General features: G+C 49.7%; 206 protein-coding genes, 1 tRNA gene and 1 pseudogene (1 of these 208 cut by a window edge). 130 read left to right on the forward strand and 78 right to left on the reverse strand.

The window, feature by feature from the left end; genetic code table 11:
- The first annotated feature begins 1 nt into the window (after position 1).
- The 4 genes from AYJ59_RS04670 (at position 2) to AYJ59_RS04685 (ending at position 4,384) form a co-directional block, all read left to right on the forward strand.
- Entirely contained in the window at positions 2–796 is a 795-nt protein-coding gene (locus AYJ59_RS04670) for an ATP-binding protein (RefSeq protein ID WP_127119382.1), read from the forward strand.
- 145 nt (positions 797–941) lie between these two features.
- The gene (ggt, locus tag AYJ59_RS04675; protein WP_237260373.1) at positions 942–2,711 is read left to right on the forward strand and encodes a gamma-glutamyltransferase; all 1,770 of its coding nucleotides are present in this window, start codon (positions 942–944) and stop codon (positions 2,709–2,711) included.
- Complete coding sequence (locus tag AYJ59_RS04680; RefSeq protein WP_206197900.1) at positions 2,704–2,988, forward strand: GIY-YIG nuclease family protein; 285 nt, start codon at positions 2,704–2,706, stop codon at positions 2,986–2,988. Before ggt ends, AYJ59_RS04680 begins: the two co-directional genes overlap by 8 nt.
- Positions 2,989–3,154: 166 nt before the next feature.
- Positions 3,155–4,384, forward strand: a complete 1,230-nt coding sequence (locus AYJ59_RS04685; protein ID WP_029938633.1) for a hypothetical protein — start codon at positions 3,155–3,157, stop codon at positions 4,382–4,384.
- A gap of 292 nt (positions 4,385–4,676) precedes the next feature.
- Here AYJ59_RS04685 and AYJ59_RS13010 read toward each other — a convergent pair whose 3' ends face one another.
- Complete coding sequence (locus tag AYJ59_RS13010) at positions 4,677–5,099, reverse strand: RrF2 family transcriptional regulator (protein ID WP_029938632.1); 423 nt, start codon at positions 5,097–5,099, stop codon at positions 4,677–4,679.
- A gap of 155 nt (positions 5,100–5,254) precedes the next feature.
- On the opposite strand from AYJ59_RS13010, the gene hmpA reads away from it, so the two are divergent.
- Positions 5,255–6,439: an NO-inducible flavohemoprotein gene (gene hmpA, locus AYJ59_RS04695; protein WP_127119383.1), complete on the forward strand. Its 1,185-nt coding sequence runs from the start codon at positions 5,255–5,257 to the stop codon at positions 6,437–6,439.
- 98 nt (positions 6,440–6,537) lie between these two features.
- Here the strand turns inward: hmpA and AYJ59_RS04700 are convergent, their stop codons facing one another.
- Together AYJ59_RS04700 and AYJ59_RS04705 are read right to left on the reverse strand one after the other, a co-directional pair.
- The gene (locus tag AYJ59_RS04700; RefSeq protein WP_127119384.1) at positions 6,538–7,479 is read right to left on the reverse strand and encodes an HPP family protein; all 942 of its coding nucleotides are present in this window, start codon (positions 7,477–7,479) and stop codon (positions 6,538–6,540) included.
- A gap of 29 nt (positions 7,480–7,508) precedes the next feature.
- The gene (locus AYJ59_RS04705; protein WP_127119385.1) at positions 7,509–8,033 is read right to left on the reverse strand and encodes a hypothetical protein; all 525 of its coding nucleotides are present in this window, start codon (positions 8,031–8,033) and stop codon (positions 7,509–7,511) included.
- An 87-nt stretch (positions 8,034–8,120) separates the two neighbouring features.
- On the opposite strand from AYJ59_RS04705, the gene AYJ59_RS04710 reads away from it, so the two are divergent.
- A complete protein-coding gene (locus tag AYJ59_RS04710; RefSeq protein ID WP_029938628.1) occupies positions 8,121–8,573 on the forward strand; it encodes an RrF2 family transcriptional regulator in 453 nt (150 codons plus the stop codon).
- Between the two features lie 136 nt (positions 8,574–8,709).
- On the opposite strand, the gene AYJ59_RS04715 is transcribed toward AYJ59_RS04710, so the two are convergent.
- The 5 genes from AYJ59_RS04715 to AYJ59_RS04735 form a co-directional block, all read right to left on the reverse strand.
- Entirely contained in the window at positions 8,710–9,591 is an 882-nt protein-coding gene (locus AYJ59_RS04715; protein ID WP_127119386.1) for a 3'-5' exonuclease, read from the reverse strand.
- Positions 9,592–9,688: 97 nt separating this feature from the next.
- Positions 9,689–10,111: an HIRAN domain-containing protein gene (locus tag AYJ59_RS04720; protein ID WP_127119387.1), complete on the reverse strand. Its 423-nt coding sequence runs from the start codon at positions 10,109–10,111 to the stop codon at positions 9,689–9,691.
- Between the two features lie 28 nt (positions 10,112–10,139).
- Complete coding sequence (locus AYJ59_RS04725) at positions 10,140–10,679, reverse strand: hypothetical protein (protein WP_127119388.1); 540 nt, start codon at positions 10,677–10,679, stop codon at positions 10,140–10,142.
- Positions 10,676–11,626 (reverse strand): 2-oxoacid:ferredoxin oxidoreductase subunit beta, encoded by a 951-nt coding sequence (locus AYJ59_RS04730; protein ID WP_127119389.1) that lies wholly within the window; start codon positions 11,624–11,626, stop codon positions 10,676–10,678. The genes AYJ59_RS04725 and AYJ59_RS04730 overlap by 4 nt, the downstream gene beginning before the upstream one ends.
- The gene (locus AYJ59_RS04735) at positions 11,623–13,395 is read right to left on the reverse strand and encodes a 2-oxoacid:acceptor oxidoreductase subunit alpha (RefSeq protein ID WP_127119390.1); all 1,773 of its coding nucleotides are present in this window, start codon (positions 13,393–13,395) and stop codon (positions 11,623–11,625) included. The genes AYJ59_RS04730 and AYJ59_RS04735 overlap by 4 nt, the downstream gene beginning before the upstream one ends.
- A 320-nt stretch (positions 13,396–13,715) precedes the next feature.
- Here AYJ59_RS04735 and AYJ59_RS12935 point away from each other — a divergent pair, with 320 nt between their 5' ends.
- Positions 13,716–13,874 carry a hypothetical protein gene (locus AYJ59_RS12935; protein WP_164730734.1) on the forward strand — a complete coding sequence of 53 codons (159 nt, stop codon included), beginning with the start codon at positions 13,716–13,718 and terminating at the stop codon, positions 13,872–13,874.
- 33 nt (positions 13,875–13,907) lie between these two features.
- On the opposite strand, the gene AYJ59_RS04740 is transcribed toward AYJ59_RS12935, so the two are convergent.
- The gene (locus AYJ59_RS04740) at positions 13,908–14,885 is read right to left on the reverse strand and encodes an RluA family pseudouridine synthase (RefSeq protein WP_127119391.1); all 978 of its coding nucleotides are present in this window, start codon (positions 14,883–14,885) and stop codon (positions 13,908–13,910) included.
- A gap of 114 nt (positions 14,886–14,999) precedes the next feature.
- Between AYJ59_RS04740 and AYJ59_RS04745 the strand changes: the two genes are divergently transcribed.
- Positions 15,000–15,716 carry a M48 family metallopeptidase gene (locus AYJ59_RS04745; protein ID WP_127119392.1) on the forward strand — a complete coding sequence of 239 codons (717 nt, stop codon included), beginning with the start codon at positions 15,000–15,002 and terminating at the stop codon, positions 15,714–15,716.
- A 74-nt stretch (positions 15,717–15,790) separates the two neighbouring features.
- Complete coding sequence (locus AYJ59_RS04750) at positions 15,791–16,303, forward strand: RDD family protein (protein ID WP_127119393.1); 513 nt, start codon at positions 15,791–15,793, stop codon at positions 16,301–16,303.
- 71 nt (positions 16,304–16,374) lie between these two features.
- On the opposite strand, the gene AYJ59_RS04755 is transcribed toward AYJ59_RS04750, so the two are convergent.
- From AYJ59_RS04755 to AYJ59_RS04780, 6 genes are all read right to left on the reverse strand, one after another.
- Complete coding sequence (locus tag AYJ59_RS04755; protein WP_164730735.1) at positions 16,375–17,598, reverse strand: multidrug effflux MFS transporter; 1,224 nt, start codon at positions 17,596–17,598, stop codon at positions 16,375–16,377.
- 267 nt (positions 17,599–17,865) lie between these two features.
- Positions 17,866–18,585 carry a c-type cytochrome gene (locus tag AYJ59_RS04760; protein WP_206197901.1) on the reverse strand — a complete coding sequence of 240 codons (720 nt, stop codon included), beginning with the start codon at positions 18,583–18,585 and terminating at the stop codon, positions 17,866–17,868.
- A gap of 15 nt (positions 18,586–18,600) precedes the next feature.
- Complete coding sequence (locus tag AYJ59_RS04765) at positions 18,601–19,932, reverse strand: NAD(P)/FAD-dependent oxidoreductase (protein ID WP_127119395.1); 1,332 nt, start codon at positions 19,930–19,932, stop codon at positions 18,601–18,603.
- Positions 19,929–20,321, reverse strand: coding sequence for a c-type cytochrome (locus AYJ59_RS04770; RefSeq protein ID WP_127119396.1), 393 nt, complete (start codon positions 20,319–20,321; stop codon positions 19,929–19,931). Before AYJ59_RS04770 ends, AYJ59_RS04765 begins: the two co-directional genes overlap by 4 nt.
- 10 nt (positions 20,322–20,331) lie before the next feature.
- Positions 20,332–21,579: a hypothetical protein gene (locus tag AYJ59_RS04775; RefSeq protein WP_127119397.1), complete on the reverse strand. Its 1,248-nt coding sequence runs from the start codon at positions 21,577–21,579 to the stop codon at positions 20,332–20,334.
- Positions 21,579–23,036, reverse strand: coding sequence for a cytochrome c (locus tag AYJ59_RS04780; RefSeq protein WP_127119398.1), 1,458 nt, complete (start codon positions 23,034–23,036; stop codon positions 21,579–21,581). The genes AYJ59_RS04775 and AYJ59_RS04780 overlap by 1 nt, the downstream gene beginning before the upstream one ends.
- A 430-nt stretch (positions 23,037–23,466) precedes the next feature.
- Between AYJ59_RS04780 and AYJ59_RS04785 the strand changes: the two genes are divergently transcribed.
- From AYJ59_RS04785 to AYJ59_RS04900, 24 genes are all read left to right on the forward strand, one after another.
- Positions 23,467–24,060 carry a TetR/AcrR family transcriptional regulator gene (locus tag AYJ59_RS04785; RefSeq protein ID WP_127119399.1) on the forward strand — a complete coding sequence of 198 codons (594 nt, stop codon included), beginning with the start codon at positions 23,467–23,469 and terminating at the stop codon, positions 24,058–24,060.
- 92 nt (positions 24,061–24,152) lie between these two features.
- Positions 24,153–24,551, forward strand: a complete 399-nt coding sequence (locus AYJ59_RS04790) for a hypothetical protein (RefSeq protein WP_127119400.1) — start codon at positions 24,153–24,155, stop codon at positions 24,549–24,551.
- A 54-nt stretch (positions 24,552–24,605) separates the two neighbouring features.
- Positions 24,606–25,703 (forward strand): MBL fold metallo-hydrolase, encoded by a 1,098-nt coding sequence (locus tag AYJ59_RS04795; protein WP_127119401.1) that lies wholly within the window; start codon positions 24,606–24,608, stop codon positions 25,701–25,703.
- Between the two features lie 477 nt (positions 25,704–26,180).
- Positions 26,181–27,596, forward strand: coding sequence for a form I ribulose bisphosphate carboxylase large subunit (locus AYJ59_RS04800; protein ID WP_029938610.1), 1,416 nt, complete (start codon positions 26,181–26,183; stop codon positions 27,594–27,596).
- Positions 27,597–27,641: 45 nt separating this feature from the next.
- Positions 27,642–27,983, forward strand: a complete 342-nt coding sequence (locus AYJ59_RS04805; RefSeq protein ID WP_029938609.1) for a ribulose bisphosphate carboxylase small subunit — start codon at positions 27,642–27,644, stop codon at positions 27,981–27,983.
- Positions 27,984–28,042: 59 nt separating this feature from the next.
- A complete protein-coding gene (gene csoS2, locus AYJ59_RS04810; RefSeq protein ID WP_029938608.1) occupies positions 28,043–30,034 on the forward strand; it encodes a carboxysome assembly protein CsoS2 in 1,992 nt (663 codons plus the stop codon).
- Positions 30,035–30,129: 95 nt separating this feature from the next.
- Positions 30,130–31,635 (forward strand): carboxysome shell carbonic anhydrase, encoded by a 1,506-nt coding sequence (locus AYJ59_RS04815; protein WP_237260374.1) that lies wholly within the window; start codon positions 30,130–30,132, stop codon positions 31,633–31,635.
- Between the two features lie 27 nt (positions 31,636–31,662).
- On the forward strand, positions 31,663–31,935 hold the full coding sequence (locus AYJ59_RS04820) for a carboxysome peptide A (protein ID WP_029938606.1): 273 nt from the start codon (positions 31,663–31,665) through the stop codon (positions 31,933–31,935).
- Positions 31,916–32,170, forward strand: coding sequence for a carboxysome peptide B (locus tag AYJ59_RS04825; protein WP_029938605.1), 255 nt, complete (start codon positions 31,916–31,918; stop codon positions 32,168–32,170). The genes AYJ59_RS04820 and AYJ59_RS04825 overlap by 20 nt, the downstream gene beginning before the upstream one ends.
- A 32-nt stretch (positions 32,171–32,202) precedes the next feature.
- A complete protein-coding gene (locus tag AYJ59_RS04830) occupies positions 32,203–32,493 on the forward strand; it encodes a BMC domain-containing protein (RefSeq protein WP_029938604.1) in 291 nt (96 codons plus the stop codon).
- 28 nt (positions 32,494–32,521) lie between these two features.
- Positions 32,522–32,815 carry a BMC domain-containing protein gene (locus AYJ59_RS04835; RefSeq protein ID WP_029910948.1) on the forward strand — a complete coding sequence of 98 codons (294 nt, stop codon included), beginning with the start codon at positions 32,522–32,524 and terminating at the stop codon, positions 32,813–32,815.
- 103 nt (positions 32,816–32,918) lie between these two features.
- A complete protein-coding gene (locus tag AYJ59_RS04840) occupies positions 32,919–33,224 on the forward strand; it encodes a BMC domain-containing protein (RefSeq protein WP_029938603.1) in 306 nt (101 codons plus the stop codon).
- Positions 33,225–33,276: 52 nt separating this feature from the next.
- A complete protein-coding gene (locus tag AYJ59_RS04845; RefSeq protein WP_127119402.1) occupies positions 33,277–33,825 on the forward strand; it encodes a ferritin-like domain-containing protein in 549 nt (182 codons plus the stop codon).
- Positions 33,822–34,082 (forward strand): 4a-hydroxytetrahydrobiopterin dehydratase, encoded by a 261-nt coding sequence (locus AYJ59_RS04850; RefSeq protein WP_029938601.1) that lies wholly within the window; start codon positions 33,822–33,824, stop codon positions 34,080–34,082. The genes AYJ59_RS04845 and AYJ59_RS04850 overlap by 4 nt, the downstream gene beginning before the upstream one ends.
- A gap of 12 nt (positions 34,083–34,094) precedes the next feature.
- Positions 34,095–34,394 carry a hypothetical protein gene (locus AYJ59_RS04855; protein WP_127119403.1) on the forward strand — a complete coding sequence of 100 codons (300 nt, stop codon included), beginning with the start codon at positions 34,095–34,097 and terminating at the stop codon, positions 34,392–34,394.
- Between the two features lie 322 nt (positions 34,395–34,716).
- On the forward strand, positions 34,717–35,085 hold the full coding sequence (locus AYJ59_RS04860; RefSeq protein WP_127119404.1) for a hypothetical protein: 369 nt from the start codon (positions 34,717–34,719) through the stop codon (positions 35,083–35,085).
- Positions 35,086–35,094: 9 nt separating this feature from the next.
- The gene (rdgB, locus tag AYJ59_RS04865) at positions 35,095–35,709 is read left to right on the forward strand and encodes an RdgB/HAM1 family non-canonical purine NTP pyrophosphatase (protein ID WP_127119405.1); all 615 of its coding nucleotides are present in this window, start codon (positions 35,095–35,097) and stop codon (positions 35,707–35,709) included.
- Entirely contained in the window at positions 35,702–36,328 is a 627-nt protein-coding gene (locus AYJ59_RS04870) for a BMC domain-containing protein (RefSeq protein WP_029938597.1), read from the forward strand. Before rdgB ends, AYJ59_RS04870 begins: the two co-directional genes overlap by 8 nt.
- A gap of 97 nt (positions 36,329–36,425) precedes the next feature.
- Positions 36,426–37,430, forward strand: a complete 1,005-nt coding sequence (locus AYJ59_RS04875; RefSeq protein WP_051673397.1) for a LysR family transcriptional regulator — start codon at positions 36,426–36,428, stop codon at positions 37,428–37,430.
- Between the two features lie 84 nt (positions 37,431–37,514).
- Positions 37,515–38,759, forward strand: coding sequence for a chromate efflux transporter (chrA, locus tag AYJ59_RS04880; protein ID WP_127119406.1), 1,245 nt, complete (start codon positions 37,515–37,517; stop codon positions 38,757–38,759).
- Positions 38,760–38,859: 100 nt separating this feature from the next.
- Entirely contained in the window at positions 38,860–41,643 is a 2,784-nt protein-coding gene (locus tag AYJ59_RS04885; protein WP_127119407.1) for a PD-(D/E)XK nuclease family protein, read from the forward strand.
- On the forward strand, positions 41,640–45,218 hold the full coding sequence (locus AYJ59_RS04890; RefSeq protein WP_127119408.1) for a UvrD-helicase domain-containing protein: 3,579 nt from the start codon (positions 41,640–41,642) through the stop codon (positions 45,216–45,218). Before AYJ59_RS04885 ends, AYJ59_RS04890 begins: the two co-directional genes overlap by 4 nt.
- A 7-nt stretch (positions 45,219–45,225) precedes the next feature.
- On the forward strand, positions 45,226–45,717 hold the full coding sequence (locus AYJ59_RS04895) for a class I SAM-dependent methyltransferase (protein ID WP_127119409.1): 492 nt from the start codon (positions 45,226–45,228) through the stop codon (positions 45,715–45,717).
- A gap of 240 nt (positions 45,718–45,957) precedes the next feature.
- Entirely contained in the window at positions 45,958–46,185 is a 228-nt protein-coding gene (locus tag AYJ59_RS04900; RefSeq protein WP_192893977.1) for a hypothetical protein, read from the forward strand.
- A 27-nt stretch (positions 46,186–46,212) separates the two neighbouring features.
- On the opposite strand, the gene AYJ59_RS04905 is transcribed toward AYJ59_RS04900, so the two are convergent.
- Both AYJ59_RS04905 and AYJ59_RS04910 read right to left on the reverse strand, forming a co-directional pair.
- Positions 46,213–46,572 (reverse strand): YraN family protein, encoded by a 360-nt coding sequence (locus tag AYJ59_RS04905; RefSeq protein ID WP_127119410.1) that lies wholly within the window; start codon positions 46,570–46,572, stop codon positions 46,213–46,215.
- Complete coding sequence (locus AYJ59_RS04910) at positions 46,572–48,131, reverse strand: penicillin-binding protein activator (RefSeq protein ID WP_127119411.1); 1,560 nt, start codon at positions 48,129–48,131, stop codon at positions 46,572–46,574. Before AYJ59_RS04910 ends, AYJ59_RS04905 begins: the two co-directional genes overlap by 1 nt.
- 183 nt (positions 48,132–48,314) lie before the next feature.
- Between AYJ59_RS04910 and rsmI the strand changes: the two genes are divergently transcribed.
- The 24 genes and pseudogenes from rsmI to AYJ59_RS05030 all read left to right on the forward strand — a co-directional run bounded on the left by rsmI (position 48,315) and on the right by AYJ59_RS05030 (position 74,823).
- Complete coding sequence (gene rsmI / locus AYJ59_RS04915) at positions 48,315–49,181, forward strand: 16S rRNA (cytidine(1402)-2'-O)-methyltransferase (RefSeq protein WP_237260375.1); 867 nt, start codon at positions 48,315–48,317, stop codon at positions 49,179–49,181.
- A 234-nt stretch (positions 49,182–49,415) separates the two neighbouring features.
- Positions 49,416–51,269 carry a glutamine--fructose-6-phosphate transaminase (isomerizing) gene (gene glmS / locus AYJ59_RS04920; RefSeq protein WP_127119413.1) on the forward strand — a complete coding sequence of 618 codons (1,854 nt, stop codon included), beginning with the start codon at positions 49,416–49,418 and terminating at the stop codon, positions 51,267–51,269.
- 17 nt (positions 51,270–51,286) lie between these two features.
- Positions 51,287–52,159, forward strand: a complete 873-nt coding sequence (rfbA, locus tag AYJ59_RS04925; protein ID WP_127119414.1) for a glucose-1-phosphate thymidylyltransferase RfbA — start codon at positions 51,287–51,289, stop codon at positions 52,157–52,159.
- A gap of 11 nt (positions 52,160–52,170) precedes the next feature.
- The gene (rfbC, locus tag AYJ59_RS04930) at positions 52,171–52,746 is read left to right on the forward strand and encodes a dTDP-4-dehydrorhamnose 3,5-epimerase (protein WP_127119415.1); all 576 of its coding nucleotides are present in this window, start codon (positions 52,171–52,173) and stop codon (positions 52,744–52,746) included.
- Entirely contained in the window at positions 52,739–53,614 is an 876-nt protein-coding gene (gene rfbD, locus AYJ59_RS04935) for a dTDP-4-dehydrorhamnose reductase (protein ID WP_127119416.1), read from the forward strand. The genes rfbC and rfbD overlap by 8 nt, the downstream gene beginning before the upstream one ends.
- A 1-nt stretch (position 53,615) precedes the next feature.
- Positions 53,616–54,719 carry a dTDP-glucose 4,6-dehydratase gene (gene rfbB, locus AYJ59_RS04940; protein WP_443080231.1) on the forward strand — a complete coding sequence of 368 codons (1,104 nt, stop codon included), beginning with the start codon at positions 53,616–53,618 and terminating at the stop codon, positions 54,717–54,719.
- A complete protein-coding gene (locus AYJ59_RS04945; RefSeq protein WP_127119417.1) occupies positions 54,712–55,698 on the forward strand; it encodes a 2Fe-2S iron-sulfur cluster-binding protein in 987 nt (328 codons plus the stop codon). Before rfbB ends, AYJ59_RS04945 begins: the two co-directional genes overlap by 8 nt.
- A 27-nt stretch (positions 55,699–55,725) precedes the next feature.
- The gene (rfbF, locus tag AYJ59_RS04950; RefSeq protein WP_127119418.1) at positions 55,726–56,499 is read left to right on the forward strand and encodes a glucose-1-phosphate cytidylyltransferase; all 774 of its coding nucleotides are present in this window, start codon (positions 55,726–55,728) and stop codon (positions 56,497–56,499) included.
- Between the two features lie 3 nt (positions 56,500–56,502).
- Positions 56,503–57,573 (forward strand): CDP-glucose 4,6-dehydratase, encoded by a 1,071-nt coding sequence (rfbG, locus tag AYJ59_RS04955; RefSeq protein ID WP_127119419.1) that lies wholly within the window; start codon positions 56,503–56,505, stop codon positions 57,571–57,573.
- Positions 57,560–58,876 carry a lipopolysaccharide biosynthesis protein RfbH gene (gene rfbH, locus AYJ59_RS04960; protein WP_127119420.1) on the forward strand — a complete coding sequence of 439 codons (1,317 nt, stop codon included), beginning with the start codon at positions 57,560–57,562 and terminating at the stop codon, positions 58,874–58,876. The genes rfbG and rfbH overlap by 14 nt, the downstream gene beginning before the upstream one ends.
- Positions 58,877–58,878: 2 nt before the next feature.
- A complete protein-coding gene (locus tag AYJ59_RS04965) occupies positions 58,879–59,682 on the forward strand; it encodes a transketolase (protein WP_127119421.1) in 804 nt (267 codons plus the stop codon).
- Between the two features lie 3 nt (positions 59,683–59,685).
- Complete coding sequence (locus tag AYJ59_RS12940; protein ID WP_164730736.1) at positions 59,686–60,624, forward strand: transketolase family protein; 939 nt, start codon at positions 59,686–59,688, stop codon at positions 60,622–60,624.
- Positions 60,625–62,406, forward strand: coding sequence for an aminotransferase class I/II-fold pyridoxal phosphate-dependent enzyme (locus AYJ59_RS04975; RefSeq protein WP_206197902.1), 1,782 nt, complete (start codon positions 60,625–60,627; stop codon positions 62,404–62,406).
- A 52-nt stretch (positions 62,407–62,458) separates the two neighbouring features.
- Complete coding sequence (locus AYJ59_RS04980; protein ID WP_206197903.1) at positions 62,459–63,781, forward strand: hypothetical protein; 1,323 nt, start codon at positions 62,459–62,461, stop codon at positions 63,779–63,781.
- Entirely contained in the window at positions 63,768–64,724 is a 957-nt protein-coding gene (locus AYJ59_RS04985) for a glycosyltransferase family 2 protein (RefSeq protein ID WP_127119423.1), read from the forward strand. Before AYJ59_RS04980 ends, AYJ59_RS04985 begins: the two co-directional genes overlap by 14 nt.
- Positions 64,714–65,760: a glycosyltransferase family 2 protein gene (locus AYJ59_RS04990; RefSeq protein ID WP_127119424.1), complete on the forward strand. Its 1,047-nt coding sequence runs from the start codon at positions 64,714–64,716 to the stop codon at positions 65,758–65,760. The genes AYJ59_RS04985 and AYJ59_RS04990 overlap by 11 nt, the downstream gene beginning before the upstream one ends.
- A 78-nt stretch (positions 65,761–65,838) precedes the next feature.
- A pseudogene (locus AYJ59_RS04995) lies at positions 65,839–66,006 on the forward strand (transposase); the annotation flags it as partial.
- A 588-nt stretch (positions 66,007–66,594) separates the two neighbouring features.
- On the forward strand, positions 66,595–67,980 hold the full coding sequence (locus AYJ59_RS05000) for an O-antigen ligase family protein (protein ID WP_127119426.1): 1,386 nt from the start codon (positions 66,595–66,597) through the stop codon (positions 67,978–67,980).
- The gene (locus AYJ59_RS05005; protein ID WP_206197904.1) at positions 67,964–69,013 is read left to right on the forward strand and encodes a glycosyltransferase family 4 protein; all 1,050 of its coding nucleotides are present in this window, start codon (positions 67,964–67,966) and stop codon (positions 69,011–69,013) included. Before AYJ59_RS05000 ends, AYJ59_RS05005 begins: the two co-directional genes overlap by 17 nt.
- Entirely contained in the window at positions 69,010–70,146 is a 1,137-nt protein-coding gene (locus AYJ59_RS05010) for a glycosyltransferase family 4 protein (protein ID WP_127119427.1), read from the forward strand. The genes AYJ59_RS05005 and AYJ59_RS05010 overlap by 4 nt, the downstream gene beginning before the upstream one ends.
- Complete coding sequence (gene gmd, locus AYJ59_RS05015; RefSeq protein ID WP_127119428.1) at positions 70,143–71,177, forward strand: GDP-mannose 4,6-dehydratase; 1,035 nt, start codon at positions 70,143–70,145, stop codon at positions 71,175–71,177. The genes AYJ59_RS05010 and gmd overlap by 4 nt, the downstream gene beginning before the upstream one ends.
- The gene (locus tag AYJ59_RS05020) at positions 71,155–72,021 is read left to right on the forward strand and encodes a GDP-mannose 4,6-dehydratase (protein WP_127119429.1); all 867 of its coding nucleotides are present in this window, start codon (positions 71,155–71,157) and stop codon (positions 72,019–72,021) included. The genes gmd and AYJ59_RS05020 overlap by 23 nt, the downstream gene beginning before the upstream one ends.
- On the forward strand, positions 72,021–73,406 hold the full coding sequence (locus AYJ59_RS05025) for a mannose-1-phosphate guanylyltransferase/mannose-6-phosphate isomerase (RefSeq protein ID WP_127119430.1): 1,386 nt from the start codon (positions 72,021–72,023) through the stop codon (positions 73,404–73,406). The genes AYJ59_RS05020 and AYJ59_RS05025 overlap by 1 nt, the downstream gene beginning before the upstream one ends.
- A gap of 70 nt (positions 73,407–73,476) precedes the next feature.
- On the forward strand, positions 73,477–74,823 hold the full coding sequence (locus AYJ59_RS05030; protein ID WP_127119431.1) for a phosphomannomutase: 1,347 nt from the start codon (positions 73,477–73,479) through the stop codon (positions 74,821–74,823).
- Between the two features lie 19 nt (positions 74,824–74,842).
- Here the strand turns inward: AYJ59_RS05030 and AYJ59_RS05035 are convergent, their stop codons facing one another.
- The gene (locus AYJ59_RS05035) at positions 74,843–76,240 is read right to left on the reverse strand and encodes an undecaprenyl-phosphate glucose phosphotransferase (protein ID WP_127119432.1); all 1,398 of its coding nucleotides are present in this window, start codon (positions 76,238–76,240) and stop codon (positions 74,843–74,845) included.
- Positions 76,241–76,532: 292 nt separating this feature from the next.
- Here AYJ59_RS05035 and AYJ59_RS05040 point away from each other — a divergent pair, with 292 nt between their 5' ends.
- The 3 genes from AYJ59_RS05040 to AYJ59_RS05050 all read left to right on the forward strand — a co-directional run bounded on the left by AYJ59_RS05040 (position 76,533) and on the right by AYJ59_RS05050 (position 78,458).
- Complete coding sequence (locus tag AYJ59_RS05040; RefSeq protein WP_127119433.1) at positions 76,533–77,177, forward strand: Wzz/FepE/Etk N-terminal domain-containing protein; 645 nt, start codon at positions 76,533–76,535, stop codon at positions 77,175–77,177.
- A 144-nt stretch (positions 77,178–77,321) separates the two neighbouring features.
- Complete coding sequence (locus AYJ59_RS05045) at positions 77,322–77,585, forward strand: ComEA family DNA-binding protein (RefSeq protein WP_127119434.1); 264 nt, start codon at positions 77,322–77,324, stop codon at positions 77,583–77,585.
- A 12-nt stretch (positions 77,586–77,597) separates the two neighbouring features.
- The gene (locus AYJ59_RS05050; RefSeq protein WP_127119435.1) at positions 77,598–78,458 is read left to right on the forward strand and encodes a DNA ligase; all 861 of its coding nucleotides are present in this window, start codon (positions 77,598–77,600) and stop codon (positions 78,456–78,458) included.
- Positions 78,459–78,484: 26 nt separating this feature from the next.
- Here the strand turns inward: AYJ59_RS05050 and AYJ59_RS05055 are convergent, their stop codons facing one another.
- Positions 78,485–79,132 carry a protein-L-isoaspartate O-methyltransferase family protein gene (locus AYJ59_RS05055; RefSeq protein WP_127119436.1) on the reverse strand — a complete coding sequence of 216 codons (648 nt, stop codon included), beginning with the start codon at positions 79,130–79,132 and terminating at the stop codon, positions 78,485–78,487.
- Positions 79,133–79,463: 331 nt separating this feature from the next.
- Here AYJ59_RS05055 and AYJ59_RS05060 point away from each other — a divergent pair, with 331 nt between their 5' ends.
- From AYJ59_RS05060 to AYJ59_RS05100, 9 genes are all read left to right on the forward strand, one after another.
- On the forward strand, positions 79,464–80,144 hold the full coding sequence (locus tag AYJ59_RS05060) for a rhodanese-like domain-containing protein (protein WP_237260376.1): 681 nt from the start codon (positions 79,464–79,466) through the stop codon (positions 80,142–80,144).
- A 421-nt stretch (positions 80,145–80,565) separates the two neighbouring features.
- Positions 80,566–82,494, forward strand: a complete 1,929-nt coding sequence (gene thrS, locus AYJ59_RS05065; RefSeq protein WP_127119437.1) for a threonine--tRNA ligase — start codon at positions 80,566–80,568, stop codon at positions 82,492–82,494.
- A 35-nt stretch (positions 82,495–82,529) separates the two neighbouring features.
- Positions 82,530–83,081: a translation initiation factor IF-3 gene (gene infC / locus AYJ59_RS05070; RefSeq protein WP_081836819.1), complete on the forward strand. Its 552-nt coding sequence runs from the start codon at positions 82,530–82,532 to the stop codon at positions 83,079–83,081.
- A 244-nt stretch (positions 83,082–83,325) separates the two neighbouring features.
- On the forward strand, positions 83,326–83,523 hold the full coding sequence (rpmI, locus tag AYJ59_RS05075) for a 50S ribosomal protein L35 (RefSeq protein WP_011371086.1): 198 nt from the start codon (positions 83,326–83,328) through the stop codon (positions 83,521–83,523).
- Between the two features lie 12 nt (positions 83,524–83,535).
- On the forward strand, positions 83,536–83,892 hold the full coding sequence (gene rplT, locus AYJ59_RS05080) for a 50S ribosomal protein L20 (protein ID WP_029938538.1): 357 nt from the start codon (positions 83,536–83,538) through the stop codon (positions 83,890–83,892).
- Between the two features lie 227 nt (positions 83,893–84,119).
- Positions 84,120–85,118: a phenylalanine--tRNA ligase subunit alpha gene (pheS, locus tag AYJ59_RS05085; RefSeq protein WP_127119438.1), complete on the forward strand. Its 999-nt coding sequence runs from the start codon at positions 84,120–84,122 to the stop codon at positions 85,116–85,118.
- A 29-nt stretch (positions 85,119–85,147) separates the two neighbouring features.
- A complete protein-coding gene (gene pheT / locus AYJ59_RS05090; RefSeq protein WP_127119439.1) occupies positions 85,148–87,532 on the forward strand; it encodes a phenylalanine--tRNA ligase subunit beta in 2,385 nt (794 codons plus the stop codon).
- 78 nt (positions 87,533–87,610) lie between these two features.
- A complete protein-coding gene (locus AYJ59_RS05095) occupies positions 87,611–87,904 on the forward strand; it encodes an integration host factor subunit alpha (protein ID WP_127119440.1) in 294 nt (97 codons plus the stop codon).
- On the forward strand, positions 87,891–88,277 hold the full coding sequence (locus AYJ59_RS05100) for a MerR family transcriptional regulator (protein WP_127119441.1): 387 nt from the start codon (positions 87,891–87,893) through the stop codon (positions 88,275–88,277). The genes AYJ59_RS05095 and AYJ59_RS05100 overlap by 14 nt, the downstream gene beginning before the upstream one ends.
- 24 nt (positions 88,278–88,301) lie before the next feature.
- Here the strand turns inward: AYJ59_RS05100 and AYJ59_RS05105 are convergent, their stop codons facing one another.
- The 7 genes from AYJ59_RS05105 to AYJ59_RS05135 form a co-directional block, all read right to left on the reverse strand.
- Entirely contained in the window at positions 88,302–88,580 is a 279-nt protein-coding gene (locus AYJ59_RS05105; protein WP_127119442.1) for a hypothetical protein, read from the reverse strand.
- A gap of 24 nt (positions 88,581–88,604) precedes the next feature.
- Positions 88,605–89,222, reverse strand: coding sequence for a hypothetical protein (locus AYJ59_RS05110; protein WP_127119443.1), 618 nt, complete (start codon positions 89,220–89,222; stop codon positions 88,605–88,607).
- A 32-nt stretch (positions 89,223–89,254) separates the two neighbouring features.
- Entirely contained in the window at positions 89,255–90,109 is an 855-nt protein-coding gene (locus AYJ59_RS05115; protein ID WP_127119444.1) for a symmetrical bis(5'-nucleosyl)-tetraphosphatase, read from the reverse strand.
- Positions 90,109–90,918 (reverse strand): 16S rRNA (adenine(1518)-N(6)/adenine(1519)-N(6))-dimethyltransferase RsmA, encoded by an 810-nt coding sequence (gene rsmA, locus AYJ59_RS05120; protein ID WP_127119445.1) that lies wholly within the window; start codon positions 90,916–90,918, stop codon positions 90,109–90,111. Before rsmA ends, AYJ59_RS05115 begins: the two co-directional genes overlap by 1 nt.
- Entirely contained in the window at positions 90,918–91,916 is a 999-nt protein-coding gene (pdxA, locus tag AYJ59_RS05125; protein ID WP_127119446.1) for a 4-hydroxythreonine-4-phosphate dehydrogenase PdxA, read from the reverse strand. The genes rsmA and pdxA overlap by 1 nt, the downstream gene beginning before the upstream one ends.
- A complete protein-coding gene (locus tag AYJ59_RS05130; RefSeq protein ID WP_237260377.1) occupies positions 91,917–93,224 on the reverse strand; it encodes a peptidylprolyl isomerase in 1,308 nt (435 codons plus the stop codon). It lies immediately after the preceding gene.
- Positions 93,225–93,311: 87 nt separating this feature from the next.
- Positions 93,312–95,678 (reverse strand): LPS-assembly protein LptD, encoded by a 2,367-nt coding sequence (locus AYJ59_RS05135; RefSeq protein WP_127119448.1) that lies wholly within the window; start codon positions 95,676–95,678, stop codon positions 93,312–93,314.
- A 203-nt stretch (positions 95,679–95,881) separates the two neighbouring features.
- On the opposite strand from AYJ59_RS05135, the gene AYJ59_RS05140 reads away from it, so the two are divergent.
- The 4 genes from AYJ59_RS05140 to yaaA all read left to right on the forward strand — a co-directional run bounded on the left by AYJ59_RS05140 (position 95,882) and on the right by yaaA (position 98,884).
- Complete coding sequence (locus tag AYJ59_RS05140) at positions 95,882–96,913, forward strand: aminoglycoside phosphotransferase family protein (protein WP_127119449.1); 1,032 nt, start codon at positions 95,882–95,884, stop codon at positions 96,911–96,913.
- Entirely contained in the window at positions 96,913–97,602 is a 690-nt protein-coding gene (murU, locus tag AYJ59_RS05145) for an N-acetylmuramate alpha-1-phosphate uridylyltransferase MurU (protein ID WP_127119450.1), read from the forward strand. Before AYJ59_RS05140 ends, murU begins: the two co-directional genes overlap by 1 nt.
- 127 nt (positions 97,603–97,729) lie before the next feature.
- Entirely contained in the window at positions 97,730–97,996 is a 267-nt protein-coding gene (locus AYJ59_RS05150; protein ID WP_029938524.1) for a hypothetical protein, read from the forward strand.
- Positions 97,997–98,110: 114 nt separating this feature from the next.
- Entirely contained in the window at positions 98,111–98,884 is a 774-nt protein-coding gene (gene yaaA / locus AYJ59_RS05155; RefSeq protein WP_127119451.1) for a peroxide stress protein YaaA, read from the forward strand.
- 113 nt (positions 98,885–98,997) lie between these two features.
- Here the strand turns inward: yaaA and hslO are convergent, their stop codons facing one another.
- From hslO to AYJ59_RS05210, 11 genes are all read right to left on the reverse strand, one after another.
- Entirely contained in the window at positions 98,998–99,861 is an 864-nt protein-coding gene (gene hslO / locus AYJ59_RS05160; protein WP_068649885.1) for an Hsp33 family molecular chaperone HslO, read from the reverse strand.
- 24 nt (positions 99,862–99,885) lie between these two features.
- Positions 99,886–100,884 (reverse strand): lipoyl synthase, encoded by a 999-nt coding sequence (gene lipA / locus AYJ59_RS05165; RefSeq protein ID WP_127119452.1) that lies wholly within the window; start codon positions 100,882–100,884, stop codon positions 99,886–99,888.
- Positions 100,885–100,971: 87 nt separating this feature from the next.
- Positions 100,972–101,613, reverse strand: a complete 642-nt coding sequence (gene lipB / locus AYJ59_RS05170; protein WP_127119453.1) for a lipoyl(octanoyl) transferase LipB — start codon at positions 101,611–101,613, stop codon at positions 100,972–100,974.
- Positions 101,614–101,619: 6 nt separating this feature from the next.
- Entirely contained in the window at positions 101,620–101,904 is a 285-nt protein-coding gene (locus tag AYJ59_RS05175; RefSeq protein WP_029938519.1) for a YbeD family protein, read from the reverse strand.
- A gap of 31 nt (positions 101,905–101,935) precedes the next feature.
- Positions 101,936–102,817, reverse strand: a complete 882-nt coding sequence (locus AYJ59_RS05180; protein ID WP_127119454.1) for a D-amino acid aminotransferase — start codon at positions 102,815–102,817, stop codon at positions 101,936–101,938.
- Between the two features lie 13 nt (positions 102,818–102,830).
- A complete protein-coding gene (locus tag AYJ59_RS05185; protein WP_127119455.1) occupies positions 102,831–104,024 on the reverse strand; it encodes a D-alanyl-D-alanine carboxypeptidase family protein in 1,194 nt (397 codons plus the stop codon).
- A 141-nt stretch (positions 104,025–104,165) separates the two neighbouring features.
- Positions 104,166–105,296, reverse strand: coding sequence for a rod shape-determining protein RodA (gene rodA / locus AYJ59_RS05190; RefSeq protein WP_127119456.1), 1,131 nt, complete (start codon positions 105,294–105,296; stop codon positions 104,166–104,168).
- Entirely contained in the window at positions 105,286–107,106 is a 1,821-nt protein-coding gene (gene mrdA / locus AYJ59_RS05195; protein WP_127119457.1) for a penicillin-binding protein 2, read from the reverse strand. Before mrdA ends, rodA begins: the two co-directional genes overlap by 11 nt.
- 5 nt (positions 107,107–107,111) lie before the next feature.
- The gene (gene mreD, locus AYJ59_RS05200; RefSeq protein ID WP_127119458.1) at positions 107,112–107,615 is read right to left on the reverse strand and encodes a rod shape-determining protein MreD; all 504 of its coding nucleotides are present in this window, start codon (positions 107,613–107,615) and stop codon (positions 107,112–107,114) included.
- Positions 107,605–108,474 carry a rod shape-determining protein MreC gene (mreC, locus tag AYJ59_RS05205; RefSeq protein WP_127119459.1) on the reverse strand — a complete coding sequence of 290 codons (870 nt, stop codon included), beginning with the start codon at positions 108,472–108,474 and terminating at the stop codon, positions 107,605–107,607. Before mreC ends, mreD begins: the two co-directional genes overlap by 11 nt.
- 36 nt (positions 108,475–108,510) lie before the next feature.
- On the reverse strand, positions 108,511–109,557 hold the full coding sequence (locus AYJ59_RS05210) for a rod shape-determining protein (RefSeq protein WP_029938512.1): 1,047 nt from the start codon (positions 109,555–109,557) through the stop codon (positions 108,511–108,513).
- 374 nt (positions 109,558–109,931) lie between these two features.
- On the opposite strand from AYJ59_RS05210, the gene gatC reads away from it, so the two are divergent.
- The 5 genes from gatC (at position 109,932) to AYJ59_RS05235 (ending at position 124,262) form a co-directional block, all read left to right on the forward strand.
- The gene (gatC, locus tag AYJ59_RS05215) at positions 109,932–110,219 is read left to right on the forward strand and encodes an Asp-tRNA(Asn)/Glu-tRNA(Gln) amidotransferase subunit GatC (protein ID WP_029938511.1); all 288 of its coding nucleotides are present in this window, start codon (positions 109,932–109,934) and stop codon (positions 110,217–110,219) included.
- 16 nt (positions 110,220–110,235) lie between these two features.
- Entirely contained in the window at positions 110,236–111,690 is a 1,455-nt protein-coding gene (gene gatA / locus AYJ59_RS05220) for an Asp-tRNA(Asn)/Glu-tRNA(Gln) amidotransferase subunit GatA (RefSeq protein ID WP_127119460.1), read from the forward strand.
- Between the two features lie 14 nt (positions 111,691–111,704).
- Entirely contained in the window at positions 111,705–113,135 is a 1,431-nt protein-coding gene (gene gatB, locus AYJ59_RS05225) for an Asp-tRNA(Asn)/Glu-tRNA(Gln) amidotransferase subunit GatB (RefSeq protein WP_127119461.1), read from the forward strand.
- Between the two features lie 201 nt (positions 113,136–113,336).
- A complete protein-coding gene (gene htpX / locus AYJ59_RS05230; RefSeq protein ID WP_029938508.1) occupies positions 113,337–114,233 on the forward strand; it encodes a protease HtpX in 897 nt (298 codons plus the stop codon).
- Positions 114,234–114,410: 177 nt separating this feature from the next.
- Positions 114,411–124,262 (forward strand): Calx-beta domain-containing protein, encoded by a 9,852-nt coding sequence (locus AYJ59_RS05235; protein ID WP_127119462.1) that lies wholly within the window; start codon positions 114,411–114,413, stop codon positions 124,260–124,262.
- Positions 124,263–124,379: 117 nt separating this feature from the next.
- Here the strand turns inward: AYJ59_RS05235 and AYJ59_RS05240 are convergent, their stop codons facing one another.
- The 4 genes from AYJ59_RS05240 to exbB all read right to left on the reverse strand — a co-directional run bounded on the left by AYJ59_RS05240 (position 124,380) and on the right by exbB (position 126,393).
- On the reverse strand, positions 124,380–124,811 hold the full coding sequence (locus AYJ59_RS05240) for a SufE family protein (RefSeq protein WP_029938506.1): 432 nt from the start codon (positions 124,809–124,811) through the stop codon (positions 124,380–124,382).
- Between the two features lie 81 nt (positions 124,812–124,892).
- Complete coding sequence (locus tag AYJ59_RS12945) at positions 124,893–125,558, reverse strand: energy transducer TonB (protein ID WP_164730737.1); 666 nt, start codon at positions 125,556–125,558, stop codon at positions 124,893–124,895.
- The gene (locus AYJ59_RS05255) at positions 125,551–125,937 is read right to left on the reverse strand and encodes an ExbD/TolR family protein (RefSeq protein ID WP_029938504.1); all 387 of its coding nucleotides are present in this window, start codon (positions 125,935–125,937) and stop codon (positions 125,551–125,553) included. Before AYJ59_RS05255 ends, AYJ59_RS12945 begins: the two co-directional genes overlap by 8 nt.
- Before the next feature lie 18 nt (positions 125,938–125,955).
- Positions 125,956–126,393: a TonB-system energizer ExbB gene (gene exbB, locus AYJ59_RS05260; protein WP_029938503.1), complete on the reverse strand. Its 438-nt coding sequence runs from the start codon at positions 126,391–126,393 to the stop codon at positions 125,956–125,958.
- A 233-nt stretch (positions 126,394–126,626) separates the two neighbouring features.
- On the opposite strand from exbB, the gene AYJ59_RS05265 reads away from it, so the two are divergent.
- Complete coding sequence (locus AYJ59_RS05265) at positions 126,627–127,631, forward strand: MBL fold metallo-hydrolase (RefSeq protein ID WP_127119465.1); 1,005 nt, start codon at positions 126,627–126,629, stop codon at positions 127,629–127,631.
- A 93-nt stretch (positions 127,632–127,724) separates the two neighbouring features.
- Here AYJ59_RS05265 and serB read toward each other — a convergent pair whose 3' ends face one another.
- Together serB and AYJ59_RS05275 are read right to left on the reverse strand one after the other, a co-directional pair.
- A complete protein-coding gene (serB, locus tag AYJ59_RS05270; protein ID WP_127119466.1) occupies positions 127,725–128,549 on the reverse strand; it encodes a phosphoserine phosphatase SerB in 825 nt (274 codons plus the stop codon).
- Complete coding sequence (locus tag AYJ59_RS05275) at positions 128,546–128,959, reverse strand: RDD family protein (RefSeq protein ID WP_029938500.1); 414 nt, start codon at positions 128,957–128,959, stop codon at positions 128,546–128,548. Before AYJ59_RS05275 ends, serB begins: the two co-directional genes overlap by 4 nt.
- A gap of 121 nt (positions 128,960–129,080) precedes the next feature.
- On the opposite strand from AYJ59_RS05275, the gene AYJ59_RS05280 reads away from it, so the two are divergent.
- Positions 129,081–129,746, forward strand: a complete 666-nt coding sequence (locus AYJ59_RS05280; RefSeq protein ID WP_127119467.1) for an energy-coupling factor ABC transporter permease — start codon at positions 129,081–129,083, stop codon at positions 129,744–129,746.
- An 86-nt stretch (positions 129,747–129,832) separates the two neighbouring features.
- Here the strand turns inward: AYJ59_RS05280 and AYJ59_RS05285 are convergent, their stop codons facing one another.
- Complete coding sequence (locus tag AYJ59_RS05285) at positions 129,833–130,168, reverse strand: hypothetical protein (protein ID WP_127119468.1); 336 nt, start codon at positions 130,166–130,168, stop codon at positions 129,833–129,835.
- A 342-nt stretch (positions 130,169–130,510) separates the two neighbouring features.
- Between AYJ59_RS05285 and guaB the strand changes: the two genes are divergently transcribed.
- The 8 genes from guaB to htpG all read left to right on the forward strand — a co-directional run bounded on the left by guaB (position 130,511) and on the right by htpG (position 140,912).
- Entirely contained in the window at positions 130,511–131,971 is a 1,461-nt protein-coding gene (guaB, locus tag AYJ59_RS05290; protein WP_127119469.1) for an IMP dehydrogenase, read from the forward strand.
- 76 nt (positions 131,972–132,047) lie between these two features.
- The gene (gene guaA, locus AYJ59_RS05295; RefSeq protein WP_127119470.1) at positions 132,048–133,628 is read left to right on the forward strand and encodes a glutamine-hydrolyzing GMP synthase; all 1,581 of its coding nucleotides are present in this window, start codon (positions 132,048–132,050) and stop codon (positions 133,626–133,628) included.
- Between the two features lie 18 nt (positions 133,629–133,646).
- On the forward strand, positions 133,647–134,162 hold the full coding sequence (tadA, locus tag AYJ59_RS05300) for a tRNA adenosine(34) deaminase TadA (RefSeq protein ID WP_127119471.1): 516 nt from the start codon (positions 133,647–133,649) through the stop codon (positions 134,160–134,162).
- A gap of 92 nt (positions 134,163–134,254) precedes the next feature.
- Positions 134,255–134,830: a chemoreceptor glutamine deamidase CheD gene (gene cheD, locus AYJ59_RS05305; RefSeq protein ID WP_029938494.1), complete on the forward strand. Its 576-nt coding sequence runs from the start codon at positions 134,255–134,257 to the stop codon at positions 134,828–134,830.
- 10 nt (positions 134,831–134,840) lie between these two features.
- Positions 134,841–136,937, forward strand: a complete 2,097-nt coding sequence (locus AYJ59_RS05310; RefSeq protein ID WP_127119472.1) for a chemotaxis protein CheA — start codon at positions 134,841–134,843, stop codon at positions 136,935–136,937.
- Positions 136,938–137,004: 67 nt separating this feature from the next.
- Positions 137,005–137,571, forward strand: coding sequence for a hypothetical protein (locus tag AYJ59_RS05315; protein WP_127119473.1), 567 nt, complete (start codon positions 137,005–137,007; stop codon positions 137,569–137,571).
- Positions 137,572–137,780: 209 nt separating this feature from the next.
- Positions 137,781–138,674 carry a hypothetical protein gene (locus tag AYJ59_RS05320; RefSeq protein WP_127119474.1) on the forward strand — a complete coding sequence of 298 codons (894 nt, stop codon included), beginning with the start codon at positions 137,781–137,783 and terminating at the stop codon, positions 138,672–138,674.
- A 345-nt stretch (positions 138,675–139,019) separates the two neighbouring features.
- A complete protein-coding gene (htpG, locus tag AYJ59_RS05325; protein ID WP_127119475.1) occupies positions 139,020–140,912 on the forward strand; it encodes a molecular chaperone HtpG in 1,893 nt (630 codons plus the stop codon).
- A gap of 98 nt (positions 140,913–141,010) precedes the next feature.
- Here htpG and AYJ59_RS05330 read toward each other — a convergent pair whose 3' ends face one another.
- Entirely contained in the window at positions 141,011–142,012 is a 1,002-nt protein-coding gene (locus tag AYJ59_RS05330) for a 2-hydroxyacid dehydrogenase (RefSeq protein WP_127119476.1), read from the reverse strand.
- 208 nt (positions 142,013–142,220) lie between these two features.
- Between AYJ59_RS05330 and AYJ59_RS05335 the strand changes: the two genes are divergently transcribed.
- Positions 142,221–143,807 carry an ABC-F family ATPase gene (locus tag AYJ59_RS05335; RefSeq protein ID WP_127119477.1) on the forward strand — a complete coding sequence of 529 codons (1,587 nt, stop codon included), beginning with the start codon at positions 142,221–142,223 and terminating at the stop codon, positions 143,805–143,807.
- A gap of 95 nt (positions 143,808–143,902) precedes the next feature.
- On the opposite strand, the gene AYJ59_RS05340 is transcribed toward AYJ59_RS05335, so the two are convergent.
- The 5 genes from AYJ59_RS05340 to AYJ59_RS05360 all read right to left on the reverse strand — a co-directional run bounded on the left by AYJ59_RS05340 (position 143,903) and on the right by AYJ59_RS05360 (position 148,340).
- Positions 143,903–144,469, reverse strand: coding sequence for a DUF4136 domain-containing protein (locus AYJ59_RS05340; protein WP_029938487.1), 567 nt, complete (start codon positions 144,467–144,469; stop codon positions 143,903–143,905).
- A 111-nt stretch (positions 144,470–144,580) separates the two neighbouring features.
- Positions 144,581–145,486 carry a DMT family transporter gene (locus tag AYJ59_RS05345; RefSeq protein WP_029938486.1) on the reverse strand — a complete coding sequence of 302 codons (906 nt, stop codon included), beginning with the start codon at positions 145,484–145,486 and terminating at the stop codon, positions 144,581–144,583.
- 37 nt (positions 145,487–145,523) lie between these two features.
- Positions 145,524–146,675: a glycosyltransferase gene (locus AYJ59_RS05350; protein ID WP_127119478.1), complete on the reverse strand. Its 1,152-nt coding sequence runs from the start codon at positions 146,673–146,675 to the stop codon at positions 145,524–145,526.
- A gap of 173 nt (positions 146,676–146,848) precedes the next feature.
- Complete coding sequence (locus AYJ59_RS05355; protein WP_225972298.1) at positions 146,849–147,175, reverse strand: hypothetical protein; 327 nt, start codon at positions 147,173–147,175, stop codon at positions 146,849–146,851.
- A gap of 46 nt (positions 147,176–147,221) precedes the next feature.
- Complete coding sequence (locus AYJ59_RS05360) at positions 147,222–148,340, reverse strand: glycosyltransferase family 4 protein (RefSeq protein ID WP_206197906.1); 1,119 nt, start codon at positions 148,338–148,340, stop codon at positions 147,222–147,224.
- A gap of 190 nt (positions 148,341–148,530) precedes the next feature.
- Between AYJ59_RS05360 and AYJ59_RS05365 the strand changes: the two genes are divergently transcribed.
- Together AYJ59_RS05365 and AYJ59_RS05370 are read left to right on the forward strand one after the other, a co-directional pair.
- Positions 148,531–149,373, forward strand: coding sequence for a UDP-2,3-diacylglucosamine diphosphatase (locus AYJ59_RS05365; protein ID WP_127119479.1), 843 nt, complete (start codon positions 148,531–148,533; stop codon positions 149,371–149,373).
- A 25-nt stretch (positions 149,374–149,398) separates the two neighbouring features.
- On the forward strand, positions 149,399–149,779 hold the full coding sequence (locus tag AYJ59_RS05370) for a diacylglycerol kinase (protein WP_029938481.1): 381 nt from the start codon (positions 149,399–149,401) through the stop codon (positions 149,777–149,779).
- Positions 149,780–149,848: 69 nt separating this feature from the next.
- Here AYJ59_RS05370 and gshB read toward each other — a convergent pair whose 3' ends face one another.
- The 4 genes from gshB to mutS form a co-directional block, all read right to left on the reverse strand.
- Positions 149,849–150,895: a glutathione synthase gene (gene gshB / locus AYJ59_RS05375; protein ID WP_127119480.1), complete on the reverse strand. Its 1,047-nt coding sequence runs from the start codon at positions 150,893–150,895 to the stop codon at positions 149,849–149,851.
- A 201-nt stretch (positions 150,896–151,096) separates the two neighbouring features.
- Complete coding sequence (locus tag AYJ59_RS05380) at positions 151,097–151,951, reverse strand: DUF5718 family protein (protein ID WP_127119481.1); 855 nt, start codon at positions 151,949–151,951, stop codon at positions 151,097–151,099.
- Between the two features lie 14 nt (positions 151,952–151,965).
- A complete protein-coding gene (locus AYJ59_RS05385) occupies positions 151,966–152,829 on the reverse strand; it encodes a tetratricopeptide repeat protein (RefSeq protein WP_206197907.1) in 864 nt (287 codons plus the stop codon).
- 6 nt (positions 152,830–152,835) lie between these two features.
- A complete protein-coding gene (gene mutS, locus AYJ59_RS05390) occupies positions 152,836–155,457 on the reverse strand; it encodes a DNA mismatch repair protein MutS (protein ID WP_127119483.1) in 2,622 nt (873 codons plus the stop codon).
- A 185-nt stretch (positions 155,458–155,642) separates the two neighbouring features.
- On the opposite strand from mutS, the gene AYJ59_RS05395 reads away from it, so the two are divergent.
- The 7 genes from AYJ59_RS05395 to AYJ59_RS05425 all read left to right on the forward strand — a co-directional run bounded on the left by AYJ59_RS05395 (position 155,643) and on the right by AYJ59_RS05425 (position 162,947).
- A complete protein-coding gene (locus tag AYJ59_RS05395; protein ID WP_127119484.1) occupies positions 155,643–156,143 on the forward strand; it encodes a CinA family protein in 501 nt (166 codons plus the stop codon).
- Positions 156,144–156,399: 256 nt separating this feature from the next.
- On the forward strand, positions 156,400–157,437 hold the full coding sequence (gene recA / locus AYJ59_RS05400) for a recombinase RecA (protein WP_029938475.1): 1,038 nt from the start codon (positions 156,400–156,402) through the stop codon (positions 157,435–157,437).
- Positions 157,438–157,462: 25 nt separating this feature from the next.
- Positions 157,463–157,948, forward strand: coding sequence for a regulatory protein RecX (locus AYJ59_RS05405; RefSeq protein WP_237260379.1), 486 nt, complete (start codon positions 157,463–157,465; stop codon positions 157,946–157,948).
- A 200-nt stretch (positions 157,949–158,148) separates the two neighbouring features.
- Entirely contained in the window at positions 158,149–160,743 is a 2,595-nt protein-coding gene (gene alaS / locus AYJ59_RS05410; protein WP_127119485.1) for an alanine--tRNA ligase, read from the forward strand.
- 373 nt (positions 160,744–161,116) lie between these two features.
- Positions 161,117–162,343, forward strand: a complete 1,227-nt coding sequence (locus AYJ59_RS05415) for an aspartate kinase (RefSeq protein ID WP_029938472.1) — start codon at positions 161,117–161,119, stop codon at positions 162,341–162,343.
- 169 nt (positions 162,344–162,512) lie between these two features.
- Positions 162,513–162,734: a carbon storage regulator CsrA gene (gene csrA, locus AYJ59_RS05420; protein WP_029938471.1), complete on the forward strand. Its 222-nt coding sequence runs from the start codon at positions 162,513–162,515 to the stop codon at positions 162,732–162,734.
- Between the two features lie 120 nt (positions 162,735–162,854).
- Positions 162,855–162,947 (forward strand) — tRNA-Ser (locus tag AYJ59_RS05425).
- A 76-nt stretch (positions 162,948–163,023) separates the two neighbouring features.
- Here AYJ59_RS05425 and AYJ59_RS05430 read toward each other — a convergent pair.
- The 5 genes from AYJ59_RS05430 to AYJ59_RS05450 form a co-directional block, all read right to left on the reverse strand.
- Positions 163,024–164,598 carry a GGDEF domain-containing protein gene (locus tag AYJ59_RS05430; RefSeq protein ID WP_127119486.1) on the reverse strand — a complete coding sequence of 525 codons (1,575 nt, stop codon included), beginning with the start codon at positions 164,596–164,598 and terminating at the stop codon, positions 163,024–163,026.
- Between the two features lie 176 nt (positions 164,599–164,774).
- Positions 164,775–165,515 (reverse strand): DUF481 domain-containing protein, encoded by a 741-nt coding sequence (locus AYJ59_RS05435; RefSeq protein ID WP_237260380.1) that lies wholly within the window; start codon positions 165,513–165,515, stop codon positions 164,775–164,777.
- Between the two features lie 47 nt (positions 165,516–165,562).
- Complete coding sequence (locus tag AYJ59_RS05440) at positions 165,563–166,396, reverse strand: mechanosensitive ion channel family protein (RefSeq protein ID WP_127119487.1); 834 nt, start codon at positions 166,394–166,396, stop codon at positions 165,563–165,565.
- A 120-nt stretch (positions 166,397–166,516) separates the two neighbouring features.
- The gene (locus AYJ59_RS05445; protein WP_127119488.1) at positions 166,517–167,791 is read right to left on the reverse strand and encodes a 6-phosphofructokinase; all 1,275 of its coding nucleotides are present in this window, start codon (positions 167,789–167,791) and stop codon (positions 166,517–166,519) included.
- Positions 167,792–167,848: 57 nt separating this feature from the next.
- Positions 167,849–168,997: a ribonuclease D gene (locus AYJ59_RS05450; RefSeq protein ID WP_127119489.1), complete on the reverse strand. Its 1,149-nt coding sequence runs from the start codon at positions 168,995–168,997 to the stop codon at positions 167,849–167,851.
- A gap of 170 nt (positions 168,998–169,167) precedes the next feature.
- On the opposite strand from AYJ59_RS05450, the gene mpl reads away from it, so the two are divergent.
- A complete protein-coding gene (gene mpl / locus AYJ59_RS05455) occupies positions 169,168–170,544 on the forward strand; it encodes a UDP-N-acetylmuramate:L-alanyl-gamma-D-glutamyl-meso-diaminopimelate ligase (RefSeq protein WP_127119490.1) in 1,377 nt (458 codons plus the stop codon).
- A gap of 57 nt (positions 170,545–170,601) precedes the next feature.
- Positions 170,602–171,621 (forward strand): GGDEF domain-containing protein, encoded by a 1,020-nt coding sequence (locus AYJ59_RS05460; RefSeq protein WP_029938464.1) that lies wholly within the window; start codon positions 170,602–170,604, stop codon positions 171,619–171,621.
- Between the two features lie 121 nt (positions 171,622–171,742).
- Here AYJ59_RS05460 and AYJ59_RS05465 read toward each other — a convergent pair whose 3' ends face one another.
- The 8 genes from AYJ59_RS05465 to AYJ59_RS05500 all read right to left on the reverse strand — a co-directional run bounded on the left by AYJ59_RS05465 (position 171,743) and on the right by AYJ59_RS05500 (position 178,928).
- Entirely contained in the window at positions 171,743–172,288 is a 546-nt protein-coding gene (locus AYJ59_RS05465) for an elongation factor P hydroxylase (RefSeq protein WP_127119491.1), read from the reverse strand.
- 74 nt (positions 172,289–172,362) lie between these two features.
- Positions 172,363–173,643 carry a glutamate-1-semialdehyde 2,1-aminomutase gene (gene hemL / locus AYJ59_RS05470; protein ID WP_127119492.1) on the reverse strand — a complete coding sequence of 427 codons (1,281 nt, stop codon included), beginning with the start codon at positions 173,641–173,643 and terminating at the stop codon, positions 172,363–172,365.
- Between the two features lie 51 nt (positions 173,644–173,694).
- Positions 173,695–174,198: a peroxiredoxin family protein gene (locus AYJ59_RS05475; RefSeq protein ID WP_029938461.1), complete on the reverse strand. Its 504-nt coding sequence runs from the start codon at positions 174,196–174,198 to the stop codon at positions 173,695–173,697.
- 40 nt (positions 174,199–174,238) lie between these two features.
- Positions 174,239–174,904 (reverse strand): ribose-5-phosphate isomerase RpiA, encoded by a 666-nt coding sequence (gene rpiA / locus AYJ59_RS05480; protein ID WP_029938460.1) that lies wholly within the window; start codon positions 174,902–174,904, stop codon positions 174,239–174,241.
- Positions 174,905–175,055: 151 nt separating this feature from the next.
- Entirely contained in the window at positions 175,056–175,547 is a 492-nt protein-coding gene (locus AYJ59_RS05485; protein WP_127119493.1) for a hypothetical protein, read from the reverse strand.
- A 149-nt stretch (positions 175,548–175,696) separates the two neighbouring features.
- Positions 175,697–176,164 carry a copper chaperone PCu(A)C gene (locus AYJ59_RS05490; RefSeq protein ID WP_127119494.1) on the reverse strand — a complete coding sequence of 156 codons (468 nt, stop codon included), beginning with the start codon at positions 176,162–176,164 and terminating at the stop codon, positions 175,697–175,699.
- Between the two features lie 8 nt (positions 176,165–176,172).
- Positions 176,173–176,790, reverse strand: coding sequence for an SCO family protein (locus tag AYJ59_RS05495; RefSeq protein ID WP_127119495.1), 618 nt, complete (start codon positions 176,788–176,790; stop codon positions 176,173–176,175).
- A 62-nt stretch (positions 176,791–176,852) separates the two neighbouring features.
- Positions 176,853–178,928 carry a TonB-dependent receptor domain-containing protein gene (locus AYJ59_RS05500; protein WP_127119496.1) on the reverse strand — a complete coding sequence of 692 codons (2,076 nt, stop codon included), beginning with the start codon at positions 178,926–178,928 and terminating at the stop codon, positions 176,853–176,855.
- A gap of 355 nt (positions 178,929–179,283) precedes the next feature.
- Here AYJ59_RS05500 and ilvA point away from each other — a divergent pair, with 355 nt between their 5' ends.
- Positions 179,284–180,807 carry a threonine ammonia-lyase, biosynthetic gene (gene ilvA, locus AYJ59_RS05505; protein WP_127119497.1) on the forward strand — a complete coding sequence of 508 codons (1,524 nt, stop codon included), beginning with the start codon at positions 179,284–179,286 and terminating at the stop codon, positions 180,805–180,807.
- 82 nt (positions 180,808–180,889) lie between these two features.
- Here the strand turns inward: ilvA and AYJ59_RS05510 are convergent, their stop codons facing one another.
- Positions 180,890–181,471: a 5-formyltetrahydrofolate cyclo-ligase gene (locus tag AYJ59_RS05510; RefSeq protein WP_127119498.1), complete on the reverse strand. Its 582-nt coding sequence runs from the start codon at positions 181,469–181,471 to the stop codon at positions 180,890–180,892.
- A 347-nt stretch (positions 181,472–181,818) separates the two neighbouring features.
- Positions 181,819–182,097, reverse strand: coding sequence for a cell division protein ZapA (locus AYJ59_RS05515; protein WP_029938453.1), 279 nt, complete (start codon positions 182,095–182,097; stop codon positions 181,819–181,821).
- Positions 182,098–182,463: 366 nt separating this feature from the next.
- On the opposite strand from AYJ59_RS05515, the gene AYJ59_RS05520 reads away from it, so the two are divergent.
- The 6 genes from AYJ59_RS05520 (at position 182,464) to AYJ59_RS05545 (ending at position 188,908) form a co-directional block, all read left to right on the forward strand.
- Positions 182,464–183,033, forward strand: coding sequence for a UPF0149 family protein (locus AYJ59_RS05520; protein ID WP_029938452.1), 570 nt, complete (start codon positions 182,464–182,466; stop codon positions 183,031–183,033).
- Complete coding sequence (gene pepP / locus AYJ59_RS05525) at positions 183,033–184,349, forward strand: Xaa-Pro aminopeptidase (protein WP_127119499.1); 1,317 nt, start codon at positions 183,033–183,035, stop codon at positions 184,347–184,349. Before AYJ59_RS05520 ends, pepP begins: the two co-directional genes overlap by 1 nt.
- A gap of 41 nt (positions 184,350–184,390) precedes the next feature.
- Positions 184,391–185,581 (forward strand): FAD-dependent monooxygenase, encoded by a 1,191-nt coding sequence (locus AYJ59_RS05530; RefSeq protein WP_127119500.1) that lies wholly within the window; start codon positions 184,391–184,393, stop codon positions 185,579–185,581.
- On the forward strand, positions 185,578–186,816 hold the full coding sequence (locus AYJ59_RS05535) for a UbiH/UbiF/VisC/COQ6 family ubiquinone biosynthesis hydroxylase (protein ID WP_127119501.1): 1,239 nt from the start codon (positions 185,578–185,580) through the stop codon (positions 186,814–186,816). Before AYJ59_RS05530 ends, AYJ59_RS05535 begins: the two co-directional genes overlap by 4 nt.
- 15 nt (positions 186,817–186,831) lie before the next feature.
- On the forward strand, positions 186,832–187,800 hold the full coding sequence (locus AYJ59_RS05540) for a potassium channel family protein (protein WP_127119502.1): 969 nt from the start codon (positions 186,832–186,834) through the stop codon (positions 187,798–187,800).
- Between the two features lie 142 nt (positions 187,801–187,942).
- Entirely contained in the window at positions 187,943–188,908 is a 966-nt protein-coding gene (locus AYJ59_RS05545) for a LysR family transcriptional regulator (RefSeq protein ID WP_127119503.1), read from the forward strand.
- 130 nt (positions 188,909–189,038) lie between these two features.
- On the opposite strand, the gene AYJ59_RS05550 is transcribed toward AYJ59_RS05545, so the two are convergent.
- Together AYJ59_RS05550 and AYJ59_RS05555 are read right to left on the reverse strand one after the other, a co-directional pair.
- Positions 189,039–190,451 carry a PhoH family protein gene (locus AYJ59_RS05550; protein ID WP_029938446.1) on the reverse strand — a complete coding sequence of 471 codons (1,413 nt, stop codon included), beginning with the start codon at positions 190,449–190,451 and terminating at the stop codon, positions 189,039–189,041.
- 40 nt (positions 190,452–190,491) lie between these two features.
- Positions 190,492–190,968 (reverse strand): peroxiredoxin, encoded by a 477-nt coding sequence (locus AYJ59_RS05555; RefSeq protein WP_029938445.1) that lies wholly within the window; start codon positions 190,966–190,968, stop codon positions 190,492–190,494.
- Between the two features lie 194 nt (positions 190,969–191,162).
- Between AYJ59_RS05555 and dapA the strand changes: the two genes are divergently transcribed.
- From dapA to AYJ59_RS05575, 4 genes are all read left to right on the forward strand, one after another.
- Positions 191,163–192,023 carry a 4-hydroxy-tetrahydrodipicolinate synthase gene (gene dapA, locus AYJ59_RS05560; protein WP_192893972.1) on the forward strand — a complete coding sequence of 287 codons (861 nt, stop codon included), beginning with the start codon at positions 191,163–191,165 and terminating at the stop codon, positions 192,021–192,023.
- Positions 192,024–192,027: 4 nt separating this feature from the next.
- Positions 192,028–193,218, forward strand: coding sequence for a hypothetical protein (locus AYJ59_RS05565; RefSeq protein ID WP_127119505.1), 1,191 nt, complete (start codon positions 192,028–192,030; stop codon positions 193,216–193,218).
- Between the two features lie 77 nt (positions 193,219–193,295).
- Entirely contained in the window at positions 193,296–197,171 is a 3,876-nt protein-coding gene (purL, locus tag AYJ59_RS05570; RefSeq protein WP_127119506.1) for a phosphoribosylformylglycinamidine synthase, read from the forward strand.
- A gap of 229 nt (positions 197,172–197,400) precedes the next feature.
- The gene (locus AYJ59_RS05575; protein WP_029938441.1) at positions 197,401–199,308 is read left to right on the forward strand and encodes a 5'-nucleotidase C-terminal domain-containing protein; all 1,908 of its coding nucleotides are present in this window, start codon (positions 197,401–197,403) and stop codon (positions 199,306–199,308) included.
- Between the two features lie 150 nt (positions 199,309–199,458).
- Here the strand turns inward: AYJ59_RS05575 and lon are convergent, their stop codons facing one another.
- Complete coding sequence (gene lon / locus AYJ59_RS05580) at positions 199,459–202,101, reverse strand: endopeptidase La (RefSeq protein WP_237260381.1); 2,643 nt, start codon at positions 202,099–202,101, stop codon at positions 199,459–199,461.
- A 232-nt stretch (positions 202,102–202,333) separates the two neighbouring features.
- Between lon and mog the strand changes: the two genes are divergently transcribed.
- The 7 genes from mog to AYJ59_RS05615 all read left to right on the forward strand — a co-directional run bounded on the left by mog (position 202,334) and on the right by AYJ59_RS05615 (position 213,310).
- Positions 202,334–202,882, forward strand: coding sequence for a molybdopterin adenylyltransferase (mog, locus tag AYJ59_RS05585; RefSeq protein WP_127120388.1), 549 nt, complete (start codon positions 202,334–202,336; stop codon positions 202,880–202,882).
- A 42-nt stretch (positions 202,883–202,924) separates the two neighbouring features.
- Positions 202,925–203,860, forward strand: a complete 936-nt coding sequence (gene prmB, locus AYJ59_RS05590; RefSeq protein ID WP_127119507.1) for a 50S ribosomal protein L3 N(5)-glutamine methyltransferase — start codon at positions 202,925–202,927, stop codon at positions 203,858–203,860.
- Positions 203,861–203,981: 121 nt separating this feature from the next.
- The gene (locus AYJ59_RS05595) at positions 203,982–204,971 is read left to right on the forward strand and encodes a carbonic anhydrase (protein ID WP_127119508.1); all 990 of its coding nucleotides are present in this window, start codon (positions 203,982–203,984) and stop codon (positions 204,969–204,971) included.
- Between the two features lie 220 nt (positions 204,972–205,191).
- The gene (locus AYJ59_RS05600) at positions 205,192–206,289 is read left to right on the forward strand and encodes a linear amide C-N hydrolase (RefSeq protein WP_206197908.1); all 1,098 of its coding nucleotides are present in this window, start codon (positions 205,192–205,194) and stop codon (positions 206,287–206,289) included.
- A gap of 153 nt (positions 206,290–206,442) precedes the next feature.
- The gene (locus AYJ59_RS05605; RefSeq protein ID WP_164730738.1) at positions 206,443–209,892 is read left to right on the forward strand and encodes a DUF748 domain-containing protein; all 3,450 of its coding nucleotides are present in this window, start codon (positions 206,443–206,445) and stop codon (positions 209,890–209,892) included.
- Between the two features lie 61 nt (positions 209,893–209,953).
- Complete coding sequence (ovoA, locus tag AYJ59_RS05610; protein ID WP_127119510.1) at positions 209,954–212,083, forward strand: 5-histidylcysteine sulfoxide synthase; 2,130 nt, start codon at positions 209,954–209,956, stop codon at positions 212,081–212,083.
- A 33-nt stretch (positions 212,084–212,116) separates the two neighbouring features.
- Positions 212,117–213,310 (forward strand): PatB family C-S lyase, encoded by a 1,194-nt coding sequence (locus tag AYJ59_RS05615; RefSeq protein ID WP_127119511.1) that lies wholly within the window; start codon positions 212,117–212,119, stop codon positions 213,308–213,310.
- Between the two features lie 92 nt (positions 213,311–213,402).
- Here the strand turns inward: AYJ59_RS05615 and AYJ59_RS05620 are convergent, their stop codons facing one another.
- Positions 213,403–214,578, reverse strand: coding sequence for a linear amide C-N hydrolase (locus AYJ59_RS05620; RefSeq protein ID WP_127119512.1), 1,176 nt, complete (start codon positions 214,576–214,578; stop codon positions 213,403–213,405).
- Between the two features lie 225 nt (positions 214,579–214,803).
- On the opposite strand from AYJ59_RS05620, the gene AYJ59_RS05625 reads away from it, so the two are divergent.
- Together AYJ59_RS05625 and AYJ59_RS05630 are read left to right on the forward strand one after the other, a co-directional pair.
- Positions 214,804–215,316 carry a hypothetical protein gene (locus AYJ59_RS05625; protein WP_127119513.1) on the forward strand — a complete coding sequence of 171 codons (513 nt, stop codon included), beginning with the start codon at positions 214,804–214,806 and terminating at the stop codon, positions 215,314–215,316.
- 135 nt (positions 215,317–215,451) lie between these two features.
- Complete coding sequence (locus AYJ59_RS05630; RefSeq protein ID WP_127119514.1) at positions 215,452–216,495, forward strand: NADP(H)-dependent aldo-keto reductase; 1,044 nt, start codon at positions 215,452–215,454, stop codon at positions 216,493–216,495.
- Positions 216,496–216,528: 33 nt separating this feature from the next.
- Here AYJ59_RS05630 and AYJ59_RS05635 read toward each other — a convergent pair whose 3' ends face one another.
- A complete protein-coding gene (locus AYJ59_RS05635) occupies positions 216,529–217,065 on the reverse strand; it encodes a hypothetical protein (RefSeq protein ID WP_127119515.1) in 537 nt (178 codons plus the stop codon).
- Between the two features lie 337 nt (positions 217,066–217,402).
- Here AYJ59_RS05635 and AYJ59_RS05640 point away from each other — a divergent pair, with 337 nt between their 5' ends.
- Positions 217,403–217,789, forward strand: a complete 387-nt coding sequence (locus AYJ59_RS05640) for a hypothetical protein (RefSeq protein WP_127119516.1) — start codon at positions 217,403–217,405, stop codon at positions 217,787–217,789.
- Positions 217,790–217,802: 13 nt separating this feature from the next.
- On the opposite strand, the gene AYJ59_RS05645 is transcribed toward AYJ59_RS05640, so the two are convergent.
- Complete coding sequence (locus AYJ59_RS05645) at positions 217,803–218,240, reverse strand: acyl-CoA thioesterase (RefSeq protein WP_127119517.1); 438 nt, start codon at positions 218,238–218,240, stop codon at positions 217,803–217,805.
- Positions 218,241–218,332: 92 nt separating this feature from the next.
- Between AYJ59_RS05645 and aroC the strand changes: the two genes are divergently transcribed.
- From aroC to ppnP, 8 genes are all read left to right on the forward strand, one after another.
- Entirely contained in the window at positions 218,333–219,433 is a 1,101-nt protein-coding gene (gene aroC / locus AYJ59_RS05650; protein WP_127119518.1) for a chorismate synthase, read from the forward strand.
- A gap of 133 nt (positions 219,434–219,566) precedes the next feature.
- On the forward strand, positions 219,567–220,718 hold the full coding sequence (locus AYJ59_RS05655) for an MFS transporter (RefSeq protein WP_127119519.1): 1,152 nt from the start codon (positions 219,567–219,569) through the stop codon (positions 220,716–220,718).
- 27 nt (positions 220,719–220,745) lie between these two features.
- Positions 220,746–221,141 (forward strand): hypothetical protein, encoded by a 396-nt coding sequence (locus AYJ59_RS05660; RefSeq protein ID WP_127119520.1) that lies wholly within the window; start codon positions 220,746–220,748, stop codon positions 221,139–221,141.
- A gap of 295 nt (positions 221,142–221,436) precedes the next feature.
- Entirely contained in the window at positions 221,437–222,714 is a 1,278-nt protein-coding gene (locus AYJ59_RS05665; RefSeq protein ID WP_127119521.1) for an O-acetylhomoserine aminocarboxypropyltransferase/cysteine synthase family protein, read from the forward strand.
- 27 nt (positions 222,715–222,741) lie between these two features.
- On the forward strand, positions 222,742–222,918 hold the full coding sequence (locus AYJ59_RS12950) for a hypothetical protein (protein ID WP_164730739.1): 177 nt from the start codon (positions 222,742–222,744) through the stop codon (positions 222,916–222,918).
- Positions 222,919–222,927: 9 nt separating this feature from the next.
- On the forward strand, positions 222,928–223,323 hold the full coding sequence (gloA, locus tag AYJ59_RS05670) for a lactoylglutathione lyase (RefSeq protein WP_029938422.1): 396 nt from the start codon (positions 222,928–222,930) through the stop codon (positions 223,321–223,323).
- Between the two features lie 48 nt (positions 223,324–223,371).
- Positions 223,372–223,824, forward strand: a complete 453-nt coding sequence (locus AYJ59_RS05675; protein ID WP_127119522.1) for a DUF2721 domain-containing protein — start codon at positions 223,372–223,374, stop codon at positions 223,822–223,824.
- 66 nt (positions 223,825–223,890) lie between these two features.
- A complete protein-coding gene (gene ppnP, locus AYJ59_RS05680) occupies positions 223,891–224,205 on the forward strand; it encodes a pyrimidine/purine nucleoside phosphorylase (protein WP_029938420.1) in 315 nt (104 codons plus the stop codon).
- An 87-nt stretch (positions 224,206–224,292) separates the two neighbouring features.
- Here ppnP and AYJ59_RS12955 read toward each other — a convergent pair whose 3' ends face one another.
- The gene (locus AYJ59_RS12955) at positions 224,293–224,466 is read right to left on the reverse strand and encodes a hypothetical protein (RefSeq protein WP_164730740.1); all 174 of its coding nucleotides are present in this window, start codon (positions 224,464–224,466) and stop codon (positions 224,293–224,295) included.
- A 146-nt stretch (positions 224,467–224,612) separates the two neighbouring features.
- Here AYJ59_RS12955 and AYJ59_RS05685 point away from each other — a divergent pair, with 146 nt between their 5' ends.
- Entirely contained in the window at positions 224,613–226,193 is a 1,581-nt protein-coding gene (locus tag AYJ59_RS05685) for a SulP family inorganic anion transporter (RefSeq protein WP_127119523.1), read from the forward strand.
- Between the two features lie 393 nt (positions 226,194–226,586).
- Here AYJ59_RS05685 and AYJ59_RS05690 read toward each other — a convergent pair whose 3' ends face one another.
- Both AYJ59_RS05690 and AYJ59_RS05695 read right to left on the reverse strand, forming a co-directional pair.
- Positions 226,587–229,739 (reverse strand): efflux RND transporter permease subunit, encoded by a 3,153-nt coding sequence (locus tag AYJ59_RS05690; protein WP_127119524.1) that lies wholly within the window; start codon positions 229,737–229,739, stop codon positions 226,587–226,589.
- Between the two features lie 2 nt (positions 229,740–229,741).
- A protein-coding gene (locus tag AYJ59_RS05695; protein WP_127119525.1) for an efflux RND transporter periplasmic adaptor subunit crosses the window boundary here: on the reverse strand, positions 229,742–230,686 show its 3' portion. It continues 279 nt past the right edge of the window; the window shows 945 of its 1,224 coding nt (coding positions 280–1,224); its start codon lies off the right edge, out of view; it ends in the stop codon at positions 229,742–229,744.

Here is a 230,686-nt window from a genome sequence, read left to right on the forward strand (position 1 = left end):
CATGGCAAAAGACATCAATTGGAAAAAGACCTACGCCGCCGTTTGGCGCGGTAAAAAAGGGCGTTTACGCGCCGTCTCCGATTTGGACAGCATCGCAATGGACGATTTGCTGGGCATCGACACCCAAAAAGCCGAATTCCGTCAAAATCTCGAACAGTTTCTGGATGGCCGACCGCGTAACCATGTCTTGCTATGGGGCGCGCGTGGCACAGGCAAATCGTCTCTGGTCAAAGCCGCACTCAACACCTATGGCGAGCAAAAGCTGCGTGTCGTGGAAGTAGAAAAACAAGATATAGAAGACCTGCCGGAAATCAGCGATTTGCTGCGCGAATTACCGTGGCGCTTCATTTTGTATTGCGATGACCTGACCTTCGAAGCCGGTGACCCGCGTTATCGTTATTTAAAAGTGTTGATGGAAGGTTCCATCGAGCGTCCGCCGGAAAACATTCTGATGATGGCCACGTCGAATCGTCGTCACCTGGTCAGTGAAAAAATGCAGGATAATCTGGCGGTGACGCAAGGGCAGAACGGCGAAATTCATTACGGAGACGCGGTGGAAGAAAGCACTTCGCTGGCGGATCGTTTCGGCTTGCGTTTGTCTTTTTACGCGCCGCCGCAGGATCAATACCTGCAAATGGTGGACCGATTGTTTACCGACTATGCGGGCGACCGTGAAATGCTGCATCGTGAAGCCATTAATTTCGCCACCGCTCGCGGCGGGCGCAGTGGCCGGGTGGCGAAACAGTTCTACAATTATTTCGCCACGCAAATATCCGGTTCGGACAACGAGGGTTAAACACAAAAGGTTTATCCCGATTTTGACCAGGCCTGGCGGTTTTTCGAATTGGCTGGCTAATCGGCGAAACCGATAAAACCGTAACAAAAACAAGGTTTGTTACAATAGGCGGATTGTTTAAATAATAAAAAACAGGATGTTGTTCATGCGTCGAATGTTACAAATCGTTTCGTTTTTGGTGGTGTCCGTTTCGGTTTGGGCCAATGTTCAGGCCGCACAAACCACGCCGACCAAACAAGCCGCCGTCGCCATGCCGGACGAATACAGCGCCAAAGTCGCTCAGCAGATTTTACAACGCGGCGGCAATGCGGTGGACGCTTCCATTGCCGCGGCGCTGACCTTGGCGGTGACCTATCCCGAAGCCGGAAATCTGGGCGGCGGCGGTTTTATGACCTTGTATTTCCCCAAGCCCAAGCCATCGACCCGTGCAGAACAAAAAACTCAGCAAGCGTATTTTCTCGATTACCGCGAAAAAGCCCCACAAGCCGCACATCGTGATTTGTATCTGGATGCCAAAAAACGCGTGATTCCGTATCAATCGCTGGTCGGCTACCAAGCCTCCGGTGTACCGGGCACAGTGTTGGGTTTGTGGGAAGCGCATCAAAAATTCGGTTCCATGCCGTGGTGGATGCTGGTGCAACCGGCGGTTGATTACGCCGAAAACGGTTTTGTGGTGTCTAAGCATCTGGCCAAAGTCGCCCAATGGTATCAAAACTGGATTGCCGATAAATCCAAACAACCGCTTAATTTCAAAACCTATTTCGGTCATCTCAAAGCCGGGCAAACCTTCAAGCAACCGGAGTTGGCGGAAACCCTGAAACGCATCGCCAAATTCGGGCCTTACGATTTTTATTTCGGGGAAACCGCCGATTTACTGGTCAAGGAAATGCAGTCCAATGGCGGTTTGATTACCCGTCAGGATTTGGCCGATTACCGCGTAAAATGGCGTCAGCCGATTGTGGCTGAATGGAAAGGGCGCGACGTCATTTCCGCCGCGCCGCCCAGCTCCGGCGGCATTGCCATCGTGCAATTGCTGAAAATGAAAGCCCTGCTGGACGATGAATTCCAAGACGCGCTGGTATCGATGGACAAAGCCGGTATCCCGCCGGACGCCACGCGCGCCCACTTCTACGCGGAAATGGAAAAACGCGTCTATGCCGACCGCGCCAAATACCTCGGCGACCCGGATTTCGTCGAGGTGCCGATTCAGCAATTGATTTCGGATGTGTATCTGCAACGCCGCGCCGGCGAAGTGAAAATGGACGAGATTTCCGAGTCGGAACAAATTCAACCTGGCCTGGGCGAATCGCCGGATACCACACACTTCTCGGTGGTGGACGGTGACGGGAACGCCGTGTCGAATACCTACACCTTGAATATGCCGTTCGGCAGCGGCGTGGTGGTGTCCGGTGCCGGTTTCCTGATGAACGACGAAATGGACGACTTCAGCACCAAACCCGGCGTGGCGAATGTGTTCGGTGTCGTCGGCGGCAAAGCCAATGAAATCGCGCCGGAAAAACGGATGTTATCCTCCATGTCGCCAACCATTCTGGTCAAGGACAATCAAGCCGAAGTCGTGGTCGGCACGCCGGGCGGCTCCTCCATTATCACCTCCGTGTTCCAAACCATCGTCAATGTGGTGGATCGCAAAATGCCCGCCCAGCAAGCGGTGGACGCCACGCGCGTGCATCATCAATTACTGCCGAAGGATTTGATTCAATACCACCCCGAACTCGACACCGACACTCGTCAGGCGTTGGAATTGATGGGGTATCGTTTAAAACGCGGTAATTATTTGGGCGATGTGCAACTGATTGTGCAGGACGATAACGGTCTGCAAGCCGCCGCCGATGTGCGCGGCCGCGGCGTCGCCAAGGTGTTTGATATTCCGCCCAGCGTTTCCAAAGATGACTGACGAAGCGCAAATAACCGAAATTCCTCAAAATGACTGGCAAGTGTATTTGTTACGCTGCGCCGACAACACCCTCTATTGCGGCATCACCAACGACCTGCCGCGCCGCCTGCGCCAACACAATGGCGAAATTAACGGTGGCGCCAAATACACCCAAGGCCGCCGCCCCTGCCAATTGGTCTATTCCGAAAACCATCCCGACAAAAGTCAAGCCCTCAAGCGCGAGCTGCAAATCAAAAAATGGCCGAGAAGCCAGAAAGAAGGGCTTTGTATTAGCTAGATTGGATTAGCAAAAAACCACCAGGCCTGGTGGTTTTTGATATAGGATAATACGTATGAATGGTGAGTTAGTATTTATAATTGATTTGCTCTAATAATTGTTTTGGCAAAATAAATAATCAAGTTATTTTGGAGCCTAGATATTAGATTAGAAGGAATATTTGCAATTGGCTGTAAAGTGGAAAAATAGCTTTAAACCTGAACTTGTAATTGAAAAGCTGTCTAAAATTAGAGCGCTAGGAGGGGGGAAGGTTTCTTTTATTGGGTTGGAATATGAAGAGTATATATCGGTACTTCAATCAATGATTGACATAGATGAAGATATTCCGATTGAAATGTCTCATGAGCTTATTGTAAAAGGCTTTTATGAAGCAGCAAAGAAACCGGAACTGACAAAGCAGGGTGTTATTTCATCAGTCAAAAAAGTCGTTCGTGAGCATTTAGGTAAACCAGACAAGAACTATTACCTGGTTACAACATTGAATGTCCATATTAATAATGATTTGCCAAGGTATATTATTAATGGTTGTTCTATCCGATTTTATAAAACGTTGCCCAAAAAATATAGGAATGCTAGACAAGAGTTCTTAGATATGGCTTCTCCTTGGTTAGTTGATAAGGACGATGATTTGTCACATTTCATTGTTGCTCAAGTGGCGGAAAAAAGTATTCATGGAGCTGCTGAGAAAGTGATGGATGCCATTGATTTACTGAGAGGTATTTGGAATTTACACTTAAATAAAGCAATGGTATTAAACTTTGGTGGTCGGAGAAAACCGGTTAATAAAGTTATGCTAGGGGCAATTCATACGCTTCATGATAAAAATGGAAAAAAAGTGAATGACACGTACTGGTATCAACCTGAGTATTCCAAAGAACCGACCAAAATCGATTTTTCTAAGAACTCATATAAAACACTTGAATTTACAAAAAACGTACGCAAGATATTGAGGAAGAATTGTTATAGAAAAGAAGTTGAAGGAGCAATTGTACGGTATGTGAGGGCACTGGATTCACGGGACTACAATTCCGTTTTCATTAGTTTATGGGGCATACTTGAATATCTCACATCTACTTCAAAAGATGGTTATGACAAAACCATTAGGAGAGCTTCTTTTCACTATCCAGATCGTGAATACGAGAGGCAAGTTCTAGAGCATCTAAGACAGTATAGAAACAAGTCTGTACATTTGGGTGCAGGTGAAAGCCAAATTGATGTTCATGTATATCAGTTGAAAAGCTATGTTGAACAGTTACTAAGATTCCATATTTTGAATCATTTTAGATTTGATAGTATAGAAGAATCAGCAAAATTAATGGATTTACAGCATGATATTGGTGAACTTAAGAAACAGATTGCCATTTATCAAGCTGGAGTTAAGTTTATAAGTGGATAATGTAAAGGCAGTTATGCTCTTTCAAAAAACGCCCAGGCCTGGGCGTTTTTTGTATTCATCTTTACTGCGCGCGCACTGAAAAGGTATCGGTGGCTTTGATTTTAATGACGTCCGGATTGGGGGTGTTGTTTTCGATTAGCTAGGCGATTTCGTCTTGTTGCTGGCTGGCGTCGAAGATTTTTTGCCAGCTGGCGTCGAAGATTTTTTGCCAGACGTGTTCCGACACTTGCCAGCGGTAGCCGCGTTGGCGTAACGCATCTTTTAAATCAAACGGTGCGCTGGTGGCTTCGGTTTACGATATAAGTATGTCTTTTCGTACTGATCCGGAAACGAGGTCTTCCAACGTAAACCCTTCAATGTATTCCAGGTATTTTGTTTGAGCGTCGTTCAGAATATGTTTTAGAGCACAGCTTTTATTGATTCGGCAGAGAGGAACTTCGCAATTAAAAGGCTGTAACGTCGTTTCCATTAATTCTACAATCTTGCGTAGGTTTATTTTATTGGGCTCTTGGCCTAATTTAATGCCGCCGTTTGGGCCTCGAACGGTGTCAATATAGCCGTGGTTTGCTAATTTTTGCACGACTTTCATCACATGACTTTTGGAAATGTCAAACACGTCGCAAACGGCTTGAATGGTGGATAGCTGCGTTTCATCTTGCGAGGCAAGATAAATTAAAACTCGGAATGCATAATCCGTTTGTTTGGTTAAGTGCATGGCGTCCCTGAACTTGTTTGGGTGTTTTTACTTTCTTTGAAATTGACATTATATATTAGATGCATGTAATATGCATCTTAATAAAGATTCAAAATAGATGAATCTTTATGGGCTTTTTAAGTCTTTATGAGTTTTTAATTTAAAGGAGTGTGACTATGCTGACCGAAGAAACCATCAAGAGTGTTAAAGAAACAGCGCCTTTATTGGCTGAACATGGAGTGAATATTACCGAGCTTTTTTATACCAAACTGTTTTCAAATCACCCGGAATTAAAGCATATCTTTAATATGAGTAATCAAGCGCAAGGGGATCAAGCAAAGGCCTTAGCGGAGTCTGTTTTTTTATATGCGGCGCATATTGATAACCTGGATGAGCTTAGACCGATGGTGAAGCGAATTGCGCATAAGCACGCCAGTTTGAATGTGCTTCCAGAGCATTATCCAATTGTTGGGAAGTATCTTTTGGAGGCGATTCAGGATTATTTCGATTTGCCTGAGGATGCCATTTTATTGAAGCATTGGGGATTGGCTTATGAGGCCCTGGCCAGTATTTTTATTAATGTCGAAGAAGCGATTTATCAAGATAATGCAATCAAAGAGGGCGGCTGGCGTGGCTTTAAGCGTTTTTTGATTGACCAGGTTGTTGACGATGCCGAGGGTGTAAAGTCATTTCATTTGGTTCCGGATGATAGTCAGTTGGTGACATTTGAACCAGGGCAGTATGTGGGCGTAAAAGTTAAACCCGCCAATGATGATTACGATGAAATCAGACAGTATTCGTTATCGAACTCTCCAGGGGAGGGGCATTATCGCATTACGGTGAAGGCTGAACAAAACTTGGAAGAAGCCCCGGGTAAGGTGTCAAACTATCTTCATTCGGCCAAGGCCGGTGATGAGGTTTGGTTGCAGCCTCCAACGGGTGACTTTGTATTAAAAAGAAATGGTCGAAGCAAGGTGTTTATTGCTGGTGGGGTCGGCATGACGCCTGTTATGAGTATGTTGTTGGAAACGTTAAAAAACTCAAGCGGGCAAGGCGTTACGTTTATACAGTGCTGTCGTAATGAGGCGCATCATATTATGAAAAATGAACTCTATGCGCTGCAAGACGAGCATGGCTTTCAGTATTATGTCGCTTATAGTATGGGGGCAGGTGGCGACTATGAAGGGGCATTAAATCGAGATGTTCTTAACGCCTGGTTGCCGGAAGGGGAAGCGGATATCTATTTTTGTGGGCCCAAGGGCTTTATGGCGGACGTCAACCGTTTATGCCAGGAATTGGGTTACGAGGAAGAGCATTTGCATTATGAGGTGTTTGGACCGACGACAAAGCTGGAGGCTTGAGTTGTAAATTATGGAAGGCACCTGAAAACCAAAGGTGCCTTTTTAAAAGCGAATTCGGTCAAATTTTCAATAAAGGAGAATAAAAGCTTATCCTCGCGTCAGTCTTTAGAACAAATGGATAGTTTGCGCCGCCATAATCCATTTTCATTGACGATTTCGTATTTTGACCATTTTAGAAATTCTTTTTCGGTCAGAGAGTGATTGGGTGTAGTGTCTTGACCAACGATTTGTTTAAAAAATATCAAACCTTTCGCCGGATCTTCATCCGTGATTTGTCTGATGGACCATTCTTTGCCAGGTTTCCCATTGCTGTAATAATGCCCTATTTTCAGGTCTTGGAGCCGAAGCGGGTGCATTTGATGGCTGTTGTTGACCAGTTTCAGTATTCTTCTTAAGTCGTATTCATTAATGTCCACAAAGGAATCAATTTCTTTTAAGGCATCAATAAAGTCGTCGTGATCAAAATCATCTTTCATTTTGGCTTTAGGTGCTGGCTGGCTTTGGCTTAAAAAAGCGGGATAACGCCGCCATTTAAAAAACCAGTTGAACCAGACGGCGACTAAAAAGATAACGAGTGTATTCAACAAAACGGGGATTAACATAAACTCATAACCCGTTGAATAAGCACTTTGGCTGGCGAGAACGGCACTTAAAGCCGTGGCCCCTCCAGGCGGATGAATGCATTTGAGATAATACATGGCCAAGACGGAAAAGCCGACGGCCAGGCTTATTGAAATGGCTTGATCCGGAACGAGCAACCCGAATGTCACCCCGATAAAGGCTGAAATTAAATGGCCGCCGAATAAAGGCCAGGGTTGAGATAGCTGACCATGCGGAACGGCAAATAATAAAACGGCCGAGGCACCCAATGAGGGCACGATTAACCACATATGATCTTTGCCAAGCAGTTGTTCACTGATGGTGATGATCATCAAAATGGCGATGAAACTGCCGACGGCTGAAATCAGTTTTTCGTGGTGGCTTGACGCGGTTTGCTCGATACCGAAAAGCGTGGGAAATGTTCGGATTAGTTTTTTCATAGTATGATTTGGTGTGTTTTCGTGTTGTGTTATGAGTTGGTTTGGGTGTTTAAACGGACTCGAATTTTTTCAAGCGCACGCGTGACTTCGCCTTTGTTGGTATGCCAAACCGCACCACTACTCAATACAAATGTCACGACCAAGCTGATTAACATCAGGTTCCCGGATAAATATAAAAAAACCATCATGCCGATTTTTCCCATATTAGGATCGTTGGCCAACGAGTTGGTGACGGTATAGCCAGCCAAAAAAATGCTGCCGCAAACCAAGTAAGCGATGAATACGATTCGGTTATGTTTGACGGCTAATCCCCAGTTAGACACCACATACCAGTGGGCTTTGTGATTGGAAAACAATTTTTTCCAATGGTGGTATTGGAATAGCATAATGCTGATTGATAGAAAGGGAATGAGCCAAAACCAGTGAATCAGGTGGAGCTCAAACAGAATAACGACCCCGAATAAATGAACCAAAATAATATTCAGGTTGAAAATATTATGCGCCGTCCGTGCTTGCTTTTTTTGGTTATAATCCAATGTAACCAGTTCAGACATCCTATGTCTCCTTTTAAGGTGTATTTGAAATACATCTTAAGTCAAGAGTAGGGGTTATGTCTATAAGATATATAATAGATACATTTTATGCAGCTCACAAAACATACTGATTACGCTTTACGAGTATTGATTTTTCTAGCGCTCCAGGAAGATCAAACCGAAAAAATACAGATCAAAAGTATTGCCGACAAGTTTGATATTCCTAAAAATCATTTGGTAAAGGTGGTGCATCGCCTTGGTCAGGAGCAATATATCAGCACGGTGAAAGGCAAAGGAGGGGGGATTTTCTTATGCCGAGCGCCTTCTTCGATTATGGTGGGAACGGTTGTTCGGTGCTTTGAAGCCACGCTAAAACCCATTAATTGTGATGCGCCTGCCTGTTGTATTAAAGAAGTGTGCTTATTGAAAAACGCCGTCAATGAAGCGATGGAAGCATTTTTGAATGTGTTGGATGGCTATTCGCTAGCCGATATAACGCGTAATAAACAACATTTAGCCAATATCCTGCACACGGGTGGCACTGAGAATTTTTTTGAATGACGGCTATTGATAATGCCCGACAATTCAGCCATGTTTTCTCAAAGCCGATGAGATGCGCACGTTTGACACTCTCTTTTCGAAACGCCCAGGCCTGGGCGTTTTTTGCGCCCAGGCCTGGGCGTTTTTTGTATTTAGCTTATTGCGCGCGCACTGAAAAGGTATCGGTGGCTTTGATTTTAATGACGTCCGGATTGGGGGTGTTGTTTTCAATCAGCCAAGCAATTTCGTCTTGCTGTTGGCTGGCGTCGAAGATTTTTTGCCAGACGCGTTCCGAGACTTGCCAGCGGTAGCCGCGTTGACGTAACGCATCTTTCAAATCAAACGGCGCGCCGGTGGCTTTGATGAGCACTTTTTGCTGACGCACGGAGGCCAGCAGGAAGTGGAAGGCGGGCAGTTGCGATTCGGAAATCGGGAAACTCAGCAAATGGGTAAGAGCTTGCACGTCGTCCAAGGCGCGGTGCGCGCCGTAGAAAAACTGCCCGACTTTCCAGCATAAAAATTCCTGACTGCGCGAGCTGACTTTGGCGAGGTGAAACCAGTCCACCTGGCTGGCGGAGCAGCCCCACACCTTTTCGACAAACAAATCGTTATAACGTTCCACCACCGGGCGGTCGAAAGAAGCGTTATGCGCCACGCAGAGTTGCACGCCCGCCAGATCGGCTTCGACTTCTTCCCACGGAATGCGGTGGCCTTGCACGTCTTCCAGGGTCAGGCCGGTCACTTGGGTGACTTCGGGCGTGATTTCGCCTTCCGGCTCGTTGAGGAAGTTTTTGGCGAGTAATACGCGATAGAAATGGCCTTGCGAATCGAATTCCACCACCTGATAACCCAGTTCGATGATTTCGCACACCGAGGTGTCCAACCCGGTGGTTTCGGTGTCGATGATACAGACTTTATGATAATCGTCGCCTTGCGGTGCCTGGTATTGGGAAACGGCTTGAAAACGGCGCAGGACTTGATAGTCGCCGGAGGCATCGAGTTGTTGGGCGAGGGTTTCCAGATTGGTGTCGGTTGTCATAGGCTTGTGTGATTCGCTGTGTTAAAGATGTGAACGCCCATTGTGACAAAACTCGGCAGGGCGGGCAACTGTTTCGCGAAGCGGGTGGCGGTGTGAGTTATCGAATCCAATATTGCACGGCTTGCCACCAGCGAACGTCAAACCGCAGGCGGACGTAAATATACAGCCGGTGATATTGCCGATAAGCGGATTCGATTTCCGCGGTGTTGAGTTGGGCGTGTTGCAACAGCCAGGCGATGCGGCGCGAATGGCTGCGCGGAATGTAACCGAGCAAGCAGGGCGAATAAGGGGAAGCGTGAGGTGGCGAGTTTGGTGAATCGTTCAGCCAGATTTGCACGGCATGGCGGTCGAATTCGTTGTCGGGTTCCGGTTTGAGGGTGACGGCGGCGCCCGGCGTCAGCAAGCCATGATTTTCCACGGCGTCGGTTTCATAGAAATACACGCCTTTGACCGGCAGCACCCAGCTTAAAGACGGGTGCAGGATTCTTTGGGTGAGTTTCTGAAACCAGGTGGACAGCATGGGTTATCCTTTCGAGTCTTTCTAACCTTCATCCTTGGATATTCGGCGGGTCCAAATCCTCGGGATGCGGTTCGATGGTGAGGCTTTGCTGTTTGCACATTTCCCGGCAGATTTGGCAGTGCTTTTGCAGGGATTGCAGCAGTTCACGGATTTCGTCCTGTTGCAGTTCTTCCAAAAGCTGGTTGTAAAAACAGGTGTGTACCTGAATCATTTCGCCCATGAGTTTCCAGGCCTCGGCTTCGGTCATCAGGTAATGGGCTTGAAACAGACGCATGGCGGGGTGTTCGTATTCCTGATGCGGAATTTCCCAAGGCGGAATGCTCGGCAGTTGCACCTTGGGCAGTTTGTCCAGCAGGAAGGATTGTTCGGATTCGAAATGCGGCAGCATGGAATCGAAAATTCGCGCGGCGCTCGGGTTGTGATGCGCCTGCAAGGTGTGGCCGAAGGTTTGGCAATGGTACATGGATTCTTCAATCATCTCATTGACGGCGGCCAGCACCCAGGCCAGGTTTTTGTGGCTGGTTTTCAGGTGTGGACGTGGCTGGGTTTTGGTGTGCAGTGCGTTCATACCAAATGGCCCTCTTCAATACGGTTCAGGATGGTTTGCGCCTGGTCGTCGGCCAATGCTTCGGAGGTGGCTTGTTCGGTTTGCCCAGTTTTGACCGTGCTGTCACCGTCCGGGTAAATCGGCAAATCGGCTTGATAGAAAATGCCGGTATCGAAGCCGTCGCTGCCGTGAATGGCTTTGGCGGCTTCGATGACGTCGGACGTGGGTTCGACATTCAACGGGCGCATGGTTTTCTGCCATTCCTTTTCTTCGGGGCGGAAGGTCACGCAGGGGCTTTTCACTTCAATCAACGAAAAGCCTTTGTGCTGAATGCCTTCGACAATCAGTTTGCTCAAGCCGTTCGGGTCGCCTGAAAAACCGCGGGCGATAAAGCTGGCGCCGGAGGCCAGTGCAATGCCCAATGGGTTGAAGGAGCGGATGCCGGTGCCGTGCGGGGCGAGTTTGCTGTGCCAGTCCGGCGCGGTGGTGGGCGACGGTTGGCCTTTGGTCATGCCGTAAACTTCGTTGTCCATGACGATGTAGGTCATGTCCATATTGCGGCGGCAGGCGTGAATGAAGTGGTTGCCGCCGATGGAGTAGCCGTCACCGTCGCCGCCGGCGACCAACACGGTCAAATCCGGACGATTCAGCTTCAAGCCGCTGGCCACCGCCAGAGCACGTCCGTGGACGCCGTGGAATCCGTACACATCCAAGTAGGCGGGCAAACGAGAGGAACACCCGATGCCGGACACCAGCCCGATTTTCTCTTTCGGCAAATTCAACCAGGCCAGGGCTTTGGTCAAGGCGCGCAGGATGAAAAAGTGACCGCAGCCCGGACACCAAACCGGGTGAATGTCGGACATATAATCATTGGGTTTGGCCGGTCTGGCAGGCTTAGCGGGATTATCCGATTCGGCGGCATTTTGTGTGGCTCTGACTTCCACGTGGTTCAAGGCGTCGGTGCTCATTGGCTATTCTCCAGACAGGCGGTCAGGTGGTGTTCGACACGGGCGGGATTGAACAGAATCGGCCCGGCTTCGGCGATGGAAACGGCTTTGACCGGAATCGCACTTTGCGACAGCAGATAATGATACAACTGGCCGCTGGCGTTTTGTTCGATGACGATGACCTGTTTGCCTTTGAGGTGTTTTTGCAAGGCGTCGGTTTGCAGCGGCATCAACAGGCGCAACGCCAGCAAGCCGATGTTGGCGCCGTCGGCATTCAGGTTGTCGACTGCCACGCGCACCGCTTCATAACTGGAACCCCAGGTGATGACGACGGTTTTGGTTTTCGGCGGCAGGTCGAGGCTGGCCCATCGGTCGCCGTAATCGAACTCGGCGATTTTGCGGGCGCGTTTCGCCAGTTGTTCCGAATGGTCGGAAGCCATCGACGACGGCACGCCGACTTCGGTGTGCTCCAAACCATCGGCGGTGTATTGGGTGTCCGGCATGCCCGGCCAGGCAATTGGTGAAATGGCATCTTCGGTCAGTTGGTATCGACGGTAAGCGCCTTCCTGCGGTGTGGCGGTTTTGCGTTGTAACCCGAAATCTTGCGGCGGCACCGGGTCGATAATGGCACGGCATTGTCCCAAATGCTGATCGGTGACTTCCACCACCAGCGTTTGCAGGGCTTCGGCCAGACCGAGCGACCATTGCGAAATCGGCACCATTTCCTGCACGTTCAACGGCGCGACCACCACGTGCGGCGCTTCGCCGTGGAAGGCGTACAGCACTTGGTTCAAATCGGTTTGTTCGGATTTGGTGGGAATGCCGGTGGACGGCCCGCCGCGCATCACCGTGACCACCAACGCGGGCGTTTCGCTGGCAATGGCCAGGCCCATGGCTTCGGTCATCAAGGCAAAGCCGGGGCCGGAGGTGGCGGTCATGCTCGGCAAACCGCCGAAAGAACCGCCGATGACCATGTTCATGGCGGCGAGTTCGTCTTCGGCAATCAACACATTGCCGCCCAGTTGTTCGATGCGGGGCGCGAGGTATTCGACAATATCGGTGGCGGGGGTGATCGGATAAGCCGCGGCCAGTTTCAAGCCGCCGCGCAGGGCGCCCAGTCCGCAGGCTTCGTTGCCGCTGATGTTCCAGCGCGGCGTGTCGGTGGGCGTCCAATCCGGCAGACGACAATAGGGTGTTTCCGCCACCAGCGTGGTACCGATTTTGACGGCTTCCAGCGATTGCTGGACAACCTCGTCGCCTTTTTTGCCGAGGGTTTTGCGCAGGGCGGCTTCCACGGTGTCCAACGACAGGCCGATTTGCTGGGCGAGAATGCCGAGCGCGAACATGTTGATGCGGCTACCTTTGAGGTTACGCACCGCTTCTTGCAAGGCGACGCCAATCAAGGTGGCACCGGTGTTTTCCACCAGGCCTGGCGGTTTTTCGCGGCTGTTGTCGTAAATCACCAGACTGTCCGAGGTCAGCGGGATTTCATCGTGGAAACGTTCGAACTTTAACCAATCCAATGCCAGATGCAGGTGAGAATATTCGGCAAGGGTTTCGATGGGACGGTCGGAAAAATGCAACATCACGGCCGATTCCCCGCCGCGAATCTGTGGACCGAAGGAGCGGTTCATCACGCCGTAAAAGCCCGCCTTGGCCACCGCGTCCAGCAGAATCAACCCGACGGTGACGGCGCCGGTGCCGCCGGAGCCGGAAATGGACACCGCCAAGGTGTTGCGCGGTTCGATTGAGGCTTGGGGCGGTGACGAAGACGAGGCGTTGTCCGACATGAAAGCTCCTTTGCATGTGTGGTTTTATCGGGTATATTTGACCCGAATGAATGTTTCTATTTTAACCCGAAAAATTCATAAATTAGACACCATCTAGCTTGCTACTGGATTCCACAAGAAATATTTTCTCAGTCGGTCGTAATCGTGGATACGACATTTCTTCGAAAATTTCCTTGTGAAACCAAGTTTCTGCGCGATATTGGCGCAAATTTATGAAATTTTTGGGTTGGAACAATCGAAATTAGGATACACGCCGAAAGCGTCGGGAATCTGCAAATATTATGACGTTTTCGCGACGGCGAGCCGGAAAGGAGAAGGCGATGAAATTAGCTTGGTTGAGTTTAGTGTTGGGGGCGATGTTTGTGTTGAACGGTTGTTCGACGGCGGAAGAACGCGCCTATCAGAAAGAGTATCAAAAGGAAGCGGCCAAGGAGTCGCATGAAGAACTGAGTCGCGAGGCGGAAAAGGTTAAAGAATAATGATTTGCTCAGGTCGGCGTTTAATCGGACGTTTTAAGTCATCAGCGTATTGAGTGCATCCGGCAAGCGGTAATCCCGTTCCATCTCACCGCTTTCGGAAAGCAGCGTTAAGCGCACGGCGGTGAGTTGCAAGTCCGGCGCGTTTTCGTCGGCTTCGCCATGCAGACGGTCGCCGATAATCGGAAAACCGGCTTGTGCCAGATGAATGCGAATCTGGTGTTTGCGGCCGGTGTCGATGCTCACTTCCACCCGACTTTGATGCCGTTCGGCATTATAGGCCAGCCGCGTGGCATGACTGCGCGCAGCTTTACCGTCAATCGGCGCATCCAATGTTAAGGTGTCTGGCGGAAATTCCCCTTTTACCCAGGCCTGGTAGATTTTACGAATGTGCGGTTGTCGCGGCTCATTCGGCTCGTCATCGGCATTTGTGCGTTCAAAGCGTTGAGCGAGTTGTTGGGCGGTTTTCTTATTGTGCGCCAACAGCATGAGGCCGTCGGTGGCTTTGTCGAGACGGTGAATCGGCCAACAGGGGCGTTGGTGCGGCGGTTGCTCGAAACGGTATTCGCTTTCCACCCAGCGGTACAAAGTGGTGTGGTCGCCCCATTTCGAACCTTGCGACAGCACGCCTTTGGGTTTGTACCAAACGCTGTATGCTTGTTCGTCCGCGATCAATACTGGCGAGGGAATCTCGCTGTTCAATACCGCCGGATTGTAGTAAAACGACACCTCACTGCCGGCCGGCAGAACTTTTTTGGCACGGCGGATTCGGCCAGGTCGGGTTAATTTTGGGTTTTCGCTGTTGGCATCCGCGTTGGTTCCAGCCGCCTTATAAAGCTCGGCCACCCAGACCGCGCCTTGTTGGCAAAAACGTTTTAAGGCTTGATTGGAAAAGGTCACGCCGTCCGGTAAATGCGTTTGCAAGGCGTCCAGAAGCGATTGTTCCTGCGCCAGCGTAAAGTGGCATTCAAACGGTGTTTCGGTGGTCTTTTCGATGTCAGGTGTCGTGGTCATGGGAATATTTTACGGGATTCTCATGACTTGCGGTGGCTTCATCGGTAAATTGTCGAGCATCGACGGTTTTTGCAGTACAATTTGTCGCATTGCAATCAAAGATGGTTCAGCCGAGTGCAAACATTACAACTGGATACTGAAACAATCGAGGTGGTCAAAACCACCCGCCGCGGTTCGATTGCCCTGAAAGTCGAACCCGACCGCATCGCCCTGATGGTGCCGAAACAATTTTCCGATGCGACAATCGAATCCCTGATTGAAAACGAGCGGGATTGGTTGTTGCAGCAAATCCGCCAACATCAGGCGGAAATGCCGAAACGCCTGCTGTTGAAAAACGGCCACGAGCTGTTGCTATTCGGCGAAAAAATCCTGTTCAAAGAAGATCATCATACCCCGGTGAAAACCCTGTCGGTGGCGCTGGACGGCGCGCATTTGATGGCGTATATGAAAACCGCCCGCGCTTTGAAAGACCCGCAAGCCACGCAGCGTAAAAAAGTGGTGCAGTTTTTCAGCGAGCAACTGCAAACTTATCTGGAACCGCGCTTGCAGATGTTTGCCGAGCAAATCGGGGTGCAGCCCACCGAAGTGACCATCCGCAATTACAAATCCCGTTGGGGCAGTTGCTACACCGACGGGCGAGTGCAGTTCAACTGGCGGCTGGCAATGGCGCCGAAAGCGGTGGTGGATTATGTGATTCAACATGAGTTGTGTCATTTGATTCATCCGAATCATTCTGCCGATTACTGGGCGCTGGTGGCGCGCCATTGCCCGGATTTCGAGACCCACAAACAGTGGCTGAAAGATAACGGCGCGGCGCTGATTGCCTTTTAGAAGACGGAAGCTTTAAACCCAAATTTCAAACCTAAATTCAAACACAGATTTCAAACCCTAGGAAAGGACGCAGTATGGATAAGAAGCAGGAAGACATTCAACCCATTGTGGAAAATGAAACCACGCCCGTGACCGAACCGGAAGCGGCTGCGGAAGCGCCAGTCCGGTACGCCGGTTTCTGGAAACGTTTGGCGGCGTATATCATCGACTTTGTGGTGATTTCGTTTGTGTTTGTTATCATCGGTTTTGCCTTGGCCTTGATGGGCTTGGTGGACTTGAATCAGGAAGTGCCGATGGAGAAATACGACAACACGGTGGATTTGGGGTCGATTCTGATTACCTGGGGGTATTTTGCGTTGATGGAGTCGTCATCGAAGCAAGGCACGTTGGGTAAAATGGCGTTGGGCATTAAGGTCACCGATTACGACGGTCAGCGTATTTCGTTTCTACGCGCCACCGGGCGCTTTTTCGGAAAATACCTGTCGGCGATTTTGTTGATGATCGGTTTCCTGATGATTGCCTTCACCGCCCGAAAACAAGGCTTGCACGATATTTTGGCGCGCACTTTGGTCGTCAATCAGCGTTAAGTCTTATTATTCACAATCTTTATTTTCACCAGGCCTGGGCGGTTTTTGTTTCTGACAATGTACGACGCCGCTCAGGCCGTGGTTTGAATCTGACGGCGCACACTCAGCCAGAGCAACAGCGCCAGCATCACCAGTATCGCTTGCGATATCGCCATCCATTGAAGACTGTGCTGCACATACGGCACCACCAGCGCGGCGACTAATCCCGCCATCCCCATTTGAAAGAGACTTTGCACCGAACTGGCCAAACCGCGTTGGCTTGGCAAGCAATCCAAAGCCACCAAACTGAGGCCGGGGTTCGCCATGGCAAACGCAAACGAATAGAGTACCAGCGGCGCAATGACCAGCCAGGCCTGTACCGGCAAGAAGCTTTCAAAGATGAGATTGATGATGACCGCCAAACTCGCCAGCGTGAAAGCGACATTGATTAAGGTGGTGGCTTTGAACCGGTGGGTGAGACGGTGAATCAGAATGGAACCGACCAGCACGCCGGACACCACCGGCACAAACAGTATCCAGAAATCCTGTTCACCGAGTTTCAGGTGGTCGAACACCACGCTGGCGGCACCGGCCACATAGATAAAGAACCCGCCGATAATAAACCCTTGTGCCGCCACCAGCCGCAAAAACTGCGGATGCACCAGACTTTGCCAGTAGCCTTTGAGGATGCGAAGCGGGTGAATGGATTGCACGTGTTCGGGGGATTGGGACTCTTTCACCCGCAGGGAAAACAGCATAATGATGATGACGCTGTAAATCGCCAGAAAATAAAACACCGAGCGCCAGCCCAGATGCATTTCCAACCAACCGCCGATAATCGGGGCCAATGCCGGGGCCGCGGTGAACAGCATCATCATCAACGCCATGGCCTTTTGCGCTTCGTCGCCCTGAAAGAAATCGCGCAACATGGCGCGGCTCGCGACCAGGCTGCCCGCCAACATGGTGCCCTGCAGGGCGCGACCCAACAACAGCGTTTCAATGTTCTGCGCCAGCGCGCTGAGAATGGACGCGGCCAAATACCCAACCAAGCTGATGAGAATAATCGGTTTGCGTCCCCAACGGTCGGCCATCGGCCCCCAGAACAGCGTCGCCAAGGCGAAACTGATGAGGTAAATGGCCAGCGTTTGCGAGAGTAAATCCCGATTCGCGGACAGCTCGGCTTCAATGGCCGGGAAAGAGGGCAGATAAGTGTCGATGGTGAAGGGCGCAAGCATGCCGATCATGGCGACGACCACGATTAAGAACATCGGTGACAGATTGGAGGCCGAAGGGTTGGACGATGAAAGGGATGGCATGGATCGGTTCGCGTTTAATTTGAAAGCATTTATTGTAACGCGTTCAGACGCAGGACGAAACTTGAAGAGGGGGTGTCGGGCCATTAATGTGCGTGGCCCAGAAATAAAAAAACCTCCCATTTTCATCCTGAAAAGGGAGGTCGGCTGAGGAGAGTGGGTTGGGCTTAAACCGCGACGACGGTGATGGTACTCAGCCACCACATCAGAGCGACTGAACCAAAGGTCAGGATCAAGCCCCAGATAATTGCTTTAATGCCATTCATAATATTACTCCTTAACAGCCGGCATGGCTGCGTAGTAATCCGCCAGACCTTGAATTTCTTCGTCGGTCAGGTCGTGAGTGAATTGTGACATCCCTTGGTTGACGTCGTTATGGCGTTGGCCGTCCTGATAGGCTTTCATGGTGCGGACAAAGTACTCCGGTACCTGACCGGCCAAGGACGGTACGACACCGTGGCCTTCACCGTGCACACCGTGGCAGGACGCACAAGGCGTAATCATACGATTGACGTCGCCTTTACGTACCAAACGGTCAATTTTAGGGTCAATATCGGTGCTGTCTGTCCAGTTGGTTAGCGGTTGCTCGGCATAGAAAGCCGCCAAATCGGCTATTTCCTGATCGTTCATGCTTTGCGCCAGTTTGACCATAATATTGGCTTGTTTGTAGTTTTCCCAACGACGCCCATCGCGATAATCCAACATCATCTTGATGGTGTATTCTTTCGGCATCCCGTTGATGGACGCGTAGTTACGGGAAGGGGACTTGCCCGTTTCGCCGTGACAGGCGGCACACATCCATTGGTCGCTCAATTCTTTGCCGTTGGCGGCATCGCCGGCCGGCATTTTGTTGAGCGTGTTCTGCAACGCGAAGTTGGTCCAAGGGTTGGCCTCTGGCTTTTCACCGTGACCACCGGCTAACGCCGCACCGCTGAGTCCGATAAAGGCGGCCGTGCAGGCGGAAATTAAAGTTCGTTTTAACATTGTCATTACCTCACACCTTTATCAAGAGAATACGTCTTTCACAAATTCACGTTGCCAGTTCTTTTGATAAACGGCTTCGAGAATCGGCTGAGCCGGTTTGTCGGTAATCGGCGAAACACCGGCCGATTTGCCTTTTGGCTGAATCAAACCGTCACGCACCTCGTAGATGGCGGCAATCGATACCCCGTAGTTCTGGCCAGCCAAGCTGTAACAGACGTTGGAGTAAATGGCTTTTTGCAGTTGATTCCCTTTCAACGTATCGGCCACCGCTTGCGCACAGACTTTGGCCTGCGAGTTGGCGGAGTAACCGGATTTCGGCATCGCATCGGCAATGCTACTGTCGCCCAGAACGTAAACTTCTTTGTGAATCGTGGATTCGAACGAGTTACGGTCAATCGGGCACCAGCCGGAACGATCCGTCAAACCGAGTTTTTGCGCCAGTTTACCGGCACGTTGGTTCGGGATAATGTTGATGACATCCGCTTTGTACTCGCCGAATTCGGTGAGGACTGTTTTGTTTTTGGCGTCCAGCCCAACGACTTTACCGCCATCGGAACCCGATACCCATTCCAGAAGGGCGTTATCGGTTTTATAACCGTAGAGGCGTTCCCAAGCTTTCTTGAACGGTACGTCTTTGGTGAAGCGTTCTTTCGGGTCCAACACGATCAGCTTGGCCGTCGGGTTGAAGTTCTTGAAGTGCTCCGCAAAGAAGGACGCGCGTTCATAAGGCCCAGGCGGGCAACGGAACGGGTTTTGCGGTGGTGCGATAATAGCGACGCCGCCTTTACGCATGCCGAACAATTGATCGCGCAGCTTCAAGGTTTGCGGGCCGGCTTTGTAGGCGTGCGGGAAATCGCCCGCGGCCAGCTCGGCGTTATAGCCTTCGTAATCTTCAAACTTGAAGTCGATACCTGGTGAGACCACCAGTTTGTCGTATTGGAAGCTGTGGCCTTTTTCGGTGCGCACGGTTTTCTTGTCGAAGTCGGCACCGACGACTTTGTCGATGACCACATTCACGTTGTATTTCGACTTGATGGTGTTCAGGTTGAACGTCAAATCATCCAAAGTGTGCATACCGACGATGACGTCGTTGCTTCGCAAGCAGGTGATGTATTCCGGATACTGTTCAATGATGGTGATTTTGACGTCTGGATCGGCAAATCGCAGGTACTTTGAAAAAGTGGACCCACCGACACCGCCGCCCAGCACCACAACGTGCGGTGCAGATTTGGCGAAGGCTTTATTGCTCGCGCCGAAAATGCCGGTCCCGGCCACAGCCGCGGCACCGAACACTTTGATCAGATCGCGACGTGTGATTTTACGATCGAAAGTCATGTTTTCTAATTGGCTCATTCTTGACCTCCTGTCGAACCGGCTTTCTGTGCCGCCAACGACTCTTTTAAACTGGTTTCTTCCCAAGGCTTCATCGGTTGTTTGACGAACCATTCCGCCATGGCTTTGATTTCCTCATCGGTGAAGCCGCGCGCGACTCGGTCCATAATGACCGCCGGGCGAGTGCCTTCACGATAAGCAATCATCGCTTCGGTGAATTGTTCGACCGACATGCCCGCCAACGGTGGCATGGCTTCTTGCAGCTCTTGCCCGTTGGTGCCGTGACAAGGCGCACATTGCCAAGCCATGGCCTGGCCGGAGGCCGTTGGTGTTTTAACATCCGCTTGCGCAGCGTGCGTTCCGGCCAGGGTGAGGGCACAGAATGAGACGGTTAATAATTGTTTTTTCATTGTCTTCTCCTTACAGTGACCAGATATAGAAGCCAACCGCAAAGAACTGGACCATCCACAGGGTCATGATCCAAATTGCGATGGTGCCCATCTTATTGACGGTTTCGCCCGGCGTGTAAACGCCGACGGTTTGCCCGGCTTTCCAAGCGATGGTCAGGAAGTAAGCCAAGACGCTACCGCCGACAATCGCAAAGGTCAGGAAGAACAAGCCGGTGGAATACCAGTCTGTAATCACTTTGTAGTCGAAGAAACTGTAGTTGAAGAACCCGTTCAGAATGTCGTAACGCAACACTTCACGTGAGATGGCGACAACCAAACCGACCACTAGGCCCATTGGCAAGGCCATGTAGCTGCAGATGCGAGCTTCGCCTCTGAGACGAATCAAGCCCCAAACACCGTAGAACAGAACCGCGGCGCCACCGAGGATACCCCAGAAGGACGTGGCGAAATTGCCGGCGGTTTCCGGTAAGGTCATCATCCAGCCGATGTACAGCACGGTTGAAATCACCGAACCGGCCAGCATCCATTTTTTGCCGACGCTCGCCGCCCAGTTCAAGTAGTCGTGATCGGCATCTTCACGCACCGACTTAAAGCGACGGTAGGTGACCAACATCGCACCGGCAACCGGAATCGCCAAGCTGATGAAGAACGCAAAGCGCCAAGGGCTAAAGGCATGCAGTTGGGAACCGGAATAGTCCAGGGTACCGTTCTGCATATACCATTCTTGCCACAGTTCAGGGTGCAACATTTGTTTGGTCAAACTGTGCATGATGAAACCGACGACCAACATCAACGCCAAGCTGACAACCATCGACCAGCGTGATTTCGGCTGAAGAGTTTTGTCTTTTTCTTTGTTGTTGCGGAAGTAATAGAAGTACATCGCCCAATACGCCAGAATCAGAAGGACGATAAAGGAAATCACCCAATCGGCGGACAGCACGTTGGACGTGTACCAGTGCGGATCATAGGTGACCTGCACGAACAGCAACGGGGCGACCCCGATTACAATGGCGACCGAAACGGACACCTTGGCGATTTCCAGCATGGCCGCTCCCAGGCGACGCCAGTAAGCGTTCTGGCTGAAAGCGCCGATGAGCGTAATCAAAGAGGTGCCCAACATCAACTGCACAAAGAAAATGTGCATGGCGAAGGTCAATACCCCTAACGCAATGAAAACAATCGGATAGGTTGGAATCCCTGCGGGGTTACGCAGGGCATACATCATCTCAGTAACCTGAGCAACTTGAGCAGCATCCATTATTTGCCCTCCTGTTCAACGGTCAGACGTGCAACTTTGTCGTCGGCGTGTTTAATGGCCAACGCACGGTCACGGTCTGAAATTTCTTTGTCAATCGCCGCAGTGACGGCGGCTTGTCCGCCTTCCTTGTTCATGACCAAGAAGGCCGACAAGGCTTTGACTTCCGATTCCAGCATCGGCATTTTCGGCATGTAAGCGATGTTGCCGGTGGTGAGGACACCCCGTACATACTCTTCCATACGTGCTTGCGTGATGCCGTCCGGGAAGTAACGGTGCAACGGACGAATGCCGCTTTCACTTGGCGAGTGACAGTTTGAACAATAGGTCATGGCGATGAATTCACCGGCTTGGATCATATTGCCGTTATTGACTTCTTTCAGGTGTTCAGGCGTAAAAGGGTGCGCCTTGAGGATACCGACTTTTTCGATGGTCGGCAGTTGCGATTTGATGTCCATACCCGGGACGTCGCGTCCAACGACCTGGTTGGAGTAAACGTATTGACCGGCGACCCATGGTTTACGCATGGATTCACGTGCGGTTTCCTCCGGCCACAGACCGGCCACCAGAATGATGACCGCCATGGCACCGGCAAAGCCTTGAACCAATACTTGAGGACGTAGCATGGTGATGATGAAATAGGCCAGGGTACCTGCCAAGACCGCCATGATGCTGGCCTGGAAGTAATCCGGCAAACGGTTTTCCATGACCAGAATCGCCTGGCCTGGAACGGAAGTCATATACCATTGGAACATGGCCGCACCGATCAAGGTGGAGATAATCCCCAGCCAACCCAATTTACGCGCCATTTCCTTTTTGAAGGCCGGGTCTTTGATGCCGGAGATGATGATTCCGCCGACCACCGCGGTCATGGTGAACATGAACGCCATACGCATGCCCAGTTGGGCAAAGGTGTTGGTGCCGTAGAAACCGTTCAGGTAACCGCCTTCTTCAAACCACATCTCTTTCCCCGGAACCATCATGAATGACAGAATCCCGACGATGATGACCATGGTGGCCAGAGAGGCAATCCCGAAAATCAGCGAAATCTTCATGTGGGTTTTCTTATCCACTTTGCCGACCAGATACACAATCATATATACGCCCACCACTTCGATGACGAAGAAGACCCATTCGGTGGCCCATTTCCATACGAAGGAGTGAATCAGCGCGCCGATCCCGTTCGGGCTGGCGACGGTGGTCGAATACCAGATGCCCGGACCGGTTATGGAACCGGCCACATAGGTGAAGACCAATAGGAAAAGGCCGTATTTCTTGATGAAATCCAGCAAGTCTTCACGGTCTTCTTTGTAGGCTTTGTGAGACAGGTAGGCAAAGAGAAGTGCGGCCCCCACGGAAGTGTGGGAGGCCAACACATGAAAGGTTGCGATAAGCGCAACCACCCAGCCCGAACCGACGATTGGTTCGTACCAGGTTGGATATAAGCTGATTAAATCCATCTTGCTATTCCTCGATATTAATATCTTTTATCTTATATAAGCCTAAGTTATGGCTTTGCGGCAATCTTAAATATTCAACGTGGTTTATGGAATTAGAAAATATTTATATTTATGGGTGTATAAATTTTAATGATAAGTGAAATGCGCTAAGAATCAATCGGTTATGGAAAGACTAGCGTCACACTTGAATCAAAGCCTCCATGGTTTTTTCACATTTCAATGAAAAGGTCAAAATTCATTATAGGTAAATGTACATACAATAAAACCCTTTTCTTGCATTAAGTCTATTTTTAAACCTCTTGTTTTGTAAGGTTTTTGCTGTTTTTGAAACCAAAATTCAGGCTTCTTTATTACCCCAATCAGTTTTTTTGATTGGTATTAGAATGAATATTCTAGAATAATCATTCTAAATTAATTTACGGGGGAATGTATGGCGAATTTTTTCGATGCTTCCGATATCAGTGCATCCAAGAAACGCATTTTGCAAAGTGCATTGACGTTGTTCGTGGAAAAGGGGTTTTTCAATACCTCGATTCCGGACCTGGTGGAGCATTCCGGTGTCAGCACCGGGTCGATTTACCATGCCTTTAAAGATAAAGAGGCGTTGGCCACGGAGTTGATGCACCATTTGCTGGCGACCATTGAAGCGGAGCAGGCCGATATTTTGGCGCGGCACCAAACGGTTAAAGCGCGTTATTTCGCCTTGGTGGAGTGGATGTTGCGTTTTGCGGAAGCCTATCCGGATGTGGAGCAGTTTATTTTGTATGCGCGCCACAAGGAATTCATGCCGTCGGTGAAACCCATCTGCTCGGCGAAACCTTTTATGACATTACGGGACGTCATTCTGGAAGGACAGGAAACCGGTGTATTGCGACAAATGGATGTGATGGTGGCATCGTCCATTGCGTATGGTAGCGTCCTACGATTGATTCAACTGTACCTGGATGGTGTTTTGACCACGCCGTTGATGACGCATTTCGACGAGCTGACCGAGGCGGCTTGGCGGGCTTTGGCGGCGGAATGATGGCGTCAGTTCGATGAACATATTTTTACAATGAGAGCTTTGCTCGCGCCCCACTCGTGCAAAGCTCTCACAATAAACCTCAAGGAGCGAAAATGACTTTAAAGATGGATTTGATTTGGTGGTATTGGGCCATTACGGATGCGCTGTTGATTGCCGGTGTGGCGGGTGTGCCTTATGGCATTGAGGCGGCGATTGTCTTCAACGTGATACAGGTGGTGCATTTCTATGCCCGTACTCCGGATGTAAAAGCCTTCCCCGTGCAAGTGCGTTTGGCCTATCTGGTACTGTTGCTGGTCGCGTTGTATCCGCCGTTGTTCTTCCTGTATTACCTCATTATTTTGGGCACCTCCGCGATGGTGTTTTTCGACTATTGCTTCCTGGCGCGTTTTATGTCGCTGATGCCATGGAATCATTCCGAACGCTTCAGTTGGGGGTTGATTCGTTCCACCTTTTTTTCCAAACCGGTGGACGGTTCGGTGCAGAAAGCCTGAGTGAAACGGATTTTTAAGAGTGAATTGATTGAACGTATTTGAAAGGAAAATATTATGCGACACCTGTTATCAACGTTGATTTTGTCGTCCGGTTTTATGTCCTGTGCGGCGCTTGCGGCGGGCGATAAGACGGGAGACCCTTATGTGATGGGGTTTGAAACCTATGCCAAGGAAATGGGCGGAGACGCCACTTATAGCGGCTATGCACAAGAAGTGGTCAAAACTGAACGCAAGGCCGGTTACATCGGTCCGACGGTGCATTTGCCGAAGCCGGTGAAAGTCATGGACGGAGTGTATACCGTGGTCGGCAGTCTGATTTGGCATAATCCATCTAATTACGGGTTGAACAACAATCTGACCTTTATGATTTTTAAAGACGGCGTCTTTGTGTTCAATGCCGGACCGAACCCTGCGGTGGCCGCGGCCTTCCATAAAATGATCCGCTCCTATACCGACAAGCCGGTGAAATGGGTGGCCGTGGAAAACAGCCAGGGACATGCTTACCTCGGAGCGAGTTATTGGGTGGATGTGGGCGTGAAGAACCTGTATTCGCACAAACGCGCCAATGACGATTTCCATAAAGGATTTGCCCATATCAAAGAACATTGGTCCACTCGTGTGGGAAGGGAAATCACCCATTCGGCACGTGATGTGTCGGACCAATTCACCACCTTTGAAGATAAGCTGACCGTGGATGTCGGCGGCGGAGAAACCGTTGAAGTGCTGAACTTCGGGCCGGGGCACACGCCGGGGTCGACATTGGTGTATGTGCCGAGTCGAAAACTGTTGCTTACCGGGGATTTGGCTTATAACAGCCGGATGCTGGCATTGTTCTCCTACACCAACACCTTGCATTGGGTGGAGTCCTTCGACCGGATGATGGCCGCGATGCCCAACGATGTCAAAGTGATTCCGGGGCACGGTGCGCCGACCGATATGGCGACCATCAAACGCGATACGTATGATTATTTGACCTATATGCAAACCGAAGTGCAGAAAATCATCGACCGGGATGGTGTGGAAGAGGACGCTTTGGAAATCGACCAGTCGATGTACCAAGACCGCCCGGTCTTCGAGCAGACCCATCGAAACAACGCCAGTCATATTTACCGAGAGATGACCGGCGGTGATTTAGGTGAAAACTTCGAGTAACGTCAAGAGGTTGGTTCATCCGTACCGACAGTCGGATTTAGGGTGAACCGTGACTAACCTTTCAAGGCTCCATCTTCATGATGGGGCCTTTTTTATTTACAGCCTCCGTATAGGACTGTATACCAGCCATCTTGGAATGGTGCTTTACCGCATTTTGTTCCAAGCTTTCCTATCGGGATGAACCGCTTTTCGATAGGGTCATTTTTGACCAGGCCTGGTCGTTTTTTGGATGGGGATTCACCCTCATCGGGATGGATTTTATGTGGCCGTCAAACCTTTCAATTAAAAAAATAGCCCTTTCCTTTTGAATTTTAAGAAAAATCAATGATTTTTAAGTATTTGAAAAATAAGGAAATATTTTCAAAGCATTGATTATCATCAATTCTAATCATCATGCCTTTCAATTAGTCACCTATAGGTTGGCGCACTAATATTGCACTTGAATTTATTTCAACTCCAAAAACAAGGAGAGCATTTATGGCGAGTAAAACGTTTGACGCTGGTGTACAGGATTACCAGCTGACTTATTGGACACCAGATTATACGCCTCTGGATACAGATCTATTGGCTTGTTTCAAAGTTGTCCCTCAAGAAGGTGTACCGCGTGAAGAGGCAGCAGCAGCTGTAGCGGCAGAATCATCAACGGGTACTTGGACGACAGTTTGGACGGATTTGTTGACAGACATGGAGTTCTACAAAGGTCGTGCGTACAGAATCGAAGATGTACCTGGTGACAAGAACGCATTCTATGCATTCATCGCTTACCCGTTGGATCTTTTCGAAGAAGGGTCTGTTGTAAACGTATTGACTTCATTGGTAGGTAACGTATTCGGGTTTAAAGCCGTACGTTCACTTCGTTTGGAAGATCTACGTTTCCCAATGGCATTCATCAAAACGTGTGGTGGACCACCATCCGGGATTCAAGTTGAGCGTGACAAGTTGAACAAATACGGTCGTCCTATGTTGGGTTGTACCATCAAGCCAAAACTAGGCCTTTCCGCTAAGAACTACGGACGTGCCGTGTATGAATGTTTGCGCGGTGGTCTGGATTTGACCAAGGATGACGAAAACATCAACTCACAACCATTCCAACGTTGGAGAGATCGTTTTGAATTCGTCGCCGAAGCGGTTGATAAAGCGACTGCGGAAACCGGTGAGCGTAAAGGTCACTACTTGAACGTTACCGCCGGTACCGTTGAAGAAATGATGAAGCGTGCCGAGTTCGCTAAAGAACTGGGTCAGCCAATCATCATGCATGACTTCTTGACCGCAGGTTTCACGGCCAATACGACGTTGGCGAACTGGTGTCGTGAGAATGGCATGTTGTTGCACATTCACCGTGCGATGCACGCCGTAATCGACCGTAACCCGAACCATGGTATCCACTTCCGCGTATTGGCTAAGTGTCTACGTTTGTCAGGTGGTGACCACCTACATACCGGTACGGTTGTTGGTAAGTTGGAAGGTGACCGTGCTTCAACGCTTGGTTTCGTTGATCAGCTTCGTGAAGCCTTTGTTCCGGAAGATCGTTCACGTGGTGTGTTCTTTGATCAGGATTGGGGTTCCATGCCAGGTGTTATGGCCGTGGCGTCCGGTGGTATCCACGTATGGCATATGCCGGCATTGGTGAATATCTTCGGTGACGATTCCGTTCTTCAGTTCGGTGGTGGTACGCAAGGTCACCCAGGCGGTAACGCAGCCGGTGCGGCAGCTAACCGTGTGGCGTTGGAAGCTTGTGTTAAAGCACGTAACGAAGGGCGTGACCTGGAAAGAGAGGGTGGAGACATCTTGAGAGACGCGGCTCGTACGAGTAAAGAATTGGCAGTCGCTCTGGAGACTTGGAAAGAAATCAAGTTCGAGTTCGATACCGTTGACAAATTGGATGTGGGCTAAGCCGCATCTTATTTGAATGAATCCTAACAATACAAGGAGATAAAAATGTCAATGCAAACAGATGATTACCGTACTCAGTACACGTTGGAAACCTTCTCGTTTTTACCGGAGTTCAATGCGGATGAAGTTTACGATCAGATTGTTTACATCATCAACCAGGGTTGGACGCCAGCTCTAGAGCATGAAGATCCGGCCAATGCCTCAGCGCATTACTGGGGAATGTGGAAGTTGCCATTGTTTGGTACACGTGATCCAAATGAAGTGTTGGTTGAGTTGGACGCTTGTCGCGCCGCTTACCCAAACCACTTGATTCGTTTGATCGGATATGACAACTACACCCAGTGCCAAGGGCACAACTTTGTAGTTTACCGTCCTCGCGGAATGTAATTCGCACGGAACGAATAACGAGATTAAACGAGTCATCAAGACGAAAAGGAGGCTTTAGCATGAGTAACAATGCTCAAAGCGGTCGAGCCGCAGCGATTGCACGCCGAAAAGCACAGGTAAAAGGGAAGGGAGGACAGTCGTCGGCTTCGACAGCGACTCGTCAGCGTCCATCCACACCCGAGCCGGTTGCGACAACGGCGGCGCCTGCACCTACTCCGGTTGCTTCTAAGCCGTCTCGCTCTCGTCGTCAAGTCTCTGCTGCAGCGCCAACTCCGGCGTCCGCGGCAGGTCGTGAAGCGGCGAAGCAGAAAAGACAGCAACAGAAGCACGGGAAAAGTGCGGCAGATGCGGCTAAGTCAACGTCTCGCCCTGGTCAGAAGGCGAAAGCCAAGCAAAAACCGGAAGAGCCGATTGTGGAACCTCGTCAGTCTAAGACACCGAAGCCTGCAGCTCGCTCAGAACGCCGTAAAGCGGTAAAACCTGAAGTGGCCGTGCAACCGAGCGGACGCCTTCAATCGAAGGCATACCGTCAGGCACAAGCTAAAGGCAAAGCTGGACAGGAGGCCTTTAAATCCAAAGGAACAAGTCAATCTGGTGCGAAAGCCAAGTTGGCGAACCCGGATGCATCGACACGCGAAATTGCAAAACAAGTTCGTGCAGAAAAATGCGCTAAAGGCAAAACCTGTTCAACTGGTGGTTCACGCCCCATGCGCCAACCGAGAAATAGCGAGTCTTTGCCACAAAAAGTAGGCGAGTCACAAACCTTAAGCGGTCAAGCTGTTTCCGGTACGCAAGTCGGTCAAGGTGAAAAGAAAATGACCGGTGCTGAAACCGGTGCATGTCAATTGGTGAGTGGCACGGAGTATTTGGGTTCGGAAGAGTTCCATACAAACTGTGGTTCTCAACCGGAGGCGAAGCCTGCAAAAGTCACGCAGACACAAACCACTCGTGGTCAAAGTGTCAGCGGAACGGAAGTCGGACGTGCCGAGAAGATGACGGGTAACGAAACAGGGACTTGTTCATCCATTACAGGGACCGAGTACTTACCGGCAGACCAAAGCCAAATGTACTGTGGTGCAACCCCTGCAAAAGCTAAGGCAACCGGATTTTCGGTGATGTCTCAGCCGGCGCAGAAAAGTGGTGAAAAAATCACCGGTGGCGACAATCGTCGGTCTCAATCGACAACGATCAAGCCAAAAACACCAGCGAAAGCACCTCAAAAGGTAATGCCTTCGCAAACTGCAAAAGGCAATACCACGACAGGAACGCAGGTTGGTCGTTTGCAAGCGGTGACTGGCGGTGAAGCAGGAACTTGTAAGTCTGTTACAGGAACCGGTTATCAAAGTGCCGAAGAAGCTGAGACTTTATGTCAAATGCCGGCAACGGATACCGCAACTAAGGTAACGGCTTCTGGAACCAGCCGAGGTCAAAAGGTCACAGGGGAACGCAGCGGTGCTTACTACGGTATGACCGGCGCGGAAACGGGTGATTGTCAAGCGGTAACCGGCACACCTTATACGGGCGCTGAGCAAACACAATTGTGTTCGGTTGATCAGCAAACTGAAATAAAGGTTCGGCAGCGTCAAGGCGCTAACCCATCCATTTCAGGTGTTCAACCGGGGCCTCAGGGACTAACAGGTGCACAAAAAGGTGCTTGTGAATTGGTTTCCGGGACGCATTATCAAGGCATGGATCAAACGGCCATGGTATGTGACTCTAACAATGCCGCCGCACCGGGCGAGTCGGATTTTCCGATGATGCTGGGGCAAGCACAAGCCGCTCCGGTGGCCATGGCTGAGCCAGCGCCGGAACAAGGGTCGAGAATTACCGGTGACGGATGGGACAGAGGTTCCAAAGTAACCGGTACGGATGGACCTTGGGCGGCACAGCGTAATGCGTCGGTTCGTGGTACAGCTAAACAGTCTCCTATGGCGGCTGCGCAGTTTACGCCAGGGGCCAATGCCGAAGTGCCTATGAGTCCGATTACGGGTTCATCCGGTAATACCGACACGGGCGCGAAAGTGACTTTGTCGGGCGGTGCTAGAGCTTAATGATTGTGTAACGAAAGTGTGAGTGTTAGATGAATTCTACAAAAAAGAACTATCGTCAAAAGTCATTGTTCTGGAAGCCGATTCCATCGAATCCTTTGTGGCAGCAAAAGAAGCCGACTGCTCATGGTTCCACGGTTGCAACAGAAGCGATTGATGAAATCGGAAGACAGGACAGAGTTGATACAACTCAGGCAATGACCGGCACTCATGTTTTGGTTAACGAGGCTCAAAATGAATTGTTGCGTCGTTATGAAATGGATATCAAGGCACGTTTTGATGATATCGAAGCTGTTTTGAAAGACATCTTGACGCAGCAGGGCAAACCGGGTTTTGTGGCTTGGGCGAACCAAGCGTTGTTTGCAAAGTTGGGTGTAAAGCTGACAGAAGACGATTGGCAGTCTGAATTGAATTTTCAACCTCAGAAAGCGTTTCAGAAACTGTACGCCAAAACCCTCTTTGCACAATTTATTCGAATGTCGGAAGACTTCTATATCAATGACCCATTAATGGGCCAGCGAAAACAAGAAGCCGAACGCATTTTTAAAGAAGCAGGGTTTCACGCCGTAGGCATTGCGCCTTGTGCGGATGGACGTCTTGCTCATGTAGTCAGTTATGTACTCAGACTGCCTTATGACGCTGTGAGAAGAAAGGCCCATGCGGGGTCATTATTCGATATCAGTGAAAGTGTCAGAAACTGGGTGTTTATTGAGCACACGCGGTTCAGAGAAGGTAAGCCAAATGCGGCTGAAGAACCGACGCGTTATTTAAAGATTGCGGTATATCACTTTTCGAAAGCCGACCCGACCCATCAAGGTTGTGCCGCACACGGGAGTGATGACCAAAAAGCAGCGGAGGCTGCATTAACAAAGCTCAAGGATTTTAGGCAGGCAATTGAAAACCGTTTCGGGTGTGGTGCCAGTGTTCAAACCTTGTTGATCGGAATGAATACCGACGACGACAGTTTGAAAATCCATATCCCTAACGAGCAAGGCAAGGTGTGTTTGCAGCGTTTTGTGGAAACCGACCAGCTATATCAGCAAACCGCTGACCTGTCGGCAGACCAGGCGAAGCAAGCGATTGAGCACGCAATCGACGATTGCAATTTGAATCGAAGCTCTACCGCACCTCAGCCAGGGGTGAATACCCTGATTGCCTGGTTGATTGCGAACAATTTCTCGCAACTGGCCTATGTCAACCGATATGAAAACGGTTGCTATAGCGATATCGGTCATGCGGAAAGGTTTATCGGCGTCGGTAACGGCTTCGAAGAAGTGCAACTTCGCAATCTGAGTTATTACAGCTTCCTCGATACGGTGGAAGAAGGTGTGAACGATGTGGATGTCGGTATCAAGATTTTTAAAGGTCTGAACGTCAAAAAAGGGCGACCGATTCCGATCATCATCCGTTGCGATTACGACGGACGCGTTCCTGGCTCTAAAGATAGAGCGCAAGCCAAAGCGGTGAGAATCGAAAAGGCATTGCACAACCGTTATCAGGAATTGTCGGCATCCGGTTTGTTGCAAACCATGCCGACCTTAAGAGATTTTACCGGCTGTCAGCCAGCGGAAAGACTACCCAGCCTGGCAGATTTTTCAGCTTGAGAAGCACTGCTTAGAAAGGAGTAGAAGGTGAAAATTTATAAAGTCGATAAGACACTCGTTTCGACCAATCGCATCGCCATGATGGAGCACAAGCCTCTGCTGGTGGTTCGAGAAAAAGATGGCGGTACCCCTCAAGTAGCGGTTGATCCGGTGGGGTGCAAGCCGGGAGATTGGGTTATTTGTTGTGGTAGCTCGGCGGCCCGAGATGCGACAGGTGTAAAAGGATATCCAAGTGATTTAACCATCGTTGGAATTATCGATAAATGGGAAGTGCCAGAGGATGCAGATACTACAAGTTAAAAAAGAGCTGGTTCTGACCAGTCGCTTGGAAGGGTTAGGTCATCTTCCGATCAAAGCGCTGGTTAGCCAGACAGGCGAAGTACTTGTGGCGATGGATCCCGTTGGAACAAAGTTGGGTGACTGGGTGTTTACCATCGCCAATTCTGCGGCGAGAGACGCGGCAGGAGACAAACGATTATTAACGGATTTAACGGTTGGCGGCATCATCGATGATTGGCAACCAGAACAGAAGTAAGTTTTAAAGTGAGCAACTCAAAGGAGAAAGTTATGAGTGATTACGGTATTGCGTTAGGCATGATTGAAACCCGTGGTTTGGTGCCAGCGATTGAAGCAGCGGATGCGATGACGAAAGCGGCGGAAGTACGCCTGGTCAGTCGTGAGTTTGTTGGCGGCGGTTATGTAACGGTAATGGTCCGTGGTGAAACCGGTGCGGTTAACGCTGCGGTTCGTGCCGGAGCAGACGCTTGTGAACGTGTTGGTGACGGTCTGGTAGCCGCGCACATCATTGCTCGCCCACACAAAGAAGTGGAACCTGTTTTAACAATTGATCAAAAGTAATTTAGTTCTTTATTAAAGGAGAAAGGCTATGAGTACGGAATATGGAATTGCACTGGGCATGATTGAAACCCGTGGTTTGGTGCCAGCGATCGAAGCAGCGGATGCGATGACGAAAGCGGCGGAAGTACGCCTGGTCAGTCGTGAGTTTGTTGGCGGCGGTTATGTAACGGTAATGGTCCGTGGTGAAACCGGTGCGGTTAACGCTGCGGTTCGTGCCGGAGCAGACGCTTGTGAACGTGTTGGTGACGGTCTGGTAGCCGCGCACATCATTGCTCGTCCACACAAAGAAGTGGAACCCGTTTTAACAATTGAAAGTAAGTAATTTGTCTTTCGCTAAAAGTCTCTAAACAGAAAGTACCCCGAAACTCTTAATGTTTAGGGGCTTGATGCGGGAACAATTCTTTTTACCTCTAAGGAGAAAGGCTATGAGTACGGAATATGGAATTGCACTGGGCATGATTGAAACCCGTGGTTTGGTGCCAGCGATTGAAGCAGCGGATGCGATGACGAAAGCGGCGGAAGTGCGTTTGGTCAGTCGTGAGTTTGTTGGCGGCGGTTATGTCACGGTAATGGTCCGTGGTGAAACCGGTGCGGTTAACGCGGCGGTTCGTGCCGGAGCAGACGCTTGTGAACGTGTTGGTGACGGTCTGGTAGCCGCGCACATCATTGCTCGTCCACACAAAGAAGTGGAACCTGTTTTGACAATTGGTAACGGTGCAACCCGTAGCTGATTGAATGTCGAGGGTTAGTTTTTAACCCTCATTTGGAAGTTAGGAGGGAAAAATGCGTTATTCACAAAGAATGCCCGGTTCCGTAATGCCAGGAGCAGGCGCATACCCACAAATCCCCCAGGCACAGATGGCTGTTGCAAACAGTCAAATCCTGGGGTATTTGGGGCGAGCGTTGAGCCTGGAATTTTCGGCCGGTCAGCATTACCTCGCACAGGCTTCGCTGGCGAAATTTCGCCAAGAAATTTCATATGCCGAAGGGTTTGTGACCCTGGCAAATGAAGAGTTCCAACATGCGAACTTGATTACGGATCGTATGGTTGCACAAGGAGCCCTTCCTGCGGGGAGTGTCTTACGTCCGGCTGGACCGGCAACCAATATGGTTGAAGCTCTGAGAAGTTGTGAAGAAAGGGAAATGGCTCTTATTCAGCTTTATTCGGAAGCTTCACAATATTGCGCCAATTTTGGTGCTCAAGAAGATTTGATGCTGTTTAACCGGCTTTTGGAAGAAGAGCAATCTCAGCTTGTGAGAGTGCAGTCCTGGTTGGAAGAATATTATGGATCTTTGATGATGCAGCAACAGCCAAATAGGAGTTTTGTATGAACGAACAACGATGGAAGCTCAAAAAGAAACCCGCCAGTTTAGAGGCCCGTTTCGAATTCGAGGATTTCGAAACCCTACGGACCTTTCTCGACGATATGGCGGAAAAAGCCGAGCATCTGAATCACCACCCGAACATCAGTTTTGGTCGTGAGCATGTGTCGGTCATCATCTATTCCCAAGCGCAAGAGTTGCAGGATGTCGATTTTGCGCTGGCGGATGGCATTGATGAAGGTTTCAGTCGCGTTAATCTGCATTAAAAGGAGAGTCTTATGACGACCCCATCAGACAAAACCAAGCCGTCGACGGCGGCTCAACCGACGTCAACGGACACGGCGGAAAAACCGGTTTCAAAACCGACGCCTAAAGCGGCCCCAAAATCTGCGACGGCATCTCAAAAATCGACGCCGGCAACCACGAGTAAGAAAACTGCTTCTAAGCCGGCCGCTAAGTCGACGCCTGCACGGAAGAAGGAACCACCTGCAAAATCCAGTGGTTCCGGCAATGCCGGGCAGGAGCACATTGCGGAAGCCGTCAAACGTTTTCCGAGTCGACGCGTGTGGCCGGACTAGTGTCAGGTATCACGTTTTAAGTATTTCGTTAAGTTAGTTAGTCTTAGTCGTTTGGGCAGATTTTTCTGCCCGTTTTTTTATGTGCGATCGGAAAACTTAAGCCGGGGGTGCATATGTCGGCCAGGCATTCATTGATTCGAGTCTATGGCTGCAAGTTGAAAAATCAATTTTTCATGTCGAGTGGATTTCACTAGCATGGAGTTCAGGAAAAAAGCGTCCGTCATCGTAATGGAATACATGATGTCGCGATGAAGAGGATTCACGATGTGGCCTTTGGTCGGTGGATCGGATTGAGTACGAACAAAAGAGATGGCGAACAGATATGAAATGGCATGAAGCAAATGCAGAGTCCTGGAGTTGTCCGAGCCATGGCAATCCTTCTCAGGAATTCGACGGAGGATTGAATATGGTGGAAACCTGTTGCGAAAAACTGGTGCACATCGTGGCGAACGGCGAATTGGAAAACGATTTGCGCGCCTTGTTTGAACAGGTATCTGTGAGCCGAGTGACGGCGTTTGATGTCAAACCCGCACAAAATGAAACCACCGGGCAAATATTGTTTTTGGTGGTGGTGGCCGAAGAACGGCTGAACCGACTGTATAACGAATTGAATGTGTATTTGGACGGCAGTCATCAATTGACGGTGTTCACAGCGAATGTGGACGTGTTGACGCCGAGTTATTTTGCCTAGGGCGAATTTATGGAACGTTTGGTTTTAGCCACGGGCAACCCATATAAAGTCGCGGAAATGGCACCGGTATTGAGGCAATACGGTGTGGAGCCGCTGGCACAAAGTACTTTTTTTGACGGAGAGGTCGAGGAAGACGGTTTGAGCTTTGTGGAGAATGCCTTGAAAAAAGCCCGTTTTGCCAGTGCAAAAAGCGGATTACCGGCTCTGGCGGACGACTCGGGTTTGGAGGTGGCGTCCTTGGGAGGGCTCCCCGGTATTATTTCCGCGCGTTATGCCTCGCAAGGGAGCCATAAACCGACGGAAGCAGAGAATGTCCGTCAGTTATTGGACGATTTGGATGGAAGGGACTTCAGCGAACGCAAGGCCCGTTATTCCTGTGCCGTAGTGTATGTATCGCATGAGTGCGATCCCATGCCGGTGATTGGCATCGGTCATTGGTACGGCGAGATATTGAAATCGCCACGAACGGGGCAGGGTATCGGCTATGACGATGTCATGTGGATTCCGGCGTTGGTGAAAACGGTGTCGGAACTGCCGCTGGACGAAAAGATACGTTTGAGTCATCGCACGCAAGCGATTCATTCGGTGATGACGCAATTGGAGACGAACGCTTTTTATGATTAAGCTCAGAACTTATGTTTTTTTGGACGCCTTGCAGCCGCAGTTGGCTTCGTATATGGCCACGGCTTCCATGGGCTTTCTGCCGGTTGAGGGCGATGCGTGCCTGTGGGTGGAAGTGGCACCGGGGATGGCGGTGCACCGCTTGTCCGACATTGCCTTGAAAGCCTCCAATGTACGTTTGGCGCAGCAGGTGGTGGAACGGGCTTACGGTTCGATGGTGATTCACCATCGCACGCAAAGCGATGTGCTGGAATCCGGCGAGCGGATTCTGCAGCATTTACAAACACATGAATTTGATCGCCAGCAATGTCTGGTGATGTGGAATGAAACCATACGCTGCATTACCGCCGACCATGCGACCTTGATTAACCGGGATAACCGTCGCGGGTCGATGGCGTTGGCCGGACAAAGTATGTTCATTATGGAAACCGAACCGGCCGGGTACATCGTTTATGCGGCCAACGAAGCGGAAAAGGCGTCCAATGTGACCTTGGTCGAGGCGCGTGCGGTCGGGGCTTACGGGCGTCTGATCATGTGTGGTAAGGAAGCGGATATCAATGAAGCCGCCCGTGCCGCAACGCAGGCTTTGGAAGGTTTACAGTGCCGGCCGGATAACCGGTAATAATCGTAACGTTATGTTATTCATAACAATAAATTAGTTTTTTGAATCCGTTTTTAGGATAGGGTTTAAATCGTTTGGGGTGATATTGGGGGTGGGAATGAGTGAACATTTAAATAAGGCCACGTCAAATTTTTTGATTCGGCATGCTTCCCTTCGGCAAATTCAAGTGTTTGAGTGTGTGGCGAGAAATCTCAGTTTTACGCGTGCCGCCGAAGAGTTGTATTTGACGCAACCGACGGTTTCCTCGCAGGTTAAAAGTCTGGCGGAAGCCATCGATATGCCGCTTTACGAGCAGGTGGGGCGGCAGATTTTCCTGACCGAAATCGGTGAAGAGGTGGCGTGTAGCTGTCGTGGTATCATCGATCAGTTATCCAATCTGGAAATCATGCTGGACGATTTCCGTGGGTTGAAACGGGGGCGTCTGCGCGTTGCGGTTATTACCACCGCCAAATATTTCGCGCCGGTCGCGTTGGGTAAGTTTTGCAAAAAATATCCCGACATCGAACTGAGCCTCAAGGTCGGCAACCGTAATACCATTCTGAAACGTATTGATCGTAATCTGGACGATTTATACATACTCGGTCAGGTACCGAGCATGGACATGGATCTGGAGGCGATTCCGTTCGCGCCGAACCCGTTGGTCATTATCGCGCACGCCAACCATGAACTGGTCGGCACCAAGGTCAGTTTGAAGCGTTTGGCAAAGGAACCTTTCATCATGCGTGAAAAAGGGTCCGGCATTCGCTCGGCGGTGGAAGACCTGTTCGCGCAACACGGTTTGACGGTGAAAGAGCGCATGATGCTGGAAACCAACGAAGCCATCAAGCATTGTGTCATGGGAGAACTGGGCGTGGCTTGTGTGTCCGAGCATGCATTGGATCTGCTTAGCCCGGGCGCGAGAATCGCCAAGCTGGATGTGGAAGGTTTTCCGATTCATAAGGAATGGAATATCGTTTATCCGAAAACCAAGTCACTGTCGTTATTGGCGGAAGAATTCCTGAAGTTCTTGCAAGCTCATGGCGACCAATACCTGGAATTGGATATGGATGAAAAACCGGCATTGGATAAACCTGCGGAGCCTTTGAAGTCCGCATCCTCATAAAACTGTCATCCAAACTGTCTCAGCGGCCGGTAAACTGAATCGCTTAAATGAATCGTTTATGTTGTCGTTGAGGATTTGTCCGGCATGTCATTGCCTGTCTTTTTGGCCCGTTGGGCCGTTACAGTTTCCATCTTTACACAGTTTCTAAAGCTCGGCTTGACCAGTTTTGGTGGCCCGGCGGCTCATATCGGTTTTTTTCATCAAGCGTTTGTGGTTCGACAGCGTTGGTTTGATGACGGCACTTTTGCGCGTTGGATTGCCTTGTGTCATCTTTTGCCCGGGCCTTCCAGTTCGCAATTGGGGTTTTTAATCGGTTATCAACGCGGTGGTTGGCCCGGTGCCGTCGCCGCGTTTGTCGGTTTTACCTTGCCTTCGGCCATGATGATGTTGGGTTTGGCGTACGGCTGGTTCTGGCTGGACGACACCTGGCAGCCGGTTTGGCATGCTTTGGTGCTGGTGGCCGCCGCCATTGTCATTCAGGTCACTTGGCAGATGAGTCGACAATTCTGCCAGGCCTGGTCACTTCGGCTCCTGGCGTTGCTGACAGCGCTTGGACTGATTCTTTGGCCGTCGGTGTGGGCACCGGTGGTGTTATTGTTAGGATTGGGCATTATCGGCACGCTTTTCAAACACCGTTTCGGTTCTCTAGCGGCGGTGTCGCCTTCTCATAACTCAATGGGTTCGGGCGAACGGACACCCGCGTTTGAAGCGCGCAGTCCGTCCATCAAGACCGGCTGGGGCCTGATCGTTTTAGCGATTGGCTTATTGGGAATTTTGCCATTATTGGCATGGACGGACGAGTGTATCTGGTCAATCGGAGATGGCTTTTATCGTGCCGGTGCGCTGGTGTTCGGCGGCGGACATGTGGTCTTGCCCATGTTGGAATTGGAGTGGGTGCAAACCGGACGCGTGACCGAATCGCAATTTTTGGCCGGTTACAGTTTGGCGCAAGCCTTGCCGGGCCCCCTGTTTACCTTTGCGACCTATTTGGGCGGTGTCATGGCCGGTTGGCTCGGCGCGGTCGTGGCGACGCTGGCGATTTTCCTGCCCGGTTTATTATTGATTATCGGCATTTTGCCGTTTTACCAAGCGTTCACCTCCTCGGAACGGGTGCAAGCCGCTTTGGTGGGGGTGCAAGCCGGGGTGGTCGGTTTTCTGCTGTTTGCGTTGATTGTGCCGATTCTACCGCATGCGTTAGTGGACTGGGCCAGCGGTGTGTTGGTGGCGCTGAATCTGGTATTGCTGTTCAAATGGCAATGGCCGGCCGTCTGGTTGATGCCGCTCAATATCGCGCTTTATTGGAGTTGGGTGTCGTTTGTTTCGGGCTAAAATCGACAGGAACCTGTCGCCAAAAGGCAGCCGCCCATCGTAATTTTTGGTATCCTTTGGGTTTGATTCCAATTGACTGAAAAGCGATATTGATCTCTTCATGATGCCAACCATTCACATTACCGCCAACAGCCGTTTGACCGGCTTTTTGAAGCAAGCCTTGCTGGCCGACCAGTGGGCGACGCAATCCGTGGCGAAAACCCCGGCGGTGATGACCTGGAACCAATGGTGGCAGGAATGGGAGCAAGAGGCTTTGTTGAGCGGTCGCTTGGCGTTGGACGCTTGGCCGTCCAAACGCTTGTCGGCGTTTGAAGCCCAATTGATTTGGGAGTCCCTGCTGGACGACAAGATTCAAGCCGAGCCGCAATTGGCGTTGCTGAACGAGACCGCCACCGCCAAACAACTCTACCAGGCCTGGTGCTTTTGGTCGGAATACTTCGATGACCAGGATGAACAAACAATTTTCCAAACCGATGAAGTGCGTTTGTTTTTGGCTCTGAAAGACGATTACCAAAAGCGGCTGAAAGAACAGAACTGGCAAGACGATGTCTTGACCATGCAATGGCGATTGCGTTGGTTGCCGGAACGTCCGGTCACATCCACGCGATTCATGTTGCATGGCTTTGACGAAATCACGCCGTTTATGCAGCAATGGATGAACTTACTGCGAGAAGCTGGCAATGAGGTCATGGTCGCGGAAGCAGATGAGGCTCCGGCCCGGCAGCAGAGGCGTTACGCCGCCATGAACCCCCAGGACGAAATGCAACAAGCGGCGCTTTGGTGCGCGGAAACCCTGCAACGCCTCGGTGAAACCAAAGCGGCCAAAGATATTCGCATCGGCGTGGTGGCACCGAACCTCAACGACATTCAACAAGGGTTCAGTGCGTTATTGGATGAGGTGTTGTTTCAACGCTTCGGCCAAGCATTGCCGTTAAAAACCGGGCGCCGTGTGTTGTATAACGTCTCGCTCGGCGAATCCTTGGCGAACACACCGATTGTGCAAAATGCCTTGCAAACGCTGAACCTGGCGCTTTTGCCGGATAAACGCTTAAACTACGCCGACTGGTCGGCCTGGCTGGTGTCGCCCTTTACCCTGGGGGCCTTACCTCAGCGACAGAAAGCCGATGCCCAATTGCGGCGACTGCAATGGGCCAGTTTCAAATGGCCGAATTTGGTGACCTGGCTGGAACAGCAGGAAAACCACTGGCCGACCCTTTTGCCCAAGCCGTTGATGACGGTGCTGCAAAAAATATCTGCCAAGTCTTCTGACCGAAAATACACCGGGCGCCTGTCATTGCACGCTTTTCTGGAGCGGGTCGAACGGGTGTTGCAGCAATTCCAATGGGGCGGTTCACGCCCGGAGCGCGCCTTAACCAGTATTGAAACCCAGCAGAAAGAAGCCTTTTTGGAATGTCTCGGCCGCTTTTCGCAACTGCATTTGGGCGACGAAGCGCAAAACGCCCAGGCCTGGCTGAATTTGCTGAAACGCTTTGTCGCCGAAACCGTGCATCAACCCCAGACCAAAGATGTTGTCCCCATTCAGGTGGTGGGGATGCTCGAAGCCGGCGGACAAACCTTTGATGCCTTGTGGGTTTTGGGCTTGACCGACGAAGCCTGGCCGCGACCGCCCAGCCCGAATCCTTTCCTGCCGATGCCGTTGCAACGCGAACGGGCCGTGCCGCGCGCCGATGCCCAGCGCGAGTTGCAGTATGCCCAGAAAATCACCCGCCGTTTGGCGGCGTCGGCCGAGCAGGTCGTCTGGTCTTATGCCACGCAATTGGAAGATCGCGTCGCTTTGCCATCGCCGTTGTTGAATTTGCCGGCGTTGGCGATGGCGGAACCCTATCCGGCGCGCGACTATCGCAGTCTTGCCGAGCAACAATATCAGCAAGCCGCTCCGATTGAATGGGAAGAAGACGCGCAAGCGCCGCCGATTCCATTGGGCGAACGAGCGCCGGGCGGTTCCGGGATTTTGACGGCGCAGAACAAATGTCCGCTGATGGCGTTTATCGATTTCCGGCTGGGTGCGCGTCAGCAATTGGAAGACGTGGCCGAGGGCATGCGCGCCAACCATCTCGGGACCTTGGTGCATGAAGTACTGGAAGCTTTCTGGCGTGATGTGCAAACCCAAAACACCTTGCTGGCCTTGGACGACGACAGCCTTGTCGCCAAGTTGCACACGTTGTTGGATGAGGCGATGCAGCCGCTGATGCAGCAGTTCGACGACCATTATCTGGTCTTGGAAAAGGAACGCATTACCGAGCTTCTGATGAATTGGCTGGCCTTGGAAAAACAGCGGCCTGGGTTTAAGGTGGTGGCGTTTGAAGAAGTCCATACGCCGACGATTGCCGGCATTGAATTCAAAATCAAAATCGACCGGGTGGATGCGGTGTTGGCCGAGGAAGGCGAAAACAGCGGCGAAGCCGTGTCGGTCATTCTCGATTACAAAACCGGCAAAGCCTCCGTGAAAGACCTATTGAAAGAGCCGATTGAAGCGCCACAGCTGGCGGTGTATCTGCACGCTTACCGGGATGCGGTGGCCGGTTTGGGCTACGGCATCCTCCACAGTGACGACGGGGTTCGGTTCAATACTTTGGTGGCCGACGACGGCGTCATGTTGAAAGACCGCTCGCAGTTGGTCTTTGCCAAAGAATCGGGAAAAGAGGGCGGCGATTATGAAGGTGTCACCTGGACCGATTTCCTGAACGGCTTACGGGATGAAGTCGAAGCCTTGGCCGAATCGATTCAGCGGGGCCGTGCGGAAATGACCTTCCGCGATGAAAAGGATTTGGCGTATGCCGCCGGCGCTTTGGCGTTGCGATTGCCGGAAGTGAAAAGTCAGTTGGCGCAAGCCGGTTGGCAAGGCTCGGAGGAGGACGCATGAATACATCGTCGAGCGCATCGCTGAACACTCCGTTACACACCCCAATCAACCCTTTGGCACAGGTGCAATTGGACACGGTCCTGCCGGATGGCGAAGCCCGTTATCAAGCGATTCACCCGCAAGGTTCCTTTATTGTGCAGGCACCGGCCGGTTCCGGGAAAACCGCTTTGCTGACCCAGCGCTTTTTGGCGTTGCTCTCACAGGTGGAGACGCCGGAACAGATTGTCGCCATGACCTTTACCAAAAAAGCCGCCGCCGAAATGCGCGAGCGGATTTTCGAGGCTCTGGCCGACGGCCAGAAACCCCTGCCGGAAAATGCCTCGCTTTACGATCACAATACCTGGCAATTGGCGCAAGCCGCTTTGCAGAATGCCGCACAGCGCGGTTGGCAATTGTTGGATAATCCGAATCGCTTGCGAATTCGCACCATCGACTCCATGAACGGTTATCTGGTGCAGAAAATGCCGCTTTTGTCGCGACTCGGCACTCAACCGCAGATGGCGTCGTCGCCGGAAACACTGTATTTGCATGCCGCGCGACAGGCGTTGAAAGACACTCAGACCAGCGAAGCGGTGGCGAGCTTGTTGCGGTTGGTGAACGGCTCTTTTCGCACCGCGGAAAATCTGTTGGTGGGCATGTTGGCCAAACGCGATCAATGGATGGGCGCCCTGTTGCAATACGGTTCCGAGGATGAAGCCGCGGAGCGGGCCGAATTGGAAAGCGCCCTGGCCTTGTTGGTGGCGCAGGAGCAACAACAAGCGGTGCAGCGACTGTCGCCAGGCCTGGGCAAATTGCAGGCATTATGCGATTACGCCGAATTTGCCGCGGGCAATGACCAGCCGCAATTGCAACGTTTGTCGGGGGTCGTTTTGTCGCCGGAAACGGATTTATCGGTTTGGCGCACACTGGGCGATTGGATTCTCACAAAAAGCGACCCGGCTTGCCGAAAAACGGTTAATAAAGCGCAGGGCTTTCCGGCCGGAAAAGGCGAAAATAAAGCCAATAAGGACGGCTTTTTGGAAGCCTTGTCGGATTTTGCTCTGGCCGATTTGCGCGGCGATATGGCGCAAGCGTTGCATGAGTTGCGGCAACTGCCGGACGGGCACTATAACGATGATCAATGGCAAAGCCTGCGGCATTTGATTGCGTTGCTGCGTCGTGCAGTGGCGCACTTGAAGCTGGCGTTCCAGCAACAGGGCGAAGCGGATTTCATTGAAGTAGCGCAGGCGGCGTCGCAAGCGCTCGGTACCGAATTGGAACCGACCGATTTGGCCGAACGGCTGGATTATACCTTGAAGCATTTGCTCATCGACGAATTCCAAGACACCAGTGTGGCGCAGTATGAATTGGTTAAAAAACTGGTGGCCGGTTGGACTGCCGAAGACGATCACAGCCTGTTTATCGTAGGTGACCCGATGCAGTCGATTTACCGTTTCCGTGAGGCGGAAGTGGGCAATTTCCTCCAGGCCTGGCAAGGGCGTTTGGGGCAGGTGGCGTTGACGCCGTTGAGTCTGACGGTGAACTTCCGTTCCACTCAGGGCGTGGTGGATTGGGTCAATCAAACCTTTGCCGAGGTATTTCCGAAACACAGCGTCATCGAGCAGGGTGCCGTGTGTTATTCCCCGGCGACTGCCTTTTCCGACAACGCCGAACCGGCGGTGCGTGCGGAATGGGCCTTGGAGCGTTCGGCCGGAGAGGAAGCCGACGCGGCGGTCGACATCATCCAAACCACCTTGCCGGACTTGAAGCCGGGTGCGGCCATTGGCGTGCTGGGGCGGAGTCGTTCGCATCTGATGCCGATTGCGGTGCGTTTAAAACAAGCGGGCATTCGTTTCCGGGCGCTGGAATTGGAAGGCCTGAAAGAGCGTCAGGAAATTCAGGATTGCGAAGCGTTGTCACGTGCATTGCTGCATTTGGGCGACCGTCCGGCTTGGATTGCATTGCTGCGTTCGCCGCTGGTCGGTTTGTCACTGGCCGATTTGTATGCGCTGTTGGGCGAAAACGACGATTATTATCAGACCCCGGTTTGGCAAAGCCTGCAAGCGGCAGTCAGTGATCAAAACAACCTAGCTTGGTCGAAATTATCGGAACCCGGTCAAACCCGTTTGGCGCAGGCCTGGCCGGTTTTGGATAAAGCCTTGAAGTCGATGGGATCCTTCCGATTGGAGCAGGTGGTGCGTCAGGCTTGGTTGGAATTGGACGGTGCGCAGACGGTGGAATCGGAACTGGCGTTGCAGAATATTGAGGCATTTTGGATGATGCTCAATGCCTTGCAAGCGCAAAATGACACTCAGGCGTTGACCGCCGCCGGATTGGCGGACACGTTGGAAAAACTGTTTGCCCTGCCGGATGCCTCCCCGGAAAGCGGCCGGGTGGAATTGATGACCATGCATAAATCCAAAGGGCTGGAGTTCGATACCGTGATTCTGCCAGGCCTGGGGCGTAAGCCGCGTTCGGATGACAACACTTTGTTGTCCTGGTTGTCGTTTAAAGGCACCGACGGTGATGACAACCGCTTGGTGATTGCGCCCTTTGAACAAAAAGGCAAGGCCGCGCAAGCCAGCAACTCACCCGGCCTGGTGAATTTGATTAAACGCACCGACAGCGTGAAACAGGATTACGAATTGGGGCGTTTGTTCTATGTCGCGGCCACGCGGGCCAAGCGCCGTTTGCATTTGCTGGGGTCGGTGACGGTGTCGGCCAAACAATTGGATGGTGACCAGCCGTTGGCACCGCCAGCCAAAAGCTTATTGAACTGTTTGTGGCCGCAGGTGCAGGCCGAATTTGAGACGTTGTTGACGAACTCTGCACCCTCGGAGGAAGTTGTTGAAGAGTGTGCGATTATTCCGAAGGTCAGCCGATTGCCGTTGATGCGAACGGGGTTTGCCTCATCCGCGGTGGCGATGCCGGATTGGTTGAAGCGCGGTGCGACGGAACCGTTGCTGCAGGACGATGAAGCGGGCGAGCATGAACAGGCTTCAGTCTTGGCGACTGCTGACTCTAACGCCGTCGCGGAACGCATGAACTGGCAAACCGCTTTGTTGGCGAAAAGCGTCGGGAATTTTGTGCATAAAATGCTGGAAATTTGGGTGGCCCAGGGCGTCCCGACAGAGTTGGAATTGATAAGTTATGACGCCTTGTATCGGCATCAGCTATCGCAAGATGGGCTGAATGGCGAGTTGCTGGAAACGGCGATGGTACGGGTCATGCGCTCATTGCAAAACGCCGTCCGTAATGAGTCGCTGATTTGGGCTTTGAATCCGTCGCATGCCGAATCGGCGGTGGAGTTGGCGTTGAGTTCGATCAGCGAGGCCGGGCAGGCCAATCATATTGTCGACCGCACCTTTGTCGATGACCAAGGCGTTCGCTGGATTGTGGATTATAAAACCAGCTGGTTAGATGCCGCGGCAAATGAAGCGGATCGAAACATATTTATTGAAGAACAGGTGGCCGTTTACCGACCGCAATTGGCACGGTACGGCGATTTGTTTAAGGCCATGGAAGAGCGGCCGCAGAAGTGGATTTTGTATTTCACCGCGCTGGATGCCTGGGTGGAAGTCAAACCGGAAGAGTGAAAAAGAGATGAGTGTGTCCATTGAAAAAACGCAACAACAAATTTTAAAACATCATGGTGGTAATGGTTCTCAAGCCCGGCAGGCCATTGCCAACAGTTATGACCGACGTCATGATGGCGACTTCTGGCAATTTTGGGGCGAGACGGTGGCCGCGAACCATCAATCTGGCGATGGCATTGTCGATATGGGCGCCGGCATCGGGCAGTTCGTGCGGGATTGTGCGTTGCGTTATCCCGATTCGGCGGTCATTGGATTGGAAGCGGCGCCTTATATGCTGGAGCATACCGTCGAGCTGCCGAACAATGCCCGCATTGTCCAAGACGATTTGAATCTTCCGCAGGCGGACATTGCGCCGGGTTCCGTGTCGATGGTGATGGCGAATATGGTGGTGCATGAATTGACCCAGCCGATCAAGATGTTCAAAGCGGCTTACGATTGGTTGAAACCGGGCGGTCGTTTGTGTGTGGTGGATGTGGTGCGGCAGCCGCCAGTGCAGTGATCAAAACGGTATGGCACTTTAGCGAGTCAGGAAAATGTTTTCTGCTAGGCACGCGCCGCAGTGAATGGCATGCCCTTTATAAGGGGCGTAACAACGCAGAGAGCGTTTTCCTGGCTCGCCCGAAGGGAAGCGCCCAAATCCCACAATTCTGCGTTACGGTTTTTGCCAAGGACTAGCCATTACCTGCAAACCTTGCCTTGACTTGTGAAATTTGGGCCGCTTCTAAAGCAGCATACCGTTTTGTTCACTGCACTCGAAGACTATTTGGAGCACCGTTATACCGAAACCCAAGTTTGGGGTGATGACACCACGGTGGCGGACTTGGAAGATGCGTTCGAGCATTTTCAGGAGCACAATCGTTATCACCCGGATGACATAGTGTATATGTTGGAACTCGGTGGTTTCAAGCTGGTGGACCGTTTGAGCTATCGCAATGACCGTTTTGTGCGTTTGGTGGTGGAGAAGTAATCTAACGTGCTCTACAAAAAGCCGGCGCTAAAAAGCGTTTTGCAGCCATTCCGGCGCGTCTGACGTGTTGTCGTGAAAGGCGAGGACGTCAAAGCGCATGGCGTGGTTTTGGTAATCGCTGTGTTGAAGCAGGAAGGCTTCGGCGCAGCGCCGGATGCGCTGTTGTTTTCGGGTGTCGACAAACTCGGTGGCGTGGCCATAATTGCCGTTCTGGCGCGCTTTGACCTCAATGAAAATCAAGGTGTTGTCGGTATCCAGTCCAATGAGGTCGATTTCACCGCCTTTGCAGCGATGGTTTTCGGCGAGGATTTGAATGCCGTGTTGGTTCAGCCAATGTTTGGCGCTTTGTTCCGCTTGACGTCCTTTGTTTTGGCTGAACCAGCCCATCAGTTCTGTGCCGTTTCCAATGTGTCGGAGCCGGTTTCTTCCAGCGGTGTTTCCGGAGTATTGGACGGTCGGATATCGGGCGCTTTTTCAGCCAGGCCGGCCGAACTGTATTTTCCCCAGACATAGTCGTGGTCGATTTCGTTTTCCTGAATGGAGAGTCTTCCCGTCATGCCGTTGTTTAAACAGACGCCGGGCGCGAGGTTGTCTTGATTCATGACAATGGTCAGGCTGTCCCAACCGAAGGCTTCAAACGGTGTGTTGAGCGGCGTCGGTTTAAGCGCGGCGGGCATGGTTGGGAAAATCAAATCACTGAGGTCGCGATTGGCCGGGGTTTTATCCAGCTGAGCCGGGGTGATTTTCGAGGTGCCATAAATTGGCAGGTCCAATTCGAAAAATTTGAACTGAGGTTTGAAAACGCCCAGGCGGCGCGTGTTGCCGACCAATACGATGGCATCCAAGTCTTGGCGGGTACGCGGCGTGAATTCGATTTTTTCCCGGAACAGCCAGTAGAGGTTGTTTTTGCGAGCCTGACTGTTGGTTTCGTTGATGACGCTGCCGAGGGCTTTACGCAGATTCGGGTTTTTGGTCGGGTAACTTTTGAGCACCGCGACATTGCCGTCGGTTTGCTTCCAGTGCCCGGCAATTTGCGATGCCAGGGCAGCGTCGGAATTGGCCGTGCTGGTGAGGATGCCGATGCGTTTCATATTGTTATATTGCAGTTTCTGGTTGATTTGATACGCTTCGGATTCCGATTTGAAATTGAATTGTCTGACGTGGCTTTGGTCGACGTGATTCAAGGCGATCAGGTTGTTTGGTTTCAGAGCGGCTAAGATTTCCACGGCTTCCTTGGTGAGCGGGCCGATGACCCATTCGGCACCTTGGTGAACGGCGTTTAAATAGATTTGTTGGAGATTGTTTAAATCCGAACTGTCGTAAAAACGAATGATGGTGTCGCGCTGGTGCGCGAAGTGGTTTTTCAGGATGCCGTCACGAATCTGTTCGCTGATATTGGCGTACTGCCCGCTGAACGGCAGAAGCACGGCAACATGTTTAACGGGAACCGGGTGTTCCAGACGCGTTTGCAATTGGGCCAGCAAATGCTCGTTGTAAAGCGCGCCGGTATTGAATTCGGCCAGGTCGCGCAAGGATTGTTTTTGCCAAATCGGGCGTTGTTGCGTGGCTTCGACCAGCGCCAGCCAATCGAGTATTTCAATGTTTTGGTCGGTTTCCGCCTGAGCTTGTAACTGGGCCAGGGTTTTCGGCGGCAGTTGTTTCAAGGTGGACCAGATTTGGTATTCAATCGCGAGTTGATCCGATGGGCCGACTTTTTGCCATAGCGACTGGCTCAATTGAATATAATCCGGCCAGGCCTGGCGCTTTTTGGCATCGCGAATCGCGTCTTCCAGTTCAAGCAGGATGGCTTGCTTTTCGGCGGCGCTGCTTTTCGGGTCGGTCATGACCTTTTCGACGGTTTCGATTTTTTTGGACGGCGTGCTACAGCTCGACAGCCATAAAACTGGGAAGAAAAGGACGGAGATGAAAGCGATTTGTTTAAGCATTTTGGTTAGAATGGCCCAAGTTAAATGTCTGTATGAAATGGTCGCGATGAAATATTGCAACCATTATAACGGATTACGTTGAGATTGATAATGTCATGACCGTCACGAAAGGATTGAATGATGAAGTCTTATGTGTTCGGCAGACGTCACGGCGAAACAGGTAAATAATGAATGACTGAAAAAATGACAGAATCCCAGGATGCGATGTCGGGGTGCCTTTACATTGTTGCGACGCCGATCGGGAATTTGAAGGATATTACGTTGCGCGCGTTGGAGGTGTTGGAAGCCGTCGATTGGGTGGCGGCGGAGGATACGCGCCATTCCAAAAAGCTGTTGCAGCATTATGGCGTGAATAAGCCTTTGATCAGTTTGCATGACCATAACGAACTGGAACGGCGGGACGAATTGCTGGCGCGCTTGGAAAAAGGCGAAACAGGCGCGTTGATTTCCGATGCCGGGACACCGTTGATCAGTGACCCGGGGTATCATTTGGTGAGCTTATTGCGTGACGCGCAGGTGCGAGTGGAGCCAGTACCGGGAGCGTCCGCGATGATTGCGGCCTTGAGTGCGGCGGGGATGCCGACTAACCGATTTACGTTTGAAGGGTTTTTGCCGGCGAAAAAACAGAAGCGTTTACACGCGTTAGAAGCGTTGTTGGCCGAACCGAGGACCATGGTGTTTTATGAATCGCCGCACCGGTTGTTGGAAAGCCTGGCGGCTTTCAAGGAGGTGTTTGGTTCGGATCGGGAAATGGTCGTCGCCAAAGAGCTGACGAAACAGTTCGAAACATTTGTTTCCGGTGGTGTCGAAACGGTTTTATCCTTTTTTGAACAACATCCCGATAAAGTTCGTGGTGAATTTGTGTTGATTTTGTCGGGCTGTGCCGTGGTGGAGGTTGATGCCACGGCGCTGAGTGCGGAAGCGGAAAATTTGATTCAAATATTGCTGGGACAATCGTTGCCGGTGAAACAGATTTCGGAAATCGTGTCGGATGCTTACGGTTTGAAAAAGAAAGTGGTGTATCAGTCGGTTTTAGAGTTAAAAAACTAGTATTTTTCTTTATGTTTTCTTCAAAAGAGGGTGAATAAGAATTTTTCGTATTTTTGTTTACTATTTACAGCTGTGTAACATATTACCTTTTAGGATAAAAAATGTTTATTGAAGCTGTTAAAAACCGCATAAATCGCCCATAAAAGTGCTCGGATAAGGTATTATGTTCCACTAAATAAAAACGTGAATGTAACACCCTGTTAGAGCAAATAAAAAAGAAAAAGTAGCGAATTTATGTGCGGAATTGTGGGCGGTATAGCCGAACGGAATCTGGTTCCGATTTTATTGGAAGGTCTAAAAAGGCTGGAGTATCGTGGTTATGATTCTTCCGGTGTCGCAGTTTTGGATTCTGAAAACACTATTCAACGCGTTCGTGCACTGGGTAAAATTAAAAGCCTAGAAGCGAAAATCGCAGAAGCCGAACATCCTCTTTCCGGTCAAATTGGTATCGCGCATACTCGTTGGGCCACGCATGGTGTTCCTGCCGAAAATAACGCGCATCCTCACATCTGTAATAATCAAGTCGCTGTTGTTCATAACGGCATTATCGAAAATTATCAATCGCTTAAGAAGCATCAGCTGACTGAAGGGTATCGCTTTACCTCCGATACCGATACGGAAGTCGTCGCGCACTGTGTGCACGAGCAATTGAAATCATCGCAAACATTGCTTGAAGCCGTGCAAAAAGCCATTACCCACTTTGAAGGCGCTTATGCCTTAGGGGTAGTGTCGGTTGAATATCCGAATACTTTAATCGCAGCTCGCAAAGGAAGTCCTTTAGTGATTGGCGTTGGTATCGGAGAACATTTTATTGCCTCGGATGTGTCTGCTTTATTACCGGTGACGCAGAGCTTTATCTTTCTGGAAGAAGGGGATGTCGCTGAAATTACCCGTGAAAGTGTCAATGTTTATGATGTGAATGGTCATCAGGTCGCTCGAGAAATCAAGCAGTCTTCTTTGACTATGCATTCCGTGGATTTGGGAGAGCATCGTCACTACATGCACAAAGAAATTTTTGAGCAGCCCCAAGCGGTAATCGACACATTAGAAGGGCGGATTACGCAAAACCATATGCTGGTTTCGGCTTTTGGGCACGATGCGGAAGCCATTTTTCAAACGGTTCGGCAGGTGCAAATTATTGCCTGTGGTACAAGCTATCATGCCGGTTTGGTCGCGAAATATTGGTTTGAAGACATTATCGGTTTGCCGTGTCAGGTGGAAGTCGCCAGTGAATATCGTTACCGCAATCCGGTGCTACTCGATCATACGCTTTTTGTGACCATTAGTCAGTCCGGTGAAACCGCTGATACCCTTGCTGCCCTTCAACAAATCAAAGCCCTGAAAGGGGATAAGACGATTGCCACCTTGTCGATCTGTAATGTGCCAGAATCCAGCCTGACGCGTGAATCTGATTTAACCTTCTTAACCCATGCCGGGCCGGAAATTGGTGTTGCCTCTACTAAGGCTTTTACAACTCAATTAGTCGCCTTGTCTTTGCTGGTGACGGCGCTTGGTAAAGCGTTGCATTTGATGTCTGAAACCCAGGAACGCAAAATCATTCACGGGTTGCAGAAACTGCCAGGCCTGCTGCAAAAAGCATTGACTCATGAAAACGATATTAAGGCCATTGCGCAAGGTTTTGCGGATAAAGAAAGTGCTTTGTTCCTAGGGCGAGGGACTATGTATCCCATCGCCATGGAGGGAGCTCTAAAATTAAAAGAAATCAGTTACATTCATGCAGAGGCTTATCCGGCCGGAGAGTTAAAGCATGGCCCCTTAGCGTTGATTGACGAACACATTCCGGTGATTGCGATTGCGCCTCACGATGACTTGTTGGAAAAGTTGAAATCCAACCTTCAGGAAGTCAAAGCGCGTGGCGGACAAATGATTGTGTTCGAAGATGAGCAAGCAGATGTCGATTCTCAAGGGAATATGAAAGTGGTGAAGGCTACGACGAATGTTGGGCGCATTACCGCGCCAATCACGTTTAATGTGCCATTGCAGTTGTTGAGCTATCACGTGGCGTTGATTAAAGGCACGGATGTGGATCAGCCTAGAAATTTGGCAAAGTCAGTAACAGTAGAATAAAAGTCGTTTAAGGAAATATGAAAGGTATTATTTTAGCAGGTGGTTCGGGTACAAGGCTGTACCCTATTACAAAAGGTGTTTCAAAACAGTTAGTTCCGATTTATGACAAACCGATGGTGTATTATCCTCTGTCCGTTTTGATGCTGGCCGGTATTCAAGAGGTATTGATTATTACAACGCCGGAAGACCAAGAAAATTTTCAAAAGTTACTAGGCGATGGAACGGAGTTGGGGATGCGTTTTGAGTACGTTGTACAGCCGACACCGGACGGATTAGCCCAAGCGTTTATTTTGGGTGAGGATTTTATTGGTGGTGATGATGCCTGTTTGGTGTTGGGCGATAATATCTATTATGGTCACGACCTGACAACAACACTTGGCAATGCAGTACAAAACGCTAAGCAAGATTCTAAAGCAACGGTTTTTGGTTATCACGTCCATGACCCAGAGCGTTACGGTGTGGCGGAGTTTGACGATTCTGGTAACGTCATTTCTTTGGAAGAAAAACCGGAAGTACCAAAATCTAATTATGCCGTCACGGGGCTTTATTTTTACCCAAATGACGTGGTTCAAAAGGCAAAACAAGTGAAACCTTCTCATCGTGGTGAGTTAGAAATTACCACGGTGAATCAAATGTACTTGGAAGAACGCCGTTTAAAGTTAGAAACCATGGGAAGGGGGTATGCTTGGTTGGATACAGGAACGCATGAAAGTTTGTTGGAGGCTTCGCAATTTATCGAAACCATCGAAAAACGCCAGGGGCTAAAAGTGGCCTGTATTGAAGAAATTGCTTATGAAATGGGCTATATTTCAAAACAGCAGTTAATTGATCTGGCCCAGCCGTTAAAGAAAAACCAATATGGGCAGTACCTCCTAAAAAGAGCGGAATAAGGGCGGGTTTAATGCAATTTATTAAGCAACCGATTCCCGAAGTCGTTTTAATTAAACCTCAAGTTCACGGCGATCACCGAGGCTATTTTTCAGAAACATTTCGTCAAGACAAGTTTGAGGAAGCCGTTGGTTATCGAGTTCATTTTTGCCAAGATAACGAATCCAAATCAACAAAAGGCGTTTTGAGAGGGCTGCACTTTCAGTTGCCGCCTTATGCACAAAGCAAGCTAGTGCGTGTGATCGAGGGTGAAGTGCTCGATGTCGCGGTTGATATTAGGAAGGGGAGCCCGACTTTTGGGCAAGTAGTGACGGCTGTTTTGAGTGATGAAAACAAGCACCAATTGTTTATTCCACGAGGGTTTGCACATGGCTTTGTTGTGCTGAGTGAAACGGCGATTTTTGCCTATAAGGTGGATAACTACTATTCTCCTGAATGCGATCGGGGCCTAGCCTACAATGATCCAGCGTTGAATATTGACTGGATGTTACTTGCCGAAGAACTGAAGCTGTCTGATAAGGATCAAAAACAGCCAGGCCTGGTGGATTTAGCAAGTTGTTTTGAATATGGAATCAATTACTATGATTAAGGTGCTGGTAACCGGTTCAAATGGGCAGCTAGGGCAAAGTCTGCAGGTTCTACAAAACCAATTTTCGGATTTATCATTTGTCTTTCTCGATCGGAGTCAGTTGGACTTGTCGCAACTGAACTCAATTCAAACTGTTTTGTCGGGCTATGAGTTTGATGTTTTATTGAACTGTGCGGCCTATACCGCCGTCGATCAAGCCGAGTCTGAAAAAGATCTCGCCAATAGGATTAATCATCAAGCGCTCAAAGAACTGGCTATGGCGACAAAGCGACAAGGCGCAAAAATCATTCATGTTTCCACCGATTATGTTTTCAATGGTCGAGCTTATAGACCTTATCAAGAAACAGACAAAACGGATCCTCAAAATATTTACGGTTTTACGAAGCTGAAGGGTGAACAGGTTTTATTGAAACAAATGCCTGAAAATGCAATTGTGGTCCGTACAAGTTGGGTGTATTCGGAATTCGGAAATAACTTTGTCAAGACCATGCTGCGTTTGGGAAAAGAGCGTGAGCACCTCAATGTTATCTTTGATCAGATTGGCAGCCCGACTTATGCAAGGGATCTTGCAAATGCTATTTTACAGATCGCGACACATCCAATTCTCCAAAAGACTAAAGTGGAGTCGCAGATATTTCATTATTCAAATGAAGGCGTTTGTAGTTGGTTTGATTTTGCAAAGGCCATCTTTGAATTCTCAAAATATGCTTGCCAAGTGTGGCCAATTGAAACAAAAGACTATCCGACGCCTGCAGCCCGTCCATATTATAGCTTGATGAATAAAGCCAAAATTAAACAGTCATATGGCTTGGAAATTCCTTATTGGCGGGATGGCTTAAAAACTTGTTTAAAGGAACTTGAAAAATAAGATGGCGTCCAAAACAATGAAAACAATATTAGTCACAGGTGGTGCTGGATTCATTGGAAGTGCAGTTGTACGTCACTTAATTAATGATACTCAGCATGTTGTTGTTAATGTAGATAAGCTCACCTATGCTGGTAATTTAGAATCCCTGAAAACTGTTAGCGATAGTTCGAGATACGCCTTTGAGCAAGTCGATATTTGTGATGCTTTGGCGTTGAAAAAAGTTTTTGAAACGCATCAGCCGGATATTATCATGCATTTAGCTGCGGAGTCCCATGTCGACCGTTCGATTGATGGGCCGGGCGATTTCATTCATACCAATATTGTTGGTACCTATACCTTGTTAGAGCAGGCAAGAGCTTATTGGTCTCAGCTTGACGGTGATAAAAAGGACTGTTTTCGTTTTCACCATATCTCAACCGATGAAGTGTATGGGGATTTACCGCATCCGGATGATCAAGGAGGCGTCGAGAGCAAAGCATTACCTTTGTTTACGGAAACCACAGCTTATGCGCCGAGTTCACCTTATTCAGCTTCGAAAGCCGGTAGCGATCATCTTGTCCGGGCTTGGCAAAGAACCTTTGGTTTGCCGACTGTCGTAACTAACTGTTCTAATAATTACGGCCCGTTCCATTTCCCGGAAAAACTTATTCCGTTGGTTATTTTAAATGCACTGGATGGTAAGGATTTACCTGTTTATGGGAAGGGCAATCAAATTCGCGACTGGTTGTTTGTCGAAGATCATGCCCGAGCTTTGGTTTTGGTTGCAACACAAGGCGACATCGGTGAAACCTATAATATCGGCGGGCATAATGAAAAGCAAAATATTGAAGTGGTGAAAACCATTTGCGCCATTTTGGATGAAGTCAAACCGAAAACAAGCTCTTATGTCGAGCAGATTACTTATGTCACCGACCGTCCTGGGCATGATATGCGTTATGCAATTGATGCTAGTAAGATTCAACGTGAACTCGGGTGGGCACCACTGGAAACATTTGAATCTGGGATTCGTAAAACTGTGCAATGGTACTTAAACAATCAATTGTGGTGCCAACATGTTCAGGATGGAAGTTATCAGCGTGGCAGGTTAGGAGTGCATAATGTCTGAGTTCGTGGTTAAGTCAAATCAAGGCCCGGAGTTTGAGTGTGGCGGCGATGTATCTATCTTGGATGCAGCTGTAAAAAATGGTTACATTTTTGAGTATAGCTGTAAAACAGGACAGTGTGGGGTTTGTAAAACTTTTTTGTTAGAGGGGGAGGTGATTGAGCTGCAGGCACAGGTTGCACTGACAGATTCTCAAAAAGAAAGCAATCAAATCCTTACTTGTTGTTGTGCACCGAAAACCAATGTTTTAATTAATGCGGAGGACTTAAGTGCGCTTCATGGTATTGAGACCAAAACTTTACCAGCCAGAATTAACACAATTAAAAAGCATACCGCCGATATTATCGAAGTCATTTTAAGACTACCGCCGACCGCTAATTTTAAATTTCTCGAAGGACAATATTTAGACGTCCTCCAAAATTCAATCCGTAGAAGCTATTCAATAGCTTCAACTTCAAGTCAAAAAGAAATTACTTTGCTAATCAAACGTTTTGAAAATGGCAAAATGAGCGACTATTGGTTTAATCATGCCAAAGAAAACGATTTGCTCAGAATTGAAGGGCCTAAAGGAACATTTTTCTTGCGTGATTATACAAAACCATTGTTATTCTTAGCGACAGGTACAGGTATTGCACCAATTATGTCGATACTAAATAACTTAGAAGAAAACGAAAACTTCCAGCAATGCCAGCCTATAACAGTTTATTGGGGAAATCGTTACGCTGAAAAGTTTGTATGGCAACCGGAATTTAAAAAAATTAACGTCGATTTTATAAAGGTTTGCTCAAAACCCAGCGAAAATTGGGTGGGAGAGGTCGGATATCTGCAAAATATCGCAATCCAAAAACAACCAGGTCTGGTGGATTGTGCGGTGTATGCTTGCGGTTCAAACGCTATGATCAAATCAGCCAAGCAATTATTTACAGAAGCAGGCTTGCCAGAAAACCAGTTTTATTCAGACGCCTTTGTGCAAAGTTTTTAAAGGTTAAGAAAATAGAAGAGTAATAATATGAAAGCTGTAATACTTGCCGGAGGACTCGGCACCCGACTAAGTGAAGAAACCGGACATCGTCCAAAACCCATGGTTGAAGTTGGGGGGAAACCCATTCTTTGGCACATTATGAAAATGTACTCTTCACATGGCATTCATGACTTTGTAATTTGTTGTGGCTATAAAGGCTATGTCATTAAGGAGTATTTTGCAAATTATTTCTTGCACCAGTCGGATGTGACTTTCTGCATGAAAGAAAACCGCATGGATGTGCATGAAAAACGAGCCGAACCCTGGACGGTAACTTTGGTGGATACCGGTGATGAATCCATGACTGGAGGGCGATTGGGACGTGTTGCTGATTACATTAAAGATGAAGATGCCTTTTGTTTTACTTATGGCGATGGGGTTGGTGATATTGACATTGCGAAAACAATAGAATTTCACAAGCAACACGGCAAGCAAGCCACGCTTACGGCGACTTACCCGCCTGGACGGTTTGGTGCATTAGATATACAAGCGGGTAAAGTAAACAGCTTTAAAGAAAAGCCAAAAGGCGATGGTGCCATGATTAACGGTGGTTTTTTTGTTCTCTCACCGAAAGTTTTAGAGCGAATTGACTCAGACGCATGTGTGTGGGAGCAACAACCGCTAATGGGCTTGGCTGAAGATGGCGAGTTGATGGCTTATGAGCATCATGGTTTCTGGCAGCCAATGGATACCTTGCGTGATAAAAACCATCTTGAAGAACTCTGGCAATCCGGCAAAGCACCTTGGAAAAATTGGGAATAAACCATGATTGACGTAAGTTTTTGGCAAGGTAAGCGCGTTTACCTTACCGGACACACCGGTTTTAAAGGCAGTTGGCTATCGCTATGGTTGGCGGATATGGGAGCCATCGTAAAAGGCTATGCGCTTAACCCGCCCACAAACCCTAGCTTGTATGAAGAAGCCAATGTTTCTGAAAAAATTGAATCACAAATCGGTGATATTCGTGATTTTGAAACCTTAAAAACCAGCATGATGGAGTTTAATCCAGATATTCTGATTCATATGGCAGCACAGCCTTTAGTTCGCTTGTCCTACAAAGAGCCGTTAGAAACTTATGACACCAACGTTATGGGGACTGCAAAAGTTTTAGAAACGGCACGAAGTTGTTCAAACCTCAAATCCATTGTCAGTGTCACAACAGACAAATGTTACGAAAACAGAGAATGGGTGTGGGGTTATCGCGAAGACGAGCCCATGGGCGGTTATGATCCTTATTCCAGTTCAAAAGGCTGTGCAGAACTCGTCACTTCCGCTTATCGTCGTTCCTTTATGCAAGAACAAGGTATTGGTTTGGCTTCTGCCAGGGCGGGTAATGTGATTGGTGGTGGAGACTGGGCGGATGATCGATTGGTTCCAGATATTTTACGTGCGTTTGAAAAAACTCAGCCAGTTGTTATTCGCAATCCCGCTTCAACACGCCCTTGGCAACACGTGCTTGAGCCGCTTTCCGGTTATTTGGTTTTAGCCCAACATCTATACCAAACCCCAACGGATTTTGCAGAAGGATGGAACTTCGGCCCTTATGAAGACGACGCTAAACCCGTGGATTGGATTTTAAATCACATGGTCGCCAACTGGCCGGGGGCAAGTTGGGAACTGGATAAAAACGCTCATCCTCATGAAGCGGGTTATTTAAAGTTGGATGTCTCTAAAGCCAAAGCGAGGCTTAAATGGCACCCCACTTGGCGTTTAGAGCAAACACTTGCCAAAATTATTAAATGGCACCAGGCTTGGCTAAATAAAGCGGATATACAACAAGTGTGTCTGGAAGAAATTAATGAATTTATGAGAGATTTTAATAATGCAAACTACTAAATCGATTAGACAAGAAATTTCCGAGTTGGTTAAAAAGTATGCCGAGTTGCAGTATGACGAAAAACCTTTTGAACCAGGAGTATCGGTTGTACCTCCATCAGGTAAAGTGATTGGTGAAACAGAGCTTCAATATATGGTTGAGGCTTCCTTGGACGGTTGGTTAACCACTGGGCGTTTTAACGAACAGTTTGAAAAAGAACTTGCCGAGTTTATCGGTGTTAAACATTTAATTACCGTTAACTCGGGTTCCTCTGCAAACTTGGTTGCTTTTAGCGCTTTGACGTCTCCTAAGTTAGGGCCGCGTGCAATCAAAAAAGGGGATGAGGTCATTGGCGTGGCAGCAGGTTTTCCGACTACTGTGAATCCTATCGTGCAATTTGGTGCGGTTCCTGTGTTTGTTGACGTTGATTTGAAAACGCATAATATCGATGCCGATTTGGTTGAAGCGGCAATTACGCCAAAAACCAAAGCTATTATGTTGGCACATACTTTAGGAAATCCGTTCAATCTTGCGAAAATTAAAGCCATTTGTGAAAAGCATCATTTATGGCTAATTGAAGATTGTTGTGATGCACTTGGAGCAGAGTTTGACGGAAAAAAAGTCGGCACTTGGGGTGATATTGCCACTTTGAGTTTTTATCCCGCACACCACATGACCATGGGCGAAGGAGGTGCTGTGTTTACCAATGATGCACAATTAGCCATTATTGCAGAATCTTTTCGTGACTGGGGGCGTGATTGCTATTGCAAGCCTGGGTGTGACAATACATGTGGTACACGCTTTAGTATGAAGCTGGGTGATTTACCGGAAGGGTATGACCATAAGTACACTTACTCACATTTAGGCTACAACCTAAAAATCACTGACATGCAAGCCGCGTGTGGTTTAGCGCAGTTGAAACGCCTACCTGAGTTTATTGAAAAACGTAATGCCAATTTCGATTACCTGAAGAGTCGTTTAAATTCAGTGACCGACTTTATTGAACTGACTGAACCAACAGAGAATTCAAAACCGTCTTGGTTTGGTTTTCCAATTACCTTAAAAGAAGCTGCAGGTGTTAACCGTGTGGATTTAACCAAATATCTTGATCAATGCAAAATTGGTACACGTTTACTCTTCGCTGGAAATTTGATTCGACAGCCTTATTTTGAAGGCGTTGAATACCGTGTTGTGGGCGGCCTCACCAATACCGACATCACGATGAATCAAACCTTATGGTTGGGTATTTATCCAGGCCTGGGTAAAGAACATTTGGACTATATTGCTGAAAAAATTGAAGAATTTTTTGGTATGGGATTTTAACTATGAAAGATACAATTCAGTTAGCAAAAAAGATACGGATTGATGCTGTTCGAATGGTCAATGCTGGAGGAAGTTCGCATATTGGTTCGGTATTGTCAATAGCTGACATTTTGGCTGTTTTATACGGGAACATTATGAAATATGCCCCTGAGAACCCAAAGCTAGCTGATCGTGATCGATTCATCCTAAGTAAAGGACATGCTGGTGCAGGAGTGTATGCTGCTCTTGCCGAAGTCGGTTTTTTTGAAAAAGAAAAACTGCTTGAGCATTGTCAGAACGGTTCAATTATGAGCGGTCATGTTTCTCATAAAGGCATTCCTGGCGTTGAGTTATCGACTGGAGCATTGGGGCATGGATTACCTGTTGCTTGTGGCATGGCATATAGTGCGAAGCTGGACAATAAGGATCACCGAATTTTCGTGCTTATGAGTGATGGCGAATTAAATGAAGGTTCAAATTGGGAAGCTTTTATGTTTGCAGCGCATCATAAGTTAAATAACTTAGTGGCAATCATTGATCGTAATCGTTTACAAAGCATGAAAACAACAGAAGAAACGCTAGGACTTGAACCTCTTGCAGACAAGTTGTCTGTATTTGGCTGGAAAGTGCTTGAAGTAGATGGCCATGATCATGAAGACCTTAGAAGATGTCTATCTATGAAAGATGTAAATAAGCCCTTGGTGCTGATTGCGAACACAACGAAGGGTAAGGGGGTTTCATTTATGGAAAATAATGTGGCTTGGCACTATAAAACTCCAACTGACAAGTTGTTTGAAGAAGCAATTAACGAGCTTCAAGGAGCCTAATTTATGAGAAATGCGTTGATGGATGCTTTGTATAACTTGGCAAGTGAAGATAAAAATTTTATGTTGTTGACTGCCGATTTAGGTTATGGAGTTTTCGAGGAGTTTGAAAGTCGTTTTCCTTTTCAGTATTTAAATGTAGGTGTCGCTGAGCAGAATATGATAGGGATAGCATCAGGTTTAGCACTGGAGGGGAAAACCGTATTTCTTTATTCTATAGGCAACTTCCCCACATTGAGGTGTTTGGAGCAAATTAGGAATGATGCTTGTTATCATGATTTGAATATCAATATTATTGCGATGGGTGGAGGTTTTAGTTACGGTTCACTTGGTATGTCTCATCATGCCACAGAAGATATCGCAATTATGCGCTCGTTGCCTGGAGTAACAGTTATAGCTCCATGTACAGCAAGTCAAACAAAGCATGCAACCCTTGCATTGGCCAAAAGATCGGGCGTTGGTTATCTTAGAATTGATAAATCAAAGGCAGAAGTCTCTGATGAGTCTGATATTTTTGAAATTGGTGAAATGAAAACTCTAGTTGATGGGGCTGATTATGCAGTTTTTGTGATTGGCGGTATAGCTGAAGAAGCAGTAAAGGCATCCATTGAGCTAAAAGTCGATCATGATATAGGCTTAAAAGTAATAAGCCTGCCTACACTAAAACCATTTTATGACCATGATAATGCTATTGATGAAGTAAAAACAAAAAAGGGTATTATTACTCTTGAAGAAGGCAATAAAGAGAATGGTCTGAGTTTTATGCTTTCAAGCCTATTTGTTTCAAAATCGGTTTTGCCTAAAAAATTTAAGCCTCTTGCTATAAATGATACGTATGTTGCCACCGTAGGCACTCAAGCTTTCTTGAGAGAGTACTCGTCTTTATCAAAAGGGAATATTATTTCTATCATTCTCGAATGGGAACTAAACGAAGGAAAACATTAAATGAGTGGCGTGGATGTTTATACAAAATCAGTAAAAGAAATTTTTTCATTTATGAAAAGTGCTGAGAGTATTCAGGATGCTTATTTGCGTGCGATTAAGGTGGAAAATCTTGGGTATTTGTTACCAGCAAGTGTATGTCATAAAGAAGACAATGAGTTGATTTCGAATTTGGCATTATGGAGAAACCAAAACGTTGGGGGGTATCCAACGCAATTTGTAGCAACGGCTGAAGGAACAGGGATTTGGCTGGAAAAAGGGTTGTTGCAAGTTGAAGATAGAATTTTATTTTTGGTAGTTGATAACCAAGGTAAAGTGCTAGGGCATATGGGCTTTAACTCTTGTTTTAATAACGAAATGTTGTTTGAGGTTGATAATGTAGTTCGTGCTGAGAATCATCTGCCCACTAAAAACTTTTTTTCCTTAGCAATGAATGCAATGATTGAGTGGGCAAGAAAAACTATTAATGTTAGTGGGTTCTTTTTGCGCGTAATGGATGAAAACGATAGAGCAATCTCATTTTATGAGCGTAATGGCTTCGTAAAACAGGAAAAAATCCCTCTTGCCAAAGAGCAGGAGGGAGGTGTTGTTACATATCATGCTGTGGAAAGTAGCGAATTAGCAGATAAGTTCTTTTTGAAAATGGCTTATGAACCTTCTGTAGCAGATGTCGGGAAAACGATGATACTGACAGCTGGACCTTCGATTAGTGCAAAAGAAGGAGTTTACGCTTATGATGCAGCAATGAACGGATGGAATTCTCAATGGTCGAAGTATTTAACAAAGTTCGAGCAAGAATTTGCCGAATATGTTGGTGTTAAATACGCTTTAGCGACATCCAGTTGTACTGGAGCATTGCAAATTGCCTTAATGTCATTAGACATCGGTGAGGGTGATGAGGTGATTGTTCCTGATCAAACTTGGGTGGCGACAGCAAATGCTGTGCGCTATGTTGGGGCAACGCCTATATTTGCTGATGTGGAGTTAGATTCATGGAATTTAGATGCTTCTTCCGTAGAAAAGCTAATTACCCCAAAAACAAAAGCAATTATGCCTGTTCATATGTATGGGCATCCAGCACGAATGGATAAAATTCAAGCAATAGCAAAAAAATACAATTTAAAAATAGTTGAAGATGCTGCCCCTGCAATAGGAGCAGAATGGCAAGGTAAGCGTTGTGGTAGTTTTGGGGATTTTGCTGGGTTTAGTTTCCAAGGAGCGAAATTGTTAGTTACTGGTGAAGGAGGGATGCTGGTTACCGACAATGAAGAGCTATATAAAAAAGCTACAAAAATTTGGGATCAAGGCCGTAATCCTTCTCGTACGTTCTGGATCGATGAAAAAGGTGTTAAGTTTAAAATGTCAAATGTTCAGGCTGCAATTGGTTTAGCTCAGCTTGAGCGAGCTGATGAGCTGATTGAAATGAAGCGCAGAATATTTGATTGGTACCAGGAAGGTTTGGCAAATGTGCCCTATATTCACTTGAATAAAGAAGTTGAAGGCGCGCGCAGTATATATTGGATGACAAGTTTACGTTTAGATAAAGACGCTCCAATATCAAGGGATCAATTAATTCAGGAGCTTAAGACGAAGAATGTTGATACTCGCCCTGTGTTCCCTTCGATTAGCCAATACCCTATTTGGGATAAGAAGCAAAATGAACAGCCAACAGCATTTTTAGTTGGAAATACAGCTATGAACTTGCCAAGTGGTGTTTGTTTAACGAAGGCGGAGGTCATGTATGTATGTAGTTCGATCAAGCAAATACTTGAACTATGCAAATGAAGAGAGTAAGGCTTGCTAAGAGTAATATTGCCGCGAAAAGTTTTTTGACATAATGCTTAAAACTCTTTTAAGTTATGATTTTAGGCATACGGCACTGAATCAATTATGGAGGCTTATATCAGGTCCTGTATTACTGGTTTTGGTTCCTATTTACCTATCTCCCGAAGAGCAAGGCTATTGGTTTACATTTATTAGCCTTGCGGCTCTTGCAGTATTCGCAGATATGGGCTTTTCAACCATACTTCTGCAGTTTTCAGCGCATGAATATGCACATCTCAAGTTTAATTCAGATGGAAGCCTTGAAGGTAATGCTTATTACCTTCAACGTATCGCCTCACTTTGGCGTTTTTCAATAAAGTGGTCCACAGCGATGGCAGTTTTTGTGTTCCCTTTTGTATTGATTGCGGGTTATGTGATCTTGGAGGGGAAAGAAGATAATGTTAATTGGAAGGTTGCTTGGATACTGTATGGGGCGGCATCAGTGGTCGTCTTTCTCAATAGTATAGTGTTATCTTTTATTGAGGGTTGCGATAGAGTAGGAAGTGTTCAAAAAATCCGATTCATTATTTCTGTCATTATTGCATGCATAACGGTGAGCTTACTCTTGATTGGAGAGAAACTATATGCATTGTCAGTTGGGCTTATCTTTGGTGCTTTAGTTGGTCAATTGATTATTGCAATTAAGTATAGAAACCTAATTCGTCAGCTATTTAATATAAAAACTGATGTCAGCCATTCATGGTTTTCTGAAATAATGCCTTTAATGTGGAGGTATGCCATTAGTTGGGTTAGCGGTTATTTTATTTTTTCTATACTTAGCCCAATTACTTTTCATTATTATGGAGCAGTTGAGGCAGGTCAGGTCGGGCTTTCTATGGCAGTGTTTTCAGCAATATTTTCTGTCTCCAATGTTTGGATGATGATTATTACACCCAAAATAAATATGTATATTGCTCATAGTGATTATAAGCAATTGAATGCGATCTATATCCGGCATTTGATTATGTCTATTTTTACTTATGTAGTAGGGGTGACTACTTTATTTAGTGTGTTGTGGATGACAGAAGATACAAGTTATGATTTGTCAAAGCGTTTAGTTTCAATGAACTCTTTACTTTGGATTTCTTTTGCATGGCTAGTACAAGTATTGATTAATGCGTTAGCTATATATATGCGAGGACACAAAAAAGAACCTCTGGTTTGGGCTTCGTTAGCTAACGGTGTATTCATTGGTGTTGTGACATGGATAATTGCACTAAATTTGTCTTTTGAATATGTTTTGATGGGGTTTGTGAGTTCATATTTCTGGGTTCTTCCAGTTGTTTTAATTATTTTTGTTAGGTTTAAAAGAACAGTTTCCTATGCTTCAAAATAAAAAAATTTCAATATCAATTCCTACATATAATCGCGCTGAATTTCTAGATCGTTCTCTTGAATTTCATATACCACTAGTAAAAAAGTATGGAATTGCTATTTATGTATCTGACAACGCTTCCCCAGATGAAACTAAAAGCGTTGTTGCTAAGTGGCAAAAAGAATATGACTTACTTTTTTACCATGAGAATGCTCAAAATCTTGGGCCAGATGAAAATATTGAAGTCGCATTAAAGTTACCGGAGTCTGATTATGTTTGGATACTAGGGGACTCTAATTGTTTTGATCAAAAGTCTCTCGAACTTGTTGTTGAAAGTTTAAATTCCGAGTTGGATGTAGTAGTTGTAGATGATAATTATAGAGTTAATAATAAAGAAGCAAGGATTTATACTGAGCATAATGAACTGCTTAGTGACTTAGGGTGGCATATGACACAATTAAGTAGCTTGATAGTGTCGAAAAACATTATGCAGTCGATTGATTTTAAGTTGTACTCTGATTCACGCTTTACTCATGTAGGCGCTGTATTTGGATATTTAGCGGATTTTGTTACATTTAATGTTTTATGGTTAGGAGATGCTACGGTTAAACCAATTATGCTCGACAGCATAAGAAAAGTTTCATGGCAAAATATTACCTTTGACATTTGGCTAAAAAGTTGGCCGCAACTGATTTTGTCATTGCCTCATATTTATTCGCTGGATTCGAAATTAAGGGCAATTTCAGACCATAATAATAAGACAAGTGTTTTCAGTTTTAAAAATTTGCTTTTGTTGAAAATGTATGGTTTTTATACTACTCAAATAATGAAGGAGTACCACCAAATTTTACGGATTTCATTTAATTGCAGAAAGATATTTGCAATATATATACCCTTATTTATTCCTACTTTCATTATAAACCTAGCTTTCAAAATAAAAAGAGCCGTAAGTTATGATGAGTAAGGTTTATTTCATTATTCTAAACTACAATGGTTGGCGAGATACACAGGAGTGTTTGGAGTCGGCTTTAAAGCTCGATTATCCAAACTTCCAAGTAATTGTGGTTGATAACAATTCGCCTAATGATTCTATGTCACACCTATTAGCGTGGGCGAAGGGTGAGGAGTTGGCGACGGGTAATAGTCCTGATTTTGCGCATCTTTCTACGCCGCCGATTAAAAAACCGATTGAATTTGTTTTATACGATAAACCAACCGCTTTAGCTGGTGGGAATGCTACTCAAGAAGTCCATTTAAATAATCCAATTATTTTTATTCAATCAGACGAAAACAGGGGGTTTGCTGCTGGCAACAATATAGGCACGGAATATGCCCTAAAGAAAGGTGATGCTGAATATCTTTGGTACTTGAACAACGATACTGTCGTTGAGCCAAATGCGTTGTCAGAGTATGTTAAAAAAGCTAATCAGTACAAAGAGAATGGTCAAAGAGTAGGAATAATCGGCGCAAAACTGATGTACTATCATCAACCCAAGTTAATACAAGCTATTGGTGGAATCTATAATAAATGGTTAGCAACTACCAAGCATATCGGCGCATTTGAAGAAGATATCGGGCAATATGATAACGAAGACATTGTAAAAAAAATAAGCTATCCCGTTGGCGCTAGTATGCTGGTTGATATTGCATTTATTAAAGACGTAGGCATGATGTGCGAAGATTACTTTCTGTACTTTGAAGAGCTTGATTGGGTTTGTCGTGGCAAAGAAAAGGGCTGGCAAATTGGATATTGCTGGTGTATAAAAATTTTTCATAAGGAAGGAGGGTCAATTGGCTCTTCTTCAGATGGAATACAAAGATCAGAGCTTTCAGACTATTATGGGTTAATAAATAGAATAGCGTTTACTAGGAAATTTTTTCCTAATATGGCTTTAATAGTTCGGTTAAGTTTTTTGGTTGTGTTGTTTAATCGAATCAAAAGAAGGCAGTTTGATCGAGCCTTACAAACTATTAAGTTCATGTTGAGACGATATGAATAATTTTTGTACCTTTTCATTGTTGCGGTTATATCGATTTGAAGTACTTTAATAATAAACTGCTACCATGAAGGAGTTTCAATGACAAGGCAAAGGCGGACATTTTCAGTTGAACTCAAGAAAGAAGCATCGCAATTAGTTTTGGATGAAGGTTACTCAATTGCTGAGGCCAGTCGCTCGTTTGATGTAAGTGAAAATATTTTAAGACGCTGGGTGAAGCAGCTAGATTCTGAACGAAATGGAAGAACACTTGATCAACAATTTAGAGTAAATAAAAATACACCTTTAACATTTTTTCATTAGTGGAATAAGAGTAGATGAGATTGATTCTATAAGTAAATATCAAAATAAATTTACTTTGGGTAGTAGGCCTGATCTTAAAGAGTATTTTCAAAATTATGCCAATGAGGTGAAGTCATGTATAGCGCCAGTTTTTAGTAGTAAACCATATAAGTTTAATTTTTATCCATCGGGTAAAGAGATATCTCTGCTGGCACGGCGTGTTTATTTTTGGAATAAATCTGATTTAGATTCTCCTTTGAAATCTTAAAACTGGAAGAAGACTTCATTCAGGTTTTAAGAAAATATCATATAAAAGAGTCTCATAGTATTTCGAGTAAATTGGACGATAAAAAGATTAGCTCTAGTGCAAGAAAGGTGAACTTTGCTTTAAGGCAGTTAATAAAGTTGATTGGAGTGAAGCGTTATTTGTCCTTAGTCAAGTATTTTGTATTTTTGTCATCGCTAGATAACCATAAGTTTTTAGAGAAAGATATTGATGTGCGTTAAAAGAAAGCTTAATTATTTTTTTATTAATTTAGTCTGTGTTAGTAAATTATGATAACTCTTCCAGGAGTGGTATTTAGTTTTCTAAGCTTTTTAGGGCTGTTTAAAGAACGTTTCTTATTCACTTTATTAATTTATGCGTCTTTGCTTCAAGGTGTTTCTGTCTACAATTATGGTGACACAGGGGTTCCCGTTTTTGCTTTTATTCAAATTTTTATATTCTTTTTAATTTTACTAAGGAGTATCGTAAGCAAACCTTACTTAAATGATTTTTTCGTACTAAAAAAAGGTTTTACAAGGCAATTTGTTTTTTTATTAGGTATGTTTGTTTTTTTATCAATTAGTTCCGCATGGACGTTTCCAATAATTTTTGAAGGTACGCCTGTATTTAACCCTAAAATGGGGATAGATTCTCAATATGGTTACGGTAACCAAAGCAGTTTACTATTCTCGTTAAGTAATCTTGCGCAATCAATTTATATTTTTTTAAATTTTATTACTTTTTTGTATGTTCTTAATTTTACACTAAAGATAAAAAATCCCCGTTTTATAATTAGTGTGTTTTCATCTACCCTATTATTAATTTTAGCTTTGTTTGCTTTTCAAGCATTCTTTTTTATTGATGGATTTAATGAAGAAGCAATTGATATTGTAGAAAGGCTTTTCTTTAATAATCCTTCATATGCAATTTTATACCAACAGGTAACTTCATTTGGAATGCCGCGTTTTTCTGGGCCTTTTCTGGAACCTTCAAACGCTGGTTTGTATTTAGCAGGGTTATCTCTGTCATTAATTGGCCTTATGTTTTCATTTTCTTCAAGGCGATATTGTTGTATTTTTTTGGTCGCATTAGTAGCTTTTACTACCTTGGTTTTAACCACATCTTCTTCAGGGTATGTTGCATTTACGATTTCATTTCTAATTTATTTAATTGTTTATTTGTTTAAATCTATTATTCCGAGAAAGAAGCTGTTTTATGCATTAATTTTTTTAGTTTTTTTTATAAGTTTATTTATTATAAATTATGCTCATTTTTCTCATATTTTGGAGTTTGTAATATTTGATAAAATGGGGTCAGATTCTTATTTGCATAGATCTTTTTCAAATCAGTTTGCGATTGAGGTTTGGGCAAATACCTATTTTTTAGGGGCTGGCCTAGGGAGTAACCGTCCGTCAAGTTTTTTCTATTATTTGTTGAGTAATCTTGGCTTTTTAAGTTTGATTTTTCTGTCTTTATTAGTACTGCTTCTTTATAGATCATTAAGGTTTATTAAGAATGAGATGGTCTTGTTTGCATTTTTATTTTTATTAACTGTATTTGTAGGTATGTTAGTGGCGGTACCAGATATTAGCAGTCCATTCCTGTGGTATTTAATGGCTATGCTTCTGGGCTTTCAGGACAGAATTTTAAAGGGTAGGCATGATGATCGTGGTTAATGCTAGGTTTTTAAGCCAAAATATATCGGGCGTTCAACGTTATGCTATTGAGATATCCCGTCAATTAAAAATACTTGGATATGGTGTTCGTTTTTTTGCGCCAAATAACCTTATTCATAAAGAGTTAGCTGATGAATTAGATGTTGAAATTATTGGGAATTTAACGGGTCATTTGTGGGAGCAGTATGAGTTGCCACGTTACTTGAGTAAGCTGAGAAACCCGCTGTTGCTTAACCTGTGCAATACGGCTCCGTTATTTTACAAAAATAACGTCGTAACTTTGCATGACATCGCGTTTGAGCGTTATCCACGGACTTTCTCTTGGAAGTTTCGTTATGCTTATCAGCTTGCAATACCCCGGATTGCTAGGTCTTCTAAGAAGTTACTAACGGATAGTGCTTTCTCTAAAGATGAAATTTCGGCTGTTTATGGTGTTGACAGGAATAAAATAGACATTGTGCATTGTTCTGTTTCTGGAAGATTTTGTTTCTCAGAAAAAGAAACGACTGAGAAATATATTTTGGCTGTATCTTCGTTAAATTACCAAAAGAATTTTCATGCTTTAATCCAGGCTTTTAATTTATTGAAAGATAAGAATATAAAACTCTATTTGGTAGGGGCGATTAATAAGAACTTTGCCGATCACAAATTAGTTGAAAATATTGAAAGCAACTCTAACATCAAATTTATGGGGAGGGTTAATGATGATGAACTTGTTCAGCTTTATTCTAATGCACTGTGTTTTGTTTATCCTTCTCTATATGAAGGTTTTGGGATCCCGCCGTTAGAAGCTCAGGCTTGTGGGTGTCCTTGTGTTGTTTCAAGTGCGGCTAGTTTGCCAGAGGCTTGTGCGGATAGTGTGGTCTATTGTGACCCGTTTGATGTGTCAGATATGGCAAAAAAAATACAGTTAGTTGTTAATGATGAAACGCTTCGTGGCGAATTGAGAGCAAAAGGTTTTGAAAATATTAAACGTTTTAGCTGGACAAAATCTGCTAAACAAATCATACAAATAATAGAAGGATTGCAATGAAGGTAGCATTTGTCCATGATTGGTTAGTTACTTATGCTGGAGCTGAGAGGGTGCTTGAGCAGATGCTTAAGGTTTTTCCTGATGCCGACTTATTTAGTATGGTTGATTTTTTGTCAGAAACGGAACGGGATTTTATTTTAAATAAACCCGTTAAAACTTCATTTATCCAAAAATGGCCGAAGGCAAAAACTAAGTATCGCAGTTATTTACCCCTGATGCCGTTAGCAGTCGAACAATTTGATTTATCTAGCTATGACTTGGTTATTTCTTCTTCTCATGCTGTAGCTAAAGGCGTAATTACAGGTCCTGATCAATTGCATATTTGTATGTGTTATTCGCCTATTCGCTATGCGTGGGATTTGCAGCATCAATATTTACGTGAGTCAGGATTAGGTAAGGGATTAAAAGGCTGGCTGGCCAAGTGGTTGTTGCACAAAATCCGATTGTGGGATTTACGGACTGTTAATGGTGTGGATAAGTTTATTGCTATTTCCGATTTTATTGGGCGAAGAATAAACAAGATATATCGTCGTGATTCAGTCACTATTTATCCGCCCGTTTATGTTGATGATTTTGTAGCTACTGATGTCACGAAGGAAGATTTTTATTTTACGTCTTCCAGAATGGTGCCTTATAAAAAGATCGACTTGATCGTTGAGACCTTTTCGAAAAAACTGCCTGATAAAAAATTGGTGGTGATTGGTGATGGGCCTGACTTTAAAAAGATACGGGCCTTAGCGGGTGATAATGTCATTTTACTTGGGTATCAAAAGTTTGATGTTTTGAAAGATCATTTGGCCAAAGCCAAAGCGTTTATTTTTGCTGCAGAGGAAGATTTTGGCATTGCGCCTTTAGAAGCACAAGCAAGTGGAACGCCTGTTATTGCATTTGGAAAAGGTGGTGCTTTAGAGACGATTGTGGGGTTTGATTTTGATAAGCCAACCGGATTGTTTTTTAAAGAACAATCTTTAGATGCATTGGCGCAAGCCGTTGAGAATTTTGAGGCAGAGGGGCATAAAATTCAACCTGAGCATTGTGTTGGAAACGCTCGACATTTCAGCGACGAGCGTTTTAGACAAGAATTTAAAGATTTTGTAGAACAAGAATATAAAGAGTGGAAAGAAAACTTATGAAAAAGGCAATTGTAACTGGCATTACTGGTCAAGATGGCGCTTATCTAGCTGAGTTGTTGTTAGAGAAAGGTTATGCTGTTTATGGCACTTTTCGCAGGACGGCCTCTGTTAATTTTTGGCGTATTGAGGAGTTAGGAATTCAGAATCATCCAAATTTACACTTAGTTGAATATGATTTAACCGATGCATCCAACTCGATTCGTATGGTATCTGATATACAGCCGGATGAAATTTATAACCTTGCAGCTCAAAGCTTTGTAGGTGTGTCATTTGAACAGCCATTGGCTACCGCTCACATCACAGGTTTGGGGGCGGCTCATTTGTTAGAGGCAATTAGAATCGTTAACCCTAAAATTAAGTTTTACCAGGCATCTACTTCAGAAATGTTTGGTGAAGTTCAAGCGATACCTCAAGTTGAATCCACGCCTTTTTATCCACGCAGTCCTTATGGCGTTGCCAAGTTGTATGCACATTGGATGACGATTAATTACCGTGAAAGTTATGACATTTTTGGCTCAAGTGGTATTTTGTTTAACCACGAATCGCCGTTACGCGGACGTGAGTTTGTCACCAGAAAAATTACAGACTCGGTGGCAAAAATTAAATTAGGCAAGTTGGATTGTTTAGAGCTTGGTAACATGGATGCGAAACGTGATTGGGGTTTTGCTAAAGAATATGTTGAGGGTATGTATTTAATGTTACAGGCTGATAAACCGGATACTTATGTGTTGGCCACCAATCGTACTGAAACGGTCCGTGATTTTGTGCGTTTAGCCTTTAAAGCTGTTGATATTGAGCTTGAGTTTAAAGGCGAAGCTGAAAACGAAGTTGGGGTTGATAAGGCGGCAGGGAAAGCGGTGGTTAAAGTGAATCCGAAGTTTTATCGACCAGCCGAGGTGGATTTGCTAATTGGTAACCCAGAAAAAGCGAAGAAAGAATTGGGCTGGGAGCCAAAGACTTCTCTTGAAGAGCTTTGTGCGATGATGGTTAAAGAAGATTTGAGACGAAATGAAGCCAGCTTCTCTTTCTAAAGTTTTAATAACCGGTATCGAAGGCTTTACTGGTCAGCATTTAGCAGCTTTTTTAGCCCTGGCCGGTTTTGAGGTTGTGGGTTTAAAAAGTGATTTGACGGATCGAAGTGCGGTATTTTCGGAAGTAGCATCATGTTCGCCTGATTGTGTGGTTCATTTGGCGGGTATATCTTTTGCGGCAGAAGCGGATGCGGATTTGATTTACCGAGTCAATGTGGTCGGTACATTAAACTTATTAGATGCGTTGTGTCAGCTTGATAAGCCGGTTCAAAAAGTTGTCATTGCCAGTAGTGCAACAGTTTACGGCAATGTTATTGGTTCGGTACTTTCTGAAGCATTGTGCCCTAAACCCGTGAGCCATTATGGCTGCAGTAAGCTGGCTATGGAGCATATGTTGCAGAACTATCTGGATAAGTTGCCATTGGTTATTACCCGTCCATTTAATTACACCGGTATTGGTCATGCAGAGCATTTTTTGATTCCTAAGATTGTTAAAGCTTACCAAGAGGGAAGAACTGAAATTGAGCTAGGAAACTTGGATGTTTCGCGTGAGTTTAATGATGTTCGTGATGTATGCTGCATTTACCATGATTTGTTGTTGGGTGAAAATTCCGGCATTACCGTAAATGTTTGCTCTGGTAGAACGATTAGTTTGATGCGCATTATTACGTTAATGAATCAGATTGCCGGTTATAAAATGCAAGTAAAGGTAAATCCTGCTTTTGTGCGTGCAAATGAAATAAAGGATTTGTCTGGCGATGTGACGCAATTAAATGATTTGATTCAGCCTGATTTTAAATATGGTATCGAAGATACTTTACGCTGGATGTATGGAGCTCAGTAATGATTAATATTCTTTTATCAGGCGGGTCTGGTACACGTTTATGGCCTTTGAGTCGCACAATGCTGCCTAAGCAATTTGTCCGTTTATTCGATAACGAATCCTTGTTTCAGCAGACCGTAAAACGCAACGTTACAGTCTGTTCCCACAGTTTAATTGTCTCGAATGTTGACCAGTACTTTCTTGCAGTTGATCAATATCAACAAGTTAGTGAGCATGCGGCGCAATTTCTTCTGGAGTCTGTTGGTCGAAATACAGCTCCTGCGATAGCTTTAGCATGTATGTTGCTGGATGAGGATGATGTTGTTTTGGTAACAACATCAGATCATTTGGTGAAAGATCAAGCGGCTTATGAAAAGGCGGTTTTTCAAGCGAAAGAGTTGGCAGAAGCAGGCAATCTGGTCACTTTTGGCATTCAGCCAACTTATGCGGAAACTGGGTTTGGTTATATTGAAGCATCCGGTCATGATGTACTTTCCTTTAAAGAAAAACCGGATGTTGAGACGGCCCAATCTTACATAGAGCAAGGTAATTACTATTGGAACTCCGGTATGTTTTGCTTTAAGGCGGGCGTTCTACTCAAAGAGCTTGAAAAATATTCATCGGAGATGTTGGAAGCCTGTCGTGTAGCTTTGCCAAAACAGCAGGATTGTTCGGAAATCCGAATTGACCATGAAGCGATGCAGGCTATTCCTGAAGACTCTATTGACTATGCGGTTATGGAAAAGTCCGATAAGGTAAAGGTCGTGCCGTGTGATATGGGGTGGTCCGACTTGGGATCGTATGATGCACTTTATGACGAGCTGAAAACGGCTGAACTGGACAATGCCGTTTTGAAACGTTTAGCAGATATGCCCGAACCGGTTTGTGTGAATTCAAAAAACAATTTGATTGTATCGCGTAATCGTCAAATTGCATTGGTGGATGTGGACGATTTATTAGTGGTAGATACGTCAGACGCGATTTTGATTTCTAAAAAAGGTAGCTCTCAAAAAGTGAAACAGGTTGTGACGGAAATCAAAAAATCACAACCGGAGTTGGCCGAGGTGCACCGTTTGGCACATCGCCCTTGGGGCACCTATGAAGTATTGGTCGATTCTGATCAGTATAAGGTAAAACGCATAGTTGTAAAGCCTGGTCAGCGTTTGTCTTTGCAGAAACATTTTCATCGTAATGAACACTGGGTTGTTGTGTCTGGCACGGCCACGGTGACCGTGGATGATGATACGTTCTTGGTGCGTCCGAATGAATCGACTTACATTCAAATGGGCCAGGTGCACCGTTTGGAAAATTGCGGAAAGATAGATCTGGTGATGGTGGAAGTTCAAGTTGGTGAGTATACCGGCGAAGATGATATTGTTCGTATTGATGATATTTACGGGCGTTAATGTTAGCAGTGAAATTTTGATGTAATTATTTTGAATGCCAGCACTTGCTGGCATTTTTATGGAAAAGAGTATGAATAAATTATCGTGTTTTAAGGCTTATGACCTTCGTGGTAAGGTGCCGGATGAGCTGAATGAAAAACTGGCTTACAAAATTGGCCGGGCATTTGTGGAGGAGTTAAATGCGGCATCTGTGGTCGTAGGCTATGACATCCGGCTGGAGAGCGAAGGCCTGGCAGCAGCTTTAAAAAAAGGTCTGACAGAAGCAGGCGCGAATGTTTTGGATATTGGTTTATGTGGCACCGAAGAGGTGTATTTCGCTACGTTTCACCGAAAATTGGATGGTGGGATTATGATTACTGCCAGTCATAATCCAAAAGGTTATAACGGTATGAAATTGGTGGCGACAGATGCTAAACCAATTTCTGGTGATTCTGGTTTAAAAGCCATTGAACAGCGGATTTTGAATGATGATTTCGATACCAAAAAATCACCAGGTCTGGTAGATTTTCAACCGGACAAGTCTGCCTATATTCAGCACTTGATGTCTTATGTAGACTTGTCTGTTTTAAAACCGCTTAAATTGGTGATGGATGTAGGGAATGGTTCTGCCGGGGCAGTGATTAAACAAATTGCTGAGAAGTTACCGTTTGAATGTGTGTTTGTTAACGAAACGCCCGATGGCAATTTTCCTAACGGGGTTCCCAATCCATTATTGCCGGAGATGCGTTCAATGACATCTCGAGCCGTGATTGAGTATGGAGCTGATTTAGGTATTGCCTGGGATGGCGATTTCGATCGCTGTTTCTTGTTTGACGAAAAAGGCGAGTTTATCGAAGGCTATTACTTGGTTGGCTTATTGGCTGAAACGCTGTTAGCCAAAGAGCCGGGGGCTAAAATCATTCATGATCCGCGTTTAACATGGAATACTATAGATCAAGTTCGCAAGGCAGGCGGGGTTCCGGTGCAATCTAAAACGGGACATGCGTTTATTAAAGAGCGTATGCGTTTGGAAGATGCCATTTACGGTGGTGAAATGTCTGCTCACCATTACTTTAAAGATTTCGCTTATTGTGATTCCGGTATGATTCCGTGGCTGTTGGTTGCACAGTTAATGTCTAGCACAGGAAAACCTTTATCAGGGTTGGTCAGTGAGCGTATGAAAGCCTATCCGTGTAGTGGTGAGATTAATTATAAGGTTCAAGATGTGCCAGTAGTTTTGGAAAAAGTAATAAAACATTTTGCTCCCCTCAATCCCCTGGTGGATAGAACGGATGGCATTAGCCTAGATTTCGGTAATTGGCGAATGAATATTCGCGCCTCTAATACAGAACCCTTATTGCGACTGAATGTCGAAAGTAAAGGAAACGCAGAACTTGTTTGGAAAAAGGTAAAAGAAATAGAAGAACTGCTAATCTGATGCTCTGAGCGCCTATTGTTTAATAGGCGTTCTTGTTTACAAAGCCTTTAAACAAAGTCAAAATAATTATTCTGATGTCAAGCCAAAGTGACCAATTATTGATGTAGTGTAAATCAAATTGTACTCGTTTTTCCATTTTTTCTAATGTATCTGTTTCTCCGCGCCAGCCATTTATTTGTGCCCAACCAGTAATTCCAGGTTTCACTAAATGGCGTTGCATATACTTGGGTACAAGCTTTCGGTACTCTTCATTATGCGCAACTGCATGTGGTCTTGGGCCAACAATACTCATTTTACCCTGTAATACATTAATAAACTGGGGGAGCTCGTCCAAGCTTGTTCGACGAATAAAGGCGCCAAAAGCTGTTACTCGAGGGTCGTTTTGTGTGGCTTGTTTTATAACGGTGCCGTTGTCTTGAGTAGTCATAGAGCGAAACTTGTAAACCTTAATTTCTTTTCCATTAAGTCCATAGCGCTTTTGTTTGAATAAAACCGGGCCGGGAGAACTTTTTTTGACCATGAAGGCAATCCACAGCAGTATTGGGCTGATGAGTACTAATATGATGGACGAGAAGACAACGTCCTCTAGTCTTTTAATGATTTGATTGCTGGTTGAGCTGAGAGGTGTGTCGTACACGCTGAAAACGGGGATGCCTTTCAGTTCACTGGTTTTGGCGTGCATGAGATCGAAAGTGAATAAGTCTGGCACGAATTTCACCACGCTGGTGGTGTCGGTGAGTTCGTTAAGGATTTGTTTTATCTTATGTTCAGCTCTTAAAGGCAGGCAAATGTAAATTTCGCTGTATTGGTTTTGGTTAACGATATCGCCAATTTTGTTGGTGCATCCCTTAACTGGAATGTCGTTTATCTGAGTGTCGTGAAGTTCTGTGTTGTCGTCATAAAAAGCACAGACACGATAGCCAAGCCAGGGATTTGTTTGAATGATGTTGGCAATATGTTGGCCAACTTTACCCGCACCGATAATGGCAATGGTTTTGGTGTTATTGCCGTGCATACGATATTTGGCCAAGACAGTTCGCAAGGTGACGCGGTAGCCGATTAAAACGACCGGCGTGATAATGGCCCAAAGAGTGACGGCCAGGCGTGAGAAGTTTTCGCTGTCTTTATACAAAAAAGCAATAACGATCAGTGTGGCCCAAGTGAGTAACCAGGCGTTTAAAATGAGTTTGGCGCTGGCAAACAGGGACCGACCTCGCCAGCTGCGATAAACGCCGACCATTTGGCTGGCGATGACAAAAACGAAGCCGCCTAATAAACCCATGGTTAAATAGCGTTCCTGCCAAGGAATGTTTAAAAGAACAGTAAGGGCAAGCAATAAGCTGGTTGGGAGTAAAATATCGGTCACACGGTGTAACCAAACAAAGCCGGAATGGTCGGGTCTAATGGCTCTCAGCATTTGTAGTTAATTCCTGATTGGGAGTTTTTAGTGCTCGTAAGCTTTTATTAGTATTTGCCAATTATAGCGTGGAATGGCTTGAAAATTGGGGTTATTAAAATTCTCAATCTTTTTAAACCTAGTAAGTATATATATTCATTATTTTAACGTTTAATTTTTTTAAGTAGGTTTAAAAAGTGTAAAGGCGGTATGTGAATTATTGAGTGAAATACTCAGATCCGGCGAAAGTTGATATACTTTCTTTCATGCAAAAATAACTTTCTATTTAAATTATAAAACATGAGGGTTTCCAATGGAAAAACAGCCTGTGCCGTCCGTAAATGAAGTGCACTATTCAGCCGATGATGAAATCGATTTATTTGAGCTTTGGAATGGGTTGATGGAAGAAAAGAAAACAGTTTTTGTATCGTTTGTTGTAGTTTTTGTTTTAGCGGTTGTGTATTTGTTGTTTACCAAACCTCAGTACCAAGCATCTGCCAAGCTGCAAGTACAGCAGATAGCACTTCCGGTGGAAGATTCTTCTAATATACCGTCACCTTACATGTCCGTAGAAAGAGCTGAAAAAACCGTTGAGTTATTATCTGGGGTGGTTAATGCCGGTATGTCCTCCGGCAACAAAAACCGGCAGGATAATGGGTATGTTGTGATTTCAGCGACAGGCCCGGATAAGCAGCAAATTAAGCAAAATGTTCAAGACACTATTGGCGTTATCGAAAAACGGTATCAACAGTTATTTTCAAAATTGAAAGCTTTAGGTTATGTTGAAGTTTTGTCTACTAAAGTCATTGGTAGGATTAATGTTTCGGATAATCCAGTTAAGCCAAAAAAAGCATTGATTCTAGCCGTGGCCAGCGTGCTGGGATTAATGTTGGGTGTGTTCATTGCGCTGATTCGTCGTGCGGTAAAAAAACGCCGAGCGCAAATGGCGGCGAGTTAGTTTTCGTTCGCGGGTTTACTTGACCCAAAAATTACATTAAAAACCCCGCGATGCGGGGTTTTGTGTTTTAAGTATTTTTGCGTTATGATCTTTGTTACGCTTTAGTGCGTAATTTTTAATATTAAACGTTAAAGGATGATAACGATGATTAGATTAGTTGCACTTGTTTTCAGTTTGTTTTTCGCTTCCTACGTTATGGCGGCACCGGTTAATGTCAACAGCGCTTCGGCGAGTGAAATTGCCGATGCTTTGAGTGGTGTGGGTGAAGTAAAAGCGCAGGCGATTGTTGAGTACCGTAAAGCGCACGGCGGATTTAAGTCCGTAGATGAGTTGGCGAATGTTAAAGGCATTGGTGCCAAAACGCTTGAGAAGAACAAGGACGATATTTTGTTGTCGAATAAGAAATAATCGAGACAGCAAATGAATCTAATAGTTAGGAGGCTTGGCCTCCTTTTTTGTTTGTGCGGCGGCTTGGTGGCTTTCCCAACGGCCAACTCAGAAGACAGTCCTGACCTTTTTTTACCAAAGGTGTATGAACCGGGTAAAGTCGACGTTCGAGGTTGGTTGATGAGTGAAAAGCTGGATGGCGTTCGAGCTTACTGGGATGGTCAGCAGTTGTTATCACGCGGTGGCCAGATTATTCATGCTCCAGCTTGGTTTTTGAAAGGCTTTCCGAAGTTTGAGTTGGACGGTGAGCTTTGGACCAGACGCCAAGACTTTGAAAACATCGTTTCCATTGTGCGCCAGCAGGAACCGGATAACCGGTGGCACCAAATCTCTTACCGGGTATTTGACGTGCCGAACCAATCTGGAGGATTGTTGGAGCGGCTTGCGGTGTTGGAAACCTATTTGAAAAAACAGTCTTTACCACAGGTGAAGTTGATTCCGCAAATACCGGTTGAAACGACGGCTCAGGTTCAAGAAACGCTTGACCGACTGGTTGAAAAGGGCGCCGAAGGGCTAATTTTACGACAGGCTTCACAACCCTATGTGACTGGCCGCACGCAAACGGCCTTGAAAGTGAAAACCTATTGGGATGATGAGTGTCAAGTGATTGGCTATACGCCAGGCAAAGGCCGTTTTGACGGTTTGGTCGGATCTTTGGTGTGTGATTGGCAAGGACAGCGGATTAAACTGGGGTCTGGCCTAAGTGTTGCGGATCGTGAAAGTCCGCCAACGCTCAATGCATGGGTGACGTTTAAGTATTATGGTCTGACTCAGAAAGGGAACCCACGGTTCCCGGTCTTTTTGCGTGTCCGCACCGACCAGGATTTGCAGTAAAAGCTGGCTTGGTTAGATCTGTTTGATTAAAGGGAAAAATGCGATTTCGGTTCGGCATGGACCAGGTAAGGCAAAACGGTTTCAAACAAGACTTCCGTTTCCCATTCGGTGTCGCTGATGCGGGTCAAGACTTCTGCAGTCATAGTCGGTTTTTCGCCCTGAATAGCGACCAGCCGGCCGCCCAGGTTCAGTTGCTGCTTGTAACTGTCTGGCAGTTCCGCTACGGCGCCGGTCAGGAAGATGACGTCGTAGGTTTGTTCATCATCCCAGCCTTGGCTGGCGTCGCCTTGTTTGAAGGTAATGTTGTCGAATTTGGTCAAACGTTGCTGAGCCGTTTCTTGTAGGCTTGGGAAGAGCTCTACGGTGGTGACGCTTTTTGCCGCTTTAGCCAGTAGGGCTGTGGTGTAGCCGGAACCGGTGCCGATTTCCAGAACGGTTTCGTCTTCGGCCGGGTCAAGCGCTTGCAGTAAGCGGGCCTCGACACGTGGCGGCAACATGGATTGATCTTCGCCAATCGGCAATTCGATGTCACTATAAGCCAGCGCTTGTTGCGACTCGGCCACGAACTCGTGACGCGGTGTTGACATGAACAAATCCAGTATTTTCGGGTCGAGCACATCCCAAGGGCGGATTTGTTGTTCGACCATGTTAAAGCGCGCTTGTTCGAAGTTCATGGCGTTGTTCCTTTTGTTCTGGTTCCGTTGAGTACGAGGTTTTTATTCATTGTCTTTACCCGCTTTTTTCGCTTTGGGGTAATTCGGCCGTCTCAAAATGGGCGCTTAATTATAGCGGAATTTTTTTGAAAAAACAGCGAATCCATTTAAGGTGGATTGTGGCAGGTTGTATGAAATCCGCAAAATGCCCAGGCCTGGCGATTCTTTGTGAAAAGATTGTGGAATAACCTTTCTGGTGACTAGGTTTTTTTGACAGTCGGTCGATGGATTGCTATCGTTGAGGTTGTAACCCGCTAGTCGGTTTTCGATTTTTTTCGGAAGGAGGTGTGTCATGGCGATTAAATCATTTTTGAGCTTTGTGTTGATGCTGATGCTGAGCGGGCCTTTGGGCGCGCTGTTCGGGACGTCGTCGGTGTATGCGGCCGAACAGAAGGTGAACATCACCAAAGATTTGGCCTCCATCACAGTGATGGACAATGGCAAAAAGTATGTCATCAAACGTAATCAAAACGTCAAAAATACGATTAATGAGGATTATGCATTAACGTCTCGGGCTTGTCCGCCGTTTTGTGTGCAACCGATGCAGTTATTGCCCGGCGTGCATACGATTGGTGAAATTGAGATGTTGAAGTTTTTGAAAGCCCGCTCCGATGGCGATAAAAGCATTATGATTATTGATTCACGTACCCCGGACTGGGTTCGAAAAGGTTCGATTCCAAGTGCCATTAATATCCCGTGGACGCAGTTGTATCCGGAATCTTCTTCTTATCAACCCTTCGTTGTGGAAGATTTGTTGACCAGCCGGTTTGGCGCCAAAGTCGATGACGGTATCTGGGATTTTTCCAATGCGAAAACCTTGGTGATGTTCTGTAACGGCCCTTGGTGTGGTCAGTCGCCGACCAATATCAAAGCGTTGGTGAATATGGGCTACCCGGCGGATAAAATCTATTGGTACCGCGGTGGCATGCAGGCTTGGAATGCTTTGGGTCTCACCACGACGACCTCGCCTTAATATTTGAGAGCTCCACACGAGATGGATTCACGGCTAAAAATGGCTAAAATCTTCCTGAATGTCGTTGAAAAACTCGTTAATAGCCCGCTATTAGCTTCGTTTTCCGCCTAATTCAGAAAAATTTTATCTCATATTTCCTCGCGCCCCACTCATGCAAAGCTCTCTATTTGAAAAACCTCAATGCTTCTAAGGCATTGATTTATCGGGGTGAACGCATTGTTTGCCTCGATTACACACCAGTGGTTATTTTTCATTTTAATCTGCTAAAACGTAATCCTTCGTGTTATAATCGTCCGCTTTGCCGCGGATTGACTTTTCTTCGGGAAACCTGCTCCCAGTCTTTGTCGTCAGCGCATTTTAAGAAGTAAATTTAAAATAATTTGAATTGAAATAGTTGAATAAAATTTAAAGAGATTAAATCATGCCTATCATTACCTTGCCGGATGGCTCGAAAAGAGCGTTTGAAGATGCCGTTACTGTCATGCAAGTTGCGTCCGATATCGGGACGGGATTGGCCAAGGCGACGATTGCCGGTCGCGTGAACGGTCAATTGAAAGATGCGTGTGATTTGATCACGGAAGATGCCGAACTGCAGATTATCACTCTGAAAGATGAAGATGGTTTGCACATCATGCGACATTCCTGTGCCCATTTGTTGGGGCACGCCTTGAAGCAATTGTATCCGTCGGCGAAGATGGCGATTGGCCCGGTCATTGAAAACGGCTTTTATTACGACATTGATCTGGAAGAAAAAATCACGCCCGAAGATCTATCGAAAATTGAAAAGCGTATGACGGAATTGGCGAAAACCAAGTACGAAGTCATTAAAAAGATGACGCCACGTGATGAGGCGTTAGCGATTTTCAAGGAACGTGGTGAAGACTACAAAGTCGAATTGATTGAAGATATGCCGGCTGAGACGGAGTTCGGTTTTTACTATCACCAGGAATACATTGACATGTGTCGTGGGCCGCACGTACCGAACATGGGGTTCATTAAAGCGTTTAAGTTGACGCATGTGGCCGGTGCTTACTGGCGCGGCGATTCCGATAATAAAATGCTGCAACGTATTTACGGCGTGGCATTTGCCGATAAGAAAGAGTTGAAAGACTACCTGACGATGATGGAAGAAGCCGAAAAGCGCGACCATCGTAAGTTGGGGAAACAATTGGATTTATTTCACGTGGATGAACTGGCGCCGGGGATGGCATTCTGGCACCCGAAAGGCTCAACTCTGTACCGCATTGTGGAAGATTATATGCGTGAGCAGCTGCGTGAAAACGACTATCACGAAATTCGTACACCGTTGATTATGGATCGAGTGCTGTGGGAAAAATCCGGGCACTGGGACAAATTCAAAGACAATATGTTTACCACCGAAACGGAAAATCGTGATTACGCGGTCAAGCCGATGAACTGCCCAGGGCATATTCAGGTGTATAACCATAATTTGAGTAGCTACCGTGACTTGCCGATTCGTTTGGCCGAATTCGGTTTGGTGCATCGTAACGAGCCATCGGGAACCTTGCACGGCCTGATGCGTGTGCGTTCCTTTACGCAAGATGATGCGCATATTTTCTGTACGCCGGAGCAAATTAAGGAAGAGGTTCAGGCCTGTATCGATTTGGTCTTTACCACTTATGCAGACTTTGGTTTCGATAATATCCAAGTGAAATTCTCGACCCGTCCTGAGCAGCGCGTGGGTTCCGATGACGTGTGGGATGCTGCGGAAGAGGCATTGGAGCAAACTCTTAAAGATGCCGGATTGGAGTATGCCTTACAGCCGGGTGAAGGTGCGTTTTACGGCCCTAAGATCGAATTTCAGTTGAAGGATTGCATTGGGCGTGTCTGGCAGTGTGGCACCATTCAGCTGGACTTTTCGATGACGCAAGCCGAGCGTTTGAATGCTGTTTACATCGGTGCGGATAATGAGAAACATCACCCGGTCATGATCCACCGAGCGATTCTTGGATCGTTGGAACGTTTTGTCGGTATTTTGGTTGAACACTATGAAGGCAAGTTCCCAACGTGGCTAGCGCCGGTGCAAATGGTGATGGCATCCATTGCCGAAGTCCACAACGATTATGTGGGCGATTTTGCTAAAAAATTGAAAAAACATGGGTTTAGAGTCGAAACAGACTTGAGAAATGAGAAGGTTGGGTTTAAAATTCGCGAACACACTTTACAACGCGTGCCGTATATCCTCGTCGTTGGGGATCAGGAAATGGAAAACGGTACCGTAAACGTGCGTGCCCGTGGTGGAGAAAATCTGGGAAGTTTCTCGTTTGAAGAGCTGCTCAATCTACTTGTAGACGATATTTCACACCTTGGGCGAGTTGTTGAATCCTAAGTTTTACAGAAATAGTTTATTGAGGAGATATTACTATCGCAGTTAGAAGAGGTCGTGGTAGGCCGCAGCAACCGGAAGCGCCTAAAGACAACATTAACGACAGAATTACGGCAAAAGAAGTCCGCTTGATCGATGCGGATGGAGAGCAGAAAGGTGTCGTCTCAATTGAAGAGGCTTTAGAAGCCGCGCGTGATGCAGAAATGGACTTGGTGGAAATCTCTGCAAAATCCAGCCCGCCGGTTTGCCGAATCATGGACTATGGTAAATACGTTTATCAACAGCAGAAGAAAAAGCACGAAGCTAAGAAAAAACAAAAGCAGGTTCAGGTCAAGGAAGTGAAATTCCGCCCTGGAACGGAAGAAGGGGATTATCAGGTGAAAATGCGTAACCTGACGAAGTTCCTGGAAAAAGGTGACCGCGTGAAGGTCACCATCTGGTTCCGCGGACGCGAAATTACCCATAAAGAGCTGGGCATGCGAATGTTGGAACGTGTGCGCGATGATATTCAGGAAATCGCCACCGTCGAACAAATGCCGAAGATGGAAGGGCGCCAATTGCAAATGATGGTCGCGCCGATCAAAAAATAATTCGGTAACGGTTTATGGAAAACACCCGGCCATTGGTCGGGTGGCTTTCGATAGAAAACTTGCTCCCACAAGTTGAAAAAGGGAATCATAAAAACAATAACTGGGACTGGCGTTTTAAACGTCGTTACCGGTGCAGCTCTTCAGTGCTGTTTATTGTTAAGCGTTGGGTGCCGAAAAGCATCGAACATCCTCAAAACTGATGGTATTCCGGTTCGCTGGAATATCGGCAATTGGAGTTTTAGCCATGCCTAAGATGAAAACAAATAAAAGTGCTCAAAAGCGCTTTAAGAAAACCGGCTCCGGCCGTTTTAAGTGCAAACAATCGCATCTTCGTCATATCTTGACCAAGAAGTCGACTAAGCGTAAACGTCACTTGCGTGCTGCAAGCATGATTCATGATAACGATGTGGCAATGGTTCGCCGCATGCTACCATACGCGTAAGGAGGTTGACCCATGGCAAGAGTTAAAAGAGGCGTGATTGCACGCAGAAGACACAATAAAGTATTAAAGCAAGCAAAAGGTTATTACGGAGCTCGTAAAAAGATTTTCCGTGTGGCCAAGCAGGCTGTAATCAAAGCGGGTCAATATGCTTATCGTGACCGTCGTCAAAAGAAACGTCAATTCCGTCGTTTGTGGATTGCACGTATCAATGCTGCGACACGTATGAATGGTATGACTTACAGCCGTTTCATTTCCGGTTTGAATAAAGCGGGAATCGAAGTGGATCGTAAAGTGCTATCCGATATCGCTATCCATGACGCAGAAGCGTTTTCCGCCATTGTTGAAAAAGCAAAAGCGGCCTTGGCATAACGATAGAGGTTCCTACGGAACCAATTTAAAGGGGCTTTTAATAAGCTCCTTTTTTATTTTTAAGCCCAGTTTTTCGGCTCCCTTGCGGGGGATGACTGGGCTTAAAAATAAACAAACACACGCATTGATTGCAGGTGTCAAATCAATGCGAAGCTTTTACCGCCCATAATGTTCGGCGCGTATAAAACAAGATATTCCTCATTTTTATTTTAAAGGTCGTTTGGATCATGCAAGAAAAACTGCAGCAGATAGTGTCGCAAGCCAAGGAAACGATTCATTCCGTTTCAGAATTGATGCACTTGGACGAAATTCGAGTCCAATACCTCGGGAAAAAAGGTGAACTGACCGCCATGATGAAAACGCTGGGGCAACTTTCCGCCGAGGAAAGACCGAAAGCAGGTCAGGTGATTAATGAAGCCAAACAAGCGGTACAAGGCTTTTTGAACGAAAAGAAGGCCGAATTGGAAAAAGCGATCTTGGATGCTCAGTTGGCCAGTGAAACCATCGACGTTTCCTTGCCTGGCCGCGGTTTGGATGTGGGTGGCTTGCACCCGGTCACACGCACCTTGCGCCGCATTGAGATGATTTTTGCCAAGGCCGGGTTCGATGTCGAAACCGGTCCGGAAATCGAAGACGATTGGCACAACTTTGAAGCCCTGAATATTCCGGAAACCCATCCGGCTCGTGCCATGCACGACACCTTTTATTTCGACGAGCAAACCGTTCTCAGAACCCATACTTCCGGTGTGCAAATTCGAACCATGGAAAATAAAGACGTGCCGATGCGTATTATTGCACCGGGGCGGGTGTATCGTTGCGACTCCGACCAGACTCACACGCCGATGTTCCATCAGGTGGAGGGCTTGGTCATCGAGGAAAACGCCAGTTTCGCGCAATTACGCACCTTGATTATCGAATTCCTGCGTCAGTTCTTTGAAGACGAAAACCTGAAAGTGCGTTTCCGCCCATCGTATTTCCCGTTTACCGAGCCGTCTGCGGAAGTGGATATCGCCACGGATTTGTTCGGTGACGGGCGTTGGATCGAAGTACTGGGGTGCGGCATGGTTCACCCGAACGTTCTGAAAAATGTAGAAGTGGACGCGGAGCAGTACTCCGGTTTCGCGTTCGGATTGGGTGTGGAGCGTTTGGCGATGTTGCGTTATGGCGTAACCGATTTGCGCCAGTTCTTTGAGAACGACCTACGCTTTTTGAAACAGTTTAAATAATCACCAGGCCTGACGAGAAGATAAGCATTATGAAAGTAAGTGAAAGTTGGTTAAGAGAGTGGACGAATCCGGAATGGGATTCTCAAACCTTAGCGGAAGAATTGAGTTTGGCCGGCCTGGAAGTGGATGGCGTGGAGCCGGTGGCTCCCGCCTTTTCGAATGTCGTTGTTGGCCAGGTGGTGTCGGTGGAGAAGCATCCGGACGCCGATAAGCTGAACGTGACCCAAGTGGATGTCGGTGAAGAAGAGAATCTGCAAATCGTATGCGGTGCGCCGAATGTGGTGGCCGGTATGAAAGCCTGCTGCGCGAAGGTCGGTGCGGTATTGCCGGGCGATTTCAAAATCAAAAAAGCCAAGTTACGCGGCGTGCCATCGCACGGTATGTTGTGCGGCGCGACCGAAATCGGTCTGCCGGATGATGGTGTGGACGGTTTGTATGTGTTGCCGGATGAGGCCCAGGTCGGTCAGGATGTTCGTGAATACTTAAACTTAAACGATCAAGTCATCGATGTTGACTTAACGCCAAACCGCGCCGATTGTTTGAGTGTGGAAGGTGTGGCGCGTGATATCGCGGCCATCAGCAATGCGCCTTTCAAGGTCCCGTTTGAAAGTCAGGAAGTGGCGAAAAACGGTGCTTGTCCGCAAAACGTTGCGGTTGAACAACCCCAGGCTTGCCCGAAATATCTTGGCTGTGTGGTAGAAGGTCTGAACCCGCAAGCCGAAACACCCCTTTGGATGAAGCAGCGCTTGGAACGTGGCGGTATTTCGCCGAAGACCTTCTTGGTGGATGTGACCAATTACGTGCTGTTGGAGCTGGGGCAGCCGATGCATGCTTTTGATGCGGATAAGTTGCAAGGGGATATCCAAATCCGTTATGCGCAATCGGGTGAAACTCTGGTCACGCTGGACGAGAAAGAACTAACACTGCAAGACGACACTTTAGTGATTGCCGACGATTCCGGTGCCATTGCGTTGGCCGGAATCATGGGCGGTCTAGCGACGGCCGTGTCCGATGCAACGCAGCGTATTTTCCTGGAATGTGCGCACTTTTCGCCATTGGCGATTACCGGTAAAGCGCGTCAGTACGGTTTGCATACCGATTCGTCACACCGTTTCGAACGTGGGGTGGACGCGTATTTACCGGAGCGCGCTCTGGAGCGAGCGTTACGGCTGATTACCGATATTGCCGGGGGTCAGGTCTCGGAAGTGTCGTCGACGGTTTCGATGGAAAACTTGCCGACGGCGAAGACGATTGTCCTGCGCCCGGAGCGCGTGGCGAAATTGTTGGGTGTCAATTTGTTGAACGCGGAAATCGAAGCCATTTTCGAACGCTTGAATTTTGATGTGAAAGCGATTGACGGCGGCTGGGAAATGACGGCACCAACTTATCGCTTCGACATGGAAATCGAAGCCGATTTGATTGAAGAGGTCGGCCGAGTATACGGTTATAACAATTTACCGGATACCGAGGTACAAGCCCCTATGCGATTGCCGACTTTGCCTGAGTCGGAGCAGGAGTTGTATGTCATTCGTAAAGCCCTAGTCAATCGCGGTTATTTCGAAGTGGTGACTTATTCGTTTGTCGAAGAGGACTTGCAGGCTAAGCTGGTACCCGACAGTCCGGCCATCTGTCTAAAAAATCCGATTTCCGATGATATGAAGGCGATGCGCACTACCTTGTTCCCCGGGTTGTTGCAAACGGTCTCTTATAACCAGAAACGTCAACAAAGCCGTATTCGCATTTTCGAATCCGGTTTGGTGTTCAATATTCAGGACGGTAAAACCTTGCAAACACCGATGATTGGTGGCGCGATTGTGGGCGATCTGCATCCGCAAAATTGGGCGGGGGATAACCGTGCCGCTGATTTCTTCGATTTGAAGGGGGATGTAGAGACGTTGCTGGAAATGAGTCATGTACTGGGTCAGGTACGTTTTGAAGCGCGAGAATATCCGATGTTGCATCCAGGGCAGTCGGCCGCAATTGTTAAAGACGGTCGTACGGTTGGGGTAATGGGGCAATTGCATCCAAGCCTGGTGAAGACTACTGGTGTGTCCGGTAAAGTGTATGTGTTCGAATTACGCTTGGATGCGATCTCTAAAGCGCAGGTGCCACAGGCCAAGCCGGTTTCCAAGTTCCCGGAAGTGCAGCGTGATTTGGCGTTTGTCGTGTCGGAAAGCTTGCCGATGCATGATTTATTGGATGCCATTCAGCAGGTTGAATCGGATATTTTGCAAGGTGTGGAAGTCTTTGATATTTATCGGGGGCAAGGTGTCGGGGAAGGGCGTAAAAGTGTGGCCTTGGCCCTGAAAATACAACACCAAGAGCGCACGCTTCAGGATGAAGAGGTTGACGCGCTGGTATCACAAGTAATTGATATGGCAAAAGAAAAAGTCCAGGCCGAGTTGCGGCAATAATGGATGACGGATTGAATAAAAGTTGAATTAACCGCCTTGAAAAGGTTTAATTGACGTATTGTATTGAGAGGAAAAGACATGGCATTGACCAAAGCAGACCTTGCGGAAACCCTATCGGAAAAGTTCGGTTTCAATAAGCGTGAATCCAAAGAGTTGGTGGAACAGTTTTACGATGAAATGTCGGATATTCTGGTCAAGGGTGAGCAGATCAAGCTTTCGGGCTTTGGCAACTTTGAACTGAAGGACAAAAGTGCCAGGCCTGGTCGAAATCCAAGAACGGGTGAAGATGTACCGATTTCGGCACGCCGTGTGGTCACCTTCAAGCCCGGTCAGAAATTGCGAGCTCAGATAGATAACTATGGTAAAGCCTAAATCGACGGACAAACCGAAGCAACTGGAAATCGATTTACCCGATAAGAAGTACTTCACCATCGGGGAAGTCAGCGAGTTTTGCCAGTTGAAATCGCATGTTTTGCGTTATTGGGAGCAGGTGTTTCCACAGCTGCAACCCAGCAAACGCCGTGGTCGGCGTTATTATCAACGACGCGATGTCGAAATGGTCATTGAAATCAAATCGTTGCTACACGAGCAGGGATTTACCATTCCGGGCGCCAAGGCCCGATTAAGCAAATCCGATGTGTTGGAAGCCGACTTGAAAGGGGAAGCGGAGAATGCGATGGGGTTGCTTCAACAGATGCGTTCGGAATTGAAAGAATTCCAACGCTACCTCAGCCAGCGCTATTAAGCGTCGGCAGCAGATATTTAAATACTAGATACTTTTCGGGTATCGATTCAAAATCAAATTTCGAATAATCTGATCCAGCGCTTCGTCGAAACGGTAATCCGGGTTCGTCAAAGTGAAGACGTTGTGGGATGAGACCACCATGTGGGTTTCGTACTGGGACTTTTTGCAGCCGACCATGTGTTGACCCAAATGATCGAGATAATGCTCGCTGGGGTGGATGGTTTTGAATGTTGGATGGCCGTTCGGACCGAGTGCAATGAGAACGTGATCTTCCGGTTGGATGGGGCGAGTGGGTAAGTGCATTGTAATCTCTTATGTGTTATCCAGTTAAGCGCGTTGCTGGCCCTGGTAATCGGTGTACTCTTCTTCCATTTCCTCGGCGTCGGGAGCGGTTTCCGGGTGTTTTAGCCGCCATATACGAATGAATTTATCACTGTCCAAGCGCTGTTGCAAGAGGGTCATGGCGGCAATGTATTGATCGATGTAGATGTAATTCTGTTTTTTCAAGCTTTGCCAAAGATGGCGGTATTTTTTGGGCAGAAAGTCTTTGAAGTGCGGAATCAAGCCGTCTTCCGTTTCGGCTTCCCTGATGCGCCGCATGACTTCTAGGCGTGCTTGGTAGCGGAACTTCTGTTCGTATTGGTCAATCATCTTGCCGACAACGAATAAAATACCGGCCGAGACGATGAAGCTTAGAATAAAGTAACCGGTCGCAAAGGTGCCAACCAAGGTGAATACGACCAACAGAATCGCGGTAATCGGCATGGTCAGTACGAATAACCAAGCATTGTTGCCTTTCAGCTCATCGGTGATTTCCTGCATATTGAAATCGTCCAAATTCACGGCATGCAGACGTTCCAGCATTTCTTCCGCCGTCGGGGTGCGCGGTTCGAGCGCCATGTCTTCCTGAGAGCCGTCCGGCAAGTCGTTTTCAGTTGTTTCCATAAGGGGTAATGGCTCTGGCGTTTAGATTTCGTTCAGGGTTTCTTTTTGGGTTTGCACTGCATTTTGCATTTTATTGTATGCCGAGTGTGGGTCTCAAGGCAATAGGCGGTTAATTCTCCGCCCCATAAACAGCCGGTGTCGGTGGAATGGATGTTGTAGGCATCGACGGCACCGAGGGTGGACCAGTGTCCGAAAAAGATTTCATGGTCTTTGTTTTTGCGGTTGCCGTGTGCAAACCAAGGTTGATAATGTTTTTTCAATGAGTCGGCTTGATTCGGTGACATTTTTTGTTTGAATTCGAGTTTGCCTTTGTCGTCACAATAACGCATTCGAGCAAATGCATTGACGATATAGCGAATGCGTTCCCAGCCGGTGAGTGTTTCTTGCCATTCTCTCGGTTCGGAACCGAAGAGGTGCTCTCGGATAAAGGTTTGCCAGGCATCGGATTGTAAGTGGTGCTCGACTTCACGGCTGTGAGTTAAGGCTTCCGCGATTGTCCATTGCGGGGGGATTCCTGCATGCACCATCGCGACGGGAAGGTAGTCGTGCTTCACGACCAGCGGTTGGCGGCGTAACCAGTCAAGCAATTCCGGTGCGTCTTCGGATTGGAGAATCTCCGTCAAAGTATCCGATTTTGAGACGTATTTTTCGAGGCCTGAGTAGGCCGCCAGCAAGTGAAAATCATGGTTGCCCAAGACCGTTTTGCCCTGGCCGGATTCTTCGATCGATTTCACGAAAGTCAGGCACTCCAGAGATTTCGGGCCTCGATTGACAATGTCTCCGGCGAACCAAAGCACGTCATGCTGTTCGTCATATTCAATGGCCGCCAGCAGCTCCATCAGTTCGTCGAAGCAACCCTGCAGGTCGCCAATGACATAGGTCGCCATCAAATGGCTCCTTTGGTCGTGTAACAGTCCGCCAGTGCTACAAAGTCGGCGACGGACAAAGTTTCCGCGCGATCGGATGGTCGGACGCCACAAGCCTCAATGTCATCGTCCGTCAACCAACCTTTCAAGTTGTTGCGTAAGGTTTTGCGTTTTTGCGAGAAGGACTGGCGCACCAAGTCGGAAAGGTCGCTTTCGGATGTCGCCGAATAAGGCTTGGTTTGGTAGGGCGTTAAACGGATAATGGCGGAATCCACTTTTGGCGGCGGCGTGAAGTTTTCCGGACCAACTGTGAACAGATGCTCGGTGGCACAAGCGTATTGCAACATGACACTTAAACGGCCATAGGTTTTACTGCCCGGTTCGGCCGTGATCCGTTCCACCACTTCTTTTTGCAACATGAAGTGCATATCAGTAATACGATTCCCGTATTGCATCAGATGAAACAAGAGTGGGCTGGAAATGTTATACGGTAAGTTGCCGACCACGCGCAGGCGGTCGTTTTCATCTTTCAGCAGTCGATGGTAATCGAAAGTCAGTGCATCGGTGTGATGTAAATGAAAGGCCGGATAGTGACCGAGTTTTTGTGTCAAAGGACCAATCAAATCGTTATCGATTTCGATGATGTCGAGAATCTTTACGACTTCCAGTAATGGTTGAGTCAATGCCGCTTCACCCGGACCGATTTCGACCAGATGCTGATCGGGCTTTGGCTGAATGGCCATGACGATTTGCTGGATAACTCGGTCGTTATTGAGAAAGTTTTGGCCGAAGCGTTTTTTGTGCTGATGGGGTTTGTTTTTTTGTGCCATCAAGCTTTCCCCTGCGAGGGTATCATATCGATGGCGACTTCCAGTGCGTAGCGGAAGCTGTTGATGTCGGCTTGCCCTTTTCCGGCCAAGTCCAACGCGGTGCCATGATCCACCGAGGTGCGGACGAAGGGAAGGCCGAGAGTGACGTTCACCGCGTGCCCGAAGCCGACGTATTTCAGAACCGGTAGGCCTTGGTCGTGGTACATGGCTAAAAAGGCATCGGCTTGCTTGAGGTTGCCGGGGCTAAAGATGGTGTCGGCCGGAAGCGGACCGACCAAGTCCATGCCTTTTGCGCGTAAACGATCCAATGTTGGAATGATGACATCGAGCTCTTCGCGGCCAAGATGTCCATCTTCTCCGGCATGTGGGTTGAGGCCCATCACATAGATTTTCGGTTCGGGAATTTTGAACTGGGTTTGCAGGGATTGGTGCAGGATGCCGATGACTTCTTCCAATAATTTGGGTGTAATGGCTTGCGGCACCTCTGAAAGCGGCAAATGAGTGGTGACCAGCGGAACCCGTAGGCCAGGTGTGGCCAGCATCATCACCACGCGTTCGGTTCCTGAGGCTTCGGCCAAGAGTTCGGTATGGCCGGTGAACTTCAAACCGGCGTCATTGATAATGCCTTTATGAATCGGTCCGGTAATCATGGCGTCGAAGGTTCCGTCGAGGCAGCCCTTAATGGCGGTGTGAAGCATTTTGAGCACGTAATCGGCATTTTCAACCGCCAGTTGCCCCGGAATAGAGGGCACCGCCAGGTTAATTGGCAACAGCTTGATGGTTCCGGCTAAATTTGGCGTGGCTGACCGAGACGCATCAAACATTTCGATGTGAATCGGCAGGCCGATGCGTTTGGCTCTTTCTTTGAGCAGGTCGGCATCGGCGATGACGACCCATTCAAACGGCCAGTCTTGTTGAGCCAGTTGAACGACTTGTTCGGGGCCGATGCCGGCCGGTTCTCCAGAGGTAATGACGAGTCGGTGTTGTGTCGCAGTCATTTATTCTCCGTTACCCTCGTCATGCTTCGGTAAAGGTTGCATGATTTCCGGATCATGGTATCGGATATCGACCAAAGCCTCGTCACGCAAACGGCGAAGCCAGATTTCATAGGTTTCATTGGCTTTTTTCATGCGCAGGGTTTGCATTGCCTGTTCCCGTTTGTCCTTTAACGTCACATCCTGTTGACGAATGCCATCCAGGTAGAGGATGACCCAACCTTCATCGGTTGCGAATGGCCGTGCGGCTTGACCGGGGTCGAGGTCGGCGATGGCCGCGAAATATTCGGCCGGTAAGTCACGGGCGGTTTGCCAGCCCAGATTACCGTTGGCGTTGACGGACGCGGGAATATCGGAATATTGTTCATTGAGCTGCTTGAATTTTTCCAAACTATCGATGCTGTCAGCCAGGCTGATAAGCGTATTGCTGGGTTGTTTCAAGTGTTTGGCATCGTCCGATAAGAGGATGAAACGGTAGACATGATATTGCTTGACCAGTTGACTGTTTTTATTGCGCTGGCCATCGAGTTCAATGATGTGAAAGCCGACCGGGCTGCGGATGATGTCGCTGAACTGACCGGGTTTAAGTTGACTGAATGCTTTGGCGAAGAACGTTGGAATCTGGTCATTGGATAACCAGCCTAAATCGCCGCCTTGCAATGCCTTGCTGCCATCGGAATAGCGCACGGCCATTTGACTGAAGTCTTCGCCTTCACGCAACTTCTGTAAAACCTCTTCGGCTTTCTTGCGAGCGGCATCGCGTTGTGCCGGGGTCGCGGACTCCGGTAAACCGATCAGAATGTGCTTCAGGTGGTATTCATCGCTGTTTTCAATCAGGTTTTGGCGCTGGATGAAGTTATTGATCTCATCTTCGGTTACTTGGGTTTTGGAAAGCACTTCGGCTTCGCGCAGTTTTTGAAACAACATCTGCTGGCGAATGCGTTCACGAAATTCCTGAAATCCGTTCGGACGTGCATAATTGAGACGATCACGTAATTGCAGCACTGAAAGGTTGTTTTGCTCGGCAATTTGTTGAATTTGCCCCAGCAGTTCCTCATCCGGTACTTTCAGCCCCATGCGCTTGATTTCTTGCAGTTGCAGCTTTTCCAAAATCATGCGATCCAGCACTTTCATGTTCAGTTCGTCCATGTTGCTGACATTGATATTGCGTGTTTGCAGCTCTTGGCGCGCCAGTTCCGCTTCGCGGTCCAGTTGGCTTTTGAGAATGATGTCGTCGTTCACCACGGCGACTACGCGGTCAAGCAGTTGCGGTTGTGATTCCGACCAGGCCTGGGCGGAATGGAGCATCATAAGAAGGGGCAGCCATGTGAAAAAACGGGTCAATAATGTTGGTTTCATGCAAGTCTCTAAGCGTGATGTTTCGGTTTCGGTTTCGGTTTAAAAATTCAGTTTGTCGTTTAAGTATTCCTTGAACGGCGTGCCGACGGTGCTAAGTCCTTTGAACTCGATGACGTATTGGATGCTGTAATTATACAGCCCATTGTCCAGTTGTGTTTCCTTAAGTGACAGTTCCGAGGCCCAGCAACAGCTGTCGTAACGGATAGCACTTTGGACTTCGGTTTTTCGTTCTTTGGTGAAGTCGTAATTGATGTAACCGCCGACGCCCCATTTCGAGGTCAGTTGCCAGGTTAGGCCCGCAGCGAGGTCTTCCTGTTCACCTGGTTGGTTCTGGTTGGTGATAAGGTGCGTCATCAACAGGTTAAAGTCTGACGACAGGCCAAATTTCAAGCGACTGTTGCTGTTGGTCAGTTCATAGTTACGGTTATCGTACTGGCTGGTGGAGGCAAAGTAAACCGGCCCGGCGGTAAAGCCCAGCTTGACGTAATAGTCTGAAACGTTTTGGGTGTTTTGCGCCAGTTCCGTGTTGGTAGCCGTACTGTTGAGCGTGACCTGGCGGTCGGCGAAGTAAAAAATTTGCCCTAAACCGGCTTCGGCCAGAGGCGTGCCGTCGCGTTTCAGGAAGCGGGTGGTCAGAGCGGCTGAGACTTGGTTGGTATCGCCGATACGGTCGGAGCCCGAAAAACGGTTGTAGCTGAACAGGTTGGTGAAGTCCAAGCTGCGAGCGGTGGTATCAAACAGCGGAATGCGCGATTGGTCTTGGTAAGGGACATAGAGGTATTGCACTTCCGGTTCCAGGGTTTGCACCATGTCGAATCCGGCGAGCGAAAAGTCGCGTTCGAAAATTAGTTTACCGTGGAGCGCATACTGCGGAACGGTGATGTCGAGTTGGTTCTGACCGGACGTGTTATAGCCATTGTCTTCCATATAATAATGGACTTTATTGGCCACGGCCTCGGCTTTGAAGCTACCGTAAGGTTTGTAATACTGATATTGAGCCGACGGCGAGAAGACGTTTCGCTGGGCTTCCGGTTTATGCGCTTGGGGTGCGATTTGGAATTCGGTGGAGGTGACGGGAAAGTTGATGCTGACATTGCGCAAGCCTTCAGCCTCGAAAGGATGAAAATAATTGAGTGTGACTTCCGGACGTTTTTCGTAGTTGTAGGCTGCATCGTCGCGTAAGCGTAAATAGTTTAGGATATGAACGCCGGCTTGCAGGTTGTCTTTATTGTAATTAAGGTTGATGTAGCGTTGGGTATAACTGGCGCTGTCCAGTGCGCTTTCCACCGGAATATCGGTATAGAAATATTTGTCGGATAATTCGTGCCAGAGAATATTGCTGTTCAAGCCCGGCGCCCATTGTTGTTGGGCAATTAATTTCGCACGCCAGCGTTGATCGATTTTTTCGCCGTAAGCGGGATCGCCGTTTTCGTCGATATAGCTTAAGCCTTCTTTTGAGGTGACCTGATCGTTCAAACCGGTCAAACTCAGTTGAGCGCTGCTGTTTGGGAGCAGGTAGCGGAATTCATTGTCCACGACCCAGCCGCGATCCTGCATTTTCATGACGGTCAACGTATCGTCGTAATTGGGGGCGAGATTGAAATAATAAGGTACGGCGACATAGTTCTCCGCCGTATCACGCGTCAGAGGGCGGTAGCTTCCGATGGTCGGGAATAGGAAGCCGCTGGCCCGGTCATCCATCGGGAAGTCGATGTAAGGCGTATAAAACACCGGCACGGTTTGGAAGTACAGCCAAGTGTTGTAGCCGTAAATGCGGCGTTTGTTGTTGTTGATTTGCAAATGGCCAAAATCCAGCTCCCAGTCGTATTTTTCCGAGGTCTTGATGTTGCCGTTACGGGCCTGCCAACTGTACTGCACTAAGGGGCAGGTGGTGAAAGAGGCTTTTTCGAGCTCGGCCAGGTTGGTTTTTTGGTCGACATCAATTTGCTTGGCGGTGCCGTGCGCCCGAGTGTCGATGAACTGGTAACGGGCGTCTTTGAGTTGCGCGGTTTGCTTCTGATGGTTAAGGTGCGCGCTTTGGCTGGTGACAATCAAGCCGTCTCGCTGGAACTGGACTTGACCAAACGCATTGGCTTCTTCGTTCAGACGGTTGAGCTGTACACGATCGGACAAAACCACCAGGCCTGGTCGTTTTAATACCACATTCCCGGTCAGGTCGTAAGTGAGTTCATCCGGCTGAGAGATGTTGTCGGCTTCAGCGGAGTGATCCGCTTGCACACCGGGTGGTGTTATCGGTGGTGCAATCCAGGCCGGTAAGCAGGCCGGGTCGGTGGAAACCGGAGAAGCGGCTTTTATCGGGCTGTCATCCGCCGCTTTCACCATAGGCGGCGCCCACAGCGGTAGCAGTAAAAAACCTGATAAAATGGAGCGGCTTCGAATTGACATCCAGCGTTAAATCGTAAATGATGAATAATTCAGGTATTCTACCGCAAAGACAACGCCGACGTTACCTTTGAAGCGTTAAAATACGCAGGCAAACGAGATTACGATACTCATGTCCGCGGTATAAAACCGCGAGTGGTAAGGTGAGCGGCGGTCAATCACGATAAACCTTTCTTCGGTCGGGCAAAGGAGCCGAAATAGATTCGATGTCACAACGTTTTCAACAACTACAAAACTGGCTTGACCAGTGTTCTTTTCTAAAAGAAACCGATTTCTCAATGCCTGTCGCCGCGTCCAGTGACGCGAGTTTTCGGCGCTATTACCGAATTGAGGTGCGCCGTCATCATGAACCGGAGGCAACCTGTATCATTATGGATGCGCCGCCCGAACATGAAAATTGCGAACCCTTTGTGCGCATTGCCGGGCAATTGAATCAAATGGGTCTAACTGTCCCGGTGGTGTTGGAGCAAGATTTGTCTCAGGGGTTTCTGTTATTGACCGATCTGGGGAACGAAACCTATTTGCATCGGTTAACGGAAGCCAGCGCCGAGGCCTTGTATACCGATGCCTTGAACGCTCTGGTCACCTTGCAAACAGAGGGCCATAATGCTGCGGAAAGCTTACCGCCATACGATGCCACCTTGCTGAATAATGAGATGGCGTTGTTTACCGATTGGCTGTTGAACACGCATTTGGACATTACTCTTTCCGCCACCGAACGCCAGGCCTGGCAGGAAGTGACAGCCCTGTTGGCGCAGTCGGCGTTGAGTCAACCGCAGACCTACGTGCACCGAGATTATCACAGTCGGAATTTGATGGTGTTGGATAAAGGCAATCCGGGCATTTTGGACTTCCAGGATGCGGTTAAAGGCCCGTTAACGTACGATGCGGTGTCTCTATTGCGGGATTGTTATATCACCTGGCCGGCCGAGCAGGTGACCGAATGGCAGCGACAGTATTTTCTGAGTTTGGTGCAAGCCAGATTGCTGGCGAAAGACGAATGGAAAGGGTTTGTGAAAGCGATGGATTTGATGGGCATCCAGCGCCACCTGAAAGCCTCCGGCATTTTTGCTCGTTTGTATCATCGTGACGGCAAGGACGGCTACTTGAACGACATTCCGAACACGGTGCAATATATCTACGATATGGCGCCGAAATACGCTGAAACCCGTGCCCTGGCGAGCTTACTGGAAAGCAAGGTGTTACCGGTTTTGCCGATGTCGGGCAAGGCGGTGTGATGGTTGTTTCCACTCCTCACAAAGCGATGATTTTAGCTGCGGGGCGCGGCAATCGTTTGCGGCCGTTGACTGATGTCTTACCGAAACCCCTGATGGAAGTCGGTGGGCAGGCCCTGATTGAACACCATCTTTTGGCTCTGGCCAGCGCAGGGGTGACGGACGTGGTGGTGAACCATGCTTGGCTCGGCGAAAAAATTGAAACCAAACTGGGGAACGGGGATGCTTACGGCGTACACATTCAGTATTCGGCGGAGCCGGAAGGTGGACTGGAGACGGCAGGCGGGATATTACAAGCGTTGCCGAAGTTAAGCGACCATTCCGCCCCGTTTCTGGTGGTGAACGGCGATGTGCTGACCGATTACAATTTTGCAGGCCTGGCCAAAATGGTCTTGCCGGACGATGTGTTGGCGCATTTGGTCTTGGTGCCGACCCCGGCGTTTAAAGCGACAGGCGATTTCGGTTTGGAAAATGGCCGAGTGGTTGCGGAAGGGGAGTGGACCTTTGCGGGCATCAGTGTGTTGCACCCGAGTTTGTTTGATGGTCTGATACCTGGTGTTGAACCCTTAGCCCCGTTGTTACGACAAGCGATGGCGGCCGGAAAGGTGAGCGGTGAAATTTACTCGGGGTTGTGGGACGATATCGGGACGGTGGAGCGTTTGGAAGCGGCTCGACGCCATTACCAAAAATAACACGCGTTCATAGAATTTTTTAAGTTGGCTTTTACGTCAATAAGAGTATATTAAAAGTTGAGAAGGGGCAAAGGATAACGCCCGATTACTCACTCAGATGAATGGATTGAAATCAGTAGGATAATAAATGAGCCACAAACATAAAGTGACGATTGAAAAAGTGTTTGCACACCCGATTGCGACGAATATTGACTGGAAGAAGCTGGCTTCGGCTTTGGAGCATTACGGTGCGGAGATTGATGTGTCCAACGCCAACCGTGCGCACATCAAGTTGAATGATGCCGAGTTGACGCTGGGGTTGCCGCACCACGGCCATGAACTGGCAAACAAGGAAGAGGTGACTCAGCTGCGCCATTTTCTGGAAGAGCAAGGGCTGACGCCGGACGGTCTTTAAACGGACAATGGATGCACTTTGAACCGAAAAGGGAAGCGTGGCTTCCCTTTTTGCGTTTTGGCGCTAAAATAAGTTTCATTTGAATTTCCCTACCCAAAATTCCAAGGAGCGAATATGTTGTTTTTAGTCTCGCCAGCCAAAGCGTTGGATGAAACGCCCGCCCCAGCGTCGGTTCCGTCTTCCGAGGCCGAATTCCTGACGCAGTCTCAGCGCTTGATTGATGATTTGAAGCAACTCGGGCCGGTGGATGTCGCCGGGTTGATGCATTTGAGCGACAAGTTGGCCGAGTTGAACTATGAGCGTTTTCAGGCGTGGGAACAGCCGTTTGGCGATCAAGCCAAGCAGGCGGTGTTGTTGTTTAAAGGCGACGTGTATCAAGGACTGGAGGCGTCTTCGCTTAATGAGTCGCAAATGTCGTATCTACAGAATCATTTGCGTATTCTGTCCGGCTTGTATGGTTTGTTGAAGCCGTTGGATTTGATTTTGCCTTATCGTTTGGAAATGGGTACCAAATTCGCCAATGCGGAAGGGAAAGATTTGTATGCTTTCTGGGGAAATCAGTTGACCGAAGCCTTGAATCGGCAACTGGCCGAGCAGGACAGTCGTTTGGTGGTGAATCTGGCCTCCAATGAGTATTTCAAAGCGGTGAAGAAGAAAGAATTGAACGCCGACATCATCACGCCGCAGTTCAAAGACTGGAAAAACGGTCAGTATAAAATGATCAGTTTTTACGCCAAGCGCGCCCGTGGTTTGATGGCGCGTTATGCGGCCGTTAATCAGGTTGAACAGGTTGAGGATTTGAAGTATTTCGATTACGACGGTTATCGCTTTGCGCCGGATTTATCATCCGAAAAAGATTGGGTGTTTACCCGAAAACAGGACGGTTAACGGTTAATTTCGATTAATTGCCAAGTGTTGGCTGAACATTCTCGGTTCTAAAAAACCGTCAGACTGGCAGAAAAGGTCTGGCGGTTTTTTATTTGGTTTTTTGTTTTCCGGTGTTATTGCAATGTGGTGTCTTGAGTGGAACCGGAAAACAATCGGTCCACATCCTCTTCAGTGAAGCGGATGTGGTAGTTGCAGATTTCATTGTGTACCACGATTTCGCCATGCTCTTCTAAAATTTTGCGCGCTTCGGCCTCGCCGAGTGATAACAGCATGTCTTCCACTTTTTTACGGTCTTGCGGACATTCGAATTCAATGTCTTGGGGTTCGAACAGTTCGATGGTTTCTTCGTGGAATAAACGATGCAACAATGTTTGTGCATCCAGCCCGATCAGTTCGTCGTCCTTTAAAGTATCGGTGAGCATGTAGATGCGTTCCCAGCCATCTTCGTCGTGCTCATCGGTGGTGGGCATTTTTTGGATCATCACGCCGCCAATGCCGTTTTCATTCGCGGCCAGCCACAGTTTGGACGGTTGTTGTTCGGACTGGCTTAAAAATACCTCAAACGATTGGGCGATGCTGTTTTCTTCACGCGGTACGTAGGATTGGAAAATGCCGTTTGTTTGGGTGTTTTCCATGGTCACTAAAATTTGGCCGTCGCCGAGCAACTCTTCCAGGGTGGATTCGGTGGTCAGGGTGGCATTGGTTTTCGCGACGCCGCGGATCTGTAAGTCGTGTGTCGATTCGACCACTAATAAGTTTACCGGCCCTTTGCCTTGCACTTGAATGGAAACCTTACCGGTGTGTTTCATGCCATTGGCAAGCATGACGGCCATGGCGGTTAGTTCCCCCAACACCTTGGTCAACGGCGCGGTATAGTGGCGGTCTTTTATCATTTCCTGCCAGGCCTGGTCAATTTGCAGATGCTGGCCACGGATATTGAGGTGTTTGAATAAAAAACGTTGAATCGAATTATTCATGGTCGGGAGTCCTGTGTAAGACGGTTAAGCAAATTGGCCTTGCGCTTGCAGGTCGGCATGATAGGAAGAGCGAACCATCGGGCCAGACGCCACGTGGGTGAAGCCCATTTCCAGGCCGGCCAGTTCCAATTGTTTGAACTCGTCCGGCGTCCAGTAGCGTTTGACGCCCAAATGGAAATCCGACGGTTGCAGGTACTGGCCGACAGTCAGCATTTCCACATCGTGTGCGCGTAAATCTCGCATAACGTCGAGAATTTCGTCCATTTCTTCACCTAATCCAACCATCAGACCGGATTTGGTGGTGGTGTCCGGGCGCATGGCTTTAAAGCGTTTGAGTAGGTCTAACGAGGCCTGGTAATCCGCACCTGGGCGTGCTTCTTCATACAGACGTGGGATGGTTTCCAAGTTGTGGTTCAGCACATCTGGAGGCGATTGTGCGAGCGTATCCAAAGCCACGGTCAATCGACCGCGAAAATCGGGCACGAGGGTTTCGATTTTAACGTCCGGTGTGGTGGTGCGAATGGCATCAATGCACTGCAAAAAGTGACCGGAGCCGCCGTCTCGAAGGTCGTCTCGGTCCACGGAGGTGATGACCACGTAATTGAGCTGCATGGCGGCGATGGTGTCGGCCAAATGTTGCGGTTCATTGTTGTCCAATGCATTCGGTCGGCCGTGGGTGACATCGCAGAAAGGGCATTTGCGTGTGCAGATGTGGCCCATAATCATAAAGGTCGCGGTGCCGTGCCCGAAGCACTCGCCCAGGTTCGGGCAGGAAGCTTCTTCGCACACCGAGTTTAACCCTTGCTCGCGCAAAATTTGTTTGAGTTCCTTGACTCGACCAATGTGTTTGGCCGACGGTAATTTGGCTTTAATCCAACCAGGTTTTTTCAGTTTGGGCTGGCTTGGGTCCGGGCGGTGTTTCAGCGATTTGGTTTTGTATTCGCCTTTTGACATCTGTTCGTTACGCGCTTTCAGGCTGTCTTTTTGCAAGCCGGTGATGGCGTCGAGAGAAATTTCGTGCATTTGTGGTGACGTCATAAGCTGGAAAACCCAATAAAACAAAGACGTTATTATAGAGCCAAAGCGATTTTATTCAAGAAATGCCGTGTGTTAGCCGGAGATTTCCGGTTCCAGATGGGTTAATAAAATTTGACTCAATTCGGTCAGGCAGGTGTCCATGTCGGGAACGGCCGTTGTGTCTTCCAATTGATCGGTGACCTGAGTCATTTGAATGCCTTCCAAGCCGCAGGGGGTGATCCAGTGGAAAGGACTCATGTCCATTTCGAGATTGAGTGCCAAACCGTGATAGGTGCGTTGTTTGCGGATTTTTAAGCCTAGAGAGGCAATTTTGTCGCCGTTAACGTACACACCCGGCGCATCGGTGCGAGCTGTTGCTTCTATGTGGAGGGTGTCCAGGTAGGCGATAATGGCGTTTTCCATTCGACTGACCAGGTCACGAACGCCAAGTTTGGCACGTTTGAGATCCAACAATAAATAGACGACCGCTTGTCCGGGGCCGTGGTAGGTGACTTGGCCGCCTCGATCGGTTTGGATAATGGGGATGTTGTTCTGGTGTGCCGGGACGAGCAGGTGCTTGGCGTCGCCGTTCAAGCCCTGGGTGAAGACCGGAGGATGGGTGACCAGCCAAATTTGATCGTCGGTCTCGTCGGAGCGTTCGCTGGTGAAGTTTTGCATGGCCTGCCAGATGTCCTCATAGGGTTGCAGGCCGAGGGTTCGAATGTGAACGGGCATGTTTGCTTACAGTGTCATCAGGATTTCGGGGTGTTGCTTCAGTTCACCATAGATGCTGTGCAACTGTTCGAGGCTGGTGGCGTGGAAGGTGATATTGACGGAAATGAAGCGGCTGCCCTTCGAGTCCTTGATGCGAATGTTGTCGCGGGAGGCATCCGGCGCGTATTTTTGGGTGATTTCATATACGGTTTCCACCAGAGTGCCGTTGTTTCGGCCCATGGCTTTCAGTTCAAAATCGCATGGGAAATCGATCAACGATTCGTTATCGGGAGTGTGTAAATCGACCGTCATAATGTGTGTTCTCGTGTTCTCGGTTTAGGCTTTATTGGTTTAATGCTTTGTTTATATGGGCTTGTTTGGCGTTTTCAAAGTGTTGTTGCATTTTTTGCCAGGCCTGGCCGGGTTGACCGTTTCCGACCGGCTGTCCGTTGAGTTGGGTAACGGGTAAGGCGTATTTGGTGGAACTGGTCAGCCAGATTTCATCGGCGGCTTGCAAGTCGGGCAAGGTCAATGGGGTTTCGCTAAAAGGCATATTATGTTGTTCAGCCAGTTCCAGAATGACTTGGCGGGTGATGCCAGACAGCAGTGTGGTGCTTTGCGGCGGGGTTTGCAGTTGTCCATCCCGGACAATGAATACATTGTTGGACGTGCCTTCGGTCACAAAACCATCTCGGTCAATGAGAATGGCATCGTCGGCGCCTTGTTGTTTGGCGGTCATCTTCATCAGGATATTGGGCAGCAGTGTAATGGCTTTGATGTCGCAATGCTGCCAGCGTAAATCGTCCAGTGTGACGGCTTTGATGCCATGGATTTGAATGTCATCCGAAACCGGTTTTAATTCATTGGTGTAGGCGTAGAGCGTCGGGGTCAAGTTGTCGGCGGGCAAATGGTCGCGCTGCATTTGAACGCCGCGTGTGACTTGAAGGTAGATGAATTGGTCTGGCCAGGGATGCATATCGACCAGTTTCTGCAGAAGTTTGCGCCAACCGTCGTCGTCCAGCGGATTCATAATGCCCGTGGCGGCGAGACTGTTTTTGAGGCGTTTCAGGTGCGGTTCGAAAGTGAACAGCCGTTTGCTGTAAACGGGGATGACTTCATAAACCCCGTCACCAAATAAAAACCCCCTGTCTTGGGGGGATATTTGGGCTTTTTCAATGGGAATGAAGTCGCCGTTCAGGTAGGCGATTTGTCCGGATTTTCCCATAGGCTGTCCTCAATTAAAGGCCCAGGAACCCCAGCAAACTTTTGAATAACAGTTTGATTTGGTCCAGGATTTTCTTAAAAAAAGAACCTTCTTCGACCGGAGATAAGCTGACCAGCTGCTTCTGGGAGATGGTCTCATCGTTCAGTGAAACGGTCAATTCACCCAGTGGCTGATCGGCATTTACCGGGGCCGTGATTTTCGGGTCGATGGTGGATTCGATTTTCAAATTTTTGTATTGACCACGCGGAATGGTGACGTAAAGGTCGTTTTCCAAGCCCAGTCCGACAGTGTCTTGTTGTCCTTCCCAAATCCGTGCGTCATTCAAGCGTTGACCGGCTTGGTACAGTTTGTGGGTTTCAAAGAAACGGAAACCGTAATTCAGCAGTTTTTGGCTTTCTTGAATGCGTTGTTTGGCGCTGTCCGTTCCCAGCACGACGGAAATCAAGCGCATGTCATCACGTTTGGCCGATGTTACCAAGCAATAGCCAGCCGATTCGGTGTGCCCGGTTTTTAAACCGTCCACGGAAGGGTCTTGCCAAAGCAATTTGTTGCGGTTGTATTGGGTGATGCCATTGAACGTGAATTTTTTCTGGGCATACCACTCATATTCTTCCGGGAACTTGTTGATGAGTGCGCGGGCCAAAATAGATAGGTCTTCCGCGGTCGTGTAATGATCCGGGTTGGGCAAGCCGGTGGCGTTCATGTAATGAGTGTGCGCCATTCCCAGAGATTCGGCGTATTTGTTCATCAGTTCGGCAAAGACTTCTTCGCTGCCGGCAATGTGCTCAGCCAACGCCACACTGGCATCGTTACCGGATTGGATGACCATGCCTTTGATCAAGTCGTGGACAGAGACTTTTTTACCGACTTCGATGAACATTTTGGAGCCGGGCATTTTCCAGGCTTTCGGTGAAATCGTCACCATGTCGTCTAGGCTGATATTGCCGTTGCTCAATTCGTTGATGACGACGTAACCGGTCATGATTTTGGTTAAGCTGGCCGGTTCGACGCGCATGTCAGCGTTTTGGCTGGCAATGATTTTGCCACTGTTGTAATCGATCAGGATATAGGCTTCGGCCGCTGTTTTCGGCGGTGATGGAACAACGTGCGGAACCGGTTGGGCCGGAGGCGGTGTTTGAATGCTGTCGGCCCAAACAGGGCTGAGAAATGCAAAGAAAGCGAAAATAAAACCAAGCGTCTTAACCATGAGATATCAGTATCTTTTTTAGCAATTAATAATTTTGATAATTTAACACAAACGGGGTAAAACCGGAAGAGACGTCCGCGCGTTATCCGGCTTAAAAGCATGGAAAGATCATGGAGGCGAAACGGCGTTTTTCAAGTTTCGTTAAGAGGTGAGTAGCCGTTTGTGGGTGTGGATCGACATGAGAATGCCGAAGCTGACCATCAGGGTAACCAGTGAACTTCCGCCATAGCTCAATAAGGGTAAAGGCAAGCCGACAACCGGCAGTAAGCCACTGACCATGCCGATGTTGACGAATACGTACACGAAGAGCGTCATCACAAGGCTGGCCGCGGTCAGGCGAGCGAAATTTTCCTGGGCTTGGTAGGCGATGTAGAGACCGCGCGCGATGACCAGTAAATAAAGCAGTAAGAGGATTGCGACCCCAATCAAACCGAATTCTTCGGCCAGTACCGAAAAGATGAAGTCGGTGGTGCTTTCCGGCAAAAACTCTAAATGGGCTTGTGTACTGCCCATAAAGCCTTTGCCCTCGATGCCCCCGGAACCGATGGCGATTTTGGATTGGATTATATGGTAACCGGTACCGAGCGGATCGGATTCCGGGTTGAGGAAGGTTAAAACCCGCTGTTTCTGGTAATCATACATGTAGAAATTCCAGATAATCGGCAAGCTGGCGGCGACCAAAGCCATGGCTGACAAAATGAATCTCCAGGACAAGCCGGCAAAGAACAAAACAAATAAACCGCTCATGGCAATCAAAATGGAAGTTCCGAGATCGGGTTGTACGATAATTAACCCGGAAATGAGTCCGACGAGCCCGATGCCAACCAGCATTTTTTTGTTGGAGGGCGGCAAGGTGTCGTGTGCGAACAGCCAGGCAATCATCATGGGGAGCGCCAGTTTCATGATTTCCGATGGCTGAAAACGGAAGAAGCCCAGGTCCAGCCAACGTTTGGCGCCTTTCCCGATGTCGCCAAACAGCAAAACACTGGCGAGCATAATGGTGCCAATGGCGAAAACCCAGGGGGTGTAAACCATCATCAAATTGGGTGGGATTTGCGCGAACAGTATCATCAAGGCAAACGCGAACCCGACACGGAGCAGGTGGCGTGATAAGACTTCGGGGTCGGCGCCGGAAGCGCTGAATACAATCAGACTGCCGATGACGATTAACCCGAGAATGCCCAGTAGAAGCCAGGCATCAATATGCAGCGACACCAGAAGCCCTTTGTTCTGGCGATAGACCTTTTCCTTGGCGGGTAAATCAATTCTCATCGTGCAACTCGGTCAGGTAATATTTAATGATGTCCACGGCGACCGGCGCGGCCTTGAGCGTGGAATTTTCTATGATAACACTGATGGCGATTTTAGGCTTTTCCACCGGCGCAAAGCCGATAAACAGCGAGTGGTCGCGTAGGCTTTTTTTAATGTTTTCTTCATCGTATTCGGCTTCATTCAAGCTGAAAACTTGAGCGGTACCGGTCTTTCCGGCCATTTTAAATGGCAAGTCGCGTGCGTATCGTCTGGCAGTTCCTCGCGAACCGTGCATGACGTCAACCATCGCCTGAATGACTTCTTCCCAATTTTTAATTTTTTGAATCGGGATTTGTTCTTTTTCCGGTTCGGTCATGCCTTTTAGTAGGTGAGGTTCGACCACTTCGCCGCGGTTAGCCATGATGGAGGCGGCTTTGGCTAATTGCAATGGTGTGGCCAGAAAATATCCCTGGCCAATGGCGGCGATGATGGTTTCCCCTTTATACCAGGATTCACCTTTGGTGTTTTTCTTCCAGGCCTTGGAAGGCAAAATGCCGACCGATTCATTGTAAAGGTCTATCCCGGTATGGTGGCCGAAACCGAAAGGGTACAATGAGTCGTGGATCAAATCGATGCCCATATCCAGGCTGAGTTCATAAAAGTAGGTATCACAGGACTGGGCGATGGCATCGTTCATGTCGACGAGGCCATGCCCTTGGCGCTTCCAGTCACGGTAACGGTGATCTTTGAATTCGAAAAAGCCGGGATCAAAGATTTGTTTTTCAGGGGAAATGATGTTGTTTTCAATGGCGGCCAGGGCTACAAAGGGCTTGATGGTAGAACCGGGTGGGTATTGACCGTTCAAAACCCGGTTGATGAGGGGGCGGTTGTGATTGGACAGCAGTTTTTTATAGTTGGTCTGGCTGATGCCGTCCACGAACAGGTTCGGATCGTAGCCGGGCGAACTGACGTAAGCGAGGATGTCGCCGGTTTTCGGGTCGGTGACCACGACGGCGGCTTTTTTGCCATCCAGGTATTTTTCGATGTATTCCTGTAAGCGGATATCGAGGGTGAGCTGAATGTCCTTCCCGGGTTTGGCGGGAATGGTTTCCAGTTTTCGAATGACGCGACCTCGTGCATTGGTTTCCACTTGCTGTAGACCGGGAAAGCCGTGGAGAACGGGTTCATAGAATTTTTCCACGCCCAGTTTCCCGATGACGTCGGTACCCGCGTAACGGGATTCGTTCAGGCCGTCGTATTCCTTTTGATTGATTTTGCCGACATAGCCCAGTGCATGCACCGCAGCGGAGCCGAAAGGATAGGTGCGTTTGAGTTTTGCAACCAGCGTGATGCCCGGGAATTGGTAGCTGTTACCGGCAAAGCGTGCGGCTTCATTTTCCGAAAGGGTATAAGGTAAATAGATTGGCCGATACTTGCTCGAAACTTTCAGGCGTTCTTCAAACTTGTTGAGTTTTTGCTCGGGCAGGTCTGGCAGAATCTCGTGTAACCGGTTGATGGTTTCGGTGATGTCTTCGATTTTATCTTTGGAAAACTTCAGGACGAAAACTGGTTGGTTGTCCGCTAGAAGAATGTGGTTACGGTCGTAGATACGGCCACGCACCGCGGGAATGGGTTCCACGGATATCCGGTTGCCTTCCGCCATGGAATGATAATGATTGTAGCCAATCCACTGTAGGTAAGTCATGCGCCCCAACAGTACCAAAAAGAAAAGGATGGCAAAGGCCAAGGCAAAGTAGATGCGGGCACGGAAAAGTCGTTTCTGTTGGCTGATTTCGTTTTCCGTTTGGTACAGGTGGTGGTGATGTCTCATGGCATTTAGCTGAATACGAATCGTTGCGTCAGGCGCTGCATGATCGTTGAGAAAAACGGCCAGATGAGTGCGGCAATGAACGGTTCGGCCCAGAAGTAGAAAAGGTCATGCCCGACAAGAACCGGATGAAATAAAAACCAGTTCATGACTTGAAACAGCGCAATGTAAGTGCCGATAATTAAGGATTGTTGCCAGAGCGGATAACCCTTGAATCGTAAGCGGGAGCGCAGCATCAGAAACGTCAAGGTGATAAAAATCAAGCTGTGAGAGCCCAAGGGGGTGTTGAGCGAGGCATCGAAGATCAGGCCGAGTAAAAACGCCGACAGCAAATGGGTTTTATCGAGGATTTGGGTGGTCCAAAACAATAACATTAAGACGGTCAGGTACGGGATGAAGTTGATTTTGAAGCTCAAAATCATCATGTTGTCGATCACCATGCTCAGCAGGTAGCTGAACAGCAACAGCCATTTGATGTCGGATACCCGAAGGGAAAACACTTTATCGGACATCGATTTCTCCAATCTGGTTTGAGAGAATCAGCACTTTTTGCGAACGGTTCAAATCTGCCATGGGTTCAGCGGAAATTTCATAGTAAGGTTCGTCTTTCAGGTTACTGACCTGAGAGATTTTCGCCACCGGGTAGCCTTCCGGGAAAATATTGCCCAGGCCTGATGTCTCCAGTAAATCGCCTTCCTGTACCGAGCTGGAATTGGGAATGAACATCAGGGACAGCTGGTCGTGGCCCATGCCGCTGAGAATGCCGCGCTGTCCGGTTCGTTGGATGCGTACCGGCACCTGAATATCGGGATCGGTGATGAGTTGCACTCGGCTGGAGGTCGGTGTCATATAGGTGATCAGGCCGATGAGTCCCTTGGCGTCGATGACGGTTTGGTTGATGTCGACATCGTCGAGAGCGCCTTTATTCAGTGTATAGAACTGGGCATAGGGTGTTTGGCTGTAAGCGGTCACGGTGGCGATTTGGATTTTTGAAGCATCCAATTGGCTGGCGGTGCCGAGCAAACGGTTTAAACGATCGATTTCCAGTTTGAGCTTGGCCATTTGTTGCTGTTGGGCCTTGAGTAACAGGTTTTCCGTCTGCAGTTGCTGGTTCTGTAAACGCAACTGGTTGATGGTGGTGTAGTCTTTCTGCATCCAGTTATAGATGTCGAGCGGCAGGGTGGCGGTGCGCTCAATCGGTTCGATGGTGGTCAGCAGCAGGTTGCGGAAATTGGACAATAGGTGGCTGTAATGGTCCATGACCATCAAAGCGATACAGAGAATGAAAAAAGCGACGAACTGAGTGCCTTCTTTTTGGGGCGAGGTGGAGCTCAGGTTGATGGTAGCCTCCTTGCGACAAGAAGGCCGAATGAAATCGAAAAGCGGTTAGAGTCTGTAAAAAACATCTCAGTCAAATGAAAAAACGTCAATTCCTTTTTCATCCATCAATTCCAACGCTCGGCCGCCGCCGCGCGCCACACACGTTAACGGATCATCGGCAATAATGACCGGGACGCCGGTCTCTTCAGACAGCATGGTGTTAATGTTGCGAAGCAAAGCGCCGCCGCCAGTCAGTACGATACCATGCTCGGCAATGTCGGCACCGAGTTCTGGTGGCGTGTGTTCCAAAGCAGTACGAACCGCACTGACAATCGCAGAAAGCGGTTCTTGAAGGGCTTCCAGAATTTCATTACTGTTCAACGTAAAACGTCGTGGTACCGATTCGGCAATGTTGGCACCGTGGACTTCCAGTGTGTCCGGCTCGATTTCGTGATAAGCGGTGCCGATTTCTTTTTTGATTTTCTCGGCGGTGGCTTCACCGATAACCATGCCGTAATTGCGACGCACGTATTTGATAATGGCGTCATCAAAGCGGTCGCCGCCGACCTTGACCGAGTCCGACCAAACAATACCGTTCAAAGATAAGGTGGCGACTTCGGTGGTGCCCCCGCCGATATCAACGACCATGGAGCCGGTGGCTTCACTGACCGGCATGCCGGCACCGATAGCAGCGGCCATCGGTTCTTCAATCAGGTAGACTTCACGCGCGCCTGCACCGGCAGCGGATTCACGGATCGCGCGGCGCTCGACTTGGGTGGAGCCGCAAGGCACACACACCAAAACGCGTGGGCTGGGTTGGAAGAAGCGGGCTTCGTGTACTTTTCGGATAAAGGATTGCAACATTTTTTCGGTGACTTCGAAGTCGGCGATGACGCCGTCTTTCATCGGACGAACCGTTTGAATTTTCTGGTTCTCTTTCCCAAGCATCTGTTTCGCGCCTTCACCGACGGCCACAATCGAACGGGAGTTGGAACCCTGACGGTTGTTCATGATCGCCACGACGGATGGTTCATTCAGAACCATGCCTTTTCCTCTGACATAAATTAGGGTGTTGGCGGTACCGAGGTCGATGGAAAGGTCGTTAGAAAAGAGTCCGATGATTTTACGCAACATTGAGGCAAATCCTTAAAATAGCTTGTTTCGTTGGTTTCAATTAATGGGTTTTTCGTCGCCGAATGGGCGCTTTGTCAAAGTGATTGGTGTTGGTGAAAGCCACTTTTTCAATCGTCTTTGATTGAGCTGGAAAATGAACCCAGAAATAACCCAAACATTTTATATCAAACTCGTTATGAAAAGTCATTTATTTGTCATAGAAATTCGTATAAAACCTTAAATTTCCGTTTATGGGCTTTTCGCCCGGAAACGAGTGTTTTATTTGTGGTTTTATTCCGGGTTTTTGTCGGCCTTTTTCCGGCTTGTCTCTTTTTGAAAAGTTCGAAATGTGGTAACTTAATAAGGTTTTAATTTTTGGTTTATGGAGAGTCGAAGTGTCCTTGAATAAAACTGACGTCGAGTCAATTTCGCGCTTGGCGGCCATTTCGGTGGAAGCGTCCGAAGTCGAGCCTTTGGCGGATAAATTGTCCAGTATTCTGGATATCTTCACGCAAATGCAGGCCGTGGATACGGAGGGGGTCGAGCCGATGTCGCATCCGTTGGATCAGGTGCAGCGTTTGCGTGACGATGTGGTCACCGAGGTGGATCAGCATGAAAAGTATCAAAAGCTGGCCCCGGCCGCGGAAAATGGCATGTACCTTGTGCCGCAAGTAATTGACTAAAAGAGACAGACTTCAGATGCACACTTTATCTGTTAAAGAAATGAGCGACAAGCTCAACAAACGTGAAATCACCAGCGTTGCGCTGACACAACATTATTTGGACCGTATTGAACGCTACGATGCGGCGTTGAATGCTTATGTGACGGTGACGCCGGAATTGGCGATGGAAATGGCCAAAGCGGCCGACGCCATGCTGGACGAAGGGAAAGGCGGGCCTTTAACCGGTATTCCGGTAGCTCATAAAGATATTTTTTGTACCGACGGCGTCAAAACGACGTGCGGCTCGAAAATGCTGTATAACTTTATTGCGCCTTACGATGCCACCATTGTGGAAAAAATCAAAGCGGCCGGTATGCCGATTTTGGGTAAAACCAATATGGACGAGTTTGCCATGGGCTCGTCTTCCGAAAGCAGTTACTTCGGGCCGACGAAAAACCCTTGGAATTTGCAAACCGTACCGGGTGGTTCCTCGGGCGGTTCTGCGGCGGTGGTCGCGGCAGGCCTGGCGCCTTTGGCGACCGGTTCCGATACCGGCGGGTCGATTCGTCAACCGGCGTCTTTTTGCGGCGTGACGGGGATTAAACCGACCTATGGTGCGGTTTCGCGCTACGGCATGATCGCTTACGCATCCAGTTTTGATCAGGCCGGTCCAATGGCGCGTTCAGCGGAAGAAATGGCTTGGTTGTTGAATGCCATGGCCGGGTTTGACGAGAAAGACTCCACCAGCATTGAAATGGCCCGGCCTGATTTTGAGGCCGAATTAGGCCAAGACATCAAAGGCCTGAAAGTCGGTGTCCCGGCGGAATATTTCGGTGACGGCCTGGATGAAGGCGTTGAAAAAGCGGTTCGCGACGCGATTGCCCAGCTGGAAGCGTTGGGGGCGGAAATCGTTGAAGTTAGTTTGCCGAACAAGGATTTGGCGGTGCCGTCTTATTATGTGCTGGCCCCGGCGGAAGCCTCGTCCAATTTGTCGCGTTTCGACGGTGTGCGTTATGGCTATCGTTGCGACAACCCGCAGGATTTACAGGACTTGTATATGCGTTCCCGTTCCGAAGGCTTTGGTGCCGAAGTGAAGCGCCGTATCATGGTGGGCGCTTACACCTTGTCGGCCGGTTATTACGATGCCTATTACTTGAAAGCCCAGAAACTGCGCCGCATTGTGCGTGACGATTTCGTCAAAGCGTTTGAGCAATGTGACGTGATTGTCGGGCCGGTAGCACCGTCACCGGCCTTTAAGATCGGTGAAAAATCCGATGATCCGGTCAGTATGTATCTGGCGGATCTTTACACCATTCCTGTCAACTTGGCCGGCTTGCCGGCCATGTCCGTTCCCGCCGGTTTTGCCGATGGTTTGCCGGTTGGTCTGCACTTGGTCGGTCCATATCACAGCGAACCGACGCTCTTGAAAGTGGCGCACCAATATCAACAAAATACCGATTGGCATCAACAAATGCCTGCGGATTATCAATAAGGAAGGAATGGACAATGACTTGGGAAGTTGTGATTGGTTTAGAGATTCACGCTCAATTAACCACTAAAACAAAAATTTTTTCCGGCTCATCCATTGCTTATGGTGCGGAGCCGAACACCCAGGCCAATTTGTTGGACTTGGGGATGCCGGGACAATTGCCGGTATTGAATAAAGCGGTGATTCCGAAAGCGATTCGCTTGGGCTTGGCCTTGAGTGCCGAAATCGGTAAACGTTCGGTCTTTGACCGTAAAAACTATTTTTATCCGGATTTGCCGAAAGGGTATCAGACCTCGCAGTTTTCGTATCCCATCGTCGATAAAGGCGGTTTTTTGGATATTGAAGTGGACGGTGAAACCAAGCGAATTGGTGTCACGCGCGCTCATTTGGAAGAAGACGCCGGTAAATCGATTCACGATGCCTTTCCAGGGCAAACCGGGGTGGATTTGAACCGTGCCGGGACGCCTTTGTTGGAAATCGTGTCCGAACCGGACATGCGTTCGGCTCAGGAAGCGGTGGCTTATGCCAAGAAAATGCATGAACTGGTGCAGTACTTGGGGATTTGCGACGGCAATATGCAGGAAGGCTCTTTCCGGGTGGATTCCAATGTCTCGATTCATAAGCCGGGTACACCGTTTGGAACACGTGCCGAGTTGAAAAACATCAACTCGTTTAAGTTCATTGAGCAAGCCATCGAGTATGAAATTCAGCGCCAGATCGATATTTTGGAATCCGGCGGCCAAGTCGTGCAGGAAACCCGTTTGTACGATGCCGATAAAAACGAAACCCGTTCCATGCGTGAAAAGGAAGAGGCCAACGATTACCGTTACTTCCCGTGCCCGGACTTGCTGCCTGTGGTGATTACCGACGAAGACATTGAAGCGATCCGGGCCGATATGCCGGAGTTACCGGAGGCCAAGCGTCAACGGTACGTCGCGGATTTCGGGTTGTCGGATTACGATGCGGCGTTCTTAACCGGTTCACGCGCCATGGCGGAATATTTTGAAGCCGTGTTGGCGGAAACCAATGAACCCAAAGTGTCTGCCAACTGGGTGATGGGCGAGTTGTCGAAAGCGCTGAACCAAAACGATATGGATATTGCCGATTCACCGGTTTCCGCGGCGCAGTTGGCCGGTTTGATTGCACGCATTCAGGATCAGACCATTTCCGGTAAGATTGCTAAGCAGGTGTTCGATGCGATTTGGGCGGGCGAGGGTGACGCCGATGCGATTATCGAGCAGAAAGGCCTTAAACAAATCACCGATTCCTCAGCGATTGAGGCGATGGTTGATGACGTCTTGGCGAACAACCCATCTCAAGTGGAGGCCTATAAAGGCGGCCAGGAAAAGATGTTCGGTTTCTTTGTCGGGCAGGTGATGAAAGCTTCGCAAGGTCAAGCCAATCCGGCTCAGGTCAATCAGATACTGAAAGAGAAGCTGCAGTCTTAAAATCATCAAAACCGCCAGGCCTGGCGGTTTTTTATTTTAGGCGGGCGGAAATGTGAAAAGATTAAGGCAGTTTGAATCTTGTCTAAAATTCGCTTGAAACTCTATAAAAAAACCTTATATTAGTCATTATCTACAGTTAATGTGTTAAAACATGACTGGACTCTCAACAACAGACGATTTGGTAACCATTGGAGGTTTTGAATGAAACGAATCGGTTTATTTTTATTAACAAACATCGCGGTTTTGGCTGTGGCCATGATTACGATGAATTTGTTAGGTGTCGGCAACTATATGCAGGGCACGAATCTGGACCTGGGTAACCTGTTTGCCTTCGCGGCCATTTTCGGTTTTGCAGGTTCGTTTATCTCTCTTGCCATGTCGAAGTGGCTGGCGAAAATGTCGGTAGGGGCGCAAGTTATCGAGCAACCTCGTAATGCCGATGAGCAATGGCTGTTGGAAACCGTGCGTCGTCAAGCGGAAAAAGCCGGTATCGGCATGCCGGAAGTCGCGATTTACGACTCGCCGGAGCCAAACGCTTTTGCCACCGGGATGACTAAAAATTCCGCTTTGGTTGCGGTATCGACTGGGTTGTTGCGCAATATGCGTCAAAACGAAGTCGAAGCGGTACTGGGGCACGAAGTCGCGCACATCGCTAACGGTGACATGGTCACCATGGCGTTGTTGCAAGGCGTGGTGAACACCTTTGTTATTTTCTTCGCTAAGATCGTAGCCTACGTTGTGGATCGCGTGGTGCTTAAGAACGAAAACGAAGGGCACAGCTTTGTGTTTATTGTGGTAGACATCGTGGCGCAAATCCTGTTCGGTATTCTGGCCAGTATGATCACCATGTGGTTCTCGCGTAAGCGTGAATTCCATGCCGACAACGGTGGTGCTTATTTGGCCGGTAAAGAAAACATGATCGCAGCGCTGCAACGCTTGCAAACCATGCAGCCGGGTGAATTGCCGGATCAAATGGCGGCCTTCGGGATTTCTGCGAAAGCGTCCAGCTTCGGTGACTTGTTCCGTTCGCATCCGCCTTTGGAAGATCGTATCGCGGCTTTGCGTGCGACCAGTCAAGAGCAATTGAAAATCGCCTGATTTTTCAATCACAAATCTTCTTTTCTAAAAGCCCTCGCTCCGAGGGCTTTTTTATTTCCGATTATTTTTTATCAAAAACACGTAAAAAGTGACCCTAGGGACAATAGGAATTATTTTCATATCTCACTATAGTTAGCTTCACATAGAAAACAACAGTATGCACTCAGGAGAACCATTATGGCGATTGCAGTTGGTGAAGTAATTGGTGTGGAAGGCAATGTTCAGGTCGTTGATACGGAAACCGGCCAAACGCGTGGGTTAGGGCCGCAGGGAAAGTTGTATCCGAATGAAACCATTGTGACGTCGGACAATGCTTCGGTATCGGTTCAGTTGATCGATGGAAATGTCATCGCTTTGGGACGTGACAGTCGTATGGTTCTTGATAATGATGTCATTCCGGCTAGTTCCATCAATTCCATGACACAAGACCAAGCCACCAGTTTTGAAACCTTGCAACGTGCCGTTGAAGAAGGGAATTTCGATGAGCTCCAGCAAGCCGGTGATGAATTACCGCCGGAAATTGCCAAAATCCTGGAAGATCGCTCCAAGTCACTGAGTGAAAAAGAAGAGCAAGAACCGATCAGTTCATCCAATGATGAGGCGGAAACCTATGTGCGAACGGCGGCAGAAGGCGAAGTCACCGCGGGTTATGATACAACTACATCGGCCACGATTATTGAGGACGAGACGGAAGACGACGGGCGGGAAAATGAAGACGGTTATTTTTCAAATCTTGAGTTGACTGGTTTGTCCGTCGTAACAGAGGGAGGCGTGGCGACCTATACACTGACATTGGATACGCCTCCATTAGAAGCCTTTACCGTTATTTTGGCCGTGAGTAATGTTTCGACAACAAATAAAGATTATCAGGCAGCGACTCAAACCGTTACGTTCCAGCCCGGCCAGACGTCTGCTTCTTTTACCGTCAATACAACTGACGATGCCTATGCCGAAGGGAATGAAACTTATCAAGTCTCGGTGGTTTCAACTTCTGGTGGTGGTTATACGGTCCAACCGGAATTGCCATTGCCGGTTTCGACGGTAATTACGGACGGGGCGACTGAAGTGGATGGTGGTACCGGTTTGGCTGATACTGCTCATTTTAGTTTGTCAGGGGTTAACGCTGTTGCGGAAGGTCAGGATGCTGTCTATAGCGTAACGGTTACAGACGGTAATGGCCAACCATTGGTTCTGGAGCAGTCAGCGACTGTAACATTTATTTATACCTACCAAACGGCAGAGGGTGCAGATATTACCGAAGTCGTGACTCAGACTTTTTCTCCGGGACAATCTGTCTATAGCTTCGCTGTTCCTACTGTTAATGATACGGTTTTGGAAGGCCCAGAAAATTTTTCGATTGCAATTTCCGCCTTGAATGATAATGGTCAGTTCGAAAACTCAGTGTTCGATTCTACGCCTGTTACCACGACAATTTACGATGATGGTACTCATGGCAGTTCAGACGATACACCGATCATCACTATTGATGATGTTACCGTTGCTGAGGGGGAGACCGCACACTTTACAGCCAGTCTAAGCCAAGCGGCCGAAATTGATGTGGTTGTTAACTTAAAACTAATTAATGGAACAGCCGAATCGGTAGATTATAGTAATATGGTTGTGACCTATGTTGATGGTTCGGGCGTAACTCAGACCTTGCCGGTCGATGCTTCCGGAAATGTTACCGTTCCTGCGGGTATTACGGACTTGGATGTCGCGGTTTCCACGAATCAAGATACGATTTACGAAGGCCCGGAAACATTTGATATTGTTGCAGGGACCACTGTTGATGGTGTTCTGGTGACCGATACTGGAACGGGTACGATTCTGGATAACGGAACGGTCGATGACGAAGGTAACAGCAACGACGACACACCGACCTTAAGTGTCAGTGACGTCACTGTCGCCGAAGGCAACCAAGCCACCTATGAAGTCAGTCTATCCAACGCCACGGAAAACGACGTCACCATCAACCTAGCGTTAAGCAACGGCACCGCCGAAAGCAACGACTACAGCAACATGGTCGTCACCTACGTTGACGGCGGCGGCATCACTCAAACGCTGACGCCGGACGGCAGCGGGAACGTCACACTTCCAGCCGGTATCACCGACATGAATGTCACCATCGACACCACCGACGACACCGTCTACGAAGGACCAGAAACGGTGATTCTGACTGCGGGCGGCAGCCTGGTCGACAACGGAGGCAACACCGTGACCATCGCCGACGACAGCGGCACCGCCACGATTCTGGATAACGGAACGGTCGATGACGAAGGTAACAGCAACGACGACACACCGACCTTAAGTGTCAGTGACGAAACCGTTACCGAAGGCACTGACGGCTATATTGAATTCACCGTCAGTCTCAGTAATCCAAGTGATGAAACCGTCGTCTTTACGCCTTCTTTGCATGATGGAAGCGGTACGGTCGGAGCCGATACCGGAACCACACCGCAACTGGAATACTATGACGGCACCAACTGGGTCAGCGTTCCGGCGACTGGGGTTGAGATTCCAGCCGGCGAGACCAGTGTGCAAATCCGTACGGAACTGGTAGACGATTATCTGGACGAAAGCGATGAAACAATCGCATTGCAAGCCGACGATGAAACAATCGCATTGCAAGCCGATGTGACTTCCGGAACGGTAACCAATACGACACCGGCTGAAGGCACGGCGACAATCCAAGACGATACGTCCGTGGGCACCGAAGATACGGTGTACGCCATCATTACCGGCGATGCGACGGTAACGGAAGGCGAGCAAGCCGGTTATACCGTCAAACTGGTCGACAGTGATGGCAATCCGGTGACCGTTCCGACAGGCAGCAGTGTCGCCGTGACCGTTGTGTATGGTGTCGATACAGATGCCGGAACCAGTGATGCCACTGACGGCGTTGATTACAATCAAAATACTTCCACAACGACGGTTGTCATTGCCGGAGGTACCAGCCAATCGACGTTCTCGGTGGATACGTTGGATGATTTCACCGATGAAGGGGCCGCTGGCGAAGTCTATAGCGTCACTCTGAACGGCATCACCGATACGGACGGTGAATTTGAAGCGGTGGCCATCGGAACAGACGATTCGGTCGAAACCACCATTTACGATGATTTGTCAGTGGGCGGCAGCACAGATTCTAATGTCCATGAAGATGATTTAAGAGATGCGTCCGGTAATGAATCGACGGATACCGACGGCGCTAAGTCGTTGGGTGTGACCGTCGCTGGAACGCCAAATTATACCTTGACGTTTGAAAGCACCGATACACCTTATCCTTCGGTGACAACGGCCGATGGCACACCTGTGAATTACACCTTGTCAGCTGATGGCATGACGCTGACCGGACATACCGGTACGGCTGGAGCCACACCAAGTGCCTCCGAGACCGTGTTTGTTGTGACGATTGATAAAGCCACTCAAACTTACGAATTCGTATTGCACCAGCCGATTGATCATGTCGACGGCAATGGCCAAAACATTGAGCAACTGACGTTCGGTTTCGAGCTTACTGATACCGACAGTGGTGCTTCGACTACCAGTTCTGTCACGGTCAATGTGGAGGATTCCGTCCCGGATGTGGATGGCGTCTCCTTGACGGTGGATGAAGACAGTGCCGGAACCGTGTTTGAATTGGCCGGTGAAAATGTCGATTCGTTGGCTTCGACGCTGGGCGGGGTTGCCGTTGCCAGTTTCGATAACGGCAAGGCTTATATCCAAGCGGACGGTTCTTTGAGCACCAATGCAGCGGATGAGACCCTAGGGCGAATTGTCGATAACGGTGATGGCACCTTCACCTTTTTACCGGCAGCCGATTTCAGCGGCACGATTCCGTCGATTGCTTACAGTGTGACGGATGTGGATGGCGATACCGCCACCAGTACATTGGACATTACCGTGACGCCGATTGCCGATGCCGCGACGCTCAGTGTGGACGCGGATACGATTTCGGTCAATGAGGATGAATCTGTTGCGTTGGGCTTGAATGCACCGCAGGTATCGGATGCCACCGATTTGAGCACCGGCGCCGAGGATTATGCCGAAAAACTGGGGCCAATTACCTTGAGCGGTTTGCCGGATGGCGCGGTGATTATGAGCGCCACAGGAGTGGTTCTGTTCACCTCCTCCGGCGAAAGTGATGAATTTACCATCGAATTGACCGATGGTGAGCACATTTCCACTGTGTCAGCGGATGCGACCATGTCCAGTACCGACTTTGAGGGGCTTAAAGTGCAGGCGCCAGCCAACTCCGGTGATAACTTCGATGTGACCATGAGCGTGACAGAATATGAAGTGGATGCCTCCGGAACGCCTTTCTCCGGTGTCAGCGGCGTGGATAATTCGACCAGCGTCACAGTGGATGTGCAAGCCGTAACCGATACACCAACCTTAACGTTGGATGGTTCGGCCGCGGAAGTGACATTGGAAACCACCGTGAATCCAAATGATACCGTTGATTTGACCATTGAAGAAGATCAAACCTTTGACCTGACATCAACCTTGCAGGAAAGCTTTGTCGATGCCGATGGTTCGGAAAAAATGTGGTACGCCATTTCCGGTTTGGAAGAGGGTACACAGGTTCAAATCGGTTCTCACACCTATACGGCGGATGCGTCGGGCAATATCAGTTCTTCCGGTCATAAAATCACTATTGATGAACTGTCAGAAAACCCGACCTTTAAAATCACGCCGCCGGATAACTATAGCGGGGACATGGAAGATGTCGTTATTACTCTGAATGTACAGGATACCGATTCGGATTCGGCCGGAACCGCTTCTGTTGAAACCTCCGAGGTTTATTTGGATTTGCACGTGACGCCAGTGGGCGGTGACGTGTCCATGTCGACGCCGGCGTCAGGCCTGGAAGATTCTGCGATTCACCTATTCGGGACGATTACCATTTCCGATTCGGATACTGGCGGTGAAACGTTGACGCGCGCCGGTATTCTGAAATCCGGTTTGGATGCCTTGGTGACGGATGGCGCGGTGATTTCCGGTTCGACCTATTCAACGGCCACGCTCAACGGTCAGGACTATTATGTGTTTGACGACTATGCAAATGCATTGATTACGCCGCCACCGCACAGCAGCTTGGATATGGAACTGGATTATGTCTTCGAAACCGATGACCAAGGAAATCTGGCGATCACCAATGAAACGCATACCGTGGTCGTTAAACCCGTCGCCGAACAGTATGACAAAAACAATAATAATGCCTATAACGATACAGACGATGACGGTAATGACGATATTGTCACGCAAGGCGATAAAACCTTTGCCGCCATTGATGAAGACAGCGGCTGGTTAGATCTAAACAGTGCCGGCGCCTTGTCGGTGACGAACGAAGACAGTAATGAATCTCTGCAGGTAAAATTGTGGAACGCCCCGGTCGGATCGACGTTTACCGTGGATGGTGGTGCAACCGTTCTGACGGTGACCGACGCCACCAAAGGCGTGACCATTGATGCGGCGGATTTGGCGACGGTTGAATTCAAAGCGCCGGACGGGTTTCCAGGTACAAACAGTGGTGACATCGCGATTCATATGACGGTGATTTCAACTGATGTCGATGACGATGCCGCCGACAGTTCCGAGTCGACAATCGAATCGACGGAATACGATGTCTTCAATGTCTATGTGAACCCGGTGGCCGACGATGTGACCATTGCCATCAAGCAGCCATTCGGTTATGAAGACGATGGCCGGGAAGCCGACGGCAGCATTACGCTGGCTTCCGCAGCCAATGGCATCGACTTGTCCGGGTCCATCACTACGTCGGATAAAGACGGTTCCGAAAGTTTTGATGTCAAACTGTCCGTTTTGCCACAAGATGCAGCGATTTATTATGACGGTTATCTCATCGAATACGGCCAAATCACCGCACCAGGTGGCGCTGTCACAGTCATGGCTTCCGGTGATTCGTTGGGCAATTTTACCCTTGTTCAGAATGGCGCGGAATGGTCTCTTCAAATCGACGATTACTCGAATGCAACGGATTTTAAATTCATTCCGGTGCACGACTTGAACGAAGACGTCGATATTCAAATTGAAGGGCGTTCCAATGATACGGCGATGGTGAATGGTTCGAATGTGACCGATACCGGTAGTTGGTCGAGTCCATTGGATATGACCATCAAAGTCACCGGTGATGCGGATGAAGCCATCAATAAAGATCCGGTTGATACCACATCCATTGAGGATACCGACGGCGTAACGCATGATTATCATGCCATCGTCCAAGAGGATTCGGGCGCGATTTCACTCAGTGGCTTACTGAAAGACCAGGTCGCCAATCCGATTCAATCGGTCGATGGTGACGGCTCCGAAACCGTCTTTGTCACCATTACCCATGTCCCGGATGGATTCTCTATTACCGGCGCCACCTTGTTGGACGCATCGGCCACCGGCGAAGCCCGTGAGTGGGTGGTGGAGTCCAGTGAATTGTCCGGTGTGTCGATGACGGCGCCGATCCATTACAGTGGTGAAGTGGATTTTGAGTTGCAAGTGCAAACGTATGAAAACGACGGTGACAAATCCGCCGTGGATACGATTCCGTTTAATTTACTGATTACACCGGAGTTGAGTGGCGACGGTTCCTTGAATACGTCAGCGACCCAAAATGAAGACACGGTGCAACCTCTGGACTTTTCGTTTACCAGTTCGGATTCCGATGAGCTGTTGACGGAAGTTTGGATCAATGCGGATAGCATTCCTGCCGGTGTGGATTTGACCATTAACGGCGCGCCAATCGGCAGCGGTTGGGTGTCGCTTTCGGTGGATGCGTCCGGAAATGTCACGGATACTGTGACGGCTTCCATTCCCGCCGATTCAGATGATGACTACAGTTTCGACGTACGGTATAAAACCGTTGACGAGACGGCCGATGGTACCAGTTATCTGGATACCTCCGGCGCAAGCGGGTATGACGATGCCGATACCGGCTATATTACGGCCACCTATAACGTGACCGTCAATGGCGTGACCGATACGGCGACATCTTCGATCAGCGGTATCAGTGCGAACGATGCCGATGCGCACTTGTCGGTTGACGGTGATGATGTCAGTGGTTATACCGTGACCGTTGATCAAACGAATACCACGATTGATGTACCCTTCAGTTTGATTCCGGACGACATGGCCAGTGAAGCCAATGGTGCCGATGACGACGGCAGTGAACAAATCACGGCCATCACCATCAGTGGTGTGCCGGAAGGTGTCGAAGTCGTTGGGGGAACCTATACAGGGGATACCTTGGTGGACGATGGCTCGGGCAATAAAATCATTGTCAATTCCGGTAATTGGACGTTGAATGCCTCGGATCTGACGTTGGATGCGGACGGAGCTTTGAATACCATTCAGTTCTTGGTCAATGGTGAAGCCGTTCATTTTAATACCATTACCACTAATGGTGAGATCACCATTACCGTGTCGCATCAGGACGGAAGCTCGGCGACCCTGACGAATTCGGAAACGTTTGAGTTGGTTGCGGATCCTGCTTTCGACGGAACGGGTGCCGGCGGCGTTCAAAACGAGACAGGCACTCCGATGGACCTGGCGTTCACGCCGAAAACCGTTCAATTGACGGAAGATACCGGGTTTAATTTGAGTGACTTGGTGGAAGCCTCTGATGGCGCCACCGTGGGCGATAGTTCGAAGTTTGCGATTCTGATCTCGAACCTGCCGGGTGGTTACAGTGTTTCCGGCACTACCGAAACGCAAGTGGTGGATGGCGAAACCTATTACGTCATTTACGGTGAAGGGGATGTGACCGATGTCAATAATTTGCTGGCTTCGGTGACGGTGTCGCCAAGTGGTAATGAAAATACTCTGGATGTCGAAAAAGTCGATTTTGATATCGAAGTGGTAACGTATGTCAGCGAGGACCCAAGCGGTCAAAACGCCTACAGCGTGGATGGCGGTGTCGGCGGCTTCGATGCCGAGCTGGCGCCGGTTTCCGATGCGACGACCATTTCGGTTGATGCAACAAATGTCGCGGAAAGCGCTACCCCAGTTGCGCAAACCATTACGTTGGACTTGAACAATGCCGCGGACGGTGCACGCACTATTATTCAGGATGGTAAAGTTTATGTGAAGTTTGCCGAAAGCTATACCGATGGCGATGCTTCTACGCACGGTACGATTACCTATAACGGCGTGGACGTGCCGACCAATGGTGACGGCTATATCGAAATCAGTGGTATCAATGACTTGGATACGGATGTGGTCTTTGAATATACACCACCGGCGAATCATTACGGTTCCTTGACCATTGACGCCAAGGTAACGACTCAGGAAGACGCTGGGGCTTCCGGCTATACGACCAGCCCGGAAACGACCAGTATTACACAAGTCGTCAATGTCACACCGGTCGATGATGGAATCAGTGGTTTTACGGCCGAAATGTCCGGTTTGGAAGACCAGATGGCGATGCTGTCGGTTACCAGCGGTACTATGGTAGATGCAACGGAATCGGTTTCCAGTGCAACGCTCAGTGGGGTTCCGTTTGGTTATGAAGTTTACTATGACGGCGTAAAACAAACCGGTCAAGTTTCCGGAAAAGATGCGGATGGTAATTTCATTTACGATTACAGTTTTAATGTATCGGATGTGGCAGACCTGGAAAAAATTGGTATTCAGCCAACGGTGGAGCACGTCAGTGAAACCTTGGACGACATTACGCTCAGCGTTTCCAGTGGTGAAGGCGGTTCCGGCAATACTCAGACGATTGATGTGGCTGTCGAGTTCATTGCTCAGGCCGATGATCTCCTCAGCATGAGCCCAACCGCCACGTTTGGAGACGAAAGCGGGGAAGTCGCCATTAACTTGAATATGAACCTGGACGATGTCGACGGTTCGGAAACCGTAAGCTTTACCTTAACCGGCAATGGTGACACCTTGCCGGACGGTATGGTCTTTACGGTGGATGGTGTGGCTTACGGCAATGTGACTTATGATGCCGGTGTCTACACGGTGACGGGTGTGGCGTACGACAAAGTCAACGATATTGCGGTTACGCCGCCGGTTGGTTTTAAAGGCTCGCATGATATCGATGTCACTGCCTGGATGGTGGAATCGTCCAATAACCACAATGCTGATGGAAGTGTCAGCTCTACCAGCGGCACCTTCGAAATGCGTTTGGAGTCCAAGGCCAGTGGTGTGACCGGCCCGACGTCCGTGACGTCAATCGCTGATAAAACGGTTGTCGGTTCGGGCTACAGCATTCCGGTGTTGTTGGCCGGTTTGGACTTGTTGGATAAAGATGGCTCGGAAGCCCTGGTCATCAAGTTGTCCGGCCTGGGCTCCAGTGTTTCAACGGTGGATATTGCCAATTTGCCGGGCGCTACGCTGGAACAGGATGGAACCGATTGGGTGATTACGTTGGCCGATCCGACCACTCCGGACTACACGACGACGATTGCCAATCTGCAATCGTCCGGTATTTCTCTGGTGACCGGTTCGGTGGATGGCAATTTCCCAACGGTGACGGTGGAAGCGTATTCCATCTTGACCGATACGGAAGAGACTTCCACTGTGTCCTCCACAACGGTCACTCCGGATGTGACGGTGGATTCAAGCGGTTCCATTGATGGTTCGGCCGATGGTGAAACACTGGTCGGAGGCGACGGTAATGATGTGATTTACGGTCTCGGCGGTGCGGACTTCTTGTTCGGCGGTGAAGGGGATGATGTCCTTGTCGGCGGAACCGGCAGCGATGAGTTGACGGGTGGCGCGGGTGCCGATACCTTCCGAATCGCTCAGGACGAAGACAGTATGGACACTATCACCGACTTTGAAGATGGTGTGGACGTTCTGGATTTGTCGGAAGTTTTGAAAGATTCCATTGACTTGGATGCCGCGAACTTGGAGACCTACTTGAACTTCTCCGACGGCGAAGGCGATGGAAACGACCTGAAAGTGACGATTGATGCTTCCAATACCAAAAACGGTCAGGAGATTGAGATCATGATTAATGATGTCTCGAAAGCCGATTTCATTGACAATTACGATGAAAATATCAATGACTGAGTTGATGGGTTGAAAGATTAAGCGTCAAGGCATTAAAAAAGGGCTCTCAGAGCCCTTTTTTATTATCCGCTGGTTTTGCTGAAAATGGCCAGGCCTGGTGAGAAGTACTCTTTGAGATTACAGGCGAGCCGAGGCTTCCGATTGGATGCGTTTGATCATGTGATACAAACCAGTGGAGCGGTTGGCGGACAAATGTTGTAGTAGCCCGATGTCGGCCAGGAAGTCGAGCGGCGCTTCTTTGATTTCTTTAGGTGTGCGGCCGTTATAAATTTTCAACAACAAGGCAATGAGCCCGGAAACGATGGCGGCATCGGACATGGCTTCCATATAAAGCACGCCATCTTTCTCTTCAATGTGAATCCAGACTTGCGATTGGCAGCCGTGAATACGATTGTCTTCGGTTTTGTATTCGTCCGGCATTTTTTGTAACACTTTGCCCATGTCGATCAGGTATTTGTAACGGTCTTTCCAGTTGTCGAAATGGGTGAAGCGTTTGACCAAGTCGGCTTGGACGTCGGCAATCGATTTTTCGGCGGGTTGATAATTCATAGTGTCCACTCAGTTTTTGCGAAACGCCATTTTATCAAAAATGTCGACTGAAACCAGCCTTGGCCGGCGAACTACTTTACGCTAACGCAAAATGTATTCAATCGGCACTTCAATCACTCTCGGTGAGGTGCCCATTTCTTCCGGAAACGGTTTGTAGCGATGGTTGAGTGACGTTCGGATGATGTCCAGGGTGGCGTCGTTCAAAAGCCCGTAGTGGCTGGGTGTCGCGATGGATTCTTCAGTAATGCGTCCGTCGGCATGCAAGGTGAATCGCAGCGTCACCATGCCTTGTTGATGGCGACGTTTGGCACGACGTGGATAATGCTCTTGCGCCAGCATCGCCAGTTGCTGATTGAGCTCCGCCATATAGCGTTCTTCGGCTTTGATGCGTTCGGCCACCGAATATTTCGGCGGTTGCGGCGCCAGTTCTTTGGCCGGAGGAGACGTTGGCGGCGGCGTTTGACTGGTTTTGGATTTAGGTTCCGGTTTAGGTTCCGGTTTAGGTTCCGGTTTAGGTTCCGGCTTTGGTTCCGGCTTTGGTTCCGGCTTTGGTTCCGGCTTAGGTTCCGGCTTAGGTTCCGGCTTAGGTTCCGGCTCCGGCAAGGATTGGAACATGGCGGTGGTCACTTCCACCGGTGCCAGTTGCGTTTCCAATGCCGGGACTTTCAATGATTTCCATAAAAAGGTACCGAGCACCGCGTAAAGGGTAAAGGTGATGAAAAATGCCAAGCGGCCCGGTTTAGCCATTCTGCTTCCTTGTCAGAATGTTCAGGTTGTGTAGCTGGTGCTTTTTCAGCAGGTCGATTAACTGGGTGAAGTAACCGAAATCGGTGGCGCGATCGACTCGGATTTCAATAGGCTTGTCCGGGTTGGCCGACAACAACGCGTTTTCCAGCTCAGCCAGCGTAATGGCGTTGTCGTTCAGATAAAATTGGTTGTCGGCATCAATGGCCAGGCGGATGTCGATGGTTTCAGGCGGTTGATAGCTTTGGGTTTCCTGGGTTTCGGGCAGGTCAATGCCCAGCTTGTCCTGTACGATGAAGCTGGCCGAGGTCAGCACGATCGCCAGCAGTACCAGCATGACGTCAATCATCGGGATGACATTGATTTGGTCGAATCGTTTCATGGCCTCAGCTCCAGCAGTTTAAGCTTGGGTTTGGCGCTTTTGCATCGCCAGGTATTCCAGTTCAATCGTATCCACTTTGCGGAGTAACCCGTTGTAGATAATGATGCTGGGAATCGCCAGGGCAATACCGCCCGCGGTGGCTTTTAAAGCCAGCGCCAAGCCCATCATGATCTGGCCGGTTTCGATTTGATTATTGAGGCCCAGTTCATAAAACGTGACCAGAATGCCGAGGACAGTGCCCAATAAACCGACATAAGGCGCATTGGAGCCGATACTGGCGATGGTGGTGAGGTTATTGGTGGTGGCGATTTTAAGCGCTTCCAAACTGTCAAACTGGGAAAGGTCTAAGCGGGAAAAAAACAGTTTACGTTCGATGGTGAGCCATACCATGATAAAGCTCATCAGCCCCAGTAAGCTGAATACGGTGATATCAAGGTAGGATTTCAGTAGTTCCATAATATTTGCCAATTTTTCGAGTAAGGTTGAATTCTTTAACGCAAGCATTATATAAGATAAGCCATCGAAGATTTTTAAGAAACCTTGAATGCCGGTGGCAGGCTGTATCTATCCGAAGGTTGTTGACCCTGCCGGAACCGTGATAAAAAACATCAATGGCGGTTGCGGAAAGCATTGATTATAATAGCGAACCTTCGAAAATCGAATTGTAAAAGAACAAAAAGGAAGACGATATGAGTTCAATGGGACGTCGTGATTTATTCAAAAGCGCTTTTGGTCTGACGGCCGGTTTGGTCGGAATGTCCGCGCTGAAGCCTCTGTATGCCAGTGATGAAATGATTATCCGAGGCCCAGACGTTCCGGATGTGCCGGTGACGAAGGTGTCGGATCGCTGTTACTACTTGATGGCTCAGGACCCGGAGCCGTCCCCGCAGAACTTCGGCTTTTTCAGTAACCCGGGCTTCATCGTCACGTCGGAAGGTGTGGTTGTGATCGATACCGGTGGGTCGGTGCAAATCGGTGAGATGATTTTGCGTCAGATCAAAACCGTTACGGATAAGCCGGTCATCAAGGTCATTAACACTCACTTCCATGGCGATCACTGGTTAGGGAATCATGCGTTCGTAAAAGCTAACCCGGACGTGGAAATTTACTCTCATCAGGAAGTGATCGATCAGATTAAGAACGGTTCCGGAGAATTCTGGATCGGTTTCATGCAGCGTAATACCGATAACGCCATCAGCGGTACGGTCGCGACCAGTCCGACAAAAGTGTTGAAGGGCGGTGAAGTGATGAAAGTCGGTGATACGACTTTGAAAATCCATCATTTTGGGCGAGTGCACACCGTGGCCGATTTGGCCGTGGAAGTGGTCGAGGACCAGACGGTTTATTCCGGCGACATGATGATGCGCCGTATCGCCAATATGGCGGACGGTTCTTACTTGGGCTCGATTGACGCGATGGATCAATTGGCGGCGTTGCCGGCGAAGCAATTCATTCCCGGGCATGGCAAACACGACGGACAGAAACTGATTACGGATTTTAAAACCTTCTGTGAAGTGGTTTATAACAAGACGGGCGAATACTACGATGAAGGAATGTCGGATTTCGAAATCAAACCGAAGCTGATGGAAGAGCCGTTCATGAAGGATACTGCCAGCCAATGGCCTGGCTATGAATCCACGCTTGGGAAATATGTCGTTGTCGCGGTTCAAGAATATGAAAAGAACATGTTCTGATTTTTAACGGCTTTCAACTTAACATAAAAAAGCCCAACACATGTTGGGCTTTTTTATTGCCGTTTCACCCGGTTTGGTGATGTGAGCGAAAGCTTAACCAATAAAGTCCAGGACTTTGTCTAGCCCGCCGTAGTTCAGTGCCACGTTGGATTGGGCTTGCACTTTCGGTTTGGCGTGATAAGCGATGCTGAGGCCCGCTTCGGTCATCATCAACAAATCATTGGCCCCGTCGCCAATGGCGATGGTTTGATTTAACGAGATGTCGAGCTGGTCACACAGCTCCTGTAAAAAATCGGCTTTGGCTTGCGCGCCGACGATGCTGCCTTTGACTTTGCCTGTCAAACGGCCGTTTTCCTCTTCCAAGACATTGGCGCGGGTGAAATCGATATCGAGTTCTTTTTGTAGCCGTTCCGTGAAAAAGGTGAAACCGCCCGAAACCAAGGAAAAAGCGATTTTTTGCTCTTTCAATCCGCTGAGCCAGGTTTCGGCACCGGAATTCAGGAAGAGGCGTTCATCGTATACTTTTTGCAAGGCGTCGGTTTCCAATCCCGCCAGTAATTGAACGCGTTGCGTCAATGAGGCCTCGAAGTTCAATTCACCGCGCATGGCCGCTTCGGTGATTTCCGCAACCTGTGGTTTGATGTTCATCATGTCGGCGATTTCGTCGACGCACTCGATGCCGATCAAGGTGGAATCCATGTCACTGATGACCAGTTTGACGTTGGTTGGATCGAATGTTTCCGGCAGGACATTCATGTCAATCTGCCATTTGTCGGAAAGGCTTTTCAATTTGTCCTGGTCGACTTGCTCGGCGTAGATTCTGAAATGATTCTGGTTTTTTTCCGGTGTGCCGAAGGTGCGAGACAGCTCTTTGCTTTGCTCGTAAGTGAGTGCGTTTTCATGAATGATGATCGTCATTGATTGGGTTCCGTTTTTTGAGTGGGCACTATTTTAGTCTGTGCGAGTAAATCCTGCAAAGTTTGCTTTTGGGGCCCGATGAATAGCCCCAGCCAGCCGATGGGAAACAGCAGTATGCCGGTTAAAAATCGCAGATTGGCATTGTGACGTGTCATGATGTAACCGTCCTGACGTAAGATTTGCAGGTGCCAGACGCGTAAGCCGGGCGTTTGGCCGTTGAGCACCCAGAAATAACTGAGGTAGACATAGGTGATGGCCAGTAAGTACACTTGAAAGGCCACGAGTTTGACCGTCTCTTTTTCAAAGCCCGGCCCTTGCCAGATAACGAACGGAATGGCGGCGACAAACCAGACGGCGCACAGTAACAGTAAGTCGTATAAAAAGGCAAAAATGATTTTAAAAGGACGCATTTTGACCCCAGGTTGATTTTGCGAGGGTAAAATAATAATCGATTTGACGACTTTTCTCAGTAAAGATTGTTGAAAAGAGGCCGGATGGCTGGAAACGACCGAAGGTGGTACAGGGGGCGATATGAATCTGCAAGATGCGGGATTGGCATGGGGTTGGCTGGCCGGTGGCGGCTTGTTGTGCGCGGCGGCTTTGTTTTGGGCGGTGCGTACCGCGCCTTGGTACAAAATTCAAGACAAGGAAGCACAGCATGTCTTTTTGGGGATGACGGTCATCGTCTTGTTGTTGTGGAATTCCGGGGCTTCACTCGGTGGCGGCATCACTTTCCATCTGTTACTGGCGGCTCTGACAACCTTGATGTTCGGTGCGCAGTTCGCCATTTTATGCATGAGCGTAGCGTTACTGGGGGTGACGATTCTCGGGAATGCCGGTTGGATGGCTTACGGACTGAATATGGTCATGATGGGGGTGGTGCCGATTTTGATTGTGTGGTGGATTGCCATTCTGGCGTACAAATATCTGGATCGTAATTTCTTTGTGTTTGTGTTGTTGAACGGTTTTTTCGCAGCGGGTATCAGCTCGGTGGTATCGTTGTTGGTGGCCGCCGCGGTGATGGGGTTCAGCGGGGTACAGAGTTTGGAGACGTTGGAACGCTCGTTTATCCCATATATCCCCTTAATGGCGATACCGGAAGGGTTTATGAACGGCATGTTGATTCTGGCGCTGGTATTGATGAAGCCCGAATGGGTGAGCTGCTTTACCGATGAGCAATATTTGAATGGAAAATAATGGACAGTAATATTGTGCCTATTATTTCAGACATAAAAAAACCGCCAGGCCTGGCGGTTTTTATTCAGTTCGGCTGAGTGCCAAGCTTATTTTTTAATCCAACCTGGTTGGATGTCCGCGTACTTCACTTCTTGGTTCATTTCAGCGTTAGCGGATTTAAGTGCTTCTTTCGCATATTTCATGGCCGTCGCGTCGTCGCCTTTTTTCTTGGCTTCTTCAGCTAGTGCGATGTAGTGATCAACATACGCTTTTTTCATGGCTTTCTGTTTCCAGACATAACCGTCTTTAGCAGCTTCGGCATGAATGGAAGCGGCTTCTCCGATGATGTCGTCGTAAGAAGAAAGGTCTTTCGTCTGGTTGGTTGAACACGCGGCTAGCGACATGGTTGCAACAACAGCAGCACTCACAAATAATTTTTTCATGTATATCCTCCAAGTTCGAAAATAAGCTTGTTTTTGTAAGATTTCTAAGCTCGGTATTATTCTAATCACAAATCTGAACGAATAAAAGCGAAAAAACGTTGAATCAGCCCCGTTTTTTTACATTTTTCGTATGGGTGTATAACTTATTAAGTTTACCCCGACACTGTCAATCCTTATAATGTACACTATTCAGCTAAAATTCATGTTTTATTTAGGTTTTTTAACTGGTTATTTCATTTAACTTGTTGAAATAAATAGTTAAATTGGTGTTTTTGCCCGCTTGACCGGGGTTACGCAAAAAATACTAATTGGCCTATAAAATTTATAAAGGTAGATAGATATATGCGCATCCTGCAAGAAGCCCTCACTTTTGATGACGTTTTATTGGTACCCGCTCATTCGAATGTGTTGCCATCCGACGTGTCGTTGAAAACACGATTGTCACGTAATATTGAATTGAATATTCCATTCGTGTCTGCGGCTATGGACACCGTCACCGAAGCGCGGTTGGCTATTTCGATGGCACAGGAAGGCGGAATCGGGATCGTGCATAAGAATATGACGATTGCCGAACAGGCGCATGTGGTCACCAAAGTGAAGAAGTACGAGCATGGTGTGATTTTAGAACCGATTACCGTACAGGTGAACGATACCGTGCAGACCGTATTAGACAAAACACTAGAAAACCGCGTGTCTTCGGCGCCGGTGATGGATGGTGATGATCTGGTCGGCATCGTCACCAGCCGTGATTTACGTTATGTGGACGATGTTTCCCAGTCGGTTTCGCAAATTATGACGCCGAAGGACCGTTTGGTGACGGTGAAGGAAAAGGAAAAACGTGAGGTGGTGCTGGAACTGTTGCACGAACACCGTTTGGAGCGTTTGTTGGTGGTGGATGATGCCTTTAAGCTGAAAGGGATGATCACCGTTAAGGATATGGAAAAATCCTCTGAACACCCGTTCGCTGCGAAAGATTCAAACGGTCGTTTGCGCGTGGGGGCTGCCGTGGGAACCGGGGCGGATACGCCGGATCGCGTCGCGGCACTGGTAAAAGCCGGTGTGGATGTGATTATTGTTGATACGGCGCACGGGCATTCCCAAGGCGTTCTGGATCGCGTCAAATGGGTGAAAGAAAATTACCCGCAAATTGACGTGGTCGGCGGTAATATCGCAACGGCAGAAGCCGCACTGGACTTGATGAAAGCCGGTGCGGATGCGGTCAAGGTCGGGATCGGTCCTGGTTCGATTTGTACCACGCGCATCGTGGCCGGTGTTGGTGTGCCACAGTTATCGGCCATCGCCAATGTGGCCGCGGCGTTGAAAGATTCGGGCATTCCGATTATTGCCGACGGCGGTATCCGTTTCTCCGGTGACGTTGCCAAAGCGCTGGTGGCCGGTGCTTCTGCGGTGATGCTGGGTAGCATGTTTGCGGGAACAGAAGAGTCTCCGGGCGAAGTGGAATACTATCAAGGGCGTGCTTATAAGTCCTACCGTGGTATGGGTTCCATGGGGGCCATGTCACAAAAACAAGGATCTTCCGATCGTTATTTCCAATCGTCTAATGCCGCAGACAAGCTGGTGCCGGAAGGCATTGAAGGGCGCGTGGCCTATAAAGGCGCGTTGGCACCGATTATCCACCAATTGGTGGGCGGTATCCGCTCCAGCATGGGGTATACCGGCTGTAAAGACATTCATGAGTTCAATACCAAACCAAGTTTTGTGCGTGTGACCGGGGCCGGCATGGCCGAAAGCCACGTGCACGATGTCACCATCACCAAAGAGGCACCGAACTATCGCGTGTAATGCCAACGGCGCCGGCGCGCGCCGTATGGGTTTAAGTCTTATATTTTCTTAGTTTTTAGTTGGAAACCTCCTAGATATGTCACAAAACAACATTCATCAAGATCGGATTTTAATTCTGGATTTCGGTTCGCAATATACCCAGTTGATTGCTCGACGCATTCGTGAAATCGGTGTGTACTGCGAGGTGGAACCTTGGGATATCGAAGAAAAAGTCATTGCCGATTTTGGTGCCAAGGGGGTTATCCTTTCCGGTGGTCCGGAAACTGTGATTGGTGATGACGCGCCAGTGGCACCGCAAATGGTGTTTGAGTTGGGTGTGCCGGTGCTCGGGATTTGTTATGGGATGCAAACCATGGCCGAACAGTTGGGTGGGAAGGTCATCCATGCCAAAGAGCATGAATATGGCTATGCTCAGGTACGCGCTCGCGGCCATACCGATTTGCTGAAAGACATCGAAGATCATGTGACGCCGGAAGGGCACGGCATGTTGGATGTATGGATGTCTCATGGGGATCGTGTCGATGCGATGCCGGACGGGTTCAAGTTGATGGCGTCTACACCGAATTGCCCGGTGGCCGGGATGGCGAATGAAGACAAACGTTTCTATGGCATTCAATTCCACCCGGAAGTGACGCACACCAAGCAAGGTCAGCGCATTATCGAGCGTTTTATTGTTGACTTGTGTGGCTGTGAAAAACTTTGGACCACCGAAAACATTATTGATGACAGTGTGGAGCGAATTCGCGAGCAAGTCGGTTCCGACGAAGTGTTGCTCGGTTTGTCCGGCGGGGTGGATTCCTCGGTCGTGGCGGCTTTGTTGCACAAAGCTATCGGCGAGCAGCTCACCTGTGTTTTCGTTGATCACGGCTTGCTTCGCCATCAGGAAGGCGATCAGGTCATGGCGATGTTTGCCGAGAACATGGGGATTAAGGTCATTCGTGTCGATGCGGAAGACTATTTTATGGACGCTTTGAAAGGCGAAGCCGATCCGGAAAAGAAACGCAAAATCATCGGGCATTCCTTTATTGAAATCTTCGATCAGGAAGCCGGTAAGTTGACCAGCGTGAAGTGGTTGGCTCAGGGCACCATCTATCCGGATGTGATTGAGTCCGCCGGTTCGAAAACCGGTAAGGCCAAAGTCATCAAGTCTCACCACAACGTCGGTGGTTTACCGGAAGATATGAAGCTGGAGTTGCTGGAGCCGTTGCGCGAACTGTTCAAGGATGAAGTTCGTAAGTTGGGCGTTGCGCTGGGCTTGCCGTCGGATATGGTATATCGTCACCCTTTCCCAGGACCGGGTTTGGGGGTTCGTATTCTGGGCGAAGTCAAAAAAGAGTACGCTGATATTTTGCGCTTGGCGGATCACATCTTCATTGAAGAGTTGCGTGCCGCGGATTTGTACGACAAAACCTCACAGGCGTTCACGGTGTTCTTACCGGTGAAATCAGTCGGTGTGGTTGGAGATGCGCGCCGTTACGATTATGTGGTGGCTTTGCGCGCCGTTGAAACCATCGATTTCATGACGGCGCGTTGGGCGCATCTGCCGTACGAATTCTTGGAAAAAGTCTCGAACCGTATCATCAATGAAATCCCTCGCATTACCCGAGTGACTTACGACATCTCCAGTAAGCCACCGGCGACTATTGAGTGGGAATAAACCCCTCCGATTCGATTCATGTTGTGTCCTGACGCCTTGTCTCAAACCGAACAAGACCGGTTTTGGATGCAACATGCCATCACGCTGGCCGAAAAAGCGGAAAGCCAGGGCGAAGTGCCCGTCGGCGCCGTATTGGTTCACCAAAACGAACTGGTGGCCGAAGGCTGGAACCAAACCATTCAATCGCATGACCCGACGGCACACGCCGAAGTGGTGGCACTGCGCGCTGCTGGCCAGGCCTGGCAGAATTATCGATTGGTCGATTTAACCCTTTACGTCACTTTGGAACCCTGTCCGATGTGTGCCAGTGCCTTGGTGCATGCCCGTATCAAACGTTTGGTGTTCGGTGCGGCTGACCTGCGCACCGGTTCGGCCGGCTCGTTGATGAATTTGGTGCAGCATGAACACTTGAATCATCAGATGGCGGTCACAAGCGGTGTGATGGCGGATCAAACCGGTGAGATGTTGAGCCGTTTCTTCAAAAAGCGCCGCCAAGCGCAAAAACAAGCTCGGGAAGCTAGGCAAAAACCATAAAATTATGCAAGTAATACTTGCCACTTTTTTGAATAAATGCGAGTATTACAGCTATAAAAACAACAAGTATCGCAGACGGGTTTGACCGAATTATGCAAAAAAGTGTGGATCCAGCCGAGGGCATCACAACCTATAAAATTTTACCGGGTGAGTTTTACGTAACACGAGAAAACGAGCGCATTGAAACGGTTTTAGGGTCTTGTATTTCGGCCTGTGTCCGGGATCCGGTCACGGGGGTCGGCGGGATGAATCACTTTATGTTGCCGGTGGATAAGAACGCCACTGGTGCCTCCGAGCTGTCGGATGCCAACCGTTACGGCAACTATGCCATGGAAAACCTGGTCAACGCCTTGCTGAATTTGGGCGCCAAGCGCGATCGTTTGGAGTTCAAATTGTTCGGGGGCGGGCGCATCATGAGCTCCACCACCAACATTGGTTGGTACAATATTGGCTTTGCGTTTGATTACATTTATACGGAAGGCTTTAAAATCGTTTCGCAAGACATCGGCGATGTCTATCCGAGAAAAATTTTATATTACCCGAATTCCGGTCGGGTACGGGTGAGACGATTGAATGCGATGCATAACCAAACATTGGCTGCAGAAGAAAGCCGTTATATTAATAATATTGGATCGAAGCCTGTTGAGGGTGATGTAGAACTGTTCTGAGGATACCGCTATGGACATGATGGAAACGTTTCGACAAACCTACCTGGAAGAAAGTTTTGAAGGGTTGGACGTGATGGAAGCCGGGTTACTGGAGTTGGAGCCCGGCACCCCGGATAATGAAAAGATCAACGAAATTTTCCGTGCAGCCCACTCCATCAAAGGTGGAAGCGGTACCTTCGGATTCAATGAAATCATCGATTTCACCCACGTTTTGGAAACCTTGCTGGATGAAATGCGCGACGGACGTCGTGATGTCACTCAGGAAGCCACAGACGTCATGTTGCAAGCGGTGGATGTGTTGCGGGACATGATGACGCGCCTGCAAAACCACGAAGAAATCGATGATGAAAAAGCGTCGGAAGTGCAGCAGGCCTTAGAAGCTATTCTCAGTCATGATGGCTCGGGTGCTGCGCCGGCCTCAGCACCGGCTGAAGCGGTTACCGAAGCGCCGGTTGCCGCACCAAGTGCGGGCGGCGTCTGGACCATCGAAGTACTGCCTGAAAAAGAATTATTGCAAACCGGTAACGAGCCGATTCGTATTTTCCGCGAATTGGAAACGTTGGGCACCGTTGAAGTGACGGTAGATGATTCCGCGTTGCCGGAAGACATCGCCGAGTTGAACCCGGAAGAACTGTTCCTGAAATGGACGTTGCATTTGTCCGGCGACAACATCAATGAAGAAGACGTCAAAGAAGTTTTCGAATGGATCGATGGTGACGGTGCCGAAATCACCATTACGCCTCCAGCCGCGGCCGAAGTGCCAGTTGTAGAAGCCGCTGCGGAAAAGCCCGCGGAAACCGCGGCCCCGGCGCAATCAGCCGAATCGGCGGCACCAGCGGTTGCGGCCAAACCGGCTGCTAAAAAGCCGGCGGCGAAAGCTTCCGCACCGGCCCCGAAACAGGACAGTTCGATTCGTGTCGATTTGAGCAAAATCGATCAATTGGTCAACCTGGTTGGCGAATTGGTCATCACTCAGTCTATGCTGAGCCAGTTCGGCGAACAGGCCGAGCAAAACGAAGGCGGCACCTCGGATTGGGCCGATAAACTCAAAGAAGGGCTGACCCATTTGGAACGCCATACGCGTGATTTGCAGGAAAGCGTGATGAACATCCGCATGTTGCCGGTAAGTTTTGCCTTCAACCGTATGCCACGTATCGTGCATGACGTCAGCCAGAAGCTGGGCAAGAAAATCGAACTGGTGATGGAAGGGGAAGGCACCGAGTTGGATAAAACCATGCTGGAAGCCTTGACCGATCCGCTTGTGCACATCGTGCGTAACTCGATTGACCACGGGGTTGAAGCACCGGATGTCCGCTTGGCAGCCGGGAAACCGGAAACCGGTACCGTTAAATTGGCGGCTTTCCACCAGGGTGGCAATATTCTGATTCAGATTACCGATGATGGCGCGGGGATTCACGCCGATAAAATTCGTCAAAAAGCCATTGAAAAGGGCGTGATTGATGAAGACATCAAAATGAGCGATGAGGAAGTCATTGATTTGATTTTCCATCCGGGTTTCTCAACCGCCGATGTGATCAGTGATATTTCCGGGCGCGGTGTGGGGATGGACGTCGTTCGTCGTAATATCCGCGGCTTGGGCGGTTCCGTTGAAGTGAAAACGGAACAGGGCAAGGGCAGTGTCTTTACCATCCGTTTGCCGTTGACCCTGGCGATTCTGGACGGTCAGTTGGCGAAAGTCGGTTCCGAGACTTACGTTTTCCCACTGGTATCGATTGTGGAATCCATTCAGGTCGACAAATCCCTTGTCAAAGGGATTGCGGGCCAAACCGAATTGTACAAATTGCGTGACAGCTACATTCCGGTGATTCGCTTGCACGACAAACTCGGTATTGCCGATGCGCGAACCGATTTGGAAGAAGGGCTGTTGGTGGTGGTTGAAGACGGCGGTCGTCGTGCCGGCATCTTTGTCGACGATTTGCTGGGGCAACAGCAAGTGGTGATTAAAAGCTTGGAAAGCAACTTTATGAAAATCAGCAGTATCGCCGGCGCCACTATCCTTGGGGATGGAACGGTTTCGTTGATTCTGGATGTGACCGAGACGCTTTCTTCGCACAAAGGTGGCAACCTCCATTCCAATGCAGCCTAACCGCCGGAAGGGCATGGCCCTTCCGCATAAAATAAGATAACAATAACAAGACAGACCAGAGGGAATTATGTCGTTCGCATTAGGCGCTAAAGAAGTACAAGAAACCATCATGGTGTTAAACCTGTCCGTGGCTCAAATCGAGTTGTCGATCACGGACGGGGACAATTCGGTCAATACCTTGATCGATTCGTTTTCCTATATGTCTCAACACATTGAAGACATTGAACGTTCCAGTAAGAAAATCGCCGAGATGACGACCGATGTGGCCGGAATCGAAGAGCATAACCAATCGCTTCTGACTCAGACCGGGGATTTGGCTTTGAAAATGCAGCAGGCGATTATCGCGTTTCAGTTTTACGATAAGCTCAGTCAACGTTTGAATCATGTCTCGCACGGCTTGTCAGGCCTGGCGGAAATTGTCTCGCATGAAATGCATGCTAAGGACGAAGCGCAGTGGGAAGCCTTCAAGTCGGAAGTCCGCAAAGGCACCACCATGCGTGAAGAGGAAGAACTGTTTGAATTGATTTTCGACCAGGAAATGCCGGCTGATGAGGCGATTGATGTGATGAAAGCGCGTATGCGCGATCGCATGGCTGAAAACGAGGAAGAAGAGGAAGAAATCGAGTTTTTCTGATACCCGTTGGATTTAAATTATCAATCGATGACAAAAGCGCCTTTTCAGGCGCTTTTGTGCTTTTTGGAGCATTCAAAGTGAGCAACCTCAAAACATATTAGAGTTTTACCATTTTCTTAATTTGAGCATAAATAAATTGAATTTTAATTCTGATGGAAAATTGATAACAATGATGACTCCGTAAATTTAACAATATAAATGGATCGCTCATGAAATTTAAATCCCTCTTTTTGACCGCTTCTCTGGCGGTGTCGTTACTGGTTTCGGCGACATCAGCCATGGCCGCCGGTTATATGCCGTTTATTTTGGGTTCGTCTTCCGGTGACAGTGTGTCCGTTGTCGTGGATAAAACCAAGCAAGCTTTGACCGAAAACGGTTTCGAAGTGGTTGGCAGCTATAAGCCGAATGCCGACAGCGAAGTCATCGTTGTCACTAACGACGCTTTGAAAAACTTGGCCGGACTGTCCAAAAACGGCGGTTTCGGTGCCATGGAACGCGTTTCCGTGGTCAAACGTGGTAACCAGACCGAAGTGTCTTACACCAACCCGACCTATATGTGGAATGTGTATCGCATGGATGGCGATATCCAGCCGGTGCAAGCCGCCATGGAAAAAGCTTTGGGCAACCAGAAAGGCTTTGGAGCCGATAAGCCTTTGACGGCTGAAGAATTGCGCGAATACCACTATAAGTTCATGATGCCGTACTTTGACGATGTGGATGAGATTCAGGAGTTCGATTCGTACCAGGAAGGCGTGAATACTATCGAAGCGGGTTTAAAAGCCGGTCGTGGTGGCGTTACGCAAGTTTATCGCATTGATATTCCGGGCAAAGACATGACCGTATTCGGTGTGGCTTTCTCCAAAACCGAAGGGGCGGACAAAAACATCCTGACGCAAATCGACGGCGAAGGCCACTCCCACGCGGCGCATTTGCCATATGAATTGTTGGTGAACGGCAATGAAGCTTTGGCGTTGAACGGCAAGTTCCGTATCGCCATCAACTGGCCAAGCCTGTCCATGATGGGGTCCGGCAGTTTCATGTCGATTGCCAACGCGCCGGATGAAATCAAGCAATCTTTGGAGATTGTGGCTGGAAACGAATAATTTCCAATCCCTTTCGATACATTAAAAAAGCGCTCTCTGAGCGCTTTTTTTGGTTTCAGTACCCGGTCATGAAAAAAACATGCATTCAAACCTTGAAAGTGACCAGGCCTGGCCTTATTTAACCCCTAACTTTTTAAACCTATAGAGAGATTTGCACGGGTGGGACGCGAGGAAAAAATGAGATAAAATTTTTCTGAATTAGGCGGAAAACGAAGCTAATAGCGGGCTATTAACGAGTTTTTCAACGACATTCAGGAAGATTTTAGCCATTTTTAGCCGTGTATCCATCCCGTGCAAAGCTCTCCAATAAACAAAAGACTAACCTCAATGAAGGAGAAGCTTTAAATGAGCCATACGGAAACTCATGCGTTTCAAACCGAAGTGAATCAATTACTGAAACTGATGATTCACGCCCTTTACAGTAATAAAGAGATTTTCTTGAGAGAGCTGGTATCCAATGCCTCCGATGCGTTGGACAAACTGCGTTTCGAGTCGGTTTCCAACGATGCCTTATCCGAAGGCGAGTCCGAATTGGCGATTCAGGTCGGCTTCGACAAAGAAGCGCGTACCGTGTCCATTATCGATAACGGTATCGGCATGACGCGTGATGAAGTCATCGCCAATATCGGGACCATCGCCAATTCCGGTACCAAAAAATTCCTGGAAAGCCTGACCGGCGATCAAGCCAAAGACAGCCATCTGATCGGTCAGTTCGGGGTGGGCTTCTATTCCTCCTTCATCGTGGCCGATAAAGTGACGTTGACGACCCGTAAGGCGGGCGACGATAAAACGGAAGGCACCCGTTGGGAATCGGCCGGAGAGGGGGAATACTCTCTGGAGACCGTCGAGAAGGAAACCAAGGGAACCGAAATCGTTCTGCACTTGAAAGAAGACATGGACGAATTCCTGGACGATTTCCGCCTGAAACATATCATTACCACTTACTCCGACCACATCAATTTCCCGATTAAGATGTGGCAGGTGGAAACCGATGATGAAGGTAAGGAAACCGGCGAGAAAACCTTGGAGCAGGTCAACAAAGCCACCGCCATCTGGACACAACCGAAATCCGAGTTGTCCGATGAGGATTACAACAACTTCTATCAAACGGTGTCGCACGATTACGAAAACCCGCTGGCGCACATCCACAACAAAGTGGAAGGTACTTTGGAATACACCTCTTTGCTGTATATTCCGAAACGTGCGCCGTTTGATTTGTACGACCGCGACCGTCGTTATGGCTTGAAGCTGTACGTCAAGCGTGTGTTCATTATGGACGATGCTGAACACTTGATGCCGAGCTATTTGCGTTTCGTTCGTGGGGTCATTGATTCCAATGACTTGCCGTTGAACGTGTCGCGTGAAATCCTGCAAAGCAATCGAGTGGTCGATAAAATTCGTTCCGCTTCGGTGAAGCGTGTGTTGGACCAGCTGGACAAAATGGCCAAGGCCGACGACAAAACCGATTACGAAACCTTCTGGGATCAGTTCGGTAATGTCATGAAAGAAGGGATTATCGAGGATTTTGCCAACCGCGAAAAAATCGCCAAGCTGCTGCGCTTTTCGTCAACACATGAATCCTCCGGGCCGACGCAACGTGTGTCCCTGCAGGATTATGTCGATCGCATGGCGGACGACCAAGAAGCCATTTACTTTATTACCGCAGAAACTTACGCGGCGGCTTCCGGTAGCCCACATTTGGAAATGTTCCGTAAGAAAGGCATTGAAGTCTTGTTGATGACGGACCGCATCGACGAATGGCTGGTGTCGCACTTGACTGAATTCGAAGGAAAACCATTGAAGTCGGTGACGGCGGCGGACTTGAAAGAGTTCGAAGATGAAGCCGAAAAGGATTTGTCCGAAGAAGACAAGAAAGCGCGTGAAGCCCTGACCGAGAAAGTCAAAAAAGCGATTGAAGATGCCGTGTCCGACGTCAAAATTACGCACCGTCTGACCGACTCACCCGCGTGCGTGGTCCCGGCGGATGGGGATGTTTCCGCGCACATGGCGCGTATGCTGGAGCAAATGGGGCAAGCCATGCCGAAGCAGAAGCCGGTGCTTGAGCTGAACCCGGAACACGCCTTGGTGAAAAAATTGGATACGCTGGACGATGAAGCCAAAGTCAAAGAGTGGTCCTTGTTCCTGTTGGAGCAAGCACAATTGGCGGAAGGCGATCACCTGGAAAATCCGGCCGACTTCATTAAACGCATGAATGCGTTGCTGAGTGAAGTCATCTGATTGGTTCGAGAACCTCGCTAGAAAAGACATAAAAAAGCCCCGGGTCGACAGTCGCCCCGGGGCTTTTTTTATGGAAATCAGAAATATACTGTGGAGGATTACAGCTCACATAACACGCAACGGCTTTCGTTGATGTTATCGTGTTCGAAATCCTGAATGTTTTCGAGCGTGGTCTGTCCGATGTTATCCAGCGCTTCGGCGGTGAAATAAGCCTGGTGCGCGGTAATCAATACATTCGGCAAAGTCACGAGACGTTCGAAGGTATCGTCGTCGATGATTTCCTCGGAGTGGTCTTCGAAAAACAGGTTTTCTTCCTGTTCGTAGACATCGATGCCTAGGTAGCCGATTTTGCGGTCTTTCACGCCTTGCACCAGTGCATCAGCATCCGTCAAGGCACCACGACTGGTGTTAATCAGCATGACGCCGTCTTTCATTTTACTCAATGCGGTTTCGTCGATCAGGTGGTGTGTTTCCGGCATCAGCGGTACATGCAAGGTGATGATATCACTTTGGCGGTAAAGCTCGTCCAGTTCGACGTATTTGGCGCCGTATTCCTCCACTTTGGGATTCGGATAAGGGTCGTACGCCAAAACATTCAGGCCGATGCCGGTGAGGATACGGGTCATTTCCAGACCGATACGGCCGGTGCCGATGATACCGGCGGTTTTACGGAACATATCGAAACCGAGTAAGCCTTCCAGGGTGAAGTTGCCATCACGCACCCGAATGTAGGAGCGGTACGTTTTGCGATTCAAACTCATCATCAACGCCAAAGCGTGTTCCGCCACCGCCATCGGCGAATAGGCCGGCACGCGTAAGACGGTGAGTTTGTGTTCGCGAGCTGCATCACGGTCGACGTTATTGAAACCGGCGCAGCGTAATGCGATCAGTTCGGTGCCGCCGGCCGCCAATTGTTCTATGACCGGGCGTGAAAGGGTGTCGTTGACGAACACGCATACCGCGCGATAACCTTTCGCCAAAGGCACGGTCTTTTCGTTGAGGTGAACGTCGAAATAGTCGAGATCGACTGGATAATCCGGGGACAGTTTTTCGAAGAGGGCTTTATCGGTTTTGGTGGTGCTGAAAAAGGCGACTTTCATGGCGGTGTTCCATTTGAGTGGATGAGTAACCACTATAGCATAAGGGGTTTTAGAGCTGTCAAGTGACCCTTTTAAAACAACGCAAAACAATCGAAAACCACCAGGCCTGGTCGTTTTTTGTGGCGTTTTATGCCACAATAGCGCCTTCTTTTTACGTTCGGTTTGAAAGCCGATTTTTTGATTCCAGCTTCCCAAAAGGATACCCATTTTGATTTCAACCGCGAACATTACCATGCAATTCGGCGAAAAGCCGCTTTTCGAAAACATCAGCGTCAAATTCGGCGACGGAAATCGTTACGGTTTGATCGGCGCCAACGGTTGTGGGAAATCCACCTTTATGAAAATCCTGGGCGGCGACTTGGAACCGACCAGCGGGAACGTCAGCCTCGACCCGGACGATGTATTGGGGAAACTGCGTCAGGACCAGTTCGCGTATGAAGAGTTCAGCGTAATCGATACCGTGATTATGGGGGATACGGCGCTGTGGGAGGTCAAGCAAGAGCGCGACCGCATTTACAGCTTGCCGGAAATGTCCGAAGAAGACGGCATCAAAGTCGCCGACCTGGAAGTGGCGTTTGGCGAAATGGACGGTTACACCGCCGAATCCCGCGCCGGCGAACTGCTATTGGGCTTGGAGATTCCGGTGGAACAACATTTCGGCCCCATGTCGGAAATCGCACCGGGCTGGAAGCTGCGGGTACTGTTGGCGCAAGCGCTGTTCGCGGATCCGGACATCCTGTTGCTGGACGAGCCGACCAACAACCTCGACATCAATACCATCCGTTGGCTGGAAGGCGTGTTGAACGAACGTAAAAGCACCATGATCATCATCTCGCATGACCGCCACTTCCTGAACTCGGTCTGTACCCATATGGCGGATTTGGACTACGGCGAGTTGCGCGTCTATCCGGGCAATTACGACCAATACATGTTTGCGTCCACTCAGGCGCGTGAGCGTTTGTTGGCCGATAACGCCAAGAAAAAAGCGCAAATCAATGAACTGAAATCCTTTGTCAGCCGCTTCTCCGCCAACGCGTCCAAAGCCAAGCAGGCCACATCGCGCTTGAAGCAGATTGATAAAATCGAGCTGGAAGAGGTGAAGCCGTCCAGCCGGGTGAATCCGTTCATTCGTTTCGAACAGGACAAGAAGTTGTTCCGCCTGGCATTGGAAATCGAGCATTTGACTAAATCCTACGATGACCTGACGATTTTCAAGGACTTGAACCTGATGTTGGAAGCTGGTGAAAAAATGGCGGTCATCGGACCGAATGGCATCGGGAAAACCACTTTCCTGAAAACGCTGGTCGGCGACACCGATATCGATTCCGGTACCGTGAAGTGGTCGGAAAACAACCAGATTGGCTACTATGCACAGGATCATGCGCACGAATTTGAAGAAGATTTGAATCTGTTGGACTGGATGTCGCAATGGAAGCAGCCGGAAGACGATGAGCAGGCCGTACGTTCGGTATTGGGTAAAATGCTGTTTTCCCAAAAGGAAATCGATAAATCGGTGAAGGTGCTGTCCGGTGGGGAGCAAGGGCGCATGCTGTTCGGTAAACTGATGTTGCAGAAACCGAATATTCTGATTATGGACGAACCGACCAATCACCTGGACATGGAATCCATCGAGTCTTTGAACCAGGCGTTGGAAGAGTTTGAAGGCACCGTCATTTTCGTCTCCCATGACCGTGAATTTGTTTCCTCTCTGGCCACGCGCCTGATGGTGATGAAGCCGGATGGCGTGGAAATCTATCACGGTGATTACGAGTCGTACCTGGCTGAAAACGAATAAGCTTCGGTCAGTATCAATTGCCGGGCTTTGAATATCTGGCATAAAAAAAGCCGTTCTTTGGAACGGCTTTTTTTATTGGTAATAAGCGTGAGCGCTTATTTGGCTTTTTTCGGCGGATATTGCGCCAGCAGCTTTTGTACGATTTCATTCACCTGTTCGGTGATTTCTTTCGGCTCGGCATGTTGGTCGACATCCGAGGTGCTGATGCCGCGCCAGACCAGTTTTTTGTTGCTGTCCAGAATGTCCAACACCACTTTGCCTTGTTGATATTCTTCGATATCGGAACCGGTTTGCACGCCTAAACCGCCGTAGCCACCGTAAAAGCCGGTACCAAAGCCAATCGATGTGGTGACCGGCGTGGAACGGATTTTAGAGCTGACGCCGACATGGTAGGTGATGTAGGCATTCGGTTTTTCGGACACGAACTGATAGCCTTTGGCGTTCATGTTGGCCAGAACGGCTTTTTGAATGCGTTCCGCGATGAGCGGGTTTTTCTTTTCGAACTCTTCCGCGGTGGGTTTGACCTGGTCGCCAGCCGGTAACCAGTCATAGGTTTTCAGCTGACTGAAATCCGTGCCGGTATCGTAATCGTCACTGACCTGAACCGTGGAGCAACCGCTCAAACCGAAAACCAGCAATAATGTCCAAAGTGTTTTTTTCATAAGGTGCATCTCTTTCAAGTAATAATGATTCTTATTTTAACGGTAAATCCATTTATAGCAAGTGTAGCACTTCTACTTAGCGAAAAATAGCCAGGCCTGGCTATTTTCTTATTAGCCAAGCGTTTGTGGTTTGGGCTTCTGAGTAATGAAATAGCTACCGATAATAATGGGCAGAGCGCCGAGAATTTGCGACCAGGTCGGGACTTCGTTCAGGTAAAAATACGCCAACACCAAAGTGAGCAGCGGCGAGAAGGCAAACAGCGCATTCACCTTGGTGATGGGCAAAAGGTGCAAGGCCTCTACCCAGAAGATTTTCGAAATGAAAAACACCAGAAAACCGGTCAGGAACAGCCAGAGCCATTGCGCTTCAATGGCTTCCCAGCTGGGCGTGGTTTCGAAGGTCACGGCCAAAAGGTAGACGAACGGCAGGGCGATGAGGCTGCGCGTCATCAGGATGGTTTCCGAGGAGACCTGAGCGCGGGCGCGTTTCTGGAAAAAATTGGCAATCGGCGCGATGGCCGCGGCCAGCAAAGCCAGACCGTCGCCGAGGACTAGGGTGAATTTATCCGGGAACAGCACGATCATGGCCCCGCCGGTCATGAGTATGACGCCGATTAAGTGGGTGCGGTCCAGTGTTTCGCCCGGGCGGCGGCCGAGAAACAGGTAGCTGAACAATACTTGCAGGAACAAAATAATGGCGACATGGCTCGGTGAGGTGGTTTGCAACGCCAGAAACACCAATGCGAACAGGGTGGTGAGAAACAGGCTGGTCAATGCCAGGTTTTTATACGCCTCGGTGCGCTTGAGTTCGTGCCGTTTGCCGCGCGCCAGAAACCAGATGATGAGCACCACTGTCGCCACCAGCAAACTGTAAAAATAGGCATGCAAAGCACCGAGCGCGGCGACAGTGAAAAATGCGAAAATCGGAAAATGCGCTTCCAGAATGGACAGCGCCAGACTGTAGGCTTCGCCTTTCAGTTGGTTTTTGTGTTGCGGGGATTTTAACGGTCGGGGCATAATTGTTTGGTTAAAGTGCTGCAAGCTCGGCTCGGTATCAGACCTCGCTTGTCAGGTGTGTCGCTCGAAATTGTCGGAAAGATTTAACAATATCATATTGCTCGATATTCGGTCGACTATTCTGTGCCCATTGACGACGAATGTCATCCTTCGTCAAAGCTTCGTGTAAGGCGTTTTTCCAGGTGTCCAAGTGGTTGGCTTCAAGCACTTGACCGGTTTGGTTCGGGTCGATCAGCGTTTGCGGGCCGCCGACATTCGAAACCAAGCAGCCCAAGCCGCTGGCCTGCGCTTCCATAATGACCTGCCCCAAAGTGTCGGTGACGGACGGGAAGACGAACAAATCCGAGGAAGCATAGAGTTCGGAAAGCGTTTGTGCGTTGCGAATCGGTCCGAGGAAATGGATGTGATGCGGTTTCATTTTCGGCGCCCATTTACGGAACCGCCCTTCGCCAACCAGAATCAAGTCGGCCGGCAGGTCGGGGAATTCCGCCAACAACGCTTGCCAGGTTTCCAGCAGGAATGGCACGTTCTTTTCGATATTGATTCGGCCGACATACAACACCTTTAAGCGCTGTGGCTCCAAGTCGAAATCCGACCAGACTTGGCGGCGTTGGTGTTTGGGGTGGAATTTAGCCAGATTGGTGCCGGGGAATAGCGTGGAAATGTGTTCTCTCGGTAGTTTCAAATCCTGCTGCATAATGCCGAGATAGGCATCCGAGCGAGAGAAAACATGCTGGAAGGCACGGTAGAATTTGGCCATGGTGTTGTCGGTTTGTTTTTTCACCCAATGGGAACGGGTCAGGTCGTACAGATAGGCCGGAAAGTCGGTGTGGTAGGTGCCGAACAACGGCAGTCCCAGCTTTTCCGCCTGACGTTTGGCTGCCCATCCGAATGGACCGGGAGTGGAGATGTGGACATGGTCCGGTTGATAGCTTTCCAGAAAATGGCGGATGGCGCGAGTATTCGGATACACCAAATCCAACTCCTGATAAAACGGCATCGGTAGGCGAAAACGGCAGGGCAGGTTATGGATGTAGGGCGTATCGGGAATGGGTTTGGCGGTGGCGGTGACGATTTGCAGGTCAAAGTCTTCGTCGGAGTGCTGTGCGGCTTGTTCGCCCATGTCTTGAATAAAGCGCGAGACGCCGTTTAAATCTCCGAGGGTATCGGTAAAAAGGCAGACCTTCATCGTCGTTCCTTAATCTTTTATGTGGATGAAAGGTTTTATTTTAAAAAGGGGGACTAACCTTAGGATGACAGCTTATTGAAGCCTTTATGACGGTTTGATGTGACGGTGGTTTTTCTTGTAAAACCCGCCAGGCCTGGCGGATTTGAGGATTCGATGGGGACGTGAGGCGCGATTCAATATGGCGGCAGCATTAAATCGCCGAAGCCCCAGATCAGGGTGCCGATAATAATGGTGACATGGGTCATGCGGAATTTTTTACGGTGCCATTTCGAGGGACTGAGGTCGGGAATGTCGTCTTCCGCATCGATTTGGTCCAAGCGGCCGTAAAGGGTACGCAACTCCACCTGAAGCAGGCTGAATTCGCTCATCACGGAAAACAGCACCACCAAACTGCCGAAGCGGGCAAACCATAAAGAATCGAATACCAACCCCATCACAAGACCGATCAAGCCCATCAACCAGGCGATGACCAATAACAATAAAGCTTTATTTTTCGGCACGGTATTTCCCTCGATAAACGGTTTCGTAGAACAGCTTATCGGTATTTTAAGAGATTTTAACGGCCTTGTCTGCCGGTTGGCGGGAATCGACCTGTTCAATGAACGCCAGATGGTCGACAAATTGTTGTGCGGCGCCTTGCCAGGTGTATTGCGGAATGGATTGTGCGATTTTGTTTGGGTCTTGCTTCAGTTGCACGGCTTGCTCGATGGCCGTTTTCAAATCCCAGTTCAGTACGCCGTTGACGCCTTCGGTAATGATGTCTTTGGGGCCGGTGACCGGAAAGGCCGCCACCGGCGTGCCACACGCAATAGCTTCCAGATTGACCACGCCGAAGGTATCGGTCAGGGAGGGGAACACAAACACCGTGGCCGAGGCGTAGTATTGCGCCAGTTCCGTACCGTACTTGGGGCCGGTAAATTCAACGTCGGGATAGGTCTGCTGGAGTTTTTCCAAGTCCGGCCCTTTGCCGACCACCACCTTCCGGCCGGGCAACTCTAAATCCAAAAAAGCGGCGAGGTTTTTTTCCGGCGCGATGCGTCCGACGTAGAGGTACATGGGCGTGTCGTCTTTGGAAGGCCGGGCGCGGGTTGGGTTGAATATTTCGGTATCCACGCCGCGCGTCATCAGCACCACGTGTTGAAAATGACGGTTTTTCAACTCCGTTAAAATGGATTCGCCCGGAACAAAGGTGTTTTGCGCCGGGGTGTGAAAGCGGCGCATGATGTTATACACCCAGTCCGTCGGCACCGGAAAGCGTTCGTGAATGTATTCCGGGTACTTGGTGTGATACGCCGTGGTAAAAGGCAAACCGTGTTTGCGCGCAATGCGGCGTGCCTTCCATCCTAAAGCGCCTTCGGTGGCGATGTGGATGGCATTGGGTTGGAAGTCTAGCAGGCGTTTTTCCAATCCGTGCGCGCGCCAAACCAACGGAATTTCCGGGTAGGTCGGTAAGGGCACGCAATCGTAATCGTTGGGGTGGATGACGTCGACTTCTATGCCTTGCTGGCGAAGGTGAGCAACCAGTTGCGACAGGGTGGTGACCACGCCGTTCACTTGCGGTTGCCAAGCATCTGTGACTAGGGAGAGGCGTTGAATGCGGCGAGTATTGAAGGGCATTTGCACAAAAGGTTCGGCGGTGCTGGCGGCGGAATCAGGTGTGTTCATATCGTCGGGCGCTGCTGTTTTATGTTATATGTGAGTCTTAGGATTACCTTAGAATGCTTTGTTGACGCCTGTGTGAACTTAATATGAAAAACGCTGTTTTTTCAGTCATTTAATTGTCATTAAAGCGTCATGTATCCATCAAGTGCCCCCTTTAAACTTGCCCGAAACAAGGTTAACGATGGGACGGAAAATGAAAGACACGCCTTTAGCGATCATGCCGGATTGGATGGAATCCATAGAAGCGGACGATTTGATTGTTGCGGAAAACAATCACCAGATGTCGAACTACCGAAGCATATTTATTTCCGACGTACATCTGGGCTCTAAAGGTGCGAAAGCCGAGTTTCTTTCCGAATTCTTGAAATACAACCAATGCGACAAACTGTATCTGGTGGGCGACATCATCGACGGCTGGCGTTTGAAAAAACGTATTTTCTGGCCGCAGGAGCACACCAATGTGATTCGTCGCATTCTCACCAAGGCCAAACGCGGCACCGAAGTGGTGTTTGTGACCGGTAATCACGATGATTTTCTACGCCGTTATTCCGGTGTCGATTTCGGTAATATCCGCCTGACCGATGAAGCGGTGCACGTGACCACCAGCGGCGAAAAATTGCTGGTGGTGCACGGCGATAAATACGACAGCGTTATCCAAACCCAGAAATGGTTGGCGGTGATCGGCGACTGGGGCTACGAAAGCCTGGTGGTCATTAACCGTTATTTCAATCGCGTTCGCCATAAGTTCGGCATGGGCTACTGGTCCTTATCGGCGTTTATCAAACAAAAGGTCAAATCGGCGGTATCATTCATTTCGGCCTATGAAGAAGCAGTGGTGGACGACTGTAAAAAACAGGGCTTCAAGGGGGTGATCTGCGGCCATATCCATCATCCGGAAATCCGCGAAATCAACGGGGTGGAGTACCTCAACTGCGGCGATTGGGTGGAGTCCTGCACCGCGATTGTCGAAACCCGCGACGGCGAGATGAAGCTGTTGCAATGGGTGGAAATCAGTCACCAGACCAACGCCGCGTAACGGCTGAGCATTCAAGGAGTATTGGATGAAGCCCGGGCACAGAGGTTTGGTTCGCATTGTTAAAGCGGCCGGGTATTCCTGGCAAGGCATTAAGGCCTGTTATCAAAACGAAGCGGCGTTCCGGCAGGAGCTGGTGTTATTGGCGGTGTTGACGCCGATTGCCATGTGGCTGTCGAACGATGCGGTGGAGTTTATTCTGTTGATCGGTTCGGTGATTTTGCTATTGGTGGTGGAGTTATTGAATACCGCGGTGGAAATGGTGGTGGATCGTCATGGCCAGGAGTGGCATGAGTTGTCCGGTTTGGCCAAAGACATGGGCTCGGCGGCGGTGTTTGTGATGATGGGGTTGTGCCTGTTGGTTTGGTCGACGCTGATTATCTCGCACCTGAATTGGAGCCTGTTTTAGCGAAATCCGCAATACTGGCCAGGCCTGGCCAGTATTGCGGATTTGCGCTTGAATGGTCGGCTGACCGAATTATTCGTTCGTATCGGATTGGCGAAATTCACTGAGGCGTTTCAGCAGGAATTCCAGCTCCGCACGTTTCTCTTCCTTTTCGTGGACTTTTTCCTCGATGAAATCGACCACGTTCTTATGCAGTTTCAGCTTATTCAGCGCATTGATGTTGGTAATGCCGCCCGGATTCAATACATTCACTTCTAGAATCTTGTCGCCGATCATATCGACACCGACGAAATAAAGACCGTCGGCCGCCAATTTCGGCCCGATTTTGCGGCAGATCGCCATTTGCGATTCGGTCATTTTGTATTTGTGTGCCGTCCCGCCGACCTGAATATTGGCGCGCACGTCGCCTTCCGGCGGTTTGCGGTTGTAAGCACCGATGAATTTACCGTTGAGCATCAGCACGCGCACGTCGCCTTCTTCCGCACCTTCGATGTATTCCTGCACGATGACGTAGCTTTTATCCTGCGTGTGGATGTAAAAGTCCAGAATGGAATTGATACTGGTCTGGGCGTTTTTCTCCAGCACAATAACGCCGTGCCCGCCGGAGGCGTTCAGCGGTTTTAAAATGACCTTGTCGCCCGGCATTTCGTCAATCATCTGGCGAATGTATTCCTTGTTTTTGGACACATGGGTAATCGGCAAGAAGCTGTTGTTCGGGTCGTTGAAGGTGGTGGTGTACAGCTTATTGTTGGCTTTGCGGATGCCGTCGATGTCGTTGATGATGACGACTTCGTTTTTGACCGAGTCGAGGAAGTTGTACACCATCGAATCGATTGGCGGATCGCGGCGAACCATAATCGCATCCAACCCGTGTAACGGCATCATTTTCTGTTCGAATTTGACCTTCTTGTAGAACTGCAAGATGTTGTCGGGAATCTTCTCCATTGGCAGGATGCGTTTCACGTAACCATGGGTAACGTTGTTGCGCACCGTTAGATTGCTTGGGTACAGGATGGACACCTTATGGCCGCGTTCCAGGCATTCTTTGATGATGCGGATGGTGGAGTTTTTAGCCGGGGTGATGGTGTTCCAGTCTTCAAAGATAAAACCGATGTTCATAGTGACGTCCTCAAGATTCGGGGCGATGTTTAGGCGGTTTCCGGGCGACGTGCCCAGTCCGGGAATCGCCGGGGGAGTTTCGGCGGTCTTGTGGCGAATTTTGACGGCTTTTGAGGGAAAAGTAAACCTTAAAATCGGTTTGCGAAACGCTTTTTTAAAAACGCCCAGGCCTGGGCGTTTTCGGGAAATGGGCTTGGGGCGTTATTCGGTGTCGGTGACCGACTGAATCAGGGCCGACCCTTTAAAGTCCGTCGGCAAGATATCGTTTTTGAAGTAGGTTTCCACTTCGGCTTCGCTGACGGCATTTTTGTCGTACACAAAGACGCCGATGCGGTCGCCGGCTTTCAAATAACCGGTTTCACCGAACGGTGTATAACGCGTCGCACCGAGAGTGACGATGATTTGCTTCGGATGCCCGGCTTGCGCCAGCATCGGCGATAACTGTTCCAAGGGTCCAAAATCGGTCTGTTGGTTGAAGGTTTTCACCATCCAGTCTTTCAAGGTACGGTAAAAATAGTTGTACCCCAATACCGGGCTGTCCATGCCGTAAGCTTCGACGTCGTCGGCACGCTTTAGAAAGGAAGTGATGTGATAGTGGTCGAGAATGCCGCCGTTTTCGAAACGGTCGATTTCCACCCATTGGTTGGAAATGCCGGTGCAGGATTCGCCCCAGTTTTTCTTCTGGCTGATCTTACTGGCGTTGGGGCGGCGGATGGAGCAATCGTTGAACGCCGAAAAAGCCTTGGCATTCAATTGGGTGATGTCACCATCGTCGTTGTAAAGCACATCGAACAGCACACAGATTTCCGGTTCCATTTGCACGTTGATCGGGTGCGAGAAATCGGCCTGGATGCGTTCGTTGGAGAGCGGATAGGTGCCGAGAAAAGACGGATGGCCGGGAATGTAAATCGGGAACATGCCTTTGGGCGCCTTGTCGTCTTCGGTTTTGACCTCGACGAAGTCAGCGTCTTCACCGGCTTGGTTCAAGTGTTCGGCAAAGTTGCCGGCAATGCCGAATACGGGGGTTTGTCGTAGGGTTTCCTGTGTCAGTGTCATGTGTCGTTTAGCCTTTAAAACAGTAGGTTTTGCAGTTTACGGCGATAGGCGTTGACCAGCTGAGGGTGTTCTTGATGCAGCAGGTCGAAAATTTCCAGCAGAGTGGTTTTGGCGATGCCGTCGCGGAAGTCGCGATCCACGGTGAAGAGTTTCAATAAACAGTTCATGGCCTCTTCCACTTGCTGGTGCAGCATCAAGTAACCGGCTAGGTGATACAGTGCTTCCGGGTCGTTCGGATTGGCTTGCAGGTTTTTCTGCACGGTTTCGATGTCCGGTGCTTCGGCCACCATTTGGCTGAACTTGAACAGGGCCAGCAGGGATTTGCCTTCGTCGGACTCTTTGGCTTCGTCCGGCAATTTTTCCAGTAATTGCTTCGCCTCGTCCACATGGCCGCGTTGAAAGTACATCTTCGCCAGGTCGAGGTGAATTCGATAGTTATTGGGGTTGGCTTGTGAGGCCTGGCCCAGCAGTTGCATGGCGCGGTCGTAATCGCCTTCGGCAAAGGCTTGTTGCGCCTGGGCACGCAGGTCTTCGGACTCGTCCGGCTTGAGATAGGGTTTCAGGGCTTCTTGGAAGGCGGATAACGGCTGGCCGCCTTGCAGTTCTTCCACCACATGGCCTTGGTGAAAAATCTTGAAGCTGGGAATGCTGCGAATTTGGAAATGGTTCGCCAGCTCTTCCTGTTCTTCGGTATTGATTTTCGCTAGGATGAATTGTCCGGCCAAGTCTTTGGCCAATTTTTCCAGCATCGGCATCACTTGTTTACACGGGCCGCACCAAGGTGCCCAAAAGTCCACCAGCACCGGGACATGCATGGAGTTGTTTACCACCATTTCATTGAAATTTTCTTGGGTGACGTCAATAATCATCGCTTCCATAATCGGTTATCCTCGAAACTCTTTTACGATATCGGTCAATTCATATAATTTATCCAGCGCTTTTCTGGGGGTGAGGTCGTCGACTTTCAAGTCTCCCAGCTCGTCCAGCAAGGCTTCGATTTCTTTCGGGTTGGCCGGTCCGGCCGCAAACAGGTCGAACTGTTGTACAGGCGTTTCATCTGCGCCGGAGGCGGTGACCGAGTGTCCGCTTTGCGCCGCGGTTTGATTTTCCAGACGATGCAGGTGAGTTTTCGCTTTTCGAATCACCTCATTCGGCACCCCAGCCAAAGCGGCGACTTGCAAACCGTAACTTTGCGATGCCGGACCTTCCTGCACTTGGTGCATAAAGACGATTTTGTCCTGATGTTCGATGGCATTCAGGTGAATGTTGACGGTGTTGTTGAACTGTTCCGCCAAGGTGGTCAACTCGAAATAATGGGTCGCGAACAAGCAGTAACCCTGAATGCTTTGCGCCATTTGCTCGGCAATGGCCCAAGCCAGCGCCAAGCCGTCGAAAGTGGAGGTTCCCCGGCCGACTTCGTCCATCAGGATCAAGGATTCCGGCGTAGCGTGGTGTAGGATATTGGCGGTTTCGGTCATTTCCACCATAAAGGTCGAACGCCCGGACGTCAGGTCATCCGACGCCCCGATGCGGGTGAAAATGCGGTCGATGGGTCCTAATGTCGCCGATTCCGCCGGGACGAAACTGCCCATGTAGGCCATGATGGCAATCAACGCGGTCTGGCGCATGAAGGTGGATTTACCGCCCATGTTCGGTCCGGTGATGATCTGCAGGCGACGGGTGTCGTCGAAACAGGTATCGTTGGGGATAAACGGTTGGTCGGACAAGGCTTCGACCGTCAAATGGCGACCTTGTTGAATATCCAATCCGGGTTCGTCGGTCAGAACCGGGCGGGTTAAATTTAGGGCAATGGCCTGACGGGCCAGCGCATTGAGCACATCGGTTTCCGCCAATGCGGCGGCGGTTTGTTGCAAGGGTTTCAAGTCCTCGTTGAGGCGCTCCAATAATTGCTGGTACAACCATTTTTCGCGTGCCAAGGCTTTTTCGTTGGCACTGAGGACTTTGTCTTCAAAGCCTTTCAGTTCGGGTGTGATGTAACGTTCCTGGGCTTTCAAGGTTTGGCGGCGGACGTATTCAGCCGGCACTTTGTCGGACTGTTGTTTGCTGACTTCGATGTAATAACCGTGTACACGGTTGTAACCGACTTTCAGGGTTTGAATACCGGTGCGTTCTTTTTCACGTTCTTCCAATGCCAGTAGATAATCTCCGGCTTCGTTTTTCAAGTTGCGCAGTTCGTCGAGTTCGGCATCGTAACCTTCATCGAAAACGCCGCCATCACGCATGACCATGGGCGGATTTTCCACCAGCGCTTTATCCAGTTGTGCGGCCAGTTCCGGATATTCGCCAAGGCGCTGGGCGATGTGTTGCCATTTTTCGGCGGCTTGATTGGCCAGTAAGGCTTGCAGTTCCGGCAACTGGTTGAGGGAACGGCCAAGGTGCAATAGGTCGCGGGGGCGGGCGGAATAAAGCGAGACCCGGCTGAGAATACGTTCCAAATCCCCGATAGGCTTTAGAATCTGGTGGAAATCGTCGGTGCTGTGTTGCGCAATCAAATCCTCGATGGCGTCCAGACGGGCGTTGAGGATGTCGCGATTGCGCAACGGCTGATTCAGCCAGCGGTTCATTAAACGACTGCCCATGGCGGTGGTGGCGTTATCGAGAATCGAAAACAGTGTATGGTGTTTGCCACCGTTGAGGTTGGTGTCCAGTTCCAGGTTGCGTCGGCTCATGGCGTCCAGCACTAAAGCATCGTCGGTGCGGTAGGTTTGCAGGCTGAACACATGCTCTAAGTCGCTTTGCAGCATGGCGCGGGCGTAATGCAAAATGGTACCGGTAGCCGCAATGACGGTCGGTAGCTGTTCACAACCGAACGCCAACAAGTCCTGGGTGCCGAAGTGGTCGGTCAGGCGTTTTCGGCAGGCATCGACGTCAAAGTGCCACGCCGGATAACGCACCAGGCCTGGGCGTTTTTGAACCGCTTCCGGCAGGTTCTGTTCCAGCAACGGGTCGTCGGGCAAAATGATTTCCGCCGGTTTCAGGCGCTCGACTTCGGCGGCCAGTTGTACGCCATCGTCAAGCTGGGTGGCTTCGAAACGGCCGCTGGCCACATCCAGATAGGCCAAGCCGTAGACGCCGTCGACTTCGGTGATGGCTGCCAGCAGGTTTTCCGACTTGTCTTCCAGGAGTGCGTCTTCCACTAAAGTGCCTGGGGTGATGATGCGCACCACCTTACGTTCGACCGGGCCTTTGGATGTCGCCGGGTCGCCGATTTGTTCGCAAATGGCGACGGATTCGCCGAGTTTGACCAGCTTGGCGAGATAGCCGTCCGCAGAATGGTGCGGAATCCCCGCCATCGGAATCGGTTGGCCGCCGGATTTGCCGCGTGCGGTGAGGGTGATTTCCAGTAGCTCGGCGGCTTTGACGGCATCGTCATAAAAGAGTTCGTAAAAATCGCCCATGCGATAGAACAGCAAATGGCCTGGGTGCTCGTCTTTAACCGCCAGGTATTGTTGCATCATGGGAGTGTGGGTGGTTTTTTCGGCCATAGTCGTTTGCGGTCGGTTCCGGTTGGTTGATGTTTCCGTAGGAGGTTCGTTGGGCGAATATTTTAGCGGAAATGCCATGTGTGAATGGCAGAAAGTGAGATTTCGCCAGCGTCGCCACTGTAAAAAATGTGTAAAAAAAGGTATGCTAATCGATAAAAGACTTTCTATCAATAAGGAGCCCTTTAATGATGAGCCGTTCGAGCCTTGAAACCTTGGTGGCCGAGGTGGGCGACGCCCTGAAGAAACACGATAAATTGATCGTGACGGCGGAGTCGTGTACCGGTGGATTGATTGCCGAGGCCTTGACCAGTGTGGCCGGCAGTACTGCCTGGTTTGATCGGGCGTTTGTGACCTACAGCTATGAATCGAAACATGAGATGCTGGGGGTGAAGGAAGTGACCTTACAGCACAAGGGCGCGGTCAGCCAGGAATGTGTCGAGGAAATGGTCATTGGGGCTCTGCAGGAATCGCACGCCGCCATCAGCATTGCCTGTAGTGGCATTGCCGGGCCGGGTGGCGGCACGCCGGATAAGCCGGTGGGAACGGTGTGGATTTCCTGGGCGATGCAAGGGCATGACGAAATCGTCTCTAAACTGTACCATTTTGACGGTGACCGCAATGCGGTTCGGCTGGCCTGTACGGTCGAGGCCCTGCAAGGCGTGCTGCGCCTGCTGAGTGAAGGCTGAGCGTTCAGGTACCCGATTTTTAATGGATTTTTCAATGAATCTCGCGGGTGACGAAAGCCGATAAAAAAGGTGTCAAATCCACGGAATTATGGGATAATCATGCCCCAATAAAATTTCAACCTTTGCCTTTGTTTTTTTTCGAAAACCGCGTTTACGGAAAAAAGTGGAGCAAGGGTTTTTTAATGTAATTTGAATGGTTCTGAAGTCGGCCCCGGCGGTCTTCGGTATCGGATGTAACGAAAAAACGGTGATGTTAATGGATGAGAATAAGCGTAAAGCGCTCGAGGCGGCGTTAGGACAAATTGAAAAACAATTTGGTAAAGGCTCCATCATGCGCATGGGCGACCAAGGTGTCGCGCGTGACATTGACGCCGTTTCGACCGGTTCTCTGGGCTTGGACATCGCCTTAGGAATCGGTGGTTTGCCGCGTGGCCGTGTTGTTGAAATTTACGGCCCGGAATCTTCCGGTAAAACCACGTTAACGTTGCATGCCATTGCCGAGATGCAAAAAGCGGGCGGTACCGCGGCTTTCGTGGATGCCGAGCACGCTTTGGATCCGATTTACGCCCAGAAGTTGGGCGTGGACGTCGATAACCTGTTGGTGTCGCAACCGGATACCGGTGAACAGGCTTTGGAAATCACCGATTCCTTGGTGCGTTCCGGTGCCGTCGATATTGTGATTGTCGATTCGGTCGCGGCCTTGACGCCGAAAGCGGAAATTGAAGGTGACATGGGGGATTCCCACATGGGCTTACAGGCCCGTTTGATGTCGCAGGCGTTGCGTAAGCTGACCGCCAATATCAAACGCACCAATACGCTGGTCATCTTCATCAACCAGATTCGTATGAAAATCGGCGTGATGTTCGGTAACCCGGAAACCACCACCGGTGGTAACGCCTTGAAATTCTACTCGTCGGTGCGTTTGGACATTCGCCGTATCGGTGCGATTAAGAAAGGCGAAGAGATTTTGGGGAATGAGACCCGCGTGAAAGTGGTGAAAAACAAGGTTTCCCCGCCGTTCAAACAAGTGGAATTTGATATTCTGTACGGCCAAGGGATTTCCCGCGAAGGCGAAATCATCGACTTGGGCGTGAAGGAAAAATTGATTGAGAAAGCCGGTGCCTGGTACAGCTATGAAGGGCAAAAAATCGGCCAAGGTAAAGACAATGTCCGTCAGTTCTTGAAAGAGAATCCGGAGATTTCCGAAACCCTTCAAAAAGAATTGAAAGAGCGTTTGATGCCGAAACCGACGTCATCGAAATCGGCTTCGGAAGGGGATGAAGCCGAAGCCTGAACGGTGACGGGAGGCTCAGCGACGAATGAACCTATTGGAATCGGACGACGCTCAAATATTGGCTCAGGAAATGGAATCGCGTGCGGTGTATTTATTATCGCAGCGAGAACATGGCCGTAAGGAGCTGGCGTACAAGTTGTCGCAGAAGTTTCCGCAATCTGAAGATTACCCAGGCCTGGTTGATATTGTGTTGGATAAATGCGAAGACCAGCGCTGGCTGTCGGATGAGCGTTATGTCGAAGCCTATGTTCGGCAGGCGATGGAAAAGGAGCAGGGGCCTTATAAAATCAAACAGGCCTTGCAGATGCGTACGGACCGACAGGATTTAGTAGAAGCGTATCTGGCGATGGAGGATTCCGATTGGGCGGACATTGCCGCTTCGGCGTTGGAACGAAAATACGGTGACACCGCCAAGCCCACGCAGGCCAAAGAGCAGGCTCGGCGGATGCGTTTTCTGCAGTCGCGAGGCTTTTCCCAATCCCAGATTTGGAAAGCTTTTCGCAACGACTGAGACGGTAGCAAGCTGACAATCAAACATAAACACGATAATAATACGGCCGAGACGGAACCGTCTGGCCAGCAGGCACTTTGAACAGATGAATCCCAAGTCGGGCAGGACGCTCGGCGTTTGTGGAATGGCTCTCATCGGGTGCGTGTGAAGTGGAACTTGAATTTTAGACCCGATTTTTGACTTTTAGGAACTTTATTTATATGACCAGCGCAGAACTCAGAAAAGCGTTTTTAGACTTTTTTGTAAAGCAAGGCCATACCGCCGTGCACTCCAGCCCTGTCGTGCCCGGTAACGATCCGACATTGTTGTTCACCAATGCCGGGATGGTGCAGTTCAAAGAAACCTTTTTGGGCCAGGAAACCCGTGATTACTCGCGTGCGACCAGCGTGCAACGCTGTATTCGTGCCGGGGGCAAGCATAACGACTTGGAAAACGTCGGTTACACCGCGCGCCACCATACCTTTTTTGAGATGCTGGGGAATTTCAGTTTCGGCGATTACTTCAAGCGCGAAGCCATTCAGTATGCCTGGCAGTTCCTGACCGAAGAATTGGGTTTACCGGAAGACAAACTCTGGGTCACGGTGTTTGAAGAAGATCAGGAAGCCGAAGACATCTGGTTGAAAGACATGGGCGTCAGTGCCGAGCGCTTCTCACGTTGCGGAGCCAAGGACAACTTCTGGTCAATGGGTGACACCGGGCCATGCGGACCTTGTTCGGAAATTTTCTATGACCACGGTCCGGATGTGGCTGGTGGGCCTCCAGGCTCGCCGGATGAAGACGGTGACCGTTACATTGAAATCTGGAACCTGGTGTTCATGCAATTCGACCGTTCCGAAGACGGCACTTTGACGCCGTTACCGAAGCCGTCGGTGGATACCGGTATGGGCTTGGAACGCTTGGCGGCGGTGATGCAGAAGGTGCACAACAATTACGACATCGACTTGTTCCAGGCGATTGTTGCCAAAGCGGCTGAGTTGACCGGCGAAAAAGACCTGACCAACAGTTCCTTGCGCGTGATTGCCGACCATATCCGTTCTTGTGCTTTTATGATTGTCGATGGTGTGTTGCCCTCGAATGAAGGCCGCGGTTATGTGTTGCGCCGTATTATCCGTCGCGCGATTCGCCACGGTTACAAACTGGGTCAAAAAGACGTTTTCTTCTATCGTCTGGTGCCGACCTTGGTCGAACAGATGGGTGAAGCCTATCCGGAGTTGGTGAAAGAACAGGCCAACGTTGAGCGTGCCTTGAAATTGGAAGAGGAGCGTTTTGCTGAAACTCTGGAAAACGGCATGAAAATCCTGGAAGACGATATTGCACAATTGGATGGCACAGTCATTAGCGGGTCAACCGCGTTTAAATTGTACGACACTTATGGTTTTCCGTTGGATTTGACCGCAGATGTGGCGCGTGAACGCCAGTTGTCAGTGGATGAAGCCGGGTTTGAAAAAGAAATGGAAGCGCAGCGTGCCCGTGCCCGTTCGGCCAGTAATTTTGCTTCGCAAGGCCAGCATAAAGTCGATTACAACGAACCGACCGAATTTGCCGGTTACCATCAGGACGAAGCTAATGCTAAAGTCATGGCGATTTTCGCCGGTCAGGAATCGGTAGAGCGCTTGGCCGAAGGGCAAGAGGGGATTGTCATTCTCGATACGACGCCTTTTTATGCCGAGTCCGGTGGTCAGGTCGGCGACCAGGGCAGCTTGACCGAAGGCATGAACAGTTTCCATGTGGATGGCTGTCAGAAACAGGGCGGCACTTTCCTGCACATCGGTAAGGTGACGGCCGGAGCGATCAGTGTCGGTCAAACGATTCACGCACATATCGACACCAAGGCTCGCCGTGCTTCGGAACGCAACCACTCGGCCACGCATTTGTTGCATGCCGCCTTGCGTCAAGTCTTGGGCACGCACGTTGGCCAAAAAGGTTCTTTGGTGCAACCGGAAAGACTGCGTTTCGACTTCTCGCATTTCGAACCGATTTCCGCGGAACAGTTATTGGAAATCGAGCGTTTGGTGAACCATAACATTATGCTGAACGCCGACGTGCAGATGGAAGAAATGGACATCGAAGCGGCTAAGGCAAAAGGCGCCATGGCGTTGTTCGGTGAAAAATACGGTGATGTGGTACGCGTCGTTGATATGGGGGATTTCTCCATTGAGCTGTGCGGCGGTACTCACGTCAACTCAACCGGTGAAATTGGGCCTTTCCGCATTACGTCGGAAAGCGGCATTGCTTCCGGTGTTCGCCGTATCGAAGCGGTGACCGGGGAAGCCGCTTGGCAAACCATTTACGATACCGAGCAGGTGTTGTTGGACATCGCCGGACGTTTGAAAACCGATAAAGCCCAAGTGGATGCCAAAGTGACGCAATTGGTCAACGACCAGAAAGAACTGGAAAAGCAGTTGAAGCAGTTGCAGTCGAAAATGGCCTCTTCGCAAGGGGATGATTTGGCGAGTGCCGTCGAGAAGGTGGGTGAGGTCAATGTCTTGGCCGCTCAATTGGAAGGGGCCGATGTCAATACCTTACGTGAAACGCTGGATAAGCTGAAAGATAAACTGGAACCGGCCGCCATTGTTTTGGCCGCCGTGGACGGCGAAAAAGTCAGTTTGGTGGCGGGCGTGAGTAAAGCCCTGACGTCGCAATGGAAAGCCGGCGAATTGGTGAATCACGTGGCGCAACAAGTCGGCGGTAAAGGCGGCGGGCGTCCGGATATGGCGCAGGCCGGCGGTAAAGATCCGAGCAAATTAAAGGAAGCCTTGACTTCCGTAAAAGAGTGGGTGGCGAGCAAAGCTTAACCCGAGTGTTTCATAAATTTTCACTGAGATTGCGCTGAGCATTGGTTTCACAAGACAATTTTCGAAGAAGTGTCCTATCGACGATTACGACCGACTGAGAAAATATGGCTTGTGGCATCAAGGAGCAAGCAAGGTCTGTGAAAATTTATGGAATATTCGGGTTGGTATCGGCCAGGCCTGGTCGAAAACGGCAAAGGCGCCGTTACCCTTGGTTTCAATCAATAATCCTATCCGAATCGTTCGATAAGCGACGAATCCTTCAAGACTAACCGCACATGGCGTTTTGCCCTGTGCGGTTTTTTGACTTGAGGCAAGACGATTTACGGCGGTAAGGTAGGCAGAACATGGTTTCGTTAAGAAGGCAAAATCATACATGGCATTAATTGTTCAAAAATATGGTGGGACGTCGGTCGGGAATGTCGAGCGTATCCAGAATGTCGCGAAAAAAGTCGCGAAATTCGTGGACGAAGGGCATCAGGTCGTTGTTGCGGTCTCCGCCATGAGTGGAGAAACAAACCGGCTGACCGCGCTGGCACATGAAATTCAAGAGCAGCCTTCCCGTCGGGAAATGGACGTGTTGCTGACAACGGGGGAGCAGGTCACCATTGCGTTGCTGAGCATGGCGTTGCAGCAGAATGGTTACGATGCCGTTTCCTATACCGGCTGGCAAGTGCCGATTATGACCAACGACATTCATTCCAAAGCGCGTATCGAGGAAATCGACTCCGATAAGATCAAGTCGCAATTGAATCAAGGTAAGGTCGTTGTGGTCGCCGGTTTTCAAGGTGTGACACCGGACGGCGATATTACGACGCTGGGACGGGGCGGCTCCGACACTACGGCCGTGGCTCTGGCCGCGGCTTTACAGGCGGATGAGTGCCAGATTTACACCGATGTGGATGGGGTTTATACCACCGACCCGCGTGTGGTGCCGGAAGCCAAACGGTTGGATGTGGTCACCTTCGATGAAATGTTGGAACTCGCCAGTTTAGGCGCGAAGGTATTACAGATTCGCTCGGTGGAATTCGCCAGCAAATATAAAGTGCCGTTACGCGTCTTGTCGTCTATGAAAGAAGGGGGTGGGACTCTTCTCATCTCGGAAGAAGATTTTGAGGATTTAGATATGGAAAAACCTTTAATATCCGGCATTGCCTTCAGCCGTGATGAAGCGAAATTGATGGTGTTGGGCGTGCCGGACAAGCCGGGCGTGGCCTTCCAGATTTTGGGGCCGATTTCCGATGCCAATATCGAAATCGATATGATTATCCAAAACCAGAGTGTCGATGGCACCACCGATTTCACCTTTACCGTGGCACGCGGTGACTTGCATGCCGCCAAACAGGTGTTGGAAAAGCATGCGATGGAATTGGGCGCACGCGAGATTATCTGTGATGATACCATCGCGAAATTGTCGATGGTCGGAGTGGGCATGAAGTCGCATTCCGGTATCGCCAGCACCATGTTTAAAACCCTGGCGGATCATGACATCAATATCCAAATGATCGGAACCACGGAAATCAAAATTTCGGTGGTGATTGGTGAGGAATATTTGGAGGAAGCGGTTCAGGCGCTACATGCCGCTTTTGAACTGGATAAGTAATCCAGTGTTTGTTTTAAAGAAACCCGGTTTATCCGGGTTTTTTATTGCTTGAAATAAGTAAACTTTATTAGTCTGGGTTTATCATAGTGATAAGAAATATAAATAGAATTTGGGGTTTAATAAGTTTAAACTATAGCCTTTGAAACATGCATAACAAAGGGATTGAGTCATGCTGGTATTAACACGACGTGTTGGAGAAACACTCATCATTGGCGATAACATCAAACTGACTGTGGTGGGCTTGAAAAGTGGCCAGGTGCGTCTGGGAATTGAAGCGCCGAAAGAAGTTCAAATCCAGCGCGAAGAATTGCTGCTCAAAGAAAAAGACGTTCAGGAAAAGCCGTCGGAAGCCGCGCCGGTTGTCGAAGCCAAGATTGCGGCCGCAGAGTGATTCGAACGCATTTAAAAAATTGACGTCAATCCGCCAAACTCTGTTTACAAGCACCTTAAATCAAGGTATCATACGCGCCACAAACAGCAGGATTAAAGTTCTTTTAATCCAAATCGATACGGTGAAATGGCCGAGAGGCTGAAGGCGCTCCCCTGCTAAGGGAGTATGGGGTTTGTAGCTCCATCGAGGGTTCGAATCCCTCTTTCACCGCCATTTTTCTTTATTTAAATTCCTTTTAGACGCTTTATTTTCGGTCCATACATCTGTATCTGGTGGTGTCGCTACGCTGTTAAGCGATGGAAATTTGATTACGTCCGCTCGACTTGGCATGATAAAGAGCCTGATCGGCTTTATGCCAAAATGTTTCCAATTCGCCTTCGGCTAAGGCAATGCCGATGCTGGCGGTGATGGAAAACTCGGTCCGGCTATTCGGACATTGAATAATCGAATTTTGGATGTTTTTTAGAATTTGCTGTGCAACGCTTTCCGCTTCCTCCAAATTGGTATCCACCAACAATATCGCGAATTCTTCGCCCCCGAGACGAGCGACGATGTCATGTTTTCGTCGGTTCGCTGAAATGATCTTCGCCAAGTTGATTAAAGCGGCGTCACCGGCCGGGTGACCATAATTGTCGTTGATGCGTTTGAAGTTATCGATGTCGAGCATCAGAAAACTGCAGGACGAGCCATTTCGGCGCGCTTGGCTGAGCACATAGGCCGATTTTTCCAGTAGTCCACGGCGGTTTTTGACTTGTGTGAGTTGATCGATGACGGTCAGTTCTTCTAACTGTCGGTTGGTTTTTTTCAGCTCAAGCGATAACTTATGAAACTTGATAATGACCAGGCCTGCAATCAATAAAAGTATAGCACTGGCCAACGCGATTTTAAGCGCCAAGGTGTAGTCGGTTTTTTGATGTTCCTTGAACAGGAAGCCGTCCAAATCGGTGTCGGCGGCGGTCATGTTCAGTTGACGGTAGCTGTCGGCGATAAACTGCCAACGGCCCGGGTTCATGTGGCCGATTTGAACCAGCTCGGGCATGATAAGCTTTTTGAGGGTTTGGGCTTCAAATTGCAGATGGTCAAGAGTCTTTTGCGGAGCGTATTTTTGATGGATGAGTTGGACGGTTTCGTCGATATGTTTTAGGGCATACTCCCAGCCTTGTAAAGTGGCGTTAATAAAGCGGCTGACCTGTTCCGGGTTGTTGTTCACTTTTTGTTCGCTGGTAATGAGCACATCGCTGTAAAAGTTGATGCCGTAGTCTCTGGGGTTGATGATATTGTAGTCGACGCCTTTCTGTGTGAGGAAGTAGGGCTCGTTGGAGATGTAGCCATCGTAGGCGTCGGCTTTTCCGTCAATCAGGTCTTCAATGCGGTAGCTGGTGTTTTGGATGTTGAGTTTTTCTCGGGGGATGCCTTCGCTTTCCAGCATGGTCAATAATTCGGCGCTTTCCGGCGGTGGCATGATGAGCAGTTTGCGTCCGGCCATATCATGTGGGCTGCGGATATGGGAGGATTTTAAGGTAATCCACACAATCGGAGAGGTCTGCATAATGGCAGCCAAAGCCACCACCGGTTTGCCTTCCATTCGGTCGATGACGACGCCGGAACCGGTGATGGCGTAATCGACTTTGCCGCTTAATACATCATCAATCGGTTTCAAGGCGTGCGGCCCGCCGGCGATCAATTCGACATTCAAACCTTGTTCGGCGTAATAGCCTTTTTCCAACGCGATATAGTAGCCGGCGAACTGAAATTGGTGCAGCCAGCGCAATTGCACTTTAACGGTTTCGGAAGCGAAGATTGAAGCGCTTAACGTCATCAAAAGGAAAAAGGAGAACAAGCGCTTAACGGAAGGCGGATTCATTTTCTGGTCTTTGTCTATAGGATTTGTTTATATCGCTTGTTCTTAATACTAGAGTAATTTGTAAGGTAATACAAAATATATTTCATAGAGTTTGTTTCAACTCTGGTTGAATGATGATTATGAAGACATAAAAAAACCGGGAAAGTCCCGGTTTTTTATTTTCAGCGATGAGCGACTTAGAAGTCGTACATCAAGGTCAACATTGTTTCGGTGTCGTCTTTTTTCTTGCCGGTGGCCGGGTTGTCGTTGTGACGGTATTGGTAGTTGAGTTTCAGGTTAAGGTTACCGTTGAGTTTGACTTTCAGGCCGGTGTTGCTTTCGTATTTGGTTTGCTTTTCACCGGTGAAGACCGTCAGGTTCTGCAAGAAACGAACGTTGGCGTTGAAGCTGTATTCGAAATTACCGTAAAGCTTTCCAATCAACTGTGAAAAGTCTTTCTCACCACTGTCTTTGGTGTAATCCTGGGTTTGGTTACCGATACCGGCTTCACCTGTTAGAACCAAGTCCTGTTCTTTAATGAAGTTGTAACCCAGACCGACCAGGGTGTAGGTGTTCAGTTCGATGTCTTCGAAGCGGTTGTTTTCTGCGCGGAACTGCCCGAAGCCGTATGCTTTTTGGTAGTCGGAGAAATACAGGTTACCTTGCAGGTCGCCCACATAACGTTCTTCGGTTCGGTTACCGTCTTCTTTTTTATTGGACGCGTCGATTTTGGCTTTCAACTTGTACATTTCTTGGGTGTAATCAAGCTTCAAGGAAGCGTAAAGCGCTTCGGTATTGGTGTTACCGGTGGTTTCGGAATAACCGGCTTCACCGGAGCCGTGAAGCCCTTTGTCAGTTTTGGCTTCGGCCGCCATAACTTGGTTAGCGGCAAACAGTGATGAAAGGGTTAAGAGGGCGAGAGTGTTTTTCGTCGTCATGTCGTTTATTACCTTAATACTTTAATTCTGAATTCGTAAATCAATGATTATTTTGATTCGGCTTCCTGGCCATGCAGGTGCACATCCATTTGTGGGTAAGGGATGCCGATACCGGCCTCGTCAAAGGCGTGTTTGACCTTTTCGTTCATGTCCCATTTCAGACTCCAGTAATCGCCGGACTTTACCCAAGGGCGCACTATGAAATTGATGCTGGAGTCTGCCAACTCGGAAAGAGCAATGGTTGGAGCCGGGTCTTGCAAGACGCGTTCGTCCGATTCGACTAAATCCGTCAGGATTTGTTTGGCCTGCTTGATGTCATCATCGTAACCGATACCGAATACCATATCGACACGACGGGTTTCGCGCGCCGAATAGTTGGTGATGGTGCCTTTATAGATATTGCCGTTCGGGATGATGACCTCGCGGTTATCACCGGTGCGGAAGGTGGAGCTGAAAATGCCCACGCTCTCGACGACACCGGCGGTGCCTGCGGCTTCGACATAGTTGCCGACCTTAAACGGTTTGAACACAATCAACATGACGCCGGAAGCAAAGTTTTGCAAGGAGTCTTTCAATGCCAAACCGATCGCCAAACCGGCGGCACCGATTAAGGCGACCAGTGATGTGGTGTCGACGCCCAGCTGGCTCAAGGAGGCGATGATAATGAACAGCAGCAGGACAGCGTTCAGAATCGACATGATGAAATTAATCAGCATGTCGTCCATTTTGGCGCGGCTGAGTAGGCGCTGTACGATGCCGGAAACCAGTTTAGAGGCCCAGCGACCGACAAAGAAAATAACCAGGGCCAGAACGATATTCGTTCCCCATTCGATGCCGTAGGTTTCCCATAGGTTTTTCAAATCAATGTTTGAGAAGTCCATAAATTTACTTCCTGATAAAAATGAGTCTTATTTTTGTAAAAGTGCAACGGGCGCTATTTTAAAAGAATTGTGATGGTTTTTGGTTGAAATTGGCCAGGCCTGGCCAATTTTTCAGTTTGTTTATTTAACGGCTTTGTATTTGGGGAGTTGTTGTTCGACCAGCTCGAAGTGCATCGGGTAAATGTCCGGTAAACCGTTGCGGTATTGGATGTGCCGTTCGCCTTTGATGAGCGGTAGCAGGTAATCGATGGCGGCGGGTGTGATGTCCATGCCGTCTTCGGTAAGGAATTCGTCCGGAACCGATTTTTCCAAATCGGCCACCTCAAACAAGTCGACGTTTTTGTAACGCCACACCAAGGGTTGGGTGTCGATGACTTCAATCACCGGCAAGACGCCGTGTTTTCCGTCGAGTGCCGCTTGAACCGCGGCTTTACCGGCCCGGTAAGCCATTTCCCAATCGGTCTGGGATACCAGATGGCTGGCGGAACGTTGCAAATAATCGGGCACGGCGCTGTGGGTTTTGCAGTTGAAGGTATTCGCCACCAGGCCGGACAAGGTGTGGGCTACACCGCCCAGTTGGGTGTAATCGTTGTTATGGGTGTGTTCGACATTCTCGATGGAAATGTAATTGCCGTCCGTATCCATCAAGCCTTCGGAAACGATGCAGACACAATAGCCTTTGGTGTCGATCAGGTGTTGAACACGGTCCAGGAATTTGCTGCGTTCGAAAGAGCGTTCGGCGGGCAGAATCAACAACGGCACGTCCGGCATGGCGGTTTTGATGAGCCCGCCGGCGATGGTCAACCAGCCCACATTACGCCCCATGGCCTCCAGTGCAAAGAATTTGGTGGAGGTGTTGTGCATGGAAAACAGGTCCATCGTCGCTTCCAGCAAACTGGTGGCAATGTATTTAGCGGCACTGCCGAAGCCCGGGCTACAGTGCGAGAGTGCCAGGTCGTTATCGATGGTTTTCGCCACACCGATACAAGTGACGGGATGGCCGTGGGCCGAGCAGTAGTCGGCCACTTTTTGGGCAGTGACCATGGAGCCGTTGCCGCCGTTGTAGAAAAAGTAGCCGATGTCGTAAGTACGGAAGACTTCCAGCACACGCTGGTATTGGCCGGGGTTTTCGTCGATGCCGTCAAGGTCGAAACGACACGCTTGAAAGGCTGCACCGGGCTGGGTTTTCAAACGATCCAACGTGTCTTCGCTGAAACGGGAAGCATCGGTCAAGCGTTCTTCCAGTACGCCGACGATGCCATTGATGGCGGCGTAGACTTTACCGAATTTTTCCGGGTGGCGTTTCACCATTTCGATGACACCTGCAGCACTGGCGTTAATGACGGCGGTGACGCCACCGGCTTGTGCGTAAATGACATTTCTCGGGTGCGACATAGACTGCGATCCTTTCACGTTTTCGATATGAAATGATTATAAGAGATATAACGTAATTTATGGGGTGAAAGTTTTTTGAATGAGGCGTTGGTTGTCACACGTCAATCCGATATTACCCTTCAAAAAGTCCGAAAAAGGCTGGCCGAACAGGGTCTGACGCCAACCGGCAAGGTGGGTTTCCGGTTGACGAATCAGGCGGAGTAAATCGGCTTTTCCGGCGATATTCGGTGGGTTAATGTGGTAGTCCTGAGCCACTTGTTGCAATAAAGCAAAACCGATGTTGATGAAAATATCTTCCTGTGGCGTGGCCGGAGCCGGTTTATTGGGCGCTTCCGGCCAGGCATCAGGGTTGGCAAAAACGTCGTCGATAATCTCAATCCATTCATCACCAAAATTTTTTACCGAGGACGCTTTGATATTCGGAACTTTGTATAAGGCTTCGCGCGCTTTCGGTGGGCGTTTGGCAATGGCCACCAACGCGTCGTCCGACAGCACCCAGCGCTTGGGCTTGTTATGATTGATGGCGTAGAGTTCGCGCCATTCGGCTAAACGGTAGGCGATGGCCTGGGCTTTGCGCGGCAGTTTTTGCACCGCTTTGATTTTGTCGGCGGCGTTTTCCGGGGCGAGGCGGTAAAGGTCTTCATTCAGCAGGGCTTCGAAGTCTTCGGTTAAGGCCGCTTGTTGCGCCTCGGTGAGCTTGTCGAGATAGCGCTCGTATAACGGGGCCAGATAACGCACGTCGTTGATGGCGTATTCCAGTTGCTTATCGGTCAGTGGCCGTCGGCTCCAATCGGTTCGGGTCTGGTCTTTTTCCAGTTCGATATCGAGTTCGGCTTTAATGACTTTGGCCAGGCCTGCCAGGTCGCCGTATCCGAGAAAAACACCGGCGATTTGGGTGTCGTAAATCGCCACCGGCATCCGGCCGGAAACTTGATACAATACTTCGATGTCCTGACGGGCGGAGTGGAAGACCGTTCGGATGTTCGGGTTCTCCAGTAATTGCCACAACGGTTCGAGTGCGTCGAATGCCATCGGGTCGATGATGGCGGCGTGACCGGAACGGCTTTGGATTTGAATCAAGCACAGTTTCGGGAAATAGGTATCGGTACGCACGAATTCCGTGTCGATGGCGAACCAGCCGTCGGCTTCGATAAGCTCGCAGAAAGCCGATAAATCCGCCTGGGTATCAATAAAGGTATAGGTCATAAATTCAGTTTAAGAGGTTGTTTGTCGTTCGGCAAGCAAAAGCATTGCTTTTTCAAAAATCTTCAATAAGATAACCAAATGCCGCAAAGATTGTTAAAAAATTTACTCCTACGGCCGTTAAGCTGTTTAGGGATGCAGTCTTTCAAGCTGGCATTCGACAGGGAGTGTACTTGAAAGTTCATATTTTAGGTATTGCCGGAACCTTCATGGGCGGAATCGCCCAGCTGGCAAAAAGCATGGGGTTCGATGTTTCCGGTTCGGATCAGGCCATTTACCCGCCGATGAGTACGCAATTGGAGCAGGCCGGCATTGATGTCTCCAATTACGACGACAATTTTCTCGCCCGCGAGCCGGAGACGGTGGTCATCGGAAACGCTTTGAGCCGCGGTCACCCTGCGGTGGAACAAACGCTCAATGCACAGCAATTCTATACGTCCGGCCCGCAGTGGCTGGCGGAAAATATTCTGAAAGACCGTTGGGTGGTGGCCGTCGCCGGGACTCACGGCAAGACCACAACCGCTTCGATGGTGGCCTGGATTTTGGACGATGCCGGTTTGGCGCCCGGGTTTTTAATCGGCGGCGTGCCGGAAAATTTCGGGGTGTCCGCGCGTTTGGGCGATGCACCGTTTTTTGTGGTCGAGGCGGATGAATACGACACGGCGTTTTTCGATAAGCGCTCCAAGTTCGTGCATTATCATCCAAGAACCTGTGTGCTGAATAACCTGGAATTCGATCACGCCGATATCTTCGATAACCTGGCCGCCATTCAGAAACAGTTTCATCATTTGGTACGAACGGTGCCGGGGAACGGCATGATTATCCACCCCAAGGCCGAGGTCGCGATTGACGATGTCTTGGCGCAAGGATGCTGGACGCCACTGGAATCGCAGGGCGAAAGCGGTTCTCAAGCCGATTGGCATTATGAATTGAAAGAAGCCGATGGCTCGGTGTTCGAGGTGTTTTTCCAGGGCGAGTCCTGCGGCGAAGTGCGCTGGGGCATGACCGGGCGGCATAATGTACAGAACGGTTTGAGTGCGATTGCCGCTGCACGCCATTGTGGCGTGCCGGTGACCGAGTGTGTCGAGGCTTTGAGCCGATTTGCGGGGGTTCGCCGCCGCATGACGCATTTGGGTGAGGCGAAAGGCATTGCGGTGTATGATGATTTCGCCCATCATCCGACGGCCATCGCCACTACGTTGGACGGCGCGCGAGCGCAAATGCAAGCTGAAGGCCAAAACGGCCGCTTAATTGCGGTATTTGAACCGCGCTCCAATACCATGCGAATGGGAATTCACCGCTCGACCTTGCCAAAAGCCTTTTCGCAAGCGGATGCGGTTTACGCCTTTGTTGACCCGGCCTGGCAATGGCGCTTGGAGACCGACGCCTTTGACTGCCCGGTGATGGTTGAGGAATCTTATGAGACTTTATTGAAACGGTTGGTGTCGGAGCTTCGTCCGGGCGACCGGGTTGTGGTGATGAGCAACGGCAGTTTTGGTGGGATTCACCACCGTTTATTGGATGCACTATCGGAGCGGGTCGAAGCCTGAAAACACGGATGTTTTTATCGGCTTTGGTTCATGGGTTAATCTAAGGGAAGAAAAGGTATGAATCATCAGATTGTCGCGCGGAAGGCGATAGAACATCTCACCAAAAACGATATCGAACCGACGCCGGTCACGTTCAGTATTTGGTTTTTATATTATCTCGGTGAGAACAAAGCCTTGATTGCCCGGATGAAGTCGTTTCTGTCGACCGGACAGCCAATCTCCGACGCGTCCTATGAAAAACTGTATGAAGTGTATGTGTTGAAGGAGCATTTCCGGGAAAGTCTCGGCATTAACCGCAACACCACTCAAATCATCGACAAAGCCAATGACCTGAAGAAAAAAATCTACGATTTCGTGGAAAGCGTGCGTTCGCACCAGAATACCTTGGGTGACATGCGGGAAAGTCTGACCATCGCGGAAACCCGCGAAGCCATCGAAATTATTCTGTCCGAAGCGGTCATGGAACTGAAGACCATCGAATCCAGTTCGTTGGAAACCACTTTATGGATGCAAAAGAACGTCAAATCGCTGGAAAACGTCCAGAACGAAGTCATCGAAATCGAGCAGAACATGAGCCGTGATTTCCTGACCGGATTGCCGGACAAAAGTTATTTCAAAAAGACGTTGGGGCAGTTCCTCAAAGAATCCATGTCCGGCGTCATTTCCAAACGTCATTTCATCGTTTTCGACATCAAGAACCTGGATTCGTATAACCGGGAGTTTTCTTGGTTGCTGGGCGACAGCATCATCCGCTTGGTAGTGAAAATCATCCAGTCGGAAACCGAAGAAAGTTGGCAGATGATGCGCTTGCAGGAAGATGAATTCGCAGTCTTCCCACCGGCATCTTTTCCGATTCACCAGATTCCCGATTACATCGAAACCATCCGTAAAGTGGTCAACAGTAAAAAACTGGTGGTGAAAGACAAGCAACAGGAAATCAAGAACATCGAATTGAACGCCGTGATTGTCAAGGTTGCGGTGTACGACGATATCGAAACCATCGACCGGAAAATTTCTACCGGTTTGGCGCAGGTGAGCGATGGCAAACACGGTTCCGTCGTCAAGATTGAAGAGTAGCCAAGGAGGCGCGTGACGTGATGTGGGCGTTACTGGAGGTCGGGTTACTGTTGCTGCTGGTCTTGGTGATTGTCTGGGCGGTGGTGCCACGCCGTAAGAAATGACTCAAAAATAACCTGCTTCAGCCAACCCGCGATAAATCGAATTCCGACGTCTGTAATGTCAGGCCTGGTCGATAATGCCGCAATAGGATATTTGACCAGGCCTGGGCATCTTCGGGTAATCCATCCGATAAATACACCAAGACCTGGCGTTGAACGTTTGTTTTAAACGTTTTCGACGCACCGACGCCGCCACTGAGGTTATCCGCACTGAACACGAACGGAAAACCGGCGGAGACGGAAAAAATCCATTCCAGCGCCTGTGGTTTGATTTCCACTCGTTCAAACTCCGCCTGTTGTTCGGCGCTTCGTCCATCCGGTTGGTACCAATAGCCGAAATCTTCCAGTAAACGTCGCTCCGGCCCGGCAATGCACCAGTGCGCGATTTCATGCAAGGCCGATGCAAAGAAGCCGTGTGCGAAGATAATGCGATGATGAGGGTGTGACGCATCGGCCGGGCGGTAAATCGGTTCCGGTTCGCAACAGACCAGCTCGGTATTCCGGGAGGGAATGAAGTTGGCATTGAACAGTTCGATGAGGGTTTCTATCTGAAAATTCGATGACATCTCGAAACGGTTGGGACCACTGAGCTTGAGAAAGGAAGACGCCGGTCAAAAACCGGCGCAATGGAATGGATGCATTACAGGGTTGACATGACCTTGCGGGCCGCGTCGATGGTGGCCTGGATATCGGCATCGGTATGCGCGCTGGAAACAAACCCGGCTTCGAACGCTGATGGGGCCAGATAGACGCCCGCGTCCAACATGCCGTGATAGAAACGTTTGAAACGTTCCATGTCGCCTTTGGCAACCTGAGCGTAGCGTCGGATGTTTTTCTCTTCGGTGAAGAATAAGCCGAACATGCCGCCTACTTGGTTGGTGGTAAACGGAATGCCGGCTTCGTCGGCCGCTTGCTGTAAACCGTCCACCAATTGCTTGGTTTTGACTTCAAGCGATTCAAAGAAACCGTTTTCGCTGATCAGTTGCAAGGTTTTCAGGCCCGCAGACATGGCGATTGGGTTGCCGGACAGGGTGCCGGCTTGATAAACCGGCCCCAACGGGGCGATGTGTTCCATGACTTCGCGCTTGCCGCCGAAAGCACCGACCGGCATACCGCCGCCGATGACCTTACCGAAAGTGGTCAAATCCGGCGTGATGCCATAACGGCCTTGTGCACCGGTCAAACCAACACGGAAACCGCACATGACTTCGTCGAAAATCAACACCGCGCCGGATTCGTCGCAGACCTCACGCAGGGTTTGCAGGAAACCGTCTTCCGGTGGAATGCAGTTCATATTCCCGGCGACCGGTTCGACGATGATGCAGGCAATCTGATCGCCGATTTCACTGAACACGCGGCGGACTTCATCGGAATCGTTGTGGGTCAGCGTCAGGGTTTCTTCCGCCAAACAGGCTGGCACACCCGGAGAGGATGGAACCCCTAAGGTCAGGGCGCCGGAACCGGCTTTCACCAACAGGGAGTCGGAATGGCCGTGGTAGCAGCCTTCGAATTTGACGATTTTGTCGCGTCCGGTGTAGCCGCGCGCCAGGCGAATTGCGGTCATGGTGGCTTCGGTACCGGAGCTGACCATGCGCACCATGTCGATGGATGGAATCAGGTCGCAGACCAAATCGGCAATGGTGGTTTCCAATTCGGTCGGCGCACCGAACGACAAGCCTTTTTCAGCTTGTTGTTGGACGGTTTGAATGACTTCCGGGTGGGCATGTCCCAAAATCGCCGGCCCCCAGGAGGCGACATAGTCGATGTATTGCTTGCCGTCGACATCCTTTAAGTAGGCACCTTTCGCCGATTCAAAGAAAACCGGATCGCCGCCGACGCCTTTAAAGGCTCGGACCGGTGAATTCACGCCGCCGGGAATGTGGGTTTGAGCGGCTTGGAAAAGGGCTTGAGAGTGTGACATAAAATGCTTCCTGTGAGTTTGAGAGGGACGTATGTCGGCCGGAACGATAAATTACAGATCCGGTGTCATTTGACGAATACGTTCGGTCACCAGTTCGAAATCGACTTCACCGATTTTCTGGTAAACGATGTTGCCGTTCGGCGCAATCAAGAAATTGGTCGGGGTCAGCAGAACTTCGCCGAACGCTTGCGACATTTGGCCGTCGGTATCGCGCACAAACGAGAACGGATAAGGATTTTTCTCGATGAATTTGGCGACTTGCTCCGCCGGGTCGTACGACATCGAAATGGCGACGATTTCGAATTTATCGCCGAACTTTTCTTTCATCTGCGCCAGATGCGGCATTTCAGCGATACACCCCGGGCAGGTGGTCGCCCAGAAACTCACCAGAACCGGTTTGAGCGGCTTACTGAGTTGCAGGGTGTCACCTTGCGCGGTTTTTACCGTGATGTCCGGCGCTTTGCCCAACCCGTCCGAGAAGACGGTGAGATAGAGCAAGGTACCGATGAGTACCACGACGAGAAGACCGAAAAGTTTGCTACCGAGTTTGTTCATGGCAATCTCTTGAGTTTAAACGAAATAAGAGGCGACCATTTTAAGGGCGCTCGATGGTTTCCACGCCGTTAGCTGTGCCGCAAAGGAAAATATCCGCATTGCGTGCCGCGAACAAACCATTGGTGACGACACCGACGATGCTGTTCAATTCGGTTTCCATAGCCACCGGGTTAACGATTTCCAGACCGTGAATGTCCAGAATCACGTTACCGTTATCGGTCACGAAGCCTTCGCGCAGCACCGGTTCACCGCCGAAACGTTTGACGACTTCGCGAGCCACATAGCTGCGCGCCATTGGGATGACTTCAATCGGAAGCGGGAACTTGCCGAGTACGTCAACTTTTTTGCTGTCGTCGGCGATGCACACGAATTTTTTGGCCACCGCCAAGACGATTTTTTCACGCGTCAAAGCACCGCCGCCGCCTTTAATCAAGTTTAGGTTTGGATCGGCTTCATCGGCGCCGTCGATGTAAACCGACATTTCGTCCACGGCATTGAGTTCCAAAACCGGAATGCCGTGTCCTTTCAAACGCTCGGCGGTGGCTTCGGAGCTGGCGACCGCGCCTTTGATTTTGCCTTTGATTTTGGCCAGTTCGTCAATGAAGAAATTAGCTGTGGAGCCTGTGCCAACGCCGATGTAAGTATCCGGAACAACATAATCGATGGCGGCTTTAGCCACTTCTTGTTTCAATTCGTCTTGTGTCATTGTATCCATCCTGAATCATAAAAATAAAGATGCCAGTATTCTAATCACTTTGGAGAAAAATGTATAGCGTGGGGTGTTGAACGCCTATGGAGAAAGGCTTGAGGCAAGAATGTCCTTTCAAACCGGAGGGGTTTGAAAGGAACGGATGGAATCAGTGGTGCGGGCTGCCGCCCGGGGCGTTGAACATCACTGGTGGCGGTTGAACGGCCGGTTTGGTTTCGGACAGTTTCGGTGGCAGTTCACCCGGTTTGCGGTCATAAGAGGCGACGACCATGCCCACTTGGGTGACGTAATAGTTTTTCGGATAAACGTGGACGACCTTGTAGACCATTGGACGCAGTTGTTTACCTTCTTCCGCCAGTGGTTTGCCCATCATCATGTACATGCCGCACATGGTGGAACCATTGACAACGTGGTGGGTCTTCAGGTTTTCATGGTCTTTAACACTGAGTTGTCCGCGACGATCCAATTCCTTGATATAGGCTTGTCTGTCTTCATCGGAGGTCAGTCCGTTGTAATCGACACACAGTTTCAGGGTTTGCTGGTCTTCAAGCGACTGTTTGGTGTCTGCCGCTTGGGAGGCTGACGTAAAGCTCAAAGCACCGATCATCAGTGCGTAAAGGGAAAGGTTTTGGCCTGTCATTATTCTATAACCTGTTTTGTTTGATTGATTTGGTTCAGGGATTCTATAGGGATGTCAGGCGGATTTTCAAGCCTGAAAGTTGGAAAGAGTATGGAACCGGTTTTTACGACGGGCATCGTAAAAACCGGTTAAGGCTGAATGCAGGCGGTTTAATGCGACATCATGTGACCGGAATGAGACATGACCGATTTGACCGGCATGGAAATCGATTTTTCACTGCCGTCTTTGAAAATTAAAGTCATCTCAATGGTTTGGCCGGCTTGAATGCCGTCTTGCAAACCAATCAGCATAATGTGCAGACCGCCCGGTTTCAAATGGGCCTGGCCATCCGCCGGTACTTTGATGGCTGGAATCTGGCGCATCTTCATCACGCCGTTGTCGTGAACATGGGTGTGCAGCTCGACTTTTTTGGCCGCGTTGGATTTGGCTTGCACCAGTTGAATGTCCTGATCGCTCATGTTGGTGAGCGTCATAAAGCTCCCGGTGGCCATGGCGCCAGGTGGGACTTCACGTACATAGGGTTGTTCGACTTCAATGTCAGCCGCGTTGTCTGCGAATGCATTGACGCTGATAATCGAAAGGGCGGCGGCAAACAGGGCCAGGGTGTGCTTAAACATGGAAACTCCTAAGGTTGTGTTTGGGTTAAATAGGTTCGAATGGTTTTGACGAAGTCATCCGGGCTGGTGGCGTGCGGCAGTTGTGTCGCCAGTTCACCACCGGGCGTGATGACATAGGTAAAGGCCGAGTGGTCGACAGAGTAGTGCTCGTCTTTCGGGTTCTCCTGGTGGATCATATACACCACGCCGTAGCGGTTGACGATATCGTCCAGCTCGGCTTTGCTGCCGGTAAGCCCGATGATACCGCTGTTAAAGTAGTCGGCATATTGTTTAAGACGTTGCGGGGTGTCGCGATTGGGGTCAACCGATACGAACAGAATCTGCAGTTTGGCTTTTTCGTCTTCGCTGAGCTGGCGATAGGCCAGCGCCAAGTTGCCCAGGTTGGTCGGGCAGATGTCCGGGCAAAAGGTGTAGCCGAAGTAAACCAGAACCAGCTTGTCGTTGAAGTCGCTCAACGAAACCGGCCCTTGGGCCGACTCTAAGGTAAAGTCACCGCCGACCGGCTTGTCGTTCAGAATCAGGTGGGCGGTGGTTTGTTCCGAGTTTTGCTGGGAAAACGGCCAGGCCAGGATAAACAGCCCGATGACGATGCCCAACAAAACGGTGAAGAAGATAAATTTTTTCATAATGCTTTATAGTCAAAAAAGGAGCCAAAGCTCCTTTTGGGGTTTACGATTTCCGTTCTGGATTAAAACTTGGCCGTGACCTTCGCCCAGAAGTTGCGTCCCGGTTCATTATACTTGTATACGCTGGAACCTTCGGTAATATCATAGTTCAAGTGGTCATAATAGGCCTGATCGAACAGGTTGTCCACACCGGCTTTGACAATCCAGTTGCGGTTGATTTGGTAGCCGCCGAAAACATCCACCGTGCTCCACGCCGGCGTGTTGCCGTAATCTGCGGTTGGCGTGTAATCTTTGTCGATTTCGGTTTGCTCCAGTGCGAAATTGAAGCGCCCGCCGACGTGCCAGTTACTCGGTTGGTAGGTGGCGCGCAATTGGCCGGTCGGTGCTGAAATCATCGCGATATTACGGTTGTCGGTGGTGTTGCGACCTTGGGTGATGCTGAACTGCCCGCCGAAGGTCAAAGCGTTGGTCGCGGCGTAATCCGCTTCCAGGTCAGCACCGTACAGGTCCGCATCGACGTTGACGTAGACTTCACCGTTGGTGGTCTTGACACCATTGTTTTGCTGGTTGGCGGCCAAATCCCGCAAGATGTAGTTATTGACGCGGTCATACCAGACGGACGCATTCCACTGCAAGGTGCCGGTCTGTTGACCGACGCCGAGATCGATTTGATTGTGCTCTTCCGGCTTGATATTCGGGTTACCGACCCAGGAACTTGGGCCGGCCGCCTTAGACATAAAACGCTCGGTGGCATCCGCAGTACGCATGGTGCGGCTGGCCCCCAGGTACCAGTTATAACCGGCGCCAAAACGGTTTTCCAGGCGAATCAAACCGTTGAAATTGCCTTCGCTGGCCGAGTCTTCTCCGTCGTAATCCGAGTAGGTGTTGTTATAGACGTTGCTCGGTACGTTGGCGGGCGCACCGGATGGCGCGTCGTTTGTTTTGTCGGCTTTGGCGTACACATCATCGTAACGCACGCCGACAATCAAATTGGTGCTTGGCGTGAATTCGGTATTGGTTTCGGCAAACACGCTTTTGGTGGTGTTGGTAACGTCCGGCCACATGTAGTTCAAAGACGTGTTCGGATCGACGTAACGGTTCCATAAAGTGGCGTCCTTATTGACGCTTTCATATTGTACCCCGTAGTCGACTTGAGTATTACCCACCTGGCTGGTCAGTTTGATTTTGGCGCCATTGGTTTCGGTGGAGGTCGGTGTTTCGCGCAACATCATTGGAGAAGGCGGTGTCCGCAGGTCATAGTTGTTCATGGTGTGGTCGACGGTGGAACGGTATAGGTCGACATCCACATCGGCAATGGCGTCGGACAACTGACGGCCTTCATACTGCAAACGCAGCATGGTGCCTTCGGTTTCCGGGGCATCCATGGCAGCACCTGGGTACAAGGCATCTTCGGTACGGCTTTTCTCGGCCGATAATTTCAGGTGATGGTGTTCGTTCGGTGTCCAGCCTAAGTCCACATGCCCTTGGTTGGTGTTGTAGCTGGATTTGACGATGTCGCCGTTACCGTCCGTGTAGTTGTTGGCGTCCTTACGGGAGCCTTGCACAACCACATAGCCTTCTTGGCCGACTGCGCGGACGGTGGCATCGGCTTCATAGTTCATGACATTGGATTTACCGACGGTGATTTCACCGGAGACCAATTTGTTTGGATCGTATTGCGGTTTGCTACGCTTGAACAGAATCGTACCGCCACTGCCGCCCGCACCTTGTGTCACGGTTTTTACGCCGCGGATGACTTCGATTTCGTCATAGGACGAGACTTCGGCGTAAGAGGATGGCGGGTCCATTCGGTTCGGGCAGCCGCCGGCGATTTTGGCGCCATCCAGCAAAACGTTTAATTGGGAATATTGTTGACCGCGAATTTGCGGGTCCAAACCATGACCGCCTTTACGGGAAGCATTGACGCCGTTGATTTCGCGCAACACCGCACCGGTTTCGCTGTTCCCCGTGTTCAACAAGGATTCGGTGCTGACAGTATCGGATTGCGGGGTGATGTCATCCTGAGCTTCCACGGTGATTTTTTCCAGTTTGGCGGTTTCGGCCGCCATGGCTGTTGGAATGAATGCCGACGAGGACAGGGCGCTGAGGATGGCGAAATAAAGCGGTGTAGGCTTCATGGTTGGGTTCCTTAAGTTAAGGTCAGAATCACACTCTAAACGGTGGGTGTCTGACGAAAGTTTTTAGATTTATAATTTCGACGTATTGTATGTAAGAATTCGTACCAGACTCTTGAGAGACTTTGCTTAAGTCTGGCGATAGGCTGGTGGAAAAATTGAGAGAGTCTTAACCCTACGAAATTTACGGAAAAATGTGACCGACTTGTCTCAAAAGTCACCAGGCCTGGTTGTTTTGGAATTCCTAATGGGATTTCAAAACGGCGAAGGCTGGCTTTGATATAATCGAGTTTTGTTTTTCGATGGGGCTTCAGGCCTGGTCGATATTCGATTTGAACCAACGCTGTAAGGATGCACCATGCCAGAAACCATATTACGCCGTGTTTTGAAAGCGCCCGTTTACGACGTGGCGGAGCAAACGCCTTTGGAGAAGGCACCGCTGATTTCTCAACGCATGCGCAACAATATCTGGTTGAAACGTGAAGACTTGCAGCCGGTGTTTTCGTTCAAGTTGCGCGGCGCCTATAACCGACTGTATCAACTCACCGACGACGAAAAAGCCCGTGGGGTGATTGCCGCATCCGCTGGTAACCATGCGCAGGGCGTTGCGTTGTCGGCGACCAAAATGGGCATTAAAGCCACCATTGTCATGCCGCGCACCACGCCGATGATTAAAGTCAATTCGGTGCGGAATTTCGGCGGGGAAGTGGTGTTGCACGGCGATGCTTACGATCAGGCTGCGGCGCATGCCGCCAAGCTGTGTGAAGAAAACGGTTACACCTATATTCCCCCTTACGATGATTTGGACGTCATTGCCGGCCAGGGCACGATTGCGCTGGAAATGTTGCGTCAAAGCAAACCGTTTGATGTCATTTTCGTACCGGTGGGCGGTGGCGGCCTCATTGCCGGTGTGGCGGCGGTGATAAAACAGGTTTCGCCGGAAACGCGTATTGTCGGCGTGGAGCCGGAAGACGCCGCCTGTATGACCGAAGCCTTGAAAGCCGGTGAACGGGTGAAGCTGGATTCCGTCGGCATCTTTGCCGATGGTGTGGCCGTGGCGCAAGCCGGTAAGATTCCATTTCGCATCGCGCAAACCTGCGTGGATGAAATGGTGACCGTCAAGACCGACGAAATCTGCGCCGCCGTTAAGGATATTTTCGAAGACACCCGTGCCATTGCCGAACCGGCGGGAGCGCTGGCGTTGGCGGGTATGAAAAAGTTCGTCGAGGAAAAAGGCGTAGCCGATAAAAATATGGCGGTAATCGTCAGTGGCGCCAATATGAATTTCGATGGCTTGCGTTACATTTCCGAGCGGACGGAAATCGGCGAAAAACGCGAGGCGATTTTCGCGGTCACGATTGACGAGCGTCCGGGCAGCTTCAAAAAGTTCTGTGAATTATTGGGCGACCGCCGCGCCATCACCGAATTCAATTACCGTTATTCCGATGCCAATAAAGCGGTGGTGTTTGTCGGGGTGCGGACCGAAGGCGGTCAGGCCGAGAAAGACCAGTTGGTCAAACAATTGCAAGCCTGTGATTATCCGTTGGAGGATTTGAGCGACGATGAAATGGCGAAGTTGCATTTGCGCTATATGGTCGGCGGTCATGCCAAAGGCGTGGAGAATGAATTGCTGTATCGCTTCCAGTTCCCGGAGCGCCCGGGGGCTTTGTTGCAGTTCTTGATTAAAATGAGTGAAGAATGGAACATCAGCTTGTTCCATTACCGCAACCACGGCGCGGCGTATGGCCGGGTGTTGGTTGGGGTGCAGGTGCCGCCGTCGCAAATCGAGCAATTCGAATCCTATTTACAGAGCCTCGGCTATCGTTTCTTCCCGGAACAGGATAATGTGGGGTATCAACTGTTTTTACGACCGATTGAATAAACGGTCTGTCATCTAATATATTTAATACGTTATTTAATAAAAAACGCCCAGGCCTGGGCGTTTTTTGTTTTCGGGTTTGTGATCAGCGAAACCGATACAAGCACTTTTCACTCACCAGGCCTTCCAACGGAATGTCCCAGGGTTCGCTGGGAATGCGTTCCACTTTCTGACATTCATGCGCCCAGCCGATGAGTTTGGGACGGGAATGCGCGCTCGGTAGCCAGCGTTTGAATTGAAACGTTCGGTCATAAAAGCCGCCGCCCATGCCGATGCGATGGCCTTGTTCGTCAAAACAGGTGAGCGGCATTAAGACGACATCGAGTTGATTGCCGGTCAAATGCTGATGGTTCGGTATGTCCGGTTCCAGTATGCCGAATCGATTGGGTGCCATGGGGGTGTCCGGTGTGTAGCGGGCAAAGGCCATGTGGCGGCCGCGCAAGGTTTTCAAAACCGGTAAATAAACGTGATGATGGCTTTTCCAAAGCTGGTGGGTCAAAAGTTCGGTGCTGAGTTCGCCGTCTTGGGATAAATACACCGCAATGCGTTTCGGGCGTTGCAGCCAGGGGCTTCGTAGTAAGTGAGCCGTTGCGAGGCGAGCGTGTTCGAACTGTTCTCTTGGGGTGAGTTGGTTGCGCTGTTGGCGGCAGGATTGTCGTAAATTCATATCAGCCGGTAATCTCGGATTGGATAAAAGCGCGACCTTGACGACGTTGTCAATAAAAAGGAACGGACTAGGCCATTTATCCCTGAACCGTAAAGTTCAGGTGGCAGCCTTCGCTAAAGACTTAGGCTTCTCGGACATAAGCGAGATGCTCACCGTCTAAAGTTTCTGGCCCCGAGATCATAGCTATCGGCAGGGGATTTGAACCTAGCCCGTTGTGAATACATTATAACAATTTATAGGGCCATTGATAGGGGGAGGTTGGCTTTTCTTGATTGGATGTTTTGATGATAGCGCGAAGAGGGATTAACCGCTTCTATCGCGTCGCGTTTCAGTTGCAATGGAAGGGGTCAGTTGTTTGATGGTGAGTCCTGGCTACTGGCGATTTGTGTCATGGCATCTTCCAGTTGGTCGTCCAAACGCAGGCAGTACTGAGTGGTGTCCTGCTTCATTTGCAGATAGTCGTAGCATAGATTCAAGGCGACCATCAGGACTTTGCTTTCGCCTTTCAGCGTGGTGACTTGATCCAGCTTGTCTTCCAGCATGGTGGCGGCTTCAATCAGTCGCTCGCGGTCTTCCGGTTCGCAAGGCACTTCAAACGTGTGGTTCATTAAAGATAACGTTAGCATGACAGTTCTCTCATCCAGTTGAATTCAAAGTGGCAACAGCCGGGTATCCGAAGCGCAATGGCCTGTCGTCGGTAAAGCGAGGCCCGGATTGTTTGGCGGCTTGTCGTTGTTTTCGCCGCTCATTTATATGGTACGCATTTCAATCGGGTTTGTCACCCGGATTTCGCCGCCAAAATCCGGCGTGACGTTTGGCGACGGATGCGTTCATCTTGGTTGAATGTATCGCTCATGGTATGATTCCCGTCATAAGGCCCGGCATGCGCTGAGTGTATGCGGAACGTGTGCTGAAACAAGCGAAATCATCGCTTTGAGCATGCCGGACAATCACTTTTTTATCACCGACGACTCAATAGGACTGAACCGAATATGGATTTTGATCAACTCAACGAGGCTCTGAAAGCCCACCCGGAATTGGAATCACCTTCTTTTTTGCAAGGTATGCTGGTGGGGTTGATGTGCGGCGATTCGGACTTGAAGGAAGCGGTCTGGATTAAGCGCATTCTGGAAGAAGCCGAGGTCAAATCCGTGAAAGAAAACTTGTTGGTGCAGTTACACGAGTTGTATTTGGAAAGTAACAAAACCTTGAACGGTTCCGGTTTTGAGCTGACTTTATGTCTGCCGGAAGAAAACGAAGAACTGGCCTGGCGGGTGGCGATGCTTGGCCAATGGTGTGAAGGTTTCTTATACGGCATGGGCTTGGCCGGTCAATCGGAGCAGAAATTAAAAGGCGATGTGGCCGAACTGTTCCGTGATTTCGGTGACATTGCCCGTATTGAAATCGATGGTTTGAGTGAGGCCGGTGAACAGGAAGAATCGGACTTCATGGAACTGGTCGAATTCGTCAAGATTGGTGTCCTGACCATTAATGAAGAGTTGAATCCGGTGGAAGGTTCACCGATTATGATGCAGGACGCGCCGACGGATACTTTGCACTGATGACACAGGATTTCACACCTTTTATTGAGCGCCGCCAAACCCTATTCGACCAGCTTCCGGACCATTCGGTGGCGTTTGTGTCGGCGGGCGAAGAACAGATTCGCAATCGCGATGTCGAATACCCGTTTCGTCCAGCGTCGGATTTCTTTTATTTGACCGGCTTTGCCGAGCCCGACAGTGTGTTGGTGCTGGTCAAGTCCGGTGAGCTCCGGCAAACCCACTTGTTTTTACGGCCCAAAGACGAAGAGCAGGAGATTTGGCAGGGACGTCGTCTGGGCGTTGAGGCGGCTGCCTCTTTCTTGAAAATCGACCAGGCCTGGTCGATTGACGACTTTGAAGAACAGATGAATGAACTGGTGGAAGGGGCCGTCCATCTGGTGTGCAGTTTCGCCGAACTGGCGCATTGGTCGGATTGGGTGTCCGGCTGGATCGGCGCGCAAAAAGCCAAAGCCCGTAAAGGGGTGCAAGCGCCGAGCCGATTGCAAGACCTGGATACCATTTTGCATGAAATGCGGTTGTTTAAATCCGCTCGGGAAATCGAATGGATGCGTGAAGCGGCGCAACTGTCCGTGGCCGGGCATTTGGCCGCCATGAAAGCGACCGCGCCGGGGCGCTACGAATATCAGGTGCAGGCGGAACTGGAAAACGGTTTCAAACAGGCGGGGTCGCCGCGCGTCGGCTTCAACAGCATTGTGGCGTCCGGAGAGAATGCCTGTATTCTGCATTACACCGAAAACGACGCCCGTATCGAGGAAGGTCAACTGGTGTTGATCGATGCCGGAGCGGAGTACGCCGGTTATGCCGGGGACATTACCCATACCTTCCCGGCCAATGGCCGTTTTACCCCGCCGCAAGCCGAGTTGTATAATTTGGTGTTAAAAGCGCAACAGTCGGTTATTGATGCGATTCGGCCCGGCATGCCTTACAACCGTTTGCATGAAATCTCGGTCGAGGTGCTGACCGAAGGATTGGTGGCACTGGGTATTTTGACCGGTACGGTTGACGACTTGATTGAACAGGAAGCTTACAAAGCTTTCTTTATGCACGGCACCGGTCATTGGCTGGGCATGGACGTGCATGATGTCGGCGATTACAAACAAGACGGTGAATGGCGTTGCCTGCAACCGGGCATGGTGCTGACCGTGGAGCCGGGGCTGTACATCTCCGAAACCGCCGAATCGGTGCCGGATGCCTATCGCGGCATCGGCATTCGCATTGAAGACGATGTGGTGGTGACCGAGCAAGGGCATGAGGTGTTGACGCAAGGCTTGCCACGCACGGTGGCCGAAATTGAAGCCTGGATGGCGCAGCGTTAACTGGGTCTCTTAAGAATCAACTGCATGAGAGGAAACAAGGCATGGCGACGAAGCAAACCGATGTATTGATTTCCGGGGGCGGACCGGTGGGGTTGTTGCTGGCCATCGGTTTGGGTCAAGCCGGCTATTCGGTGGTGGTGGCGGAAAAAAATGCCTTTGAAAAGGGCGAAACCGGTTCCTTCGACGGGCGAGTGCTGGCTTTGACCTATGGTTCCGTTAAAGTGTTGAAAACGCTGAATATTTGGCCCGATCTGGAGTCGATGACCACGCCCATCGAGCATGTCCATGTATCGCAAAAAGGTTATTTGGGATTGACGCAATTGCACGCCGATGAGATGCGTGTTCCCGCTTTGGGGTACAGTGTCACCGCATCCGACCTGGGGCGCGTTTTGTGGCAAACCGCTCAAAATACGCCGAATGTGACGCTGCTGTCTGAGTCAGGCCTGGCGGATTTATCCATTCAAGGTAATCGTCGTCGAGCGGAGTTGAATACGCCGGACGGAATGGTCGAGTATGAAGCCGGTTTGGTGGTCGGGGCCGACGGCACCGAATCCACAGTGCGCAAATGTCTTGATTTACCCATCGAGACCAAAGCTTACGACGCTTTCGGCGTAATTGCCAAAATTGAAACCGAACAGCGCCCGAATGGCTGGGCATTCGAACGATTTACCGAACAAGGGCCGGTGGCCTTATTGCCAATGCACGGCCATGAAAGCAAAGCGGTCTGGGTGGTGCCGAAAGACGACATCGAACGCGTTCGAGCACTCAATGATACCGATTTTATGCAAGCCTTTGCGGCCCGTATGGGCGAACGCTTGGGCGCTTTTGTCAAGGTAAGCGAACGGGTCGCTTATCCGTTGACGGAAACGTATGTGCCCAGGTTTTATTCCGAGCGGGCGGTGCTGATGGGCAATGCCTCTCATACCCAACACCCGGTGGCGGCACAAGGCCTGAATCTGGGGATTCGGGATGTAGCGGTATTTCTGGAAATGATGCAAGACCATGATGTGGAAACCACAGATGTGGGCGATGAGGCTTTCTTGGCGCCCTATGCCGATGAACGTGCCCGTCATCACGAAAAAATCATGGGGCTGACCGATGGTTTGATTCAGCTGTTTCAAGTGGAATCGCCGGTGGTCGGGCATATGCGGGGTTTAGGCTTAATGGCCATGAACGCTTTGCCCGGATTGCGAAAACGCTTTACTAAAATGACCATGGGAGTGTCGTCGTGACAGAGTCGTCAAAACCAAAAAATACATCTACGCAAACTGACGTGGTGATTGTCGGTGGCGGCATGGTTGGCGCGACGGTGGCGTTGGGATTGGCGCAAGCCGGCTTTGACGTCACTTTGTTGGAACGTCGGGCGCCCTCGCTGGAGTGGTCGGATGAGGCGCCTTATCAAACGCGGGTTAGTGCCCTGACACGGGCCTCGGAAAATATTCTTAAGCATTTGAATGCCTGGGCGGGCATCGAACGTCGTCGCTGTCATGCGTTTACCGATATGCATGTTTGGGAATCGGTGTCCGATGCCGAAGTGCACTTTGATGCGCGTGATGTGCAAGAACCGAACCTGGGGTATGTGGTCGAAAACAATGTGATTCAAGCCGCGCTTTGGGAGCAGATACCGGACTACCCGAATCTGCATCTTATCGTCGGCCAAACTCCGACGGACTTGATTCTGGAAAACGACCAGGCCTGGCTGATCTTGGATAATGGAGTTCGCCTGCAAGCCCGTTTGGTGGTGGGCGCGGATGGTGCTTTGTCGAAGACGCGCGATATGGCCGGAATTGCGGTTCAAGAGCATGATTACCAGCAATGTGCCGTGGTCGGTTGCGTGAAGACCGAGTTGCCGAATCAAGACACCTGCTGGCAGCGTTATCAAGCGGAAGGGCCTTTCGCTTATCTGGCGATGGACGATAACATGAGTTCCATCGCCTGGTATTTGCCGGTCGAACAAATGCAATGGGCGTTATCGTTATCGGATGACGCTTTTGCGGCCGCCATCGCCGAAGCGTCGGGCCATAAGCTGGGAGAAGTCGTTGAAGTGGGAGAACGTTCGGCCTTCCCGTTGGTACGCCGCCATGCCGAGCAATACGTCAAACCGCATTTTGTGTTGGTCGGGGACGCCGCGCATACCGTTCATCCGCAAGCCGGGCAGGGCGTGAACCTGGGGTTGCTGGATGCGGCCGCTTTGGTGGAGGTGCTGACGGAGGCGAAGCAGGCCAATCCGGAACATTGGGATCGATTTGCCGTATTACGCCGTTATGAGCGTTGGCGCCGCGGCGATAATGTCATCGTGCAACGATCAATGGAAGGATTTGACTGGCTGTTCAAACAGGATCAAGGTTTGAAAAACCAATTCAGACAATGGGTGTTGCCCTTTGCGGATCAGGCCAAGCCGTTGAAGCGCTGGTTGATGAGTCAGGCGTTGAACGGTCGGGAAGTTTTACCGGCCTTGGCTAAATAACGGAATGGTAAGGGTATGAATTTAAAAGCCATTATCGGGGTCGAAGGGGTCAGTCAGGTCGAAAGCGCCAGAGCGATTCAGGTCGGGCGTTATTTCTCCTATGCCGTCTTGGCGGCCTTGTTGGTCGTGGTGGTTCAGTTGGTGCTGGATTATGCCGATCGCGGTCGTGACAGTATCTGGATTTCGGCCTTGGTTTGGGCTGTGTTTGCTTCCGAACTGGTGGTGAACCTGTGGCTGGTGCGCGATAAAAAACGTTATTTACTGCACAACTGGTTGAATGTGTTGATTGTGATACTGGTGTTCCCGTGGAGCGATTACGGCGGCAACTGGGCCGCAATTTTCCGGGCCTTGCGGTTGTTGCTTTTCCTGCGCGTGATGTCGGATGTCTTCATCGATGTCGTGGCGCTGTTGAGGCGCAACAACTTTGGTGTGGTGCTGGTGGTCTATGTGGTGTTTGTGGTGATGTCCGGCGCCATTTTCGCCGCCCTGGAAGACACGACCTTTTCAAACGGTGTCTGGTATTCCCTGGTGACGGTGACGACCATCGGTTACGGTGATGTGGTGCCGGTGACTGAAAAAGGGCGTGCGTTTGGCACGGTTCTGATCGTGTTTGGAGTGGTGTTGTTTTCCTTGGTGACGGCGAATATTTCCGCTTTTTTGATTGGCGCCGAACAGAAAGAGCGTGAAAAGGAAATCCTGAAAAACGTCAAGCTGTTACAAAGCCATTTGGATAAGCAAACCGAGATGAGTAAGGCTCACATTGATGAAGTCTTACAGAAGGTTTCCGAAAGTGTTGAAGAGGTTGAACGTCGCATGAAGGTGTTTCATACCGAAAATATCGGGCACGGTTTGGATAAACTGGATGTGAAACGCCGCGAAGAACACGACAATTTATTGCACCAAATTCGCCGTGAAAACGAGCGGACTTTAGCCGAGGTTAAGTCTCTGGTGGATGATTTGAAGAAAGATAAAAAAATTCAATGATTTCATCAAGTAATATTTTAAAGCATCTCATAATATAAGGTGGGGTGGGGGCTTGGCTATAAAATAAATTTTGACATTTTTCAGTGATAGAACTATAGTCTAAACACTAAAAAAATTTATAGACGACAAAGGCATTTTAAGAATGGCTGACAGACGGCTTCAAGTATTTTACACGGTTGCGAAAGTATTGAGCTTTACTAAGGCAGCAGAGACCCTTCACATGACCCAGCCTGCGGTCACCTTCCAAGTCAAACAACTTGAAGAATTCTTCAACACCCGCTTATTCGACAGGACACACAACAAGATTACGCTCACCGAGGCGGGCAAGATCGTGTACGACTATGCCGAAAAAATACTCGACCACTACGAGAAGATGAACAGCGAGGTGAGGGAGCTCACCGGTGAGGTGACGGGCAGTCTTCTCATCGGGGCCAGTACCACCATTGCCGAATATATGCTGCCAAGCTTGCTGGGCGCCTTCAAAAAGCAATTTGAAGACGTCAATATCCGTTTGCAGGTTGGGAATACCGATGCCATTGTCGCCATGGTCGAAAACAATATGATTGACTTGGGTGTGGTGGAAGCGCCGGTTTACAACAAAAACCTGGAAGTTGAAGTCTGTCGTTTGGATGAGATGGTGTTGATTGTGCCGGAAGGACATCCTTTGTCGAACCGTGACAAAATTTCCGTCGAAGACATGCGTAAGTACCGTTATATTTCCCGAGAGGAAGGTTCCGGTTCGCGTTCGGTCATCGATAATTACATCCGTGAACAAGGGTTGAGTTATTCCGATTTGAATGTGGTCATGGAATTGGGCAGCCCGGAAGCCGTGAAGATGGCGGTGGAATCAGATGTGGGGATTGCCATCGTTTCCCGTACTACCATCGTGAAAGAGATGAAGCTGGGTACCCTCAAGGCATTGCCGTTGGATCCTCCGTTAACGCGTCCTTTCTCTCACGTGCGTCAGAAGCACAAGTTCCGTCATCGTGCCGTGGGCGAGTTGCTGGATTTTGCCGTGGATTACTGTAAAGAGAAAGCCGTTGAACAAGGTTTCCAGTTGCCGACGGAAGAGGACATGAAAAAGTACACTTCTCGCGGACAGAGTTGATTGCTTCGTTCCGTTAAGTCGGAACGCTTGATAAAAAGCCGATAATGACCAGGCCTGGTCATTATCGGCTTTTTTGTTTTCGGGGTTTGTAATGATAAAAAGGCGGATGGAATAATCCGCCCGAAAAGCTTTACAGGTTGTCGGAAGCGTATTCCGCCAAGCGAGAACGTTCGCCCTGTCTTAAGGTGATGTGGGCGCTGTGCGGCCAGTATTTGAAACGGTCGACAATGTAGGTCAAGCCGGTGGTGGTTTCGGTCAGGTAGGGAGAGTCAATCTGTCCGATGTTCCCCAGACAAACGATTTTGGTGCCTTCGCCGGAGCGGGTGATGAGGGTTTTCATCTGTTTGGGAGTCAAGTTCTGGGCCTCGTCGAGGATGATGAATTTATTCTGGAAGGTGCGTCCGCGCATGAAATTCAGGGACTTGATTTTAATGCGTTTGTTCAGCAATTCCTGAGTCGATTCCTTTTCCCAATCGGTGGCATGGCCATCGGATTTGGTCAGGACTTCGAGGTTATCCATCAATGCCCCCATCCAAGGCGTCATTTTCTCTTCTTCCGTGCCTGGTAGGAAGCCGATATCGTCACCGATTGGAATAGTGGCACGCGTCATGATGATTTCATTATAGATGCCTTCATCCAGCGTCTGCTCGAGCGCCGCGGCCAAGGCCAGCAGGGTTTTACCCGTCCCGGCGGTGCCGAGTAGCGAAACAAAGTCGATTTCCGGATCCATCAGGAAGTTCATGGCCATGTTTTGTTCCTGATTGCGGGCGGTGATGCCCCAAACGCTGTTTTTGGATTGCTCGAAGTTGTGCATATATTCCAAAACCGCCGATTGGTGATCCACCTTGCGCACAATCGCGCTGAAACCGGATTCGTTTTCGCTGATCAGGCATTGGTTGGGAAACCAGTGCAGGTTGTCGTCGTTGATTTCCAGTTCGTAGAAGGTTTTGTTGTCTTCTTGCCAGGACTTCATTTTGCTGAAATTTTCTTCGAAAAAGTGCTCCGGCAGAACTTCCCAGCCAGTGAACAGTAAGTCGGCGTCTTCCAAAACCCGGTCGTTGTAATAATCTTCGGAGTGCAACCCGACCGCCGACGACTTGATGCGCATGTTGATGTCTTTGGTGACCAGAGTGACGTTGCGGTTCGGGTAATGTTCTTTCAGAGCCAGGCCTGTTTGCAGGATATGGTTGTCGGCTTTGTGGCTGGGTAAGGATTCCGGTAGGCTGGCGATGAGCGGTTCGGTTTCGAAGAACAGTTTGCCGAGATGTAATGTTTCCGATTCTTTATTGGGGTGAATGCGTTCCAGATCAAGCCCGGCCTTGATGTCGTCAAAGCTGGCGTTGCTGATGATCTGGTCGATGAGTCGGTTGGTTTCACGGACGTTTCGGGAGACTTCCGACATCCCTTTTTTGCCGGCGTCCAGTTCTTCCAGTACGGTCATGGAAATGAAAATGTCGTGTTCTTCAAAATTGAACAGCGCCATCGGGTCATGCATTAAAACATTGGTGTCGAGAATGAATAATCTGTTTGGACTGTTGGTCATCGATGGAATCCTATGTAATACGTGGCAAGTCGCCGGTTCATTATTCTGAAAGGGTTTTGAGTGTGTCCATGACCTCCTTGACGTGTTCTTTGACTTTCACTTTGCGCCATTCGTGAATCAGCTTGCCTTCCGGGCTAATGAGAAAGGTGCTACGTTCAATGCCCATGTATTCGCGGCCGTAATTTTTTTTCAATTTGATGACGTCGAAGATGTTACATAAGGTTTCGTCCGGGTCGGAAATCAAATCGAAAGGAAAGTCGAATTTCGCTTTGAAATTTTCATGCTTGCGAATCGAGTCTTTGGACACGCCGAAAACCTGTGCGTTGAGCTGTTTCAGTTCTGCATAAGCGGCGCTGAAATCCTGGCCTTCCGTGGTGCAGCCTGGCGTATTGTCTTTGGGGTAGAAGTAGAGAATGGTGTAATGGCCGGAAAAGTCGGAATCGGTGATGGTGCGGTCGTTGGTGGCGGGTAAAGAGAAAGCGGGGATGCTTTCACCCAGTCGTGCTTTGTCAGTCATTTTTTCTCCTTTTTGTAACCAGTATGCAGGGTTTGAAAAAATTGTTCAATGAAAAAATTATGAAAAGATGACGACACCTTTAAAAGGGCGTGAGAGGCAAAATAATCGCTTGAAGAAAAGGGGGTTAGAAGGTAATATTACTCTTTTGTTTTTACATTCATTTTTTGGAGAAAATCATCGTGTTTAGAGGGAGTATGGTTGCCTTGGTCACGCCGATGAAGGCGGACGAATCAGTGGATTTTGATGCGCTTGAAAAATTAATCGAGTTTCACATCAAATCCAAGACCAAGGCCATCGTCGCCATGGGCACGACCGGGGAATCGGCCACCTTGGACTTTGAAGAGCACCGTGAAGTGGTGCGTTTTGTGGTCGATAAAACCGCGGGGCGCATTCCGGTGATTGCCGGTACCGGCGCCAACTCCACCACCGAAGCCATCGAACTCACCGAGTATGCCAAAGATGTGGGGGCGGATGCGTGTCTTTTGGTCACGCCTTATTACAACAAGCCGACACAGGAAGGTTTGTATCTGCATTACAAAAAAATCGCCGAAACCGTCGATATTCCACAAATTCTCTACAATGTGCCGGGGCGAACGGCTTGCGACCTGTTGCCGGAAACCATCGGGCGCTTGGCGAGCATTCAAAACATTGTCGGCGTGAAAGAAGCCACCGGCGATGTTGGTCGTGTGGCGCAAATCAAAGCGTTGGTCGGCGATGATTTCGACCTTTATACCGGTGATGACGGGACTGCGGTCGATTTTCTGTTGGCCGGTGGGCATGGCGGGATTTCGGTAACGGCGAATGTCGCGCCGCAACGCGTTTCCGAAGTGTATGATGCCGCCGTTGCCGGCGACGCTGAGAAAGCGCGTGAATTGGATGCGCCTTTAACGGAGTTGCACAAAGCCTTGTTTGTTGAAGCCAACCCGATTCCGGTGAAGTGGGCGATGATGGAAATGGGGCTGATGGGTGGCGCCATTCGCTTGCCGTTGACACCGCTGTCTGAAAAGTATCATGAAGTGGTGCGTCAAGCATTGCGAACGGCAGGAGCCCTGTAAACGAATGAAATTGAAGACCTTTTCGCAAAAACTGTTGAATGCCGCCGGTTATGGCGTGCTGATCGTCGGCTTGCCGACCCTGATGGCAGGGTGTTCTTCCACCCCATCCAGCGGTCAAAATGCCAAAGAAGTGCTCGACTATGATGCCGATACCGACTATCGGAAAACCGAAAAATCCCTCTCCCAGGATTTGGAAGTGCCGCCGAATTTGTTCGCACCGGCCAAACGCCAGGACCGGTTTGATGTCACCTTGCAAAACACCGCCAATCAAACCGCTCAAGAAGAGTATCGCTATGTGCCGACTTATCGCGCCGATAACCTGAGCGTGAAATCCAATTTGTCCGACCGTTGGTTGGAAATCAAAGGCATGAGCAGCGAGAAAGTCTGGGATGGTACCAAAGCCTTCTTGGAATCGTTGGGCATGCCGATTGCGGAAGCGCGAAAAGATACCGGGTTCATTCGTACCGAATTTGTACCGCGTAAAGAGCTGGTGCCGCTCGATGACCAAGGGCCTTTGACCAAGCTGCTGAACAGCTGGCGTCCTGAACAGGCTGAAGGCTTGTATGATCGTTTGATTGCGCAGGTTGAGTTCGACAAAGAACGCCAAGTCACGAAAATCTATTTCCACCATTATATGGTTGCCGATCCGGACGCAGCGGAATCGGCCAACGGTTCCATGGTGGTGTCTTCGGGCTGGCGCATTCGCCCGTACAACCCGATGGTTGAAGCGGAAGCGATTTATCAGTCGATGATTTTCTTCGGCGCCTCGCAAGAAGAGTCGTTGAAAGCGGTTGAGTCGACCGAAGGGTTGGTTTCCGTTGAAGGCGAAGACGAATATGAAGGATTGCGTGTGAAAGCCGACGCTTCCGAAACCTGGAGTTATTTGAAAGCGATGTTGTACCGTGCCGACTGGCATTATGACCGTATCAAGGCGGATACCCGCGAGGTATGGGTCAAGGTTCCGGAAGAAGCTCGAAAAGAGAACACCTTGATGTCCAAGCTGGCTTTCTGGCGTGATGATAAAGAGGCCGGGAAATACCTGCCGGAAATTGTGAAATTCTCGGTGACATCCTTGCAAGAAGACGGTGTCACCAATGGCAGCTTGTTGAAAGTCGAGGCCCCGGAAGGCATGGAACCTTTGACGGCTGAGAAGCGTCATTACATCTTCCAATCGCTGGGCCTGTTGGCCGAATAGGACCGATTCGAATTCATTCAAAATTGTTTTAAGATTGCCCTTGGTGTTTCCGAGGGCTTTTTGTATAGGAAAAAAGTATGCACGTTATCTGGGGAAAATCCGCTCATTCCGATTACCGTTTGAATCAATTGCTCAATCAGCTGTCTGACAAAGGCGCGATTGCGGGATTGGCTTCGCAGTATGTTTATTTCGTCGATTTGAACGACGGTGTTGCGGACTTGAGAGCCGGTGATTGGGCCAAGTTGCGTGTGTTATTGAACGGCTCCGACGCGGTTTTGGACGAGCAGGGTGAAAACGGCTGCATCATCACGCCGCGCCTGGGCACGATTTCGCCCTGGGCTTCCAAGGCGACCGATATTACTCATACGTGTGGCTTGGATGGTGTTCACCGTATCGAACGCGGTATTGTCTATTATCTGAAAGGTGTCGACGAATCGTCGCGTCAGGCGATGGTGACTGAATTATACGACCGCATGATGGAACAGATCAGTTACGACGTGACGACGTTGGAAGGTCTGTTTTCGCATCAAACGCCGAAGCCGTTGAGCACGGTTGATGTGTTGGGTGGCGGACGGGATGCCTTGGCTGAGGCGAATGGCGCCATGGGCTTGGCGTTGTCGGAAGATGAAATCGATTATCTGGTTGAAGCCTTTAACGGGTTACAGCGTAATCCGTCCGATGCCGAATTGATGATGTTCGCGCAAGCGAACTCAGAGCACTGTCGTCATAAAATCTTTAATGCGGATTGGACCATTGACGGTCAGGATAAACCGAACTCCTTGTTCGGGATGATCCGTAATACCTATCAGAAAAATCCACAAGGGGTCTTGTCCGCTTACAGTGATAACGCCGCCGTGGTTGAAGGTTATCAAGCGACGCGTTTCTTCCCGGATGCCGAAAATCGCCGTTATCAGTACAGCGACGAAAACGTCCACTTTCAAATCAAGGTGGAAACCCATAACCACCCAACCGCCATTTCACCCTGGCCGGGTGCGGCAACCGGCTCCGGTGGTGAGATTCGGGATGAAGGTGCGACCGGTCGCGGTTCCAAGCCAAAAGCCGGTTTGACCGGTTTTACCGTCTCCAATTTGAATATTCCGGGCTTTGAACAGCCTTGGGAGCGCGCTTACGGCAAACCGAACCGTATTGTCTCCGCGTTTGACATTATGATTGAGGGCCCATTGGGCGCGGCCGGATTCAACAACGAATTCGGTCGTCCGGCCATCAACGGCTATTTCCGTACCTATGAAAATGCATTGATTACGCACGAGGGTGAAGAAATTCGCGGTTATCACAAGCCGATTATGTTGGCCGGTGGTCTTGGGAACATCCGTGAAATGCACATCGAAAAGAACGATATTCCTGTGGGCGCCAAACTGGTGGTGCTGGGTGGTCCGGCGATGTTGATCGGTTTGGGCGGCGGTGCCGCGTCTTCGGTGGACAGTGGTGCCGGTTCCGAGAATCTGGATTTTGCTTCCGTTCAGCGTGAAAATCCGGAAATGGAAAGACGTGCTCAGGAAGTCATCGACCGTTGTACCTATTTAGGAGAGAAATCTCCGATTGCGTCCATTCACGATGTTGGGGCCGGTGGTTTGTCGAATGCTTTCCCGGAACTGGTGAACGATGCTGGCAAAGGCGGTCGTTTCCAATTGCGTGATGTGCCAAACGACGAACCGGGTATGTCGCCGATGGAAATCTGGTGTAACGAATCCCAGGAACGTTATGTCATCGCCATCTATCCGGACCAAATCGAGCAGTTTGAAGCGATTTGTCGCCGTGAACGGTGTTTGTATGCGATTGTCGGTGAAGCCACGGCGGAGCAGAAGCTGGTGGTCAACGATACCGAGTTCGATAATAACCCGGTTGATATGCCATTGAATGTATTGCTGGGCAAGCCGCCGAAAATGCACCGTCAGGTGGACTCCCGTCGATTGCCGCAACCCGGCTTTGAGCCGGCGGTATTGGACTTCAACGATGTGACCGAACGTTTGTTGAAACTGCCGACCATTGCCAGTAAAAGTTTCCTGATCACCATCGGTGACCGTACCATCACCGGGATGGTGACGCGCGACCAAATGGTCGGACCTTGGCAGGTTCCGGTAGCGGATGCGGGGATTACATGCTCCGATTATCAAGGCTATACCGGTGAAGCGATGGCATCCGGCGAACGTCCGCCGGTGGCGTTGATTAATCCGAAAGCCTCGGCGCGTTTGTCGATTGCCGAAGCGATTACCAATATCGCCTGTGCCAAAATCGAGAAAATGAGCGATATTAAGATTTCCGCCAACTGGATGGCGGCGGCGGGTCACCCGGGCGAAGATTCCGCCTTGTATGATGCCGTGGAAGCGGTCGGGCTGGAATTGTGTCCAGCCTTGGGCATCGCCGTGCCGGTCGGAAAAGATTCCATGTCGATGAAAACCGTCTGGCAGGACGGCGACGAATCCAAGTCGGTGACGTCGCCGGTGTCGTTGAACATCACCACCTTTGCACCGGTGCAGGATGTCCGTAAGACGGTCACGCCGCAATTGCGTACCGATTTGGGTGACACCAAGTTGTTGGCGATTGATTTGAGCCGTGGCCAGAACCGTTTGGGTGGCAGTTGTTTGGCGCAGGTTTATAACCAAGTCGGTGATGTGGCGGCGGATTTGGATTCCGCCGATGACCTGTTGAAGTTGTTCGATTTCGTTCAGGCATTGATGGCCGATGATTTGATGCTGGCGTACCACGATCGTTCCGACGGCGGTTTCTTGATTACCTTATTGGAAATGGCGTTTGCCGGACATTGTGGTTTGACGTTGGATACCTCGGCTTTGGGCGATGAACCGGTGTCCGCTTTGTGTGCCGAAGAAGTGGGGGCGGTCATTCAGGTGTCTGCGGATGACGAAGCGGTAATTGCCGGACTGTTGGAAGCGCACGGCTTGGCCGAGATGGCGCATTGGATTGGTACGACCAATAACGACGATGCCATTCAAATTTCCGCGCACGGTCAAACGCTGTTGAGTGGAAACCGCAAAACTTACCAGGCCTGGTGGTCGGAAACCAGTTATCGCATGCAAGCATTGCGTGATAACGAAGCCTGCGCACAGCAAGAATTCGATGCGATTCAGCAAGACGCCAACACCGAGATCCGCCCGGTCGTGACGTTTGATCCGAATGAAGACATCACCGCAGGGTTCAATCCTGACCAGCGTCCGAAGGTGGCGATTTTGCGTGAACAAGGTGTGAACGGCCAGCAGGAAATGGCTGCGGCATTCGATCGTGCCGGTTTTGATGCGATTGACGTGCACATGTCGGATGTCTTGTCCGGCGAAGTGGCGTTTGACGATTTCCGCGGTTTGGTGGCGTGTGGCGGCTTCTCTTATGGAGACGTTTTGGGGGCCGGTCGCGGCTGGGCCAATTCCATCCTGTTCAACGACACGGCGCGTCAGACCTTTGAGCAATTCTTCCAGCGTGAAGACACCTTTACCTTGGGGGTCTGTAACGGCTGTCAGATGTTGTCGAACCTGAAAGAGATTATTCCGGGCGCCGAGCACTGGCCGGCGTTCGTTCGTAACCGTTCCGAACAGTTCGAGGCGCGCTTCTCGTTGGTGGAGGTTCAAGAGTCGCCATCGATTCTGTTGCAAGGCATGGCCGGTACGCGTATTCCGGTGGCGGTGGCGCACGGTGAAGGGCGTATGGACTTCGGCGACGGTTCCGCGGCGGATGTATCAGGCCTGGTCGGTTTGCGTTATGTGGATTCGGCCGGTAATCCAACCGAAGCCTATCCTTTCAATCCGAACGGTTCTGAAGGTGGCATGACCGGTTTGACCACGCAGGATGGTCGAGTCACCATTATGATGCCGCATCCGGAGCGCGTGTTCCGTACGGTACAAAACTCCTGGCACCCGGACGATTGGCAGGAAGACGCACCTTGGATGCGTCTGTTCCGAAATGCGCGCAAATGGGTTGGTTAAGAACCCGATAAAAAGCTGGGTAAAAATGCCCAGCGAATCAGTAAATCAGAAAGTGCTTATATAAAATAAACCTATTATTGATAAATAAAATTTTATCAATCATCATTTTAGTTTATTTGACTTTTCAGGGCGCTTTCCATTAATGTTACACAACTTTATTTTTTGCTTTTGTTTCGGGCAGGATATCCGCCCGAAATCGTTTTTTAAATTTCAAACGGAGTAGGACAATATGTCTTTAAATCGTCGTGAATTTCTTCATGTAATGTCTATGGCTGCCGCGGCCGGGATGCTTCCTGGTACAGCGAAAGCGATGTCTTCAAGCCCAAGCAAGGGATCCGCTGTCTCTTCCGATATGTACAACGTTCCGATGAAAGGGAAAGTACGTTTGTTGCACCTTACGGATACACACGCGCAGTTAAAGCCGATCTACTTCCGTGAACCAAACGTGAACCTAGGTACCGGTCCTGCTTACGGTAAATTACCGCATGTTGTCGGTCACCACTTGTTGAAAGAATTGAACATCCCTGAAAACACGCCTTTGGCGAACGCGTTCACTTACCTGAACTTCCAGGACGCTTCCGAGCAATACGGTAAAGTCGGTGGTTTCGCGCACGTTAAAACTTTGTTGGACAAGTTGCGTGAAGCGGCCGGTGGTCGTGAAAACACTTTGACAATGGACGGTGGTGACTTGTGGCACGGTTCCGGTACGGCTTTGTGGACACGCGGTCAGGACATGGTGGAAGCCTCTAACCTGATCGGTGTTGACATCATGACCGGTCACTGGGAATTCACTTATAAAGAAGACGAAGTCCTAACCAACCTTGGCAAATTCAAGGGTGAGTTCTTGGCGCAAAACATCCGTATCAAAGAAGATTCTTTGTTCGGTGACGCTTACCGTGAAATGACGGAACGTCATAACGGTTTGGGTATGTATGACGAAGACGATGCGCGTCCGTTCAAGCCTTATACGATTAAAATCGTTAACGGTGAGCGTATCGCGGTTGTCGGTCAAGCTTTCCCACGTACAGCGAATGCTAACCCACAATCCAACTTCCCGGACTGGTCTTTCGGTCTGCGTGAAGACGCATTGCAAGAAACCGTAAACCACATCCGTGAAAACGAAAAAGTGGCGGCGGTCGTGATGATTTCCCACAACGGTATGGACGTGGACATCAAAATGGCATCTCGCGTCAGCGGTATCGATGCGGTCTTCGGTGGTCACACCCATGACGGTATTCCTAAGACCATCAACGTCAAAACACCTGACGGTGGTGTGTGCTACGTCACCAACGCCGGTTCTAACGGTAAGTTCGTTGGTTGTATGGATTTGGATATCCAAAACGGTAAGTTGAAAGGCGTCGACTACAAATTGTTGCCGGTTTTCTCTAACGTATTGGCGGCAGACGAAAGTGTTAAAACCTTCATCGAACACCTAGGTACCAAAGTGTACAACAAAGACATCGTTGAGTCTCGTGATCCAGCGCGTGCTTACAACAAAGAGCGTCTAGGTAAGACTTACGACGAAATCCTAAACGAAGAATTGGCTGTGGCGGAAGATACTCTATACCGTCGTGGTAACTTCATGGGGACGTGGGACCAAATCATCGTAAACTCTCTACGTGAAGAGCATGACACGCAAATCGCTATGTCGGCCGGTGTACGTTGGGGTACCTCTGTATTGGCGGGTGAAACCATCACGATGGCGCGTGTTATGGATGAAACGTCTATGACTTACGGTGAAACCTATAAGTCTGAAGTGACGGGTGCACAAATGAAAGATATCCTGGAAGGTATCTGTGAAAACCTATTCCAAAAAGACCCATACCTGCAATCTGGTGGGGACATGGTTCGTTTGGGTGGTATGGACTATACTTGTGAACCAAACGCGACTTTGGGTAACCGTATCTCTGACATGCGTTTGGACGACGGTACACCGCTTGAAGCCAGTAAAACCTACACAGTTTCCGGTTGGGCGCAAGTGGATTCCGTGGGTGACGGCCGCTTGATGTGGGACGTTGCTGCGGATTACCTACGTAACCACAAAAACGACATGAAGCTGAAGAAAGTGAACCATCCTAAGTTGGTTGGCGTGAAAGGCAACCCAGGTATCGAAGCATACCCAGGTGAAATGGCTTAATCTAATAGCCTAGCCAAATAAAAAAAGCCCGCTTTATGCGGGCTTTTTTTATGGGCGTTTCAGATGGCACAACAGTTTGTCTAGCCTAAATTCAGCATATAAAAAAACCACCAGGCCTGGTGGTTTTTGCGTTTTCGAAGCCGACGTTAATTAAGAGGCCGAATCGCCACGTTTGTCCGTTTCGGTTTCCGTTGTTGCGGACGGTCCTTTAGTCAAATAAGCCTTCAGGGCTTTGGATTTACTGCGAATCTGGAACGTCAGTTTCGCCACGTCGTCAAAATGCTTGGCAAAGTGAATGGTCACGCCTTCCTTCAGGTAATCCGGCAACTCATCGTAATCCTTGCGGTTTTCTTCCGGTAGGATAATTTCACGAATGCCGATACGGCGCGCCGCAATCACCTTCTCACGAATCCCGCCCACCGGCAACACCTGTCCGGTCAAACTCAGTTCCCCGGTCATGGCCAGCGGCTTTTTAATGGCTTCGTCGCGCGCCAATGACAGCAATGCCGTCGCCATGGTGATACCGGCACTTGGCCCGTCTTTCGGCGTGGCGCCGTCCGGCACGTGCAAGTGGACGAATGCCTTATCGAAGAATTCCGGATCGGCTTTGTACTTATCCAGGTTAGACGCGATGTAGCTGTAAGCGATGCTGGCGGATTCCTGCATCACCTCACCGAGTTGACCGGACAATTTGAAGCCACGGTTCAAGGTGTGGACGCGACTGGCCTCAATGGTCAAGGTCGCGCCGCCCATGGAGGTCCAGGCCAGGCCGGTGACGGTGCCGATTTGCAGATTGGTTTTTTCCGGTGAGAAACGCGGTTGACCCAGCATGGATTCCAAATCGTTCACATGAATAGTGGTCTGTTCCAGTTCGCCTTTGACGAAACGAATCGCCAGTTTACGAATCAGCTTCGCCAACTGCTTTTTCAGGTTCCGCACACCGGCTTCCCGCGCATAGCCCTCAATGACATGACGGATGGTGGCCGGGGTAATCTGCACCTGTTTTTTATCCAAACCGGCTTCGTCCAGTAAGGTTGGCCATAGATGGTGTTTGGCAATCTGTACTTTCTCTTCGGTGATGTAACCCGACAGGCGAATCACTTCCATACGGTCCAACAACGGGCCGGGAATCGTGTCCAGCGTGTTGGCGGTACAGATGAACAAGGCTTTCGATAAATCGAAGCGTACGTCCATATAATGGTCCATAAACTCGGTGTTCTGTTCCGGGTCGAGCACTTCCAAGAGCGCCGAGGCCGGGTCACCTTGATACGAAGAACCGATTTTATCGACCTCATCCAGCATGATGACCGGGTTGGCGGTACCGCAATCTTTCAAGGCTTGCACGAATTTCCCCGGCATGGCACCGATGTAGGTACGGCGGTGGCCCTTGATTTCGGCCTCGTCGCGCATCCCGCCGACCGAGAAGCGATAGAATTTACGCCCCAGCGTATCGGCAATCGAGCGGCCGATGGAGGTTTTCCCCACGCCCGGCGGCCCGACCAGGCAGATGATGGAACCGGAAATTTCGCCTTTCAACGCGCCCACCGCCAAAAACTCCAGAATACGGTCTTTGACGTCGCTCAGGCCGTCGTGGCCTTTGTCGAGAATTTTCTTGGCACGTTTCAGGTCGAGCTTGTCTTTGCTGTACTGTCCCCACGGCAACTGCGTCAACCAATCCAGCCAGTTGCGCGCCACGCCGTATTCCGGCGATTGCGGGTCCAGCATATTGATTTTGTTCAATTCCTCTTCGGACTTTTGTTGGGCTTCGTCCGACAGGGCCAGTTTTTCGATGCGTTCCTGGAAGAGATCGGCGTCGGCGGTACGGTCGTCTTTGACCATGCCCAGTTCTTTTTGAATTTCCTTAAGCTGCTGGTGTAGGAAGAATTCGCGCTGCTGCTGCGTCAGGTTTTCTTCCACGCGTTCGCGAATATTGAACTGCAACTTGGTCACTTCGATTTCGTGCTTGAACAGGTTCAGTACCTTCTCCAGGCGCTCGCTCAAATCCAAGGTGTCGAGCAAGTCTTGCAGTTTCTCGTTGCTGGCGGCCGTCAGGCTGGCGGCAAAGTCCGCCAGGTGATGTGAATCGGATGCGCTGTAACGGTTCAGGAAATACTTCAGTTCTTCGCTGTACAGCGGGTTCAGCGGCAACAGTTCCTTGAAGGCATTCATAATCGCCAGGCCGTAGGCTTTGTATTCGCTCGGGTTGGCGTTGCGGATGTCGGACGGATAGGTCACGCGTGCACGGTAAGGCGGCGCTTCATGAATCCATTCGCTGATTTGGAAACGGCAAATGCCCTCGGCAATCAATTGAATGTAATCGGGTTTGATTTTCGGATCGTGGATGCGCACCAACGTCCCTGTTTGGGCGAAGTCGTCCGGCAGCGCTTTGAAGTGATCGTCGGTATCGACATAAATGATGCCGATGTATTGGATCTTGTTGTCGATAACGCTTTGGATAGTATCGTGCCAAATGTCCTTGTCCAGAATGATCGGCAGTGTCTGGCCTGGGAAAAACGGACGCTCTTTGACCGGCAGCAAGAACAAGGCTTCCGGGCGTGACATATTCGCTTTCACCAGCATGTGCGCTGAGTCGTTCGGCTTGTCGCCGTCATGCGCGATGTGCTCGCCGTCCAGGGCATCGCCGCCGTCGACCACTTCCGATTGGGCGTACTCGTCGGTATGGTCGACGAATTCGCTGAAGGTAATTTCCTCGTCGTTCATTTCCGGGTTGTCGTCCTCAAGTGCTTGAGCCAGCAAGTCTTTCAGGGCATTTGCATCATCGTGTTTTGTCATATCACTCGTATCTTTTTGAAATTCGATGTTGTGTTAATAGGGGGCAAGGACTGAAATTCAAGGCCTTTCAATAGAAATTTTGCATTTCATTGCGGTGGATTTTGTCGTGGACTTTCGGTTCTCTGATTTGGTGAGATGCAGTATCATATGCCCAATTGAATTTGAATACGGACGAATATTCACCAGGCCTGGCGAATATTCAATGAAATCAACGGAACACAGTATGAGCAGTATGAAAAAAGTCAAAGTCGGATTTGTAACGGTATCGGATCGAGCCAGCCGCGGTGAGTATGAAGATTTGGGTGGCCCGGCCATGCGTGAATGGATTGGCAACGCTTTGGTGTCGGAATGGGACGGGGTGTCGCGAATCATCGAGGATGAACAATCGTTAATCGAATCCAACCTGATTGAACTGGCCGATAGCGAACAGTGCGATTTGATTTTGACCACCGGTGGCACCGGCCCGGCCAAACGCGATGTGACACCGGAAGCAACCGAGGCGGTGTGCGACAAGATTCTCGACGGGTTTGCCGAACAGATGCGCGCAGTATCCTTGCAGTATGTGCCCACAGCAATTTTATCGCGCCAAATCGCCGGCACACGCGGTGCTTGTCTGATCATTAATCTACCGGGCAAACCGTCCGCCATCGGCGAGTGTTTGGAAGCGGTTTTTCCGGCGGTGCCTTATTGCATCGATTTGATTGAAGGCGCTTATATGGAAACCGACGAAGCCTTCGTTAAAGCTTTCCGCCCGAAGCACGCTAAAAAACCGGGCGCCTGAATTCAGCACCACACTAGGCTTCCATTACCAAGAGACGACAATATGACAAATTTCAATTACCAGTACGAACACTTGGAGACCGTGACCGATTTTGTCCGGTGGGGCGGGACCTTGTTTCAGAAAGCGGAACTCGCTTTTGGTCATGGAACCGACAACGCCTTCGATGATGCGCGCGTGCTGGTGTTTCATGTGTTGCGATTGCCTTGGGAGATTCCCGACAATTACTGGTCGGCGCGTTTAAGCATTACCGAGAAGCGGGAAGTGACCGAGTTATTCCGTCAACGCATCGAAAGCCGGAAACCGACGCCGTACCTGACCGGTGAAGCCTGGTTTGCGGGGTTGAAGTTCTACGTTTCCGAAGCGACCTTGGTGCCGCGCTCGCCGATTGCCGAATTGATTGCCGAGCAATATCGCCCTTGGGTCGAACCGGAAGCGGTGACCGATATTCTCGATTTGTGTACCGGCAGCGGTTGCATCGGCATTGCCAGCTTGCAAGCCTGTCCGAATGCTCAAGTGGATTTGGCGGATATTTCGCCAGACGCCTTGGCCGTGGCGCAGCGCAACATCGACCGTTACGATTTAAAGGGCATTGCCCGCGCCGTCGAATCCGACTTGTTCAGTGCCTTGGAAGGCAAACAATACGATTTGATTGTGTCCAATCCGCCGTATGTCGATGCGATTGAAATGTCCGCATTGCCGGAAGAATTCCATCAGGAACCGCGTTTGGGGTTAGAAGCCGGCGAAGATGGCTTGGACCTGGTACGCCATATTTTGGCGGAAGCCGCCGCACACTTGAAAGACGACGGTACTTTGATTGTCGAAGTGGGGGTGTCGCAATATTATCTGGAACAAGCCTATCCGGAAGTGCCGTTTTACTGGTTCGAGTTCGAGCAGGGCGGTGAGGGCGTGTTCGCGCTTCAAAAGTCGGAGCTGGAAACTTTTCAGGATATTTTCGACCAACGGAAAAACGGCGGATAGACGCTTTTCACGCGCTTAAAAACGATTTTTGTGTTTGAAAACTCGGATTTGGTGAGGTATTTGCTTAGTCATTTCCGATGTTAAATGATTTATCCGGTAAAGCGATAAAGAAGGAAAACGAATGAACACAAGGTCCAGCTTTTTGATGCTGCTCGGTTGCCTCGTCTGTTTGCCGTTGTATGCGGCGGACAGCAATGTCCCGCCGTTGATTGACTTGGGCGCGGAAGCGAAAAAACAAGCGGAAAAGCAGAAAAAAATTGCGGTGAGCCAACCGAAGCCGGCGGAGGCCTCTCAGCCGAAAGCGCAAGCCGATGATGCCGACAAGGCGAAAGTTGCCGCCAAACCCGAAGTGGCCAAACCAGTACCTGAACCGGCTGAAACCAAACCGGTGGCTTGGAGTTATTTTGGTGACGACGGTCCGCAAAACTGGGGGCAACTGTCGACCGCTTACGCCACCTGTAAAGCCGGGAAAAACCAATCGCCAATCAATTTCAAACGGGACGATGCGGTCGGCACCACGTCCTTGAACGGCTTTGATGTCTATTACCGTAAAAGCATTCTGAAGATGATCAACGATGGCCATGTCCTGAAAGTGGAAGTGCCGCTCGGCAGTTACATTATGTTGAACGGCCAGCGTTACGAGTTGATGGAATATGAGTTCCATACACCGTCCGAACACCAAATCGACGGCTTCAGTTATCCAATGGAAATGCAACTGGTGCATAAGGACGGCAACGGAGACTATGCGGTGGTGAGCATCTTGTTTCAGGAAGGCGCGGAAAACGAAGCCCTGGCGGCGTTTTTAGACCGCTTGCCGAAACAACTGAACAAGTTGGATGTCCATGACAAAGTCTTGGTGCATCCGGCGAAAGCCTTTTTCCCGGTGGACAAGCGTTTTTACAAGTACAGCGGTTCCATGACACAGCCGCCTTGCGATGAAGGCGTTTACTGGATGGTGTTCAAACAGCCGGTGGAAGCGTCTGCCGCGCAATTGCAACAGATGACGGAATACCTGGGCACCAATGCGCGCCCGGTGCAACCTTTGAATGCGCGTACACCGCTCAAGTCCTGGCCGGACCGCCAAGCGCAGGAAAGTTTCTACCTCTATTAAGACCCTTCAAGCCGGGGGGCGTTCGCTGCTCCCGGTGCTCCCAACCCAAATCGCTAAATTTCATTTAAGGTTTCATTTGAACTTCTGACTTCGGCGGGGTATAACCCTTAGTTGGAAATGGTCGACGATCCGTTGAGCCCCTTTCCGAAACCCTTGTCGTATTCGCGAATTTATCTTATAGAACGCAATTGCGTTTTTTACAGAGGCACAGGAAACTTGTATGGACATTCTCTTGAGACAAATCTCCCCGCACCGATTTGCAACATTTGCGTTGGTTGTTATCACCGGATTCATGACAATCAACCAGGCCTGGGCGTGTACGCGTGTGGTGTATTTGGGCGAAAACGATCAAATCATGACGGGTCGTTCCATGGACTGGAAATACGATATCGGTACCAATTTATGGGTTTTCCCGAGAGGCATGACGCGTAACGGTGTGGGTGGCCCGAACTCTTTGCAATGGGTGTCCAAATACGGCAGCGTCATCGCGACGGGGTATGATGTTTCCACAACCGACGGCCTCAATGAAAAAGGTCTGGCGGCCAATTTATTATGGTTGGCGGAAAGCAGTTATCCGACGGTTCAAAAAGGGCAACACCCCATCAGCGTGTCCGTTTGGGCGCAATATCTGCTGGATAATTTCGCAACGGTGTCGGAAGCGGTCGAAGCCTTACGGAACAAACCGCTGGTCGTCGTCACCGACAAGGTGCCCGGTCAGAACCGTCAGGCCAGCTTGCATCTGGCCATTTCCGATGCCACCGGCGATAGCGCTATTATCGAATACATTGATGGCCAACAAGTCATCCATCACGGTCGTCAGTATCAGGTGATGACCAATTCACCGACTTACGATAAACAACTCGCAATGGAAGAGTACTGGAAGGACATCGGTGGCACAACCATGTTGCCCGGGTCGAATCGTTCGCCCGACCGGTTTGCCCGAGCGCAGTTCTATATCAATGCCATTCCGCAAAAAACAACGCCCAATAAGGCCTTGGCCAGTGTATTGAGTGTGATGCGGAATGTGTCGGTTCCTTACGGGCTTCATACCGCGGACGCACCGGAAATATCCTCCACACGCTGGCGAACCGCCATCGACCACAAACGCAAACTTTATTTTTTTGAATCCGCTTTGGCTGCGAGCGGGTTTTGGACCGATTTGAATAAATTGGATTTTTCCAAAGAAACCGGTCAGGTCAAAAAGCTGGAACTCGGCCCGGATCAGGCGAGAGTGCTGCACGGTGAGGTATCCGGGCACTATGTCACATCCAGACCCTTTAAGTTTGAAGGCCTCTCGGCCGAGGAACTCAGTTATTGATGACCCGGTGCGACATCTGGAAATACAACACCCAAAACCGCCAGGCCTGGCGGTTTTTTCATATCACGCACCCGGTGGATTGAAATGCCATTGTCATCTACTGGGTTTAGAATCTTTCTGCTACAATGAATGAAATCCCGTTCAGAGGCCGGTATGACTGCTTTATATTCTCGTTGGAAGTCCCTTAAAACCCGTTACAAGGTGTTGGTGTACACACTGGTTTTGTTTGGTGTGTTTTTATTGGCATTGCCTTGGATGTTGCAAAAGGGATTTGAACAAGCGTTGTTAAAACAAGGCGCAGAGTCGGTTCACATCGAAAGGGTGTCGGTCAATCTGTTTACCGGTCGCTTGGAGATTTTCAATCTGGAAGTTGAAGTCGAAAAGCATCAATACCTGCATCTGGGGCATCTGAAAGTCAATCTCTCCTGGACCGCACTTTTCCACAAAAAAATCAAAATTCAAGAACTGGCGATTTTCGATACCCGGATTGAAATCGATTACCGTCCCGGCGAGCGCATTCGGGTGGCGGGTTTGTCTTATTCGCTCGATAAAAAATCCGACAAAGCAGCGATGCCGGAAGAAAAAAAAGACCCGTTTTCATGGGGGCTGGGCATTCAGTCGTTGGAGTTGAACAAAGCCGTATTGGAACTGAAAACACCGGAACTGGATAAACACATCGAATTCGACAAGGTGCTGCTCGAAAAAGCCATTAACTGGCAACCGGACGATGCGGCCAAACTGGTATTTGAAATTCAAGAAGATAAAAATCATCTGGTCGGAAATTTTCAAATGTGGCCGTTTGCTGAAAAACAGCGTCTAAGCGGTGACATTGTTGTTAAAAATCTTGATTTGTCGACCTACCGAAAATATCTGCCGCCGGAGATTTTAGAGTTGTCCGGCCTGGTTTTCGGTGATTTGAAATTGGACGTTGTCAACGAAGGCGGTGAACTCAAAATCACCCAAAAAGGCCGTTTTTCCTTTCAGAAACTGGCGTTTGAACAACAAGACTTACGCGTGGCCGGCGACCTTGTTAACTGGGACGGAGATATTCAAGCCTTGGTCCGTAAAGGGCATGCCGCGGTTAAAACCCAGGGTGAATGGCACTTGAAAGACATCGGTGTCCGTGCACAAGACGCCGACATCAAATTGGGCGAAGTGCATTGGAAAAACCACAGTCAGGTTGACGTGACCGACGGCGTTCCGAAAGTGAAGACGGATGGTGAACTGAAAGTCAGCCACCTGGCGATGGCGGATAAAACCATCGCGCTGGATAACCGACACTTGAACTGGCAGGGCGAAATCAATGTCACTCAGTCTGACAAGTCCGGGCTGGAAATTGTGTTGCCGAGCAATGCTTTGACGGCGGAAGAATTTTTATTCAAACAGTCGGGAACCGAGGCCAAGTTGCAAAAGTTGGATTGGAAAGGGCCGGTGAACGTCACGCTCAAGTCCTCGAAAAAAGCCGACACTCAAACCGATCGTCAAGCCGATGCAAAAAATGTGGACGTGGCCAAAGCGGATACGCCGATGAAGGTCGCGTTATCCGACTCCCACATCGCCGTCACCGACGTGGCCGTGAAAGCGAATGATGCGAAGGTCGATGTCAACCAATTGGATTGGCAGGGCGGTTTGAACATCACTCAGTCAAGCCAGAACGGGTTGTTGGTTTCTCTGCCGAGCAGCGCTTTAGTGATGGAACACGTCGAGTTTTCGCAACCGAAAACCGAAGCCAAGTTGCAACATTTGGATTGGAAAGGGCCGGTCAACGTCACGGTCAAATCAGACGAAAAAAACGCCGAATCGAAAAAGGCCCAAACGCCGGTCGATATCGTCTTAACCGACAACCGCATTGCGTTGACGTCAGTGGGCGTCAACGCAGATGGCTCCAAAGCCGATGTCAGTCGCTTGAATTGGCAAGGCGGCATTCAAGTGGGCATCTCGCCGCATCCAGCCGTTCAGACCGATGGTCACCTGGATGTAAAACAACTGGCGGCGGCGTATCAGGATTTATCCGCGGGGCTGAAAGCGCTGGATTGGAAAGGCAAAACACAATTGACCGTATCTGAAACGCCTCAAGTGAAGACGGCGGGGCAACTGGCTGTGCAGTCGGTCAAACTGGACAATACCCGCACGAAGATGACGGTAGCCGATGTCGCGAACCTGAAAACAGGTTTGGCGTTTACCGCTCCGCAAGCGGTGTCTTTGAAAGGCTTGAATGTGAAAGGTCTTAAAGTGGCCGCCAGCCCTGAATACCCTCAGCCTTTGTTATCCACCGGTGACGTGACGATTGACCACGCCAATGTGAAAAACAATCAAGCGGTGGATGTTGGAACGGTGACCTTGCAGGATTTTTACTTGACCTTGGCATTCAACGAAGAAACGAAACTGGGACAAATCGAGGCTTTGAAAGCCGCATTACAGCCGCAGCCGAAAACTAAGTCCGAAAAAACCGAGGCGGAGCAAAAAGCCGAACAAAAGGCCGAACCAAACGACACGGCCAAAGCCTCTCAAGAGAAAGCGCCGCCATTCAGACTGCAGCAATTCGACATCACCGGTGACAGCCATGTGCATTTGACGTCCACCGGCATTACGCCACCGCTGAACCAGAATATAACCATTCAAACCTGGCATATCGGCACACTCGATTCGGCCCAGGCGCATGAAAAAACGCCGTTGGATATTCAGGCCGCCATCGACAGGTTCACCAAAGTCACCGCAAAAGGGGACTTCCAGCCGTTTTCACCGAAAGTGAACGCCGACATCAAAGTGAACATCCAGGATATGGACTTGTATGCCTTCTCGCCGTTGATCCGTCGCTCGCTCGGTTATCGTATTCAAAGCGGTTCCATGAACATGAAGTCGGACATTCAAATCAAACAAGATATTCTTGACGCCGATAACCGTTTGAAACTGGTCGGGTTTGAGATGGAAGCCGATTCCGTCCCGGTTCCGTCGAAAACCAAAGGGGATGGTCTCGACAAAGCGGCTTCCGATGTCGACAAAGCCGCAAGCGATCTTGGAAAAGCCGCCAGTGCCGGCTCCATGAGTCTGGCGCTGAATCTGTTGCGCGACGGTGACAACAACATCGATTTGAGCGTGCCGGTCAACGGTGACTTGTCCGACCCCGGGTTCAACATTGCACAAGTGATTTCGGTCGCCTTCTTTAATGCGATGAAAGGCGGTTCAAAAGCCATGCTGGCGATGACGCTTCAACCTTACGGCGCGATTTACCTGGCGGCGGAATACGCTTATAAGAAGGCTGGGGAAATGACCTTGCAGCCGGTGCAATATCAGCCAGGCCTGGATGAATGGCGGGCGGATATGCCGGAGTATTTGAAGAAAATCACCAAGCTGTTGAAGGATAAAAAATCCGTCACCTTGAAAGTGTGTGGTTTTTATAATCAGTCCGACCGCGATTATTGGGTCAAGAAAGGCTTGAAAGGGACGGAGCTGGAAGACAAGCTCTATCAACTGGCGCGTCAGCGTCAGATTCAGGTCAAAACCTGGTTGGTCGAGGAGGGTGGCATCGAGTCCAGCCGTTTGACCACCTGTTATCCGAGCTTCGAGGATTTGCCGGATAGTGGCGTCATGTTATCGATGTAGGCTAAACCGTATTATTTTAAGTCAGTTCAAGTTATAAAAAGCAGTTGTTCACGGAGTATTCATGTTAAACCGAGAAGATTTGATTTCAAAACCGGTGTTTTTGAATCAAGGCGAAGTCGAAGCGAAACGTGCCGAAATCAAGGCCTATTTCAACGCCACTTACGATGCCTACGAAACCTTATTCGAAACCCTGGTGTCGGACGAGGCTTACTATGAACGCCCCTGTGAACTGCGCCATCCGCTGATTTTCTATTTCGGCCACACCGCCACCTTTTTCACCAATAAGCTGGTGCTCGCCAAGTTGCTACCGGAACGCATCAACCCGAAAATCGAATCCATGTGCGCCATCGGCGTGGATGAAATGTCTTGGGACGACTTGGACGAATCTCATTACGACTGGCCGAGTGTCGATGCGGTCCGTGAATATCGTCAGCAAGTGCGCGACGCGGTCAATCAGTTGATTGACTCCGTGGATTTCCACCTGCCGATTGATTGGGAAAGCCCGATGTGGCCGGTGATGATGGGCATTGAACACGAACGCATTCATCTGGAAACTTCGTCGGTGCTGATTCGCCAATTGCCGATCGAATCGGTCAAACCGCATCCCCTGTTTCCGGTGTGCCCGGACAGTGGTCAGGCGCCGGAAAATATTTTGTTCGACGTCCCCGGTGGGCGCGTCACCATCGACCACCAAGACCCGGCGGAAACCTATGGCTGGGACAATGAATACGGTCAGCATCAAGCCGATGTCAGCGACTTTAAAGCCGCCGCTTTTTTAGTGTCCAACCATGAATATCTGGAGTTTGTCGAAGCCGGCGGGTACGACAACCCGGAATATTGGACCGACGAGGGCAATCGCTGGCGTCAGTTCACGCCGGACAAACATCCGACCTTTTGGGTGAAAAAAGACCAGGCCTGGTATTTACGCTGTATGACCGATGAAATCCCCATGCCGTGGGATTGGCCGGTGGAAGTGAACTATCTGGAAGCGAATGCCTTCTGTAACTGGAAAGGGCATCAGACCGGTCGTCCGATTCGCCTGCCGAGTGAAGATGAATATTTAAGACTGCGCGACCATACCCGCGCGTTGGAAAAGCAGGGCGAGGCCAATATCAATTTGCAGCAATACGCCTCGTCGGTGCCGGTGAATCGTTTTGAAACCGGCGATTTTTTCGATGTGGTCGGTAACGTCTGGCAATGGACGCAAACGCCGATTTACCCGTACGACGGCTTCAAAGTGCATCCGTTATACGATGACTTCACCACGCCGACGTTCGACAACCAGCACAATTTGTTCAAAGGCGGCAGTTGGATTTCCACCGGCAACGAAGCCAACGGCCATTCACGTTATGCTTTCCGCCGTCACTTTTTCCAGCACGCCGGTTTCCGTTACATCGAATCGGACGAAAGCGTTCAAACCCATTTCTCCACTTATGAAACCGATGATCTGGTGTCGCAATACTGTGAATTCCATTACGGCGACGAATATTTCGGTGTGGCGAATTTTGCACAGGCTTATGCCGAATTGGCGATTAAAGCGGCGCGCGACGATAACGACTTGGCCGGTCGTGACGATTTGAGCGTGCTGGAGGTGGGTTGTTCAGTCGGGCGTGCCAGTTTCGAACTGGCGCATCATTTCGCGCAGGTCACCGGTTTGGATTTCTCGGCGCGTTTTATTCAGGTTGCCAACCAATTGAAAGAATCCGGTAATGTGCTTTACACCATTCCGACGGAAGGCGAAATCATGGATTTCAAAGAGCAGACGTTGGCCGATTTAGGCTTGTCCGACGTGGCGCAACGCTGCGAGTTTATGCAGCAGGATGCCGCCAATCTGAAACCGCATTTCACCGGGTACGACATGGTGGTGGCCGTCAACCTCATTGACCGTTTGTACGAACCGAAGCGCTTCTTGAACATGATTCACGAACGCATGAACGACGGCGGTTTGCTGTTGTTGGCGTCACCTTACACTTGGTTGGAAGAATTCACCGCCAAAGAGCACTGGCTGGGTGGCTATAAAGATGCGCAAAGCGGTGAAAACGTCACCACCTTGGAAGGGCTGCACGCCGTGTTGGATGCCGAATTCGAGCGGGTTCAAGAACCGTTCGAATTGCCGTTTGTGATTCGCGAAACCCAACGCAAGTTCCAGCATTCCCTATCCGAAGTCACGCTTTGGAAAAAGAAATCCTGAGTCGTGTAAACAATCGTTTAAAAAAGGGCAATCATGTTTCCAGATTTTGAACACGCTATTTCCCGTTTAGGCACCGACGCCGAAAAGTACGAATTGCGGCAACGCTTGTTCGGTTCGGAATCGGTGTTGCCGATGTGGGTGGCGGATCAGGATTTACCCACGCCGGATTTTATTCTGGAGGCTTTGAAACGCCGTTTGGAACACCCGATTCTGGGTTACAACGTCATGCCGGACAGTTTGTATCAGTCGATTATCGATTGGCAGGCGCAATACGGTTACGACGTGAAGGCGTCGGAAATTCTGTTTACGCACAATGTTGCCAACGGTTTTTTTATGGCGGTGTCCGCCTTTTCGGAACCGGGCGATGCGGTGCTGGTACAACCGCCGATTTATCCGCCGTTTTTGCACGCACCGGAAAATAACGGCCGCCGTCTTGTAGAAGCGCCGTTGGTGTTGCAAGACAACCGTTATCAAATCGATTTTGACGCGTTTGAAGCCGCCATTACCGAAAACGAGGTGAAGCTGTTTTTGTTCTGCAATCCGCAAAACCCGTCCGGCCGCGTTTGGCGGCGGGAAGAACTGCAACGCTTGGCGGACATTTGTTTGAAACATGGCGTGACGGTGGTGTCCGATGAAATCCATGCCGACATGACCTTTTCGCCATTGCAACACATACCGATGGCGTCCTTGTCGGAAGCGGTGGCGCAAAACACGGTGACGCTCAGTTCACCGGGCAAAACCTTTAATCTCGGCGGCCTGCAAAGCGGTTACGCGATTATCGCCAATCGTGCCTTGAAAGCGGCTTATCTGAAAGTGTGCCGCGCCAATTCCATTCACGACTTAAACCTATTCGGCAAAGAAGCCATGCAAGCCGCCTATTCGGAAGCGGGCAAAGCCTATCGTGACACCTTGCTGGTGCATTTGCAGCACAATATTGACCGACTGGAACAAACCCTGGCCGACTGCTTGCCTGCCGTACGCGTCATGCGCCCGGAGGCGTCCTTTCTGGTGTGGTTGGATTTTTCTGAACTCTTTGGCACAAAGTTTCAAAGCCAAGAAAACTTAAAACGCTGGCTCACCGAAACCGCACAATTGGGCTTGAATGACGGTGAAAGCTTTGGCGAAGTCGGAAAAGGCTTTATGCGAATCAATATTGCTGTGCCGACGGAAACAATGGATGAGGCGCTCAAGCGGTTTAAAAATGCGGCGAAGGTCTTAATCCCATAATCCAGTTTTCCACCAGGTCTGGTCGTTTTTGTTATTTGGCTAGAGAAATAGAATAGCCGATGTTTTAAAGATACATCGGCTAATGGCGAAGGTTATTTTTTGGCGCTGGCTTTACGGAACCAATCGGTGACGTCATTCACATTAAATGGTATTTGGCTGAGCGGAATGGATTTGGGATGTTTCTCTTTAGCCAGTTTGGCCAAGTCGAAACTGATGTAGTTGAGTTGGCTATAGGGTTTGATTTTAAATTGCAGGTTACGCAAATCGCCCAGTGCGGTCCAGGAGGTGTATTCCGAGGTGTAGAGCGGATGGCCTGCGACTTCCGGGGCGGTGATATTGGCGATTTCTTCTTTAAAGCGATTGTCCATGGTGATGCCGCGAGGGCGGTCGAAGTTGTTCATAATGTGGGCGAGAACGGTCATGGCTTTGTCGGGGTTATCGACCTTTTCGGCAAATTGTGAGTAGTAGGTGGCGCGTACAAAGCGGCCAACCGAGGTGTTGGAGGCGGGAAGGCCTGCGGTGGCGATGCCGGAGTCGGGTTGGTTGAATTGCATGCCGTGAAAGGTGGTTTTGGATTGGTCGATGTTGTTTAAGAAGGTGTAGTTGTTTAGGTTGGTCATGTGCCAGTCGAACTCTGGGCCATTGGTCATGACGCCGATTGGGTTGTCGATAAGCGTTTGTTTACCGTTGGCAAACTCAATGACCACGGATTGGCCTTGGGCATCGTGCAAGGTGTAATGAAATGGCGTTTTCATGAGGCCTAACGGTAAGAGAGCGGAGACCAATACGGGTTGTTTTTTGAGAGCGGTTTTGACTTCTGCGACATCCTTGAATTGCGATAAGGTCCAGGCGCCCAGGTCAATCGCGGCGAGGACGCTTTTGGTCTTTTTAATCGTATCCGCCGGCCCTTTGGTGCTGGCAAAGGCGAGCAGGCTGAACGTCAGGCCTTGGTCGTTCATGCCTTCGGAAACTTTGAGTGTTTTGTCCACTGGGTCGGGCACGGTGATGGAAATGAACGAATATTTTGATTGATAGTTCAGGTCTGGGTGGTTTTTGATTTTGGAGTTGAAAGCGGTGCCTTTTGGAAAGTAACTCACTTGATACGCCAGCTCCATTGGTAATTCCATGGTGCGGCCGGCGTAGGGCGCACCATTGCCGTCTTTATAAAGTAATGAAGTGCAGGCTTGCGCTGTATTCGTCAGTACAAAAGCGGTTGTGGCTAGGCTGAGGGTTAAAATACGCGTTAACGGATGAGCTTTTTTTGTCATTATCAGGTCCTTAATTTGACGGAATGGTTTGCCTTGTTTACGAATAAGTAGTGGATTTCATCTTACCATATCTGTTTTTCAACGGATTGTTCAAAATACGTACAAAACTTAATTTCACCAGGCCTGGTGATTTTCGTTATTGGTACGGAAGTGAATCTGCTACAATAAATTTCTTCCTTCCTATGTTTTATGGCCCGGTTCTCGGGTGTTAAGGTGTTTTAAAAGATGTCATCACTGTATGCGTTTTTGAAAAAAGCCAATCACTTTTTTCAAGAAGATTTTGAGGAGCAACTCAAAAAATCCGTCAATGTGTTGCGAATCATTCTGACGATTTTTATGATTGTGTATCTGGCCGCGTGCCTGTTCAGTATTTCGAGCAAGTTGTTCGAGTTTTTATCGCATCAAGGCGCATTGAATTTTCCGTCGATGAAGATTCTGCTGACGGATGCGTTGTTCACGCTGATCGTTCTGGCGATTGTGAAAGCGCTGTTTATCAAGGACAGTTTCGTGTATGCATTGACGTTCTTGGAAATCGCATTCGTGGTGATTATCCGAAAACTGATTCTGCTGGAAACGGTGCCGGAGGAGAATTGGACCTTGCTGATTCTGGGCGTGGTGTCCACGGCGTTTTTTGTGTTGCTGATTTATATTCATAACCTGATTCGCCGCTGGCGGCTGGAAGACCGTGACCGCCCTGGCCAGCAGGAAGAAGAACCGACCGGCATTAAAATGCCTTGATTTCGACCAGGCCTGGCCGTTTCATAGATAAAGCGGTTGGGTAAAAAGTTGTTATTAATCAAACAGCATTCCGTCAAACCGGATAAGGCTTTAATCCGAAATTCAAACTCAAGATTCAACTGATTAGGAGGCGTCATGCTTTACAACGCGTTAGGACATTCCGATATTCAAGTCAGCCGTATTTGTTTGGGCACCATGACTTGGGGCGAGCAAAATACGCAAGAAGAGGCGTTTGAACAGATGGATTACGCCTTGGATCAGGGCGTGAATTTCTGGGATACGGCGGAGCTGTATGCGGTGCCGCCGCGCGCCGAAACCTATGGCCGAACCGAGGAAATCATCGGTCATTGGTTGGCGAAGACCGGTAAGCGAGATGAGATCGTCTTGGCGTCGAAAATGGCGGGGCCGTCGGAGATTTCGCAACACATTCGCGGCGGCAAAAGCCGTTTCAACCGTGAGCAGATTACGCAGGCATTGGATGCGTCTTTGAAACGGTTGCAAACCGATTATCTGGATTTGTACCAATTGCATTGGCCGGAGCGCAACACCAACTTTTTCGGACAGTTGGGCTATGAAGCGGGGGAAGACCCAAGCGACCTGACGCCGATGGAAGAAACTCTGGAAGTGCTGACGCAGTTCGTCAACCAGGGTAAAATCCGCCACATCGGTTTGTCGAATGAAACACCGTGGGGCACGATGAAGTTTTTGCAGTTGGCCGAGCAACATGATTTGAGCAAGATTGTGACGGTGCAGAATCCGTACAGCTTGTTGAACCGCAGTTATGAAGTGGGGCTGGCGGAAGTGTCGCACCGCGAAAACGTTGGTTTGTTGGCGTATTCACCGCTGGGTTTCGGGGTACTGAGTGGCAAGTATCTGAATGATTCGGCGGCGGCGAATGCGCGTTTGAAGCTGTTCCCGCATTACGACCGTTATTCCAACGACAATGCGGTGAAAGCGACGGAGCTGTATGCGGCACTGGCGCGCGGCAACGGGTTGACGCCGACGCAATTGGCGCTGGCGTTTATCAACAGTCGCCCGTTCTTGACGGCGAACATCATCGGCGCGACCACCATGGAACAGCTCAAAGAGAACATCGACAGCATCCATGTTGAATTAAGCGATGAAGTCTTGCATCAAATTGAGCGTATTCACGCCCAATACACCATTCCATCGCCTTGATGGTCTAATCGTTGGCGTTGGGATTAACCGGTTTTAAGGTTGGTCCAACGCACCCAAACGCGCCACGTCATAGGCACCGGATTCGGTATCGAGTTGATAGATATTGAAATTGGTGTCAATGTCGAAGCCTTGCAAACGCTTGGCGTAGTTGGTGGACAAACTGCCTTCCGGTGAATGCACGCGGTGGAAAACATAAGGTTCCCAGCCGAGAATGGCGGCGCCGTCGTGAATTTTTTCGCCGTTGTGATAGACCGCATCGGCGGTGACTTCAAAGCGTTCCACCTGGCCGTGCTTTTCCGAATACAACTCCACTAAACGCTTACCTTGATGCACCACCAGTTTGTCTTCCTGGTCGGTGTGCATGTACCAGTACCAGGTGTCGTCACCGGCAATCAATGGGCTTTTGCCGCCCGGTTCGTGAATCACCAAATCCACGCCCGCCAGGCCGTCGGTGACGCCTTCAACGCTGAAAAACTGGACGTTTGGGGTGTTTCGTAAGGGTTTCAGGGGAATGATAAAACACAGGTGTTCGATATAGGTTTGGCGGGCGCCGGGTTCAATGCTTAACATGCTCAGTCTCTTTGTGATTCGATAATGAAAACCGCAGGATGCTCGAACCGGGCGCCGTTGCCGCTGTCGTGGGGCTTTCGGTTAAAGTGTAAGCAATCGCTTGCCGCTTGCCAAGTGAATATTTTGAGACAAATTCCGGGTGACGGTTTGGGTGGAAAACGTTCATTTCTACTCAAACCGTTTTACGGCTTATTACGAATACTTATTAACATCTCATTATATTCTATTATCTTTTTGATGGTGGACGGCGGTAGGATAGTTTCAAGGCTGCCGTATCCGGCCATTTCGAGAGGTCAGAATGCAGAGCAGCTTGTCCATGAAGCTGAGGAGAGTGGTCATGAATATCAAGCAACTCGGGTATGGTTTGGTTTTTGGAGTGCTGGGCATGCCAGGCCTGGCTCAGGCGGATGAAACCAAGGCCATTTTCTTGAACGGTCTCTATGGAGATGCCACCCCGCAAAATCCGTTGCCGGTGAAGCTGGAGGTCATCAACGGTAAGGCGAAAGGGTGCATTATCGAAGGTGAGGCGGTGTTGAACAAGCGTCATCGCCGTTACGAATACACCTTACAGCCGCCGCAATGCGTGCATCAGGGTCAGAAAGTGGCGGTGGGCACGTTGGTACGCGGTCAGCATAATATTCCGGGCACCATGGCCAACAGCGGTATGGGGCGTGGTTATTGGTTTTCCAATAAAGGCTTGATCGTCACCTTATCCGAGCAATAAGCTGTGTTATGGGTCATTGCGTCGTTTCGTACGGTGTAATGAATTCCGGTGGAATCTTGCAGGCCTGGTGGGTTTTCAGATTCATGCAGGCCCATTGCGTATGGCCGAAAAACACCTCTTTGCCGTCGGCTAGCCGGAACACCTGATAATAACGGCGGCGTTGGCAGCAGCCGATTTGTTCGCCCACCCAAGTGCCAATCAGCAATTCGTCGCCTAGATGACAGGCGGCACGATAATTCAGCTCATGCTGTCGCACCACCATGATTTTACCGACTTGGCGTTGCACCGATTCGTCGATGCCGACCGCCAGACTGTGTTGCCAGGAGATGTGTTCCATCCAATTCAAATACACCTTGTTGTTGACGTGATCGAGAAAGTCGATTTCGTCCTCGGTGACGGTGTGGTTTTCGATAAAGGGCTTGGGATGGCGCCATTTAAGTGATGCGTTCATTCGGTTTGCCGGATTGCGGTTCATTGAGGTAATTTGGATTGACTCCTAGTATAATGCACCGATTCCATGAAAGAAATTCGAGAAAGTAAATTATGTCGGGCAATACGTTAGGGAAAAATTTTTGTGTGACCACCTTTGGTGAAAGCCATGGAATCGCGTTGGGTGCGATTATCGATGGCTGTCCTCCGGGGTTGGCGTTGACGGAAGAGGACATTCAGGTTGAATTGGATCGCCGCAAACCGGGCACGTCAAAACACGCCACGGCGCGCCGCGAAGACGACAAGGTGCAGATTCTTTCCGGCGTGTTTGAAGGCAAAACCACCGGAACGCCGATTGGCTTGCTGATTCATAACACCGACCAGCGTTCCAAAGATTATTCCAAAGTAGCGGAAACCTTTCGCCCGGCGCATGCCGATTACACTTACACCCAGAAATACGGCCTGCGCGATTATCGCGGCGGCGGGCGCTCTTCCGCGCGTGAAACCGCCATGCGTGTGGCCGCGGGAGCGATCGCCAAGAAATATTTGAAAGAGCGTTTGGGCATTGAAATCAAAGGCTATCTGTCGCAGTTGGGGCCGATTACGGTGGAAAATGTGTCCTGGCCATTCGATAACGACAACGAGTATTTTTGCCCGGACCCGGTTAAAAAAGAAGAAATCCGCGAATACATGGATAATCTGCTGAAGCAGAAGGATTCCATCGGCGCGAAAATTTCCATCGTGGCGAAGAATGTACCGGTCGGATTGGGCGAGCCGGTGTTTGACCGTTTGGATGCCGATTTGGCCCACGCGTTGATGAGCATCAATGCGGTGAAAGGCGTGGAAATCGGTGATGGGTTTGCCGTGGCCGCGCAACGTGGCACCGAGCATCGCGATGAGATGACGCCGGAAGGGTTTGCCTCTAACCATGCCGGCGGTATTCTGGGCGGGATTTCCACCGGGCAGGACATCGTTGCGCACATTGCCTTGAAACCGACGTCGAGCATTATGACACCGGGCCGCAGCATTAACCGCGACGGCGAAGCGGTCGAAATGGTAACCAAAGGCCGTCACGATCCATGTGTGGGCATTCGTGCCACGCCGATTGCGGAGGCAAAAGTGGCGTTGGTGTTGATGGATCATTTCATGCGAAACCGTGCCCAAAACGGGGATGTGGTGCCGCCGATTATGGACTTGGCGCATCCCGAAGCCTAATTTCATCTGATTGAGTTTTATTTACCGATTTCAAATTCGGCTCGAGCCAATGGTTTTTTATAAATTCCGATAATGGTTCGAGAAGCGCCCGTTTCAAACGGGCGTGACGTTTTCGAGTCTCTGAGGAGCTTGCATGCCGGAACAGCTTTATCGACAAGCCTATCCAAAGCTTTCCAGTTTTTACTTTTTCTATTTCATGTTGTTCGGCGGGCTGATTCCGTATATCGGCTTGTATTATCAGTCGCTGTCTTTCAACGCCATTCAAATCGGCCAATTGATGGCGATGTTCATCGCCACCAAAATCGTCGCGCCGAATGTGTTGGGTTGGCTGGCGGATAAAACCGGCCGCACCGTCTTCTGGTTACGCTGGACAGCATTTTTGACGGTGTTGTTTTCCCTCGGGTTTGTGACCACGGAATCGTTTGTCGGCCTACTGTTAACGGTATTCGGGTTCGGGTTCTTTTTTCACTCTGCCTTGCCGTTGTTTGAATCCTACACCTTCACAACCCTGAAAGGGATGAAGGAGCGTTACGGTCTGGTAAGGCTGTGGGGGTCCATCGGTTTTATTGCGGCGGTGTTGTGGCTGGGCTGGCAGATTGAGGCCTGGTCGATTTCGACGCTGCCTTGGGCGCTAGTGGGCCTAGCCGTGGTGATTTGGCTGGCGACGTTTGCGGTGCAAGAACACCCGGTGGCGCAACATGAAGACCACGCCAGTTCGTTTTGGACCATTATCAAACAGCCGTGGGTGGCGAGTTTATTGGCCGCCAGCATTCTGATTCAATTCTCGCACGGCACTTATTACAGCTTTTACAGCATTTTTCTGGACGAACACGGCTACAGCAAAAACGTCATCGCCTGGCTGTGGGCGTTGGGTGTGCTGGCAGAAATCGCGGTGTTCTTCTGGATGGTGCCACTCTTCCGGCGCTTCCGGGTCAAAACCTTGTTGATGGCGAGCTTGGTGTTGACGTTATTGCGCTGGGTGATGATTCCATTGGTGATTGACGATTGGGTGTGGTTGGCGTTCGCGCAACTGCTACATGCTGCCAGTTATGGCCTGTTCCATGCCGCGGCGATTTATCTGATCGACCATCATTTTTATGGCGACAACCAAAGTAAAGGGCAGGCGATTTATGCCTCGGCCAGTCATGGACTCGGTGGCGCTTTGGGGATGTTGGCGGCTGGTTACGCTTGGTATGCCGGCGGTGCGGATTGGGCGTTTGGCATGTGTGCCTTGGCGGTATTGCTGGCGATTGGGATTGCGCAAAAATGGGTTCGTTATGACTAAAGGGGCCACAACCAACGGGGTTACAAGATGATGATGTGGCGCTATGGCTTGCTGTATTTTGCAACGGTGTTTGCAGCCGGTTTTATACTGGGTACGATTCGGGTACTGAGTTTGGAACCTTGGCTGGGCGTACGCTATGCGGAGTTACTGGAAATGCCGATCATGCTGGCGGTGGTGTATTTTTCAGCCCGTTACTGGGTAATACGCGCGCAAGCCCAACCGAAACCGGTGAATTTTTTCGGCATGGGCTGGGTGGCGTTGGGGATGCTCTTGACGCTGGAGCTGACATTGGTTTTGGGCTTGCGTGGTTTGACGGTATCGGAGTATTTGGCCACGCGGGATTGGGTGTCCGGCAGCGCTTATGTTGTGTCGCTGTTGGTATTTGCTTTTTTGCCGAAATGGTTGTCATTGAAATCGACGTGAGACGCCCATCGGTTTTTGTGCAGAATTTGACCAGGCCTGGCAGATTTCAAGTATGTGAATTCAGGTCGTCTCCATTTGACAGATTACGGAAATATCACTAGTATTAATGCTAGATAACAAACGCTATGTTGTTGAAAATAAAGTATTAATTTTTGTCCTGTTGAGATGAAAATTATTAATGATGTTCGATGCTGGCGTGCTGAAAATAATAAAATAACTGCAATAACAATGTCTTAACAAGCACGGCTTGCTATTTGAGACGTGGCATTGCTTCGCTAACTCATAAAGGATCAATATGAAACTGGAATCCATCGCGCTTCACCACGGCTATGAATCGGAAAGTACCACCAAATCGGCCGCTGTTCCCATTTATCAAACCACGTCTTATACCTTTGACGACACCCAACACGGGGCAGATTTGTTTGACCTGAAAGTGCCGGGGAATATTTACAGCCGAATCATGAACCCGACGTGCGATGTATTGGAAAAACGCATGGCGGAAATGGAAGGCGGTGTGGCCGGTTTGGCGTTGGCCACAGGTATGGCGGCGATTACCTATGCGATTCAGACCATCGCGCAAGCCGGGGACAATATTGTCAGTACCAGCCAGTTGTATGGCGGCACCTATAACCTGTTTGCGCATACGTTCCCGCGTCAGGGGATTGAAGTGCGAATGGTGAAGGCGGATGATTACGACGCGTTTGAAGCGGCTATTGACGACAAAACACGCGCCATTTTTTGTGAGTCCATCGGAAATCCGGCCGGGAATGTGGTGGACGTGGCACGCCTGGCGGAAATCGCGCATAAGCACGGTTTGCCGTTGATGGTGGATAACACCGTCGCGACGCCGTATTTGTGTCGCCCGATTGATTTGGGCGCGGACATTGTCATTCACGCTTTGACCAAATTCGTGGGTGGTCACGGCACGACCTTGGGCGGGATTGTCATTGATTCCGGTAAATTCGACTGGGTGGCGAACAAGGAACGTTTCCCAATGTTGAATGACCCGGATCCGTCTTATCATGGCGTGAGTTATACGCGTGACATTGGGGCGGCGGCCTTTATCGCCCGTTGTCGTGTGGTGCCGTTGCGTAATACCGGCGCGGCCTTGTCGGCACACAGCGCTTTCTTGTTGTTGCAAGGGTTGGAGACTTTGGGGCTGCGCATGGAGCGCCATTGCGAGAACACCCTGAAGGTGGCCGAATACTTGAAACAACATCCGAAAGTGTCTTGGGTGAATTATGCGTCTTTGCCAGATGACAAGTATCATGAAGTCTGTGTGAAGACCACGAAAGGTTCCGGTTCCGGTATTTTGAGCTTTGGCATTAAAGGCGGACGTGAAGCGGGTGGTCAGTTCATTGATGCGTTGCAGATGATTCTGCGCTTGGTGAATATCGGTGATGCCAAGTCGTTGGCGTGTCACCCAGCGACCACGACACACCGCCAATTGAGCCCGGAAGAGTTGGAAAAAGCCGGCGTTTCGGAAGATTTGGTGCGTTTGTCCATTGGCATTGAGCACATAGATGATATTATTGCGGATATCGAACAAGCACTGGAAAACGTCAAGGCTTAAGCGGACGATTCCTGACAGGAGGGCGTGATGATGCACTTTTTATGGTTGCTGTTACTGCTGGTCATCGGCATTATTTGCATGAAGCTAGCGGAAATGAAAGGGCGTTCTCCGTACGCGTGGGCGGTGCTGGGCATTTTGTTCGGCCCGCTGGCGTTGATCGTGTTGCTGTTTTTGAAACCGATTAATGGAAACGAATTAGAATAAGGAGTCAACATGCGTTTATTGCACACCATGTTACGAGTGGGTGATTTGGAAAAATCGATTCAGTTCTACACCGATGTGTTGGGAATGAAACTGTTGCGTCGTAAGGATTATCCGAAAGGCGAGTTCACCTTGGCCTTTTTGGGGTACGGCGATGAAGAGAACAACACGGTTTTGGAATTGACCTACAACTGGGGTGTTTCCTCGTACGACCTGGGCGAAGGCTATGGGCATATCGCCATTGAAGTGGACGATGTCTATCAAGCGGCGGATGCGGTGAAAGCGGCCGGTGGTAAAATCATTCGTGAGGCGGGACCGATGAATGCCGGCACCACCATTATTGCGTTTGCCGAAGACCCGGACGGTTACCAGATCGAATTCATCGGTGCGGACCACCAACGTTCGTAACGCGGTTTTATTTCTTAGTATTTTCTAACACTTTAAAAAGGTAACTTCATGACCGAGTTGTTTTCCGATGCCGTGCCGGTAAATACGGTGTCCCACTTGATTCAACTGTCTGTGGCGCCGGTGTTTTTGCTGGCCGGTATCGGGAGCTTGCTCGGGGTGTTGGTCAGTCGTCTGTCTCGGATTGTCTCCAAGTCGGAGGAGTTGAGCAATATCCTGCTCATGGAGAAATCGCAAAGCCCGGTGGACCGTCGTTCCAGCGAAATCCGCCAACGTTTGGATTTTCTGGAGCGCCGCCGCCGTTATCTCAATCACGCCATTCTGGCCTGTACCATGACCGGTTTGCTGGTGGCGCTGGTGATTATGATCATGTTCTTGAGTGCGTTTTTCGCATTTAACGGGTCGGTACTCATCGCGGTGCTGTTTATTCTGGCCATGGCCTCCTTGATTGTGGGGTTGCTGATTTTCCTGCGTGAGATTTATTACGCCTCGCACCCGCGTTAAGCGCTTTCATTCAGCGGGGCTTCGGCTATAATACGTTTCTTTTTTTGTGTCTGATAAGGATGGCCGATGTCACAGTTTGAGAACGTCACCGCCGTAAAAGCGGCGAATATTTATTACGATGGAAAAGTCACCAGCCGTACGTTGTTGTTTGCGGATGGCAGCAAGAAGACGTTAGGCATTTTGTTGCCGGGCGATTATGAATTCGGTACCGAAGCGGCTGAAATCATGGAGATGCTGGCCGGAGAAGTCGAGGTGTTGTTGCCGGGTGAAACCGAATGGCAAACCGTGGTTGGGGGTGAAACCTTCAATGTACCGGCCAATTCAAAATTCGGCATCAAGGTCAAAACCGTGGCCGATTATTGCTGTTCTTATATCGAGTGATGACAGCGCCGTCGGTGGACGGCGAGGTCGATATTCGTTGCTTTAAAACGCCCAGGCCTGGGCGTTTTTGATTTATTCAATCGATATTTATTCTTTCGGTTTTGGGTCCGACGTTGGGTTGGCAGCCGCTTCCGATGATGCTTTGCGTTGTTTCGCTTTTTTACGTTTGACGGATTTGAAATAGAAGTGCAGTCCGAAATGAACGGCAATCAGCAGGATGAAAACGCCCATCATGATTTCGCCGATATGGTTGATCCACATAAGATAGCCTTTGATTTATAGCCTTTGATTTTCCCGTTTTTTTAAGGGGTTGCTCGGGCCCGGCTTGTGCCGAGGCCTAGATAAAACGCCTCATTTTACGCTTTTTCTGTTAGAATTTGCGCGGTTTTCAAAAGAAAGGATTCAAGATGACTCAGTCTCCCTCAAGCGCCTTTGACTGGCGTAAATACAAAGCCGACACCTTGTCGGGCATCACCGTTTCGCTGGCGTTGGTGCCGGAAGCGGTCGCCTTTGCCTTCGTGGCCGGGGTGCATCCGTTGGTCGGGTTGTATGCCGCGATTATCGTCGGTTTCATCACCTCCATGTTCGGCGGGCGTCCGGGCATGATTTCCGCGGCGGCCGGTTCCTTGGCGGTGGTGATGATGCATTTGGTGATGGAGCACGGCGCCACTTACCTGTTCGCGGCAGTCATTATGATGGGGGTTTTCCAGATATTCATCGGTTGGATGAAGTGGGGGCGGTTTATCCGCATGGTGCCGAGTCCGGTCATGCTCGGCTTCGTGAACGGTTTGGCATTGGTCATCTTGATTGCCCAGTTTACCCAGTTTAAAGATACGGACGGCAATTGGTTGTCCGGCGACAGTCTGTACATCATGATGGGCATCATTGCCGTCACCATGGCGATTATTTATTTGTTGCCGCGTTTGACCAAGGCGGTGCCATCCGCGTTGGCGGCGATTGTGCTGGTGACCCTGGCGGTGATTTTCTTTGATATGAATACCGTTACGGTCGGCGATAAAGCGGCGGTGTCCGGTACTTTGGAATCGTTGGTGTTCGGTGACGGAACGGAAAACGGTTTCCAAGGCATGACCTGGATGACGGCGTTGCCGGATAACTTCTTCAGTCTGGAAACGCTTTGGATTATCTTGCCCTATGCGATTATTTTGACGATTATCGGTTCGGTGGAATCCTTGTTGACGATGACGTTGATTGATGACATCACCGAAACTCGCGGTAAAGGCAACCGTGAATGTATCGCGTTGGGCGCGGCCAACTGTACGGCCGGTACCTTCGGTACCATGGGCGGTTGTGCTTTGATCGGTCAGTCGATGATTAACGTCAGTTCCGGCGGCACCGGGCGCTTGTCCGGCATTACCGCCGCGCTGGGGCTGCTGGTGATTGTTCTGATCGCATCGCCTTGGATTGAAATGGTACCGATTGGCGCTTTGGTCGGCTTGATGTTCTTTGTGGTCATCGCCACCTTTAACTGGTCGAGCTGGAATATCATGCGCGGCATGACCAAAATGGATGCGTTTGTTATGGTGCTGGTGACGGCGTTGACGGTGATTTTCGATTTGGCGGTGGCGGTGATTGCCGGTGTGATTGTCTCGGCGTTGGTGTTCGCTTGGCAACATGCTCAAAGAGTCATGGTGGAAACCTCGGAAATGACGTCGGACGACGGACGCAAAGGCAAAATCTATAAGGTGTACGGTCCGCTGTTCTTCGCCTCGTCGCAGAACTTTATTGATATGTTTAATCCGAAAAGCGATCCGGAATGCGTACACATCGATTTCCAACATTCCCGCGTGTACGATCACACCGGGGTGGAAGCGATTGATAGCCTGACGAAAAAATACAAAGCCGAAGGCAAGAAAATCGTATTGAAGCATTTGAGCCCTGAGTGTCAGAACTTGTTGGACGAAGCCAGAGACTTGGTGGAAGTGAATGTGTCGGAAGACCCGCACTATCATGTGTCGCTGGGCAAATAAACCGACCGCATAAGCTGACGCAATAGGCGTCAGTGATGAGGACGAACAAACCCCGTATGAATCAATTCATACGGGGTTTTTTTATGCCCGCTGGGTGTGTCCTAGAGTTATCCATTTTATGCGGTATCGGTATGGCATCGTTTGAAATAAGTGGGGTGTGGTAAGAGAGTGTAGTGTTGAATGACGTTTGTGGCAATGATTGAGCTTTTGGGCGATAACCTTAGTTGGGTTCTAGGAAAAGGCGTCAGGAATATATGCTCTGCTAGCGATTACCAATAGTTAGAAGGGGGATTGGGGAGAATCAGGCGGGCATAAAAAAGCCCGTCGAAAACCACCAGACCTGGCGGTTTTGGGACGGGCAATCGAAAGAAAACTTAAAACTGTCTGTCTAGGTTACTCCGCAGCGGGTTTGGTCAATTTCTTGGCAAACCATTGCTGCATCACAACGAAGAACATTGGTACCAGGAAGATGCCCAGTGCCGTGGCACTGACCATACCGCCCAATACCCCGATCCCGATCGCATGGTGCGCACCGGAACCGGCGCCCGCGCTCAACGCCAATGGCAGAACCCCGAAACCGAAGGCCAAAGAGGTCATCAGAATCGGTCTCAAACGCATTTTTGCGGCACGGATACTGGCTTCGACGGCTTCGACACCTTCTTCCACCAATTCTTTAGAGAACTCGACAATCAGGATGGCGTTTTTGGTCGCCAGACCGACGATTGTCAATAAGCCCACTTGGAAATAAATGTCGCTCGGCATCTGGAAGAAGTTCGCGGCAATCAAGGTCCCCAAGGCGCCCAATGGCACGATCAACATAACCGAGACCGGTAAACTCCAGCTCTCATAGAGCGCGGCCAAACACAGGAAGACGACCAGAATCGACAGGGCGTAAAGCAAGGTAGCTTTCGAGCCCGCCGCTTTCTCTTCATAAGACAAGCCGGTCCATTCGATGCCGATGCCTTTCGGCAAGGTTTGGGCGATTTGTTCAATCGCTTGCATGGCTTGTCCTGAACTGACGTTCGGCGGAGAGGCCCCGAGCACTTGCAAGGCCGGAACGCCGTTATAACGTTCCAGTTTCGGTGATTCCTTGGTCCACTGAGTGGTCAGGAAGGCCGTGGCCGGAATCATTTCGCCTTGATTGTTGCGAACATACCAGTCCTGCATGTCTTCCGGACGCATCCGGTAAGGGGCATCGGCCTGCACGTAGATTTTCTTCACCTTACTTTGTTTGATGAAGTCGTCCACATAAGCACTCCCCCAGGCCACGGACAAGGCGGTGTTGATGTCTGAAACTTTCAAGCCCAATGCTTCGGCTTTCTGTTTGTCAACTTTCATTTCCAGCACCGGCGCGGGTTCCTGGCCGTTCGGACGAACGCCAATCAGGTTTGGATTTTGGCTCGCCATGCCCAATACCTGGTTACGGGCGTCGTACAGTTTGTCGCGTCCGAGTCCGGCATTATCCTTCACGTAAAGGTTGAAGCCCGTGGCGTTGCCCAGTTCGATGACCGGTGGTGGGCCGAAAGCGAACACCATGCCTTCCTTGATCTGGCTGAACTTGGCCATGGCGCGTCCGGCAATGGCGTTGACGCTTTGTGACGGGCTGGAACGTTCCGACCATGGTTTCAAGTTGATGAAGGCGATGGCGGTATTTTGCCCGGTACCGGAGAAGTTAAAGCCCAACACCGTGAACAAGCTGGCGATGTTTTCGCGCTCGGTGCTCAAGTAATGGTCTTCGACCTGTTTGACCACCGCAAGGGTTTGCTCGCGTGTCGCACCTGGCGGCATCATGACCTGAGTGAACATGAAGCCTTGATCTTCTTCCGGCAGGAAGCCGGACGGCGTTTTGGTATACAGATAACCGGTAGCCGCGACGATCAAAGCGTAAATCAGCAAGAAGGAATAACGGTGTTTGATGACGCCTTTCACGCCGCGACCGTAGCCGTTGGTTGCACGGGTGAAGTTGCGATTAAACCAACCGAAAAAGCCGCGGGATTCTTTCTCTTTATCCACCGGTTTCAAAATGGTGGCACACAACGCCGGTGTTAAAATGAACGCGGCCATCACCGACAGCACCATGGCCGATACGATGGTGACGGCGAACTGTTTATAAATGACCCCGGCCGACCCCGGGAAGAAGGCCATCGGCAAGAAGACGGCACTCAAAACCAGGCCGATGCCGATCAGGGCGCCGGAAATCTGATTCATGGAACGACGTGTCGCTTCCTTGGCCGGCAGGCCTTCTTCGTGCATCACCCGTTCGACGTTTTCCACCACGACGATGGCGTCATCCACCAGTAACCCGATGGCGAGTACCATCGCGAACATGGTCAGGGTGTTGATGGAATAACCGAAATAGGCCAGTACCCCGAAAGTACCGAGCAACACCACCGGCACCGTAATTGTCGGGATAAAGGTCGCGCGCAGGTTCCCGAGGAACAGGTACATAATCAGAACCACCAGGATGACGGCTTCAATCAGGGTTTGAATGACCGATTCGATGGAAATTTGAATGAACGGGGTGGTGTCGTATGGGAAGAGGTATTCCATGCCGTCCGGGAACAGCTCCGACAATTCAGCCATGCGTTTTTTCACACGTTCCGCCGTGTCCAGTGCGTTGGCCGATGGCGTGATTTTGACGGCAAAACCGGCCGCCGGGGTGCCTTCGTAACGAGCCATTTTGCTGTACGTATCGGCCCCGATTTCAACGCGGGAGACATCGCCGACCGTGATGGTGGCACCGCTTTCATCGGTTTTGACGATGACGTTGCGGAAATCGTCCACCGTTTTCAAGCGGCTTTGCAGATTCACCGTCACGTTAATCGGTTGGTCTTCAACGGCCGGGGACGCGCCCAGTTGACCGGCGGTGACCACGGAGTTATTGGCTTGAATCGCGCTGACGACGTCGGTGGATGTCAATTCGTATTTCGCCAATTGATGCGGGTTCAACCAGATACGCATGGCGTATTCGGCACTGAACTGCAAGGTTTCGCCCACGCCTTCGACCCGACTGATCTGGTCAATCACGTGGGTGGCCGCGTAGTCACCCAGGTCAAAGGCGTTCAAGCTTTTGTCCGGGGAAACAAGCGTGACCACCATTAAGAAGTTCCGCGCCTTTTTGGCGACTTGAATCCCTTGTTTCTGAACGGCATCTGGGATTGACGACATGGCCGTTTGCAGCTTGTTCTGAATCTGCATCTGGGCAATGTCGGCATCGGTGCCGTTTCTGAAATACAGTTGGATTTCAGCTTGTCCGGTCGACTCACTGGTGGACGACATGTACAACAAGCCGTCCAGGCCTTTCATCTTGTTCTCGATGACCTGGGTGACTGTGTCCTCAATGACTTGAGCGGATGCCCCCGGATAGGTGGCCGTCACACTGATCATTGGCGGCGCGATGGACGGGAACTGGGAAACCGGCAAGCTTTTGATGGAAATGACGCCGGCAATCATCACTAACAGCGCGATAACCCAAGCTGTGACCGGCCGGTCGATGAAATGGGTCGCAAAGCTGCGACGGGCTTTATTGAGCTTTTCTGCGGCCATGTTTATTTTCCTTCCTTAGCATTCTCGGGTGCTTTTGTGGCGCTTGGCGCGGCAGCGGGCTTAGCGCCCATAACGGCGGCTTTCATGCCTGGACGGATAAATTGCAAGCCTTTGACGATGACTTGGTCGCCTGGCTGTAGGCCATCGGTAATGACCCAGCTTTCTTTGTACAACCCTTTTTCTTTGACCGGACGTACCGTGACGGTGCCGTCTTGGGCCAAGACCATCACAAAGGCATGGCCAAGCGTATCGCGACTCAGCGATAGGGAAGGCACTAAGTAAACGTCTTTATGGTAGCCGGTCATGACGGAACCACGGATGAACATGCCGGGCAACAGTTGTGTATCCGGGTTGTCGAACTCGGTTCTGAGAATGATGGTATCGGTCGATTCGTCGACACTGAATTCAGACAGTTTGATGTGTCCGGTGTGCTCGTATTTCTCGCCGTTATCGAATGTGATCGTGACCGGGAATTTTTCGATGTTCATGTCCGGGTTCTTTTTCATGGCACGCTTCAGAATCGCTGCGTAATAAGACGGCACGGAGAAATCCACGTAAATCGGGTCCAGTTGTTGGATGGTGGCCATGACTTCGGCTTGGTTATTCATGACCAAGGCACCTTTGGTGAAGCTGGATCGACCGATCATGCCGGATACCGGTGCTTTGATTTTGGTTCTTTCCAAGTTGATGGAAGCGGTTTTCAAGGCGGCCTTGTTGGCTTCCAGGTTGGCTTTGGCTTCTCTCAAGGTGGCCATGGCATCGTCCAGTACCTGTTCACTGACGGCATTGATTTTGACCAAACGCTGGTTTCGTTTCACTTTCAGCTCGGCGTTGGTCAACAAGGCCTGGGATTTTTTAATCTCGGCCTGCGCATTGTCGTAAAGTGCTTGGTAGGTTTCATCGTCGATTTTGTACAGGATGTCACCTTTTGCCACATGCTGACCTTC

It is taken from the genome of Thiomicrospira sp. S5, assembly GCF_003991075.1.
Lineage (GTDB): Bacteria > Pseudomonadota > Gammaproteobacteria > Thiomicrospirales > Thiomicrospiraceae > Hydrogenovibrio > Hydrogenovibrio thermophilus.

What these genes read in the sequence shown, in the direction of transcription:
- AYJ59_RS04670 (WP_127119382.1), top strand. Translation starts at nt 2, where the DNA reads ATGGCAAAAGACATCAATTGGAAAAAGACCTACGCCGCCGTTTGGCGC.
- ggt (WP_237260373.1), top strand. Translation starts at nt 942, where the DNA reads ATGCGTCGAATGTTACAAATCGTTTCGTTTTTGGTGGTGTCCGTTTCG.
- AYJ59_RS04680 (WP_206197900.1), top strand. Translation starts at nt 2,704, where the DNA reads ATGACTGACGAAGCGCAAATAACCGAAATTCCTCAAAATGACTGGCAA.
- AYJ59_RS13010 (WP_029938632.1), bottom strand. Translation starts at nt 5,099, where the DNA reads ATGCACTTAACCAAACAAACGGATTATGCATTCCGAGTTTTAATTTAT.
- hmpA (WP_127119383.1), top strand. Translation starts at nt 5,255, where the DNA reads ATGCTGACCGAAGAAACCATCAAGAGTGTTAAAGAAACAGCGCCTTTA.
- AYJ59_RS04700 (WP_127119384.1), bottom strand. Translation starts at nt 7,479, where the DNA reads ATGAAAAAACTAATCCGAACATTTCCCACGCTTTTCGGTATCGAGCAA.
- AYJ59_RS04705 (WP_127119385.1), bottom strand. Translation starts at nt 8,033, where the DNA reads ATGTCTGAACTGGTTACATTGGATTATAACCAAAAAAAGCAAGCACGG.
- AYJ59_RS04710 (WP_029938628.1), top strand. Translation starts at nt 8,121, where the DNA reads ATGCAGCTCACAAAACATACTGATTACGCTTTACGAGTATTGATTTTT.
- AYJ59_RS04715 (WP_127119386.1), bottom strand. Translation starts at nt 9,591, where the DNA reads ATGACAACCGACACCAATCTGGAAACCCTCGCCCAACAACTCGATGCC.
- AYJ59_RS04720 (WP_127119387.1), bottom strand. Translation starts at nt 10,111, where the DNA reads ATGCTGTCCACCTGGTTTCAGAAACTCACCCAAAGAATCCTGCACCCG.
- AYJ59_RS04725 (WP_127119388.1), bottom strand. Translation starts at nt 10,679, where the DNA reads ATGAACGCACTGCACACCAAAACCCAGCCACGTCCACACCTGAAAACC.
- AYJ59_RS04730 (WP_127119389.1), bottom strand. Translation starts at nt 11,626, where the DNA reads ATGAGCACCGACGCCTTGAACCACGTGGAAGTCAGAGCCACACAAAAT.
- AYJ59_RS04735 (WP_127119390.1), bottom strand. Translation starts at nt 13,395, where the DNA reads ATGTCGGACAACGCCTCGTCTTCGTCACCGCCCCAAGCCTCAATCGAA.
- AYJ59_RS12935 (WP_164730734.1), top strand. Translation starts at nt 13,716, where the DNA reads ATGAAATTAGCTTGGTTGAGTTTAGTGTTGGGGGCGATGTTTGTGTTG.
- AYJ59_RS04740 (WP_127119391.1), bottom strand. Translation starts at nt 14,885, where the DNA reads ATGACCACGACACCTGACATCGAAAAGACCACCGAAACACCGTTTGAA.
- AYJ59_RS04750 (WP_127119393.1), top strand. Translation starts at nt 15,791, where the DNA reads ATGGATAAGAAGCAGGAAGACATTCAACCCATTGTGGAAAATGAAACC.
- AYJ59_RS04755 (WP_164730735.1), bottom strand. Translation starts at nt 17,598, where the DNA reads ATGCCATCCCTTTCATCGTCCAACCCTTCGGCCTCCAATCTGTCACCG.
- AYJ59_RS04760 (WP_206197901.1), bottom strand. Translation starts at nt 18,585, where the DNA reads ATGACAATGTTAAAACGAACTTTAATTTCCGCCTGCACGGCCGCCTTT.
- AYJ59_RS04765 (WP_127119395.1), bottom strand. Translation starts at nt 19,932, where the DNA reads ATGAGCCAATTAGAAAACATGACTTTCGATCGTAAAATCACACGTCGC.
- AYJ59_RS04770 (WP_127119396.1), bottom strand. Translation starts at nt 20,321, where the DNA reads ATGAAAAAACAATTATTAACCGTCTCATTCTGTGCCCTCACCCTGGCC.
- AYJ59_RS04775 (WP_127119397.1), bottom strand. Translation starts at nt 21,579, where the DNA reads ATGGATGCTGCTCAAGTTGCTCAGGTTACTGAGATGATGTATGCCCTG.
- AYJ59_RS04780 (WP_127119398.1), bottom strand. Translation starts at nt 23,036, where the DNA reads ATGGATTTAATCAGCTTATATCCAACCTGGTACGAACCAATCGTCGGT.
- AYJ59_RS04785 (WP_127119399.1), top strand. Translation starts at nt 23,467, where the DNA reads ATGGCGAATTTTTTCGATGCTTCCGATATCAGTGCATCCAAGAAACGC.
- AYJ59_RS04790 (WP_127119400.1), top strand. Translation starts at nt 24,153, where the DNA reads ATGACTTTAAAGATGGATTTGATTTGGTGGTATTGGGCCATTACGGAT.
- AYJ59_RS04795 (WP_127119401.1), top strand. Translation starts at nt 24,606, where the DNA reads ATGCGACACCTGTTATCAACGTTGATTTTGTCGTCCGGTTTTATGTCC.
- AYJ59_RS04800 (WP_029938610.1), top strand. Translation starts at nt 26,181, where the DNA reads ATGGCGAGTAAAACGTTTGACGCTGGTGTACAGGATTACCAGCTGACT.
- AYJ59_RS04805 (WP_029938609.1), top strand. Translation starts at nt 27,642, where the DNA reads ATGTCAATGCAAACAGATGATTACCGTACTCAGTACACGTTGGAAACC.
- csoS2 (WP_029938608.1), top strand. Translation starts at nt 28,043, where the DNA reads ATGAGTAACAATGCTCAAAGCGGTCGAGCCGCAGCGATTGCACGCCGA.
- AYJ59_RS04825 (WP_029938605.1), top strand. Translation starts at nt 31,916, where the DNA reads ATGCAGATACTACAAGTTAAAAAAGAGCTGGTTCTGACCAGTCGCTTG.
- AYJ59_RS04830 (WP_029938604.1), top strand. Translation starts at nt 32,203, where the DNA reads ATGAGTGATTACGGTATTGCGTTAGGCATGATTGAAACCCGTGGTTTG.
- AYJ59_RS04835 (WP_029910948.1), top strand. Translation starts at nt 32,522, where the DNA reads ATGAGTACGGAATATGGAATTGCACTGGGCATGATTGAAACCCGTGGT.
- AYJ59_RS04840 (WP_029938603.1), top strand. Translation starts at nt 32,919, where the DNA reads ATGAGTACGGAATATGGAATTGCACTGGGCATGATTGAAACCCGTGGT.
- AYJ59_RS04845 (WP_127119402.1), top strand. Translation starts at nt 33,277, where the DNA reads ATGCGTTATTCACAAAGAATGCCCGGTTCCGTAATGCCAGGAGCAGGC.
- AYJ59_RS04850 (WP_029938601.1), top strand. Translation starts at nt 33,822, where the DNA reads ATGAACGAACAACGATGGAAGCTCAAAAAGAAACCCGCCAGTTTAGAG.
- AYJ59_RS04855 (WP_127119403.1), top strand. Translation starts at nt 34,095, where the DNA reads ATGACGACCCCATCAGACAAAACCAAGCCGTCGACGGCGGCTCAACCG.
- AYJ59_RS04860 (WP_127119404.1), top strand. Translation starts at nt 34,717, where the DNA reads ATGAAATGGCATGAAGCAAATGCAGAGTCCTGGAGTTGTCCGAGCCAT.
- rdgB (WP_127119405.1), top strand. Translation starts at nt 35,095, where the DNA reads ATGGAACGTTTGGTTTTAGCCACGGGCAACCCATATAAAGTCGCGGAA.
- AYJ59_RS04870 (WP_029938597.1), top strand. Translation starts at nt 35,702, where the DNA reads ATGATTAAGCTCAGAACTTATGTTTTTTTGGACGCCTTGCAGCCGCAG.
- AYJ59_RS04875 (WP_051673397.1), top strand. Translation starts at nt 36,426, where the DNA reads ATGAGTGAACATTTAAATAAGGCCACGTCAAATTTTTTGATTCGGCAT.
- chrA (WP_127119406.1), top strand. Translation starts at nt 37,515, where the DNA reads ATGTCATTGCCTGTCTTTTTGGCCCGTTGGGCCGTTACAGTTTCCATC.
- AYJ59_RS04885 (WP_127119407.1), top strand. Translation starts at nt 38,860, where the DNA reads ATGATGCCAACCATTCACATTACCGCCAACAGCCGTTTGACCGGCTTT.
- AYJ59_RS04890 (WP_127119408.1), top strand. Translation starts at nt 41,640, where the DNA reads ATGAATACATCGTCGAGCGCATCGCTGAACACTCCGTTACACACCCCA.
- AYJ59_RS04895 (WP_127119409.1), top strand. Translation starts at nt 45,226, where the DNA reads ATGAGTGTGTCCATTGAAAAAACGCAACAACAAATTTTAAAACATCAT.
- AYJ59_RS04905 (WP_127119410.1), bottom strand. Translation starts at nt 46,572, where the DNA reads ATGGGCTGGTTCAGCCAAAACAAAGGACGTCAAGCGGAACAAAGCGCC.
- AYJ59_RS04910 (WP_127119411.1), bottom strand. Translation starts at nt 48,131, where the DNA reads ATGCTTAAACAAATCGCTTTCATCTCCGTCCTTTTCTTCCCAGTTTTA.
- rsmI (WP_237260375.1), top strand. Translation starts at nt 48,315, where the DNA reads ATGACAGAATCCCAGGATGCGATGTCGGGGTGCCTTTACATTGTTGCG.
- glmS (WP_127119413.1), top strand. Translation starts at nt 49,416, where the DNA reads ATGTGCGGAATTGTGGGCGGTATAGCCGAACGGAATCTGGTTCCGATT.
- rfbA (WP_127119414.1), top strand. Translation starts at nt 51,287, where the DNA reads ATGAAAGGTATTATTTTAGCAGGTGGTTCGGGTACAAGGCTGTACCCT.
- rfbC (WP_127119415.1), top strand. Translation starts at nt 52,171, where the DNA reads ATGCAATTTATTAAGCAACCGATTCCCGAAGTCGTTTTAATTAAACCT.
- rfbD (WP_127119416.1), top strand. Translation starts at nt 52,739, where the DNA reads ATGATTAAGGTGCTGGTAACCGGTTCAAATGGGCAGCTAGGGCAAAGT.
- rfbB (WP_443080231.1), top strand. Translation starts at nt 53,616, where the DNA reads ATGGCGTCCAAAACAATGAAAACAATATTAGTCACAGGTGGTGCTGGA.
- AYJ59_RS04945 (WP_127119417.1), top strand. Translation starts at nt 54,712, where the DNA reads ATGTCTGAGTTCGTGGTTAAGTCAAATCAAGGCCCGGAGTTTGAGTGT.
- rfbF (WP_127119418.1), top strand. Translation starts at nt 55,726, where the DNA reads ATGAAAGCTGTAATACTTGCCGGAGGACTCGGCACCCGACTAAGTGAA.
- rfbG (WP_127119419.1), top strand. Translation starts at nt 56,503, where the DNA reads ATGATTGACGTAAGTTTTTGGCAAGGTAAGCGCGTTTACCTTACCGGA.
- rfbH (WP_127119420.1), top strand. Translation starts at nt 57,560, where the DNA reads ATGCAAACTACTAAATCGATTAGACAAGAAATTTCCGAGTTGGTTAAA.
- AYJ59_RS04965 (WP_127119421.1), top strand. Translation starts at nt 58,879, where the DNA reads ATGAAAGATACAATTCAGTTAGCAAAAAAGATACGGATTGATGCTGTT.
- AYJ59_RS12940 (WP_164730736.1), top strand. Translation starts at nt 59,686, where the DNA reads ATGAGAAATGCGTTGATGGATGCTTTGTATAACTTGGCAAGTGAAGAT.
- AYJ59_RS04975 (WP_206197902.1), top strand. Translation starts at nt 60,625, where the DNA reads ATGAGTGGCGTGGATGTTTATACAAAATCAGTAAAAGAAATTTTTTCA.
- AYJ59_RS04980 (WP_206197903.1), top strand. Translation starts at nt 62,459, where the DNA reads ATGCTTAAAACTCTTTTAAGTTATGATTTTAGGCATACGGCACTGAAT.
- AYJ59_RS04985 (WP_127119423.1), top strand. Translation starts at nt 63,768, where the DNA reads ATGCTTCAAAATAAAAAAATTTCAATATCAATTCCTACATATAATCGC.
- AYJ59_RS04990 (WP_127119424.1), top strand. Translation starts at nt 64,714, where the DNA reads ATGATGAGTAAGGTTTATTTCATTATTCTAAACTACAATGGTTGGCGA.
- AYJ59_RS05000 (WP_127119426.1), top strand. Translation starts at nt 66,595, where the DNA reads ATGATAACTCTTCCAGGAGTGGTATTTAGTTTTCTAAGCTTTTTAGGG.
- AYJ59_RS05005 (WP_206197904.1), top strand. Translation starts at nt 67,964, where the DNA reads ATGATGATCGTGGTTAATGCTAGGTTTTTAAGCCAAAATATATCGGGC.
- AYJ59_RS05010 (WP_127119427.1), top strand. Translation starts at nt 69,010, where the DNA reads ATGAAGGTAGCATTTGTCCATGATTGGTTAGTTACTTATGCTGGAGCT.
- gmd (WP_127119428.1), top strand. Translation starts at nt 70,143, where the DNA reads ATGAAAAAGGCAATTGTAACTGGCATTACTGGTCAAGATGGCGCTTAT.
- AYJ59_RS05020 (WP_127119429.1), top strand. Translation starts at nt 71,155, where the DNA reads ATGAAGCCAGCTTCTCTTTCTAAAGTTTTAATAACCGGTATCGAAGGC.
- AYJ59_RS05025 (WP_127119430.1), top strand. Translation starts at nt 72,021, where the DNA reads ATGATTAATATTCTTTTATCAGGCGGGTCTGGTACACGTTTATGGCCT.
- AYJ59_RS05030 (WP_127119431.1), top strand. Translation starts at nt 73,477, where the DNA reads ATGAATAAATTATCGTGTTTTAAGGCTTATGACCTTCGTGGTAAGGTG.
- AYJ59_RS05035 (WP_127119432.1), bottom strand. Translation starts at nt 76,240, where the DNA reads ATGCTGAGAGCCATTAGACCCGACCATTCCGGCTTTGTTTGGTTACAC.
- AYJ59_RS05040 (WP_127119433.1), top strand. Translation starts at nt 76,533, where the DNA reads ATGGAAAAACAGCCTGTGCCGTCCGTAAATGAAGTGCACTATTCAGCC.
- AYJ59_RS05045 (WP_127119434.1), top strand. Translation starts at nt 77,322, where the DNA reads ATGATTAGATTAGTTGCACTTGTTTTCAGTTTGTTTTTCGCTTCCTAC.
- AYJ59_RS05050 (WP_127119435.1), top strand. Translation starts at nt 77,598, where the DNA reads ATGAATCTAATAGTTAGGAGGCTTGGCCTCCTTTTTTGTTTGTGCGGC.
- AYJ59_RS05055 (WP_127119436.1), bottom strand. Translation starts at nt 79,132, where the DNA reads ATGAACTTCGAACAAGCGCGCTTTAACATGGTCGAACAACAAATCCGC.
- AYJ59_RS05060 (WP_237260376.1), top strand. Translation starts at nt 79,464, where the DNA reads ATGGCGATTAAATCATTTTTGAGCTTTGTGTTGATGCTGATGCTGAGC.
- thrS (WP_127119437.1), top strand. Translation starts at nt 80,566, where the DNA reads ATGCCTATCATTACCTTGCCGGATGGCTCGAAAAGAGCGTTTGAAGAT.
- rpmI (WP_011371086.1), top strand. Translation starts at nt 83,326, where the DNA reads ATGCCTAAGATGAAAACAAATAAAAGTGCTCAAAAGCGCTTTAAGAAA.
- rplT (WP_029938538.1), top strand. Translation starts at nt 83,536, where the DNA reads ATGGCAAGAGTTAAAAGAGGCGTGATTGCACGCAGAAGACACAATAAA.
- pheS (WP_127119438.1), top strand. Translation starts at nt 84,120, where the DNA reads ATGCAAGAAAAACTGCAGCAGATAGTGTCGCAAGCCAAGGAAACGATT.
- pheT (WP_127119439.1), top strand. Translation starts at nt 85,148, where the DNA reads ATGAAAGTAAGTGAAAGTTGGTTAAGAGAGTGGACGAATCCGGAATGG.
- AYJ59_RS05095 (WP_127119440.1), top strand. Translation starts at nt 87,611, where the DNA reads ATGGCATTGACCAAAGCAGACCTTGCGGAAACCCTATCGGAAAAGTTC.
- AYJ59_RS05100 (WP_127119441.1), top strand. Translation starts at nt 87,891, where the DNA reads ATGGTAAAGCCTAAATCGACGGACAAACCGAAGCAACTGGAAATCGAT.
- AYJ59_RS05105 (WP_127119442.1), bottom strand. Translation starts at nt 88,580, where the DNA reads ATGCACTTACCCACTCGCCCCATCCAACCGGAAGATCACGTTCTCATT.
- AYJ59_RS05110 (WP_127119443.1), bottom strand. Translation starts at nt 89,222, where the DNA reads ATGGAAACAACTGAAAACGACTTGCCGGACGGCTCTCAGGAAGACATG.
- AYJ59_RS05115 (WP_127119444.1), bottom strand. Translation starts at nt 90,109, where the DNA reads ATGGCGACCTATGTCATTGGCGACCTGCAGGGTTGCTTCGACGAACTG.
- rsmA (WP_127119445.1), bottom strand. Translation starts at nt 90,918, where the DNA reads ATGGCACAAAAAAACAAACCCCATCAGCACAAAAAACGCTTCGGCCAA.
- pdxA (WP_127119446.1), bottom strand. Translation starts at nt 91,916, where the DNA reads ATGACTGCGACACAACACCGACTCGTCATTACCTCTGGAGAACCGGCC.
- AYJ59_RS05130 (WP_237260377.1), bottom strand. Translation starts at nt 93,224, where the DNA reads ATGATGCTCCATTCCGCCCAGGCCTGGTCGGAATCACAACCGCAACTG.
- AYJ59_RS05135 (WP_127119448.1), bottom strand. Translation starts at nt 95,678, where the DNA reads ATGTCAATTCGAAGCCGCTCCATTTTATCAGGTTTTTTACTGCTACCG.
- AYJ59_RS05140 (WP_127119449.1), top strand. Translation starts at nt 95,882, where the DNA reads ATGTCACAACGTTTTCAACAACTACAAAACTGGCTTGACCAGTGTTCT.
- murU (WP_127119450.1), top strand. Translation starts at nt 96,913, where the DNA reads ATGGTTGTTTCCACTCCTCACAAAGCGATGATTTTAGCTGCGGGGCGC.
- AYJ59_RS05150 (WP_029938524.1), top strand. Translation starts at nt 97,730, where the DNA reads ATGAGCCACAAACATAAAGTGACGATTGAAAAAGTGTTTGCACACCCG.
- yaaA (WP_127119451.1), top strand. Translation starts at nt 98,111, where the DNA reads ATGTTGTTTTTAGTCTCGCCAGCCAAAGCGTTGGATGAAACGCCCGCC.
- hslO (WP_068649885.1), bottom strand. Translation starts at nt 99,861, where the DNA reads ATGAATAATTCGATTCAACGTTTTTTATTCAAACACCTCAATATCCGT.
- lipA (WP_127119452.1), bottom strand. Translation starts at nt 100,884, where the DNA reads ATGCACGAAATTTCTCTCGACGCCATCACCGGCTTGCAAAAAGACAGC.
- lipB (WP_127119453.1), bottom strand. Translation starts at nt 101,613, where the DNA reads ATGCCCGTTCACATTCGAACCCTCGGCCTGCAACCCTATGAGGACATC.
- AYJ59_RS05175 (WP_029938519.1), bottom strand. Translation starts at nt 101,904, where the DNA reads ATGACGGTCGATTTACACACTCCCGATAACGAATCGTTGATCGATTTC.
- AYJ59_RS05180 (WP_127119454.1), bottom strand. Translation starts at nt 102,817, where the DNA reads ATGGGAAAATCCGGACAAATCGCCTACCTGAACGGCGACTTCATTCCC.
- AYJ59_RS05185 (WP_127119455.1), bottom strand. Translation starts at nt 104,024, where the DNA reads ATGGTTAAGACGCTTGGTTTTATTTTCGCTTTCTTTGCATTTCTCAGC.
- rodA (WP_127119456.1), bottom strand. Translation starts at nt 105,296, where the DNA reads ATGAGAATTGATTTACCCGCCAAGGAAAAGGTCTATCGCCAGAACAAA.
- mrdA (WP_127119457.1), bottom strand. Translation starts at nt 107,106, where the DNA reads ATGAGACATCACCACCACCTGTACCAAACGGAAAACGAAATCAGCCAA.
- mreD (WP_127119458.1), bottom strand. Translation starts at nt 107,615, where the DNA reads ATGTCCGATAAAGTGTTTTCCCTTCGGGTATCCGACATCAAATGGCTG.
- AYJ59_RS05210 (WP_029938512.1), bottom strand. Translation starts at nt 109,557, where the DNA reads ATGTTGCGTAAAATCATCGGACTCTTTTCTAACGACCTTTCCATCGAC.
- gatA (WP_127119460.1), top strand. Translation starts at nt 110,236, where the DNA reads ATGCACACTTTATCTGTTAAAGAAATGAGCGACAAGCTCAACAAACGT.
- gatB (WP_127119461.1), top strand. Translation starts at nt 111,705, where the DNA reads ATGACTTGGGAAGTTGTGATTGGTTTAGAGATTCACGCTCAATTAACC.
- htpX (WP_029938508.1), top strand. Translation starts at nt 113,337, where the DNA reads ATGAAACGAATCGGTTTATTTTTATTAACAAACATCGCGGTTTTGGCT.
- AYJ59_RS05235 (WP_127119462.1), top strand. Translation starts at nt 114,411, where the DNA reads ATGGCGATTGCAGTTGGTGAAGTAATTGGTGTGGAAGGCAATGTTCAG.
- AYJ59_RS05240 (WP_029938506.1), bottom strand. Translation starts at nt 124,811, where the DNA reads ATGAATTATCAACCCGCCGAAAAATCGATTGCCGACGTCCAAGCCGAC.
- AYJ59_RS12945 (WP_164730737.1), bottom strand. Translation starts at nt 125,558, where the DNA reads ATGGCTAAACCGGGCCGCTTGGCATTTTTCATCACCTTTACCCTTTAC.
- AYJ59_RS05255 (WP_029938504.1), bottom strand. Translation starts at nt 125,937, where the DNA reads ATGAAACGATTCGACCAAATCAATGTCATCCCGATGATTGACGTCATG.
- exbB (WP_029938503.1), bottom strand. Translation starts at nt 126,393, where the DNA reads ATGGAACTACTGAAATCCTACCTTGATATCACCGTATTCAGCTTACTG.
- AYJ59_RS05265 (WP_127119465.1), top strand. Translation starts at nt 126,627, where the DNA reads ATGAGTTCAATGGGACGTCGTGATTTATTCAAAAGCGCTTTTGGTCTG.
- serB (WP_127119466.1), bottom strand. Translation starts at nt 128,549, where the DNA reads ATGACGATCATCATTCATGAAAACGCACTCACTTACGAGCAAAGCAAA.
- AYJ59_RS05275 (WP_029938500.1), bottom strand. Translation starts at nt 128,959, where the DNA reads ATGCGTCCTTTTAAAATCATTTTTGCCTTTTTATACGACTTACTGTTA.
- AYJ59_RS05280 (WP_127119467.1), top strand. Translation starts at nt 129,081, where the DNA reads ATGAATCTGCAAGATGCGGGATTGGCATGGGGTTGGCTGGCCGGTGGC.
- AYJ59_RS05285 (WP_127119468.1), bottom strand. Translation starts at nt 130,168, where the DNA reads ATGAAAAAATTATTTGTGAGTGCTGCTGTTGTTGCAACCATGTCGCTA.
- guaB (WP_127119469.1), top strand. Translation starts at nt 130,511, where the DNA reads ATGCGCATCCTGCAAGAAGCCCTCACTTTTGATGACGTTTTATTGGTA.
- guaA (WP_127119470.1), top strand. Translation starts at nt 132,048, where the DNA reads ATGTCACAAAACAACATTCATCAAGATCGGATTTTAATTCTGGATTTC.
- tadA (WP_127119471.1), top strand. Translation starts at nt 133,647, where the DNA reads ATGTTGTGTCCTGACGCCTTGTCTCAAACCGAACAAGACCGGTTTTGG.
- cheD (WP_029938494.1), top strand. Translation starts at nt 134,255, where the DNA reads ATGCAAAAAAGTGTGGATCCAGCCGAGGGCATCACAACCTATAAAATT.
- AYJ59_RS05310 (WP_127119472.1), top strand. Translation starts at nt 134,841, where the DNA reads ATGGACATGATGGAAACGTTTCGACAAACCTACCTGGAAGAAAGTTTT.
- AYJ59_RS05315 (WP_127119473.1), top strand. Translation starts at nt 137,005, where the DNA reads ATGTCGTTCGCATTAGGCGCTAAAGAAGTACAAGAAACCATCATGGTG.
- AYJ59_RS05320 (WP_127119474.1), top strand. Translation starts at nt 137,781, where the DNA reads ATGAAATTTAAATCCCTCTTTTTGACCGCTTCTCTGGCGGTGTCGTTA.
- htpG (WP_127119475.1), top strand. Translation starts at nt 139,020, where the DNA reads ATGAGCCATACGGAAACTCATGCGTTTCAAACCGAAGTGAATCAATTA.
- AYJ59_RS05330 (WP_127119476.1), bottom strand. Translation starts at nt 142,012, where the DNA reads ATGAAAGTCGCCTTTTTCAGCACCACCAAAACCGATAAAGCCCTCTTC.
- AYJ59_RS05340 (WP_029938487.1), bottom strand. Translation starts at nt 144,469, where the DNA reads ATGAAAAAAACACTTTGGACATTATTGCTGGTTTTCGGTTTGAGCGGT.
- AYJ59_RS05345 (WP_029938486.1), bottom strand. Translation starts at nt 145,486, where the DNA reads ATGCCCCGACCGTTAAAATCCCCGCAACACAAAAACCAACTGAAAGGC.
- AYJ59_RS05350 (WP_127119478.1), bottom strand. Translation starts at nt 146,675, where the DNA reads ATGAAGGTCTGCCTTTTTACCGATACCCTCGGAGATTTAAACGGCGTC.
- AYJ59_RS05360 (WP_206197906.1), bottom strand. Translation starts at nt 148,340, where the DNA reads ATGAACACACCTGATTCCGCCGCCAGCACCGCCGAACCTTTTGTGCAA.
- AYJ59_RS05365 (WP_127119479.1), top strand. Translation starts at nt 148,531, where the DNA reads ATGAAAGACACGCCTTTAGCGATCATGCCGGATTGGATGGAATCCATA.
- AYJ59_RS05370 (WP_029938481.1), top strand. Translation starts at nt 149,399, where the DNA reads ATGAAGCCCGGGCACAGAGGTTTGGTTCGCATTGTTAAAGCGGCCGGG.
- gshB (WP_127119480.1), bottom strand. Translation starts at nt 150,895, where the DNA reads ATGAACATCGGTTTTATCTTTGAAGACTGGAACACCATCACCCCGGCT.
- AYJ59_RS05380 (WP_127119481.1), bottom strand. Translation starts at nt 151,951, where the DNA reads ATGACACTGACACAGGAAACCCTACGACAAACCCCCGTATTCGGCATT.
- AYJ59_RS05385 (WP_206197907.1), bottom strand. Translation starts at nt 152,829, where the DNA reads ATGGAAGCGATGATTATTGACGTCACCCAAGAAAATTTCAATGAAATG.
- mutS (WP_127119483.1), bottom strand. Translation starts at nt 155,457, where the DNA reads ATGGCCGAAAAAACCACCCACACTCCCATGATGCAACAATACCTGGCG.
- AYJ59_RS05395 (WP_127119484.1), top strand. Translation starts at nt 155,643, where the DNA reads ATGATGAGCCGTTCGAGCCTTGAAACCTTGGTGGCCGAGGTGGGCGAC.
- recA (WP_029938475.1), top strand. Translation starts at nt 156,400, where the DNA reads ATGGATGAGAATAAGCGTAAAGCGCTCGAGGCGGCGTTAGGACAAATT.
- AYJ59_RS05405 (WP_237260379.1), top strand. Translation starts at nt 157,463, where the DNA reads ATGAACCTATTGGAATCGGACGACGCTCAAATATTGGCTCAGGAAATG.
- alaS (WP_127119485.1), top strand. Translation starts at nt 158,149, where the DNA reads ATGACCAGCGCAGAACTCAGAAAAGCGTTTTTAGACTTTTTTGTAAAG.
- AYJ59_RS05415 (WP_029938472.1), top strand. Translation starts at nt 161,117, where the DNA reads ATGGCATTAATTGTTCAAAAATATGGTGGGACGTCGGTCGGGAATGTC.
- csrA (WP_029938471.1), top strand. Translation starts at nt 162,513, where the DNA reads ATGCTGGTATTAACACGACGTGTTGGAGAAACACTCATCATTGGCGAT.
- AYJ59_RS05430 (WP_127119486.1), bottom strand. Translation starts at nt 164,598, where the DNA reads ATGAATCCGCCTTCCGTTAAGCGCTTGTTCTCCTTTTTCCTTTTGATG.
- AYJ59_RS05435 (WP_237260380.1), bottom strand. Translation starts at nt 165,515, where the DNA reads ATGACGACGAAAAACACTCTCGCCCTCTTAACCCTTTCATCACTGTTT.
- AYJ59_RS05440 (WP_127119487.1), bottom strand. Translation starts at nt 166,396, where the DNA reads ATGGACTTCTCAAACATTGATTTGAAAAACCTATGGGAAACCTACGGC.
- AYJ59_RS05445 (WP_127119488.1), bottom strand. Translation starts at nt 167,791, where the DNA reads ATGTCGCACCCGAGAAATGTCATTTACGCACAAGCCGGTGGCGTCACC.
- AYJ59_RS05450 (WP_127119489.1), bottom strand. Translation starts at nt 168,997, where the DNA reads ATGACCTATACCTTTATTGATACCCAGGCGGATTTATCGGCTTTCTGC.
- AYJ59_RS05460 (WP_029938464.1), top strand. Translation starts at nt 170,602, where the DNA reads ATGAATCATCAGATTGTCGCGCGGAAGGCGATAGAACATCTCACCAAA.
- AYJ59_RS05465 (WP_127119491.1), bottom strand. Translation starts at nt 172,288, where the DNA reads ATGTCATCGAATTTTCAGATAGAAACCCTCATCGAACTGTTCAATGCC.
- hemL (WP_127119492.1), bottom strand. Translation starts at nt 173,643, where the DNA reads ATGTCACACTCTCAAGCCCTTTTCCAAGCCGCTCAAACCCACATTCCC.
- AYJ59_RS05475 (WP_029938461.1), bottom strand. Translation starts at nt 174,198, where the DNA reads ATGAACAAACTCGGTAGCAAACTTTTCGGTCTTCTCGTCGTGGTACTC.
- rpiA (WP_029938460.1), bottom strand. Translation starts at nt 174,904, where the DNA reads ATGACACAAGACGAATTGAAACAAGAAGTGGCTAAAGCCGCCATCGAT.
- AYJ59_RS05485 (WP_127119493.1), bottom strand. Translation starts at nt 175,547, where the DNA reads ATGACAGGCCAAAACCTTTCCCTTTACGCACTGATGATCGGTGCTTTG.
- AYJ59_RS05490 (WP_127119494.1), bottom strand. Translation starts at nt 176,164, where the DNA reads ATGTTTAAGCACACCCTGGCCCTGTTTGCCGCCGCCCTTTCGATTATC.
- AYJ59_RS05495 (WP_127119495.1), bottom strand. Translation starts at nt 176,790, where the DNA reads ATGAAAAAATTTATCTTCTTCACCGTTTTGTTGGGCATCGTCATCGGG.
- AYJ59_RS05500 (WP_127119496.1), bottom strand. Translation starts at nt 178,928, where the DNA reads ATGAAGCCTACACCGCTTTATTTCGCCATCCTCAGCGCCCTGTCCTCG.
- ilvA (WP_127119497.1), top strand. Translation starts at nt 179,284, where the DNA reads ATGCCAGAAACCATATTACGCCGTGTTTTGAAAGCGCCCGTTTACGAC.
- AYJ59_RS05510 (WP_127119498.1), bottom strand. Translation starts at nt 181,471, where the DNA reads ATGAATTTACGACAATCCTGCCGCCAACAGCGCAACCAACTCACCCCA.
- AYJ59_RS05515 (WP_029938453.1), bottom strand. Translation starts at nt 182,097, where the DNA reads ATGCTAACGTTATCTTTAATGAACCACACGTTTGAAGTGCCTTGCGAA.
- AYJ59_RS05520 (WP_029938452.1), top strand. Translation starts at nt 182,464, where the DNA reads ATGGATTTTGATCAACTCAACGAGGCTCTGAAAGCCCACCCGGAATTG.
- pepP (WP_127119499.1), top strand. Translation starts at nt 183,033, where the DNA reads ATGACACAGGATTTCACACCTTTTATTGAGCGCCGCCAAACCCTATTC.
- AYJ59_RS05530 (WP_127119500.1), top strand. Translation starts at nt 184,391, where the DNA reads ATGGCGACGAAGCAAACCGATGTATTGATTTCCGGGGGCGGACCGGTG.
- AYJ59_RS05540 (WP_127119502.1), top strand. Translation starts at nt 186,832, where the DNA reads ATGAATTTAAAAGCCATTATCGGGGTCGAAGGGGTCAGTCAGGTCGAA.
- AYJ59_RS05545 (WP_127119503.1), top strand. Translation starts at nt 187,943, where the DNA reads ATGGCTGACAGACGGCTTCAAGTATTTTACACGGTTGCGAAAGTATTG.
- AYJ59_RS05550 (WP_029938446.1), bottom strand. Translation starts at nt 190,451, where the DNA reads ATGACCAACAGTCCAAACAGATTATTCATTCTCGACACCAATGTTTTA.
- AYJ59_RS05555 (WP_029938445.1), bottom strand. Translation starts at nt 190,968, where the DNA reads ATGACTGACAAAGCACGACTGGGTGAAAGCATCCCCGCTTTCTCTTTA.
- dapA (WP_192893972.1), top strand. Translation starts at nt 191,163, where the DNA reads ATGGTTGCCTTGGTCACGCCGATGAAGGCGGACGAATCAGTGGATTTT.
- AYJ59_RS05565 (WP_127119505.1), top strand. Translation starts at nt 192,028, where the DNA reads ATGAAATTGAAGACCTTTTCGCAAAAACTGTTGAATGCCGCCGGTTAT.
- purL (WP_127119506.1), top strand. Translation starts at nt 193,296, where the DNA reads ATGCACGTTATCTGGGGAAAATCCGCTCATTCCGATTACCGTTTGAAT.
- AYJ59_RS05575 (WP_029938441.1), top strand. Translation starts at nt 197,401, where the DNA reads ATGTCTTTAAATCGTCGTGAATTTCTTCATGTAATGTCTATGGCTGCC.
- lon (WP_237260381.1), bottom strand. Translation starts at nt 202,101, where the DNA reads ATGACAAAACACGATGATGCAAATGCCCTGAAAGACTTGCTGGCTCAA.
- mog (WP_127120388.1), top strand. Translation starts at nt 202,334, where the DNA reads ATGAAAAAAGTCAAAGTCGGATTTGTAACGGTATCGGATCGAGCCAGC.
- prmB (WP_127119507.1), top strand. Translation starts at nt 202,925, where the DNA reads ATGACAAATTTCAATTACCAGTACGAACACTTGGAGACCGTGACCGAT.
- AYJ59_RS05595 (WP_127119508.1), top strand. Translation starts at nt 203,982, where the DNA reads ATGAACACAAGGTCCAGCTTTTTGATGCTGCTCGGTTGCCTCGTCTGT.
- AYJ59_RS05600 (WP_206197908.1), top strand. Translation starts at nt 205,192, where the DNA reads ATGGACATTCTCTTGAGACAAATCTCCCCGCACCGATTTGCAACATTT.
- AYJ59_RS05605 (WP_164730738.1), top strand. Translation starts at nt 206,443, where the DNA reads ATGACTGCTTTATATTCTCGTTGGAAGTCCCTTAAAACCCGTTACAAG.
- ovoA (WP_127119510.1), top strand. Translation starts at nt 209,954, where the DNA reads ATGTTAAACCGAGAAGATTTGATTTCAAAACCGGTGTTTTTGAATCAA.
- AYJ59_RS05615 (WP_127119511.1), top strand. Translation starts at nt 212,117, where the DNA reads ATGTTTCCAGATTTTGAACACGCTATTTCCCGTTTAGGCACCGACGCC.
- AYJ59_RS05620 (WP_127119512.1), bottom strand. Translation starts at nt 214,578, where the DNA reads ATGACAAAAAAAGCTCATCCGTTAACGCGTATTTTAACCCTCAGCCTA.
- AYJ59_RS05625 (WP_127119513.1), top strand. Translation starts at nt 214,804, where the DNA reads ATGTCATCACTGTATGCGTTTTTGAAAAAAGCCAATCACTTTTTTCAA.
- AYJ59_RS05630 (WP_127119514.1), top strand. Translation starts at nt 215,452, where the DNA reads ATGCTTTACAACGCGTTAGGACATTCCGATATTCAAGTCAGCCGTATT.
- AYJ59_RS05635 (WP_127119515.1), bottom strand. Translation starts at nt 217,065, where the DNA reads ATGTTAAGCATTGAACCCGGCGCCCGCCAAACCTATATCGAACACCTG.
- AYJ59_RS05640 (WP_127119516.1), top strand. Translation starts at nt 217,403, where the DNA reads ATGAATATCAAGCAACTCGGGTATGGTTTGGTTTTTGGAGTGCTGGGC.
- AYJ59_RS05645 (WP_127119517.1), bottom strand. Translation starts at nt 218,240, where the DNA reads ATGAACGCATCACTTAAATGGCGCCATCCCAAGCCCTTTATCGAAAAC.
- aroC (WP_127119518.1), top strand. Translation starts at nt 218,333, where the DNA reads ATGTCGGGCAATACGTTAGGGAAAAATTTTTGTGTGACCACCTTTGGT.
- AYJ59_RS05655 (WP_127119519.1), top strand. Translation starts at nt 219,567, where the DNA reads ATGCCGGAACAGCTTTATCGACAAGCCTATCCAAAGCTTTCCAGTTTT.
- AYJ59_RS05660 (WP_127119520.1), top strand. Translation starts at nt 220,746, where the DNA reads ATGATGATGTGGCGCTATGGCTTGCTGTATTTTGCAACGGTGTTTGCA.
- AYJ59_RS05665 (WP_127119521.1), top strand. Translation starts at nt 221,437, where the DNA reads ATGAAACTGGAATCCATCGCGCTTCACCACGGCTATGAATCGGAAAGT.
- AYJ59_RS12950 (WP_164730739.1), top strand. Translation starts at nt 222,742, where the DNA reads ATGATGCACTTTTTATGGTTGCTGTTACTGCTGGTCATCGGCATTATT.
- gloA (WP_029938422.1), top strand. Translation starts at nt 222,928, where the DNA reads ATGCGTTTATTGCACACCATGTTACGAGTGGGTGATTTGGAAAAATCG.
- AYJ59_RS05675 (WP_127119522.1), top strand. Translation starts at nt 223,372, where the DNA reads ATGACCGAGTTGTTTTCCGATGCCGTGCCGGTAAATACGGTGTCCCAC.
- ppnP (WP_029938420.1), top strand. Translation starts at nt 223,891, where the DNA reads ATGTCACAGTTTGAGAACGTCACCGCCGTAAAAGCGGCGAATATTTAT.
- AYJ59_RS12955 (WP_164730740.1), bottom strand. Translation starts at nt 224,466, where the DNA reads ATGTGGATCAACCATATCGGCGAAATCATGATGGGCGTTTTCATCCTG.
- AYJ59_RS05685 (WP_127119523.1), top strand. Translation starts at nt 224,613, where the DNA reads ATGACTCAGTCTCCCTCAAGCGCCTTTGACTGGCGTAAATACAAAGCC.
- AYJ59_RS05690 (WP_127119524.1), bottom strand. Translation starts at nt 229,739, where the DNA reads ATGGCCGCAGAAAAGCTCAATAAAGCCCGTCGCAGCTTTGCGACCCAT.